Below are 230,125 nucleotides of genomic sequence, written 5' to 3'. Positions count from 1 at the left end.
TGGCGAGCACCTCCGCGAGGGTGACCTCGTGGGGGCCGCACCGCTCCATGGCCGTGTCCGCGTGCTGCCCGGCGCACAGCTCGACGACGCAGTCCGCGAGCCGGGCGGCGGCCGCGCCCGACGCCGGGTGCGGGTCCTCGGCGAGCAGCCGCAGGGCCAGCGCCTGCAGGGCGTCTCCCGCGAGGATCGCGTCGGCGTCACCGAACACGGTCCACGCGGTGGGGCGGTGCCTGCGGGTGGTGTCCCGGTCCATCACATCGTCGTGCAGCAGCGTGAAGTTGTGGACGAGTTCCACCGCGGCGGCGGCCCCTACGGCGGCCGACTCCTGCCCGCCCAGTGCCCGGACGGCGGTCAGCACGAGCGCGGGCCGTATCGCCTTGCCCGCATTGCCGGTCGCCGGGGTGCCGTCCGCGTGCTCCCAGCCGAAGTGGTAGCGCGCGATCCGGCGCATCGAGCCGGGCAGCGAGTCGACGGCCCGGCGCAGCTCGGGGTCGACCGTGGCGCGGGCACGCTCCAGGATCGCCGCGGCCTCGTGTCCGTCGGGTGGTGCCGGCCGGCCAGGGAGCGGGTCACGCCGCCTCGGGATACCGGCCGGGCCGCGCCGCGCGAGGGCCGGGCCCCGCTTCGGCTCCGTCATGAACTCACTCATGGAACCGCCTCGTAAGTCTGCGGAGGGTGACGCTTCCGCTGCCGCTGGGCACATACCCGGAGGATCTACCCACGGTGACGGGTGGAACACCGAGTGCCGTTTCTGGGCCGCGCTTGAACGCTCCCCCACAGGCGGGCGAGCCGAGGAAGAGCATCACCTCCAGCGGCCGATCTCGACGTTCTCCAGGACCCCCAGCGCGTCCGGGACCAGGACGGCGGCCGAGTAGTACGCCGTCACGAGATAGCTGATGATCGCCTGCTCGTTGATGCCCATGAACCGCACCGACAGGCTCGGTTCGATCTCGTCGGGGATACCGGACTGACGGAGTCCGATGACGCCCTGGTCCTCCTCCCCGGTACGCATGGCGATGATCGAGGTCGTGCGGGCCTCGGTGACCGGGATCTTGTTGCACGGGTAGATCGGCACCCCGCGCCAGGTGGGGATGCGGTTGCCCCCGATGTCGATGGTCTCCGGGACGAGTCCGCGCTTGTTGAGTTCGCGGCCGAACGCGGAGATCGCACGTGGATGGGCGAGGAACAGCTTGGTGCCGCGCCGCCTGCTGAGCAGCTCGTCCATGTCGTCGGGGCTCGGCACGCCGTCGTGCGGCTGCAGCCGCTGGTCGTACTCGCAGTTGCTGAGGAGCCCGAAGTCGGGGTTGTTGATGAGCTCGTGCTCCTGGCGCTCCTTGAGTGCCTCGACCGTCAGCCGGAGCTGGTGCTCGGTCTGGTTCATCGGCTGGTTGTAGAGGTCGGCCACGCGCGTGTGGATGCGCAGGACTGTCTGGGCGATGCTCAGCTCGTACTCGCGGGGCGATGCCTCGTAGTCGACGAAGGTGTGCGGGATCTCCGGCTCACCGGTGTGGCCGGCGGCGAGGTCGATCGCCTTCTCGCCGTACTTGTTGGTGCTCTGGGCGGGGATCGAGCGCTGCCGGTGGAGGTGGTCGCGCAGCGACTGGGCCCGCTCCGCGATCTGGTCGACGTCCCGGCGGGGCAGGGCGAGCACCGTGCAGGTGGTGACCGCGCGGGCCGTGTACTCCCAGATGGCGTCCGGGTCGAGCAGCGCCTGGTCGCCGAAGTAGGCGCCGTCGGCGAGGACGCCGAGCACCGCGTCGTCCCCGTAGGGACCCGTGCCGATCTTCTCCACCTTGCCGTGCGCGAGCAGGAAAACCTCGTCGGCCTGACTGCCGAACTCGGCGAGCACGTCCCCCGGTGCGAACCTGCGCTGCTGGCAGCGCTGGGCGAGTTCGCCGAGCACGTCCAGGTCGTCGTACGCCCGCAGGGCGGGCAGCTCGCCCAGCTCCGCGGGAATGACCGCGACCTGGTCACCGGTCTTCACGAAGGTCACACGGCCGTCGCCCACCGCGTAGGTCAGGCGGCGGTTGACCCGGTACGTGCCACCCTGCACGTTCACCCACGGCAGCGTGCGCAGCAGCCACCGTGAGCTGATCTCCTGCATCTGGGGTGCGGACTTGGTGGTGGTGGCCAGGTTCCGCGCCGCCGCGGTGCCGAGGCTCTGCTGCGGCCTGTTCTCCTCGGCGCGGACCTCTTCGCCTACCGACATTGGTAATGCCCCTCCCGGTCATGCATCCGATCTGCGAGGGCAAGCCTTCCATCACGCAACGTGGTCGCACCATTACACGAAAGAGCGGGAATGGATCACTTCTGCGCTGGGCACTTGAGCGCGGGTTTCCCAGCACCCCCGACCGGTGGCCGGTGTTCGACAATGGCTCAGTGACCAGCAATGACGCGCGAAACGAGCGCGAAACGCCCGACCCGGCGACCGCGCTGCGCCCGCGCCTGCCGTCGCCGCTGCAGGAGGTCGTGGACGACCGGTTCACGCGGTACGGCGTGCGGCTGCTGCTCAAGCGCGACGACCTGATCCACCCGGACCTGGTCGGCAACAAGTGGCGCAAGCTCGCCCCCAACCTGCGGGCCGCGGCAGCCCGCCCCCTGCTCACCTTCGGGGGCGCGTACTCCAACCATCTGCGGGCCACGGCCGCGGCGGGCCGACTGCTGGGGCTGGAGACGATCGGAGTGGTCCGCGGCGAGGAGCTTGCCGACCGCCCGCTCAACCCCTCCCTGGCCCGGTGCAGCGCCGACGGCATGCGACTGCACTTCATCGACAGGTCGATGTATCGCCACAAGGCGGAGCGGGAGACGCTGACCGGCATCCTGCGGGCGGCGGACGCCGAGGAGGCGTACGTGGTTCCGGAGGGCGGGAGCAACTCCCTCGCCGTGCGCGGCTGCCGCGCGCTCGGTGAGGAGCTGCGCGGCCGCGCGGACGTGGTCGCCGTGGCCTGCGGCACCGGCGGCACGCTGGCGGGCCTCGCGGCCGGCCTGGCCCCCGGCCAGCGGGCCCTGGGCATCCCCGTCCTGAAGGGGGGCTTCCTGACCGCCGAGGTGACCGCCCTGCAGACCCGCGCCTTCGGCGCCCGCCGCGGCACCTGGTCCCTCGACGACCGCTTCCACTTCGGCGGGTACGCCCGCACCACACCCGAACTCGAAGCCTTCGCGACGGACTTCGCCTCCCGCCACGGCCTGCCGGTGGAACGTCTTTATGTCGCCAAGCTGCTGTACGGGCTGGTCACGCTGACCCGGGAGGGGGCGTTCCCGAGGGGGACGACGGTGGCGGCCGTGATCACGGGTCGCCCCTTCCCCTAAGGGAGCCCTGACCCGGCCCGGGGCTCACGTCGTCTCCCGGTACGCCGCCGCCTCCTCCAGGTCCAGGCGGCGCAGCAGGGTGCGGAGCATCTCGTCGTCGATGTAGCGGTGGTTGCGGAGCTTGACGAAGACCTCCCGCTCGGCGCCGATCATCTCGCGGGACAGCCGCCGGTAGGTGTCGTCGACCGTTTCGCCCGTCACCGGGTTCACCGAGCCGAGCCGCTCCCAGACAGCGTTGCGGCGGCGCTCCAGGACGGTGCGGAGCCGGTCGGCCAGTGGCGGCGGCAGTGCGTTGCGCTCGTCCTCCAGGAGTTCCTCGAGGCGCTGCTCGGCGGCCCGGGACGCCTGTGCCTGCGCGTTCGCCTCCGCGAGCGTCTCCGCCTGGGGGTCACGCCCCGGCAGGCGCAGCAGCCGGATGATCGGTGGCAGGCTCAGTCCCTGCACCACCAGAGTGCCGATCACCGTCGTGAAGGTCAGGAAGAGGACCAGGTTGCGGTCGGGGAACGGGCCGCCGCCGTGCACGGTGCGCGGGATCGAAAAGGCGATCGCGAGTGACACGACCCCCCTCATCCCCGCCCAGCCGATGATCAACGGCCCCTTCCACGTCGGGTTGTCCTCGCGCTCCCGGATGCGCCCGAAGAGCGCACGCGGCAGGAAGGTCGCCGGGTACACCCAGACGAACCGGGACACGACGACCACCAGGAACACGGCCACCGCGTACCAGGCCGCGCGCGTGCCCTCGTAAGGACCGAGCCCCCTGAGGACGACCGGCAGCTGCAGTCCGATGAGCGCGAACACCGCCGACTCCAGCACGAACGCGACCATCTTCCAGACCGCCTCCTCCTGGAGCCGGGTCGCGAAGTCGACCTGATAGTTGTGGTAGCCGAGGTAGAGGGCGACGACGACCACGGCGAGGACACCGGAGGCGTGCACCCATTCCGCGACGCCGTAGGCGACGAACGGGATCAACAAGGAGAGCGTGTTCTGCAGCAGCGCCTCCTTCAGGTGGGTGCGCAGCCAGTGGATCGGCATCATCAGCAGCAGACCGATCACCACACCGCCGACCGCCGCGAGCAGGAACTCCCGCACGCCGCCCGACCAGGTCGCGCCTTCGCCGACCGCCGCGGCCAGCGCCACCTTGTACGCGGTGATCGCGGTCGCGTCGTTCACCAGCGACTCCCCCTGCAGGATCGTGGTGATCCGCGAGGGCAGGCCCACCCGGCGGGCGACCGCCGTCGCCGCGACCGCGTCCGGCGGCGCGACCACCGCACCAAGGACCAGCGCCGCCGTCAGCGGCAGGCCCGGCACGATCAGATACGTCGCCCAGCCCACGGCGAGCGTCGCGAAGAGCACGTACCCGACGGACAGCAGGGCGACCGGCCGCATCTGCGCCCTCAGGTCCAGGTAAGAGCTGTCGGTGGCCGCCGTGTACAGCAGCGGGGGCAGCACCAGCGGCAGGACGATCTCGGGGTCGAGGGTGTACTCGGGCACCCCTGGCAGGTACGAGACCGCGAGCCCCACGGCGACCAGCAGCAGCGGCGCCGCACCGGGGTCCGGCGCGCCGCCCCGGCGACGGCCGCGCTACCGGCGACCAACAACAGCAGTGGCACCACGTTCATCGTCTTCCGCCCGCCCTCTTTTTCCGCGCCGCTTCCCGCGGACCCGTCGTAATCTGGCCATCATGAAACAGTGCACGCACGGCGACGCGCTGCCGGACCCCGAGCCCAAGCCCCAGAGCGAGACCTGCCTGGAGTGCCTCGCCGCCGGTACGCACCCGGTGCAACTGCGGCTGTGCCTGGAGTGTGGACACGTGGGCTGCTGCGACTCCTCGCCCCTTCGGCACGCCACGGCGCACCACGAGGCCAGCGGCCACCCGGTGATGCGCACTTTCGAACCGGGTGAGAAGTGGCGCTGGTGCTTCGTCGACCATGTACTCGTGTGACCCTGGGCCGGCGCGCGTGTGACCCTGGACCCGGACGGTTCGCCGGTCTGACGTCCGGGTACGTCAAAGCGGCGCGTGCTCTTCCCGATTGGTTCCACCAGACCCCTAGCCACTGTGCGTATACATGGGTTTACTATGAGTGACAGCAAGGGGTCGGGGTCCCGGGGACAGGTACGTTGAGAGCGCGATAGCGTCACCGCTGAACCACGAGGGGCGTTACCCCGGGGGCAACCCTCGGCCCCCGAAACAGCTTGTACCACCTTGGAGGTGAGGGTGTCCCAGATCGCAGGCGAGCCCGCGACCCAGGACTTCGTGGAAGTCCGGCTGCCGGCTGCGGGTGCCTACCTGTCGGTGCTGCGCACGGCCACGGCCGGTCTCGCGGCCCGTTTGGACTTCACCCTCGACGAGATCGAGGACCTGCGCATCGCGGTCGACGAGGCCTGCGCGATCCTGCTGCAGCAGGCCGTGCCCGGCTCGGTGCTCAGCTGTGTCTTCCGGCTCATCGACGACTCGCTGGAGGTCACGGTCGCGGCCCCGACCACGGACGGCCATGCCCCCTCGCGGGACACTTTCGCCTGGACGGTCCTGTCGGCCCTGGCCGGCAAGGTCTCCTCCGCGGTCTCCGACGACAAGACCGTGTCCATCAGCCTCTACAAACAGCGCGGCGCGGGACCCGGGCCGGCGTGACGAACGGGGACGGGCCGGTGCGGGACGAAGAGCGCGGCACACGGAAGTTCTCCGCCGGGAGCGCGGGTGGCCCGGGTGGGCCGCCGCGCATGGCGGAAGGCGTGGACGGCATCCCCGAGCAGGCCCGTCCGCACCCGGAGGGCCAGGCGTCGGCGGTCATGGCACCCGTGCAGACGGGTCCGGCCGGAGCGGACGAGGCGCTCTCCGTCCGGGGCGGCGCACGACGGGATGCAGGCGGAGCCACGGGCACGTCCTCCGGAGGGCGGCGGACGACGGGCGGGACGATGAGCGAGCACGAGCGAAACGCTGAGCAGGGTGTGCCGGTCGGCGCACAGCACGACCCACAGGACCGCAGCGGCGCGCGGGCGATGTTCGTCGAACTGCGCAAGCTGAAGGAAGGCAGCCCGGAGTACGCCGAGCTGCGCAACAAGCTGGTCCGTATGCACCTGCCGCTCGTCGAGCACCTCGCGCGCCGCTTCCGCAACCGCGGCGAGCCGCTGGACGATCTGACCCAGGTCGCCACCATCGGGCTGATCAAGTCGGTCGACCGCTTCGACCCGGAGCGGGGCGTCGAGTTCTCGACCTACGCGACCCCGACGGTCGTCGGCGAGATCAAGCGGCACTTCCGCGACAAGGGCTGGGCTGTGCGGGTGCCGCGGCGCCTGCAGGAGCTGCGCCTGGCCCTGACCACGGCCACGGCCGAGCTGTCCCAGCAGCACGGCCGCTCTCCGACGGTCCATGAACTGGCCGAGAAGCTGGCCATCTCGGAGGAGGAGGTCCTGGAGGGCCTGGAGTCCGCCAACGCGTACTCGACGCTGTCCCTGGACGTCCCCGACACGGACGACGAGTCCCCGGCGGTCGCGGACACGCTCGGCGCGGAGGACGAGGCGCTGGAGGGCGTCGAGTACCGCGAGTCGCTCAAGCCGCTGCTGGAGGACCTTCCTCCGCGGGAGAAGCGGATCCTGCTGCTGCGCTTCTTCGGCAACATGACCCAGTCGCAGATCGCGCAGGAGGTCGGCATCTCGCAGATGCACGTCTCGCGTCTGCTGGCGCGGACGCTGGCCCAGCTGCGGGACAAGCTGCTGGTGGAGGAGTAGGACGGCGGCACGCGGGGCTGCCGGTCGGCGGCGCCCCGCCGACGGCCGGTGCCCCACCCTCGCGTCGGCTCGGCGCCCGGAAGGGCGGCGACGGCCGCGATGTCGCCGGTGTCGGCGGTGTCGGCGGGTCGCTCCTGTCGCTGGTGTCGTCGGGCAGGGAAATCAGGCGCTGTCTCGTGCTCGGCGTCGCGACGCCGAGCACGACACGGCTGGACGTCGGCTACTCTCCGGCTGCTTCGCGGGGCTGGACGCCGGCCGGCTCTTGGACGCCTGGCCACCGCTTCGGCTCCTCCGCGGAGCCGGACGCCATCTACCGCTTCGGCTCTTCCGCGCGGCCGGGCCCTCGGATTCCGAGGGCCTGCGTCGTCGCCGGGTTCACGAGGAGCACCAGGGCCGTCACCGCGACGATCGCGAGCACGATGCCGACCGGGATCGCGACGCTGTCGGCGCGGAGCAGGTTGTACGCCACCGGCAGCGCCATGATCTGGGTGATGACGGCGGGGCCCCGGCTCCAGCCGCGCCGCAGCAGCAGACCCCGCGCGGCCAGCAGGGGGAGCAGCGCGAGCACGATCAGGGTGATGCCGAGAGTGACGGCCTGCTGACGGTCGTCCGGCGAGCCCGTGAGGCCGAGGACGAGCGTCCAGACGCCGCCCGCGACCAGGGCCAGCCCCTCCAGGCCGGCCAGGGCCGCCGCGGCGGTCAGCCGCGTGGGGCGGGGCCCGACTTCGCGGGTCTCAGGAGTGGGGTTCTGCTCAGCGCTCACCCCTGAAGGGTAGCCCTCGCCCCGGCCGCCGCGGCCGACGCCTTCGGCCCCTCTGTGCCCAAGACCACTCCCGCCCTCTTACCCGATCCCTACCCGGCTAGGGCCGAGTACCGCCCAGTAGGTACGCTGCACACCATGCGTGCACTTCTCGTGGTCAATCCGGCGGCAACCACCACAAGCGCACGTACCCGTGATGTCCTCATCCACGCCCTGGCGAGCGAGATGAAGCTCGAGGCGGTGACCACCGAGTACCGGGGCCATGCCCGGGACCTCGGCCGGCAGGCCGCGGAGAGCGAGGACATAGACCTGGTCGTGGCGCTCGGCGGCGACGGAACGGTCAACGAGGTCGTCAACGGCCTGCTGCACCACGGCCCCGACCCCGCCCGCCTCCCCCTGCTCGCCGTGGTGCCTGGTGGCTCGACCAACGTCTTCGCCCGCGCCCTCGGCCTGCCCAACGACGTCGTGGAGGCCACCGGCGCCATCCTCGACGGCCTGCGCGAGCGCCGTGAGCGGGTGGTCGGCCTCGGTCTCGCCGCGGGCACCCCGGGCACCGAGGACGAGGCGGTGCCCTCCCGCTGGTTCACCTTCAACGCAGGCTTCGGCTTCGACGCGGGAGTGGTGGGCCGAGTGGAGCAGCAGCGGGAGCAGGGCAAGCGGTCCACGCATGCGCTCTATCTGCGCCAGATGGTCCGCCAGTTCCTGGACGAACCGCATCGCAGGCACGGCACGATCACCCTGCAACGGGCGGGTGAGGAGCCGGTCACGGATCTGGTCATGTCCATAATCTGCAACACCGCGCCCTGGACGTTTCTCGGCAATCGTCCTGTGTACGCCTCACCTAAGGCCTCGTTCGATACCGGCCTCGACGTGCTGGCCCTCAGCCGCCTCTCGACTGCCTCGGTTGCCCGGTATGCGACCCAGTTGCTCACTTCGTCCCCCGAGCGGGGACCCCGGGGCAGGCACGTCGTCGCGCTGCACGACCTGAGCGGCTTCACCTTGCATTCCAAGGCGCCCCTCCCCCTTCAGATGGACGGTGACCACCTCGGGGTGCGTACGAGCGTGACGTTCACAGGCGTACGCCGTGCACTGCGTGTGATTGTGTGAGCAGAAGGGGCTAAAGTCCTTTCACTCGAACGTTTAGGCCAGGATCCACCCCTTGGAAGTACGGCTGTGACCTAGTCGACACCAAGGAATCAAAAAAAACTTTCCGGAAGGGGTTGTATCCGCCGCTGAGGTTTGCGAGTCTCTACGTGGCGCTCGGGACAGCCCGCAACACCGGCTCCCATCGAGAGTGCTCGAACCCCTCCTCAAACCACAGGACCACGTCAGTGAGTCTGACGATCGGCCCTTCACTTGTTGAGGGATTCGTGAAAGCGTTCACATTCACAAGCAATCTGCACGTAATACCACGGAGAGGTAGCAGCCATGGACTGGCGTCACAACGCCGTTTGCCGCGAGGAAGACCCCGAGCTCTTCTTCCCCATCGGCAACACTGGTCCTGCGCTGCTGCAGATCGAGGAAGCCAAGGCCGTCTGCCGTCGCTGCCCGGTTATCGAGCAGTGCCTGCAGTGGGCGCTCGAGTCCGGCCAGGACTCCGGCGTCTGGGGTGGTCTCAGCGAGGACGAGCGCCGCGCCATGAAGCGCCGCGCCGCCCGCAACCGGGCCCGTCAGGCCTCCGCCTGACACACCCGCCCCGACGAGCCTGAGCTTGGCGGCGCGTACAGCGAGTACGCTTCTCCCGCCCCCGAGCCGCAGCGCGCAGTCGCTAGCAGCAGCTGGCACAACGAGCTTTAGCCCCGGACCCCTTGGTGGTCCGGGGCTCATTGCTGTGGGGACGATGCCCTCAGGGGCGGGGGGACGGCGGTGTCCGTAACCGCTCGGCCGCCGCCCGGGCTCACTTCTGCGCACGAACCGGGATGTCCAGGATCACCCGCGTGCCGCGCCCCGGGGCCGGGACCATGTCGAAGGTCCCGCCCAACTCGCCCTCCACGAGCGTCCGTACGATCTGCAGCCCGAGGTTGCCCCCAGTCTGGGGATCGAAGCCCTCGGGCAGGCCGACCCCGTCGTCCTGGACGGTGACCAGGAGGCGCGCCTCCTTCGGCGTACCGCCGCGGACGGCCGAGACCTCGACCGTGCCGGTGTCGCCCTGACGGAAGCCGTGCTCCAGCGCGTTCTGCAGGACCTCGGTGAGCACCATGGACAGCGGGGTGGCGACCTCCGCGTCGAGGATGCCGAAGCGGCCGCTGCGCCGGCCGGTGACCATGCCGGGCGAGATCTCCGCGACCATGGCGAGCACCCGGTCGGCGATCTCGTCGAACTCCACGCGCTCGTCCAGGTTCTGGGACAGCGTCTCATGGACGATGGCGATAGAGCCGACCCGTCGCACGGCCTCCTCGAGGGCCTCCCTGCCACGATCGGACTCGATGCGGCGGGCCTGCAGGCGGAGCAGGGCGGCGACCGTCTGGAGGTTGTTCTTCACCCGGTGGTGGATCTCCCGGATGGTCGCGTCCTTGGTGATCAACTCGCGCTCGCGGCGCCGCAGTTCGGTGACGTCCCGGAGCAGGACCAGCGAGCCGATGCGCGTGCCCTTGGGCTTGAGGGGGATCGCGCGGAACTGGATCACCCCGTCCTTGGCCTCGATCTCGAATTCGCGCGGCGCCCATCCGCTGGCCAGCTTGACCAGTGCCTCGTCCACCGGCCCCTTGGTCGGGGCGAGTTCCGCGGTGGTCTTGCCGAGGTGGTGGCCGACGAGGTCGGCGGCGAGGCCGAGCCGGTGGTACGCCGACAGCGCGTTCGGTGAGGCGTACTGGACGATGCCGTCCGCGTCGAGCCTGATCAGGCCGTCGCCGACGCGCGGCGAGGCGTCCATGTCGACCTGCTGGTCGGGGAACGGGAAGGCGCCGGCCGCGATCATCTGGGCGAGGTCGGAGGCGCTCTGGAGGTAGGTGAGCTCCAGGCGGCTCGGGGTGCGCACGGTCAGCAGGTTGGTGTTGCGCGCGATGACGCCGAGGACGCGGCCCCCGCAGCGTACGGGGATGGACTCGACCCGGACCGGAACCTCCTCGCGCCACTCCGGGTCGCCCTCGCGCACGATCCGGCCCTCGTCCAGGGCCGCGTCCAGCATGGGGCGGCGGCCGCGGGGGACGAGGTGGCCGACCATGTCGTCCTGGTAGGACGTGGGGCCGGTGTTGGGGCGCATCTGGGCCACCGACACATACCGGGTGCCGTCGAGAGTGGGCACCCACAGGACCAGGTCGGCGAAGGAGAGGTCGGACAGCAGCTGCCACTCCGACACCAGCAGATGCAGCCACTCCAGGTCGGAGTCGCTGAGGGCGGTGTGCTGGTGGACCAGTTCGTTCATGGAGGGCACGTGTGCGAGGGTACCTGGGCGTTCGGACATCGATCGAAATCGGCCGGTGCAGGCACCCCGGTACGACCCTGCCGGGGAGGCGGTCCGGGTGCGGCGCTCGCACGGACCCCGAAAGCACCCGCGGGCCGCGGCGCCTGGGAGGGACCCTCAACCCTCCCGGCACCGCAGCCCGGAGCATCAACGGCCGCGGGGTGTGCGGTCCCGGTCGGCCGAAGGTCGAGGAGCCGGAGCAGTCAGGGCAGAGAGCGCCGGTTCCTCGGGCCGCCTTCCTGTGCGGGGAAGACGGGGCTTGTGTCTTTACTTACTTTACCTAGGGTTGTCGGCGTGGTGGACTAGACCACGCTGGCAGGACCATGGTGCCTGGGTCTCGGTGCATGTGTCCATGCGTTTGAGGATGTTTGTTGTTGTCTCTTTATCAGACATCCATGCCCGCACGCATCCGTCCTGGCCATCCCGACGGCCCACTCGGAGCGTAGTCCCGGTCGGTTCGTGCGCGGGGCCAGACGGCCAGGGCCACCTCGGCGAGCGCTTCCAGTTCCTCCCGAGTGGCCCCGTCGCGCGCCTGTTGGGACATGCCCTGGATGATCGCGCCGACGTACCGGGCGAGCGTGCGGGCATCGGTATCGGCGGGCAGCTCGCCGGCGGCGACCCCGGCCCGGATACGGCTCTCGAAGGCGTCGATGTTGGCCTTGCGCCGCACCCGCAGGGACGCCTCGATCCCCGGCGTCGTGCAGTTGGCGGCGGCGTGGATGACGAGGCAGCCGTGCGGGTGCCCGGGGGCGGTGTAGAGCTCGGCGGCCTCGCGCAGCATCCGCTCGACAGCGGCGCGAGCGGTGGGCTCCTCGGCGAGGGCCCGGTCACCGAAGGATCCGTACCGCTCGTCGTAGACGCCGACGACCTCCTCGAAGAGGGACCGCTTGTCGCCGAACGCCGCGTACAGGCTCGGCGCGCCGATCCCCATGACCCGGGTGAGGTCGGAGACGGAGGTGGCCTCGTAACCGTGCTCCCAGAACGCGAGGAGGGCCTTTTCGAGTGCGGTCCCGCGGTCGAAGGAACGGGGGCGTCCGCGTGGGCGGGACGACCCGGAACCGCCGCGCGCCGGCGTCGACTCGGTCGCGGGCTCGCGCTCGGCCGCGGCCCCCGTCAGCCCCCCGGGCAGCGGCTCGGTCCGTCGGTCGGTGTCCTGGCTCTCCACCATGGGGTGGATTTTATAGCGGTGGCTAGAGAAATGACCCGGCCCTGCAGTACGGTCTTTTCTGTATCGATCGCTAGGGAATGGGGGCGTCGGCATGGGTGTGCTCGCGGGGAGGACCGCGCTCGTCACGGGGGCGAGCAGGGGCATCGGCCGGGGAATCGCCGAGCGGCTGGCGCGTGACGGCGCGCGGGTGGCCGTGCACTACGGCCGGAACGAGGCGGCGGCGAAGGAGACGGTCGCGGCGATCGAGGCGGTCGGCGGTTCCGCATTCGCGCTCGGCGTCGAGCTGGGGCTGCCGGGCGACGCCCAGGCCCTGTGGGAGGCGTTCGACCGCCATGCGGACGGCGTGGACATCCTGGTCAACAACGCCGGGATCGGCGGTGCACGCCCGCTGTCGGAGATCGAGGAGGAGGAGTACGACAAGGTCTTCGCGGTGAATGTGAAGGCGCCGTTCTTCATCGTGCGCCGCGGCCTGGACCGGTTGAGGGACGGCGGTCGTGTCATCAACATCTCCTCCGGCCTGTCCAGGACCGCGGCGATACCGCAGCAGATCGCCTATGCGATGACGAAGGGCGCCCTGGACGTCTTCACCCGCGACCTGTCCAAGGTGCTGGGCCATCGCGGCATCACCGTGAACTCGGTGGCGCCCGGGATCATCGACACCGACAACACCGCCGAGTTGCTGCACGGCACGCAGGACGGCGCGGCCTGGGCCGCCTCCATATCGGCACTGGGCCGCGTGGGCACCCCGGCGGACGTCGCCGACGTGGTGGCGTTCCTGGCCTCGGACGCCGGCCGGTGGGTCACGGGCAGCTGGGTGGACGCGACGGGAGGTTCGCTGACGTAGGGCCTCCGGCGGACTTCCGGCAGATCCAGCCGCTTCTCAGTGCGTCTCCGTCACCTTTGCCAGGGCGCGCGGGGCGTCCGGGTCCTGGCCGCGGGCGATGGTGACCTCGTAGGCGAGGAGCTGGAGCGGGATGATCTCGAGGATCGGCTGGACCTCCTCGGCCACACCCTCGGTCGGCAGGACGAACCCCGCCGATGCCTGCTCGACCTGGCTCGTCGGCCCGATGACGACGAGGTCGGCGCCGCGGCCGCGCAGCCGGTCGAGTACGGGCTGGAGCGCGGCGCCGCCCTTGCCGTCCGTCACGACGGCGATGACCGGCGAGACGTTGTCGACCATGGCGAGCGGACCGTGCAGGAGATCGGCGCCGGAGTAGGAGAGCGCGGGGATATAGCTGGTCTCCATCAGCTTCAGGGCGGCTTCCTTGGCGGTGGGGTAGCCGTAGCCGCGTGAGGTGATGACCATGCGCTCGGCGAAGCGGTAGCGGGCGGCGAGGGCGCGGACCTCGTCCTGGCGGGCGAGGAGTTGCTCGGCGAGGTCGGGCAGTGCCTTCGCGGGGGCGCCGTCGCCGCCGCGCAGTCCTTCGACGAAGAGATAGAGGGCGAGGAGGGAGGCGGTGTAGGTCTTGGTCGCGGGGAGCGCCTTCTCCTCACCGGCCATGACGTCGATGTGGTACTCGGAGACGGCGGCCAGCGGTGAGTCGGGGTTGTTGGTCACGGCGAGCGTGAGGGCGCCGGCCTCGCGGGCGGCCCGCGTCGAGGCGACCAGGTCCGGGGAGCCGCCGGACTGACTGACGGTGATGACGAGGACGTCGGTGAGGTCGGGGCGGGCGCCGTAGGCCGTGGTCGTGGACATCGAGGTGAGACCGCAGGGCAGGCCGAGGCGGATCTCCAGGAGGTACTTGGCGTAGAGCGCGGCGTTGTCCGAGGTGCCGCGGGCCGTCAGCAGCACGAACCGGGGCTTGCGGGCGGCGACCTCGCGGGCCACCTCCCGGATGCGCGGCGCCCCCTCGTCGAGGATGCGGCGCAGCACGGCGGGCTGTTCGGCCATCTCCCGGGCCATGGTCCGTCCCGGGAGGTCTCGCTGAGGGTCCGGCGTCGTCGGCGTCATGGGGTTCCTCCCGGGGTGGGCAGTGCCTCTCGCTCTGGCCTGACGGCTCCTATTCCACCCCCTCGGACCCGGCGATGCCTCGGCGGGGAGGCAGTGGCGGATCTGCGCCCGGTGATGCCGGGCAGAGCGGGACAGATCTGTACGTCTGCCGGCCCGAATCCGCCAGGCGGGCGGCCCCGGCCGGGCCCCGCTTTCGGGCCGCCGCCGGCTCCCGCCGGACCGCCTCCCCACTCACCGCCGACACCCCTGTCCGCAGCCCCTACACCGACCCCGGCTCTGTTAGATTGGTCTAAACCACATGGTCCCTCTCCCCGGTTCCAGTCCCCTCTCCTCAGATCGGCAGGCCCAGCGTGGAAGTTGTCATCGTTCCGGACGCCCAGGCGGGTGGCGAGCTCATCGCCGAGGCCATGGCACAGCTGCTCCGACGCAAGCCCGACGCCCTGCTCGGTGTGGCCACCGGGTCGACACCGTTGCCCGTGTACGAGGCCCTGGCAGCGAAGGCGCGTTCCGGTGCCGTGGACGTTTCACGGGCGCGTGTCGCCCAGCTCGACGAATACGTCGGACTCCCCGCGGACCACCCGGAGTCGTACCGTTCCGTCCTCCGGCGAGAGGTGCTGGAGCCGCTCGGCATAGGCATGGACGCCTTCCTGGGGCCCGACGGCACCGCAGAGGACGTCCAGGCCGCGTGCGCGGCGTACGACAGGGCGCTCACCGAGGCCGGAGGCGTGGATCTGCAGCTGCTCGGGATCGGAACCGACGGGCACATCGGGTTCAACGAGCCGTGCTCCTCACTCGCCTCCCGCACCCGTATCAAGACGCTCACCGAGCAGACACGTATCGACAACGCCCGCTTCTTCGACGGCGACATCGCCCAGGTGCCGCACCATGTGATCACCCAGGGCATAGGCACCATCCTCGAGGCGCGGCACCTGGTGCTGCTGGCGACCGGCGAGGGCAAGGCGGACGCGGTCGCCGCGACCGTCGAGGGCCCGGTGGCCGCCGTCTGCCCGGCCTCCGCGCTCCAACTCCACCCGCACGCGACCGTTGTCGTGGACGAGGCCGCCGCGTCCAAGCTGAAGCTCGCCGACTACTTCCGCCACACCTACGCCAACAAGCCCGACTGGCAGGGCATCTAGCCCCCTCCCAAGGAAAACGCCTCACAAGGAGGACGCCGGGCCCGGACGGCACCCGGACCCGGCGTCCTCCCCGCCACGGCTCAACGGCCCGCGATGACCTCCGCCGCCGCCCGACCGCACACCCGTGCCGCTCCGTGGGTGGCGATGTGCAGGGCACCGCGAGGAGCGGCCTGGGGCACACCCATCTCGACCACGATGGTGTCGGGACGCTGCGCGAGGAGCGTGTCCAGGGCGGAGGCCATCCAGGGGTGGCGGTGCTCGTCGCGGACCACCGCCACGATCCGCCGGGGCCCGGCGGCCGCCAGCGCCGCACGGCCCGCCGCGTCCCCGGCGAAGCTGCCGGTCTGCGTGCCGGGAAGCAGGCGGAGCAGTTCGGCGGCCACGCCCCACGGGGTCTCGTCGCCCACCGCGATGTTGGCGACGGGGGTGAGGGCGGCAACGTAGGGCGGCTCGGTGAGCGGGGTGAAGCCCTCTTCGCCGGTGACCGTCAGCGCGCGGCGGGCCGCGAGCAGTCCGATGTCGGCGACGGGCGGCCGGTGTGGGCCGGCGCCGTCCGCTGCCGCCGACGCCGTCCACCGTGCCAGCGCCCGTACGCGTTCCGCGGCCTCGGCGAGCCGTTCCTCGGCCAGCTCGCCGGAGCGGACCGCCGCCACCAGGGCGTCCCGCAGCCGTCGTACCGTCTCGTCGTCCGCGAGGCCGCCGCCCACGCAGATGGCGTCGGCACCGGCCGCGATGGCGAGGACGCTGCCGCGCTCGATGCCGTACGTCCCGGCGATCGCCCGCATCTCCATGCCGTCGGTGACGATCAGGCCGTCGTAGGCGAGCTCGTCGCGCAGCAGGTCGGTCAGGATGCGCCGGGACAACGTTGCCGGGCGGTCCGGGTCCAGGGCCGGGACGAGGATGTGCGCGCTCATCACCGCCCGCGTGCCGGCGGTGATCGCCGCGGGGAACGGGGCGAGTTCGCGGTCCTGGAGCACGGCTGCTTCCGCGTCGATGCGCGGGAGGGCGAGGTGGGAGTCGACCTCCGTGTCGCCGTGGCCCGGGAAGTGCTTGGTGCAGGCGGCGACGCCGGCGGACTGCAGGCCGGTGACGTAGGCGGCGGTGTGGCGGGCCACCAGCTCGGGGTCGGCGCCGAAGGACCGGACGCCGATCACCGGGTTGGCGGGGTTGGAGTTCACATCGGCCGAGGGCGCCCAGTTGAAGTTGACCCCGCACTCGGCGAGCCGGCGGCCGAGTGCGTACGCCGCCTCGCGGGTCAGGTCGACGTCGTCGACCGCGCCCAGCGCGTGGTTGCCCGGGAAGGAGGAGCCGGTCCGCACCTCCAGGCGGGTGACGTCTCCTCCCTCCTCGTCGATGGCGACGAGGACGTCGTCGCGTTCGGCGCGCAACTGTGCGGTCAGCGCGGCGAGTTGTTCGGGCGAGGTGATGTTGCGGCCGAACAGGCCCACGGACGCCAGGCCCTCGCCGAGGCGCCGCAGCAGCCAGTCGGGGGCGGTGGTGCCGATGAAGCCGGGTTGGAGGACCGTCAGCGCGTCGCGCGTCAGAGTGTCCGTGCCGCTGGCGAATGTCGTCATCGGGGGGCGTTATCCCTTCACGGCGCCCGCGGTGAGGCCCGCGGCCATCTTGCGCTGGACGAGGAGGAAGAGCACGACGATCGGCACCGCCATCATCGTGGCGCCGGCCATCATCGGGGCGTACTCGGTGCCGTGCTTGGTGGTGAAGTTGCCGAGCCAGACGGTCGCGGTCTGGTTCTCCTGGCTCATCAGCATCAGGGCGTACAGGTACTCGTTCCAGGCCTGGATGAAGCCGTAGACCGAGGTGGCGACCAGACCGGGGGCCAGCAGCGGGAAGACCACGCGCAGGAAGGCCCCGGTGCGCGAGCAGCCGTCCACCATCGCCGCCTCCTCCAGCTCGCGCGGGATGTTGACGATGAAGCCGCGCAGCGTCCACACCGTGAACGGGAGGATGAAGGTCAGGTAGGTGATGATGAGGCCGGACAGCTTGTCGTACTGGCCGAGGTCGTTGAGCAGCAGGAACACCGGAATGATCATGGCGACGAGCGGGACCATCTGGACCGCCAGGATGCCCACGATCACGATCTTCCGGCCGCGGAAGGCGAACCGGGAGATGGCGAGCGCGGCCAGCGTGCCGACGACGATGCCGATCGCGACCACCGAGAGCGACACGATCAGACTGCGGCCGACCGGTCCCCAGAAGTCGGCGATGTCCAGCGCCCGGCGGAAGTTGGCCAGTGTGACGCCCGTGGGCAGCAGGCTCGGGTCCGGATCGATGGCGTCCTTCGCCGGTTTGAACGCCGTGTCGATCATCCAGTAGACGGGGAAGCCCGCGGTGAGGAAGACAAGCAGGCCGAGGAGGTTCCAGCCGAGCTTGGACCTGGTCCGGCGGCGGGCCGGGTCGCGCCCGCTGAGCGTCGTCGCGCTCATGCCGCTCATTCGACTTCTCCGATCTTCAGCATCTGGCGCATGTAGAGGGCGACGACGCCGAGCAGCAACAGCACGGTGATCAGCGCGATCGCGGAGCCCTGGCCGTAGTCGTTGACCACGAACGCCCGGTCGTACGAGTAGGTGGTGAGCAGCTGGAACTCGGCCTCGGGGTGGCCGCCGCGCATCACGAAGACCTGCGGGAAGACGCCCATGTCCCAGATGACGGAGAGGGTCGTGAGCATCACGATGATCGGCTTCAGGATCGGGAGGGTGACATGCCGGAACACGCCCCAGGAGCCCGCGCCGTCGAGCCGGGCCGCCTCCTCCAGCTCCTTCGGCACCTGGGTGAGGCCCGCGCCGAGCGTGATGACGACGAACGGGACGGCGCCCCAGACCACGAGGAGCATGATCACGGCCAGACCCTGCGGTCCGCTCGCGAACCAGTTGTGGCCGATCAGATGCACGCCGGGCAGCTTGCTCAGCAGGGCGTTGAGGATGCCGTAGTCCGAGTCGAAGAGCCACTTGAAGACGGTGGTGGCCACGATGACCGGCATGCCCCAACTGGCCACCAGCACGACGTTGATCAGCGTCTTCATCCAGCCGGAGACCCGCTGGAGCAGCAGCGCGATCAGCATGCCGAGGACCATGGTGAAGATCACCGAGCCGGCCGCGAAGACGATCGTGCGCACGACGACTGCCCAGAACTCGCCGTCCTCAAGCACGTTGGTGAAGTTGGCGAACCCGGCCGACTGGGCCGGCTGGAACCCCCACAACTGCGACTGGCCGAACTTCTGGAAGGACAGGGTCACCAGGCGGACCAGTGGATAGCCCATCACCAGGGCGAGGACCAGCAGACAGGGGGCGAGCAGCGCCCAGGGGACGGCGGCCCCGCCCGGCGCCCGCCCTCTGCGTGGCCTCGCGGCGGCGACGCCCGGTGGTGGAGGCGCCGGCCGCGGCGGCGGCACCTTGGCAGGGGTGGTCGTGTCTGCGGCACTCATCGCGCGCTCCTCAGCGGTCCTTCAGGTCGTACGAAGGCGAAACCCGCACGGTCGCAGGAGGACGGCAGCCCCGCCCCCACGGTCGTACGAGACGCAGGGCCCCTCCCCGAACACCCCCCGGGATCCACGGGGCCCTGCCGTCGGCTCACTTGGTGTTGATGACCTTGTCGATCGCGGCGTCCGCGTCCTTCGCGGCGGCCTCGACCGACTTCTTGCCGGTGCCGATGTCCTGGAGCATCGTCTGCAGGACCTGCGCCTTCTCGACCTGGCCCCAGCCGGGTGCCATGGGGACGAACCAGTTGGACTCGGCAGCGGTGGCCGGTACCGCCGTCGCCGGGTCGTTCTTCAGGGTCGCGAGGTCGGTCTTGTCGTTGGGCAGGTTGCCCTTGGCGATGAGGCCCTTCTGGCCCTGCGATCCGGTGAACGCGTTGATCCACTCGGCGGCCAGTGCCTGCGCCTTGGACTTCACCGGGATCGCCAGGTCGGAACCGCCCAGGAAGACGGGCATGTTCTTGCCGGAGGGACCGGGCATCACGAAGTTCTCGAGGCTGGTCTTCAGCTTGCCGCCGGTCTTGTCGGCCTTCGGGTCGGCCGCGGCCGCGCCCTCCCAGGCGGCGCCGAAGATCATGGCGGACTTGCCCTGGCCGTAGACGATGTACCGGTCGGATTCGTCCTTGGTCTTGTCGCCGTGCATGTACTTGTCGATGACCGTCTTGAACTCGCTGAGGCCCTTGAGGGACTCGGGCGAGGAGAGGTTGGCCTTCCACTGGCCGCCCTCCTGCTTGGCGATGGAGCCGCCGGCGTCGTAGACGAAGGACATGGCCGCGTACCAGTCGCGCGTGGGCTGGTACCAGGCGCTGAACCCGCTGCCCTCCTTCTTCTGGATCTTGTCCAGGTCGGCGGTGAGCTCCTGGTACGTCTTCGGCGGCGTCTTGACGCCGACCGAAGCGGCGATGTCCTTGCGCCAGTTGGCGACGCGGCCGCCGGCGTAGTAGGGGACGCCGTAGGTCTTGCCGTCGTATGTCACGGAGGCCTTGAGGCCGTCCAGCCACTGGGCCGAGTTGTCGAACTTGGCCGCGTCCACGGGGGCGAAGGCGCCCTTGACCATGTAGCCGAGCATCTCGGTGTTGCCCATCTCGACCACGTCGGGCGCCTTGTCGGTGGCGAGGACGGCGTCGAGCTTGGTGTTCTTGTCCGGCCAGCCGTAGTACTCGTGGTTGATCTTCAGGCCCGGGTGCTTCTTCAGCACCGCGTCGTCGGCGGCCTTCACCAGCGCCGGCCAGTTGTTCTGGGCGTCGACCGTCAGCCAGACGGTGAGCTCCTTGGCGTCCGCCCCCGTGCTCGACCCGCCGGACTTCCCGCCCCCGCACGCCGCGATGGAGACCATCATGCCCGCGATACCGATCGCGACTGTCAGTTTGCGCTTCACGCCATCCTCCTCAGGGATGCCACAAACCCCCCTTGTCCCCGCGGCGTGACGACGCGCACCGCCCGTGGGGCCGGGACTGGACCAATGGTGTAGACCAGTAGGGGGGAGCTTGGCTCAGACCAATAGGCGCGTCAAGGGCGTTCGAGCCGCTCAGGGCGTTCGTTATGCGACCTACATATGAAAGGATCTTTAAGTAGGAACCCAGTGAAAACGGGCACCCGGATTCCCGCGGCCGCGACTGGACCAGTTCCAGGATGTGGACTAGACCAGCGAGGGTGCCGACGGTATACAGAGGGGATCCCCGTCCGTGGAACGGGGATCACGGAGCGTGGGGGCCCTGCTCCCCATGACGCCGTGCCACGATGTGAGCCGTGACCGACGGACCGTCGGTCGCTTCGGCATCCGGAGCCGGGAAGGCAGAGCATGAGCACCGACGTCAGCAGTGCGGAGAGCGAGGGCGGGACGACCGTCCGCACCGCGCGCGTGCCCAAGTACTACCGTCTGAAGAAGCATCTGCTCGACATGACGGAGACGCTGGCGCCGGGCACGCCGGTGCCGCCCGAGCGCACGCTGGCCGCGGAGTTCGACACCTCCCGCACGACGGTGCGCCAGGCGTTGCAGGAGCTGGTCGTCGAGGGACGGCTCGAACGCATCCAGGGCAAGGGCACGTTCGTCGCCAAGCCGAAGGTGTCCCAGGCGCTGCAACTGACCTCGTACACGGAGGACATGCGGGCGCAGGGCCTGGAGCCGACCTCCCAGTTGCTGGACATCGGCTACATCACGGCCGACGACACGCTCGCCGGGCTGCTCGACATCTCGCCCGGCGGCCGGGTGCTGCGCATCGAGCGGCTGCGGCTGGCGAGCGGCGAGCCGATGGCCATCGAGACGACCCACCTGTCCGCCAAGCGCTTCCCGGCGCTGCGCCGCTCGCTGGTGAAGTACACCTCCCTCTACACGGCGCTCGCGGAGGTCTACGACGTCCATCTCGCGGAGGCCGAGGAGACCATCGAGACCTCGCTTGCCACCCCGCGTGAGGCGGGTCTGCTCGGTACGGACGTCGGCCTGCCGATGCTGATGCTCTCCCGCCACTCGCTCGACCGCGAGGGCAAGCCGGTGGAGTGGGTGCGGTCCGTCTACCGAGGGGACCGCTACAAGTTCGTGGCCCGGCTGAAGCGGCCTGCGGAGTGAACAAGCAGCGCTTTCCGGACCTGGTCACGACCGATATGCGGACGAGGGCTTCCGCTTTCATGACGGGGTCACCTACATTGCCTGCGCATTACACAGGTGCACAGGTGACCAGTGAGGGGACGGAGCCGCATGTCCGATCAACCAGATGCAGCCAAAGCGGCGGTGGTGACGCCGGTGCGCGTCGTCATCGCCCTCTGCCTTGTAGCACCCTTCGTCGCGATGCTGTGGGTCGGCTCGTACGCCAAGACCGACCCCGCGTTCATCGGCATCCCGTTCTTCTACTGGTACCAGATGCTGTGGGTGCTCATCTCCACGGCGCTGACGATGCTCGCGTACAAGCTGTGGCAGCGTGACCAGCGCGCCCGCGCCGGCCAGAAGGGGGGTGCGTCGCAGTGAAGGACGGTGTGAACGGCGTCGCGCTCGGCGTCTTCGTCTTCTTCTTCCTGGCCGTCACGGTCATGGGCTTCCTGGCGGCGCGCTGGCGCAGGGCCGACAACGAGCACAGCCTCGACGAGTGGGGCCTCGGCGGCCGCTCGTTCGGAACCTGGGTCACCTGGTTCCTTCTCGGCGGCGACCTGTACACCGCGTACACGTTCGTGGCCGTGCCGGCGGCGATCTACGCGGCGGGCGCCTCGGGTTTCTTCGCGGTGCCCTACACCATCCTGGTGTACCCGCTCATCTTCACCTTCCTGCCGCGCCTGTGGTCGGTCTCGCACCGGCACGGGTACGTCACGACCTCGGACTTCGTGCGCGGTCGGTTCGGTTCGAAGGGCCTGTCGCTGGCCGTGGCGCTCACCGGCATCCTGGCGACCATGCCGTACATCGCGCTCCAGCTGGTGGGCATCCAGGCCGTGCTGGACGTGATGGGTGTGGGCGGCGGCGAGAACACCAACTGGTTCGTGAAGGACCTGCCGCTGCTGATCGCCTTCGGCGTGCTGGCCGCGTACACGTACTCGTCGGGCCTCAGGGCGCCCGCCCTGATCGCGTTCGTGAAGGACGCGCTGATCTACATAGTCATCGCGGTGGCGATCATCTACATCCCGATCAAGCTGGGCGGCTTCGACGACGTCTTCGCAAAGGCGGGCCATGCGTTCGCGCAGGCCAACCCGAAGACGGGCAAGCCGCGCGGCGCCCTGGTCCCGGCCGAGGCGACCCAGTGGACGTACGCCACACTGGCGCTGGGCTCGGCGCTGGCGCTGTTCATGTACCCGCACTCGGTCACGGCCACGCTGTCCTCGCGCAGCCGTGAGGTGATCCGCCGCAACACCACGATCCTGCCGCTGTACTCGCTGATGCTGGGACTGCTGGCGCTGCTGGGCTTCATGGCGATCGCCGCGGGTGTGAAGGTCCAGAACGGGCAGCTGGCGATTCCGCAGCTGTTCGAGAACATGTTCCCGGACTGGTTCGCCGGAGTGGCCTTCGCGGCGATCGGCATCGGCGCACTGGTGCCCGCGGCGATCATGTCGATCGCGGCCGCGAACCTCTTCACCCGCAACATCTACAAGGACTTCATCAAGCCGAACGCGACGGCAGCGGAGGAGACCAGGGTCTCCAAGATCGTGTCGCTGCTGGTGAAGGTGGGCGCCCTGGTCTTCGTCCTGACCATGGACAAGACGGTCGCCATCAACTTCCAGCTGCTGGGCGGTATTTGGATCCTGCAGACCTTCCCGGCCCTGGTCGGCGGTCTGTTCACCCGCTGGTTCCACCGCTGGGCGCTGCTGGCCGGCTGGGCGGTCGGCATGGTCTACGGCACGCTGGCGGCGTACGGTGTCGCGTCCCCGACCCAGCCGCACTTCGGCGGCTCCGCCAAGGAGATCCCCGGCATCGGCGAGATCGGCTACATCGGCCTGACGGCGTTCGTGATGAACGTGGTGGTGACGGTGGTGCTGACGTTCGTCCTGAAGGCTCTGAAGGCTCCGGAGGGCATCGACGAGACGAAGCCGGAGGACTACACGGCGGACGCGGGCGACCCCGGGGTGCAGGTGGAGCTGCCGCCGGCCACGGCGGGCACCTCGCACTGAGTCCACGTCGTACGCGGGTCAGCGGGCCGTCGGAGAAAATCCGGCGGCCCGTTGTCGTACCCGTCCGGCACACTCGGCCCCATGGACCTCACCATCCGGCAGGCGACCCCCGACGAATACGACACGCTCGGCGAGATCACCGCGCAGGCCTACCTCCGGGACGGCCTCCTCGACTTCGGCGAGAGCGACGCCTACCTCGACGAACTGAAGGACGTGGCAGGGCGGGCGGCCGCAGCAGAGGTGCTGGCGGCCGTGGCGGACGGGCACGTTCTCGGCGGCGTCACCTTCGTACCGACCGGCGGCCCCATGGCCGACATCGCGGGACCGGGGGAGGCCGAGATACGGATGCTCGCGGTCGCGCACGCCGCCCGCGGCCGGGGCGCGGGAGAGGCTCTCGTCCGGGCCTGTGTCGACCGCGCACGGGCCACGGACGGCTGCGTACGGGTCGTCCTGTCGACCCAGCGCACGATGCGCACCGCCCATCGCATCTATGAACGCCTGGGCTTCGTTCGCACACCCGAGCGGGACTGGAACCCCCTCCCCCAGCTCGACGACATCACTCTCCTCACCTACGAGTTGACGCTCTGAGGCGGTGCGACACAACATCTGGGGGTGGCGCCGCAGCCCGGCACAAGATGTATGCTCATGCTCGCTGTCGCCGCAGGGGAATCCGGTGCGAATCCGGAACTGTCCCGCAACGGTGTACTCGTACACGTATGCCCGCATGCCGTCGTACGAGCGTCAGTCCGAGGACCTGCCGACAGTGCGCCCGGCCGTCCGGTCCGGGTGCCCTGACGTCCGGGCCTCGCGGAATGGGCCGGTGGACGCGACGCCGCGTGCGCTCGTGAGCTGCCCCCTGCCCTCCGCCAGGCCCCGTGCCGAGCGAGGGAGAGCCCCACGTGACCATCGCGCCAGTCGATCCGGCTTCAGCCACGGGCCTGGAATCCGACGGTCCGGGTGCCGCGCTGCTGCGGACCCTGACCGAGCTGACCGCCGACCTTCCCGACGCCGACCCCGGCCGGGTCGCCGCCGCCGCGCTGCGCGGCCGGTCCGCCCGTGCCGACGAGGCCGAGCTGCGCGAACTGGCCACGGAGGCCGCCGCGGGCCTCATCTCCGAGGACCCCGCCTACTCGAAGCTGGCCGCCCGCCTGCTGACCATCGGTATCCGCGCCGAGGCCGCCTCCCAGGGCGTCACGTCGTTCACCGAGTCCATCGCCGTCGGCCACCGGGAAGGACTCATCGCGGACCGCACCGCCACGTTCGTACGCCTGCACGCCGACCGTCTCGACGCCCTGGTGGACGAGCGGGCCGACGACCGCTTCGGCTACTTCGGCCTGCGCACCCTGCACAGCCGCTACCTCCTGCGCCATCCGATCACCCGCAAGGTCGTCGAGACGCCCCAGCACTTCATGCTCCGCGTCGCCTGCGGGCTCGCCGAGGACACTGCGTTCGATCCACAGGCGGGCGGCCGGGCGGTGGACGACGTCGCCGCGCTCTACGGGCTCATGAGCCGGCTCGACTACCTCCCCTCCTCCCCCACCCTCTTCAACTCCGGCACCCGGCACCCCCAGATGTCGTCCTGCTACCTCCTCGACTCCCCGAAGGACGAGCTGGACTCCCTCTACGAGCGCTACCACCAGGTCGCCCGCCTCTCCAAGCACGCCGGCGGGATCGGCATCGCCTTCTCCCGCATCCGCTCCCGCGGCTCCCTGATCCGCGGCACCAACGGGCACTCCAACGGCATCGTCCCGTTCCTGAAGACCCTCGACGCCTCGGTCGCCGCCGTGAACCAGGGCGGCCGGCGCAAGGGTGCCGCCGCCGTCTACCTGGAGACCTGGCACTCCGACATCGAGGAGTTCCTGGAACTGCGGGACAACACCGGCGAGGACGCCCGCCGCACCCACAACCTCAACCTCGCGCACTGGATCCCGGACGAGTTCATGCGCCGGGTCGACGCAGACGAGCAGTGGTCGCTGTTCTCCCCGTCGGACGTGCCCGAGCTGGTCGACCTGTGGGGCGAGGAGTTCGACGCCGCCTACCGCAGGGCCGAGGCGGCAGGCCTCGCCAAGAAGACGATCCCCGCCCGGGACCTGTACGGCCGCATGATGCGGACCCTCGCGCAGACCGGCAACGGCTGGATGACGTTCAAGGACGCCGCCAACCGCACCGCCAACCAGACGGCCGAGCCCGGCCACGTGATCCACTCCTCCAACCTCTGCACGGAGATCCTGGAGGTCACCGACGACGGGGAGACGGCGGTCTGCAACCTCGGCTCGGTCAACCTCGGTGCCTTCGTCGACACCGCGACCGGCGACATCGACTGGGAGCGGCTGGACGAGACGGTCCGCACGGCCGTGACCTTCCTCGACCGCGTCGTGGACATCAACTTCTACCCGACCGGGCAGGCGGGCCGCTCCAACGCCAAGTGGCGCCCGGTCGGCCTCGGCGCGATGGGCCTGCAGGACGTCTTCTTCAAGCTGCGGCTGCCCTTCGACTCCCCGGAGGCGCGGCAGCTGTCCACCCGAATCGCCGAGCGCATCATGCTCGCTGCCTACGAGGCCTCCACCGACCTCGCCGAACGCAACGGCCCGCTGCCGGCCTGGGAGAAGACGCGTACGGCCCGCGGTGTGCTGCACCCGGACCACTACGGCGTCGAGTTCACGTGGCCGGAGCGCTGGGCGGCGCTGCGCGAGCGGATCGCGACGACCGGGATGCGCAACTCGCTGCTGCTGGCCATCGCCCCGACCGCCACCATCGCCTCGATCGCCGGCGTGTACGAGTGCATCGAGCCGCAGGTCTCCAACCTCTTCAAGCGCGAGACACTGTCCGGGGAGTTCCTCCAGGTCAACTCCTACCTGGTGAACGACCTGAAGGAGCTGGGCGTGTGGGACGCCCGGACCCGTGAGGCGCTGCGCGAGTCCAGCGGTTCGGTGCAGGACTTCGCCTGGATCCCGGCCGACGTACGGGCGCTGTACCGCACGGCCTGGGAGATCCCGCAGCGCGGCCTGATCGACATGGCCGCCGCGCGCACCCCGTTCCTGGACCAGGCCCAGTCACTGAACCTGTTCATGGAGACGCCGACCATCGGCAAGCTCTCCTCGATGTACGCGTACGCCTGGAAGCGGGGCCTGAAGACGACGTACTACCTGCGCTCGCGCCCGGCGACCCGTATCGCCCGCGCCGCCCAGGGCCAGGCGCAGACCCAGAAGCCCATCCCCGTCCAGCAGGTCGCCGACCCCGACGCGGTCGCCTGCTCCCTTGAGAACCCCGAGTCCTGCGAGGCCTGCCAGTAATGACCACCCGCCACCCGACCACCACTCGGAACCAGAACCTCCTCGACCCGGGCTTCGAGCTGACCCTGCGCCCCATGCGCTACCCGGACTTCTACGAGCGCTACCGGGACGCCATCAAGAACACCTGGACAGTGGAGGAGGTCGACCTCCACTCGGACGTCGCGGACCTCGCCAAGCTGACCCCGGGCGAGCAGCACCTGATCGGTCGGCTGGTCGCGTTCTTCGCGACGGGCGACTCGATCGTGGCCAACAACCTGGTGCTGACCCTCTACAAGCACATCAACTCCCCCGAGGCGCGGCTCTACCTGAGCCGCCAGCTCTTCGAGGAGGCCGTCCACGTCCAGTTCTACCTGACACTCCTGGACACCTACCTCCCCGACCCGGACGACCGGGCGGCGGCCTTCGCGGCCGTGGAGAACATCCCGTCCATCCGGGAGAAGGCCGAGTTCTGCTTCAAGTGGATGGACTCGGTCGAGAAGATCGAGCGCCTGGAGACGAAGGCGGACCGCCGTCGGTTCCTCCTCAACCTCATCTGCTTCGCCGCGTGCATCGAGGGCCTGTTCTTCTACGGCGCCTTCGCGTACGTCTACTGGTTCCGCAGCCGGGGCCTGCTGCACGGCCTGGCCACCGGCACCAACTGGGTGTTCCGCGACGAGACGATGCACATGTCGTTCGCGTTCGACGTCGTGGACACCGTCCGCAAGGAGGAGCCGGACCTCTTCGACGACGAGCTCCAGCAGCAGGTCACCGACATGCTCCGGGAGGCCGTCGAGGCCGAGCTTCAGTTCGCCCGCGACCTGTGCGGTGACGGCCTGCCGGGCATGAACACCGACTCGATGCGGCAGTACCTGGAGTGCGTCGCCGACCAGCGCCTCACACGCCTCGGGTTCGCCCCGGTGTACGGCTCGGAGAACCCCTTCTCCTTCATGGAGCTGCAGGGCGTCCAGGAGCTGACCAACTTCTTCGAGCGGCGTCCGTCCGCGTACCAGGTCGCGGTGGAGGGCACCGTCGACCTGGACGAGGACTTCTGAACGCCTGCCGACGCGGGTTCAGGCGCCCCGGGGGCCGCCTGAACCCGCGTCCGGTGCGGGTGGTCAGCGGGGCAGGGCCCGCAGCAGCAGTCGGCGCGGGCGGAGCGTGATGCCGATGCGGGGCCCGGGCTCGGACCCGGGTGCCTGTTCGAAGCGGTAGGCGGAGGCCATCGCCGCGGTGAGGAGGGTGAGTTCGGCCATCGAGAAGTGGTCGCCCGGGCACTTGCGGTTGCCGACGCCGAACGGGGTCATCGCGTGCTTGGGGACGTCCTTGGCCCGCCCCGGAAGCCACCGGTCGGGGTCGAACTCCAGATGCCGCCCGTACGAACGTGGATCACGCTGGATCGCGTACGGGCTGTAGACGACGTCGGCCCCGGCCGGAATGCGGTACCCGCCGAGCCGTGTGTCGGCCACCGCCCGCCGCGTCAATATCCATACGGCGGGATGCAAACGCATTGTCTCGACGATGACGTTCGCGGTGTACGTCAGCTTCCGGACGTCCTCGAATGCGACCGGCCGGTCACCCACGACGGTTTTCACCTCGTCGCGGATCTTGTCACCCTGGTCCGGGTGCTCGGTGAGGACCTTCAGGAGCGACATGATCATGGAACCGACGGTTTCGCTTCCGGCGGTGATGATGGCGACGACCTGGTCGTGGATCTCCTGTTCCCCGATGGCCTCGCCATTCTCGTCCTTCGCCTCCAGCAAAGCCGTCAGCAAATCGTCCGGCTTTTGACCGGATGCCCGACGGTCGGCGACGATCTCGTCGACCAGGAGATGCAGATCGGCCAATGCCCGGTTGAATTCGCGGTTGGCCGGAAGCGGCAGGCGATAAAGCGGTCCCAGGGGCAGGACCATGCGCTGGTACATACCGCTGAACAGTGTGGTGAGCGCCGCACAGATCCGCTCCGCCCGGGCGTCCATGTAACTGCCGCGCATCAGGCAGCGGGTGGCGACGCGGACGGCCACGCGGAAGGACTCCGTGGTGGCGTCGAGGGCGGCCCCGGAGCTCCAGCGTTCCACGAGCGCGTGCGCCTCCTCCGCCATGATCGGACCGTAGGCGGGGATCGCCTCGAGTCGGAAGGCGGGCTGGATGGCCCGCCTCTGGCGCCTGTGCAGCGGCCCGTTGCTGGTGGCCACGCCCTGCTTGCCGAGCAGGTCCTCGAGGGACTCCCACAGCGCCCCGCCGATCTGGAAGTCGGTGCTGAGCGCGAGGGCGCCCGCGAGTTCGGGACTGGTGACCGCGTACAGCGTCTTCGGGCCGATCCTCAGCCGTACGACGTCGCCGTCGTCCCGCAGCCGGGTGAGGAATCCGAGCGGGTCGCGGGCCAGTTTCCAGCCGTGTCCGAGACCGGGGACGCCGCCCCCGGCGAGTGGCGGAACAGACGGCTCCATCGGCGCCTGGGTCCTGACCGATTCCAGAGTCATTTCTCACCTGCCGCTTCGTTGTCGACGTACGGGGGTGTCGACCGGTCGTCCCAGCTGTCGACCCGGTACCGGCCGGACTCGTGATGGAACCAGTACACGGTGCTGAACCAGTTCCGCATGTTTGCGACGATCGCCCTGACCGCGATGCCCAGTTCCTTTTCCCGCACCGTTCCGTCCGCGAGGGTGTCGGCGAACCGCAGTGCCTCCTTTTCGGCGGCGACGAAATCGGTGACGCATTGCCCGACCCGCCGCCGTATTTCCGTGACGGCCTCTTCGAGCGTCAGCCCCTCATGATGGATGAGACTGATTCCGAGATTATGGACCTCGTCCCCCGCTATCTCCTTGGGGAGCGAACACAGGTCGTTGTACCAGGCGGCGAACTCCTGGCTCAGCAAGGCCGCCCGCCGGTATGCGGGGTGTTTCCGGACGTGCTCCGGCAATTCGCATTCGGCGCTCAGCTCCAGCAGATCCGTCCAGATCCAGTGCGCGAAGGTGAGCCGGCGGAGCTCGAGGTAGGCGTCCACCGTCGGGACGTGCCCCAGGGTGCGGTTCCGGAACTCCCGGTCGTACGCCTCGATCACCGCGTGGAAGTGCCGGGCGAAGCGCGCGTTCCACGTGGGGCCGAGGAACGAGTACAACCGCAGCACGCTGTCCGCGAACCCGGCGACCAGGGGATCCGGGTGGTGCAGATGGTCCGCGGGAGAGTCCAGGGCCGTGTGCAGTTGCGACCTCAGCCTCCCCCAGGCGGCGGGCCGACGGTGGACGATGTCCCGGTCGTGGCGGTCGTCCCAGACGAAGAACCAGGCGCTGTAGTCGGCTATCGCCTGCAGGACCTCGTCGGGGGCACCGATGTAGTAGCCCGCCATGAGGTCGGTGTAGCACAGTCCGTCGGCATATTCCTCGACCTTGTCCGCCGGCATGAGCCGCTTTTTCAGCAGCCAGGAGCGTGTCTTCTCCTGCAGGCGGGGCCAATACGGGTGCAGTCGACGGGGAAACGCGGCCTCGATCACCGGCAGTCGGAGCGCCGGTGGAACCGCGACCGCGGTCGCCGTCGGTGAAGTGCTGTGTGGGAAAGCTGGCACGAACAAACCCCTCTCAGCGGCCGGTTGGCGCCGCGCCCCCTCCGTCGTGCCGGGCGCACCGCCGTCGCGTTGTCCCGCGCATTCCATTCAGCACTACAACTGACCGGCATGGGAACGGATTTGCTTCACCCACTCCCGTACTGTGCCGAGATTCTCCCCTTGTGTGACTGATTAAGGATCAGTTCATACGTACAAGGGATCGAATGTGCGACGCACACATGAACGCGACACCTACGCGAACGGCGCCGGGCCGGGCGGAGTGCCCGGCCCGGCGCCGTCGACGAGGGAGTGCCGGGGGCGTCCGAGACACCCCCTGGGCTCAGTCGTTGGCCACCACGGGGTAGCGGGGTTCGTTCTCGGCCATCTGCCGCAGGGCGTCCTTGCGCTCGCGCTTGGAGAGCCGGTCGATGTAGAGGTAGCCGTACAGATGGTCCGTCTCGTGCTGCAAACACCGGGCGAAGTAGCCGGTGCCGCGCACCTTGATCGGGTTGCCCTTCTCGTCCTGTCCCGTGACCTCGGCGTAGTCGGGGCGGGCGAGCGGCGCGTAGGCGGTCGGCACGGACAGGCAGCCCTCGTTGCTGTCGTCCAGACGGCGCTTGTCTGCGGGCAGGTCGACGAGCTTGGGGTTGCAGACCACGCCCACGTGGCGCACGCCCTCGTCGTCCTGGCAGTCGTAGACGAAGACCTTCAGATCGACACCGATCTGGTTGGCGGCCAGGCCCACGCCCTCCGCGGTGCGCTGGCTGGCGAACATGTCCGCGACCAGCTGCTCGAGCTCCTCGCCGAACTCGGTGACGTCCTTGCACTCCTTGTGCAGCACCGGGTTGCCGACGACCGTGATCGGCCGCGAGGTGCCACGCTCCCGCCAGGCCGTCTCGCGCTCCTCGCAGTCCTCCGTGTCGACGACGAAGCCCTCGTCGTCCACGGGGAGCACGCCCGCGTGCTGCTGATCGGTGTCCTGCTGCGCCATGACCGACGTACGCCTTCCTGCAACCATGGGAAATCTGCGAGTACAGCCTACGGGGCGTGGTCGGGTGACTTCCCCGGGAGACCGGTGAAGGCCCGGTCAACACACCTCTTCGAGGTCCCGCCAGTCCCGGGAATCGGGACTGTCCGCGACCCACCCGTCCAGCAGCCCCCGAACGAGCGAAGCCGGCGCGGCCACCCCGCACTCCCGCTCGGGCACCCACAGCTGCCCGTCCGTACGGTGCCCCAGCGGCCCCGGGTGGCCGGGCTCGCTGTGGTCGTGCGGGTCGAGGCTCTCGCCGTCACCCTCGTCGGCCGGCATCCGGGACTCGGAGCACGTACGGCACAGCAGCCGCACGGACGAGGACCAGTCCTCCGCGGCGAACCCCGCGTCGGCGGCCAGCTGCTCCAGCGCGTCCCGGTCGGCCTCCGTGGCGGCCTCCAGCAGGACCACCCAGGTGGGCACCGGCGAAGGCGCCCACAGCTCGATCTCGTCGAAGACGGGGTAGGTGTGACCGGCGGCCGTCGTGCGCTCCCCGTGCGGGACCCCGTCGTGCAGCACGACCTCGCCCCAGCGGCGCCCGGAGGACGGCAGCGGGATGGAGAGCACCTCGATACGGGCGGGGTCCAGCCGGCGGCCCCAGACCACCTCTGCCTCGCCCTCCGGCGACAGCCGCACGGCCGCGCTGCCCAGCTCCATCCCGGCGGGTTCCGAGGAGTCCGCTGCGCCCCCCGGCACCTTCAGCCCGTACGCCTGCCAGGCGCGGCGGGCCAGCGGCCAGTCCTGCAGGGCGGTGGCGGCGATGCCCACGTTCCACCAGTCGGGGGCCCCGGTCTCCTTCTCCAGCAACGCCACCGCGCGCAGTCCGGCGGTACGGGCCTGCTCCCAGTCGTGGCGGAACTTGTGCAGCAGCGCCAGGTTGAACCAGGACTCCGAAAGCCAGGGCTCCAGGTCCGCGGCACGGGTCAGCAGCGCTCCCGCGTCCTCGTACCGGCCGTCACCGATCAGGGTGAACGCGCGGTCGGTGGCCTGCCGCCAGGAGGCGGAGGGCCGGTGCCGTCCCTTCCCGAAGATCCTCACGATTCCGCCTGCCAGTCCCTTGCGATTCCCGCCTGCCGGATTCCTGCCGTCTGCGGGGGTCACGGACCGAGCTGTGCCCCCGAACACCCTCTCCTCGCATCCAACCACGTACGGCCGGACGGGCGCTCATTACCGATGGGTTACCCCACCGCTGGGGCCCTCAGACCGTCTCGCTGCAGCACTCGTGCGAGTGATTCCACGACCTCCGGCTGGTAGTCGCGGGCGCAGGCGAGGCGCAGCCGCTCCAGCGCGCTGAGCGGTCCCCCCGGTCCTGTCTCTTCCCTCGCCATCTCCTCGTACGCGTTGACCGCCCGGACGATTCTGGCGCTCACCGGCTGTTCCCGGTAGGGGTCGGCCTGCCGTTCCACGACGACGGCGACCTCGGCGTCCACGCCGGTCTGACGCACCACGGCGCCGCCGAGCAGGGCGATGCGCCGCTGCTCCTCGGCGGGCAGCCGGGCGGTGGCCCCGGCGGGGACGGGATCGACCAGGCTGAGCTGTCCGATGTCGTGCATGAGGGCCGCGTACTCCAGGACGGTCAGTTCGGGCTCGGTGAGGCGCATCTCACGGCCGACGGCCCGGCTGAGCTCGGCCACGCGGCGGGCGTGTCCGGGGGGCGTGTACCCGGCGATCTCGGTGGCACGGGCCAGGGAGGCGATGGTCTGCCGGTAGGTGGTGCGCACGGCCGCGTAGCGCCGGTAGGAGAACTGGGTGAGCAGCAGCGGCAGCGAGAAGACGGGCAGCGCCCAGAGGCCGGCGACCGCGACGGCCAGGGACATCACGGCTCCCGTGGCGCACACCGCGGAGCCGATGCCGCGCCTGCCGAGCAACTCGTCGCGCAGCAGCGGCCCGAACGGCCAGCGGGTCCGGCAGTGCGCGAGCGCGGCGGCCAGCACCGCGTCGCAGAGTGTGGTCAGGACGAGCAGGGCCACGACGATCAGCGCGTACGCGGGTCCGCTCCGGTGATGCGGTCCGCCGTGGTGGTAGAGGGGCTGGAAGCAGGCGGCGGCGAAGCCGACGGTGAGCAGGCGGCGGGTGAGGTGGTCGGTGGTGGGGCGCCCACGGGCCACGTGCGCCACGCAGCCGGCGAGGGAGGCTGCGAGCACCACCGCGACGACCTGGGGCACGCCGTGGTGGGTGGGCCGGTCGGCGGTCCCCCCGAGCAGGGCGTAGGCAAGCGCACCGGCCGCCCCGAGGGGTGCGGGCTCCCGTTCGCCGCTGCCGCTCCACCGGCCGAGCTCGCCGACGCCGATGAGCACCCCGAAGGCGAGGGCGGCACCGGGTTCCTCGAGGCCGTGCCAGAGGGTGTGGGCGAGACAGCCGGCGCCGAGGAGCCCGGCCGCCGCGTGGGCGAGGACGAGGGGCAGGCGGCGGGCGGTCATGCACCGCCCCCACCGGGTCCCCGCTCGGCCGGGCGGCCGGCCAAGGGCAGGGCCGGAGGCGGTACGTTTCCGCGCGCCCGGGCTTCCCTCGCCCCTTCGCGCCGCTCCTCGTCCGCGGCCGCCACCGGGTGCCGGCCTCCCCCGCTTTCGCCTTCGCTCGAGCGGGGGTACCCCCACCGTTCCAGGGCCCGGACAAAGGCCCGCACCATCGCCGGGTCGAACTGCGACCCCGCACACCGCTGGAGTTCGTCCAGGGCCGCGGCGGCGGGGCGGGCCCGCCGGTATGAGCGGGTGGAGGTCATGGCGTCGAAGGCGTCCGCGACGGCGACCACGCGGGCGCACTCGGGGATGCGGTCGCCCGTCAGTCCGTACGGATACCCGCTGCCGTCGAGGCGTTCGTGGTGATGGAGGATCGCGGACCGCGCCTCGTCGAGGAACCCGATGCCGCGGACCATCTCGTGGCCGTACTCCGGGTGCAGCTCGACGATCCGCCGCTCCTCGGGGGTGAGCGGCCCGTCCTTGCGCAGCAGCCGGGTGGGCACGCCGAGTTTGCCCACGTCGTGCAGGATCCCGGCGAACCGCAGCACCTCGACGCGTTCGTCGTCCATGCCGAGTTCGCGGGCGATCATCATCGAGGCCTGTCCGACCCGCTCGCTGTGCCCGCGGGTGTAGCCGTCCTTGATGTCGACCGCCTGGACGAGCGCCCGGATCGTGGCCTGATGGGCCGCCCGCTCGCGGTGGTACTGGGCGAAGACCCAGCAGGAGACGTACATGGGCAGCAGCACGAGCAGAGCCGCGACCGGCCCGTACGTGCTGCGCCACAGCACGGCCATCATGAGCCCGGCCAGGCCGTGCACGGTGACGGGCGCGAGGGAGCGCAGGAACAGCCCGCGCCAGGCGGTGCGCGCTGGTACGCCCTCGGCGAGCGCCAGGATTCCGCCGTCGAGAGCGGTGAGTGCCAGGCAGAACGCCACCACGGCGGCGCCCGCGGGCAGGAGCGCGTACGGGAAGCGGGGGCCGACGACCGCGTCGTGGCCGCCGAGCGACCAGTGCACCCGGGAGGCCGCCCACACGGCCAGGGCGAGTTGCGCGGCCCGCCAGGTCCGGCGCAGCCGGGCCGCCGCCCGTCGACCCGGGCGAGCAGGGCGCCCGGCAGCGGCACGAGTGCGGCGGCCGGGGGCGGCAGCAGGAAGGCGCCGGCGAGCAGCACGGGGAAGAACGTGCCCATGCCGTCGGGTGCGTGGCGGCCCACGAGGGAGCACCGGGGAACCTGCGCGCAGCCGGCGTAGAGCACGGCGAGCAGGGCGACGGCCCACCAGGGGACGGGCAGCTCCGGCACGGGAGCAACGCAGAACAGGGCGGCCAGGGCGGCACAGCTCACGTACACGTAGCCCCAAGGCCGAACCGGTCCCACGACGCCACCTCCCGCCGACCGGCGCCCGGCCCCTGAACCGGGCGGGCCCGGTCATGCCCCATTCAGGCTCGGGAGCCTAGGGGGGCAGGTGGCGCACTGGGGTGGCATTGGCCGAATCCATGGGCTTCCGGCCCATGGATTAGCACGTTCGAGTGACGAACCGCCGACGATTGACCAAGCGTCCGAACGCGAGTTCAGGACTCTTGCGGAGTCGCGGTGACATCGTGCTCGGGGACCGTCTGGCCCGAGCGGATCAGCTCGATGCGGCCCATGACCTTCGCCCGCAGGTCCGTCGGCACGTCGTCATGGCCGCAGCACCGCTTGACCAGCTTCTTCACGGCCTGCTCCAGCCCGTACTTCTCCAGGCAGGGGGAGCACTCCTTGAAGTGCTGCTGGAACTTGGTGCGGTCGACGTCCGGCATCTCACTGTCGAGGAACTCGTAGAGATGGTCCAGGACCTCACTGCAGTCCGTCTCGTGCGGCTCTCCGCAGCTCATGAGCCCGAGCCTTTCTCGTTCGACTCTCCGGCGCCGGCCGGGACCAACCCGCGCTCGCGGGCGTAGTCCTCGAGCATGCCGCGCAGTTGACGGCGGCCCCGGTGCAGCCGGGACATCACCGTGCCGATGGGTGTCCCCATGATGTCGGCGATCTCCTTGTAGGCAAAGCCCTCTACGTCCGCGAGGTAGACGGCGATGCGGAATTCCTCGGGGATCGCCTGGAGCGCTTCCTTGACGTCCGAGTCGGGAAGGTGGTCGAGCGCCTGCGACTCCGCCGAGCGCAGACCGGTCGACATGTGCGACTCGGCGCGTGCCAGCTGCCAGTCCTCGATCTCCTCGGCCGCGCTGCGCTGGGGTTCGCGCTGCTTCTTGCGGTACGAGTTGATGAACGTGTTGGTCAGGATCCGGTACAGCCAGGCCTTGAGGTTGGTGCCCTCGCGGAACTGGTGGAAGGACGCGTACGCCTTCGCGTACGTCTCCTGCACCAGGTCCTCGGCGTCGGCCGGGTTGCGCGTCATGCGCAGCGCGGCCGAGTACATCTGGTCGAGGAATTCGAGCGCGTCCCGCTCGAAGCGCGCACTGCGCTCGGCGGACGACTCCATGCCCGTGCCCCGGCCCTCGGGCTGCTCCGCCTGGCCGTAGTCGGTCCCTGCGTCGGTACCGGTGACCGGACCCACCTCCTCCAACGACATGGCAGGACCGAAACCGATCCCACTCGAATCGGAGGATAGACGAACATCGTTGCCCGCCGCCGCTCGAATCGGAGCGGTCTTGGCCGCGTGCAGCACCGTCCAGTCCAGGTCAGCGCTGCTGCTACGGCTCGGGCAGATGGTCGAACCCATGCGGCGGACTTCCTCTCGTCGGTGCGTACAGCACGCCCGGTGCTGTCTGATCCCGACAACAGTGGTCCGCCTGGCAACATTCCCGGCCGTCACCCGAGTGACGTGACCCACTTCACCACGGCATCGGCAATGGTCTCCAGGGCCTCCTCCTGGGTGATGTCCGCACGCTTGGGCACCGCGAAGCCGTGGTCGCCGTACGGCACCTCGACGATCTCGTAGCCGCCCCGGGGGAACTCCTCCGGCCTGCCGAACGGGTCGTTGCCGCCCTGTACCACCAGCGTGGGCACGCCCGCGCCCAGCAGTTCGTCCGCGCGGGACTTCTCCGGCTTGCCCGGCGGATGCAGCGGGAAGCTCAGGGCGAGGACCGCGTGCGCACCCAGTTCGTCGGCGGTGCGGCAGGCGACCCGGGCCCCGGCGCTGCGTCCGCCCGAGATCACCGGCAATCCCGGGGCAGCGAGCGCGGGCCACACCCCGCGCCAGCCAAGATCCAGCGTCTTCGGTGCGGGCGCCACCTTCTTGCCGGCGACGCGCCACGGCTGCTCCACGAGTGCGACGCTCACACCGTGGGCGGGCAGGACCCAGGCGAGCGCCTGGAGGTCGCGTGCCTCGATGCCGCCGCCGGCGCCGTGGCTCACGGCCAGGACCAGCCTCGCCCGCTTCGCCCGGTGCCAGGTGACGCGGGCCGTACCGGCGTCCGTCTCGACGCTCTGTGTCACATCGGTCACGTCAGAAGAGTGTGCCCTCTTCGGGCCCCGCGAGCTCCTTCAGCAGCTCCGGGCCGTTGTTGCGGACGTTGCTGACCGCCGTGGACACCGGGTAGGCGCGCATCAGACCCGGGGGTGGCGGGTCCAGCAGGGAGCGCAGGTCGTCGGGGTCCGTGCGGGAGGGGTCGAGCCAGGCGTCCCAGCGGTCCGGGGTGAGCATCAGCGGCATCCGGGGGTGGATGTCGGCCAGGGTGCGCGGGCCCTCGGCGGGGGCCACGGCCAGGGGTGTCGTCTCCGCCTCCGTGGTGATGACCGAGCAGGTCACCCACCAGGCCTGCGGGTGGTCGTCGGGCAGGGTCCGGTCCCGCCAGAACTCGTACAGCCCGGCCATCGCGAAGACCGACCCGTCGGCGGGCAGCACGAAGTACGGCTGCTTGCGCGGGCGCTTGCGCCGGCCCTCGACCTCCAGGTCGCGCTCGTCCTTGCCGGTGACCCACTCGTAGTAGCCGTCGGCGGGCAGGATGCAGCGCCGGGCGGCGAAGGCCCGGCGGTACGACGGTTTCTCGTGCACGGTCTCGGCACGTGCGTTGATCATGCGGGCGCCGCCCTCGGGCGACTTGGCCCAGGAGGGGACGAGGCCCCACTTGAGCCTGCGCAGCTGGCGAACCGGGCGTGTGTCGTCGGCGTCCTTCACAGGACGGTCCAGTACCGCGTAGACCTCCTTGGTCGGAGCCACGTTGTAGTCGGGCGCCAAGGACTCCTCCGGCTCCGACTTCTCGATTTCAAAGATTCCTGCGAGATCCTCGGGCCTGCGACTCGCTGCGTACCGTCCGCACATGCGTGCCACACTGCCAGATCCGCCGACACCCCCGGAGCCACTCACCGCAATGGACAGCCTCGCCTCGACCTCGCTGAGTTCGCTGCCCGATCTCTGGGACGCAGTCTTCGGCAGCCAACCGGACCCCGCTCTGTGGGTGGTGATCGCCACCATGGTCGCGGCGCTCGCCGTGGTCGTCCCGCACAGCGTGTGGCGGATATCCCGTAACGCGATCACCATCGCGCACGAGGGCGGTCACGGCCTGGTCGCGCTGCTCACCGGCCGCACCCTCACCGGCATCCGGCTCCACTCGGACACCAGTGGCCTCACGGTCAGCCGTGGCAAGCCGTACGGGCTCGGCATGATGCTCACCGCAGCCGCGGGCTACACCGCTCCCCCGCTCCTCGGCCTCGGCGGCGCGGCGCTGCTCGCCGCCGGGCACATCACCGCGCTGCTGTGGCTGGCCACCGCGCTGCTCGTGTCGATGCTGGTGATGATCCGCAACGTGTACGGGGCACTGACCGTGCTGCTGACCGCCGGCACGTTCCTTGCGGTGTCCTGGCTGACCGGCCCGCAGGTGCAGGCTGCGTTCGCCTACGCGGCGGTGTGGTTCCTGCTCCTCGGCGGCGTACGCCCCGCCTTCGAACTGCAGGCCAAGCGGTCCCGCGGGGGCGCCCGGGACTCGGACGCCGACCAGCTCGCCCGGCTGACGAACGTGCCCGCCGGGCTGTGGCTGTTCCTGTTCCACGCGGTGTCGCTGTGCTCCCTGATGGGCGGCGGACGCTGGCTGCTGGAGATGTGACGCCGAACAGGGCAACGACCGTGTCGATGTGCGGCCCCACCGCGACAGGGGCCCCCTGTTCGAACGAAGCCGAGAACTCGGGATGGCGACCGGCCACGACGGCGCCGCTCCGAACGATGCTCCCCTCAACAGCGCCCTTATAGAGTGGGGCCATGGCCCCGAACCCCCCGCACACCGCCCTCTGGCCCGCCCCGCACGCGAGCGGAGCCGTCGACGCGACGGTTCACGTGCCCGGGTCCAAGTCGGTCACCAACCGCGCCCTCGTGCTCGCCGCCCTCGCCTCCGAGCCGGGCTGGCTGCGCCGCCCCCTGCGCTCCCGCGACACCCTGCTGATGGCCGCGGCCCTGCGCGCGATGGGCGTCGGCATCGAGGAAGGGGTCGGCCCGGACGGCTCCGGTGAGACCTGGCGCGTCATCCCCGCCGCACTGCTCGGCCCGGCCACGGTCGACGTCGGCAACGCCGGCACCGTGATGCGCTTCCTGCCCCCGGTGGCCGCGCTCGCCGACGGCCCGGTCCGCTTCGACGGCGACCCGCGCTCGTACGAACGCCCCCTGAACGGCGTGATCGACGCCCTGCGCGTCCTCGGCGCCCGTATCGACGACGACGGCCGCGGCGCCCTACCGCTGACCGTCCACGGCGGCGGAGCGCTGGACGGCGGACCGGTGTCGGTCGACGCGTCCTCGTCCTCCCAGTTCGTCAGCGCCCTGCTGCTGTCCGCCCCCCGTTTCAACCAGGGCGTCGAGGTCCGCCACACCGGTGCGACGCTGCCCTCCCTGCCGCACATCCGCATGACGGTCGACATGCTGCGCGCGGTCGGCGCCCAGGTGGACACCCCGGAGTCGGGCGGTGAGCCCGATGTCTGGCGGGTCACGCCGGGCGCCCTGCTCGGCCGTGACCTGACCGTCGAGCCGGACCTGTCCAACGCCCAGCCGTTCCTCGCCGCCGCCCTGGTGACCGGCGGCAAGGTGGTCATCCCGGACTGGCCGGCCCGCACGACCCAGCCCGGCGACCGCCTGCGTGAGATCTTCACCGAGATGGGCGGCTCCTGCGAACTGACCGAACGCGGCCTGGTCTTCACGGGCTCCGGTGCCATCCACGGAATCGACGTGGACCTGGGCGAGGTCGGCGAGCTGACCCCGGGCATCGCGGCGGTGGCGGCCCTCGCGGACTCCCCGTCCACCCTGCGCGGCGTGGCGCATCTGCGGCTGCACGAGACCGACCGCCTGGCCGCCCTGACCAAGGAGATCAACGAGCTGGGCGGTGACGTCACCGAGACCGCGGACGGTCTCCACATCCGCCCGCGCCCCCTGCACGGCGGGGTCTTCCACACCTACGACGACCACCGCATGGCCACCGCGGGTGCCGTCATCGGCCTCGCGGTCGAGGGCGTGCGGATCGAGAACGTGGCGACCACGGCCAAGACGCTGCCGGACTTCCCCGACCTGTGGACCGGGATGCTGGGGAACTGACGGGCGGACTGACGACCATGCGCCGCTACGGCAAGCACACCGACGAGGACGACATCCGCACGCGTCCCAACCGCAGGGGCAACCGGCCGCGTACGAACATCCGGCCGAAGCACGAGGACGCGGCGGAGGGCATGGTCCTCACCGTCGACCGCGGGCGGCTGACCTGCCTCGTCGACGGCCGTACGGTCCTGGCGATGAAGGCCCGTGAACTGGGCCGCAAGGCCGCTGTGGTCGGTGACCGCGTCGCCCTGGTCGGCGACCTGTCCGGCCAGAAGGACACTCTCGCGCGGATCGTCCGCATCGAGGAGCGCTCGTCGGTGCTGCGCCGCACCGCCGACGACGACGATCCCTACGAGCGCGTGGTCGTCGCCAACGCCGACCAACTGGCCATCGTCACCGCCCTCGCGGACCCCGAGCCGCGCCCGCGCCTGATCGACCGCTGCCTGGTCGCGGCCTACGACGGCGGCCTGGACCCGCTTCTGGTGCTGACCAAGTCGGACCTCGCCCCGCCCGAGAAGCTCCTGGAGCTGTACGGCGACCTGGACATCCCCTACGTCGTCACGAGCCGTGAGGAACTGGAGACCGGTGACGCCGCGGACCGCGTGCGCGAGTACCTCGACGGCAAGGTCACCGCGTTCGTCGGGCATTCGGGTGTGGGCAAGACGACCCTGGTCAACGCGCTGGTTCCGGAGGACCGCCGTCGCATGACCGGGCATGTCAACGCGGTCACGGGCCGCGGCCGGCACACCACGACCTCGGCGCTGGCGCTGCCGCTGCGGGAGGCCGGCGGCTGGGTCGTCGACACCCCGGGCGTACGGTCCTTCGGCCTGGCCCACATCGACCCGTCCCGCGTCATCCACGCCTTCCCGGACCTCGAGCCCGGCACCGAGGGCTGCCCGCGGGCGTGCAGCCACGACGAACCGGACTGCGCGCTCGACGCGTGGGTCGCCGAGGGGCACGCGGATCCGGCCCGGCTCTACTCCCTGCGCAGGCTGCTCTCCACAAGGGAACGCAGGGAGGGCGACTGACCTCGCCGGTGTTTGCGTCGCTCACCCGCAGGTAAAGGCTTACTCGCATCGAGATCCGACAGGGCCTGAGCAGTCGGCGTGGGGACGCGGGAGGACGACACATGGCGTGGCTGCTGGTCATCGTGGCCGGACTTCTCGAGACCGGTTTCGCCGTCTGCCTCAAGCTCTCCCACGGTTTCACCAGGCTCTGGCCGACCATCGCGTTCTGCTGTTTCGCGCTGGGCAGCTTCGGCCTCCTCACGCTGTCCTTGAAGAAGCTGGACGTGGGGCCGGCGTACGCGGTGTGGACGGGGATCGGGGCGGCGGGGACGGCGATCTACGGGATGGTGTTCCTGGGGGACCTCGTGTCCACGCTGAAGATCGTCTCGATCACGTTCGTGATCGTGGGCGTGATCGGCTTGCAGCTTTCGGGCTCGGCTCACTGAAACCGGAGGGGCAGCCCCATGACAGGGGGCGCGCCCCATAAGAGAGGGCACGCCCCATAGGAGGCGGGGCCCGGGGCGTACCGTCACCGGGCCTGCCGCGGCAGAGCGGCTCGCACCAGTTCCTCGACCCCACCCTCCCCCGGCGGAGCCGCCACACACGACAGCGACAACCGGACGACCACCTCACAGGCACGGGCCAACTCCACGGCATCGCCCTTGCCCATGCCGGGCACGGCCATCGCCGCCACGGCGCGATCACGGACCAGGCCCACAAGATCCGACGGTGAGGGCAGCGGCCCATCGGCCCGCCGCTGTGCCGGTACGGCGGAGCCGGACGGCACGGCCGCGAGCGACGGCGACGGCAACGACTCGCTCCAGCATCCGGTGAGCATGGCGCGGACGAGGACGTTCTGGCGGGCCGCCGAGACCGTCCACTGCGCGGCCGAAGCCAGTCGCTCGCCGATGTCCCCGGGTGCGGCGAGAGCCCTCTCGACACCGGCGAGGTACCCGTCCGCCTCCCGGCGCACCAGGGCGCGGGCGAGCCCGTCCTTGCTGCCGAACTCGTTGTACAGCGTCTGGCGGGAGACACCGGCCGCCGCGGCCACGTCCACCATGCGCACGGCGGACCACGGTCGGTGCAGAAGCGCCGTATAGGCGGCGTCCAGCAGGGATTCCCGCGCTGCAGGCATCATCGCCTCCCCTCGGGACCAGCGGCTCTGACGCACAGGGTTGACGCGTGCACCTACAGTGTCAAGGGTTCTCGGCGGCATTGAAGGGCGCGTACCGGCCGTCACGCGCCGCGACCGCACGGCAGCGCGGTGCCGCCCGCGGAGGCGCCCAAGGAAGATCCCCCGTCCCGTGTGGCCCTTCCGGCGAAGGGGCGGATACGGTTCGGTCATGCCCGACTATCTCGATGACCTGCGGCTCGCCCATGTGCTCGCGGACGCGGCCGACGCCGCGACCACGGGCCGGTTCAAGGCCCTTGACCTCAAGGTCGAGACCAAACCGGACATGACACCGGTGAGCGAGGCCGACAAGGCCGCCGAGGAGCTCATCCGCGGCCAGCTCCAGCGCGCCCGGCCGCGCGACGCGATCCTCGGCGAGGAGTACGGCATCGAGGGCACGGGCCCGCGCCGCTGGGTGATCGACCCGATCGACGGCACCAAGAACTACGTGCGCGGCGTGCCGGTGTGGGCCACGCTCATCTCGCTGATGGAGGCGGGCGAAGGGGGCTTCCAGCCCGTCGTCGGTGTTGTCTCGGCGCCCGCGCTGGGCCGCCGTTGGTGGGCGGCGAAGGGGCACGGCGCGTTCACGGGGCGCAGTCTGTCCTCGGCCTCGCGGCTGCACGTCTCGCGCGTCTCAAGGCTGTCGGACGCGTCCCTCGCGTACTCCTCGCTGTCGGGCTGGGAGGAGCAGGGCCGACTGAACGGCTTCCTCGACCTGACGCGCGCGGTGTGGCGCACCCGCGGCTACGGCGACTTCTGGCCGTACATGATGGTCGCGGAGGGGTCGGTGGACATCTGCGCCGAGCCGGAGCTGTCGCTGTGGGACATGGCGGCGAACGCGATCATCGTGACGGAGGCCGGCGGCTCCTTCACCGGCCTCGACGGCCGCCCGGGCCCGCACAGCGGCAACGCGGCCGCGTCCAACGGGTTGCTCCACGACACCCTGCTCGACTACCTGAACGACCGGTACTAGCCCTACCGGTGTCTGAACTACCGGTGGCACCTACCGGCCGGTACGAGACACCAGGGGTGCACAGGGGTGCTGCTGTGCACCGCGAGCGCCCCTGAACTCGCGTCGCGCGCCCTCTTGTTGACCGGCCCTTTGCCTGGGAACCTGGGCATCACCCACTTGTGAATTTGTGAAGCCTGGGGCGGGCGCTTCCGGCGGGCGGCATCCTACGGTTCCGGAGCCCTGAGCCAGTGCGGTCGAGTGGGTTCGGTCCAGCACACTCGTAGGAGGTGGCTCCGCCCCATGCTCGTCCGCGACGCCATGAGCACCGTGGTCCTCACCATCGGCCCCGCACACACTCTCCGCCAGGCAGCAGCCCTGATGTCCGCCCGCCGGGTCGGCGCGGCAGTGGTCCTCGACCCGGACGCCGGCGGCCCCGGCATCCTCACCGAGCGCGACATCCTCAACTCCGTCGGCCTGGGCCAGAGCCCGGACATCGAACGGGCCCAGGCCCACACCACCATGGACGTCGTGTTCGCCGCGCCGTCCTGGACCCTCGAGGAGGCCGCGCGGGCCATGGCCCACGGCGGTTTCCGGCATCTGATCGTCCTGGACGACGACGAACCGGTCGGCGTCGTCTCGGTCCGCGACATCATCCGCTGCTGGGCCCCGGCCCGCCGACCGGCGGCGGTGAGCTGATGCACGACGGTGCCTGTACGGACAGGATCCGCACAGGCACCGCACTCGACCGCGACCATCGACGGAGCGACCCCGACAGCGGGCGACCAGGTCCGCGTGAGCGGCGCCGGTTCAGCCGCGAAGGGGGCGCAGGGCCTGCACCGCGGCCTCCAGACGCTTGCCGAAGTCGCCGTCGGCCCGACGGAAGTTGTCGATCGCGCGCTCGACGATGTCGTCGCGCGAGACCTGCGAGAGGGATCCCGCGAGGTTGCCGATCAGGCGCTCCCTCTCCTCCTCGGACATCAGGCGGTACAGATTGCCCGCCTGCACGAAGTCGTCGTCCTCGGCGTGCACCGGGGCCTCGTGGCCGCCCGTGGCCCCCTGCACCGGGACCGGCTGCCACAGCGGCCGGTCGGTCTGGAACGGGCCGCCGAAGCTGTTCGGCTCGTAGTTCCTGGCCCCCTTGTGCCGGCCGTCGTACAGGAAGCCGTCCCGGCCGTGGGTGCGCGCCTCGGTGGCGTGCGGGCGGTTCACCGGCAGCTGGTCGGCGTTGATGCCGACGCGGTAGCGATGCGCGTCGCCGTAGGCGAACAGGCGGCCCTGGAGCATCTTGTCCGGGGAGGGACCGATACCGGGCACGAAGTGGGCGGGGCTGAAGATCGACTGCTCGACCTCGGCGAAGATGTTCTCCGGGTTGCGGTCGAGCTCGAGCTTGCCGATCTCGACCAGCGGGTAGTCGCCGTGCGGCCACACCTTGGTCAGGTCGAAGGGGTTGAAGCGGTAGGTCGCCGCCTCGGCCGCGGGCATGATCTGGACGGAGACGGTCCAGGTCGGGTACTCGCCCCGCTCGATGGCCTCGCGCAGGTCACGCTGGTGGGAGTCGGGGTCCTTGCCCGCGAGGACCCCGGCCTCCTCGGCGGTGAGGTTCTTGATCCCCTGGTCGGTCTTGAAGTGGTACTTGACCCAGAAGACCTCTCCGGCCTCGTTGTTCCACTGGAAGGTGTGCGAGCCGAAGCCGTCCATGTGGCGGTACGACGCCGGGATACCGCGGTCGCCGAAGAGCCAGGTCACCTGGTGGGTGCTCTCCGGGCTGAGGCTCCAGAAGTCCCAGACGTTGTCCGCCTCCTGGCTGCCCGTGTACGGGTCGCGCTTCTGGGTGTGGATGAAGTCGGGGAACTTGATGGCGTCCTTGATGAAGAACACCGGCGTGTTGTTGCCGACGAGGTCGTAGTTGCCCTCCTCGGTGTAGAACTTCAGCGCGAAACCGCGCGGGTCGCGGACGGCGTCCGCGGCGCCGAGGTTGCCGGCCACGGTCGAGAAGCGCAGGAAGACCTCGGTCTGCTTGCCGATCTCGGAGAGGAAGGCGGCACGTGTGTACGGGGTGACATCGGCGGTGACCGTGAAGGTGCCGTAGGCACCCGCGCCGCGGGCGTGCACCACTCGCTCCGGGATGCGCTCCCGGTTGAAACGGGCGAGCTTCTCCAGCAGCAGCTGGTCCTGAACGAGAACGGGGCCGCCGACGCCTGCCGTCTCGCTGTTCTGGTTGTCGGCCACCGGAGCACCGGCTTCCGTCGTGAGCGGTCCCTGCGTCACTTAAGCCTCCTGAGTCACTGCCACTGCCTTCTTCCAGCCCGGTCATCCGACCAGATCCGAACTTGATCCTACATTGGACAAAATCCAAGTCAAGCAGACATCCAAACTCACACCTGTTCGGAAACTGGTCCCTTGCTGTTAGGCTGGTGGGTATGAGTGACCTGTTGGAACGGCTGCGCGGACGTGGATGGCGGATGACCGCGCAGCGGCGCGTCGTGGCCGAGGTCCTCGACGGCGAGCACGTCCACCTGACGGCCGACGAGGTGCACGCGCGTGCCGTCGCGAAGCTGCCGGAGATCTCCCGGGCAACCGTCTACAACACGCTGGGTGAGCTGGTATCCCTCGGCGAGGTGCTCGAGGTCGCCACAGACAAGCGTGCGAAGCGGTACGACCCGAACGCGCACCGGCCGCACCACCACCTGGTGTGCGCCAACTGCGGCACGATCCGCGACGTCCACCCGATGGGCAACCCGCTGGCGGACCTCCCCGACTCGGAGCGCTTCGGCTTCACGGTGTCGGACGTAGAGGTGACGTACCGCGGCCTCTGCCCGAACTGCGCGGCGGCGTAGCGGCGCTTCGCCGGGCTTTGCGTGCGCCTGCACAAGGGGCGCATCACAACGTCACAAGGGACGCATCAACGCACCGACGCACCAACGCACCAACAGACCGAGGCCGGAAACCCAATCGGGTTTCCGGCCTCGGTCTTTCAGTAGCGGGGACAGGATTTGAACCTGCGACCTCTGGGTTATGAGCCCAGCGAGCTACCGAGCTGCTCCACCCCGCGTCGGTGAACGCAACATTACGTCAACGACACGGACAGAGGCAAATCGCTTCCGCGGCCCCCGGCTCCTCCGGTGCCCGCAACTGCTCTCATCACGCCGACAACTCCTCCCGCAGGGCGTCCCGCAACCGCGCCGCCCGCTCCGCCACCTCCGACGGCCCCAGCGACACCGCCCGGTCGGCCCACCGCTGCCCCTCCGCCAGCTCCCCCCGACGCGCGTAGACCAGCGCCAGGCGCAACGCCGCCCGCCCGTGGCCGGCGTCGGCAGCCCGGGTCCACCACAGTGCGGCCTCCGGCTCGCTCCCCTCCCGCGCCAGCAGCAGCCCCAGATTGAACGCGCCGTTCCGCGACCCGCCCTCCGCTGCCTTCCGGTACCACCGCGCCGCCTCCACCACGTCCCCCCGCGCGGCGGCCAGCATCCCGACCCGTACCTGCGCCCGACGGTGCCCCTGCGAGGCCGCCCGCTCGTACCACTCCTCGCACTCGCTCTTCTCGTGCGACGGCTCCCCCAGCTCGTGCGCGGGCGCCGGGGGCCGCCGCGCGTCCAGGAGCGTGGCCAGCCGGTACGCCGCCTCCGTGCTGCCGCCCCCGCGGCGCAGCGCAGATGCCGTTCGGCCGTCTGCTCGTCCCCCTGACGCAGCCGGGCGATCCCCACCTGGAGCGCCGCCTCGGTGTGCCCGGCGGCGGCCGCCCGCTCGTACCATCCGAGGGCCGCGTCGTCGTCGCCCCGCCCGGCGTAGAGGATGCCCAGGTTGAACGCGGCGTCCACGCTCCCCGCCTCCGCGGCCTTGGAGAACCACGGCTCCGCCCCCGTCGCGTCCCCGCCCTGCAGCAGCAGGATGGCGAGCGCGTTCGCCGCCTCCCGATGCCCGGCGTACGCCGCGCGCCGGTACCACTGCTCGGCCTGCGCGGTCCGCCCCTGCTCGGCACAGAGCAGCCCCAGGTTGTACGCGCCGTTGACATCCCCCGCGTCCATCGCCGCCCGGTACCACCGCTCGGCGGTCTGCGTCTCTCCACGCTCGGCGTGCAGGGCGCCCAGCGCGTTCGCCGCGTTGCCGTCGCCCTCCTGGGCGGCTCTGAGCCACCACACCGCGGCGCTCTCGGTGTCCCCCGCGTCCCGCAGCAGGAAGCCGAGCGCGCAGGCGGCCCGCGCCTCGCCGTCCTTCGCGCTGGTCAGGTACCAGCGACCGGCCTCCTTCAGATCGCCCCGCCTCTCCAGGATCCCCCCGAGGTGCAGCGCCGCCCGCCGGTGCCCGCGCGCGGCGGCCTGGCGGTACCACTGCTCGGCCTCCTCGAGCGCGGACGTCTCGACACCGTTGTCGGCGTCGGCCTCCTGCTCGCACAGCGCCCTGCGGTCGAGCGTTCTCGCCAGCCGGTACGCGGCCTCACGGTGCCCGCGCTCCGCGGCGGCCCGCATCCACTGCTCGGCGCTGTCGTCACCGCGGTGCTCCAGCAGATCGGCGAGCGCGTACGCGCCCAGAACATGCCCCTGCTCGGCCGCCTGGCGCAGCCAGTACTCGGCCGCCGGCTCGTCGCCGCGCTCACGGTGGTGCCGTCCCAGCGCGTGCGCGGCCGCGGCGGACCCGGCGACGGCGGCGATGCGCCACCAGCCGGCCGCCTCCTCGGCGTATCCGCGCTGGTGCAGCAGGACACCCAGGTTGTTGGCGGCGGCGCGGTCACCCGCGGCGGTGGCGGCGCGCAGCTGGGGCTCGGCCCCGTCGAGATCGCCGCGGCGCAGCAGCATGGCCCCGAGGACGCTCATCGCCTGGACGTCGCCGGCCTCGGCGGCGAGCCGCTGCCGCGCCTCCTCGGCGGCCTCACCGGCCTCGTCCCTCTCGACGGCCTGCTCGACGGCCTGGTCGACGGCCTGGTCAACGGTCGGGTCGACGGAGGAATCGGCAGAGGAATCGGCCGAGTGATCGACGGACTGGTGGGCGAGCCGGTGGGCGGACATGTCGGCGGGCTGCTCGGCCGACCGGTCCACGAGCCGGTCGGCGGACCGCGCAAATCGGCCCGTCCCGAACAGAGTTGCCTTCTCCCCCATAACGTCCATCGTCGCACCACCTGCAACCTGGGTACACCTGGTATACCGCAGCCAGTGAGGTCACTTCAGCGTTTTGTCGACATGCCCACAGAGAGACAAGTCAAACACAGAAGTGGCCAACTGCCCCCACAAGCAGCCGCATTTCAGGCAAGTCGCCTGGTCACGCCGTACGCCCCCTCGTGTCGCACACACGTCGAGGGCCCGGATCCACGATCAGGATCCGGGCCCTCGACTTCAGTAGCGGGGACAGGATTTGAACCTGCGACCTCTGGGTTATGAGCCCAGCGAGCTACCGAGCTGCTCCACCCCGCGCCGTTGTTCTTCAACCGTATCACGGCGCGGGAGGAGCCCTGGTTCAGCCCCCGCCGGAAGCGGTCGGGGAACTGCTGGGCGAACCGCTCGGGCTGCTGCTCGGCGAACTGCCGGGCGAGCTGCCGGGAGTGGCGGAGGGACTGCTGCCGCTCGCGCCGCCGCTGCCACCGCCACTGGTCTTCCCGGCCTTGGTCTGGGCCTCCTCGGCCAGCTTCAGCGCGTCCTTGAGGGCCTTCTGCGCCCGCCCGTACGCCTCCCAGTCGCCCTTCTTGAGGGCTTCCTGGCCGGCGTCGAAGGCCTTCTGGGCGTCCTGGAGCGCCTGTTGGACGGTCGGGTTGCCTGGCGTCGGCGGTTTGCCGGTCCCGGTGTCCGGCGGCGCGGTGGGACCCTGTACGGCGAAGACCTTGTTGAGCGCCTCGTCGAGCGTGTCCTCGAACGCGGTGTTGCCGCCGTAGGTCACCAACACCTTGCGCAGCAGCGGGTACTTGAGCCCGCCGCCGCGGACGTAGACGGGTTCCACGTACAGCAGTCCCCCGTCCAGCGGCACGGTCAGCAGGTTGCCGTACTCGATGTCGGAGTCGCCGCCCTTCAGGAGCCTGATCGATTCGGCGATGCTCTGCTCGGAGTTGAACTGGCTCTGGACCTGCTTCGGCCCGTCGACCGTTCTGCTCGTCGGCAGCTTCAGGATTCTGATCTTGCCGTAGTCGGGCGTGCCCGCCTCGGAGTCGACCGCCATGAAGGCGCTCAGGTTGTCACGCCCGTTCGGCGTGAACGTCGTCGTCAGGGAGAACGCCTGCGCCTGCTGGTCGGGCATCTTCATGCTCAGGTAGTACGGCGGTACCGCATTGCCCGTCTTGTTCGTCGGGTCGTCGGGCACCTGCCAGACCTCACTGCCGCTGAGGAACGTCTGCGCGTCCTTGACGTGGTAGCGGGTCAGCAGCTCGCGCTGGACCTTGAACAGGTCCTGTGGGTAGCGCAGATGGGCCATCAGCGACGACGAGATGTCGCTCCGCGGCTCCACGGTGCCCGGGAAAGCCTTCATCCAGGTCTTCAGGACGGGGTCCTCGGTGTCCCACTGGTAGAGCTTGACCTCACCCGTGTACGCGTCGACGGTCGCCTTCACCGAGTTGCGGATGTAGTTGACCTGGTTCTGCTGGGCCATCACCGCGCGCTGGGTGTTGCCCGCGGTCAGCGAGTCGGCCGTCGTGTCACCCAACGTCGTACGGGAGGAGTACGGATAGCCGTTCGACGTCGTGTAGGCGTCGACGATCCACTGGATGCGGCCGTCGACGACCGCGGGGTAGGCGTCACCGTCGATGGTCAGCCACGGCGCGACCGCCTCGACGCGCTCCTTGGGTGTGCGGTTGTAGAGGATCCGCGAGCCGTCGCCTATGGCGCCGGAGTAGAGGATCTGCGGCTCGCTGAACGCCACCGCGTACGCGGCCCGGTTGATCGGGTTGGAGAGGCTGACCCCGCTCTTGCCCTGGTAGCTGGTGGTCTTCTCGCCGTTGTCGTCGGAGTAGTCGATCTCCTTCTGGGGGCCGCCGACGATCGAGTACGTGGTGGTCTTCTCGCCGTAGTAGATCCGCTGCTCGTACGTCCCGAGGTCACCGGTCGACGGCAGGTCGGACTCGGTGAAGACGGGCTGGCCGTTGGCGTCGGCGGTGGTGCCCTTGGCGGCGACCACACCGTAGCCGTGGGTGTAGCGGAAGTGGTCGTTGATCCAGTTGTTCTTCGGAATGCCGTTCAGGTTCAGCTCACGCAGACCGATGACCGTGTCCTGGTCCTTGCCGTCCTTCGTGTACCGGTCGACGTCCAGGTTGGTCGGGAACGCGTAGTAGTTCTTCATCTGCTGGAGCTGCTGGAACGTCGGCGAGACGATGTTCGGGTCCAGCAGGCGGATGCTCGCTGTGGCGTCCGCGTCGTCGCGCAGCGTGCTCTTGTCCTTGGTGCTGCTCGTCCCGGCGTACTCGCTGACCTGGGCGTCGTCGATGCCGTAGGCCTCGCGGGTCGCCTTGAGGTTCTTGTCGACGTACGGCGCCTCCTTGGCCTGCTCGTTCGGCTGGACCTGGAACTTCTGGACGATCGCCGGGTACAGCCCGCCGATGAGGATCGCCGAGAGCACCATCAGGCCGAAGCCGATCACGGGCAGCTGCCAGGTACGCCGCCACAGGGTGGCGAAGAACAGCAGCGCGCAGATGACCGCGATGCAGAACAGGATCGTCTTGGCCGGCAGGTAGGCGTTCGCGTCGACGTACCTCAGGCCCGTCCAGTTGCCGGTCGCCTTGAAGTCGCTGGACTTGACCGCCAGTCCGTACCGGTCGAGCCAGTAGGCGACCGCCTTCAGGGCGACGAAGACACCGAGCAGCACGGACAGGTGCCCGGTGGCGGCGGCCGTGGCGCGCGCTCCCGGGGAGGTGATCCTCAGCCCGCCGTACAGGTAGTGGGTGAGCGCGGCGGCGATCAGCGACAGGACCGTCGCGGCGAAGCCGAAACCGAGCAGGAAGCGGTACCAGGGCAGGTCGAAGGCGTAGAAGGAGACGTCCAGGTGGAACTGGGGGTCCTTCTGGTGGAACGGCACGCCGTTCACCCACATCAGCCAGGTCCGCCACTGGCTGGACGCGGACGCGCCCGCGACCAGGCCCACCAGGGCGGTGATCCCGAGCAGCAGCCACGTCTTGTAGGGGGCGATCCCCATCCGGTAGCGGTCGAGGCTCTGCTGCTCCATGGACATGGCGCTCAGCGGCGGACGCAGCCGGTGCGCGAGCCAGATGTTGACGCCGACCGCTGCCGCCATCAGCAGACCGAAGACGAAGAAGAGCCCGATCTTGGTCCACAGGGTGGTGGTGAAGACGGACGAGTACTTCACCGACCGGTACCAGAGCCAGTCCGTCCAGAAACCGGCGAACATGACGAACGCCATACCGAGGACGGCGAGGACCCCGAGCGTCATGAGCAGGGTCCGAGCCCGCCCGGACGGGCGGCCCCCTCTGATCCGTGGCCCCGTCGGGCCTCCGCCGCGGTCGGGCATCTGGAAAGCCAAGGTGCGCACCTCGAAGTTCGCTGTTGATCCGAGTTGATCCGTCAGGCCCCCGTGAACGCGGACCATGGATGAGGCTCCACGATCACGGAGCCTCACCTATGCAACTTACTGGCGCTTTACTCGGTTCCCGCTTCCGGGTGGGAACGAGGCAGGATTGTGACCATGTCCAACACTCCCATGGCAGCGAACCCGCTCACCCGGGCCGTGCTCGAGATCGACGAGTACGCCTCCGGCCTCGGCTGGGACCAGCCCGCTCGCCTCTTCGCCCTCGTCGACACCGCGCGCCTGCGGACCGAGGAGCCCGCGCTCGCGACCCAGCTCGGCCTTCAGGACGAGCCCGAGGCCGCGGGTCTCACTCCGATCGAGCAGGAAGAGATCCCTGCCGACCGGCCGCTGGACGAGTTCCTCGGCACCATCGCCTGGCCCGACGCGGTGGCCGGCTGTGCGCTCACGGTGGAGCGGCTGATGCTGCCGCCGTCCGCGGAGTCCCAGGTCCCCCAGGGGCTGAGCGAGAAGAAGCTGGCCGCCTGGGTCGCCGAGCACCCGGAGCGCCAGGAGGTGCGGATGACGGTGGCGGTGCTGCGGGACGGCGCGCGGGAGTCGGCGCTGCGGCTGCGAGAGAAGGACTCGCCGACGGAGGTGCTGACGGGCCCGGACCTGGTGCCGGGCCTGGCGGAGGCACTGGCGGCGACGTTCGAGGACTGAGGGTTCCGCGTACATGCGGGTGGGGGCGCCCGGAGGTTTCCGAGCGCCCCCCACTCATGTGAAGGCTCCTGCTCGTCAGCCCTTGGCGGTGCACTTCGGCAGATCGGCGGTCTTGCCGGTGCGGATGTCCTTGAGGGCGTTCAGGGCGTCGTCGATGGTGTTGACCTTGACGAGGGTGAGCCCCTCGGGGGTGTCCTCGGCGGCGGCCGCGCAGTTGTCCTTGGGGGTCAGGAAGTACTGGGCGCCCTTGCTGCGCGCGCCGACGGTCTTCATCTCGACGCCGCCGATCGGCCCGACCTGGCCGTCGTCGTCGATGGTGCCCGTGCCGGCGACGAACTTGCCGCCGGTGAGACTGCCCGGGGTGAGCTTGTCGTAGATGCCGAGCGCGAACATCAGCCCGGCGCTCGGTCCGCCCACGTCGGCGAGCTTGATGTCGATGGTGAACGGGAACGTGTGATCGGTTGCGGCGGAGATCCCGACGATGGCCCGCTCCCTGGCGGTGTCGTGGGACTTCGTCGTGGTGATCGTCACATTCTGTGTTTCGGTGGCCGTCTTGTGCGCCTTCTCGGCGGCGGCCTGCTCCTTGGCGGGCACGATCGTGAACACGACTCTCTCGCCGGGCTTGTGCTTGGTGACCAGCTTGGCGACGTCCTCGGGTACCTTCACGGCACTGCCGTCGACGGCCTTGATGACATCACCGGCATGCAGCTTGCCCTCCGCGGGCGACCCCTTGAGCACGGTGGAGACGATCACCCAGGACTTCACCGGGATGCCCAGTTCCTTCAGGGCGGCGACCTTGGCGCTCTCCTGGGACTGGCTGAACTCCTCGGCGTTCTCCTGCGTGGACTGCTGTTCGGTCTTGCCGTCCGGGTAGAGCGTGTCGTGCGGGACCACCTTGGTGTCGTGCGCCAGCCAGCCGTAGACGGCCTCCACCAGGTTCATGTTGTAGTCGGCGCTGGTGACCCGGACGGTCGTCATGTTCAGGTGTCCGGTCGTCGGGTATGTCCTGCGCCCGGAGATCTGCAGCACCGGCTGGCCGTCGTGGTCGTCCAGGGTGTTCACCGTCGGCCCCGGGGACATCTCCGAGTACGGCACTTTGATGAACACTCCCGCACACAGGAGCGCGATCAGCATCAAGGTGGAGGCGAGCATCGTCGCGGTGCGGCGTGGCATGGAACGACAGTACGGGACGGTGCTGTCAGCGGACCGTCAGGGCCGTCCGTACGAGCACGGGCGGCCCCTGGATCCTCGGCGCGCTCAGCCGCCCGAGTGGGACTTCTCCATGGCCTCGCGGAAACGCGCGTACCCGGCGAGCTCGGAGCCGTCGCCCGCGGCCTTGCGGTTCCGACTGGCCCAACTGCCCCACAGTCCTGCACCGATCGCAGCCATAAGCGGAATCAGCAACCAGGCGAGCGCCGCCATGCCGACCTCCCAACCCCGATGAGCGACCGCAACTGACTGATCAGCAGATTAATCATCCGCAATGTCAACGCTCACGCGAGGGGTACGGTTACGCAACCGGAGCCCGGGTGAGAGGTTGGTTAACCCCAGGAGAGGTATGCGCTACGCGCCGACCCATTCATCGGTGCCGTCGGAGAACCTCTGGTGCTTCCAGATGGGCACTTCGTGCTTGAGGTCGTCGATGAGCTTGCGGCAGGCCTCGAAGGCCTCGCCCCGGTGCGGACACGCCACGGCGACGACGACGGCTAGATCACCGACACGCAGGTCCCCCACGCGGTGCACCGCCGCGAGCGCCCGCACGGGGTACTCGGCGACGACCTCCTCGGCGATGCGCCGCATCTCGGCCTCGGCGGTCGGATGGCACGAGTACCCGAGCGCGTCGACGTCGGCCCCGCCGTCATGGTTGCGCACGGTCCCGACGAACAGCGCGATCCCTCCGGCGGCGTCGTCCCCCACGGCCCGGAAGACCTCGTCGACGGAGAGCGGGGTGTCCCGGACGGCCAGCAGTTTGATGGGCTCGTCCGCCACCTGCTCACCGGGGTGATCACTGTTGGGTGCCATGCCCCCATCGTGCCGTACGCCTCCGACAACCGGGAACAGCCCGCTGTGCTCGGCTCAGCGGAGCCCGACCACATCCAGCCCGTCCGGGGCCCCACAGTCCCCGGGGGGCCGGGGGGCGGAGCCCCGGGGATGGGAGGGTAAGGGCGGAGGGGATCCCTCGGCCCCAGCCAACCCTCAGCCTCTCCGCCGTGCCTTCCGTGCCCTCCGCACCACCGCCGCCGCACCCAGCAGAGCGACCGTCGCCCCCGCGGCCCCCGCCGCCGTCGCGTCCTTGCGTCCCAGTCGCCGTCCCACCACGGTGTGCCGCCCGGCCACCTCCGCCAGCAGCTCGGCCAGCACCTCCTCGTTCGTCCACTTCGGCCGCCACCCGGCGTCGTGCAGCCGGCTCCCGCTCACGACCCACGGGTACATCGTGTACGCGAGGTCCCCGGCAGGCGACGGTGTCAGCCCGATCCGGTGCAGCCGGGCCGCCGCGCCCAGCGCGACCGCGGACGGCAGCTCCATCCGCCGGATCCCGCTCAGCTCCTCGACCTCCTCCTGCTCCAGCCACCCCTCGCACCCGACCGCCAGTTCCCCCTCCACCTTCTCCAGAACGGCGCACTCCAGGGCACTGCACAGGTCCTCGACGTGGCAGAACTGCCACGCCGGCCGCGACCCCGCCACCACCAGCAGCCGAGGCGACTCGAAGTACCTGGTCAGCGCCGTGTCCGTGCCCCCGACCAGCACAGCCGGCCGCACCACGGTGACGTTGAGCCCCGGATGCGCCCTCGGCGCCCGCCGCGCGAGCCGCTCGATCTCCAGCAGGTCTCCGACCCCTGTCGCCTCCGCCGTCGCCCGCAGCTCGGCGTCCTCCGACAGCGGCAGCTCGTTGTCCGGCAACGCCCCGTAGACCATGGCGGACGTGCACAGCACCACCCGGTGCACCCCGGCGGCGGCCGCCGCCGTCAGCACGGTCTGCGTTCCGCGCACGTTGTACGCCGTGCGCGCCACCGGGTCCGTCTCCAGGTCCAGGTCGAGCGCCAGGTGCACCACCACGTCCGCGCCCCGCAGCTTCTCCGCGATCGCCGGGTCCCGCACGTCCAGGATGTGCCACCGCGCCGCAGCGCACTCCCCGCGCCGCTCGTCGATGGCGACGACCTGCCTGATCTCGTCGGACGCGGCGAGCCGCTCGGTGAGCAGCGCGCCGACCCCGGACGCGGCGCCGGTGACCGCGACGACGGGCCCGCGGCGGGCAGTCGACTCGCCGGCGCGAAGCGCCGTCCTGGAGGGGCGGTCGTCGGGCGACGGGTGGGCTGAATGGTTTCGCGCTGCGCGAACCTGCGGATCTGGGGAACTCACCGGGCGTCTCCAGCGGTTGTCTTCCATACGGACGCAAAGCACGCGTGCGTACCAGGTGGCATCCATCCTGCCGCAGGCCGGGAGTCGGCGAAGCACCCAGGCCCGATCGGGTCAAGGTGTCTACGCTGGGTGGTGTTGTCGGGCAGCCAGCCGCCGGAAGGAACCGGTGGCCTTACCAGCCGAGGAATCCCGTGAGTGACACCCCATTCGGATTCGGCCTTCCGCCGGAGGAGCCGGAGAACGGCGACGAGGGCAAGAAGAAGGACCCGCAGAGCGGCGGTGGTCAGGGACCGGCCAACCCGTTCGGCTTCGGGATTCCCGGAGCCGGCGGTGCCGGCGCCGACAACCCGCTCGCAGCGATGTTCGGTTCCCTGAACCCCACCGACCTGGGCGCCGCCTTCCAGCAGCTGGGCCAGATGCTCTCCTACGAGGGCGGCCCGGTGAACTGGGACATGGCCAAGCAGATCGCCCGCCAGACGGTCTCCCAGGGCACCCCCGACGGCACCAAGGACCAGAGCGTGAGCCCCGGCGAGCGCTCCGCCGTGGAGGAGGCCGTCCGCCTGGCCGACCTGTGGCTCGACGACGCGACGTCGCTGCCGTCCGGCTCGGGCTCCGCGGTGGCCTGGAGCCGCGCGGAGTGGGTCGAGGCGACCCTGCCGGTGTGGAAGGAGCTCGTCGACCCGGTCGCCGAGCGCGTCGGCGCGGCCATGGGCGACGTCCTGCCGGAGGAGATGCAGGCCATGGCGGGGCCGCTGATCGGCATGATGCGCTCCATGGGCGGCGCCATGTTCGGTACGCAGATCGGGCAGGCCGTCGGCGTGCTCGCGGGCGAGGTCGTCGGCTCCACCGACATCGGTCTGCCGCTCGGCCCGGCCGGGAAGGCCGCGCTGCTGCCGCTGAACATCGAGGTGTTCGGCAAGGACCTGGGCGTGCCCAAGGAGGAGGTGCGGCTGTACCTCGCGCTGCGCGAGGCCGCCCACCAGCGCCTGTTCGCGCACGTGCCGTGGCTGCGCTCGCACCTGTTCGGCGCCGTCGAGGGCTACGCCCGCGGCATCAAGGTCGACACGGCGAAGCTGGAGGACGTGGTCGGCCAGTTCGACCCGCAGAACCCTGAGGAGTTGCAGCAGGCGCTCCAGCAGGGCATGTTCCAGCCGGAGGACACGCCGGAGCAGAAGGCGGCCCTGGCCCGTCTGGAGACGGCGCTGGCGCTCGTCGAGGGCTGGGTAGACGCGGTGGTGCACGCGGCCGCGAAGCCGCGCCTGGCGTCCGCGGACGCGCTGCGCGAGACCCTGCGCCGCCGTCGCGCCTCGGGCGGCCCGGCCGAGCAGACGTTCGCCACGCTGATCGGCCTGGAGCTGCGCCCGCGCCGGCTGCGGGACGCCTCCCGCCTGTGGGCGTCGCTCACGGACGCGCGCGGCGTGGACGGCCGGGACGGCCTGTGGGCACACCCGGACATGCTGCCGACGGCGTCCGACCTGGACGACCCGGACGGCTTCGTGCACCGCGAGCAGCTCGACTTCTCCGAGCTGGACAAGATGCTCGGCGAGGCGGCGGACGGCTCCGCTCCGAAGCCTGACCTGAAGAAGAAGGACGACGGCGCAGCCGAGGGCGACGACGCCGAGTGAGCCTCTACGACGACGCGGTCCTCGTGCTCAAGTCCTACGAGGACCAGGAAGAGCTGCGCCAGGCCTATCTCGACCACCTCCAGGCGCACCAGGACGGCATGTGGAAGTCCTGTGCGGACGGACACATCACCGCGAGCGCACTGGTGATCGACCCCGAGCACGGCCGGGTACTCCTGACCCTGCACAAGAAGATCCGGATGTGGCTTCAGATGGGCGGCCACTGTGAGCCGGACGACGTGACGCTGGCGGACGCCGCACGCCGCGAGGCGACGGAGGAGTCGGGCATCGAGGGACTGATTCTGCTGCCCGGCGGGCCAGTGCGCCTGGACCGGCACCACACGCCGTGCGCCTGGCACCTCGACGTCCAGTACGCGGCGCTCGCCCCGGCCGGTGCGGTGGAGGCGATCAGCGACGAGTCCCTGGACCTGCGCTGGTTCCCGTACGCGGAGGTGGCGGACGTGGCGGACGAGTCCGTCGTACGGCTGCTGGAGGCGACGCGCGCCAGGCTGTGAAGGTCGTGAACGGGTGAGGGGTGACCGCCGCCGCGGTCACCCCTCACCCTGCTCAGCTCCAGACGTTGCCCTGGTTCTGTCCCCGTGCCCCCTGCTGCCCCATGCCGAACTGCGCGGCCAGCCCCTGCCCGATCTGGGCGTTCTGCGGCGGCAACAGCTCGCTGGGCTGCACGAGCGCGAAGCCGTTGCCCATGAAGCTGAGCTCCCATCCCTCACCGGTGGTGCCCCGGCGCCGCCACACCCCGGAGGAGTGCGTCTGGGCCTGCATCTGCACCCGCAGGCCGGTGGACCAGGCGACGATCGCGTCGGCGTCGCAGTTGACGTACTTGTCCGGGGTGACCCGCATCAGCAGTGGCGCACCCGACGTCATCAGCGCGACCTTGCCGCGGCCGGTGATGTTGAGCTGGTACTTGCCGGAGCCGGAGATCCCGTACAGGCTGTCGACGGCGATGACCTCGTAGTGCAGCGAGGAGTCCATCGCGAGGACGTAACTGCTGTCGACGGTCAGCCCGTCCTGCTCGACGTCCATGATGTGCACGTGCTGGGCGAGGTTGGCGAGGTAGACGGTGCCCTGTCCGTGACAGCGCATCAGATCCAGGCCCTCACCGGTGTGCGCACGCGCGCGCCGCTGACCGCCGCTCTGGTACTCGGCGTCGAACTCGATGAGCCCCTGGTAGGCGACCATGGTGCCCTTGCGCGCCAGGACGTCGTCGTGGCCCTCCAGCAGGACGCGCAGCATCTGCGGGTTCTGCAGGCTGTAGCGCTCCTGGGTCTGCTGCTCGTTGTAGGCGAAAAGCGAGCTCTGCATGGTGTGCGGTTTCCCCCTCAGCCCCGGATCCGGAGGCGGTCGGTGCTGTCCTCGCTGGGCTGGACGACCACGATGCCCTGCCCGGAGAACGCCATCTGGTAGGCCTCGCCGCTGCCGCGCCCGATGAGCGACTGCGCCTTGAAGCTGCGCTTGCCCTTCACCTTGAGGTTCGGGGACCAGGCGACGAGGGCGTCCGGGTCGACGTACGTCTCGTCCTCACCTCCGCCGCAGTCGACCACGATCGGGGTGCCCCGGGAGGTCAGGGCGACCCAGCCCTGCCCGGAGATCTTCGTGTTCCACAGGCCCTGTCCGGCGAACTTGGCGAGTCCCTTGACGCGTTCGACGCCCCACTGCAGGTGGGCGTCGAAGGCGAGGAGGTTGGTTGCGTTGACGGAGATCGCATCGCCGCCCAGGTTGATGACGACGACGTTCGCCCCGTAGTCGGCGAGGTAGAGCAGACCGTCGCCGGAGCACTTCATCAGGGGCGCGCCCTCACCGGTCATCCAGTCGCGCGCGATCTGGCGCACGGCGGGCGGGTTGGGCTCGTACTGGATGAACCCCTCGTAGGCGACCATCGAGCCCACGCGCGCGAGGAGGTCGTTTCCGGTCTGCATGGCGACCTTCAGCATGTGGCTGCCGTGGTTCTCCATGCGGGCGGTGACGGGTGCGGGGGCGTAGCCCGCGAGCGGCTGGTTCATGACGGGCTCCCTCAGACCTCGTACGGCTGGACGACGACGAAATTGCCGGGCGCGGCGCGGAACTGCAGATTGACGCCCTCACCGGTGTGGCCCGGGTAGGCGTTGCGGCGCATGCGTACCTGGCTGGAGACGATCACCTGGGCGGCGGCCGACCAGGCGACGACGGCGTTGGAGTCCACGAACGTCGTCGGGGTGACGGGCAGCACCACGGGTGCGCCGTGCGTCTTGACGACGATCGTGCCGGTTCCCTGGAACTGCATGGTGAACAGGGCGCCCCCGGGGATGCCGTGCCCCTCGATGCGCCGCACCTCGTACTGGAGGGATTCGTCGAAGGCGAGGACGTTCTCCGCGGAGACACAGATCGCGTCCCCCTGGAGTTCAATCGGGTGCAGATCGGTGGCGTTCTCCGCGAGGAACACCTGTCCCTGGCCCGTGCAGCGCATGAGCTGCATCTCCTGGCCGGTGGCGTTGCCCACGATCCGCCCGGCGAAGCCGGCGCCCTTGTAGCCGAAGTCGACCTTGCCCTGGTAGAGCACCATGCTGCCCTGGCGGGCCAGTACCGGCTGGCCGCCGATGCCGAGGTCCACGCGGACCAGCTTCTTGTTCTGCTGCGTCCAACGCTGCCCGGTGGGCGTCTCCTTGTAGGCCTGCAACGCGGCGGCCACACCGGCGGCCTGCGGAGCGCCCTGGGGAGCGCCGTACGGCGAGGGAGCGCCGGGCGGGGCCGGGTACTGGCCAGGAGCCTGGCCGTACGGCGGCTGCTGTGCGTATCCGGGTGGCGTCGACGCACCCGGCTGCTGTCCGTATCCGGGCGGGGGCCGGGCGGAGCGGGCGGCTGGGCGTGCGGCGCCGGGCCCGGCGGCGGCACGGCTCCGGCGGGAGGCGTGTTCAGGGGCGCGACGATGGTGGGCGCGGCGTGCACGGAGGGCGCGGGCGCGGGGAGTGCGGAGTGGCTCCCTGAGGCGGCGCGTAGCCCTGGGGGGCGGGCTGCGGCATCGGCGCGGGAGCGGGAGCCGGGGGTGCGGGGGTGCGGGCGCCGGGGCAGGAGCGGCCGGGGCGGCGAACGCAGGCGGGGCGAACCCCGGGGCGGCACCGGTCTGCGGCTGCTGCGGGGCGGGCGGCTGCTCCTCCTCCTCGAGGACCTCCCCGCCGAAGTTCTTCAGCAGTGCCTCGAGGCCGCCGTCGAAACCCTGCCCGACCGCGGCGAACCGCCAGACGTCCTTGAGGTAGAAGTCGCCCAGCATGACGGCGCGTTCGGTGGTGAACTCCGAGCCGCTGAAGGGGTAGCGCGCCACTTCCTCGCCGCCCGCGACGATACGCAGGTATCCGGGGCCGATCTGCGACATCTGTCCGGCGCCGTCGATCGTCGCCGTGAAGGACAGCTTGTGGATGTGCGGCGGGATCCTGTCGAGCGTGACCCTGAAGGACTCCGTGTCCCCCGCCTGCGGACCCAGGAGCTGAATGGCCTCCTCCGGCGTCTTCGGCTGGTTGAAGAAGACGAAGTACCGGTCGTCCGAGAGCCGTTCGTCGGCATCCAGGCCGAAGCAACTGATGTCGAACGCCAGTCCGGGTCCGGAGATCTGCACGCCTACGTACAGGTCCGTGCCCGCCGTGAGGTCACTGATCCTGGCCTTGTGGCCGCGTTGGAATTCCCTGGCCATGCGTAACGACCGTCCCCCATCCCGAATGTGCGAGTGCGTCGCGCCAGGCTAACGGCAAACGCACGGAGCGGAGTGAGCCGGTACAGACCCGGTACACAACCGCATCGTCGCGACGACCCTGCAGCTTCTCGGCGCTCTGCGGTGTGGGCGCGGAGTATGGAAGTGACCCGTACGACCGCTGAGGACGGTGTGGACGAGGCGCCTCTACTCCTCGTCCTGCGCCGGCTGGTACGGCAGCCGGTCGGCCGCGACCACCCCTTCCAGATAGCCGCGGGCACGCTCGGTGCGCGGATACGCCTCCAGCAACCGCCAGAAACGCGGGCCATGTCCCGGTACGAGCAGATGTGCGAGCTCGTGCAGCAGGACGTAGTCGATGACGTACTCGGGCATGCCCTGCAGCCGGTGCGACAGACGGATACTGCCCTCGGTCGGGGTGCACGAGCCCCACCGCGTGTTCTGGTTGGTGACCCAGCGGACCGAGGCGGGCCGCGCCCGGCCGTCCAGGTACTGCAGCGACAGCCGCTCCGCGCGCTCGGCCAGATCGGCGTCGCCGATCACCCGGCGGCTCTCCTGGGCGGCCAGCTTGTCGAGCATGACGGTCACCCAGCGCTGCTCCTCCGCCTTGGACATCCGGGCGGGGATGAGCACGACGGTGCGATCACCCTCGCGGTACGCGGACACCGTCCTGCGGCGTCGCGCGCTTCTGCGAACCTCGATCGCGCTCCCCCCCGAGCCGCTCGGCGGCTGGCTGGTCGTGCTGCGCTGTGGCTTTTCGGCACGGTGCGGTGGGTCGGCGGGCACGCCCCGACGTTACCCGTTGCACACGGGGGAAGTCCCGCCTCCGGCACGGTTCCGAGCTGATCCCCACCCCGCGCACTTGATTCGTATGACGAACGCCTCCGCCTGTGGACAACTTTCGGCACGCTCCCGTTGCGTCCAGGCATGCTGGCATGCGTCGGCGGACCGACACATCCGCCGTCATCTGACGACTTACTGACGCATTACGGACTACGGGGGCCGGTCATGCATCCGATGGTGAAGCCCGCGCTGCGGCGCGGCTGGCGCGATCTGAACACCGTCCAGTTCGGGATGGCACCCGCGCACGCGATGGTGTTGGGCCCGGTGGACACCGCGACGGGCAGCTTCCTCACCCTGCTCGACGGCACCCGCGGGCTGCCGCTGCTCCGCGAGGAGGCCCGCCGCATGGGCCTGCCGGACGGACACGTCGACGCGCTCGTGGGCAACCTGTCGGGCGCGGGCCTGCTCGACGACGCCACCGGCGGTGGCCCGCAGGCCGACACCCTCCGCGGCAAGGCGACCGTCCTCGATCGCCTCCGTGCCGATCTGGCATCCCTGTCCCTGGTCACCCGCTCACCCGGCGAGGCCGCCCGGCGTCTGGCCGCCCGCCGCTCCCTCCGCGTCCAGGTCCGCGGTGCGGGCCGTGTGGGCGTCCTCCTCGCCTCGCTCCTCGCGGGCGCCGGCGTCGGCGAGATCGACGTCCGCGACACGGGCTGCGTCGAGCCGTGGGACGTGGCCCCGGGTGGCCTGCCGGCGGACGCGATCGGTGAGCGCAGAGAGGAGGCGGCACGCCGTGCGGTCCGCGCGGCCGCTCCCGACCGGCCCCCGCGACGGGCACACGCCGCGCGCCGCTCTCTCCACGACGACCCGGATCCCGGCTTCTCGCTGGTGATCCTCGCCCCGCGCGACGGCGTCGAAGTGCACGCTCCCGACCCGCTCAGCGCCGAACCGCTGATCGCCTCGGGAACACCCCATCTGTACGCGGGTGTCGCGGAAGGCACGGGCATCGTCGGCCCCTTCGTCCTGCCGGGCGAGACGAGCTGCGCCGGCTGCCTCGACCGGGGGCGCGGCGACCGGGACGAGACCTGGCCACGTCTGGTCGCCCAGTGGCGCTCGGGGCGCCCGCCCCAGGTCCAGGCGTGCGACCTGGCGTTGGCGACCGCCGTCGCGGGAGTCGCCGCCGGGCATGCGCTCGCCTTCCTGGACGGCTCCGAGCCCGCAAGTTCGGGCGCACGCTGGGAGGCGTCCGTGCCCAGGTTCGACTGGCACGCTCGGCCGGTGTGGGCGCATCCCGCATGCGGGTGCGGCGCGGCGGAGAAAGGTAAGGAGGGACACACCTCTAAGGACGAGGATCCGCGCGAGACAATGGCGGAGCAACGGCCGTCGAGGAACCTCTCCCGCAAGGCACACGCGGCACGGCTGTCTGGGACTTGGAGGGCGCATGTCTGATCTTCCCCGGAAGGCGGTCACCCGGACTGCCAAGCTCGCCGCACTCCCGCTCGGCTTCGCCGGGCGGGCGACCTGGGGGCTCGGCAAACGGATCGTCGGCGAGTCCGCGGAGATGGTCGGCCGCGAACTCCAACAGCGCACAGCCGAACAACTGTTCAAGGTGCTGGGTGAGCTCAAGGGCGGCGCCATGAAGTTCGGGCAGGCCCTGTCCGTCTTCGAGTCGGCGCTCCCCGAAGAGGTCGCCGGCCCCTACCGCGCGGCCCTCACCAAGCTTCAGGAGGCGGCCCCGCCGATGCCGACCCGCACGGTGCGCGGGGTGCTCGAGGAGAGGCTCGGCGCGGACTGGCAGGAGCTGTTCCTGGAATTCGAGGACAAGCCGTCGGCGGCGGCCTCGATCGGGCAGGTGCACCGCGGGGTGTGGCACGACGGCCGTGAGGTCGCGGTCAAGGTCCAGTACCCGGGCGCGGGCGACGCCCTGCTCTCCGACCTGAACCAACTCAGCCGTTTCGCCCGTCTGCTGGGCCCTCTGATCCCGGGCATGGACATCAAGCCGCTGATCGCGGAGCTGCGCGACCGGGTTTCGGAGGAGCTGGACTACGGGCTGGAGGCGCAGGCACAGCGGGCCCACGCGGAAGAGTTCGCGGGCGACCCCGACGTCACGGTGCCGGCGGTGGTGCACCAGTGCGAGCAGGTCCTGGTGACCGAGTGGATCGACGGCATACCGCTGTCCGAGGTGATCTCCGACGGCACCCCGGAGCAGCGGAACCGCGCCGGGCAGCTGCTGGCCCGCTTCCTCTTCTCCGGCCCGGCCCGTACGGGCCTGCTCCACGCGGACCCGCATCCGGGCAACTTCCGTCTCCTGCCCGGCCCCCGCCGCGGTGACGGGGAGGACGGCTGGCGCCTCGGCGTCCTCGACTTCGGCACGGTCGACCGCCTGCCGGGCGGCCTGCCCACCCCGATCGGGCACTCCCTGCGCATGACCCTGGAAGGCGACGCCCAGTCGGTCTACGAACTGCTCTGCGAGGAGGGCTTCGTCAAGGAGTCCATCGCACTCGACCCCGCCGCGGTCCTCGACTACCTCCTCCCGATCATCGAACCGGCGCAGGCGGACGAATTCACCTTCACCCGCGGCTGGATGCGCAGCCAGGCGGCCCGTATCGCCGACCCGCGCTCACCCGCCCACCAGCTGGGCAAGCAGCTCAACCTTCCTCCGGCCTACCTCCTCATCCACCGGGTGACCCTGAGCACGATCGGCGTGCTGTGCCAGCTGGGCGCGACGGTCCGCCTGCGTGACGAACTGGAGGAGTGGCTGCCGGGCTTCCTGCCGGAGGAGGCAACGGAGGAGGAGCCGGCGGCGGAGGCCTGACCGGCCCGGGCCCGCGCCGGGCCGGGCTGCCCCCGGGTACCGATACGGCCCGGATCTCCCAACGCGCCGCAGGGGCCGACCCCTCGGGCCAGCCCCTGCGTGGTTCTCCTGGTGCCGACGGCGGTCGGCTACTGCATCACGGCCATGGCGAGCGCTCGGCGGGCGCGCAGCGAGGCGCGCTCGGCCCGGCGCTGCATCCGACGGGCCACCGCCAGACGCACCGCCTGGCGTTCCCGCTCGGCCTCCTGCAGCCGCTCGTGCATATGCGCACGAGCCAGGGCTTCTGGGATGAGTTGCATCTCTCGGGTCCTGTTCTGACGCGAGTCGTTCGCGCCGGTGGTGGTGACGTCTGGGATCGCGGAGCCCATGGGCTCACTCGTGGACGGCTTCATCGGGGCCTGCTTCTTGGGGTCGTGCGTGAGGGGGCGGTCGATCGTTCCTGCGGTGTTCATGCCGTGACCGGGTTCTTGCGCGGGCGGCCACGCGGCCGCTTCCGGGCGACGACGACACCCTGGACGAAGAGCTCGCCACCCCAGACGCCCCAGGGCTCACGCCGCTCCTTGGCGCCGGCGAGGCAGGCCTCGATCAGCGGGCAGGTACGGCAGAGAGACTTGGCGTACTCGACGTCGGCCGGCGACTCGGCGAAGAAGACCTCGGGGTCGTACGAGCGGCACGGGACGGGTACGCCGAGGTTCTCGATGGCGTCGTCGAGCGCGGTCAGCGCGGTGAGCGGGGTCAAGGTGGAGTCCTCCGTGAGGCCGGGCGGGGGGATCGTTTCGGAAGGCGGTACGGACGGGGCGTGCGCTTCGAGTTGCACGGTTCGTCTTCCTCGTCTGGTCGTTCCGGTCCGATCGGACCGGGTGGCGGCTGGTACCGGGTCTTTTCTTGTCCCGAGGCCCCTTCGCTCTGCCGTCCCCGTTCGGGGAAAACAGAAGGGCCGCGGATCCCGGATGGGGTTCCGCGGCCCTGAAGGCGCCGGCCTGATCATCGATCAGGCTGGATCACTCCAGGGTTCTGGCCCACGGAAGGCCCACATCAGGTGGTGCTGCGTCGTCTGCTTCCGGAATCCGGCACCGGCCGCCGCAAAGGCATAGGCCTGGGCCTGTGCCACTACTGCTTCCAGTGCCTTGGTCGGTCGCTCATTGCGCTCGCGGATGGGAAGAACCGCGAGAGACAGGGAGGACGCCGGACGCACGGCACGAATGCCGGACAGACCGGTGCCCAGGTCGGAGGCGCCGAGCATGCACGTGGAGACGACCGAGCGATCGGTCAGTTTGGCGGTGCTGGTGGAGCTGGTGTTGATGCTGATCACTTCAATCGCCTCCTCTCGGCGTCTCGGGGGACTGGGGTGAGCCAGTCCGACGGATATGCAAGTAGAACACGGAATCAGGGCCTCCGAGAAGGCCGCTGTCCCCGTGGCTAAGAACCTATGGGGATCGCTGGGGCATGCGCAAACTATTTTTTCGACGAGTTGGTATCAGTCACCGTTGTCCTGTTCCCCGACATCGCGACCTGCGCAGATGGCCAGAACATCGGCTCCGTAGCGGCCCAGTTTGCGCGCTCCGACCCCCGGGACGCGGGCCAGTTCACGTTCATCGGCGGGCACGGCCTCGGCGATCGCGATCAGCGTTCGGTCGGTGAAGACGCAGAAAGCGGGCTGCCCACTGCGCTGCGCCTGCACCGCCCGCCACTCACGCAGCCGTTCGTACAGGCCCTCGTCCATGTCGGAGGGGCAGTCGTCACAGCGCATCAGCTTCATCTCCCCCGCGTCGGACAGCGTGCGCCCGCAGACCCGGCAGCGGGCCGGAGTTCTGCTGGTACGGCGCGGGGTGAGGGCAGTGGCGGCCGCGCTGAAGGCGCTGACGCCCCGTTCGATGCCTCCGGTGCCCCCGGTGGAGGTACGGCCGGTGGTGGCGGAGGAGCCGGGACGCAGTCCGTCGAGGAAGCGGCTCGGCCGTCGGACCGGGCGGCCACCCGGTGAGCGGGACAGGGACCAGGAGACGTGCAGGCGTTCCCTCGCCCGGGTGACGCCGACGTAGAGGAGGCGGCGCTCCTCCTCGATCTGCTCGTCGGTCCTCGCGTAGGTGATGGGCATCATGCCCTCGGCGACTCCGACGACGAAGACGGCGTCCCACTCCAGCCCCTTGGCGGAGTGCAGGGAGGCGAGGGTGACGCCCTGCACGGTCGGGGCGTGCTGGGCGTTCGCCCGCTCGTCGAGTTCCGCCACCAGGTCGCCGAGGGTGGCGTCGGGTTTGGCCGCGGCGAAGTCCTGGGCCAGATTCACGAGCGCGGCCAGCGACTCCCACCGCTCTCTGACGGCTCCGGAGCCCGCGGGCGGCACGGAAGTCCACCCTTCGCCCGCAAGGACGGCACGCACCTGGGAGGGCAGGTCGACGACGTCGTCGAGGAGGGAGTCGTTCGCGCCGAAGCGGGCGGCGCCGCGCAGGGCGACGCCTGCCTTGCGCACCTCGGGGCGGTCGAAGAACCGTTCGGCGCCGCGGAGCTGATAGGGCACTCCGGCGTCCGCGAGGGCTTGTTCGTAGATCTCGGACTGGGAGTTGGTGCGGAACAGGATGGCGATCTCGGACGCGGGCACACCGTCGGCGAGCAGGTCGCGGATGCGGTGGGCGGCACCCTCCGCCTCGGCGGGCTCGTCGGCGTACTCGGTGTAGACGGGTTCGGGGCCGGGGTCGCGCTGCGAGACCAGTTCGAGGCGGTGCTCGGCGGCGCGGCCCCGGGCCTGGGCGAGCAGGCCGTTGGCGAGATGGACGACCTGCGGGGTGGAGCGGTAGTCCCGGACCAGCTTGACGACCGTGGCTCCTGGGTGGCGGATACGGAAGTCGAGCAGGTGGTCGGGCGTGGCGCCGGTGAAGGAGTAGATCGTCTGGCTGGCGTCGCCGACCACGCACAGGTTGTCGCGGTCACCGAGCCACAACTCCAGCAGACGCTGCTGCAGGGGGCTCACGTCCTGGTACTCGTCGACGACGAAGTGCTGGTACTGGGCACGGACCTCCTCCGCGATGTCGTGCCGGTCCTGGAGGATGCCGACGGTGAGGAGGAGGACGTCCTCGAAGTCGATGACGCCGCGCTCTCGCTTGAGGTCTTCGTAGGCGGCGTAGAGCTGGGCGATCTCGGCGGGGTCGCGGGGCGCTTCGCGGCCGGTCTTGGCGGCCGCGGCGGCGTAGTCGGCGGGGACGGTCTGGGTGACCTTGGACCATTCGATCTCGGCCGTCACGTCCCGTAGCTCGTTGCGGTCGAGGCGGATGCGACAGGCGGCGGCCGCGTCCGCGACGATCTGGACCTTGCGGTCGACGATCTTCGGGAGCCTGCCGCCGATCGCTTTCGGCCAGAAGTACTGGAGCTGGCGCAGGGCGGCGGAGTGGAAGGTGCGGGCCTGGACACCGGCGGCACCGAGCTGGCGGAGACGCCCGCGCATCTCGCCCGCGGCACGGTTGGTGAACGTGACAGCGAGCACGCTGGAGGGCTGGAGGATGCCGGCCCGGACTCCGTAGGCGATGCGGTGGGTGATGGCCCGCGTCTTGCCGGTACCGGCACCGGCCAGCACGCACACCGGGCCGTGCAGGGCGGTCGCCACCTCGCGCTGCTCGGGGTCGAGCCCCTCGAGCACGGCGTCGGCCCCGCTCGGCGGAGCCGAGTACGGGGAACTGCCGGGAATCCCGGAGAAGAGGGTGGAATGCCTTGCTGCTGTCACCCCGCCATGCTGCCAGGTCGGCAGAGGCGGGTGCGGCGGTTGTCCACAGGAGGACGGTCGCGGTCGTACTGGTACGACCGCGACCACCGTCACACCTAATGACGGCCGTCATGTCGGCGCGGACGTCGGCGCGGGCCGGGAATGGCGGAAGCTTCACGAACGTTGCCTTCTCAGCGACCACGCACCCTAGCCGTAAAGGAGCGCAACCGACATGTCGGGCACTGTGACGATGTACAGCACCTCGTGGTGCGGCTACTGCCGTCGGCTGAAGAGCCAGCTGGACCGTGAGGGCATCGCGTACGACGAGATCAACATCGAGCAGGACCCGGAGTCGGCCGCGTTCGTGGAGAAGGCGAATGGCGGAAACCAGACGGTCCCGACCGTGCTGTTCCCGGACGGCACGACGCTGACCAACCCGTCGCTGGCGCAGGTCAAGCAGAAGGTCGGCGCATAACGGCCGCAGGGTCTCGCCCCCTGCACGGAAGGCGGTTCCTGAGACGACTCAGGAATCGCCTTCTTGTGGTTTGTCCCAGATCAGCGTGTATCGCCACAGGAGCCGGCGTCGGAAGCGGCAACCGGGCAGCAGTTGCCGGGCAGTCTTCCGGACCTGGCCCCAGTGCATGGTCGAGTCCTCGATCGGCATGCCGACCGGGCCGCGCTTGCCTCCGCGCAACAGCGCGTGAAGCCGGCTCGCCGGCACGCCGCAGCCACTGATCACCCAGTCCAGGGACGTCCGGTTGTAGGCCAGCCCGACGATCATCAGTCGGCCGCCGGGCGCCGTGAGCCGCACCAGACGCCCCACCGCCGCCTCGAAGGCCGCGTGGTGGACGACGGCGACCGCGCTGACGAAGTCGTACCCGCCTTCCGGCAGCGAGGCGTCATCGAGGTAGTCCGCTTCGAGGAACGTGACGTTCGGGGGCACGTCCCGGCGCGCCAGCAGGATCATGTCCGGCGAGCGGTCCACGCCCGTGACGGACCCCGCCCTCGACGCGAGCTTCCGGGCGAGCAGCCCGTCGCCGCAGCCCACGTCCAGAGCCGTGCCGCAGTCGTCGGGGACTGCGGCGAGGACCGCCGGGTGGTAGTGGACGTTGTGGTTCCAGTACGGGTCGTTCGTGTGCGCCGGCACCGGGTCAGACGCTCCGGGTCGGCAGGGGCTTGCCGTACCAGAGCTCGATCAGACGGGCCGCGATGGAGATGCCGTACGGCGGCAGGACCTCTCCGGTCTCGAACGCGGAGCGCAGTTCCTCACGGGAGAACCAGCGTGCCTCGTGGATCTCGTCCCCGTCGACGTCGATGTCCGTGGTGACGGCGTGCGCGAGGAAGCCGAGCATCAGGCTGGACGGGAAGGGCCAGGGCTGACTGGCGATGTACTGGACCTCGCCGATGGTGATGCCGACCTCTTCGAACACCTCGCGCCGCACCGACTGCTCGATGGACTCCCCCGGTTCGACGAAGCCGGCGAGGGTCGAGAAGCGGCCCTCGGGCCAGTGCACCTGGCGGCCGAGCAGGATGCGGTCGTCGTCGTCGGTGACCGCCATGATCACAGCCGGGTCGGTGCGCGGGTAGTGCTCGGCGCCGCAGGCGGGGCAGCGGCGAATGTGGCCGGCGGCCGCGATGACCGTGCGCTCGCCGCAGCGTGAGCAGAAGCGGTGCAGGCGCTGCCAGTTCTCCAGCGCGACCGCGTGCACCATCAGGCCCGCGTCGCGTGGCGACAGCAGCAGTCCGGCCTCGCGCAGGCCGGCCGGGCGCGCCGACTGGTCCATACGGCCGGGAAGCGCGTCCTTCTGGAGGGCGAAGTAGCTGACGCCGTCCGCGTCGGTGCCCAGGAAGTACCGGTGGGCCTCGGTGAGCGGTGCCTCGAAGGAGGGGGTCATGACCAGCTCGGTCCGGCCGTCGGGCGTCTCGTCGATGAGGGCCTGGCCCCCGGAGACCACGAAGCAACGCGTGGAGGGGTGGCTCCATGCCGCGGCGAGCCATGCCTCGTCGAGCCGGTGGTGGGCGGCCCGGTCGATGCCGCTCGGCGCGGTGAGCGAGATGGGCCGGTCGGCGGTGTGGTCGGTCCAGGTGGTCACGGGTGCTTCCAACTCCCCCGGTGCAACGGTGGTTTCGGCGGGCGGTTCAGCAAGGCGTAGGTCGGGCGGGGACCGGGTCAGGCGGGCGGGGCGGCCCTTCCAGTGTGCCGCGCCGGGCGGTTCGCCCGGGCGCCCCTGTGCCCCGCTCTTCGTCAGTCGGCATCGTGGCGGTTCTCCCCCAGGTCGTCCCACAGGTATGCGGCGGTTTCGACGCCTTTGAGGAGCAGATCGAGTTCGACCTTCTCGTTCGGGGCGTGCCAGCCGTCGGAGGGGATGGAGATGCCGAGGAACAGGACGGGTACGCCGAGGACCTCCTGGAGGTCGGCGGCGGGTCCGGACCCGCCCTCACGAGTGAAGCGGACGGGCTGCTGGAAGGCGCGGCCCATGGCGCGTACGACGGACTGCAGGGCGGGGTGGTCGAGGGGCGTCAGGCAGGGGCGGGTGGCCGAGCCGAACGTGATCTCGTGCCGGATCCCGGCGGGCAGCGCATCCGCCGCCCAGGCGCGCACCACCTTCTCGATGTGGTCGGGGTCCTGGCCCGCGACCAGCCGGAAGGAGAGCTTGACCATGGCGGAGGACGGAATGATCGTCTTGCTGCCGGGGCCCTGGTAGCCGCCGCCGATGCCGTTGACCTCGGCGGTGGGGCGGGCCCAGATGCGCTCCAGCGTGCTGTGTCCGGCCTCCCCGAACGTGGCGGTCGACCGGGCGGTCCGCAGCCACCGCTCCTCGTCGAAGGGCAGTTCGGCGAAGAGTTCGCGTTCGCGGTCGGTGAGGTCGACGACGCCGTCGTAGAAGCCCGGTATCGCTACGCGGGCGTGCTCGTCGTGCAGGGCGGCGACCAGGCCGGCGGCCGCGGTGGCCGGGTTGGGCACGGCGCCGCCGAAGGACCCGGAGTGGATGTCCTGCTCGGGTCCGTACAGGGTGATCTCGCATTCGGCGAGGCCGCGCATGCCGGTGCAGACGGTGGGAGTGTCCGCGGACCACATGCCGGTGTCGGAGACGATCACCGCGTCGGCGGCGAGCCGGTCGGCGTGCTGTTCGACGAGGGTGCGGAAGTTCGGCGAGCCGGACTCCTCCTCGCCCTCGATCAGCAGCTTCAGGTGGACGGCCGGGGCGGTGCGCCCGGTGGCGGCGAGGTGGGCGCGGACGCCGAGTGTGTGGAAGAACACCTGGCCCTTGTCGTCGGCGGCCCCGCGCGCGTACAGGCGGCCGTCGCGGATCACCGGTTCGAAGGGGTCGCTGTGCCAGCCGTCCTCGCGGGCGGCGGGCTGGACGTCGTGGTGGCCGTAGACGAGGACGGTGGGTGCCTGCGGGTCGTCGGAGGGCCACTCGGCGAAGACTGCGGGGGCTCCGGCAGTCGGCCACACCTCGGCGGTGGGGAAGCCGGTCTCCTGGAGCTTGGCGGCGAGCCAGTCGGCACTGCGACGCACGTCCCCCGCGCGCTCGGGCTGGGCGGACACCGACGGGATGCGCAGCCACTCCGCGAGGTCGTCGAGGAAGGCGGCGCGGTGGCTGTCGATGTACGTGCGGACGGCGCTGTCCGGGGTCTCGCTCATGGTCTCGAGCCTATCGGCCCGCGCTGACATCCTTGTCCGCCGGTTCCCCACCGGAGGCGCCGGCCAGCAGCAGCCGCTCGAGGGCGGCCCGGTCCGGGAGTCCTTCGGGGCGTACGACCTCGCCACTGCGGACGTACAGGAACGCGGCCCTGACGGCGTCCAGGGGCACGCCCTGCTGCTCGGCCCAGGCGAGCCGGTACAGGGCGAGCTGGAGCGGGTCGGCGGTGCGGGCGCGACTGGTCTTCCAGTCGACGATCTCGTACTGCGTGCCGTCCTCACCGTCCACGCGGTAGACGGCGTCGATACGGCCCCGTACCACGCGGCCGGCGATGCCGAGCTGGAAAGGTGCCTCGACGCGGTACGGGGTCCGATGGGCGTACGGGGTGCGTTCGAAGGCGTCCTTGAGGGCCTCCAGGTCACGCTCGTCGGCGATCTCGGCGTCGCTGCCGGGCAGCTCCTCCGGCTCCAGCATCGGCAGCCGCAGTGCCTCGAAGCGTGCCTCCACCCAGGCGTGGAATCGAGTGCCCCGGCGCGCCGCCGGCTGCGGGGGGCGGGGCATGGGGCGTGCGAGTTCCTGTGCGAGCCCGTCCGGGTCGGCGGCCAGGCGCAGCACCTGGGAGGCGGTCAGCGACGGCGGCAGCGGCACGTCGGTGACGGCCGCGCGGGCGCGCAGCAGCTCTCCGGTGAGGGCGTCCAGATCGCGGTCCCATGAGGCGACGGTGCGGGCCTCCTCCGGGATGAGCGCGGGGGCGTCCTCGGACGGGTGCCGTCGGGCGTGCGGGACGGTGGGGGTGCCGTCGCCGGCGGGTACGCGCGCGTGGGGGGCCGCGGAAGGGGGCGTGGGACGGTGGGTCGTCCAGGAGTCCCAGTCGGAGGCGTCCGCTTCGGCGTGGTCGTCCCAGGCGGCTTCCTCCTCGGCGGGCGGCAACGCTTCGCGGGCGGTTTCCTCCCCGTCGGGGTCGTCGTAGAGGTCCTCGTCGTCCGGCGGTGGCGGCCATTCCGGGTCGTCGTACGCGGAGGGGTCGTGGTCGGCCGCCGGTTGGGCGCCTTCGTGTGAGGCGACCTGCTCCAGGTGGGCGAGTACGGTCGCGGCGGCGGCGCGGCGGCGGGCCAGGGCCGCCTCGTCCAGCGGCAGCGGCCAGGAGTGATCGGTGGCCGCGTCGTGGAGCGCGGGGTTCTCCTCGTCCTCGGCGGGCGGGTCGGCCCACACCTCGATCTCGCCGTGTCCGGCCTCGCAGTGCTCGTAGAGGGCCTGGAGGAAGTCCGAGGGCCCTCGGGGGCGCTTCTGGGCGGGGCCCCACCAGTGGCCGGAGCCGAGCAGCAGGGAGCGGGGACGGGTGAAGGTGACGTAGCCGAGGCGCAGTTCCTCGGTGTGCTGGTGCTCCTTCATGGCCTCGTGGAAGGCCTTCAGGCCGCGGGAGTCCCACGTCTCGACGTCGGGCAGGGTGTCGGCGTCGCCGCGCAGCGCGTGCGGCAGCACCTTGCCCTGCGCGGTCCACTTCTCCCGGCCCTGGGCGCTCGGGAAGGTGCCTTTGACGAGCCCGGGGACGGCGACGACGTCCCACTCCAGCCCCTTGGACTTGTGCGCGGTGAGCACCTTCACGGTGTTCTCGCCACCGGGGAGTGCGTTGTCCAGGCCCTTCTCGTACTGGGCGGCGGTGCGCAGGAAGCCGAGGAACGCGAGAAGGCTGGCGTCCGGTTCGTTGGCCGCGAAGGACGCGGCGATGTCCAGGAAGTTCGAGAGGGTCTCGCGGCGGCGGGCGGCCAGCGCGTGCGGGGACGCGGACAGCTCGACCTCCAGCCCGGTGACGGCGAGGACGCGGTGCAGGACGTCCATCAGCGGGTCGGCGAGGGAGCGGCGCAGGTCGCGCAGTTCGGCGGCCAGCCGTGCGAACCGTACGCGCGCGTCCGGCGAGAACGGAAGCCCGTCGTCCTCCCGCTCGGCCTCCATGGGCAGTTCGAGGAAGGTGTCGAGGGCATCCGCGAGCGAGATCACCTCGGACGGGTCGACTCCCTCGACGGCGGCGACGAGCCTGCGGTCCGGGTCCTCGTCGCCGTCCACTCGCGCGTGCGACACGAGAAAGCGGGCGCGCCGGCCCAGGAGTGCGAGGTCGCGGGGGCCGATGCGCCAGCGCGGTCCGGTGAGGAGGCGGACCAGGGAGGCGTTGGCGCCGGGGTCCTGCAGGACCTCGCAGACGGCGACGAGGTCGGCGACCTCGGGCAGGTGCAGCAGCCCGGACAGGCCCACGACCTCGACCGGGATGTCGCGTGCGACGAGGGCGCCCTGGATCTGAGCGAAGTCGGTCGCGGTGCGGCACAGGACGGCGATCTCACCGGGAGCGGTGCCGGTGCGCACCAGGTGGGCGAGGGAGTCGGCGATCCAGTCGATCTCCTCGGAGTGGGTGCGCAGCAGGGCGCAGCGCACCAGGCCGTCACGCTCGGCGCCCGGGGCGGGGCGCAGGGCCTCCACGCCCGCGTGCATCGCGCGCAGCGGGGCGGCGAGGCCGTTGGCGAGGTCGAGGAGGCGGCCGCCGCTGCGGCGGTTCTCGCTGAGGGCCTGGCGCGTTGCGGGGCGGCCGTCGGCGTGCGGGAAGTGCTCGGGGAAGTCGTCGAGGTTGGCGACGGAGGCTCCGCGCCAGCCGTAGATCGCCTGGCAGGGGTCGCCGACGGCGGTCACGGGGTGGCCGCTGCCGCCGCCGAACAGTCCGGCGAGCAGGACGCGCTGGGCCACCGACGTGTCCTGGTACTCGTCGAGCAGGACCACGCGGAACTCGTCCCGCAGGATGCGGCCCACCTCGGGGAGGCCCGCCAGCTGGGCGGAGAGGGCGATCTGGTCGCCGAAGTCCAGCAGGTCCCGCTCGCGCTTGGCCGCCCGGTAGCGGATCACCAGCTCGGCGAGTTCCCGGCGGGCGGCGGCCGTCTCGGGAACCTTGCGCAGGTCGGCGTTGGTGAGCCGGACGCCTTCCAGGGTGCGCAGCAGCTCGGCGTCGTGGGCGCGCAGGTCCTCCGGAGCCACGAGGTGCTCGGCCAGTTCGGCGTCGAGCGTGAGCAGGTCTCCGACGAGGTCCGGGAAGGACCGGGTCAGCGACGGATAGGGGCCGGGCGCCTCGCGCAGTACGCGTGCGGCGAGCTGGTAGCGGGTGGCGTCGGCCAGCAGGCGCGAGGTGGGTTCGAGTCCGATGCGCAGGCCGTGGTCGGTGAGGAGCCTGCCCGCGAAGGCGTGGTACGTGGAGATCACCGGCTCGCCCGGCGGGTTGTCCGGGTCGATCACGTCCGGGTCGGTGACGCCCGCCTTGATCAGGGCCTTGCGGACACGCTCGGCGAGTTCACCGGCCGCCTTGTTGGTGAAGGTCAGCCCGAGGACCTGCTCCGGGGCGACCTGACCGGTGCCGACGAGCCACACCACGCGGGCCGCCATCACCGTGGTCTTGCCCGACCCGGCTCCGGCCACGATCACCTGCGGGGCGGGCGGCGCGGTGATGCAGGCCGTCTGCTCCGGGGTGAAGGGGATGCCGAGGAGCTCCTTGAGCTGCTCGGGGTCGGTGATACGTGCGGGCATGACGGAGAGGCTATCGGTGGCCACTGACAGTGGGTGCCGAGCTGCCTGCCCGCGCCGGACGATGTGCTGGTCAGCACGGGTGGTGCGACTGGTCACACCCGTGCTGTCAGTCCACGACCTGCCGGCCCTCCGGCCGCGCGCTGCACGACGCCCGGAACGCGCAGTGCGTGCAGTGCTGCCCGGTGGTCGGGGAGAAATGCTCGTCGAGGACCTTGCCGGCGGCGGTGGCCAGCAGCTCCCCGGCCCACTCACCTTCCAGGGGGTGCTGCGCCTGCACCTTGGGCAGCGTGTCCCCGCCGTCCTTCTTGGCGGCGCCCTGCCGCAGGTGGACCAGTTCCGCACCGCCCGGCTCGGGACGCCGGCCGCCGAACGCCTCGTCGACGGCGCCCTCGCGCACGGCCAGCTGGTAGACCGCGAGCTGCGGGTGACGGTCCACCTCGGCGGCGCTGGGCACCTGCTTGCCGGTCTTGAAGTCGACCACGTAGGCGCGGCCCTCGCCGTCGGATTCCACCCGGTCCATGGAGCCGCGGATACGCACCTGGTAGTCGCCCGCTTCGAGGGTGACGTCGAAGTCGTGCTCGCTCGCCACCGGGGTGCGCCCGGCGCGGGCGCCATTGGAGTGGACGTGCCACTTCAGGAAGCGTTCGAGCGCCGCGCGCGCGTTGTCCTTCTCCTGGGCGGACTTCCACGGCGCGTCGAAGGCGAGCGCGTTCCACACCGAGTCCAGGCGTTCCATGAGCACATCCAGGTCGGCCGGGGTGCGACCGGAGGCGACCTCGTCGGCGAGGACGTGCACCACGTTCCCGAACCCCTGTGCGGCGGTCGCGGGCGTGTCGGCCTTCACCTCGCGGCCCAGGAACCACTGCAGGGCACAGGTGTTCGCGAGCTGGTCGAGGGCGCTTCCGGAGAGCACGACGGGCTGGTCGCGGTCGCGCAGCGGCACCTTGCTCTCGGTCGGGTCCCACATGCCCCACCAGCGGTACGGGTGGGCCGACGGCACCAGGGGCCGTCCGTCCTCGTCGGTGAGGGCGGCGAGCCTGGCCAGCCGACGGGCGGCGGCCGCACGGAGGGCGTCGGAGGCACGCGGGTCGACGGTCGTGGCGCGCAGTTCGGCGACCAGGGCGGCGACGGACAGGGGACGGCGTGGGCGGCCGGCGACGTCCCTGGGTTCGACGCCGAGTTCGACGAGGAAGCGGGAAGGCTGGTCCCCGTCGTCGGCTGGGGCCTTCACGGCGGTGACGACCAGCCGCTCACGCGCGCGTGTGCAGGCGACGTAGAACAGGCGGCGCTCCTCGGCGAGCAGCGCGCCCGGGGTGAGGGGCTCGGCGAGCCCGTCACGGCCGATACGGTCGGCCTCCAGGAGGGAGCCGCGGCGGCGCAGGTCGGGCCACAGGCCCTCCTGGACTCCGGCGACGACGACCAGGCGCCACTGCAGTCCCTTGGAGCGGTGCGCGGTCATCAGGCGGACGGCGTCAGGACGCACGGCGCGGCGGGTGAGTGTGTCGGCGGCTATGTCCTGGGCCTCTATCTCCTCCAGGAAGTTCAGGGCGCCCCGGCCGCCGGTGCGCTCCTCCGCGCGCGCGGCGGTCGCGAACAGGGCGCACACGGCATCCAGGTCGCGGTCGGCGTTGCGCCCGGCCGCGCCGCCGCGCCGGGAGGCGTTCTCCAAGCGCCTGGGCCACGGCGTGCCGTCCCACAGCACCCACAGGGCCTCCTCTGCGGTGCCGCCGTCCGCGAGCCGCTCGCGGGCCTTCCTGAGCAGCGCACCGAGGCGCTGGGCTCCGCGCGCGTACGCCGGGTCGTGCGTCACCAGCCGCTCGGGTTCGGCCAGCGCCCGGGCGAGCAGGTCGTCGGAGGGCGGGGGTGCGGGGTTGCCGGCCACCCGCTCCTCCTCGCGCAGGGCACGGCCGAGGCGGCGCAGGTCCGCGGCGTCCATACCGGCGAGCGGCGAGGCGAGGAGGGTGAGCGCGGTCTCGGTGTCCAGCCAGGCTTCCCGTTCGATCCCCTCCTCTTGGGCTTCCTCCGACCCTGTTCGCGACGCCTCCGCCCGCGCCACCGCCCGCAGCGCCGTCAGCAGCGGGGTCACCGCCGGTTCGTGGCGCAGCGGCAGGTCGTCGCCGTCGATGTCCAGGGGAACTCCCGCGGCCGTCAGGGCGCGGCGGACCGTCGGGATCGTGCGGGCTCCGGCGCGCACCAGGACGGCCATCTCGCCCCACGGAACGCCGTCCTCCAGGTGCGCCCGGCGCAGGATGTCGGCGATGTTGTCCAGCTCCGTGCCCGGGGTGGGGTACGTGTAGACCTCGACGCGGCCCCCGTCCCGTACGGCGGCGAGTTCCCGGTGGGCGCGTACCTTCTCCGCCGGAAGCCGGGTCAGCGGCATGCGCTGGGTCAGCAGGCGGGTCGCGGCCAGGAGAGCGGCGCCGGAGCGGCGGGACGTCCTGAGGACCTCCAAGGGCGCCGGTGCGCCGTCGGTGCGCGGGAAGGCGTGGGGGAAGTCCAGGATGCCGTTCACGTCGGCGCCCCGGAACGCGTAGATCGACTGGTCGGGGTCGCCGAAGGCGACCAGGGTCCGGCCGTCGCCCGCGAGCGCCCGCAGGAGCCGTACCTGAGCGGGGTCGGTGTCCTGGTACTCGTCGACGTAGACCGCGTCGTACTGGCCGGCCATGCGCTCGGCGACGCCGGGGCGGCGAGCCAGCAGGACCGCACGGTGCACCAGCTCCGCGTAGTCGATCACTCCCTGGAGGTCGAGGACGTCCAGGTACTCGGCGAGGAAGGCGGACGCGGCCTGCCAGTCGGGGCGGCCCGTCCGCTCGGCGAAGCGGCGCAGGGCGTCCGGGCCGAGGCCGAGTTCCCGGCTGCGGGCCAGCACGGCGCGGACCTCGTCGGCGAAGCCACGCGTGGTCAGACAGGCGCGCAGCTCGTCGGGCCAACGCACGTGTGCGAGGCCGAGGCGCTCCAGATCGGGCTGGCCGGCGAGCAGCTCGCGCACCGCCACGTCCTGCTCGGGGCCGGACAGCAGCCGCAGGGGCTCGGCGAAGAGGCCGCTGTCCTGGTGGGCGCGGACCAGGGCGTAGCAGAACGAGTGGAAAGTGGTCGCCTGCGGGGCGTGCGCCGCGCCGGTGCGCAGCGCCATCCGGTCGCGCAGGTCGACGGCGGCCCTGCGGCTGAAGGTGAGCACCAGGATGCGTTCCGGGTCGCCGCCGCGGGCGATCCGGGCGGCGACGGACTCGACGAGCGTGGTCGTCTTCCCGGTGCCCGGACCCGCGAGAACGAGCAGAGGGCCGGACTCGTGCTCAACCACCGCGCGCTGGCTCGCGTCCAGTCGAGGGGGATCCACCCGGACGGGCGGGGTACGCACCAGTCGGTAAGCGCCACGGCTCCCCTCCCGCACCCGGGGGTGCGGCAGGCGCCTGGTGGAGGAAGAGGAGCTCACGTGGTTCGCCGGTCCTGGTGGTCGTACTCGTGCTGGTCACTGGCGGCGCGGAACGCCGTCGTCGAGGGATGGTGGTCGGGCGGCGGCGGGCAGGGCTGCCGCGCGTGGCGGGCGGTGGTCGCGGGATGAGGCGGACGCGCGCCCTCGACGCTACGCCCGCCCGGTCCGCGGAAGCAGGGCTTCCCCGACCTCCCGCATGCCCCTTGCGTCACGGCAGTCACTCTGGTCGCCCAACCCACGAACGTACGCCAGGCCACGCTTGCGCCCTAATTCACCCGTACGAGCGAGGCATGCCCGTTCGGCGCGTCCGATACCGGAAGCTGTCAGGTGTGATCCTCCGCGCGTTCGACGCCGTCCCAGCGCGCCCGCCTCATGTCGACCCGCGGCAGATGCCCCTCCGAGGCGCGGCCGGCCTCCCGCAGTGGGGTGCCCTCCGCCCGGTAGTGGCCGAGCGCCTCCAGCTCATGGCCCGGGAGCAGTACGCCGTCCGCGCGGATGACACGCCACCAGGGGACCGCTCCGCCGTAGAGGGCCATCACACGGCCCACCTGGCGCGGGCCTCCGTCCTCCAGCCACTCGGCGACGTCCCCGTACGTCATCACGCGCCCCGGCGGAATGCGTTCGGCCACGTCAAGGACCCGTTCCGCGTACTCGGGCAGGGAGTCCGCCGCAAGGTTCTCCTCGCTCATCCGCCCCATCCTGCCCCACCACACCGACAATGTGATGAGAGAGCGGCCGAGCGTGACCCTCGCCCCGGCGCAGCGCTTCGGGCAGACTGTGCGCCCCCGCATTTGCACCCTGATGCCCCCGTGTGTCGGGTGGGCATGCCACCATCGTGCGGGCGGTGACTGGTGATACGAGACCAAGAAGAGACGATGAAGCAGCAGGGCGTGCACCCCGACGGCGCGGAGGGCACCCCTGGGGGTTCGTCGCGCCCTGACACCGCCGCCGCGGGCCAACACGCCGGCGAAGAGGCGAACGAAGAAGCGAACCAGGAGACGCTCGCCGGCGACCTCGCGCGCGAGACGACGCGCGACAGCCACGGCGAGAAGGCGCCCGACAGCGCAGCCGGACCCGCCCCGGCACCTGGCGACGACACGCCGCGGACAGCGGCTGCCCATCGGGGACCGCAGCGGGACAAGGAGGGCGCCGACGCCCACAACGACGAGGTGGAGGGCGACGAACCGCTGCTCCCCGCGCGCGTGCACCGTCCCTCGGACCTGATGCGGCTTCTGGTGGGCGTGCTCGGGATCGGGGTGCTGCTCGCGGTCGCCGCGTTCGCGCACGGCACCACGTCGGGGCTCGAGCAGGACATCAACAGGGGCACGGGGCAGGCACCCGATCTGCTGATCAAGCTCGCGGGTCTGGCATCGAGCATCGCGATCCTGCTGGTACCGGTCGCCTTCGCGATCGAACGGCTGATCAAGCGGGACGGGGTGCGCATCGCCGACGGCGTCCTCGCGGCGGTCCTGGCCCACGGAGTGACACTCGCCACGGACCTGTGGGTCGCCCGGGCCGCCCCGCCCTCCATCCAGGAAGCGCTCACTCAGCCCTCCCCCGGCGACATTCACGCCCTGACCGATCCGGTGCACGGCTATCTCGCGCCCGTCATCGCGTATATGACGGCCGTGGGCATGTCACGCAGGCCGCGCTGGCGTGCCGTGCTGTGGGTGGTGTTGCTCCTCGACGCCTTCTCGATGCTGGTCACCGGCTACACCACACCGTTCTCGATCATTCTGACGGTGCTGATCGGCTGGAGTGTGGCGGCCGGAACGCTGTACGCGGTGGGCTCGCCGAACGTACGGCCCACCGGGCGAACCCTGATGGCGGGGCTGCGCACCGTCGGCTTCCGCCCCGTGAGCGCGGCACGCGAGGAGATGCACGACACGGCGGACAACGGCGACCGCGGCCGCCGCTACTTCGTCACTCTGGAGGACGGCCCGCCCCTCGACGTCACCGTCGTCGACCGCGAGCAACAGGCGCAGGGCTTCTTCTACCGCGTGTGGCGGCGGCTGACGCTGCGCGGGATCACCACCCGGCGCAGCCTGCAGTCGCTGCGGCAGGCCCTGGAGCAGGAGGCGCTCCTCGCGTACGCGGCCATCGCGGCCGGCGCCAACGCGCCCAAGCTGATCGCGACCTCCGAGCTGGGCCCCGACGCCGTGATGCTCGTCTACGAGCACACCGGCGGCCGCACCCTGGACCAGCTGGCCGATCAGGAGATCAACGACGAACTGCTGCACGACACCTGGCAGCAGGTGCGGGCGCTGCAGTCGCGGCGCATCGCGCACCGTCGGCTCGCTGGTGACGCCCTCGTGGTGGATCGTTCCGGCACCGTCATCCTGACGGATCTGCGCGGTGGCGAGATCGCGGCCGGTGACCTGGTGCTGCGCATGGACATCGCGCAGCTGCTGACCACACTCGGGCTCCGGGTCGGCGCCGAGCGGGCGGTGGCATCCGCGGTCGACGTGCTCGGCCCGGACGCGGTCGCCGACTGTCTGCCCATGCTCCAGCCCATCGCGCTGACCCGCTCCACGCGCGCGACGCTCCGGAAGCTGGCCCGGGAACGGGCCGAGCGCGAGCGGGAAGCGGTCCTCGAAGCGTCCCGGCAGGACAAGGCGGCCCGTGGGGAGGAGACGCACGACGGCTCCGGGGTCGTCCTCGACAAGCCCGACAAGAAGGCGGTACGCGCCGAGCAGCGGGCCGAGAAGCGGGCGATCGACGAGGCGCTGGACGAGGCCCGCGAGGAGGACCTGCTCACCCAGATCCGCCACCAGGTGCTGCGCATCCGGCCGCAGGCACCGGTGGAGCCGGCCCGCCTGGAGCGGGTCCGGCCGCGCACGCTGATCAGCTTCATGGCGGGCGCCGTCGGCGCCTACTTCCTGCTGACGCAGCTCACCCACATCCAGTTCGGCACCCTCTTCGCCAACGCCGAGTGGGGCTGGGTCGCGGCGGCCGTGTTCTTCTCCGCACTGAGCTACGTCGCGGCGGCGATGGCGCTGCTGGGCTTCGTGCCCGAGCGGGTTCCGTTCGTGCGGACCGTGGCCGCTCAGGTCGCCGGGTCCTTCGTGAAGATCGTGGCGCCCGCCGCGGTCGGGGGCGTGGCGCTCAACACGCGCTTCCTCCAGCGCGCGGGGGTGCGGCCGGGGCTCGCGGTGGCGAGCGTGGGCGCCTCCCAGCTGTTCGGGCTGGGCTGTCACATCCTGATGCTGCTGTCCTTCGGATACCTCACGGGCACCGAGAAGACGCCGTCCCTGTCCCCGTCCCGTACGGTCATCGCGGGCCTGCTGACGGTCGCTGTGCTCGTCCTGGTGGTCACGTCCGTGCCGTTCCTGCGGAAATTCGTCGTCACGCGCGTGCGGTCGCTGTTCGCCGGTGTCGTCCCGCGCATGCTCGACGTACTGCAGCGGCCGCAGAAACTGGTCACCGGCATCGGCGGCATGCTGCTGCTGACCGCGTCCTTCGTGATGTGCCTGGACGCCTCGATCCGGGCGTTCGGCCACGAGGAGAGGACCACGCTGAGCCTGGCCAGCGTCGCGGTCGTCTTCCTCGCCGGCAACGCCCTCGGCTCGGCCGCCCCGACTCCGGGCGGTGTGGGCGCGGTCGAGGCGACCCTGACGGTCGGTCTGATCGCCGTCGGCCTCCCCAAGGAGGTCGCGGCTCCCGCGGTGCTGTTGTACCGGCTGCTGACGCTGTGGCTGCCGGTGCTGCCCGGGTGGCTCTTCTTCAACCATCTGACACGCAAGGACGCCCTCTAGGCCTGCCGCGCACGGCACGCGCGCGCGTGGGGGGCTCGCAGGCACATCCGGTGCTGCACTCACCGGCCTTGGGCACGGGCGACACGCGGTGACGGCAGCCGGGAGTCACCCGCACGGACCGCGTCCCGAGCGCCCCGGGCCGTGCGGTCGCACGATGGGGACATGCCGAACCGTCTCTCGAAGCGTGCCGCCGCCGTGAGCGCCGCCGCCGTGCTTGTGTCCTCCCTTCTGACGGGCTGCGCCAGCGGCTTCGTGGACGGGGAGCTGTCGAGTCAGAAGCTGATCTGGAACAACTGCCCGGCGCCGTCCGCGTCGGAGGGCGGCGGCACCGCTCCCTCACCGCTGCCGAACGGCGGACGGTGGCAGTGCGCGACCATGAAGGCGCCCCTGAACTGGGACGACCCCACGAGCGGCACCATCGACATCGCGCTGATCAGGGTCAAGGCCAGCGGCCCCCCGAGCGAGCGAATCGGCTCCCTGATCTTCAACTTCGGCGGCCCGGGCGGCTCCGGCGTGACCGCGCTGCCCGCCTTCGCACAGGACTACGAGACCCTGCGCACCCGCTATGACCTCGTGAGTTTCGACCCGCGCGGAGTCGGCCGGAGCGCTGGCGTGAAATGCGAGGACGATCAGCGGCTCGACGCCTTCTTCCAGCAGGACGAGACACCCGACAACGCGGCCGAGCTGACGGCCTTCCTCAACAGCACCAAACAGTTCAGCAGCGCCTGCCAGAAGCACTCCGGCAGGGTGCTGCCGTATGTACGCACCACCGACGCGGCACGCGACATGGACCTGCTGCGCCAGGTGCTCGGCGACAAGAAGCTGCAGTACTTCGGCATCTCGTACGGCACCGAACTCGGCGGTGTCTACGCGCACTTGTTCCCGAAGAACGTCGGGCGGGCCGTGCTGGACGGGGTCGTCGACCCGACACAGGACCCGGAACAGAGCGCGCTCGGACAGGCCAAGGGATTCCAGCTCGCGCTCGACAACTACGCCCGGGACTGCACCTCCAAGAGCACCGGATGCCCGGTCGGCCGCACCCCGCAGGATGTCGAGAACCGGATCGTCGCGCTGCTGAAGAGACTCGACGCCAAGCCGATCCCCGGAATCTTCCCCCGCAGGCTGACCCAGACCGCCGCGACCAACGGCATCGCACAGGCGCTGTACTCCAAGGACTTCTGGGGCTACCTGACCGAAGGGCTGCAGCGGGCCTACGCGGGCGACGGGGAGGTGCTGATGGTGCTCTCGGACGCGTTGAACGGGCGCGACGAGAACGGCCAGTACAGCAACCTCATCCCTGCGAACGTCGCCATCAACTGCGCCGACGAGAAGCCGCGGTACACGCCGGCCGACGTGAAGGCCAAGCTGCCGGAGTTCCGGGCCGCCTCCCCGGTGTTCGGCGACTTCCTGGCCTGGGGCATGCTCAGTTGCACCGGCTGGCCCGTGGCAGGAGCCGCCAACCATCCGAACGTGAGCGCGCCCGGCGCCCCGCCGATCCTCGTGATCGGCAACACCGGAGATCCGGCCACCCCTTACGAGGGCGCCAAGAGGATGGCGGACGCGCTGGGCAAGGGCGTCGGCGTGGAGGTGACGTACAAGGGCCAGGGGCACGGCGCCTACGACAGCAGGAACAAGTGCGTGCAGAGCGTCGTGAACGGCTACCTGCTGAACGGAAAGGTCCCCGCGGCCGGCACCGTCTGCACCTGACCGACGCACCCGCACCCGACCGACCGGCCCCACCCACCCGCAGACGAAAACCCCACCCCCATTACGGGAAATCCCAGGTCAGATGGTTATCCACAGGCCGATATGGGCTCCGCTCGATCCGCCTACCATGGCCTCATTGCTTTCCGCGGCACCGAGCGGGGAGCGGAGGAGGGGGGTACAGATGTCACGTTTTCCACGGTGGACGGCCGTGATCGCCGCCGCGCTGCTGGTGGCCGGCTGCGGTGGCGGTTCGTCCGGTGGAGGCGGGACCACGGGGCTGCCCGCCTCGCTCACCGCGCAGAAGCTCGACTGGGGCCGCTGCAAGGGCACGTCGGCGCCGGGCGGAGACTGGCAGTGCGCCACGCTGAAGGCACCGCTGGACTGGGCGAAGCCCGACGGTGAGACGATCGGCCTGGCGCTGATCCGGTCCCGGGCCGAGGGGGGCGACCGGATCGGCTCACTGCTCTTCAACTTCGGCGGTCCCGGCGGCTCCGGCGTCTCGATGATGCCGTCGTTCGCGACCACGGTCTCCACCCTGCACGAGCGGTACGACCTGGTGAGCTGGGATCCTCGCGGCGTCGGAGCCAGTGGCGGGATCCGCTGCCGCAGCGACCAGGCGATGCAGGCCGCCGAGAGCATCGATGTGACACCGGACGACACTGTCGAGGAGAAGGCGTACCTCGATGACGCCGCCGCCTTCGGCAAGGGCTGCGCGAAGGCGGCCGGAAAGCTGCTCGGGCACGTCTCGACGACCGACACAGCGCGAGACATGGACCTGATGCGCCAAGTGCTCGGCGACCGGACGACGCACTACTTCGGCATCTCGTACGGCACCGAACTGGGTGGCGTGTACGCCCACCTGTTCCCGAAGAACGTGGGGCGCATGGTGCTGGACGCCGTCGTCGACCCCACCGCTGACAGCATCGGCCACGCGAAGAACCAGGCCCTCGGGTTCCAGCGTGCGCTGGACGACTATCTGAGGTCGACGGGACAGGACCCGAAGCAGGGCTCCAAGAAGGTCACCGAGTTGCTGCGGCGGACCGACGCGAAACCTCTGCCGACGTCGTCGGGCCGACAGCTCACCCAGACACTGGCCGTCACCGGCATCGTGCTGCCGCTCTACAGCAAGCAGAGCTGGCCCATGCTCACCAGCGCCCTGCAGGCGGCCGAGGCGGGCGACGGTTCCGGGCTGCTGTCGCTGGCCGACGACTACAACGAGCGGGACCCGTCGGGCCACTACGGCACCACGACACACGCGCAACGGGTCATATCGTGCCTGGACGACAGGCAGCGGCCGACGCCCGAGTCGGTGAAGAAACTGCTGCCGGAGTTCGAGAAGATCTCACCCGTCTTCGGCGACTTCCTGGGCTGGGACACGGCCGGCTGGTGCCATGACTGGCCGGTGGCCGGACAGTCCGACCACCCGGTGGTCAGCGCGCCGGGAGCCGCGCCGGTGCTGCTGGTGGGCAACACCGGGGATCCCGCAACGCCCTACGAGGGCGCCCGGAAGATGGCCGACGGGCTGGGCAAGGGTGTCGGAGTGGAGCTCACCTGGAAGGGCGAGGGCCACGGGGCGTACGGAAGCGGGAGCACCTGCGTGGACTCCGCGGTGAACGCGTATCTGCTGAACGGGACCGTACCGAAGGACGGAACGGTCTGCTCATGACGACAGCAGAGGCTTCGGACACCCATGACACCCGAAGCGCCCGCCGTCCAGGAAGAAGGTGAGCACCTCGTGGACTCTGATACTCGCCCCTTGCCTGATCACCGACCAGGCAGATGCCCGAGCGCGTGAGCAAGAGCCAAAGCAGCCAGAGACATGCCGTCCTCGATGCGCCCCTGAGCTACCCAATGCCATAGTTCTCGGACGTGAAGCCAGCGCACGGCGGACACTTCTTGCACATCAACTACGCGCCCAATGGGGTCGTTCACTCGTGCGAGCACTAGGGCGACCCGGGTCGCCAACATTCCCGAATCTGGTGTCATGACGCTCAAGTGCTCGAGTTCGGCGTCTTGCACACCAAGCTCTTCCCGGAGCTCCGCCCGGGCGGTGACGAGGGGATCATGACCATGAGAGAAACCCCGAGGCAGGCCCCACTGCCATGAGCCGACCGGGTAGCGATATGTATGGACCAGCCCGACAGTCATTCCATGGATGGGCACTATCACCACACCTGGACCTTCACCGCGATTTGCGATTCTCAGGTATCGGCCAAGGGTCCCGTCCGGGAACTCCACCTCGTCATCGAAGACCTCGGCGAAGCGATTCGCATAAGCGAGGACCTCGCGCTTCCGGCGGATCGGCTCATGGCGTTCCGGGTCTCTCAAGGCTGATGTCCCCTCACGTCGACAACCCTTCCAAGTGCATGGGCCCTGCGCCGCGTGCCCTGCCAGCGGCGGATGGATTCAACTCCCTTTTTGGCCACAGCAGGGGCAACGGCCCCGATGGCTGTCGCAGGGAACTCGAGGATACCCGGCACTTGCCAGAGTGCAGCCGCAATGGCAGGTCCGGCGGCACCACCACCGGTAAGGAGAACCTGAACGCCAAATTTGCCTACCAGACCGGCCTCGCCTCGACCGCCGAGAATGGACGCGACGCAGGCAAGATGATCATCGAGTGCATTGCGGACGGCTGTGGCGTCCTCTGCCGCAGCCAACTTGTCCAGACCCTTCCAGAAGGGCGACCGGGCCCGGCCCTGACCTCCCCGCTGCGCTCGCGCGTCAAGGAGAGCGGCGATGGCGTCTACCGCACTATCCCGCAGATTCGACAGTTGGCGACGGGTTTGCGTCTCCGTGGCGACCGCTTGTGAATTGAGCCGCACTTCGAACAATGGCTGTTCCTCTGACTCGCCTGTCGAAACTCCCTCGTGCGGCAACCAGGCCGCTTGGTGCGCCCCGGAACGGTATTGCGCGATTGCGAGCTCTTGGGCAATGGCGCGAGAGATGAGGATCCGATCCCCAAGGGCCACATCAGTACTGAAGGTCGCGGGCGCAATACCGATTGAATCAGCCACGATTGCATTGTACAAAGTGTCAACGAACTCGATTACGAGATCGAGCGTATCCTTGCTTCCGACGATTTCCTCTGGTGTTCTACCATCCGAATCGTTGGGCCATGGTTCTGCGATTCGCAGTCGACTGCGTTCGTTGAACGCCCGAGGCCGTGTTGGATCAAGACGACGAATCGCACTGACGAGGTCTGCATGGACCTCACGGAAGGACTCCGGAAGAGATTGTTCCGCTCGACCCGTCAGGGATTCCTCCGCAATGGTGGAGGCAAGCAGCTCCCCCAGCCCCAATGGCGCAGCCGGGGCTTTTGCCCTCACTCGGGGCAGGCCTCGAAATTCCGCACGAATATCGTTCAGCGCCTGTGCCCGTTCGACGCCTATCCAGTCACTATTGAGCAGACGATCGAGGTTCTCCGACTGCCAGCGAACGTCGCGAGGATCGAGGCCATATTGTTCCGGCTTGTGGAGTTCCGGCAGTAAGGAACTGAAAAATGGACGGTTCTTGTCGAAGGCACGACTGAGCATGCTTGCTGCGGCATCCTCGAAAGAATCCGCACCGAACAGATGAATCCGGAAGGGGTGTTCATCAATTGCTGCCCTATTACGGGCCCTGAGTACGGTGCGAGCGAGGGTGAGAAATCCGGTGGAGTCGAAAGCATAGGACTGAGGAACGACGACATCGCGCCCCAGCGCAAGGGTCATGAGTACTTCGACGAAGATCTGAAGCTCAAGCTCATCCCGGCGTTGCCGCTCCAAGTCCGACATGCCAGTCGGACCCGGCCACGGCATCCGCACGGAGTCAAGTGACTCCAGGTACTGGAGGTCTTGACCGCTTGAGAAAGCCATATCCGCTCCCACGTCGCCACCCGGCACGACCCACGCAGCCTACGGTCGGGTGATCACGCGTGGCTAGCTCACTCGGCTGCACCGGAGGGCCTGACGGCTGATCAGTGGGCAGCCCACGGGGCGCGCGAGAGCGCCATGCCCACCCAAGAACGACAGAAGCCCACGGCATCTGAGCTGGTGCATCTTCACCCCTCGTGGGCCGTCGTGGGGCCGTCATCGGTCTCGGGGGCCTGCGAGAAGGCACGGTTCACGGCCTCACGGGTCCGCTCTTCGCTGCTGGGCATCGGGTGCGTGTACGTCCGCAAGGTGAAGCCCGGGTCGTGGTGCCCCAGATACTGGGACACAGCCCTGATGCTCTCCCCCGCGTCCACCAGGACGGACGCGTGGTGCGCGAGGACGGACGACTCCCGGCCATCCGCCGCGCCGACAACGGCACTTGGGAATGACATCAACGACGCCGGACGGAGGCGTACACCAGCGTCTCTGTCTAGCCGTCGCACCAGTCGACGACAGCCGCCGGAGCAGGCTCGGATCGAACTCCTAAAGCGGGTGTCACAGGTTCGAACCTGCTGGGACACATGATGAAGGGCCGACTCAGGAAGGGTTTCCTCCGGGGCCGGCCCCTTGTCGTGGGTCACGCTGCAGTCCGGCGCAGGAGCGTGTAGGAGCTGCTAAAGGCGGCCTCAGTAGGTTCTGCGGCGCAGGCTTCGCACGAAGAGCGGGACCGCCAACAGGAGCAGGGCTCCTTCGACGGCCAGGCTGACCAGCCCGAGCGGTTCCGTCCAATTTCCGATGTCGTCGCTGTAGTCCGGCAGTCCCGGACCCCTGGAGAGGATGTAGCCCAGCAGGGGGCCGATGGCGACCCCGGCTGCCAGCAGCCATCCCGGTCGGACGAGACCGACGAGGAGCAGCACGGCGGCGACCACGGCCGCGATCTCCAGGACGTGGTAGGCGACGCCGACGTAATAGGGGTCCCTCGTCGTCGTAATGCCGCCTTGGTCCACGACATGGATGGCGGCCACCACGAGACACAGCAGAGCTCCCGCCCACCTGGCCATCCAGGTGGCCTCCGGCGTCATCACGGTGCGGTGTGACATGCCGAGGCACCTTCCCCTTCCTTCGGCAGCGCGTGTCTGCCGCGTCGCGGTCTCGTCTGCCCGGTCGGCTCCCGAACGGGCAGCGCGCCGTACCTATGTCAGGTCCCAGCCTCAGCGGACGGCTGCTCGCCGTCCCCTCCGACGGTGCAGACGAGTGACACGGAAGAGGTGCCGCCGCGGACGGCACTCCTCCACCGGCAACCTGGGCGTCCACGGCATTGGGACTCCGCGGGCCTGGTGGCAAAGCACTGCCGTCACGCAAGGGCTCCGGCTCCACCCGCTGAGCTGCCGGTGACCGAGCCCGAGGCGCCCTGTCGGGCGGCAGTGCTTTGCGCTCTCGCAGCAGGGTTCCCCGGTGACCACCGCAGCCCGGGCCGTCTCTGGGCCGTGCGAGGCCACCCGAAGCCAATCGACAACGACAGAAGCCCACGGCATCTGAGCTGGTCAGAGCCGTGGGCTTCTTCAGCCTCGCTGGTGGGCGAGACCGCTGATCAGTACACCGGCTTGTGCGGTTCGATCTGGTTGACCCAGCCGATCACGCCGCCGCCCACGTGGACGGCGTCGGAGAAGCCCGCCGACTTCAGGACTGCGAGGACTTCCGCGCTGCGGACACCGGTCTTGCAGTGCAGGACGATCTTCTTGTCCTGCGGGAGGGTCTCCAGGGCGGTGCCCATCAGGAACTCGTTCTTCGGGATCAGCCTGGCGCCCGGGATGGAGACGATCTCGTACTCGTTCGGCTCGCGGACGTCGATGATCTCGATGTTCTCGCCGTCGTCGATCCACTCCTTGAGCTGCTTGGGAGTGATCGTCGAGTCGACGGCCGCCGCCTGGGCCTCCTCGGAGACGACGCCGCAGAAGGCCTCGTAGTCGATGAGCTCGGTGACGGTCGGGTTCTCGCCGCAGACCGCGCAGTTCGGGTCCTTGCGGACCTTGACCTGGCGGTACTGCATCTCCAGGGCGTCGTAGATCATCAGCCGGCCGACCAGCGGCTCGCCGATGCCCGCGAGGAGCTTGATCGCCTCGTTCACCTGGATGGAGCCGATCGACGCGCACAGCACGCCGAGGACGCCGCCCTCTGCGCAGGAGGGGACCATGCCCGGCGGCGGGGGCTCCGGGTAAAGGCACCGGTAGCAGGGGCCGTGCTCCGACCAGAAGACGGAGGCCTGGCCGTCGAAGCGGTAGATCGAACCCCACACGTACGGCTTGTTCAGCAGCACGCACGCGTCGTTGACCAGGTAGCGCGTCGCGAAGTTGTCCGTGCCGTCGACGATGAGGTCGTACTGGCTGAAGATGTCCATCACGTTGTCGGCCTCGAGCCGCTCCTCGTGAAGGACCACGTTCACGTAGGGGTTGATGCCCTTGACCGTGTCGCGCGCGGACTCGGCCTTCGAGCGGCCGATGTCGGACTGGCTGTGGATGATCTGCCGCTGCAGGTTCGACTCGTCGACCTCGTCGAACTCCACGATGCCGAGCGTTCCCACGCCCGCCGCGGCCAGGTACATCAGCGCCGGCGAGCCCAGACCGCCGGCGCCCACACAGAGCACCTTGGCGTTCTTCAGCCGCTTCTGCCCGTCCATCCCGACATCGGGGATGATCAGGTGGCGGGAGTACCTGCGGACCTCGTCTACGGTGAGCTCGGAAGCCGGCTCGACCAGGGGTGGCAGCGACACGGGGACTCCGTTGGTCGGTCAATCACTACGGTTGTTCTCCTGGTAACACTGCCACGCCCTTCTTCATTCCGAGACACCCGTTCCGAGACGCGAGACGATGTCGTCCCAGTAGCCGGGCATGGCCTCCCAGGGGACGGTGCGGCCGCCGCGGTCCGTGCGGTCGGTGAACCAGATCGTGGCGGCGCCCTGCCAGCGGGCGATGCGCAGCGCCTCCTCGAGGTGGCCGCGGGGCACGCCGTGCACGAAGTGGCAGAAGCGCTCGGGCGGGTGCTCGGCAGTCCACTCGGCGACCTGCGACCAGCGGTAGTCGCTCCAGGAGCCGGAGAAGGTGACCAGTTGGTCGGCGTGTTCGGCGTATCCGGGATACGGGTGGCTGCCGTGGCCCAGGACGATGTGCCCGTGGCCGAGGAGCGCGCGCAGCGTGGTGACCGTCCGGCCGGTCTCGGAGAGGAGGGCGCGTTCGGTGGGGCAGCGGTCCAGCAGGAAGCCGTCGACCTGGTACCAGTCGAGATACCGGTCCGCCTCGGAGATCAACTCGCCGAAGGGTCGGGCGCCCCAGACGGCGTCGAGGTGACCGAGAACACGGACGCCGGCGGTGTGCAGTCGCCCCGCGGCCTGCACGCAGTGCGGATCCGGCCGGCTGCCGGGACCGTTGCTCACGTTGAGGGCGGCCCAGTGCACCGGGGTCCCCGGACGGGCGAGTGCGCCCCACTCCTCGGGGGCGAGGAGGGGGTGCGCATAGCCCGGGGTGCCGAGGCCCAGGCCGAGGTCGGTGCTCGCGGTGCTCGCCGGGGTGTTGGTCAGATGCGGCATGCCGCCTCCATCCAGATGTCCGCTAGGGACTCCTCGAGGTTGATCCGGGGCCGCCAGCCGAGCCGGTCGCGGGCGGTGCGGACATCGGCCTGCTGCCAGCTGCCGCAGCCGTCCGGGTAGGGGTAGGCGACGGGGACGGCGTGCTCGGGGTCGCCCCGGTGGTGCCCGAGGACCGGCCGCACCGGGCTGGGAGGGCCGTCGAGTTCGTGCAGGGCGCCGCCGTAGCCGGCCACACGGGCGAGGACGGCGGCGGCGTCACGCAGGCGGACGGCGCGGCCCGAGCCGATGTTGATCACGCCCTGGGCGGCGGAGAGGGAGGCGGCGTGGACGGCGCGGGCGACGTCGCGTACGTCGACGAAGTCGCGCTGTACGCCGAGGCCGCCGAGCTTGAGTTCGCCGTCGCCGGACTGCATGACGCGGCGCAGGGCCTCGGCGAGGCGGCCGAGCGGGGATCCGGCGGGGGTGCCGGGCCCGGCGGGCGAGAACACGCGGAGCACGACGGCGTCGAGTCCGGAGCCGAGGACGAGTTCCGTGGCGGCGAGCTTGCTGACGCCGTACGGGCCGCCGGGGCGCGGCACCGCGTCCTCGGCCGTGGAGGAGCCGGGCTGGCTGGGTCCGTACTCCGCGCTGCAGCCGATCTGCACCAGGCGGGCCCCGCACCCGCTGCGGCGCAGGGCCTCGCAGACGGTGGCGACGGCGACGGTGTTGTGCCGGGTGAGTTCGCGGGCGCCGCCGCGGATGGCACCGGCGCAGTTGATGACGACTCCGGGGTGCACGGCGTCCAGGAAGCGGGTGAGTGCGCCGGGGCTGCCGGCGGCGAGGTCGAACCGTACGTCGGCGTCGTCGCCGCGTCCCAGCGCGGTGAGCTGCACGGCGGGGTCGGCGAGCAGGCGGTCGGCGACGAAGCGGCCGATGTATCCGTTGGCTCCGATCAGCAGGACCCTCATCGGGCGGCTCCCGGGGCGGACTCTCCGGTTCGGGAGGTGATCATCTGGCGTTTCTCCTTACGAGGGTGGTGCCGTGGGATGAGAGAGGCCCCGCGGTGTCGGCCCCGCGGGAGGGCGTGCCGGGGACCGGGTCCCGGGCAGCGGTCGTGGCTCCATGACGTCCCAGTGGCCATGGGCCGACGGCTCAGGGTGATCCGGGCGGCCGGGCGTGGGCCGAGGCCCGGGTCAGGGTGCGGATCGCGTGGATCAGCAGGGTCAGGGCGGCCAGGGCGCAGACGAGGACCGGTACGGCGTCGGCGCCCCAGGCGTCGGTGAGTGTCTCGACCGGCGTGACCAGGGCGGAGCAGCCGGGGAGCCGAGCGGCGAAGACCGTGGCCAGGGCGGTCGCCTCGGCGGCGGCCGCGGTGCCGAGGACGACGGTGGGGGCCCGCCCGGCGCCGTGGACGGCGAGCAGCCGGGCGAGCAGCAGGAGTGCGCCCAGGGCAGCGGCTCCCACCGAGACGGCGGGTCGGCCGAGGAGGGCTCCGGTGAGCGCCAGCAGTGCGGCGAGGGCGGCCAGGAAGAGGGCGAACACGCCGAGGAACAGCGGGGTGACGGAGCCCCGGAACTCCTCCAGGCCGCGGCTCGCGGCGAGTCTGCGGCGGGCGTGGACGGCGAAGAGGCGGGCGCACCAGGCAGCCGGGCCGCAGGCCAGCGCGAGGGCCACAACGGGGGCGGTCGCCAGGGGCCAGGGGCCGTCGGGGCCGCCGTGCAGGGCGGCGCGCAGCAGGCCGTCGCCGAGGAGGGCGTAGGCGAGCAGCCAGCACGTCCACACGCGCGTGGCGGCGGACGTGGTGTGGGCGGGGGCACGCAGCGGGCCTCGGCCGAGCGCCACGCGCAGGCCCAACGTGACCGCGAGGGCGCCGAGTACGGCGACGGCGAGGTGGGCCCGGCCCCCGGTGGCCCGCAGGCCGATGACGGCGGCTGCGCACAGGGCACCCGGGAGCAGGGCGAGGACGGCCCACGCCCGGTGCTCGCGGGGGCCGCCCGTGGGGGCGGGGCGCGGTGGGGGCCGGTCGTCGTCGCGGGGTACGCGCGCGTACATCTCCTCGGCGAGCGAGAAGACGTCCCGGTGCCGGTAGCGGGCTGCGGCCCGGTCGGTCAGTCCGTGGGCCTCCAGACCGGCCGCGATCTCCAGCGGGTCGACGGCCCGTTCGCACAGCTCCCGGTGCCGGTGCATGAGCGCCTTGACGGGGTCGGCGGCGCCTCGGCGGGCGGGGGACTTGCGGGCGGGATCCGCGCTCCCGGCGTCCACGGCGCGCACGGCGCCGGCGGCATGGGGCGCAGCCTCGGCCGCGACGGCCTGGGGGACACGGTCCGCCGCGACGGCCCCTGTGCGCGCCTCCGCCGTCTCCTCCGCGCTCGCGTACGCGCTCTCCGCCCCCAGGTCCCATTCCTCGGGCCTTGTGTCCCAGGCGTCGGAGCGAGGCCGTTCGCCCACGTCCCTCACGTCACTCATCGCGCGCCCTCCGCTGCCGGAACGGCTGCATGCGGCCACATGGCGGCGCGTACGGGTGTCGGCGCGGGGTCCTGGGCGGACGCCCAGCGGGGTCGGGCGCCGGGGAGCCGGGGCTCGGTCCAGCGGCCGGGCAGATGGGCCTCCGCGGGCGCTCCGAACGGCAGGGGTTCGCCTGCGTCGTCCACGACGACCCGCCGTACCGGCGCGTGGGAGACGATCTCCAGGTAAATGCCGTGAAATGCCGCCACGTTCTGCTCGACGGTGAACAGTTCGAGGGCTCGCGCGCGGGCGGCCGCGCCGAGGCGCTCACGGCGCGCGGGGTCGCGCAGCAGTGCCAGACAGGCCTCCGCGAGCGCCCGCGGATTGCGCGGCGGGACCACCAGGCCGGTGCCGCCGATGACCTCGACCACCGCGCCCACATCCGTGGACACCGTCGCGCGACCGCAGAACATGGCCTCCACCAGGCTGATCGGAAACCCTTCGACGACGCTCGACAGGACGACGACCGCCCCGGACGCGTATGCCTCCGCCAGGTCGGGCACCTCCGGGTCGCCGATCTCCTCGAAGGACACCGGGTTGTCGCCGACGGCGTGCACGCCCTCCGCCTCGTCCGGGAACAGCTGCGCGGCCAGGGCCCTGCACTGTCCGAGGTACTCCGCCCCCTCGGCGTCCGCCGCGGTCCCGACGACGCGCAGCCTGGCCCTCGGCTCCGCCTTGCGGATCTCCGCGAAGGCGTGGAGCAGGCAGACCAGGTCCTTGGCGGGTTCAACACGGCCGACCCAGACCAGGGTGTACGGGTCCGCGCGGTCGGGGGCCTCACCCACCTCCGTGAAGCGGGACGCCTCCATGCCGGGGTAGACGGTGCGTACCTTGGCGCGGTCGGCGCCGCACCGCTCCTGCCAGCGGCGGGCGTGGGCGTTGCCGGGCGTGACGCACGCGGCCCGCCGGTAGACCTCGGCGGCCAGCCGGCGCTGGAAGGAGGCGAGCAGCGCGCGCACCGGGCGCGTCTCGTCCGTCGTGCCCAGGTAGTGCGCCCGCAGCCGTACGCCGTACTCGGTGACCAGCAGCGGAACGCCGGCGAAGTGCCCGGCGAGCAGCCCGGGCAGGGCCGCGGCGGCGCCCGACGTGGCGTGGCAGAGGTCGACGGAGCCGAGTCCGTCGTCCTCGTACCAGTCCAGCGAGAGGGGACGCAGGGCACGTTCGACGTAGGCGGCCACCTCCAGCAGGTCGGGGACGTCCGCCGCGCGTGCCGCCCGGAGGGCACCCGGCGCACGGCAGGCGCCCTCCAGTGCGCGTACGGCGGTCTCGGAACGCAGCGCGCGGGTCAGTCCGCCCTCGTCACGGGCGAGTTCGGCGAGCGCGTAGAGGGCACTGCCGAAACGGTCCGCCTCGGGGCCGGCCGATTCGGGCGCCCCCTGCGGCGCACCTGGCTCCGGCGCCGTGCACAGGGCGGCGGCCAGCTCCCCGTACGCCTCGGTGAACCGTCGCCGTGCCCGGCGCCCGTACGCGACCCCGTCGTCCTGCGCGGTCCACAGGGGTGCCGTGCGTACCCGGCCGACGTGCGGCGGCAGCGGGATCCAGCCACCGGCCTCCTGCCGTTCGGTGCGGCAGAGCGCGTAGACGTCGAACTCGTGCTGCCGAAGTCCGCGCACGAGCCGGTCGCACCAGAGCCTGGCGTCACCGCTCACATACGGATAGCCACCCTCCGTAAGCAGTCCGATGCGCACGTGTGCACCCCCGATCTCCCGTAGGGAGCCGCCGTCGTCCGGCGGCCCGCAGCGGGACGAACGTACGCGGACGGGGCGGTGGCGCGGCGGACGGTTGTCCGTCGCGCCACCAAAAGGGGTGAACGGGCGTAACTTTCCCGCACAGGCAGCGTTCGATCGCGCTAGGTCCTGTCGTCGAACGCCCGTCGTTCGCCCCGAGGCCGGCTCATGGCTCACTTTCGGCCGTGCGGCGGGTCACGCGGCGGTGAGCTCCCTGCGGGCCGTGCGCCGTTCGGCCGCCACCGCCGGATCCAGCGCGGGGACGGCCGCGAGGAGCTGCTTGGTGTACGGGTCCCGGGGCGACTCGTACACCTCGTCGGTGCGGCCGTACTCGACGATGCGGCCGCGCCGCATCACCGCGACCCGGTCGCTGACCTGGCGCACGACGGCGAGGTCGTGCGCGATGAACACGAGTGCCAGCCCGAGTTCGCGCTGCAACTCGGCGAGGAGGGCCACGACCTGCGCCTGAGTGGTGACGTCCAGTGCGGAGACCGGTTCGTCGCAGACGATGACGCGCGGTTCGGCGGCGAGTGCCCGCGCGATGCCGACGCGCTGGCGCTGACCGCCGCTGAACTCGTGCGGGTACCGGTCGTACTGTGCCGGGTCGAGGCCCACGCGCTCCAGCAGTTCGCGCACGCGCTCCCGGATGCGCTGCTCATCGCTCCCCCGCGCCCGCAGCGGGTCGGCGATGGACTCGCCCACGCTGCGCCGCGGGTTGAGGGAGGAGACGGGGTCCTGGAAGACCATCTGCACGGCCGGGTCCACCCCCGCCCGCGTGATGCCCCCGTGGCGGACCTCGCCGGCCGTGGGTTCCAGCAGCCCGACCAGCATGCGCCCCAGGGTGGTCTTGCCGCTGCCGCTCTCCCCCACGATGCCGAGCGTCTCGCCGCGCCGCACCGTCAGCGACACGTCGTCGACGGCCGCGAACTTCCCTTTGCCGCGGCCGAACCGGCGGCGCAGTCCCACCGCCTCGATGGCGACCTCGTCCGTCGAGGCGCTCCTCTCGACCCGCGGCGCGTCCACGCGCGGCACCGCGCTCAGCAGTTCGCGGGTGTACTCCTCACGGGGCTCCGCCAGCACGGCCGCGGCAGCGCCGTGCTCGACGGCCTTGCCGTGCCGCATGACGAGCACCTCGTCGACGCTCTCCGCGGCGACGCCCACGTCGTGCGTGACGAGGAGCAGCCCCATCCCGGTCTCCGCGCGCAGGGTGTGCAGCAGGTCGAGGATCTGGGCCTGGACGGTCACGTCCAGTGCGGTGGTGGGCTCGTCGGCGATCAGCAGGTCGGGTTCGCAGGCGAGCGCCATGGCGATCAGGGCGCGCTGGCGCATTCCGCCGCTGAACTCGTGCGGGCGCGAGCGGGACCGTCGTACGGCGTCCGGGATGCCCACCCGGTCCAGCACCTCGACGGCACGCGCGCGTGCCGCACGCCGGGACGCGCGCGTGTGCACCCGGTACACCTCGGCGATCTGGTCGCCGATCGCGTAGTACGGGTCCAGGGACGACAGCGGGTCCTGGAACACCATCGCGGCCCTGCCGCCGCGCAGCCGCCGCAGGTCGTCGTCGGACGCCTGCCGGACGTCGGTGCCGGCGACCCGGATCGAGCCGGTCACCCGGGCGCCCGTGCCGCGGTGCAGACCGAGGAGCGCGGAGGCGACGGTCGACTTGCCTGAGCCGGACTCGCCGACCAGGCCCAGGGCGGCGCCCTCGGCCAGTCGGAAGGAGAGACCGTCGACGGCGCGCAGCGAACCGAACTCCACGGTCAGGTCCGTGACTTCCACCAGGCTCATGCGAGCACCACCCGTCGGTCGGCCACCGCGTACAGGACGTCCGCGACAGCGTTGGCAAGGACCACGAAGAAACCGATCACCAGGACCATGCCGACGACGACCGGCAGGTCGACGACCTTCACCGCCTGGACCAGTTCCTGTCCGATGCCCGGCAGTCCGAAGAGCGTCTCGGTGAGCACCGCGCCGCCGACGGCCGAGCCGAAGGTGACGGCGTTCAGGGAGATGACGGACGCGAACGCCCCCCGCAGCGCGTGCCGCGCGATGACCGAGCGCTCGCCGACCCCGTAGGCACGGAACGTCCTGATGTGGTCCTCGGCCAGCGTCTCCAGCATCGAGGCCCTGGTCAGGCGGGCGAAGTTGGCGGCTTCGATCAGGGCGAGCGAGAGCCAGGGCAACAGCAGGTTCCACGCCCACTGCTCGGGATCGTCGGTGAAGTCGACGTACTGCGGGAAGGGCAGCAGTTGGAGCTGACCGCAGATGACGATCATCAGGATCAGGCCGATGACGAACACGGGTGTGGCCACGCCGGCGAGGGTGATCGCGGTCAGCGCCCGCTCGGTGACCCTGCCGCGCCGCCAGGCGGACAGCACACCGGTGCCGATGCCCAGCAGGAGCCAGATCACCATCGCGCCGAGCACCAGCGAGAAGCTGACCGGCAGCTTCCCCAGGATGATGTCGGTGACCTGCTGGTCGCTCTGGTACGACAGGCCGAGGCAGGGCGCCGGGCAGTGCTCCACGGACGTGCCCGTCGAGTAGTCCTGGCCGACGAACAGGCCTTGAAGGAAGTGCCAGTAGCGCACGTACAGCGGGTCGTCAAGTTTCAGCTGCTGGGCGACCTGGTGCACCTGTTCCGGCGAGCAGCGCGGTCCGCAGGTGATCTGGGCGACGTTGCCGGGGGTCACGTAGAAGACGACGTAGATGATCACCGAGAGGGCGAACAAGGTGACCAGCGCGCCGACGACACGGCGCAGCACGAAACCGCCGAAGCCGCTCATGTCCGGTCCTCCTTCCGTGCGGCCGCGTCCGCCCTGGCCTCCCGCTTGCGGCCGGTTCCGACACGCAGACGCGAGGCCGCGCGCGGGTCGAGCGCGGTGCGCACCCCGTCACCGAGGACGGTGAGCGCGAGCACGGTCATGAAGAGCGCGCCCGCGGGCAGCAGCAGGTACTGCGGGGCGGCCTGGTACCAGACGTCGGCGGCGGTGAGCATCTGCCCCCACGACGGCGTCGGGGGCTTCACACCGACGCCGAGGAAGGACAGGGCGGCCTCGACGGAGATGTTCTGCGGCACCAGGAGCGCGGCGTACGTGATGACGGGCGCGGCCAGGCCGGGCAGCAGCTCACGGCGGGCGATGCTGACGGTGCTCCAGCCGCTGAGCCGGGCGGCGGAGACGTAGTCGAGCCCCTTGAGGGTGAGAGTCTGGGCCCTCACCATCTTCGACAGCGTGCCCCAGCCGGAGACCAAGCCGACGATGAGCGCGACGAGCACGGGCCGCGGGAAGCTGCTCGGGACGATCGCCAGCAGCGCGAGCGCCATGATCATCAGCGGCATGGAGATGAAGATGTCGGTGATCCGGCTCAGGACCAGGTCGACCCAGCGGTTGCCGAGTCCGGCCGCGATGCCCATCACGACACCGAGCAGGACCTGCACCACCGTGGCGGCGAGTGCCACGCCGAGCGAGACCCGCGCGCCGTACACGAGCCGTGCGAACAGGTCGCGTCCGGTCTGCGGTTCGACGCCGAGCCAGTGGTCGCCGCTCATGCCGCCGAACGACCCTATGGGGACACCGCCGCGCGCCGAGTCGATGAGCGTCGGGTGGTAAGTGGTCGGGTCCTGGCCCTCGAGCGCGGTGAGCAGCGGCGCGCCGAGTGCGACCAGGACGAGCAGCGCTACGACGGCCGCGGCGACGAGGACGGCGCGCTGGGCCCGCAGCCGCCGCCAGAACAGACGGGCCCCCGAGGCCGCCGGGACGGGTGCGTCCGTCCCGGCGGCCTCGACGGCGACAAGTGCCTCGCTCACGGCGCTACTTCACCGCCACCTGCGAGATGTCCAGAACACCGGTCCAGTCACTGATCACGATGTTCTTGACGTCCTTGCCGTACAGGCGCTTGTAGACCGGGTGGAACAGCGGCACGACCAGGGCCTGCTCGCCGATCTTCTTGTCCAGTGCGCCCCAGCGCTCGGCGGCGGCGTCGAGATCCGTCAACTTGTTGATCGCGTCGATCTCGGCATTCACGGACTTGTCGTTCAGCAGGCCGGTGTTGAAGTTCGCGCCGTCCTTGACGATCTGCCGGCCGTCGAAGATCGGGGCCAGGAAGGGACCGCCGGAGGGCCAGTCGGCGCCCCAGTGGGCCAGGAAGAGGCCGGGCTCCGTCGTGACGCCGTGGATCTTGTCCTTGTAGTCGTTGTTCTCCAGACCCTGCAGCTTGACGGTGATACCGGCCTTCTTCAGGGCGTCCTGGACGGCGGTCGCGATCTCCGGGCTGGTCTCGAAGTTCTTGTCGTTCGAATGCGTGAGGGTGATCGTGAGTCCGTTCGCGTAACCGGCCTCCTTCAGCAGCTCCTTGGCCTTGGCCGGGTTGCCGGTCGCCCCTGCCGGGAAGGGGTCGTACGGCGTGTAGCCGAAGGACTTCTGGTCGGGGAGGAAGGTGGTGGCGGGCTCGGCCAGCGAGGAGCCGCCCGCCGCGTTGATGACGGACGACCGGTCGATGGCGTACGAGATCGCCTGCCGCACCTTGACGTTGTCGAACGGCTTGATGGTCGGGTTGAACGCGATGTAGTTCGTGTAGCCGAAGTGGCCGGTGCCGACGCGGGCGGCCAGCTCCTTGTCGCCCGTCACCTTGGCGAGTTCGGCCGGGCCGAGGTTGGTGTCCGTGGTGACCGCGGCGGCGTCCGCACCCTGGGACGCAGACAGTCGCTGGTTGATCACCGAGGAGTCGAGCCCGGAGCGTACGTCGATCTTGTCCGGGTAGGCCTTGCGCTGGTCGTCACCCGACCAGTAGGCGTTGCGCTCCAGGATGAGCCGCTCGCCGTCGTTCTGGTTCTGGACGACCTTGTACGGGCCGGAGGAGATCGGGTGCTCCTCGTACTTCGTACCGGTGTCCTTGGCCTTCGGGACGGGCGTGAACTGGGTCTGCGTGGCCAGGTACGGGAACTCGCCCTCGGGCTTGTTCAGGTGGAAGACGATGGTCCGGCTGTCCGGGGTCTCGATCGCGTCGAGGCCCTTCTTGTCCTTGTACGGGCCCTGGTAGTCCGCCGCGCCGACCAGCCAGTCCCTCAGGTAGGGGGCGCCGCCGGAGAGTTCGGGCGCGAAGGAGCGCTCGATGCCGTACTTGATGTCGGCCGAGGTGATCGGCGTGCCGTCCTCGTACTTCAGGCCCGCCTTCAGGGTGTACGTCCACACGGTCGCGTCCTTGCTCGGGCGCCCGGTGTCGGTGGCGAGGTCCGGGACGACCTTGGCCCCGGCGGCGCCGTTCGCGCGGTTGCGCGTGGTGAGCGTGCGGAAGACGAGGGAGGGGACGTTGCCGCCGCCGGAGGTGTACAGGCGGGCCGGGTCGAAGTCCTGCTGCGGATCGGAGTTCAGGACGGTCAGCGTGCCGCCCTTGTGCGGCGTGGAGTCGCCACCGGAAGCCTTGACACCGTTGTCCTTCGGCCCGCAGGCGGCGGCGCCCGCTGCCACGACCAGGCTGACGGATGCCGCTGCCACACGGCGCGCTATGACGGACGGTTGACGCATCGGAATGACGACCTCTCGGGATTCGTCTCGCATGACGAGACGGATTAGCGGAAATGTGAGACAGATCTGGTCAGACGTCTGCCTCGGCGCCGGGTCGTCGAGAAAACGCGAACCGGTCGGCGCATGCCGACGGATCACGGAAGAGAGAGGAAAATCGCGACGCGAACGCCTGAGGCGGGCGTCAGCGACAGTGGATGTCGGCCACGCAGAGTGCGGTCACGCCGATGAGCGCCAGCTCGATGGCGGCGCGACGGGAGGCATGACGGGGCGACATGGGCAGCAATATGAACGAACTTTCAGCGTGTGTCAATGTGACGAGAGCTGCCACCGTCAACTCCCGGGGTACGGCCAGGGATTGGGAAGGCAGTGGATTCCGTCGTGGTCGAGGAACTTTGTCTGCTGCTGCATGACCGGGGCGAGCTCGCCGGTCTTGTCGCAGGTCACATGGCCGTAGCCGAGGCGGTGGCCGACCTCGTGGTTGATCAGCATCTGACGGTAGGCGTGAATTTCGTCACCGTAGGTCGTCGAGCCCTGCGCCCAGCGATAGGCGTTGATCATCACGCGCTCGGTGGAGGCGGAGTCGCAGGAGACGTTGTCCTCCGTGGTGTCGAGACCCGACTTCGCGCACCAGGCGGCTGTGGTGCCGGGGCTGGCGAGCGTGATCACGAAGTCGGGCTTGCCGGAGTGGATGCGCTCGAAGGTACGGGCGCCGTTGTGCGCCCAACTCCGGTCGTCGTTGAGGGTCTTCTGCACGGCCTGGGCGAAGAGTTCGCCGTCCAGACCGAGACCGTTCTCGACGTCCACGCGGTAGGTGTACTTCCGTCCGGTGCCGGGCGCCTTGGCGGTGCCGGGGACCGCGGAGAACGTCCCGGGCCCCTTCAGCGTGGCGCTGAGCGGGTACGTCCTGTCCATCGCCTGCTCGTAGGTGAGCGGCGTCGCGCCGGGCGAGACGGAGACGGTGGGGTCGGCGCCGGTGACCGGGCCGGAGGTGCCGCGGGCCTGGTCGGTGGCGGTCCGGGACGGTGCGGCGGCGCGGTGCTGTCCGGCGAGGACCTGGCCGGCGACGACGACCGCGAGCACGGTGGTCACGGCGGCGGCCACGATCCCGGCGTACGAGCGACCCCTGCCGCCCCTGCCGCGCGCGGCCTCACCGGTCCCGGCGGGCGACGCGGCCTCCTCGGTCTGCGCGCCGGTCTCCTCGGTGTGCGCGCCGGTCTCCTCGGTCCGCGCGCCGGGGTGGCGTTCGTCGGTCAGGGGTGCGTGCGGGGCGCCAGCGGTGCGACGCGGCGTGAAGACGTCCTCGTCCTCGTCGAAGGCGTCGAGGTACTCCTGACGGGGGCCGGGCTGCGACCGCTGCCGCGGGATGCGGGGCACGGCACCTCGGCGCGGCACGTCCTGGGCCGTGCCGGCCCTGAAGTCGCCCCAGGCGCCGCCGTCTTCGCGGTGCTCGGGGTGATCGCCGCGAGCTTGAAGGGCACCGTCGGGAAGGCGGGGCACGCCATGGGCGGGGGTGCCGTCGGCGAACCGCGGAACGCCTCGGGCGGGGGTCCCGTCGGCCGTACGGCGCTTGCCGCCGGCCGCCGCACCCCGTGGCGAACCCTCCGCCGCGGATATGCCCGGCACCACCTCCGTGTCACCGTTCGTCCTGTCGTCCCGCCCCTTGCGGCTGTGTCGTCCCACGCCGCGTCTCAGCTCCTCGTGTCCGCCGTGCCGGTGTCGTCGCTCGCCGCGTCGTGCAGGGAGGTCCCGGTGTCCTGCGTGGAGGTCCCGGTGCCCTGCGTGGAGGTCCCGGTGCCCTGCGTGGAGGTCCCGCCCGTCGCCGCCGGACCCCCGCTCGCCGAGCCCGCACCCGACTCGCCCGTGTCCGTGAGGAGTTGGCGGAACGCCGCGGCCACCACGTCCGGGTACTCCATCATCGCGACATGCCCCGCCTCGGGCAGGGTCAGCAGGCGGGAGTCGCGGAAGGCGCGGGCCGCGCGCTGGGCCATGCGGAACGACACCAGCTGGTCCCGGCCGCCGTAGACGAGCAGCGTCGGGGCGAGGACCCGCTCCGCCTGGCGCCACAGCCCGTGCTGCCCGCCCAGCGTGTAGGCGTTCACGATGCCGCGTGCCGAGCGCGCCATCGCGTCCCAGAAGTAGGGCAGCCTCAGCCGCCGCTCCATCTCCTCCACCGCGTTGCGGAAGCCCTCCGGCGTGACCCGTCCGGGGTCGCCGTAGCACAGCGCCATGACCCCGCGGACGCGCTGTTCGGCCGTCCACTCCTTGGTGTACCGGGTGAACAGGGCGGCGACTCCGGGCAGCGCGAGCAGGCCCGTCGGGACGGCGCCCCGCTGGATGAGGATCTCGGGGAGCGCGGGCGAGACGAGCGTGAGCGTGCGCACGAGATCGGGGCGGACGGCCGCCACGCGCGTGGCAACGGCTCCACCCATCGAGTTGCCGAACAGGTGCACGGGACCGCGTCCGGCCGCGTCGAGATAGCGGATGACCGCGCGCGCATGCCCGGTGACGGAGTAGTTGCCGTCGTCCGGCGGCGGCGAGTCGCCGAAGCCCGGCAGATCCACGGCCTCGCCGTCGACGTGTCCGTCGAGCAGTGCCATCAGCGCCGACCAGTTCTGGGAGGAGCCCCCGAGCCCGTGGACGTACAGCGCGGGCGGCAGCCCCTCGTGCCGCGGTGGTCTCGACCGCACCGTCAGCGTGATCCCGGGCAGCGCCACCGACCTGAGCCGCTCGCCTTCCTCGACCCTGACGGGTGCCACCTTCGGGAGAACATTGGCGGCCGCGACGGACGGCAACTCGGTCGGAGACATGCGGCAATGTTACGAGACGATCACGTAGTGGTTCGTGTGTTCGCTGTCACAACGGCCGGGGTCCGCCCGTCGAATCAGGTCGGGCGGCGCCCGGCGTGAAGCGTTCCACGCACCACGCGGAGCCCCTCACCACACATAGCGTCCGGTTCCTGTGTCTCCTAGGCTCGTAGCAGGGCACCCGCACATGGACCCGCCTCTTCAGGGACGTTCCAGAAGTTCCAGGAGTTCTAGGAAGGGAGCCCATCATGGCCGTAGACCCCACTGATCCCGAGACGTTCGAGGACGAGGCGAACGACACCGCCGAACTCGACGTGGAGGCCCCGGAGAACGACGCCGCCGAACAGCACGCCGAACTGGCCCCCGAGCGGGACGAGACCCCGACGGGGGACGACATCCTGCGCGCCAACGAGGCGGATCTCGCGGAGCAGGCGCGCGTCGTCGCCCTCGACGAGGACGACTACCGGTGAGCGCTCGGAGGGTCGCCGGATCGGTGAGGCACGACGACCACGCCGGGCGACGGAGCGAGTGCGCGCGGTGAGCTGTCGCTGGCCGGCAGGGGAGCCGGGGGCGTTCGTTCGCCCTCCCTGTCCGCGTATGGCGCGTTCCGCACGGCTTTCGCCACCGTCCGGTCCGTGAAATTCTGCGTTCGCACCGCGCACAGCAGGGTTACCGAAAAGTACGATGGCGGCGCGGCGCACACCGCATGTGGACGATTTTGGGAGGCGGCGTGACAGCCATCGAGCAGACAGAGGCGGCACGCCCGCGGGGCACGCGCCTGCCGCGCCGTGCCCGACGGAACCAGCTGCTGGGCGCCGCGCAGGAAGTCTTCGTGGCGCAGGGCTACCACGCGGCCGCGATGGACGACATCGCCGACCGCGCCGGCGTCAGCAAGCCGGTGCTCTACCAGCACTTCCCGGGCAAGCTCGACCTCTATCTGGCCCTGCTGGACCAGCACTGCGAGGCCCTGCTGCAGGCCGTACGGAACGCGCTGGCGTCGACGACCGACAACAAGCAGCGCGTACGGGCCACGATGGACGCGTACTTCACGTACGTGGAGGACGACGGCGGTGCCTTCCGGCTGGTGTTCGAGTCCGATCTGACGAACGAGCCCGCCGTGCGCGAGCGCGTCGACAAGGTCGCGAACGAATGCGCGGAGGCCATCTGCGACGTGATCGCCGAGGACACCGGTCTGTCGCGAGCCGAGTCGATGCTGCTGGCCTCGGGGCTCGGCGGCCTGGCCCAGGTGGTGGCGCGCTCCTGGCTGCACAGCGACCGCAGCGTGCCCCGCGACCAGGCGGTGCAGCTGCTGACCTCGCTGGCATGGCGGGGCATCGCGGGCTTCCCGCTGCACGGGAGCGAACAGCACCACTGACCATCGGGGACCGATCGACAGCCGTACGGCCCCGTCCGGACACCACCGGGCGGGGCCGTACGGCTGTTTTGTTCCCGGCGGGTGTTCGCTCCTGGCGTGCCGGAGCGGAGCGTGTACGTCCCCTCACCGGGCTAATGTGTGCTGGTACGGCGCGGACGGCCGCGCACATCACTGACCGTCGGAGGGACAAAGCCGTGGAGGTCAAGATCGGCGTGCAGCACGCGCCCCGCGAGATCGTTCTGGAGAGCGGGCAGAGTGCCGAGGAGGTCGAGCGCGTCGTGTCCGAGGCGCTGGCCGGCAAGTCGCAGCTGCTGTCCCTTGTGGACGAGCACGGCCGCAAGGTCCTGGTCCCGACCGAGCGTCTCGCCTACGTGGAGATCGGCGAGCCCACCCCGCGCAAGGTGGGTTTCGGCGCGCTGTAGTTCCGGACGGAGCAGTGGAAGGGGCCCGGCGGTCGGTGTACCGCCGGGCCCCTTCCGCTGACCGGTGGAGCGTGCCGCTCGGGGAACACTCAGACGGAGCACATCAGCCCCACAGGGGATGATTGTGTTCCGCGCACCGCGGGTAATACCGGCTACGACCGATTTGCCCAGGCAGCAGCCGTGCGGGAGGGACCTCGTCATGCTCTTGGAAGCGCTCGGCTCCGCCGTCCTCGGGCTCGCCCTGGCATGGGTGGCCGCACGTCGGCTGCCGCACCGTCTGCCCAGCCGTGTCCTGGTGCTGTCGACGGGTGCGGCGGGGGCGCTCTTCGGGGCGTTCCTCACCCACAGCGCGCTGGGCCCGGCGGGTCTCGTGGTGATCCTGGCCGGGGCGCTGGTGGTCTCGGCGGCGTCACTGTCCCTGCTGCTGAGGCCCGCGGAAAGATTTCGCCGCCGCTCGGCGACGGCCTGAGGGCCGTCGCCGGGGCCGACCCGAAGCCGCCGCCCCAGACGGCGACGGCCGGGGCACCGGTGGTGAGGGGCGCGTGACCCGCGCCGTACGGCCGACCGTCGCCGAAGCGTGCGGCGACAGCCGGACACACTGCAAGGTCGGCCCGGGGGACCCCGGTGGTCGGCGGTAGGCGGCTTCAGGCAGCCAGCCCCAGCGCCGCCATCCGCTTCGTGTGGGCCTCCGTGATCCGGGAGAACATCCTGCCGACCTCCGCGAGATCGAAGCCGTCCGCCACACCGCCCACCAGCATGGTGGACAGCGCGTCCCGGTCGGCCACCACCCGCTGGGACTGCGACAGCGCCTCGCCCATCAGCCGCCGTGCCCACAGGGCGAGCCGGCCGCCCACGCGCGGCTCGGCGTCGATCGCGGCGCGCACCTTCTCCACCGCGAAGTCGGCGTGCCCGGTGTCGTCGAGGACGGCCAGGACGAGCTCGCGCGTGTCGGTGTCGAGGCGGGCCGCGACCTCCCGGTAGAAGTCACTGGCGATCGAGTCGCCCACATAGGCTTTGACGAGCCCCTCCAGCCAGTCGGAGGGCGCCGTCTGCCTGTGGAAGCTGTCGTACGCCGCCACGAACGGCTCCATCGCCTCCGTGGGCTCGGCCCCGATCTCCTTCAGCCGGTCCCGGATCCGCTCGAAGTGGTGGAACTCGGCGGACGCCATCTTCGCCAGTTCCGCCTTGTCCGTCAGCGTGGGCGCGAGCTTCGCGTCCTCCGCCAGCCGTTCGAACGCCGCCAGCTCCCCGTACGCGAGCGCTCCCAGCAGGTCCACGATCGCGGCACGGTACTGCGGGTCGGCGGAGGCGGTCGCCCAGTCCTGGGCGGCCACTCCGGTGGGTCCGGCGGGGGCCTCGGGGCTGTCGGGAGCGTTGTCAGGCGTCGTCATGAAGCGCACAATAGCCCGCTCACCGCCGCCCGGAAGTCCCTGGTCAATCAGTGTGATGACGGCTACGTGACCGAATCGGCCACCGCGAGTGCGCGATTCCGGGGTATGGTGGTAATGCGCCTGCTGAGTGCGTACGTCTATGGAGACGACGTATCTCGACGGGCCGCATGTATGAGGATGCCCGGTCGGTGGCCCGATCGGCTCCGACCCGACAGCCCTCCTCGGGCGTACGGCACCTGGCGTACGCGTTCGGAGGGACCCTCAGCGGTACGAGCGCTGGAGCGTCGGCGTGGTCCCGTGCCACAGGCCCGTCCCCCAAGCAGGCCGACGTCATCCGGCACGGTCACGACCCCCGCGCTCGCCTCGCGCCGCCCACACAGAAGAGGCAGCACCCTGACTACGACTTTTCGAGAACTCGGAATCCTTCCCGAGACAGCCGAGGCCCTGGAAGCCGTCGGCATCATCAATCCCTTCCCCATCCAGGAGATGACGCTCCCCGTAGCCCTCTCCGGCACCGACGTCATCGGTCAGGCCAAGACCGGTACCGGTAAGACGCTGGGCTTCGGACTCCCGCTCCTCGAGCGTGTCACCGTCCCCGCCGACGTGGAGGCCGGCCGCGCGAAGCCCGAGGCGCTCACCGACGCGCCGCAGGCGCTCGTCGTGGTCCCCACGCGCGAGCTGTGCACCCAGGTCACGAACGACCTGCTGACCGCGGGCAAGGTGCGGAACGTACGGGTCACCGCGATCTACGGCGGCCGGGCCTACGAGCCCCAGGTGGAGGCCCTGAAGAAGGGCGTCGACGTGGTCGTCGGCACCCCCGGCCGGCTCCTCGACCTCGCCGGTCAGAAGAAGCTGAACCTGAAGCACGTCAAGTGCCTGGTGCTCGACGAGGCCGACGAGATGCTCGACCTCGGCTTCCTGCCCGACGTCGAGAAGATCATCGACATGCTGCCGCCCAAGCGGCAGACCATGCTGTTCTCGGCCACCATGCCGGGCGCGGTCATCGGCCTGGCGCGCCGCTACATGTCCCGGCCCACGCACATCCGCGCCACCGCGCCGGACGACGAGGGCGTGACGGTCGCGAACATCAAGCAGTTCGTCTACCGCGCACACTCCATGGACAAGCCGGAGATGGTCGCCCGCATTCTGCAGGCAGAGGGCCGCGGACTGGCGATGATCTTCTGCCGTACCAAGCGCACGGCCGCCGACATCGCCGAGCAGCTTCAGCGCCGTGGCTTCGCCTCGGGCGCGGTCCACGGCGACCTCGGCCAGGGCGCCCGCGAGCAGGCCCTGCGCGCCTTCCGGAACGGCAAGGTGGACGTGCTCGTCTGCACCGACGTCGCCGCGCGCGGCATCGACGTCGAGGGCGTGACCCACGTCATCAACTACCAGTCCCCCGAGGACGAGAAGACGTATCTGCACCGGGTCGGCCGTACGGGCCGCGCGGGCGCCAAGGGTACGGCGATCACGTTCGTCGACTGGGACGACATCCCGCGCTGGCAGCTGATCAACAAGGCGCTGGAGCTGGACTTCAACGACCCGGTGGAGACGTATTCGAGCTCCCCGCACCTGTTCTCCGACCTCGGCATCCCCGAGGGCACCAAGGGCGTCCTGCCGCGCTCGGAGCGAACCCGCGCCGGGCTCGAGGCGGAGGAGCTCGAGGACCTCGGCGAGACGGGCGCCCGGGGCTCGCGCGGCCGCCGCTCCTCGGACGCGTCCGCACAGGGCGAGCGTCCGTCGCGTACGCCGCGCCGTCGGCGCCGTACGCGGAGCGGTACGCCGCTGGACTCGTCGGCCCCCACGGACACGGCCGCGACGGACACGGCCGCGACGGACACCGCCGAGTCGGCGGAACGCCGTACCCCCGCCGACGCCGCCGTATGCGCGGCGGTGCGCCGGTGGAGGCGACAACGGCACCGGTGACGCCGGTGACCGCGGAGTCTGCCGCGCCGGAGGCCACGAAGGCGGCGGAGACGGCCGTGGAGACGGTCGAGGCCACGGAGACGAAGCCGCGCCGTCGCCGCACCCGCAAGACGGCCGAGCCCGTCCCGGTCGCGCCCGAGGCCACCGCCGCGACGGAAGCGACCCCGGCAGCCGCCGAGACCGCTGTGGACACCGCGGAGGCCGCAGAGGCCAAGCCCCGCCGCCGCACCCGCAAGGCCGCCGAGGCGGCTCCGGTTGCCGACGCCGCGAGCGAGGCGACCGAGGTCAAGCCGCGTCGGCGTACGCGCAAGGCCGCCGAGACGGTCGAGGTCGAGGCCACGACGGCCGTGGACACCGCCGAAGCCACGGAGGCCAAGCCCCGCCGCCGCACCCGCAAGGCCGCCGAGGCGGCTCCGGTTGCCGACGCCGCGAGCGAGGCGACCGAGGTCAAGCCGCGTCGGCGTACGCGCAAGGCCGCCGAGACGGTCCCGGCCGCCGAGACGGTCGAGGTCGAGGCCACGACGGCCGTGGACACCGCCGAAGCCACGGAGGCCAAGCCCCGCCGCCGCACCCGCAAGACCGCGGAAGCCGCACCGGTTGCCGACACCGCGACCGAGGCGACCGAGGCCAAGCCGCGTCGGCGTACGCGCAAGGCCGCCGAGACGGTCCCGGCCGCCGAGACGGTCGAGGGCGAGGCGGCACAGGGCGAGGCTCCGGCCAAGCCGCGGCGTACCCGCAAGGCGGCGGAGGCCGTGCCCACGGAGGACACCGAGGCCAAGCCGCGGCGTACCCGTAGGGCCGCCGAGGCGGCTGTGGACACCGTGGAAGCCGTCGAGGCCAAGCCGCGCCGCCGCACCCGTAAGGCCGCCGAGGCCGCCCCGGAGGCTGCCGTGGACGGTGCGGAGGTCGCCGCCGAGGCCACGCCCCGGCGCCGCACCCGCAAGGCCGTCGAGGCCGCGATTCCCGCGCAGGCCGCCGACGAGCCCGAGGTCAAGCCCCGGCGCCGTACGCGCAAGGCGGTCGCGGCAGAGGCCGAGATCCCGGCGCAGGCGGACGACGTCGCGGAGGCCAAGCCGCGACGCCGCACGCGCAAGGTCGCGGAGCCCGTGGAGGGCTGACACCCGCGGTAGGCCACGGCACTGTTCATCGATGGCCCGCACCTGTCACACACAGGGGCGGGCCATCGGTGTTCTCTCCGCCCGGTACCCTCACCCCCATGAGCCGTCCCCCCAGCTTCACCCCGCCCCCCGGCGTCCGTGCGCGCCGGCTCGCCACCGAGCGGGGGGAGTTCGCCGTGCTCGAGGCCGACGCGGTGACGGCGCGGGGGAAGGGGACCGCCCTGCTGCTTCCCGGTTTCACCGGCAGCAAGGAGGACTTCCTCCTCCTCCAGCCGCTTCTCGCGGCGGCCGGATACCGGACCGTCGCCGTCGACGGGCGAGGACAGTACGAGTCCCCCGGGCCGAAGGACGACGAGGCACCGTACGCGCAGGCCGAGCTGGCACGGGACGTGATCGCGCAGGCGCACGCCGTCGGCGCGCCGGTGCATCTGCTCGGGCACTCCCTCGGCGGCCAGATCGCGCGGGCCGCCGTCCTCCTCGACCCCTCCGCGTTCGTCTCGCTCACCCTGATGGCCTCGGGTCCCGCCCAGATCTCCCTCCCCCAGCAGCAGCGCGTCAAGCTGCTGCACGACGCCCTCGCCGTCCTGGACATGGCGGGGGTCTGGGACGCCATCCAGGCCTTCGAACCGCCGGAGGACATCGACGCCGGAGACCTCGACGAGGGGCTCTCCGACGGGGAGGACCTGCGCCGCCGCTGGCTGAGCAACAGCCCCGCCCAGCTCCTCGCCACGGGCCGGCAGCTGTGCGAGGAACCCGACCGCGTGGCCGAACTGGCCGCCGTCGGCCTGCCCGTGCACGTCCTGTCCGGCGACCGCGACGACACCTGGCCCGTCCCGCTGCTGGACGACATGGCGGACCGCCTCGGCGCTCACCGCACCGTCGTCCCGCACGCGGAGCACTCCCCCAACACCGACCAGCCGGAGGGGACGGCCCACGCCCTCGCCGCCTTCTGGGACCGGCTCGTCTGAGACCTCGGGGCTCCCCGTCTAGTACTGCGCCTGCAGGTGCTCCCAGAAGCCGTCCCGCAGGGCGCGGCGCAGGTCCGCCTGGCCGCGCAGCGAGTACTGCAGCAGACCCTCCGCCTCCACCAGCAGATCCTGGTCGATGGAGCCGGGCAGGTACGGGTGGCCGGGCAACAGGTCCGCCAGCGAGTCCCGGCCGCGCTCGGCGAGCCACTTGGCGGCGATCTGCGCGCCCACGAACCGGACGTCGTCGCGAGTGGGGCGGGCCGTGGAGGAGGGCTCGTAGGTCGCGGCCGTGCGGCGGCTCACATACGGCTTGAAGAAGTCGAGTTCGAGGGTGCGCTGGCTGTCGACCTCCCACAGCAGCGGTTCCGCCTGGTTGCGGCCCTCCGGCGCCTCGATGCCCCACAGGTGCACCCGGGCCCCGTACCCCTGGGCGGCCTCCACCGCCGACACCAGGTCCTCGTCGCCGCCGATGAGCGCCGCGTCGCTGATGGCGCGGTGCCGGGCGAGTGATTCGAGGTCGGTCCGGATCAGGGAGTCGACGCCCTTCTGCTGGTTGTTGGCGTTGAGGTTGCCGAGCCGTACCTTCACATCCGGGAGTTCGGCGATGGACTGCTGTTCGGCGGTGTGGATGCGGCGTCTCGCGCCGTCGTACCAGTACACGCGCAGCAACCGGCTGTCCGCGAAGACCTGGCGCGCCTTGTCGATGAGGGCGTCGATCAGCCCCTCGGCGTCGAGGTCGAAGGCCCGGCGGTCCTCGGTGCCGGCGATGAGCCGTCCGGCCGCGGCGTACAGGTAGCCGGCGTCGACGAAGATCGCATGAGTCGAGGGCGTCTTCGCCACCTCGGCGAGCATGCGCTGGAGCAGCTCGTTCGTTCGGTCGATGCGGGCGCCGAGCGCCGCCAGGTCGTCGTTCATATGCCTCCATTCTCCCGGCGGTGACGCTACGAACACAACCGATCCCAATCAGTGCACCATGAACCAAAACCGGCCGTCGACTCAGTCGATTACCGGTCAGTAATTAGAGACTCGAAAAATTTCCTTAGCGTAGGGAATGTTTGTAACAAGCACCCCGTTGACTACTCACAGGAGAGGGGCACAGACGCTCCGCGCTCCGCTCGCCAGTAGTTCTCCGCAGGAGGATGACCAGACGAAGGGAGAAGCCCATGCGCTTCGAAATCATGCGACTCGACGATGTCGACGGTACCCCCGTGGACACCACCGTCGTGGACGCCGCCTCCGTCAACCAGATCGTTCAGCAGGCCGCGGCCATCGGGCAGCGGCTGTGGATCCGCCCGGCCGAGACGACCGCGTCGTAACGGCACAGACGACACGCGCTGCGTATACGACCTGCGTATACACGTAGACGACTTCGGAGCCCCGTACGGCATCGTGCCGTACGGGGCTCCGCGCGTTCCGGGCCCGGTCCCGGGCCCTCAGCTTCCGTGGACGACCCGGGTGACCCCGTTGATGATCTGCTGCACGGCGATCGCGGAGAGCATCATGCCCGCGAGCCGGGTCACGAGGACCACTCCGCCGTCCTTGATGACGCGGATGATCAGCAGTGAGTAGCGCATGACCAGCCACAGCACGACGTGGATCGCGAGGATCGCCGTCCACACCGACACCTGGGTGCCCACGCTGTCCGCCTTCTGCACCGCGAGGATCACCGAGACGATCGCCCCCGGCCCGGCCAGCAGCGGCATGCCGAGCGGCACCAGGGCCACGTTGACGTCCTTGGTCTGCTTCGGCTCGTCCGTCTTGCCGGTCAGCAGGTCGAGGGCGATCAGCAGGAGCAGCAGCCCGCCCGCGATCATCAATGCGGGCACGGAGACATGCAGGTAGTTCAGGATCTGGTGGCCGAGCACACCGAACACGGCGATGACGCCGCCGGCCACACAGACGGCCTGGAAGGCCATGCGCTTCTGCACCTTGGCGGGGCGGCCGGCGGTGAGCGCGAGGAAGATCGGGGTGATCCCGGGGGGATCCATGATCACGAACAGGGTCAGGAAGAGGGAACCGAAAACGGCGACGTCGAACATGGGTGCCTTGCGATGAGGTACGGACGAGCAACGAGCATGGGGCTGCGGGCGTCCCGCGACCGCCGGGTGCCGTCGCCGCGCGCTAAGGCGTGCGACGGCTGGACACGGCGGCGGGCGCCGGGTGCCTGGAAAAGAGGGAAGGAGGGAAGGAGGGGAGCTGCGGCAGGATCAGGCGTTGCGGGGTCCGCCGGTGCCCGGGACGGGGAACGCCCCGGTGGCCCGCCGGATGATCTCCCCGTACACCTCCGGGTCGGTGGTGTACTCGCCGAGCACGCACGTCTTGCGGCTGCCGTGGTAGTCGGAGGAGCCGGTGACCAGCAGGTCCAGCTCGGCGGCGAGGCCGCGCAGCCGGGCCCGGGTCGCCGGGTCGTGGTCCATGTGGTCGACCTCGATGCCGTCGAGCCCGGCGGCGGCGAGGTCCGCGATGGCGGACTCCGGCACGGTCCGTCCGCGCTTGGAGGCGGCCGGGTGCGCGAAGACGGTCACTCCGCCCGCGGCCTTGACCAGCCGGATCGCCTCGAAGGGGTCGGTCTCGTGCTTCTGCACGTACGCGCGCCCGCCGTCGGCCAGCCACTCGGGCGTGAACGCGTCCGAGACGCTGCCGACGACGCCGAGTTCCACCAGGGCGGAGGCGATGTGCGGCCGTCCGACCGAGCCGTCACCGGCGATGCGGGACACCTGCTCCCAGGTGACCGGCACGCCCAGCTCCCGCAGCTTGGCGATCATGGCGTGGGCGCGCGGCACGCGGTCGTCCCGCACCAGCTCGCGCTCGGCGAGCAGGTCGGGCTCGTCGGGGTCGAAGAGGTAGGCCAGCATGTGCATGCTGATGCCGTCGTACCGGCAGGAGAGTTCGGCGCCCGTGAGGAGGGTCAGCCCCGCGGGCAGCGCCTCGATCGCCTCCGCGTGGCCGCGGGTGGTGTCGTGGTCGGTGAGCGCGACGACGTCCAGTCCGGCGGCAGCGGCGTTCCGCACCAGCTCGGCCGGGGTGTCCGTACCGTCGGAGGCGGTGGAGTGGGTGTGCAGGTCGATGCGCACGACACGTACTCCAGGCGGTGACGGGACGGAAGGGGACGCTCAAGGATAACGGCAGTTCCGGGGCCCCTGTCACACCCGCACGTCGGCTGCGCCCCCTACGGCGTCCCGCACCCTCCGGTGGCTCGTGTCACGGCTCGAGCAGGCGCGGCGACAACGCCCCGATCGGCAGGAGATCGACCTCCGCCCCCGCGTCCCGCAGGTCCGTCAGGACCATCTCGTCGTACATCAGCAGGCCCGACTGTTCCGGCCAGACGACCGCCCACAGCCACAGGCCGCGCGCCTCGCCCGCGAACACCGCGCGGTCGCCGGGGACGCCCGAGACATGCCACAGCGGCGTGGGGCGGCCGACGGCGAGCACCTTGGCCTGAGGCGGTTTCTCCACGTTCATGTACGGCCCCGGGTCCGGCCCGTCGATGCCCGCGTACCGCGCACCGAGCCCGACCCCCAGTTCCTCCGCGACCAGGATCAGCTCGCCCATGCCGCCGAGCGGCCCGGGACCCGAACAGGCCACGGCCGTGGCGCGGCCTCCACTGCGGTCGTCACCCGCGTAGGCAACACCCGTGAAGAGCCAGCCGACCGGCAGCGGCCACGGCATCCACACCGGCACCCGGGCGCGGTGCACCACGACGCTGAGGGCCTCGACGCTGGGCGGGATCACGGGCTGCAGCGGATGCACGGTGCCGTGCACATCGCACTGCCAGGAGTCGGCAAAGAGTCCGGGAGCCCTGACCCGGCCACCGCACTTCGGGCAACTGGGTTCGCCCCTCATAGGCCCCCACGGTCCTCCCCGTCCCGCGTCGCGTCAAGGACGATCACCCGTCCGGCGTGTACCCCCCACGCCCGCTTCACCTGCGCCAACTAGATGACACTTGCACTAATTAGAACTCCTAACTTAATATATGTATAAGCCAACTATCCGGACCACGACTCTGCGAGGAGAGCATGAAGAGCACCACAGGAGGAGAACCCGCCACAGCAGCCGACGTGGACCCGTTCGACGCGGGAGCCGGCAGCATCCTGCGGCAGCCGAAGGCCGTGTGGGCGACCGCCGGAGCGTCCGTCGTCGCGTTCATGGGCATCGGACTCGTCGACCCGATCCTGCCGTCCATCGCCAAGGGCCTACAGGCGACACCCGGCCAGGTCTCCCTGCTGTTCACCTCGTACTTCCTGATCACCGCGATGGCGATGCTGGTCACCGGCTTCGTCTCCAGCCGCATCGGCGGCCGCAGGACCCTGCTGCTCGGCCTCGCCTTCGTCGTGGTCTTCGCGGGCCTCGCGGGCACCTCGGGCTCGGTCGCCCAGCTCGTCGGCTTCCGGGCCGGCTGGGGCCTCGGGAACGCGCTCTTCGTCTCCACGGCCCTCGCCGTGATCGTCGGCGCGGCGGCCGGAGGCAGCGCCGCGGCCATCCTGCTGTACGAGTCCGCACTCGGCCTCGGCATGGCCTGCGGCCCGCTGCTGGGCGCGCTGCTCGGGAACATCAGCTGGCGCTACCCGTTCTTCGGTACGGCCACGCTGATGGCGATCGGCTTCCTGTGCATCACGGCGTTCCTGAAGGAGCAGCCGAAACCCGTGCGGAAGACCTCACTCCTGGACCCGATCAAGGCGCTCGGCCACGGCGGCCTCGCCTCCGCGGCGGTCTCGGCGTTCTTCTACAACTACACGTTCTTCACCGTGCTGGCCTTCACGCCCTTCGTGCTGAACATGACGCCCTACAAATCGGGTGCCGTGTTCTTCGCCTGGGGTGTGCTGCTCGCCGTCTTCTCGGTGATCGTGGCGCCGCGCATGCAGGAGCGCTTCGGCTCGCTGAAGGTGCTCGGCGGTTCGCTGGTGCTGCTCGCGGCGGACGTGGCCGTGCTCGGCTACGGCGACCACACCACCGCGATCGTCTGCACGATCCTGTCCGGCGCGTTCATCGGCGTGAACAACACGGTCTACACGGAGCTCGCTCTCGGCATCTCCGATGCGCCGCGCCCGGTGGCGAGCGCCGGCTACAACTTCGTGCGCTGGTTCGCGGCGGCCGCCGCGCCCTATTTCGCGCCGAAGATCGAGGAGTGGAGCGACATCCACATGCCGTTCGTGGCGGGGGCGCTCACGGCGCTTCTCGGGGCGGTCGTGGTCCTCGTGCGGCGCAGGGCGCTGACCATCCCCCAAGCTCTCGACTCCGCTCGAGCAGGGGGGACCCCCATGGCCGAGGAGCTGGAGACGCGGCACGCGATCGAGGAGGGTGTCACGGTCTTCGCCAAGTGACCGTTCCCGGGCGGGCGTTGGTGAGCTTGCTCACCCCCTGCCTCAGTCCAGCGGGACGGACCTGCGGGAGGGATCCCTCAGGTCCGTCCCGTTCGTCAGCCAGCGTTCCTGAAGGGCCTGCGCGCCGTGCACCCGCTTCCAGGCGGCCTCGTTCGGCGTCATCGGCAGCAGCGGCAGGAACCGTACGGGATCCAGCGGCTCGTCGAGTTCCAGGTCCTCGACCAGGCCACCGGGCTCGGCCACCAGGACGGAGGTGAACGGGGCGCCGGGCCACAGCGGTTCACCCACCTCCAGCGAGGCGCCGGGGGCCACGACCACGCCCTCGACCTGCGGGGAGGCGGCGAGCACGGCGAGCGGGCGGAGCACCTTGTCGGTGTCGGCGAGGCCGCCGCGCACGGAGAGGACCAGCTCGGCGCGGGGTCCCTTCACGGGGTCGGCGAGCACCGCGGTGGGGTCCGCCATGGGCTGTGCGGACATGCCGAGGGTGGCGTAGCGGACGATGTCGCCCTCGTGGAAGCGGAGCACCTCGATACGGTCCGTGCCGAGGAAGGTGACCGCCGCGCGGGCGTCCGGTTCGCCCAGCGCGGTGCGCAACCGGGCCTCGACCAGAGGAAGAACATCAACCATGCGGCGAGCATAGAACTCGTCAGCACCGGGCAAAGCGACGCCTTGACACTTCTGTCGGCTGATACTCTTGGCCGGTGGTTTCGGGCAGCACGCAGTAGGGGTACCTCCCAAGTCCTCAACGCACTGGGGAAGTCCTGTCAGGCCCGGCACCCATGAGACTCCCCTAAGGGGGCACCCTCTAATCAGGGTATGGATCGTCCCTCACCAGGGACCGGCCGGAGGAGGTGGGGCTGTCATGGATCGAAGTCGACCGTGCAGTACCACCCGCTCTTCCCGCCGCTGACGCAGCTGTTCTGACTCCCGTCGGCTGTCACCTCTCGCGTCTCGCGTTCGCGTCGCCACGGAAGAGCACTTCGTTTCGCTTTGCCTGATCTGTCTGATCTCAGTCAGTAGCTGAATCAGCAGCGAAGCCCGCCACCGTGACGGTGCGGTGCTCCCCGCTTTGTGGACGTGCCAAACCTCCGCAGCCAGGACGTCCCCATTCCGGGTAGTTCCACCCGTTTTCCGTGGCCTTTCGCTGCTCGTTGCGAAGGAGCCCTGCCATGTCGATGATCCGTGACCTGCGCGCCGTGGTCCGCCCGTCCCGCACCTCCCCGCGGCAGGACAACGGCGCGTACGACACCACGCGTGACCCCGCGACCCCGTCCGCCGTCGTCGACTGCGCCGTCTACCGTGACGGTGTCCGCGTCCACACGCAAGCGCCGCTCTCCCCGCACGAGGCGATGCGGCTGGTGCGGCGCGACGGAGGGTTCGTGTGGATCGGGCTGCACGAGCCGACCGAGGCCGAATTCGCCGGTATCGCCCGCGAGTTCGGGCTGCACCCGCTGGCCGTCGAGGACGCGGTGCAGGCGCACCAGCGGCCCAAGCTGGAGCGGTACGACGACTCGCTCTTCACCGTCTTCAAGACCGTCCACTACGTCGACCACGACCAGCTGACCGCCAACAGCGAGGTCGTCGAGACCGGCGAGGTCATGTGCTTCACCGGGCGGGACTTCTTCATCACGGTCCGGCACGGCGGGAAGGGCTCGCTCAGGACGCTGCGGCACCGGCTTCAGGACGAGCCCGAACTGCTCTCCAAGGGCCCCTCCGCGGTGCTGCACGCGATCGCCGACCACGTCGTCGACGGGTACATCGCGGTGGCGGACGCGCTGCAGGACGACATCGACGAGGTGGAGACCGAGGTGTTCTCGCCGGGCCGCAAGGGCACGCCGCGAGGCACGGACGCCGGCCGGATCTACCAACTCAAGCGCGAGGTGCTGGAGTTCAAGCGGGCGGTGGCGCCGCTGCTGCGCCCGATGCTGCTGCTGAGCGAGCGGCCGATGCGGTTGATCGATCCGGACATCCAGAAGTACTTCCGCGACGTCGCCGACCACCTCGCCCGTGTCAACGAGCAGGTGCTGGGCTTCGACGAACTGCTGAACTCGATCCTCCAGGCCAACCTGGCGCAGGCGTCCGTCGCCCAGAACGAGGACATGCGGAAGATCACCGCGTGGGCGGCGATCATCGCCGTGCCGACGATGGTGTGCGGGGTGTACGGCATGAACTTCACGTACATGCCCGAGCTGCACTGGAAGTACGGCTACCCGGCGATCATGGGCATCACGGTGGGCATCTGCGTGGGCATCCACCGCATGCTGAAGCGGAACGGATGGCTGTGACGGGCCCGGCTAGGCTGGGCGCATGACAAGCGAGCTGCTCGAGAGGGCCCTGGTCGAGGAGGCCACGAAGAAGTCCGGGCTGATCTGGGTCCAGGGCACGGCGTCGGCCGCGGCCGCGCGTGCGTTGTGGCACGTGTGGTACGAGGGCGCGGCGTGCGTGGTGGGCGACGGACCCGGTGAGCAGCCGCTGCCCGGCCTGGTCGACGGCGGGGACGCGGTCGTGACGGTGCGCAGCAAGGACAAGGGCGGCCGGATCGTCACCTGGCCCGCGCGGGTGGTGGAGTTGGCGCCGGGGTCCCCCGAGTGGGAGGGCGCGGTCGCGGAGCTGAAGGGCAAGCGGCTGAACGCGTCCGACGGGGAGGAGATGCCGGAGCGGTGGCGCCGGGAGTGCCGGGTGCTCCGCCTTGAGCCGCGGGGCACGACGGTGCCGCTGCCGTCCGACTCCCAGGCCGCGCGACCGGTCCCGACCTCGGCCACGACCCGCCGGCCCATCCCGGCGGCGCTGCCGCGACTGCTGCGGCGCAAGCGGACGTAGCTGCGGGGGCTGCCCGCAGCTACGGCGGCTGTCCGCAGCGGTAGCCGGTGCCGCAGCAGCCGCGGCACTAGGAGGACGGCAGTTGCTTCCCGTAGTCCACCGTCTCCCCCTTCGGCGGTTCCGTCAGCGTGAAGTCCTTGCCCCATTCCGACAAGCGGAGCGTCCCCGCGTTGCCGGCGCGGACCAGGAGCAGGGGGTACGGGCTTCCCTCCAGGGAGACGTCCAGGCTGCCGCCGGCGCCCTTGTCGCCGGTGATGCGGATCGTGCGGACGCCGTTCTGCTCGTGGTGGCCGTCCGTCGCCAGCGCGCCGTGCAGCGTGAGGAGCCCGTCCAGCAGGACGTCCTTGTCGGTGAAGCCGCTGAAGCGCTGGTAGGCCGGGTCCCCCGTCGGCACCTTCACGTACTTCCCGTCCAGCTTGCCCGCCGCGGCCGCCGAGCCCCCGCCGTCCCCCGAGCCGTCCTGCTGGTTCCAGAACGCCGCGTCGGCCTTCAGGAACAGGTGCTTGCCCACCCGCAGCAGCCGGAACGTGGCGTTCTTCGAGGTGACCGACCCGCTGCCGCCCTCCCCCTTCAGCCGCATGTCCAGTGTGTAGGTGCCGCCGTTGCTGACGACGGTGCCGGACAGATGGACCGACGACGCCGACTCGGCCGCCGTACGCGTCCGGCTCTGGATCTTGTCGGCGGGCAGTTTGCCGACCCCGTTGGTCCCGGCGTCCGGGTCACCACCGCCGCACCCCGCGAGACCCGCCCCCGTCACGACCAGCGCGCACATCGCGCGCACCAGCGCGGCCCTGCGGGTACGGCCCTGGGGAATGACGGTCACAGGCGGGGCCACCTCTCGTGCGGGAGTCCTCATCGGCGTACCGCAGGGTACCGGTGCTCGGGAGGCCTTCCGGAGCCGGTCCATCCGCACCCCCCGCCAGGGCGCGGCGCACCGGGACGGGCTAGCCTGAAGCCCACGCGAGCGGACAAAACAGCAGGAAAAGGAGGCGCGGGCATGGCCGCGAGCGCCCCTCGGATCTTCGTCTCACACCTGGCCGGAGTCGCCGTCTTCGACCCCACCGGCGACCAGGTGGGGCGCGTGCGCGACCTGGTCGTCATGTTGCGGGTGGGCCGGCGCCCCCCGCGGCTGCTGGGCCTGGTCGTCGAACTCGTCACCCGCCGCCGTATCTTCCTTCCCATGACCCGGGTGACCGGCATCGAGTCGGGCCAGGTCATCACCACCGGCGTGCTCAACGTGCGACGCTTCGAGCAGCGGCCCACCGAGCGCCTCGTCTTCGGGGAGCTGCTCGACCGGCACGTCACCCTCGTCGAGACGGGCGAGGAGGTCACCGTCCTCGACCTGTCCGTGCAGCAGCTGCCGGCCCGCCGCGACTGGGAGATCGACCGGGTCTTCGTACGCAAGGGGAAGAGCGGCACGTTCCGGCGCAGCAAGGGCGAGACGCTGACGGTGGAGTGGTCGGCGGTCACCGGGTTCTCCCTGGAGGAGCACGGGCAGGGCGCCGAGAGCCTGCTGGCCACCTTCGAACAGCTCAGGCCCGCCGATCTCGCCAACGTCCTGCACCACCTGTCCCCCAAGCGCCGCGCAGAGGTCGCCGCCGCCCTCGACGACGACCGGCTCGCCGATGTGCTCGAAGAGCTCCCCGAGGACGACCAGATCGAGATCCTCGGCAAGCTGAAGGAGGAGCGCGCTGCGGACGTCCTGGAGGCGATGGACCCGGACGACGCCGCCGACCTGCTCGCCGAGCTGCCGGAGGAGGAGAAGGAGCGGCTGCTGAGCTTGATGCAGCCCGCCGACGCCGCCGACATGCGCCGTCTGATGGCGTACGAGGAGAAGACCGCGGGCGGCCTGATGACCACCGAGCCGATCGTGCTGCGGCCCGACGCCACCGTCGCCGACGCGCTCGCCCGGGTCCGCAACCCCGACCTGTCCCCCGCGCTCGCCGCGCAGGTGTACGTCTGCCGTCCGCCGGACGAGACGCCCACCGGCAAGTACCTGGGGACCGTGCACTTCCAGCGGCTGCTGCGGGACCCGCCGTACACGCTGGTCAGCTCGCTCGTCGACGACGACCTGCAGTCGCTCGCCCCGGACGCGCCGCTGCCCGTGGTGGCCGGGTTCTTCGCGGCCTACGACATGGTCGCGGCGCCCGTCGTCGACGAGTCCGGCTCGCTCCTCGGCGCGGTGACCGTGGACGACGTACTGGACCACATGCTCCCCGACGACTGGCGCGAGACGGAGTTCCACCTGGACGAGGAGGGGGTCAGCGATGGCGCCTGACCGCGAGAAGCTCCCCTCCGGCGCGACCGCCGCCACCCGGCGCCTCCGGCTCGACCAGCCGCAGCCACGGCGCGTCCGCCTGGTGCCGGAGTGGGACCCGGAGGCCTTCGGGCGCCTGTCGGAGCGCATCGCGCGCTTCCTGGGCACCGGGCGGTTCATCGTCTGGATGACCGCCGTCATCATCGTGTGGCTGGGCTGGAACATCACCGCCCCGGCTCACCTGCGCTGGGACCCGTACCCGTTCATCTTCCTGACGCTGGTGCTGTCGCTGCAGGCCTCCTATGCCGCCCCGCTGATCCTGCTCGCGCAGAACCGCCAGGACGACCGCGACCGGGTGAACCTGGAGCAGGACCGCAAGCAGAACGAGCGGTCGATCGCGGACACCGAGTACCTGACCCGCGAGATCGCCGCGCTGCGCTCGGGCCTCGGCGAGGTCGCCACCCGCGACTGGATACGCTCCGAACTCCAGGACCTGATGAAGGAGCTGGAGGACCGGCGGCGTTCCGACGGGCATGTCGTATTCCCGGCGGAACGGGCGCACGGACGTGACGTAGACGACCGCTGACGGGCTTACCCCGGCCACCGGGGCGCGCCGTACCATCTCCTTATGGCTACGGAAGACGCGGTGCGCGAAGCGCTGGCGACGGTGAACGACCCCGAGATCCATCGACCCATCACCGAGCTGGGGATGGTCAAATCGGTGGAGATCGGTGCGGACGGAGCGGTCGCGGTCACCGTGTACCTGACGGTCTCCGGCTGCCCGATGCGCGACACGATCACGCAGCGCGTGACCGAGGCCGTCTCGCGCGTCGAGGGCGTCACCCGCGTCGACGTCACGCTCGACGTGATGAGCGACGAGCAGCGCCGCGAGCTGGCGACCGCGCTGCGCGGCGGCCAGGCCGAGCGCGAGGTCCCCTTCGCCAAGCCGGGCTCGCTCACCCGGGTGTACGCCGTGGCCTCCGGCAAGGGCGGCGTCGGCAAGTCCTCGGTGACGGTGAACCTGGCGGCGGCGATGGCCGCCGACGGCCTGAAGGTCGGTGTCGTGGACGCCGACATCTACGGCCACAGCGTGCCGCGCATGCTGGGCGCGGACGGCCGCCCCACCCAGGTCGAGAACATGATCATGCCGCCGTCCGCGAACGGCGTGAAGGTCATCTCGATCGGCATGTTCACCCCGGGCAACGCCCCGGTCGTCTGGCGCGGCCCGATGCTGCACCGCGCGCTCCAGCAGTTCCTCGCGGACGTGTACTGGGGCGACCTGGACGTGCTGCTGCTCGACCTGCCGCCCGGCACCGGCGACATCGCCATCTCCGTGGCCCAGCTGATCCCGAACGCCGAGATCCTGGTCGTGACGACCCCGCAGCAGGCGGCCGCCGAGGTGGCCGAGCGGGCGGGCTCGATCGCCGTGCAGACGCACCAGAAGATCGTGGGCGTGGTCGAGAACATGTCCGGCCTGCCGTGCCCGCACTGCGGCGAGATGGTCGACGTCTTCGGCACGGGCGGCGGCCAGCTGGTCGCCGACGGCCTCACCCGCACGACGGGTGCGACGGTCCCGGTCCTCGGCAACATCCCCATCGACGTCCGCCTGCGCGAGGGCGGCGACGAGGGCAAGCCGGTGGTCCTCACGGACCCGGACTCCCCCGCGGGCTCGGCCCTGCGTGCGATCGCGGGCAAGCTCGGGGGACGGCAGCGGGGCCTGGCGGGGATGTCGCTGGGGATCACGCCGAGGAACAAGTTCTAGTACCGGGGCTCATACGACGAGGGGGCGCCGTCGCGGTGTGACGGCGCCCCCTCGTCATACACCCGGCCGAGCGCCGCAGCGTCGTGCATCCGCTAAGGGGCGTAAGCGGTGATGTCCTTGATCACGGCAAAGCCCAGACCGTACGCGCTCATGCCCCTGCCGTACGCCCCGAGATGCACCCCGGCCTCCGTCGCCCCCGCGAGCACCCAGCCGAACTCGGACTCGCGGTAGTGGAACTGCGTCGGCACCCCGTCCACCGGCAGGGACAGCGTCGACCACGCGGGCCCGGTCAGGTCGTCCGCGAGGACCCAGGCCGTCTCCGTCTGCTGGTCCAGCCAGTCGTCACGCAGGGTGTGGTCCATCTGGCCCGGCCAGGTGAACGTCAGCAGCCCCACGCCCGCCAGCCACGCCGCGGACGAGACCGATGTGGCCTCCAGCACGCCGGTGCCGTCCGGGCTGCGCCGTACGGGGTTCTCGGCGACGGTGACCACGACGGCGAACTTCTCCTTGTCCTCCGTGGCCTCGTTGCGCACGGACGGCTCGTCCCCGTGCCCGATGGACCCGTGTTCCACGGTCCCGTCGGCCGCGGTGCCCACCTGCATCAGCCAGCGCGGCCCCGTGAACGCCTCGTCGAGGCCGTACCACGGGAAGGGTGCCCGGAGATAGCCGTCGACCGTGCGGCGGGCGGAGGGGAGCTGTGGTCCGCCCTCCGCGGCCGACGCCTGCGCGTCCACCCGACTCGTCGTCTCCATCTGCCCGGACGCCTCCTCGCTCTCGTCGGACCCGAGCGGCCCGCCCCCCACGGGCGTCCTCGCTCCCAAACGGTCCGCACAACAACTGGGCAGCATAGCCACAGCGCTCCGAACAGCAGGGAAACGCCCGGCGCGTACCACCCTCGCGCGGCGCAATACGGCCGTACGCACGCCGACGGGCGTATGGCGTGCGTCACGTCAGGCCGGCCCGGTGAGCCCCGGGCCGGGCGTGGCGCGCAGGGCTCAGGTGGCGTCCGCGTCGAAGGGCGGGCGCTCGTCGGGGTCGGTGCTCGTGGGCTTCTTCGTCATGTCGACGGTGCCGCCGGTGGGGCCGGAGGACGCCGGAGAGGACGTGGACGACTCGGACTCCCGGCTGTGGACCGCGTCCGTGACCTCGGCCATCTCCTTCTTCAGGTCGAAGCCGTTGCGGATCTCCTTCAGCCCCAGGTCGTCGTTCTCCAGCTGCTTGCGGATGAACGTCTTGGGGTTGAGGTCCTCGAACTCGAAGTCCTTGAACTCCGGACCCAGTTCGTTGCGGATGTCCTGCTTGGCGCTCTCCGAGAACTCGCGGATCTTGCGGATCGTGCGCGCGACGTCCTGGATCATCTTGGGGAGCTTGTCCGGACCGAAGACGAGCACGGCGATGACCACGATCGTGACCAGCTCGAGCGGTCCTATGTCATTGAACACCTGAAGCTCCTTGCGATGTCCTCGGTCCTCGGCCCTCGGTGGTCTGTGCGGGTCTTCCGTGGTCCGGGCCGGGTCCACGGTACCCGGCGTTCCTGCCGTACCGGTACTGTCCCGGCACACCGGCCGCGTGTGCACGGCGGGTTTTCCGGGTTGTTTGCCTTGTCGGGCGGGTTTCGTCCCGCGATTGCAGGGTTTCGCGTCAGCTGCCGTCCGCCGAGCCGAGGACGAGCGTGATCCTCCGTTCGGCCCCGCCGCGGACCACGGTCAGCTCCAGGCGGTCGCCTGGGCGGTGGGCGCGGGTCCTGATGATCAGCTCCTCCCCCGAGTGGACGCGCACACCGTCGACCTCCGTGATGACGTCGCCGGGCTTGATGCCCGCCTTGTCGCCGGCACCGCCCCGGGTGACGGCGGGGCCTTTGCCGGTGCCCTTGGCGCCGACCCGGGCGCCGTCTCCCGTGTAGTTCATGTCGAGCGTGACACCGATCACCGGGTGGGTGGCCTTACCGGTGTTGATCAGCTCCTCGGCGACGCGCTTGGCCTGGTTGACGGGGATGGCGAAGCCGAGCCCGATGGAACCGGCCTGGCCGCTCTGGTCGGATCCGCTGCCGGCCGACCGGATGGCGGAGTTGATGCCGACGACACGGCCCTTGCCGTCGAGGAGGGGGCCGCCGGAGTTGCCGGGGTTGATCGGGGCGTCGGTCTGCAGGGCGTCGACGTAGGACACGTCGCTGCCGTCGCCCTTCTCGCCGCCGGCGGTGATGGGCCGTTCCTTGGCGCTGATGATGCCGGAGGTGACGGTGCCGGCGAGGTCGAAGGGCGCGCCGATGGCGACGACGGGGTCACCGACCTCGACGTTGTCGGAGTTGCCCAGGGGCAGGGGGGTGAGGCCGCGGACGCCGGTGACCTTGACGACCGCGAGGTCGTAGCCGGTGTCACGGCCGACGACGGTGGCCTTGGCGCTCTGGCCGCCGTTGAACGTCACCGTTATCTCGCCGCCGGCTGCCGCGGGTTGGACGACGTGGTTGTTGGTGAGGATGTGTCCGCGTCCGTCGAGGACGAAGCCGGTGCCGGTGCCCTCCTCGGAAGCGCCCTTGACGTGCAGGGTGACGACGCTGGGCAGCGCCCGTGCGGCGATCCCGGCGACGCTGTCCGGGGCGCGCCCCGCGGGCTCCTTCCCGGCCTGCGGCAGCCGCACCTCCCCGATGCCGCCGTCCCGCTCCCACGCGGCTCCGACGACTCCGCCGACCCCTCCCGACACGAGCGCGATCAGCGCGCCGGCGGCGACGAGCGCCTTGCGGCCGCGCGCCCGCCGCTGCTCCGTGCCGGGCAGCGCCGCGCCGTTCTGCTGGAAGGGGACCCGGGGCGCCCACGGGTCGTAGTTCTGCCAGGGGGAAGGGGACGAGGGGGCGCCGCTCGGGTCGGTGGAGCCGCCAGGCATCGGTGCGGTGGGCGGCACCGGCATCGCGGTCGCGCCGGGCACGGGCGCGCCCGGAGGCGTGGGCGTGCTCTGCGGGGCGGCCCCGTGCGGGGACGTCACCGCCGGGTGCTGGACCGGTGGGGCGGGCGCCCAGGGGCCCGGCCCGCCGTAGGGCGGGGTGTTGTAGGGGTCGGGATCGTGAAGGGCCTTGGCGCGACCGTCGAGGGCGTCGGGCTCGTCGCCGCCCTGCCGAGGGCCGATGTGCCCGGCAGCCTCTCCCTGCGCCGTTCCCACGGTGGCCGGGCGCTCCAGCTCGAAATCGCCGTCCCCGTCAGCCGCCGCGCGCTTCGCGAGGACGTCGGCCCCGCCCCCCGTTCCCACGGTGGCCGGGCGCTCCAGCTCGAAATCGCCGTCCCCGTCAGCCGCCGCGCGCGCGCGCGAGGACGTCGGCCCCGCCCCCCGTTCCCACGGTGGCCGGGCGCTCCAGCTCGAAATCGCCGTCCCCGTCAGCCGCCGCGGGCTTCGCGAGAACGTCGGCCCCGCCCCCCGTTCCCGCCGCAGTCGGGCGTTCCAGCTCGAAGTCGCCGTCCCCGTCAGCCGCCGCGGGCTTCGCGAGAACGTCGGCCCCGCCCCCCGTTCCCGCCGCAGTCGGGCGTTCCAGCTCGAAGTCGCCGTCGGCGTCGCCCTCATCGCGAGGACGGGCCCCGGCAGGGGCGGGCAGCTCGAAGTCGCCGCCGGACTCTCCGCCCGGCGCCGTACCGCCGGTCGTCGACCCCTCGGCGTCGTGCGCCGCTCGGGACTCGCTCGCCCCCTGCTCCGGTCCCACAGCAGGGACCGGCTTCCCCTCGTCCATGGTCTCCCTACACCCGCCGGCGGCACCTGGTGCCGCGGATTCCGCGCCCGGACCGCTTGCGCGGGCGCGGGCACCATGGATTCAACCAGGTTCCCCGGGCGGCCGCGCAGTCGCTCAGCGGCCGGTGTTCGAGGAGGGCGAGGGCGTGGGGGACGTGGACGGCACCGGGCGGGCCAGCAGGCCGGGGGCCGTCAGCTGAGGGGCGGTCGGCAGCGTGAACGGTCCGGTCTCGGTGAGCGGGCGTATGAGCGGGGACATCGCCGCCGCCCCGGCCACCACGGGAGCGGTCAGCGCGCGGATCTCCGAGACGTCCTGGATGCCGGGAGCGGGCACTCCGGGCAGCAGCGGCGCCGAGGACTGCGTGGGCGCGACCGGCGTCCGGTCCAGCGCGCGCTGCTCGAGCAGCGCTCCGGTGGATCGCCGCCGCTGCGTCTCGGGCGACGAGGCACCGCCCGTACCCGGTGAGCGCATCGGCGTCACATTGCTCCCGGCCCCGGAACCGCCGCGCGCCTCCGCGCCGGCGTCACCACCCACGCCGGACACGCCGCCGAGCGCCAGCGCGGCCAGCGAGACGGCGCCGGCGGCGACGAACGCGAAACGCCGCCCACGGGACGCCGGCCGCTCGCTCTCCTGCCGGCCGACGGGATGGATACGGAAGCCGCCGTCCCCCGGGAGGACACGGCCCCCGGGGAGGGCGCGGCTGTCGGAGGGCGACAGTGCCGCGGCGTGCGGGCTCGACGGGACGTAGCCGAAGGGCTCGCCCCTCACTCCGAAGACGCCGGGCCGCGCGGGCAGTCCGGCGCTGCTCTGGAGTCTTCTGCCGAATCCTCCCCCGCCGAGCGGCGTGCCATCACCGTCGACGTCACCTCCCGTGGGCAGGCCCTGGAGGCGGGCCAGGAAGCTCTCGGAGGGGGGCGGCGGGGCCGCCTCGGCGAAGACGTTCTTCAGCCGACGCTGGGCGTCGGCCTCGGCCTTGCACTTCGCGCAGGTGGCCAGATGGGCCAGCACACGCTCGCGCATCTCATGACCGAGCTCTCCGTCCACCAGGGCGGAGAGGCGGTCTCCCAGGTGCTGCTCTGCCGGTGTGGGGCGACGGGATCCACTCACGCGGTCGCGCCCCCTCCCCCCAGCGCGGGCACCCGGGGCACGAAGGAGCGGCGCTCGGCCGCGCGGGCCTGAGGCGCCCGGTGCGCGAGCGCCTTGCGCAGCTGCGAGCGGCCGCGGTGGATCCGGGAGCGCACCGTGCCGAGCTTGACGCCCAGGGTCGCGGCGATCTCCTCGTAGGACAGCCCTTCGATGTCGCACAGGACGACGGCCGCGCGGAACTCGGGCGCGAGCGTGTCCAGCGCCTGCTGGACGTCCGCGTCGAAGTGCGCGTCGTGCAGGACCTGCTGCGGCGTCGGCTCACGGCTGGCCAGGCGCTCCGCCGCGTCCTCGCCGAGCGCGTCGAAGCGGATGCGCTGCTTGCGGCGGACCATGTCCAGGAAGAGGTTCGTGGTGATGCGGTGCAGCCAGCCCTCGAACGTGCCGGGTGTGTACGTCGACAGGGAGCGGAAGACCCGTACGAAGACCTCCTGGGTGAGGTCCTCGGCGTCGTGCTGGTTTCCGGTCAGGCGGTACGCCAGCCGGTAGACCCGGCCGCTGTGAGTGCTGACGATCTCCTCCCAGGTGGGCGGAGTCCACGCCTGCGCGTCCGCGTCGGTGGCGAAGGTCGCGATCTGCGCGGTGTCGGCAGCGTGGTGGGTGTCAGCGATGTCGGTCACGGATTTCGGCTCACCCGATGACCTGAGAAGGAGCCGTAGCACCCCTCCCCGATCCGCAGGCGCAGCCGCACCTCCCCTGTCGGCTCTGGTGGTGTCCAGTGGAGCCCCTACCATAGCCACCTCGCCCGTTAGCTCCGGATAAGCGGTTTTACGAGAATTTGATGCCCGCTGATACGGCTGCGTCAGCACTTGCTCGGCAACCACGTCCACGCCCCTGTCCCGGTCCTTCCCCACGCCCTCTTCCCACCCTCCTCAACGCCCGGTCCCATCTGCGGGTTCCCGCCGTCAACGGATACAGTCACGCCCAAGCAATCACGGGGACAGGAGAGGGTCATTACCGGCAACCGGCAGACGAGCTGGGCGTTCGCCGACGCCTATGTCGCCGAGGACGACGCGCTGCACTGGGCCCGGGAACGTGCCCGCGAAGCAGGGCTGCGCTCGGTGTCGCCCGGCACGGGCGCCGCGCTGCGCATGCTCGCCGCCACCGTGGACGCCAAGGCGGTGGCGGAGATCGGGACGGGATGCGGTGTCTCCGGGATCCACCTGCTGCACGGCATGCGGCCGGACGGCGTGCTGACCACGGTGGATCCGGAGCCGGAGCACCAGCAGTTCGCCCGCCATGCCTTCCGCGCCTCCGGCTTCGCCAGCAACCGGGCCCGCTTCATCCCGGGCCGCGCCCTGGACGTCCTGCCGCGGCTCGCGGACGCCGGCTACGACCTCGTCTTCTGCGACGGTGACCGGCTCGAGGTGCTCGACTACCTAGCCGAATCGTTGCGTCTGCTGCGTCCCGGCGGGCTCGTCGTGTTCGAGGGCGCCTTCGCCAACGGCCGCACGGTCGGCTCGGGGCCGCAGCCCACCGAGGTACTGCGGCTGCGGGAGCTGCTGCGCACGGTGCGGGAGAGCCCCGACCTCGTGCCCTCGCTGCTCCCGGTGGGGGACGGGCTCTTGTGCGCGGTCAGGCGGTGAGCCCGGCCGTGGAGGCCGTGCGGGTGGGCCGTCCGGGGCGAAGCACCCCCGGGAAGCCCCCTGGAAAAAGCGGTCCCCGGCACCGCGTACGATGCCGGGGCAGCTGAAATCCGGGGTCTGCCGCGTCAGCCGACGACCTTCTTGAGGGCGTCGCCGAGCGCGTCGGCCTCGTCCGGGGTCAGCTCGACGACGAGCCGACCGCCGCCTTCGAGCGGAACGCGCATGACGATGCCCCGCCCCTCCTTGGTCACCTCGAGCGGGCCGTCGCCCGTCCGCGGCTTCATGGCCGCCATGCTCGTTCCCCTTCCTGAAACCAGCTCATCGTCAGCCGACGGCCCCTTGAAGGGCACACGATCCTTCACAGGACACGCGACACCGGCATCGAACACATTGCTTCCAGGCCATTATCCCGCATCTCATGACCCGATGACCAACATCAGTCGGCATCGCTTGAGCAACACGCGCGAGCAAAACCACTCAATTCGGCGATGTGACTGTGATACTTCGCCCCCGCACCGACATCCGCCGGCCGGATCCCTGCGGGAATTCTTTGACGCAGGTCACACGTACGGTCCGTTCCGCGGGCGGTGATCTCGGCCATGCTGTCCTTCGGACGCGGACGTACCGGCCGGTACGCCCGAGGCGCGACACCGGAGGGGACCACCATGGCCGACACCGTGCTCTACGAGGTGAGCGACGGACTCGCGACGATCACGCTGAACCGTCCGGAGGCGATGAACGCGCTGAACATCGCGACCAAGGTCGCCCTCCGGGACGCGGTGCGCTCCGCGGCGGACGACGGCTCCGTACGCGCGATCCTGCTCACCGCCGCCGGGGACCGTGCGTTCTGTGTGGGGCAGGACCTCAAGGAACACATCGGGCTGCTGGCCTCCGACCGGGAGACCGGCTCGGGTCAGACGATGAGCACGGTCCGGGAGCACTACAACCCGATCGTCCGGGCACTGGCGGATGCGCCCAAGCCGGTGGTGGCCGCGGTGAACGGCGTCGCGGCCGGGGCCGGCTTCGGATTCGCGCTGGCCGCGGACTACCGGATCGTGTCGGGCACCGCATCCTTCAACACGTCGTTCGCGGGCGTCGCGCTGACGGCCGACTCGGGCGTCTCCTGGACCCTGCCCCGCGTGGTCGGTCCCGGGCGCGCGGCCGACCTGCTGCTCTTCCCACGGAGCATCGGCGCCCAGGAGGCGCTGGAACTGGGCATCGCGAACCGGGTCGTCCCCGCGGACGAGCTGCGGACCGAGGCGGAGAAGGTGGCCGTGGCGCTCGCCGAGGGGCCGACGGTGGCGTACGCGGCGATCAAGGAGGCGGTGGCCTACGGGCTGACCCACTCCTTGGAGGAGACCCTGGAGAAGGAGGACGAGCTGCAGACACGGGCGGGCTCGTCCGAGGACCACGCGATCGCCGTGGAGGCGTTCGTGAACAAGGAGAGGCCGAAGTACCTGGGCCGGTAGGTCTGTGACTGACAGGGGCGTGCGCCGCCCGCGGTCGATCGGCGGAGTCAGTCGCCGCGGGCGGCGCAGTCGGCCAGGTGGTCGTTCACCAGGCCGCAGGCCTGCATCAGCGCGTACGCCGTGGTCGGGCCGACGAAGCGTATGCCGCGCTTCTTCAGGGCCCTGGAGAGCGCTGTCGACTCCTCGGTGACCGCGGGGACGTCGGCCAGGGTCGCCGGAGCCGGGCGGGACGCCCCGTCGGGGGCGTACGACCAGATCAGCTCGTCGAGCTCGCCCGGGGCCCACTCGGCCAGCACGCGCGCGTTGGCGAGCGTCGCCTCGATCTTGGCGCGGTTGCGGATGATGCCCGGGTCGGCGAGCAGGCGCTCCTGGTCGGCGTCCGTGAACGCGGCCACCTTGGCGATCCGGAAGTCGGCGAAGGCGGCCCGGAAGCCCTCGCGGCGGCGAAGGATCGTGATCCAGGACAGACCCGACTGGAACGCTTCCAGGCACAGCCGCTCGTACAGCGCGTCGTCGCCGTGGACCGGGCGGCCCCACTCCTCGTCGTGGTACGCCACGTAGTCCTCGGTGGACAGCGCCCAGGGGCAGCGCAGCACACCGTCGGGCCCCGCGACGGCCGCACCGCTCACTGGGGGTCTCCTTCGGCCCGCTCGTCGCCCGTCGGTCCGGCGGCGCGGGCGCCGGCGAGCGCGGCCTCCAGGTCGGAGATACGGGCGTCCCGCTCGGCGATCTCGGCGCCGAGGCGGCCGAGCGCGTCGTCCACGTCCGCCATGCGGTAGCCCCGGACGGCGAGCGGGAAACGCAGGGCCTCCACGTCGTCGCGGCCGACGGGGCGGTCCGGCGGGAGCGGGTCGTCGAACCGCTCGGGGGCCGCCTCCGGCAGCGGGGTGCTCTCGCCGCCTCCCACCACGGCCAGTGTCACCGCGGCGACCACGACGGCGAGCGCGACGACCAGGAACAAGAACATGAGCATCACTTAGGTCCCCACGCTCGGTGCCGGCGCGCTGCGCGCCGACGCGGAAGTGCCGATGTCGAGTCTGTCTTTCTCTCTGGGTCAGATCGTGCCATGCGTCGCTGACAATTAAGGTCACAGGCGACCAAGGAACGGGACGCACTGGGAGAGGTCACAGGGGATGCTCAGGCTGGGCAGGCGAGAATTCGGCGAGCACGAGCCGGTGATCATGGCGATCGTGAACCGGACCCCGGACTCCTTCTACGACCAGGGGGCCACGTTCCGCGACGAGCCCGCCCTCGCGCGCGTGGAGCAGGCGGTGGCCGAGGGTGCCGCGATCATCGACATCGGCGGGGTGAAGGCCGGGCCGGGCGAGGAGGTCACGGCCGAGGAGGAGGCGCGGCGGACGGTCGGCTTCGTCGCGGAGGTGCGGCGGCGCTTCCCGGAGGTCGTGATCAGTGTGGACACCTGGCGGCACGAGGTCGGCGAGGCCGTGTGCGAGGCGGGCGCCGATCTCCTGAACGACGCATGGGGCGGGGTCGATCCACGGCTCGCGGAGGTGGCGGCGCGGTACCGGGTGGGGCTGGTGTGCACGCACGCCGGGGGCGCGCTGCCGCGGACGCGGCCGCACCGGGTGACGTACGACGACGTCATGGCCGACATTCTGAAGGTGACGGTGGGGCTGGCGGAGCGGGCCGTGGCTCTCGGGGTACCGCGCGAGTCGGTCCTGATCGACCCCGGCCACGACTTCGGGAAGAACACGCGGCACAGCCTGGAGGCGACGCGGCGGCTGGACGAGATGGTGGCCACGGGGTGGCCGGTGCTGGTGTCGCTGTCCAACAAGGACTTCGTCGGGGAGACGCTGGACAAGCCGGTGAAGGAACGGGTGTTGGGGACGTTGGCGACGACGGCGGTGTCGGCGTGGCTGGGGGCGCAGGTGTACCGGGTGCATGAGGTGGCGGAGACGCGGCAGGTGCTGGACATGGTGGCGTCGATCGCGGGCCACCGGCCGCCGGCGGTGGCCCGCCGGGGCCTGGCCTGACGGAGTTCTTTGCCTGAGCAGCACCCTGGGCCCCGGCCGGGGGCGCTGCTTCCGGGTGCTACGGAGAACCGGTGGTGCGCCCCTGAAGGGGCGCGGGGAACTGCGCGACCAGCCACGGACGGGCCCGGACGGGCCGCAGCCGGGCACTCGCCCGAGCCGCCCCCGGCCCTCGGGCCGAAGGCCGAAAGGGGGCCGGGGGGAGCCCCCGGCAGCGCATCCCCGCGTAGGGACCGGGGCGAAGCCCCCGGCAGCGGCACCCCCGCCGGGTGCGAGCCCGGACCCGGCGGGGGTGCCGCCCCGGTTCAGGCTCAGCGCCTAGCGTCCCGCCTCCTTGGAGACCAGGGCCACCGCCTCTTCCACGTCGTCCGTGAGGTGGAACAGGAGCAGGTCCTTCTCCGAGGCCTTGCCCTGGGCGACCAGGGTGTTCTTGAGCCAGTCGACCAGGCCGCCCCAGTACGACGTGCCGTACAGCACGATCGGGAAGCGTGTCACCTTCTGGGTCTGGACCAGGGTCAGCGCCTCGAACATTTCGTCCAGCGTGCCGAGGCCGCCCGGCAGGACCACGAACCCCTGCGCGTACTTGACGAACATCATCTTGCGGACGAAGAAGTAGCGGAAGTTCAGGCCGATGTCGACGTACGGGTTCAGCCCCTGCTCGAACGGCAGCTCGATGCCGAGGCCGACCGAGATCCCCTTCGCCTCGCAGGCCCCCTTGTTCGCCGCCTCCATCGCGCCCGGGCCACCACCGGTGATCACCGCCCAGCCCGCCTCCACCAGGCCGCGCCCGAGTCGTACGCCCGCGTCGTACTCCGGCGAGTCCACCGGCGTCCGCGCCGAGCCGAACACGCTGATCGCGGGTGGGAGTTCGGCCAGCGTGCCGAAACCCTCGATGAACTCCGACTGGATGCGCAGGACGCGCCACGGGTCCGTGTGGACCCAGTCGGTGGGGGCGCGTTCGTCCAGCAGTCGCTGGTCCGTGGTGCTCCTCGTCACCTGGCCCCGTCTGCGCAGCACCGGACCGAGCCTCTGCTCATCCGGCGGAATCTTCTTCCCCTCGGGGTTGCCGGTAGGCATGTGCGCTCCCTCCGCTCGGGGGTGGTTCCACCCCAGCGTAGATCCGCGCGGGTTACGGAGGGGGGACGTGCGCATGTCCGGCTCGGGCGACCGTCCCCCACGTCCGGCGGCAGGTCAGGACGTCAGCCAGGCGCGCAGGCGCTCCTCCGCCGTGAGGACCTTCGCCGTCTCCACCCGCTCGTCCCGCTTGTGCGCGAGGAGCGGGTTGCCGGGACCGTAGTTGACCGCCGGGACGCCGAGCGCGCTGAAGCGGGCGACGTCCGTCCAGCCGTACTTGGGCATCGGGGTGCCCCCGACCGCCTCGATGAACGCCGCCGCGGCCGGGTGCGAGAGCCCCGGCAGAGCGCCGCCGCTTTGGTCGACCACCTCGAACTCCGCCACGCCGCAGTCCGCGAACACCTCACGGACGTGCGCGACCGCCTCCTCCTCGCTGCGGTCCGGCGCGTATCGGAAGTTGACCGTCACGACGCATTCGTCCGGGATCACGTTCCCGGCCACCCCGCCTGAGACGGCGACCGCGTTCAGGCCCTCCCGGTACTCCAGGCCGTCGATCACCGGGTGGCGCGGTTCGTAGGCTGCCAGGCGGGCCAGGATCGGGGCCGCCGCGTGGATCGCGTTCGAGCCCATCCAGCCGCGCGCCGAGTGGGCCCGCTCACCCCTGGTCCTCAGCTGCACCCGCAGCGTGCCCTGGCAGCCGCCCTCGACCTGGCTGTCCGAGGGCTCGAGCAGCACGGCGAAGTCGCCCTCCAGCCACTCCGGGTGGGCCTCGGACACATGCTTCAGACCGTTCAGGTGTGCGTCGACCTCTTCGTTGTCGTAGAAGACGAACGTCAGATCACGGTTGGGTTCGGGGACCGTCGCCGCGATGCGGAGCTGAACGGCGACGCCCGACTTCATGTCGCAGGTGCCGCAGCCCCACAGCACGCCGTCAGCGTCCAGGCGGGAAGGCACGTTGTCCGCGATCGGGACCGTGTCGATGTGCCCCGCCAGGATGACGCGCTGCGGACGTCCCAGGTGCGTACGTGCCACCACGTTGTTGCCGTACCGGTCGACCGTCAGGTGCGGCAGGGCGCGCAGCGCCGCCTCGATGGCGTCCGCGAAGGGCTTCTCGGTGCCGCTCTCGGAGGGGAAGTCGACGAGCCGCGCGGTGAGCCGAGCGGCGTCCAGCGTGAGGTCAAGCGGGGTATCGGCCATGTCCTCGACCCTAGCGCGCCCGACCGCGCGGGCCTGCAACAGGAGTTGTCCACAGCGCCGGGCAACCCGCTGTTCACCTCCAGTACCTTGTACGGCGTGTCAGAGCCGTCCCCTCCTTCAGTGCGACGTGGCCGCTTCCTCCGTTTCGGGGCGGCCTTCGTGGTCCTGCTCGCCGTCGCGGGCTATCTCGTCGTCCAGTACCTCACCGGTTCGGCAGCGCCGAGATGCCGGGTCGTCTCCGGAAAGGACGACGGCGCCTCGTACGAGTTCACCCCGGAGCAGGCGGTGAACGCGGCGACGATCGCCGCCATCGGCACCACGCGCGGCATGCCGGAGCGCGCGGTGACCATCGCGCTCGCGACCGCCCTGCAGGAGTCGGGCCTGCGCAACATAGAGCACGGCGACCGGGATTCCCTCGGCCTGTTCCAGCAGCGCCCGTCGCAGGGCTGGGGCACCAAGAAGCAGATCATGGACCCGACGTACGCGGCGGGCGTGTTCTATGAGCACCTGGCCAAGGTGCCGGACTACACGAGTCTGCCGCTGACGGTCGCCGCGCAGCGGGTGCAGCGCAGCGGCTATCCGGAGGCGTACGCGAAGCACGAGCCGGACGCCATACTGCTCGCCGCCGCGCTGACCGGCCGTGCGGCGGGCACGCTGACCTGCCAGGGGCGCCCCGGGCCGACGGTCACCGGGGGCCCCGACGCGGTGCGGGCCGCGCTGGTACGGGACTTCGGGCGCGACGTGCTGCAGACGGCCGGCGCGGAGGTGGCCCCCGGCGCCCGTCGCCGTCCCCCACGGCCACGCCGACGCGGGCCGCCGACGACGCGGTGACGATTCCGGTACCCAAGAGGTCCACCGCCTCGGGGACCGTCAGTGAGCGCGGCTGGGAGCTGGCGCACTGGGCGGTGGCCAACTCCACGGCGCTGCACATCTCCCGGGTCTCCTTCGCGGGCCGCGAGTGGTCGCGCGGAGGCTTCGCCGGCGAGTGGCGTACGACCGGCTCCGGCGACGAGAAGGCGTCGGCCACCGAAGTCCGCATCGTCACCGGGGGGTAGCCCGGGCAGCAGTACGAGTTCTCACTCCTGCGGGTAATGCGCGGCGCGCCTCGTCGACGGGGCGCGCACTTTTTTGCGGGTCCTTCGGCGTATGCCCCGGGCCCCTTGCGGACAAAGGGCTGTAAGGATTCGGCAGGCTTTCCGGCCGGTTGCCGTTTGCCCGATTTCATCCCCACCTGATAATGCGACGCATTACCAACTCTTTACATTGGCCCACCGCAACCTTCGCGGGCTTCGAGCGGTAGTCACTGCGTCCGAGCCCGGAACGATGAACAGCCGAATCGGCCGAACTCCCGGGCGCAGTCGAACACTTCACCGTTCTCTCCCGTCTAAGGAGCATCATGTCCCTCCCCCTGACCCACCGGATCGCCCGTGCCGCGCTGCTGATCGCGGCGGGAGCGGCGCCCGTGGTCGGTGCGGCCGGCTCCGCCAGCGCGGCGACGACCGATCTGCCGGCCACCCCGAACCTCGGTGGGCTGACCGCCCTGGACACCGCGCAGGTCGGCACCACCGTCGACGGCGCGGCCCAGAAGGCCGACGGTGCGGCGCAGCAGGTCACCGGGGTCGCGGGTGACACCGGCAGCCACGCGGTCAAGGCCGGCAGCCAGGCGGCCAGGAAGGCGGTGCCGGCGGTGAGCCGGACCGGCGGGAAGGTCGTCGGGACGGCGGCTCCGGTTGCGCAGAAGGCGGCCGGGGACGTGGCGGGGCAGGCCGGCGGGCTGCTCGGGGGCGCGACCAAGGGCGGGCTTCCGAAGGGGCTGCCACTGGGCGGCTGACGCCGGGTCCTTTTGCGACGGAGGGTCCGGGGAAGCGTTCCCTGGACCCTCCGTCTGTTGCAGCTGAGCTCGGCCGGCATGCTGCCCGATGGCTGACAGCCGCCTCGAAGGCAGCCGCCGTCAGCCGAGGCGCTCTACCGCCGCCCGCACCCTCTCGTCCGTCGCCGTCAGGGCCACCCGTACGAACTTCTCGCCCGCCTCGCCGTAGAAGTCGCCCGGCGCCACCAGGATGCCCAGGTCGGCCAGGTGGGCCACCGTCTGCCAGCAGGACTCGTCGCGGGTCGCCCACAGGTACAGGCTCGCCTCGCTGTGCTCGATCCGGAAGCCGTGCTCGAGGAGGGCGGCGCGCAGGGCCGTGCGCCGGGCCGCGTACCGCTCACGCTGTTCGCGGACGTGCGTGTCGTCGCCCAGCGCGGCCACCACGGCGGCCTGTGTGGGCGCCGACGTCATCATGCCGCCGTGCTTGCGGATCTCCAGGAGCGGGCCGAGGACCGCGGGGTCACCGGCGAGGAAGGCCGCGCGGTAGCCCGCCAGGTTCGAGCGCTTGGAGAGGGAGTGGACCGACACGATGCCGTCGTACGAGCCGCCGTTCACGTCCGGGTGGAGGACCGAGACGGGGTCGGCCTCCCAGCCCAGCTCGATGTAGCACTCGTCGGAGAACAGCAGTACGCGGTGCTCGCGGGCCCAGGCGACGATCCTCGTCAGCTCCTGCTTGCCCAGCACCTTGCCCGTCGGGTTCGACGGGGAGTTGAGCCAGAGGAGCTTGAGGCCCCTCGGGTCCAGCTCCGTCGGGTCGTCGTAGGCCACGTGGTCCGCGCGGGCCAGGCGCGCGCCGACCTCGTACGTCGGGTAGGCCAGGCGCGGGTAGGCGACCTTGTCGCCGGGGCCGAGCCCGAGCTGGGTCGGGAGCCAGGCGACGAGCTCCTTGGAGCCGACGATCGGCAGGACGTGCCGGTGGGTGACGTCGCGGGCGCCGAGGCGGCGCTCCACCCAGCCCGTGATCGCGTCCCGCAGCTCGGGCGTGCCCCAGACGGTCGGGTAGCCCGGGGAGTCCGCCGCCGCGACCAGCGCCTTCTGGATCAGGTCGGGGACCGGGTCGACCGGGGTACCGACGGACAGGTCGACGATCCCGTCCGGGTGCGCGGCGGCCGTCTTCTTGTACGGCTCCAGCTTGTCCCAGGGGAAGACGGGAAGGCGGTCGCGAAGCGACTCCTTGGAAGGGTGGCGGCGGGAGACGGGAGGGCGATCGGAGACTGCGGACACGGGATCGGGCTCACTTTCTGCTACGACGGGCGCTCCTGCGCGAGCGCAGGGGCGCCAAACGCCTCGGTCCCGTGCGGCGCCCGGCGGGCACCGCACGGGACCGGAACGATCGGCCTCCGGGCCGCTTACTGGTTCATCGGGGGCAGCGCCGCGATGAAGGGGTGGTCGCGCTCGATCAGCCCCAGCTTGCTGGCGCCACCGGGCGAGCCGAGCTCGTCGAAGAACTCGACGTTCGCCTTGTAGTAGTCCTTCCACTCCTCGGGAGTGTCGTCCTCGTAGAAGATCGCCTCGACCGGGCAGACCGGTTCACAGGCCCCACAGTCGACGCATTCGTCCGGGTGGATGTACAAGGACCGCTGGCCCTCGTAGATGCAGTCGACCGGGCACTCCTCGATGCACGCCTTGTCCTTGACGTCGACACAAGGCTCTGCGATGACGTAGGTCACGCTGTCGTTCCTCCTCGATAGGGCGCTGGCGGGCCTCCTCAGGCTCCGCCGCCTGGCGCGCGGGAGCGCGGCGTCGTCGATGCCCGCACCTAGTATCTCCGTTCCGGGGCATGATCCGAACAGGAGGGGTGAACTGACCTGTGGAAATCTCTGCGGGCGGACGGCTCGAGATCCGCATCACCGCTGCTGACGTGGGAAAACGCGTCTCCGTACGGCGGTGGCACGAACATGCCGCCGAGGGTGAGAAGTTCACCGACACGGTCGGAGTTCTCACATCATGGGACCACGGTGTGCTGCTGATCACACGGCGGGACGGCCAAAGCGTCCAGATCGCGGAATCGTCGCTGGTCGCGGGCAAGGTCGTCCCCGCCGCCCCGGCGCGTCGCAGGGGTCCCGCGGCGTCCTACGAGGAGCTCGCGCGGATCGCCGCCCGGGCCTGGCAGCCGGTGGAGCGGGAGCGGCTCGGTGAGTGGGAGCTGCGCGCGGCCGCCGGGTTCACGCGGCGGGCCAACTCGGCGCTGCCCCTCGGCGACCCGGGGCTGCCGCTGGACGAGGCGCTGACGGCCGTACGGCGCTGGTACACGGACCGTGGCCTGCCCGCCTACATACAGCTCGCGACCGGAGCGGAGGGCACGCAGGAGCTGCTGTGCGCGGAGCTCGAAGCGCGCGGCTGGACGCGGGAGGTGACCGCCGAGCTGTGGACCGGCTCCCTGGCGCCGCTCGCGGACCGCGAGGCGCCCGGGGTGGAGCTGTCCCGCACGGCCGACGAGGCGTGGCTCGCCCGCTACCAGCGCAAGGGGGTGAGCGAGGTGGCCCTGAAGGTGCTGGGAGGGGGGTCCCCCCGCTCATGGGGGTCCCCCCGCTCGGGAGAAGCCGAGAGTGGGGGAGGCCCCTCGGTGTGGTTCGCGACGGTGCCGGGGGCTCAGGGTGCCCCTCCGGCGGCGATCGGGCGGTGCGTGGTGGACGGGCGGTGGGCCGGTTTCGCGGCGGTCGAGGTCGACCCGGAGCAGCGCCGGCGGGGTCTGGCCACCGCCGTGATGGCGGCGCTGGCCCGGCAGGCCCTCGACGAGGGCGCCTCGGCGGCCTGGCTCCAGGTGGAGACGGACAACGAGGGTGCGCGGACCCTGTACGCGGGACTGGGTTTCGGGGCGCATCATGCATATCACCACTACCGGGAGCCGGAGGGCTCCCGCGGACCGGTGGCGTGAGAGGGTTCGAGGTTGTGATGCGTGGCCCCCGTCCCCCGGAACCGGAGCGGGCCGCCGAGGTGCGGCGGCGGTTCGGCGAGGAGGCGCGGTCCGAGCGGCCCGATCTCGCGACGCTGTGCCTGCTCGTGGGCGCGGCGGCGGACGGGGAGCTGGACGAGGGCGGGATCGACGCCGCGCAGATCGAGCTGGACCGGCTGGCCGGGCTGGTGGCGTTCCGGCCGGACGGGCCGCGGGCCTGGGCCGAGGCGCTGGCGGACGTCCTCGGGGACCGCTGCGGGTTCCGCGGCTCTGGCGCGGATTACGAGCGACTGGAGTCGTCGTTGCTGCACGCGGTGCTGCGGCGGCGGCGCGGGCTGCCGATCCTGCTCTCGGTGGTGTGGATCGAGGTGGCGCGGCGGGCGGGGGCGCCGGTGTACGGGGTCGCACTGCCCGGGCACTTCGTCGTGGGGTTCGGGCCGCCGGACGAGCAGGTGCTGGCCGATCCGTTCGACGGCGGCCGGGTGCTGACCGGGGGTGACGCCGAGATGCTGGTCGCCGGCGCCACGGGGGCGCCGCTCGATCCTTCGATGCTCACCCCTGCCGATCCGCTGGACGTCGTACTGCGGGTGTTGAACAACATCCGGGCGTGGGCCGCGACTCGGCCCGAGCGGTCGGATGTCGCCCTTTGGGCGGTGGAGTTGTCGTTGCTGGTGCCCTCGCATCCGGCGCGGTTGCGGTACGAGCACGCGCAGCTTCTGGTGCAGCGCGGGGAGTTCTTGCGGGGGGCCGCGGAGCTCGATGCGTACGCCGACATCGTCTCCGCCGTTGATGACGCGGCTGCGGAGCATGTGCGCGGGCAGGCTCGGGCCGCACGAGCCATGCTGAACTGAAGAGGTACCGCTACAGCCAGCCCTTCTCACGAGCCATCCGTACGGCTTCCGCCCTGTTCCTCACCGCCAGTTTCTGTATGGCGGTGGACAGGTAGTTCCGGACCGTCCCCTGGGAGAGGTGCAGCGTAGCCGCCAGCTCGGCGTTCGTCGCGCCGCTCGCCGCCGCGCGCAGGATCTCGCGTTCGCGCTCCGTCAGCGGGTTGGCGCCGTCTGCCAGGGCGGCCGCCGCGAGCGTGGGGTCGATGACCCGTTCCCCGGCGAGCACCTTCCGTACCGCCTCGGCGAGCTGGGAGGCCGGGGCGTCCTTCACCAGGAACGCGGCGGCCCCCGCCTCCATCGCGGAGCGCAGATGGCCGGGGCGGCCGAAGGTCGTCAGCACGACCACCTTCAGTGCCGGCAGCTCGCGCTGCAGCTGGGCCGCCGCCTCGATCCCGGTGGCGCCGGGCATCTCGATGTCCAGCAGCGCCACGTCCACCTCATGAGCGCGCGCCGCCGCCAGTACCTCGTCACCGCGGGCGACCTGGGCGACGACCTCGATGTCCTCCTCCAGGCCCAGCAGCGCGGCCAGCGCCTCGCGGACCATCGACTGGTCCTCGGCGAGCAGGACCTTGATCGCACGGCTCATGCCCCGGATCCTACGTGGAGCGAGGCGCCCACGGGTACGCGTGCGACCAGCCGGAAACCATGCCGGACGCGCTCTGCCTCCAGCGTGCCGCCGGCCTTCTCCAGACGCTCGGTCAGCCCTGTCAGGCCGTTGCCCGGGCCGTTGCCCGCGCCTCCCGACCCGTCGTCCTCGACGGAGAGTTCCAGCATCCGCCCGTCGAGGGTCTGCCGTTGCAGTACCTCTATCGTGCAGCGGCCGGCGCCGCTGTGCCGTACGACGTTGGTGACCGCCTCGCGCAGCGCCCAGGCGAGGACGGACTCGCTCTCCTCCGCGACCCCGGTGAGGTCGGGTTCCGCGGGTATGTCGGCCGTGACTCCGGCCGCCGTGAGGGCGACCTGCGCGCCCGCCAGTTCCGCGGACAGGCGCGGGCGCCGGTACCCGGTGACCGCCTCACGCACGTCGACGAGGGCCTGACGGCTGACCCGTTCGATGTCGGCCACCTGCTGCGCCGCCTTCTCGGGGTGGTCGGGGAGCATGCGGCCGGCCAGCTCGCTCTTCAGCGTGATCAAGGACAGCGAGTGGCCGAGCAGGTCGTGCAGATCGCGGGCCAGGCGCAGCCGCTCCTCGTTGGCGGCGAGCTGGGCGACGGTGGCACGGGCCTTGCGCAGCTCGATCGTCGTTCGCACCAGTTGGCCGACGCCCGTCATCGCGTAGCCGATGAGCACCACCAGCAGCAGCAGGTTCTCCACCTCGTCCGCCGCGGCGCCCTGGAAGCCCACCAGGGCCATGACGGCGCCCGTTGCGGGGATCGCCCAGTACGCCGTCCGCAGGGGGAGCGTCGCTCCGCAGGCCACGGAGACGTACACGAACAGGCCCAGCCAGTTCGACGGGCCGAGGGTGAGGTTCAGCAGCGTGGCGAGTGCGGCGAGGACGACGACGATGCCGCCGATGAACCGGCGGGTGTAGGGCCTGCCCATGTTCCGGAAGAGCAGCGAGAGATAGACCGCGACGAAGGCCGCCAGCCCCAGCCAGCCGGCCGCGGTGCCGCCGGTGGTGTGGCGGCCGGAGGCGAGGTCGTGGACCGGCGAGCTGAGGAAGACGAGCCACACGCCGATCCACAGGATCTTGCGCAGCAGCTCGCGCCGGTTGCGGGGCGGCCGGCCCATGCGCATCAGCCGCTCCGCCCGGACCTCGTCCGACCGCAGGTCTTCCGTCATGCTGCTCACGCCTTCAGCGTGTCCTTCCGGTACAGCCAGGCCGCGCCGCCCGCGAAGAGGAGGAAGAAGGCGACAAGGATGGCGATGTCCTGGGCGTGGGGGGCCTGGCTCTGTTCGATGGCCCGTCCGAGGGCAGCGTACGCGTGGGTGGGCAGCCACTTGGCGATGTCCTGCAGCCAGGTCGGGAAGGAGGAGGACGGCATCCACAGGCCGCCGAGGATCGACAGGCCGAAGTAGACGATCATCGTGATCGGGCGGACCGCGTCCCCGGAGGCGAGGTAGCCGATGGCGACGCCGAGCGCGGCGAAGACCAGGCTGCCGGCCCAGATGACGCCGGTGAGGGCGAACCACTGCCAGGTGTCCAGCCGTACGTCCTTCACGGCGGCGGCGACCAGGAAGACCACCACGATGGACGGCAGGCTCACCACGGCCGCGCCGGCCGTCTTGGCGAGGACGTACCCGCGCCCGGGCAGCGGGGTCAGCCGCAGCTGCCGCACCCAGCCGCCCTCCCGTTCCTTGGCGATGCGCTCGCTGTTGCCCATCAGGACGGCGGTCAGGGCGCCGAAGGAGGCCATGGAGACCATGACGTACTTCGCGACGCTCAGGCCGGTGCCGTCGACGTTGCCCGTCTGGTTGGAGACCAGCAGGAAGATGACCGACGGGTAGATCACCGAGAAGAACAGGAACTTGCGATTGCGCAGGGCGCGGGTGAGTTCCAGCCTGATGAGCGAGATCATGACTGCTTGGCCTCCTCGGCCTCGGTGATCGCGACGAACGCCTGCTCGAGCCCGAGCCCGGCGACTTCGAGGTTGCGGGGGTAGACGCCGAGCCCGTACAGCGCGTGGACGGTCGCGTCGGCGTCGGAGGACTGGATGCGTACGGTCTGCCCGGAAACGTCCATCGCGGTCAGGAAAGGCAGCGCGCGCAGCGGGGCCTCGTCGATCGGCCCCTGAAGGTCGAAGCGGACGCGGCGGGCGCCGGCCTTCGCCTTGATCTCGGCGGCGGTGCCGTCGGCGAGGAGCCGCCCGCGGTGCAGCACGAGCACGCGGTCCGCGATCGCGTCGGCCTCTTCCAGGTAGTGCGTGGCGAACAGGACCGTCCGCCCCTGGTCCGCCTGCTCCCGCATGGTGGCCCAGAAGGCATGGCGGGCAGAGACGTCCATGCCGGTGGTCGGCTCGTCGAGGACGATCAGGTCGCTGTCGCCGGCGGTGGCGAGGGCGAAGCGGACGCGCTGGGCCTGGCCGCCGGAGAGCTTGTTGACCTTGCGGTCGGCGATCTGCGCGATGCCCGCGCGGGCGAGCACGTCGGTGACCTTGTACGGCCTCGGGTGCAGATCGCAGCCGAGCTTGACCAGTTCGGCGACCGTGACCTCGTCCATCAGGCCGCCGCTCTGCAGCATGGCGCCCACGCGCCCGGCGACGATGGCCTCGCGCGGGCTGGTCCCGAACACGCGCACGGAGCCGCTGTCGGCCGGCTTGAGCCCGAGGAGCAGGTCGAGGGTGGTCGACTTGCCCGCGCCGTTGGGCCCCAGCAGGGCCACGGTCTCCCCCGGGTGCAGCTCGAGCGACAAGCCGTCCACGGCCCGTACGTCCCCGTAGGCCTTGGTCACCTGATCGAACCCGACCACCACGTCGGTGGCCGACACTGTCGTCGTCATGGACCCATCGTCCCGGGGCCGGGGGCGTGGACGGCAGTGCCGGGTGTCGTCACTCCGGCATGACAGATGTCATGTCTGCGGCATGACAGGGGGCGCCCGGTCGTCACCGGGCGCCCCCTGTGCGGTGCGGTCAGCTCGGGTTCGTGTTGATGACCGCGACCCGGTTGGTCTTGCTCAGCAGTGCCTGGCGCAGGGCGACGTAGACGTCCTGGGGTGTCACAGGCGTCTTCTGGCCGTTGGCCCGGGTGATGAGCACGCCGTCGAACGCCTGGCCGTAGAGCGTCTTCAGGGCGGTCACGTCGGGCTTGTCGACCAGCTTGCCGTTGACAGCCGTCACCCTCAGGAACTTCCACAGCGACTTCTGCGGACTCATCAGCACCACGTGCGTCGCGTCCGTCCGCACCGTCACCTTGCCGGACATCGCCGGCTCGGCGAACTCCTTCATCTCCCGGTCGACCTCGGCGTTCGTGACCGTCGGCTGCCGGGTCGTGGTGGCCACCCGCACGGGCGTGCCGGAGCCGGTCTCCACCTGGGTGCGGTACGCCTCCTCGACGGCCGCGACGGACGCGGGGACGTCGATCCCCTTGCCGGCCTTGCCGTACACGGCAACCGCCCGGCCGGGCTCGAACCTGATCGTGCCCTCGACCATCGACCCGGAGCCGCCCGCGACGCGCTGCAGGGCGGCCTGCAGCTTCTCCTCGTCGACGGGCATGACGGGCTGGACCACACGGTGCTGTCCGAACAGCGAGCCGATCACCGACACCGGGTTGTAGTCGCTCGTCGCGGCGGCGGCGACGGTGGCCTTGCTGTCGAACTGGAGTCCTGCCTGGTCCGGCCTGAGGGGGACCGACTTGCCGTCGACCGACAGTTGCAGGGGTTTGTCGATCCGGCTGCCCAGCGCGGCGTCGAGCTTCTCGACCGCCTCGTCCCGGGTGCCGCCGCCGATGTCGACGCCGAGCACCGTGGTGCCCTTGGGCACGTCGGAGTGGTTCATGAGCAGTCCGGCGCCGTAGGCGACACCGGCGACGAGGACCACGCCGCCGCCCAGGAGGACCAGCTTGCTGCGGCCCTTCTTCTTGGCCGGCTTCGCGGCGGCGGTGTTCTGCTGCTTGGGCGCGTCGGGCAGCTTCGGGGTCGTGTGCGGCGTCGGCGCCTGCGACGGGGAGCCCGGGCCGAACGGGCCGCTGCGGTCGCCCGACGGCACGACGGGGATGCCGCTGGTGACGGTGTGCCCTGAGACGTTGCCGCCGGGGCCGCCGAAGCCCTGGGGGCCCGGTTCGGGGGCGGGCTTCTGCGGGGTGAGGATCGCGGTGTCGTCACTGAGCCCGCCGCCGGGACGGCCCTGGCCCGTGGCGGCTCCGGGCACGCCGGGCGCGCTGGACGCTCCGGGGGCTCCCGGGCCCAGTGGTCCGCCGTGGGTGCTCTGGATGCCGGGCGCCAGGAGGCCCGGGCCGCCGGGACCCGTGCCGGGAGCGGTCAGGCCGGGGCCGCCGGGGCCCGAGGCGACCGTGCTGTCGCCGGTGACCGGGCCGCTGGTCGGGCCGGACGGGCCGTGCCGGCCCGGCTCCGAGAAGTACGGAAGGCCGTCGCGGCGGGGTTCGGGGCTCTCCTCGGCGCCGATCACCGGGAAGGAGGCCGTGCTCGCCGCCACCGCGTCGGACACGTCGAAGGAGCCGGTGCCGCCGCCGTGCCCCGGCGCGACAGGTCCGGCGCCGGTGGCACCCGGGAGTCCCGCGCCGTTCGTACCGCCCGGGCGTGCGCCGAAGGAGCCCGCGCCGCCCGTGACCTCTCCGGGTCGTGCGCCCGGAGCACCGGAAGCTCCGGGACGCGCGCCACCCGCGCCGTTCGCCCCCGGGCCACCTGGTCGCGTGCCACCCGCGCCCGGACCACTCGGCGCACCAGGGCCGCCGAAGGGCCCGTTGCTGCCCCGCGCACCCGTACCGGCACCCGCTGCGGCACCAGCGCCCTCGCCCGGCGCCCCCACGCCCGACGCGCCGCCCGCGCTTCGTATGCCCGAAGCCCCGGGCAGCCCCGCGCCGTTGGTCGACCCACTGCCCGCAGCACCCTTGGCCGCCGCGGACTTGCGCGGCGCGAACCAGTCGCTCGTCGCCGTCTTCTCCTCGGACTGCGCGGCGGGCTCGGCGGGCGGGTCGAAGGTGCTGAGCGCGCTCACGGAGCTCGTCGCCCGCGTGTCGGAGGCCGCTTCGTCCGTCGCGCTGTCGGCGTCCGCGACGGGGGTGCGCACGACGACCGGCGGAATGGGCCGGGATCCGGGGATGTTGATCCGGATGCGCGTCGTCAGCGTGGTCTCGGTCTTGCGTTCCTCCGACGGCGAGGCCGAACGGCTCGCGTCGACACCGTCCTCGGCAGCCAGGGGGGTCCCGTACGGCGGCGTCCCCGACGGGTACGCGGCTGGGCCACGCCCGTTGGGCCCGGCGGACGAGCTGTCAGTTTCACGACTCAAGGCAGGTTCTCCCGGTTGGCTCCACCGCCTGTTTCGACCTCAACAGGTGGGGGTCCCCCCTGCTCGAGCGAAGCCGAGAGCGTGGGGGAGGCTCGGCGGCGCGCACCACCATACTGGCCGCTTGCGCCACGTAGACCGCCCCCGCGAGGGAAACCCGCACGGGACCCCCACGTCCGCACCGCGTTTCGCGGGGGACATCCCATGCCTCGCAACGACGAAGTGGTACGTCACTTGCCAAGTCGGGCGCCGGGGCGACCGGGTTGCCGCCCGTGGGCAAGGGTGGCGCACATCACAGCGACGGCCATTCCGCCGAGCAGGAACAGGTACGAGCCGACGCCCGCGCCGAACAGGAAGTCGCCCTCGGGGCGGCTGGCGGTGAGCAGAACGACGGCGACCATCCACCCGGCGGCGGGCGCGAGAGCCCCCGCTCGGGACCCGGTGGCCCGGGCCCCGCCCAGGAAGAGTCCGGCCGCGCCCGCGAGCGCGAGGAGCAGTCCGCCGGGGAACCAGGCGCCCTGCACCAGACTGCCCGCCACGCCGACGACCGCACCGAGCACCAGTAGCCCGAGGTAGGCGGCCGTCCGGCCGGCCGAGGGCAGGCTCAGGGGCTGTGCGAGTGCGCTGGACTGTTTGCTCGACGCCGTCATGGGGCCACTCCTCGGAACAGATCCGTCTCACGGGCCTCGGTGCTCCCCCAGCCTCCGGCGGGGGGGACCCCCGTCTCGCTTCGCTCGCCGCGCACCAATTGGTAGTACTCGGTGGTGAGGAGGGGCTGCGCGAGCGCGTTGGACAGCGCGAAGTACGGCTCGGCGACCTCGATCTGCGTGGCGTGGGCGCGCATCGCCGCGGCCTTCGCGACGGCGAACGCCGTGCCGTCGATCACGGTGGTGACCACTTCGTCGTCGACCACGCCGGGGACGTCGTCGATGCTCGCGGCCTTGGCGAAGGGCGTCTTGTCGAGGACCTCGCCGAGTCGGGCGAACGCGGCCCGGGCGACCGAGCGCGGCAGCCGGTTCCAGTAGATCTTGGTGACCCGCCAGGGCTCCCCGAGGTCCGGGCGGAAGCCGGGGTCGGCGGCCAGGTCGGCGGCGCGCATGGCGACGCGGTGGGCCTGGATGTGGTCGGGGTGGCCGTAGCCGCCGTCGGGGTCGTAGGTGACGAGGACCTGGGGGCATACCTCCCGGACGACCGCCACGAGGTGGCCGGCCGCCTCGTCCAGGTCCGCGGACCAGAAGGAGCCCGGCCGGTGGTTCTGCTCGGCGCCCATCATCCCGGAGTCGCGGTAGCGGCCCGGGCCGCCGAGGAAGCGGTGGTCGCCGACGCCGAGTTCGGCCATGGCGGCGGCCAGTTCGCCGACGCGGTGCGGGCCCGCGCGTCGTCCCGGTCGGGCGCGAGGTGCGCGAGGTCCGGCGGGATGACCTCGCCCTCCTCGCCGAGGGTGCAGGTCACCAGCGTCACCCGGGCGCCCTCGGCCGCGTACTTGGCCATGGTCGCGCCGTTGTTGATCGACTCGTCGTCCGGGTGCGCGTGCACCAGGAGCAGACGCCGGTCGGGCAGATCCGTCATGGGACCACCCTACGAGGCCGACCGTCCTCCGCCCCCGGCAGCACCGGCCGCCGGGTCCCCCTCACGGAAGACCCGGCCCTGCGGACGAAGGGGGCCTACCGTCCGGGGCCGCTAGAACTTGATGCTGCCGATCATCCCCGCGATGTTCGTGGTCAGCTCGCTGATCGTGGGTGCGACCGTGGAGGAGGCGAGGTAGAAGCCGAGGAGCATGCACACGATCGCGTGGCCCGCCTTCAACCCGGACTTCTTGATCAGAAGGAAGACGACGATCGCCAGCAGCACCACCGCCGAAATCGAGAGTGCCACGGCGGCTCACCTCCAAAGATCCCAGGACGCGGGGGGGTCGGACTATGGGGGCAGACAAATCCAGCAGATAAATCCACGCAGCGGGCAGCACGTTCATACCCACTATGCGCTAGTGATCATAACTATCCGTACGTGCGCATCGATCGGCGCACAGCCGCACAAGGGGGCGCATGGCCAATATGGTCAGGGCATGACCACCGAGCCTGCTTCCTTCCCCCGACGGCACGCGCGGACCCAGCGGTTCACGCTCGGCGCGCCGCGTGCGTTCACCGTCGCGCCCGACGGTTCCCGTGTCGTGTTCCTGCGGTCCACCTCCGGCACGGACCGCGCGCACCAGTTGTGGGTCCTCGACCTGGCGGACGGCAAGGAGCGCCCCGCGGCCGACCCGGGAGTGCTCCTCGGGGGCGCCGCCGAGCAGTTGCCGCCCGAGGAGCGCGCCCGTCGGGAGCGCAGCCGCGAGGGCGGCGCCGGCATCGTCGGCTACGCCACCGACGCGGCCGTGGAGTTGGCGTCTTTCGCCTTGTCAGGGCGGCTCTTCACGGCGGAGCTGCGCGCGGGCACGGCGCGCGAACTGCCCGTGGCCGGGCCGGTTATCGACCCGCGCCCGGCCCCCGACGGACGGCACATCGCGTACGTGCGCGGGGGCGCGCTGCGCGTGGTCGGCGCGGAGGGCGAGGGCGACCGGGCGCTCGCGGAGCCGGAGTCGGAGTCGGTGTCGTACGGCCTGGCCGAGTTCATCGCGGCCGAGGAGATGGGCCGTTCGCGGGGTTTCTGGTGGTCGCCGGAGTCCGACCGGCTGCTCGTGTCGCGCGTGGACGACACGCCGGTGCGGCGGTGGTGGATCTCCGATCCGGCGCGTCCGGACCAGGAACCGCAGCGGGTTCCGTACCCGGCTGCGGGCACCGACAACGCGGACGTACGGCTGTTCGTCGTGGGCCTCGACGGGACGCGCACGGAGGTCGTCTGGGACCGGGCGCGCTACCCGTATCTGGCGCGAGTGCACTGGTCAGCGGCGGGGGCACCGCTGATTCTGGTGCAGGCGCGGGACCAGCGCAGCCAGCTGTACCTGGCGGTGGACCCGGACACCGGGGCGACCCGGATGGTGCACGCGGACGAAGATCCATATTGGCTGGAACTTTTCGCCGGTGTGCCGTGCTGGAGCCCCTCCGGACAGTTGGTCCGGGTCGCCGACGAGGGCGGCGCGCGGGTGCTCGCCGTGGGGGAACGGCCGTTGACCGGACCGCAGTTGCACTTGCGGGCGGTGCTCGACGTCGCGGACGCGGATGTGCTGGTGGCCGCGTCGGCGGGCGAGGCCGCTACGGACCCGGAGATCGGCGAGGTCCATGTCTACCGGGTGAACGAACTCGGCGTGGAGCGCGTGTCGCAGGAGCCCGGTGTGCACTCGGCGGTGCGTGCCGGGGCCGTGACCGTGCTCGTCTCCTCGGTCCTCGGCCGCCCCGGCGTCCAGGTGCAGGTGCTGCGCGACGGCAAGCGTCTGGCCACCGTGGCGTCATATGCGGAACACCCCGGTTTGTCCCCGCGCGTGCGACTGACGCAGGGGGGCGCACGCCGAATCCCATGCGCCGTGCTTATGCCTACGGACTACTCCGGTGACGCCTCCCTCCCCGTCCTCATGGACCCCTACGGCGGCCCGCACGGACAGCGCGTGGTGGCCGCGCACAATCCGCACCTGACCTCGCAGTGGTTCGCCGACCAGGGCTTCGCGGTGATCGTCGCCGACGGGCGCGGCACCCCGGGCCGCTCCCCCGCCTGGGAGAAGTCGGTCAAGGACGACCTCGCGGCGGTCGTGCTCCAGGACCAGGTGGACGCGCTGCACGCCCTGGCCGGCGACTTCCCGCTGGATCTGTCCCGGGTCGCGATCCGCGGCTGGTCCTTCGGCGGCTACCTGGCGGCGCTGGCGGTGCTGCGCCGCCCGGATGTCTTCCACGCGGCCGTCGTGGGCGCGCCGGTGACCGACCTACGGCTCTACGACACCCACTACCAGGAGCGCTACCTGGGGCACCCCGGCGAGCAGCCCGACGTCTACCGCCGCAACTCGCTCATCGACGACGCGGGCCTGGTGGACGCGGTGGATCCGGCCCGCCCGATGATGATCATCCATGGCCTGGCGGACGACAACGTCGTGGTGGCCCACTCCCTGCGCCTCTCCTCGGCCCTCCTGGCCGCGGGCCGGCCGCACGAGGTGCTCCCGCTGTCCGGCGTGACGCACATGACCCCCCAGGAAACGGTCGCGGAGAACCTGCTGCTGCTCCAACGGGACTTCCTCCGACGCGCTCTCGACCTGGGCTGAGCCGAGCCCTGCAGCAACGGGCCGGGGTGACATGGCGCACCCCGGCCCGTTTACGGCACCCGCACGGCCGTACGCTGTTCACTGTGCTGCGTCCGTATATCGGAATCGCGTCAGCCAAGTTGCCTGCGTGTTAACGCACTTCATGTGTGTTTGCGGAGTTATGCGGCTCCTCCGGTGGCTTCTCGGGCGGCTCCTCCGGCGGCACCACACGCATCTCCTCCGCGAAGTGGCACGCAGAATCGTGCGCGGCCGGCCCCGTCGTCCCCCGGAACTCCTCCGGCACCGCGAGCGGCGGCACCTGGAGCACGCACCGCTCCCTGGCCTTCCAGCAACGCGTGCGGAACCGGCAGCCGGAGGGGATGTCCGCCGGGGACGGCACGTCACCGCTGAGGATGATCCGCTCCCGGCGCTCCCGTGCCGCCGGGTCGGGCACGGGCACGGCGGACAGCAGCGCCTGGGTGTACGGATGCGTGGGATGCTCGTAGATCTCCTCGTCGGTGCCGATCTCCACGATCTTCCCGAGGTACATCACCCCGACCCGGTCGGAGATGTGCCGCACGATCGACAGGTCGTGCGCGATGAAGACGTAACTCAGCCCGAACTCGTCCTGGAGCCGCGCCATCAGGTTGATGACCTGGGCCTGCACCGACACGTCGAGCGCGGAGACCGGCTCGTCCGCCACGATGATCTCCGGGCGCAGCGCCAGCCCCCGGGCGATGCCGATGCGCTGGCGCTGACCGCCGGAGAACTGGTGCGGATAGCGGTTGATGTGCTCGGGGTTGAGCCCGACGACGTCCAGCAGCTCCCGCACCCGCCGCCGTCTGTCCCCCTTGGGCGCGACCTCGGGATGGATCTCGTACGGCTCCCCCACGATGTCGCCCACCGTCATACGGGGGTTGAGGGAGGTGTACGGGTCCTGGAACACCATCTGGATGTTGCGCCGCACCGCCTTCAGCGCGCGCCCGGACAGCCGGGTGATGTCCTCGCCCTTGTACCGGATCGAACCGGCCGTCGGCGGCTCCAGGTTGACCAGCAGCCTGGCGAGCGTCGACTTGCCGCACCCGGACTCCCCGACGATGCCGAGCGTTTCGCCCCGGCCGAGCGCGAAGTCGACGCCGTCGACCGCCCGCACCGCGCCGATCTGCTTCTTGAACAGGATCCCCCGGGTGAGCGGATAGTGCTTGACCAGCCCGCTGACCTCCAGGATCGTCTCAGGACCGGCCATGCAGGCACTCCCTCCAGAAGTGGCAGGCGCTCTCCCGCTGCTCGTCCACCTCGTAGAGCGGCGGATCGTCGGTGCGGCACACGTCCCGGGCCAGGGGGCAGCGTGGATGGAACGGGCAGCCCGGCGGGATGTGCGTGAGGCTCGGCGGCAGGCCCTCGATGGCGTACAGCCGGCGGCCCTTGCGGTCGAGACGGGGGATGGAGTCGAGCAGGCCCCGCGTGTAGGGGTGAGCGGGGCTCTTGTAGATGTCGTGCACGGGGGCCGATTCGACGATCCGGCCCGCGTACATGACGGCGATCCGGTCGGCGACGTCCGCGACGACACCGAGGTCGTGGGTGATGAGGACCAGACCCATGCCGTACTCGCGCCGCAGCTCGGCCAGCAGGTCCATGACCTGGGCCTGCACGGTGACGTCGAGGGCGGTGGTGGGTTCGTCGGCGATGATCAGCGCGGGCTGCAGCGCCAGCGCCATGGCGATCATGATGCGCTGGCGCATACCGCCGGAGAACTGGTGCGGATAGTCCCGCACGCGCTGGCGGGCGGCCGGGATCCGTACCCGGTCCATCAGCTCGATCGCCCGGGCGCGCGCGTCCTTCTTCGACATCCCCCGGTGCACGACGAACATCTCCCCGAGCTGGTCGCCCACGGTGAGGACGGGGTTCAGCGCGGAGAGGGCGTCCTGGAAGATCATGGCCATTCCGGCACCGCGGATCCTGCGCCGCTCCTCCTCCTTGAGGGTGAGCAGATCCCGCCCCTGGAAGAGGACGCGGCCGCCGGTGATCCGGCCGGGCGGCGTGTCGAGGATGCCCATGACGGCCTGCGCGGTGACGGACTTGCCGGAGCCGGACTCGCCGAGCACCGCCAGCGTCTCGCCGGCGTCGACGGCGTAGCCGACCCCGTTGACCGCGCGGGCGATCCCCTCCCGGGTCCGGAACTCCACGTGCAGGTCCCGCACTTCGAGCAGCACGGCCGTCACCTCAGCTTCGGGTCGAGGGCGTCGCGCACCGCGTCGCCGAGCATGATGAACGCCAGCACGGTGATCGCCAGAGCGCCCGAGGGCCACAGCAGCGCGTGCGGGGCGTTGCGGATGTACGGGGAGGCGGCGGAGATGTCGATCCCCCAGGACACGCTCGGCGGCTTCAGCCCGACGCCGAGGTACGACAGGGTGGCCTCCAGGGCGATGTAGGTGCCGAGCGCGATGGTCGCGACGACGATCACCGGGGCGACCGCGTTGGGTGCGATGTGCCGCAGCAGGATGCGGGTGTCGGAGGCGCCGAGGGCGCGGGCGGCCTGGACGTAGTCGTGCTGTTTGGCGGTGATGACCGCGCCGCGGGCGATCCGGGAGATCTGCGGCCAGCCGAGCAGCACGATGAACCCGACGACCGGCCAGACCGTGTTGCCGGTCACCACGGAGAGCAGGACGAGCCCGCCGAGGACGACTGGGATGGCGAAGAAGATGTCGGTGGCCCGGGACAGGATCGCGTCCCAGCCGCCGCCGAAGTACCCGGCGAGCCCGCCGAGGACCGAGCCGAGGACGGCGACGCCGAGCGTGGCGCAGACGCCGACCGTGACGGAGGTGCGGGCGCCGTAGACCGTCCGGGTGTACACGTCGCAGCCCTGGCCGTCGAACCCGAACGGGTGCCCGGGCTGGGAGCCCTCCTGGGCCTTGGAGAGCTCGCAGACGAGCGGGTTGCCGGAGGTGATCAGGGACGGCCAGAGGGAGATCAGGACGAGGAAGAGGATCAGCAGCGCGGAGACGAGGAAGACCGGGTTGCGGCGCAGGTCCCGCCAGGCGTCGGACCAGAGGCTCCGCGGCCGGCCGGCCGGGCCCTCCGGTCCCCTCTGCAGGGTGGTCGCCTCGCTGGCGGCCAGGTCCATGGCACCGCCCATGCCCGTCCCGGCGACGGCCCCCTTCTGCTCGTACCGCGGTTGCTCAGGCATAGCGGATCCTCGGGTCGAGTACGGCGTACAGGAGGTCGACGAGCAGGTTGGCGACCAGGAAGACCAGGACGAGCACGGTCACGAACCCGACGACCGTCTGCGTGTTCTGCCGCAGGATCCCCTGGTAGAGCTGGTAGCCGACGCCGTGGATGTTGAAGATCCGCTCGGTGACGATCGCCCCTCCCATCAGGGCGCCGATGTCGGTGCCGATGAAGGTGACCACGGGGATGAGCGAGTTCCGCAGCAGATGCCGGGTGATCACACGCCGGCGCGGCAGCCCCTTGGCGACTGCGGTGCGGACGTAGTCGGAGCGTCTGTTCTCGGCGAGGGAGGTCCGGGTGAGCCGGGTGACGTAGGCGAGGGAGACGGAGGCGAGGACCAGGCCGGGCACGATCAGTTCGCCGACGGTGGCCGCCGGGGAGACCGACGGTCTGGTCCAGCCCCACTTCACTCCGAGCAGGAGCTGGAGCAGCAGACCGGTGACGAAGGTCGGCACGGAGATCACGACGAGGGTGAGCAGCAGGACGGTGGTGTCGACTGGCCGCCCCCGGCGCAGCCCGGTGACCACGCCGAGCGCGATCCCGAGGACGACCTCGAAGACGATCGCGACGATCGTGAGCCGGATGGTGGGCGGGAAGGCGGTCGCCATCAGCTCGGTGACCTTCTGCCCGTTGAAAGCGGTGCCGAAGTCGCCGGTGAAGACGTTGCCCATGTAGGTCGCGTATTGCTGCCAGAGGGGCTTGTCGAGGCCGAACTCCCGGCGCAGCTGGGCCGCGGTGGCGGGGTCGCACTGCCGTTCGCCGCACAGGCCGGCGACGGGGTCGCCCATCACGTTCACCATCAGGAAGATGAGCAGGGTGGCGCCGAAGAAGACCGGGATCATCTGCAGCAGGCGCCTGACGACGTACCGTCCCATGGGGCCTCCGGGGGTGGCGGGCGGGCGTGCGGCTCAGCGGACCTCGATCTGGTCGTAGACCGGGACGCTGAACGGGTTGAGCGCCACGTTCGCGAGGCGCTGGGAGTAGCCGGCGCTGCCGTTCTGGTACCAGAGCGGGATGGCGGCCATGCCGTCCCGCACGACCCCCTCGGCCTGCTGGAACAGCCCCACCGCGGCCGCCTTGTCGCTCTCGGCGTTCGCCCGGTCGACGAGCTTGTCGAAGTCCTTGTTCGACCATTTGCCGTCGTTGGAGGAGGCGTTCGTGTAGTAGAGCGGCTGGAGGAAGTTCTGGATGAGCGGGTAGTCCATCTGCCATCCGGCGCGGAACGGCCCGGACATCTTGTGCTGCGCGATCTGGTTGCGGAAGTCGGCGAAGGTGCCGACCGGGTTGCCGACGCAGGCCCGGTCGTTGCCGAGGGCGTTGTTGATGGAGTTGCACACGGCGTCCACCCACTCCCGGTGCGAACCGGAGTCCGCGTTGTAGGTGATCCTCAGCTGCCCGCCGGGCAGTCCGCCGCCCTCCTGGACGAGCTTCTTGGCCCGGCCCGGGTCGTAGCGGCACGCGTCACCGCACAGACCTTCCTTGAAACCGCCGTCGGTGCCGAGGACGGGTGAGGTCCAGTCACTGGCGGGGGTGCGGGTGTGGTGGAAGATCGTGTCGGTGATCTGGTCCCGGTTGATCGCCATGGACAGGCCCGTGCGGACCTTCTCCGTCCCCGGTCTGTTCCAGCGCGGGTCGTAGTAGGGGAAGGCGAGGGTCTGGATGATGCCGGCCGGCTCGGTGATGTACCGGCCGCCGAGATCGGACTTCACGTTCCTGAGCTGCGAGGCGGGCACGTCGTCGCTGAGGTCGAGGTTGCCGGCCAGCAGATCGGTGTAGGCGGTGTTGCTGTCGGTGTAGACCTTCAGGTCCACGCCTTTGTTGCGGGCCTTGTCCGGGCCGGGGTAGGCGTCCCACTTCCGCAGCGACATCATGAAGCCCCGGGTGTAGGAGCGGACCAGGTACGGTCCGTTGCCGACGGGCTTCTTCAGCCAGTCCGCGTGGTGGTCGAAGAACGCCCGGGGCAGCGGGGCGAAGGCCACGTAGCCGAGGGTGTCCGGGAACGTGGAGAACTTCTGGCCCAGCCGGACGGTGAAGGTACGCGGGCCGGTCACCTTCAGCCCGGAGAGGGTGTCGGCGGTCTGAGTGCCGGAGGCCGGGTGCACCTTGTCGTAGCCCTCGATGTACCCGAAGAAGTACGCGTTCCTCTGGTTGTTCCTCAGGCTCGCGCCGTAGTTCCAGGCGTCGACGAAGGACCGGGCCGTGACCGGCTCCCCGTTGCTGAAGGTCCAGCCGTCCTTGACGGTGACGGTGAAGTTCCGCGAGTCGGACGTCCGGATGCTCTCGGCGAGCATGTCCTCGGCCGCGCCGGTCCTCGGGTTGTACCGCTTGAGCCCCCGGAAGACCATGTCGAGCACCTTGCCGCCCTGGACCTCGTTGGTGTTGGCCGGCTCGAGCGGGTTCTGCGGATCGCCCCAGGAGGAGCTGAACACCCCGGGCGCGGTGCCGCCGCCGTCCGCGCCCCCGCCACAGGCGGCCGCCATGAGGGCGGCCACCGCCGCCCACAGGGCGTGCCTGGCTCCACGCATGGGTGCCTCCTCGAGGGTGTGCGCCTGCCCTCGGCGCCGGGACACTGTCCGTTATCGCCACTATCGACCCGAAGACCCCTCATCACACGCAACGCCACCCGACTGGCCGCACCCCGTCCGGACCCGGGCCTCCCGTAACGAGAGAGCCTGGGCGTCAGGCCTCCACCAGCGGCGCTTCACAGGTGTGGACCAATGGTTGCCGACCCACTGTCGATGGCCTCGTTTCCGCAGGCCACAGGGCATTTGACGCACCGTTGACGGGTGCGGAGCACCGCTGATAGACACACTCATCACCCATCCGGCGTCAGCCGATCCGGCCCGATCAAGCCGTTCCCCGAACCGCCGTCCCCGTGCAGTGATGACGTGAGGTCAGCATCGATGAGCACGCAAGACCAGCACGGCAGAGGGCGCTCGCGCCCGGACCGTCCCCGACACCGTTCAGCCCGGCTCGTCGCCGCCGCCCTCACGGTCTCCGCCGCTCTGGCCTTACCCCAGCAGGCCGAGGCGAAGGAGAGCGACGCGGTCCTCACCGTGGCGGTCGCCCAGAGCGTGGACTCGCTGAGCCCGTTCCTCGCGACCCGCCTGGTCAGTACCAGCATCAACCGGCTGATGTACGAGTACCTGACCGACTACGACGCGGGGGACGCCCACCCGGTCCCGGGCCTCGCCACCCGGTGGAAGCCGTCCGCCGACAAGCTCACCTGGACGTACACGATCCGCTCCGACGCCACGTGGTCGGACGGTCGGAAGGTCACCGCCGAGGACGCGGCGTGGACGTTCAACAAGATGATGACGGACGACAAGGCGGCCACCGCGAACGGCAGCTTCGTCGCGAACTTCCGGAAGGTCACGGCTCCGGACGCCACCACGCTCGTCATAGAGCTCAAGAAGCCCCAGGCCACGATGACCGCGCTCGACGTGCCGATCGTGCCCGAGCACGTCTGGGAGAAGGTCGGGGACTTCGGGACGTTCAACAACGACAAGAGCTTCCCCGTGGTCGGTGACGGGCCGTTCGTCCTGACCGGTTACAAACCCGACAGCTATGTGCGGCTCAAGGCCAACAAGAACTTCTGGCGGGGCGCCCCGAAGTTCGACGAGCTGGTGTTCCGGTACTACAAGGACCAGGACGCGGCGGTGGCGGCCCTGCGCAAGGGAGAGGTTTCCATCGTCGCCGGCTCGCCCTCCCTGACACCCGCTCAGGCCGCCTCGCTCCAGGGCGTGAAGGACATCAAGGTCAACGACGCCCCGGGCCGCCGCTTCTACGCCATCGCCACCAACCCCGGCGCCCGGGCGAGAAACGGGCAGAAGTTCGGCGACGGCGACCCCTCCCTCCTGGACGAGCGGGTGCGGCACGCCCTGTTCATGGCCGTCGACCGCAGGACACTCGTCGACAAGGTGTTCCAGGGCCACGCCGTCGAGGGTCAGGGCTACATCCCGCCCCGCTTCTCCACGTACTTCTGGAAGCCGTCGGCGACCCAGGAGCTGGCCTACGACCCCGCGAAGGCCGCCCGGCTCCTCGACCAGGCGGGCTACCGGGAGAACGCCGACGGCAAACGCGTGGGCAAGGACGGCAAGCCTCTCACCTACCGCATGCTGTGCCACGCCACCGACCCGAACGACAAGGCCGTCGGCCAGTACCTGAAGGAGTGGTGGGGCAAGCTCGGCATCGGCCTGACGCTCGACTGCCTGGACAACGTGACCGACCCCTGGCTCGCCGGCAGGTACGACCTCGCCTTCGACGGCTGGTCCGTCAACCCCGACCCCGACTTCGTGCTGTCCATCCACACCTGCGCGGCGCTCCCGGCGACCCCCAAGGACACGGCCGCCACGGACAACTTCATCTGCGACCGGACGTACGACGACCTCTACGCCCGGCAGCTCGCGGAGTACGACCCCGTCGAACGCGCCGCCCTCGTCAAGCAGGCCGAGTCGCGGCTGTACGACCTCGGGTACATGAACGTCATGGCGTACCCGAACGCGGTCGAGGCCTACCGGACGGACCAGATCGCGTCGATCACCACCATGCCTCGGAAGGCGGGCAACATCTACGGCCAGGACGGCTACTGGAGCTGGTGGTCGGCCGTACCGGCGGACTCCGGTGACTCCTCGGGCGGTTCCTCGTCCACCGGGGTCGTCGTCGGCATCGTCGCGGGCGTCGTGGTCCTCGTCGGCGCAGGGGTGGTCCTCGGCCTGCGGCGCCGCGCCACCGCTGAGGACCGTGAGTAGTGGAACCGGCGCGCGAACTGCGGACACATGCCGGCACCCCGTACCTGCGGTACGCGGCGGGCAAGGCGGGCGGCGCCGCCGTCTCCTTGCTCGCCGTCCTCGTGACCAGCTTCTTCCTCTTCCGGCTGATCCCGGGCGACCCGGTGAAGTTCATGACGGGCGGCCGCCCGGTATCGGCCGCGCAGCTGGCGGCCTATCGCAGGGAGTTCGGTCTCGACCTGCCGTTGTGGCAGCAGTTCACGGACTACTGCGGCAAGGCGCTCACGGGCGACCTCGGCACGTCGTACCAGTTCCGGGCACCCGTCATCGACAGGATCACCGAGGCGCTGCCGAACACGCTGCTGCTCACCGGCACCGCGTTCGTCCTCTACACGGTCCTCGGCATCGTCCTCGGCACCCGCTCGGCGTGGCGCCACGGCCGGCTCGGCGACCGGCTCAACACCGGTGTGGCGCTGACCCTGTACTCGATCCCCTCCTTCTGGCTGGGCCTGCTGCTCATCATCGTGTTCGCGGTGGGCGTGGGCCCGGTCCCGGGTGTGTTCCCGACCGGAGGCATGGAGTCGGGCGGCAAGGAGGGCTTCGCGTACGCCGTCGACGTCGCCCACCATCTCGTCCTGCCGGTGATCACGCTGGTGGCGGTCGAGTACGGGCAGACGCTGCTGGTCACCCGTTCGGCGCTGCTCGACGAGATGGGCAGCGACTACCTGACCACCGCGCGCGCCAAGGGCCTGAGGGACGACCTGGTCCGGCGCCGGCACGCCGTGCCGAACGCGCTGCTGCCGACCGTGACGCTGGTCTTCGTCAATCTCGGCCGGACCGTCGCGGGGGTGATCCTCGTGGAGACCGTGTTCTCCTGGCCCGGCCTCGGCGGGCTCTTCTACCAGGCGCTGAGCGTGCCCGACCTTCCCCTGGTCCAGGGCCTGTTCTTCGTCTTCGCCTCGGCGGTGATCCTCATGAACACGCTGGCCGACCTGATCTATCCGCTGCTCGACCCCCGGGTGGGCCGATGACGACCGACACGACTCCCCCGGGCGGGCCGACCCGTACCGACACGACTCCTCCGGTGGCGAAGGCGAGCCCGCGTACGCTCGCCTGGCAGCGCCGCCGCCGCTCCGCCGCCCGTTTCTGGGCGCACTACCGCACGCACCGCGCCGGGCTCGTGGGCCTGGCCGTCCTCGTCCTGTTCGCCGCGGTCGCGCTCACCGCGCCGCTGACCGTCGGTTCCGACGTGTCGAGTGTGACCGGCGCTCCGGGCCGGCCGCTTCAGCATCCGAGCGGCGGGTTCCCGCTGGGCACGGACCGGTTCGGGCGGAACCTGCTGGGCCTGGTGGTGTGGGGCTCGCGGATCTCGCTGCTGGTCGGGCTGCTCGCGGCGGTGCTGTCCGTGGCGATCGGCGCGCTGGTCGGGATCACCGCCGGTCACTTCCGGGGCGCCTACGCCACGGTGATGATGCGGATCACGGACTGGTTCCTGGTGATGCCGACGCTCGTCCTCGCCATCGCGCTCGCCACCGTGATGTCCCGCTCGCTCGGTACGGTGATTCTGGCGATCGGTGTGACGTCCTGGCCGACCACGGCCCGGCTGGTGCGGGCGCAGACCCTGGCGGTGGAGTCCCGGCCCTACATCGAGCGGGCGCGGGCGCTCGGCGGCGGCCACGCTCACATCATGCTGCGGCACGTGCTGCCCAACGTCATGCCGCTGGTGTTGGCGCAGACGACCCTGATGATCTCCTCGTCCATCCTCGCCGAGGCGACGCTCGCCTTCCTCGGCATGGGCGACCCGACGGTCGTGTCGTGGGGCGGTCTGCTCCAGGACGCCCGCGAGGCGGGCGCGGTGAGCTCCGGCGACTGGTGGTACCTGGTGCCGCCGGGCATCGCGATCGCCGTCGTCGCCCTGGCCTTCACGCTGTGCGGCCGCGCGGTGGAGTCCGTCCTCAACCCCCGGCTGGGGGTGGAGCGTTGACGCTGCTCGAGGTGAGGGACCTGGAGGTGACCTACGCCGGCGGGGCCGCCGCCGTGCGGGGCGTCGACCTGGTGCTGGAGGCGGGGCAGAGGCTCGGCATCGCGGGCGAGTCGGGCTGCGGGAAGTCCACCCTGGCACTGGCCCTGCTGCGGCTGCTGCCGCCCGGCACCCGGGTCGGCGGACAGGTCCTGCTGGACGGCGAGGACGTGCTGACGATGCGGTGGGGGCAGGTCAGGGCGGTCCGCTGGGCGGGGGCCTCCATCGTCTTCCAGGGAGCGATGCACTCCCTCAACCCGGTGCACCGGATCGGTGACCAGATCGCCGAGCCGATGCTGCTGCATCGCAAGGCGACCGCGGCCGAGGCGAAGCGCAGGACCGGCGAACTGCTGGAGCACGTGGGCCTCCCGGCCGCACGGGCGACGGCGTTCCCCCACGAGCTGTCCGGCGGCCAGCGCCAGCGCGTGATGATCGCCATGGCGCTCGCCTGCGACCCACGGCTGGTCATCGCCGACGAGCCGACGACGGCCTTGGACGTGATGATCCAGGCGCAGATCCTGCGGCTGATCGGCCGACTCGTCGCCGAACAGGACCTCGGCCTGATCATGATCAGCCACGACCTCGCCGTCCTCGCCGAGACCTGCGACCGGCTGGCGGTGATGTACGCGGGCCGGGTGGTCGAGGAGGGCCCGGCCCGGCAGCTCTACGACGACGCCCGGCATCCGTACGCCGGCGCCCTGTCCGCGGCGTTCCCCCGCATCGGCGACCCGGCCTCCCGCTATGCCCCGCACGGCCTGGCGGGCGATCCGCCCGACCCGTCCGCCCTGCCGTCCGGCTGCGCCTTCCATCCGCGCTGCCCGGTGGTGCTGGACGGCTGCGCCACCCAGGACCAGGAGCTGCGGGACGCCGGCCCGAGCCGCCGGGCGGCGTGCGTGCATGTGCCGCCACATCCCGCCCCCGGTCCGACGGCGGCGACGGAGGACGCGAGGAGCACCCCATGACGACCTCACCGACGACACCGGCGACGGCCTCACCGACTGAGTCACCGCTGCTGAGCGCGGAGGGACTGCGCGTGACCTTCCCCGGGCGCCACGGCGCTGTGCCGTCCCGGGCGGTGGACGGTGTGAACCTCGACATCCGCCCCGGGGAGATCGTGGCGCTGGTCGGCGAGTCGGGCTGCGGCAAGACGACACTGGCCCGGGCACTGCTCGGCCTGGTACCGCCGACGTCGGGAAGCGTCCGCTTCGCCGGGCGGCCGCTCGACTACTCCGCCCGGGCCCTGAAGGCGTACCGCAGGCGCGTCCAGCTGGTGCTCCAGGACCCGAGCGGATCGCTCAACCCCCGGCACACGGTGTACGAGGCGGTCGCGGAGGGGCTGCGGATCCACGGGTACGGCGGAGACGAGCAGACGGCGGTCGCGGGGGCCCTCTCCCGGGCGGGACTCCGCCCACCGGAGCGCTTCTTCCTGCGCTATCCGCACGAGCTGTCGGGAGGCCAGCGCCAGCGCGTGGTGATCGCGGGCGCGCTCGTCCTGGACCCGGAACTGATTGTCGCCGACGAGCCGGTGGCCTCCCTCGACGCCTCGGTGCGCGGCGAGATCCTGGCCCTGCTGCTGCGCCTGCGCACCGAACTGGGCCTGTCCGCGCTGGTCGTGACGCACGATCTGGGCCTGGCGTGGAACATCGCGGACCGGGTGGCGGTGATGTACCTCGGCCGGATCGTGGAGGCGGGCGACGTCGAACAGGTCCTCACCGCCCCACGGCACCCCTACACCCAGGCGCTGCTGTCGGTCCTCCCGGAAGCCCCGGGCGCCCCTGTCGTCCTGTCCGGCGAACCCCCGGACCCCTCCCGCATCCCCACGGGCTGCCGCTTCCACCCCCGCTGCCAGATCCTGTCCGGCGGGGAGGCGGAACGGGCGGGCGTCGCGGACGCGTGCCGGACGCGGGAACCGGACGTGCTGGGCGGGAGCGACGTCGGGCAGGTGGCGTGCCACTGGGCTCGGACCGTCGTCGCCCCTTGACGGTTCAGACAGCCCGTCACCTCCGGAAAACGCCGGTTCCCGGCACCTTACGAGGTACCGGGAACCGAACGGATGCCAGGCGGACGTCAGGCCGCGTGCACGACGTCCTTCTCCTCGGCGAAGTGGCACGCCGACTCGTGGGCCGCGGGGGTGTCCGCGCCCTTGAAGCGCTCCGGGACCGCCAGCAGCGGCACCTCCTCGGCGCACCTGTCCGTGGCCTTCCAGCAGCGGGTGCGGAAGCTGCAGCCCGAGGGCGGGTTGGCCGGGGACGGCACGTCGCCGGTGAGGATGATCCGTTCGCGGTGCTCACGGGCCTCCGGGTCCGGCACGGGGACCGCCGACAGCAGCGCCTGGGTGTAGGGGTGCGTCGGGTGGTCGTAGATCTGCTCGTCGTCGCCGATCTCGACGATCTTGCCGAGGTACATCACGCCCACGCGGTCCGAGATGTGCCGGACGATCGACAGGTCGTGCGCGATGAACATGTAGGAGAGGTTGAACTCGTCCTGCAGTCGCTCCATCAGGTTGATGACCTGCGCCTGGACCGACACGTCCAGGGCGGAGACCGGCTCGTCGCAGATGATGACCTCGGGGTTCAGGGCCAGGCCGCGGGCGATGCCGATGCGCTGGCGCTGACCGCCCGAGAACTGGTGCGGGTAGCGGTTGATGTACTCCGGGTTGAGACCCACGACGTCGAGGAGCTCCTGCACCTTGCGGCGCCGGTCGCCCTTGGGGGCCACCTCGGGGTGGATGTCGAAGGGCTCGCCGATGATGTCGCCCACCGTCATACGCGGGTTGAGCGACGTGTACGGGTCCTGGAAGATCATCTGGATGTTGCGGCGGACCGCCTTGAGGGCCTTGCCGGACAGCTTGGTGATGTCCTGGCCCTTGTAGAAGATCTCACCGGCGGTCGCCCGCTCCAGGTTCATCACGAGCTTGGCCACCGTCGACTTGCCGCATCCGGACTCACCCACGATGCCCAGGGTCTCGCCCTGGTAGAGGTCGAAGGAGACGCCGTCGACGGCCTTGACCGCGCCGATCTGACGCTTGATGACGATGCCCTGGGTCAGCGGGAAGTGCTTGACCAGGTTGCGCACCTGCAGAATCGGCTCGCCCCGGTCGACCGGCGCCTCGAGGGCGGCGACCGCCTCCTCCTCGGAGTGCACGTCGGCGACGTCCACGGCGGAGACGTTCGGTGTCGCGTCCTGCGGCTCGCCGGTCTTGGTCGGCTCAGCCATGGATCGTCTCCTTCCAGAAGTGGCACGCGCTCGCGCGGCCGGGCAGTTCCGTTCCGTCCTGCTCGGTCACCGGGACCAGCGGCGGACGCTCCGTGCGGCAGATGTCCTGCGCCTTCTCGCACCGTGGGTTGAAGGCGCAACCGCCGGGCACCTTCAGCAGGTTGGGCGGCAAGCCCTTGATCGCGTAGAGGTCCTGGCCCTTCTGGTCCAGGCGCGGGATCGAGTCGAGCAGACCCCGGGTGTAGGGGTGGGCCGGGCGCTTGTACAGCTCGTGCACCGGCGCCGTCTCCACGATGCGGCCCGCGTACATCACCGCGATCTTGTCGGCGACGTCCGCGACGACACCCAGGTCGTGGGTGATGAGGATCAGGCCCATGTGGTACTCGCGCTGCAGCTCCGCGAGCAGGTCCATCACCTGGGCCTGGACGGTCACGTCGAGGGCCGTGGTCGGCTCGTCGGCGATGATCAGGTCCGGCTCCAGGGCGAGCGCCATGGCGATCATGATGCGCTGGCGCATACCGCCGGAGAACTGATGCGGGTAGTCGTTCACGCGTGCCGCGGCCGCCGGGATCTTCACCCGGTCCATCAGCTCGATCGCCTTGGCCTTGGCCTCCTTGCGGGAGAGCCCCCGGTGGACGCGGAACATCTCACCGAGCTGGAAACCCACGCTGAGCACGGGGTTGAGCGCGGAGAGCGCGTCCTGGAAGATCATCGCGATCCGCGCGCCGCGCAGCTTGCGCCGTTCCTCGGCGGACATCTTCAGCATGTCCTCGCCGTAGAAGCGGATCTCTCCCTGCGGGATGCGGGCCGGCGGCATGTCAAGGATGCCCATGATCGCCTGCGCGGTCACGGACTTGCCGGAGCCGGACTCGCCGAGCACGGCGAGCGTCTCCCCGGAGTTCACCGAGTAGTTGACGCCGTTGACGGCCCGGACCACACCCTCGCGGGTCTGGAACTCGACGTGCAGGTCACGCACTTCGAGCAGCGGGCCGGTCTTCTCGGCGTCGCCGGGTCGCGGAGCCGGGACGGCGTCCGTCGGTTGGATGGTGGTCACGTACGCCTCCCTCAGCGCATCTTCGGGTCGAAGGCGTCGCGGACGACGTCGCCGAGCATGATGAACGCCAGCACGGTGATGCTCAGGGCGCCGGCCGGGAACAGCAGCGCGTGCGGCGAGGTCAGGAACCGGTCCTGGGCGTCACTGATCATCAGACCCCACGAGATGTTGGGGTACTGGATGCCGATGCCCAGGTAGGACAGGGCGGCCTCGGCGGCGATGTAGACACCGAGGTTCATGGTGGTGATGACGATGACGGGGGCGAGCGTGTTCGGCAGGATGTGCCGGAACGCGATCCGACCCGAGCCCGCGCCGAGCGCACGGGCGGCCATCACGTAGTCGTTGTACTTGTTCGAGATGACCTCGCCGCGCATGATCCGGAAGACCTGCGGCCAGCCGAGGATCGCCATGATGAACGACACCGTCCACACGTCGCCGCCGCCCCAGATCGACATGATCAGCAGACCGCCGACGATGAGCGGCAGAGCCGAGAAGACCTCGGTGATCCGGGACAGCACCGCGTCGACCCAGCCGCCGACCAGACCGGCCAGCATGCCCACCAGGCCGCCGATCAGAGTGGTGGCGACGGTGGTCACCACGCCGACGACGATCGAGTTGCGGGTGCCGTACACGGTCCGCGTGTAGATGTCGCAGCCCTGCACGTCGAAGCCGAACCAGTGCCCGGACGACGGCCCGTTCATGGAGTTCTGCAGCTGGCAGAAGCCGTCCGAGAACGGGGAGCGCGCCGTGAACAGGCTGGGCACGATCGCCAGCGCGAGCAGGCAGACGATGATGAAGGCGGTCCCGAGGAACATGGGCCGCTTCCGCAGGTCCGCCCAGCCGTCCTTGAGCAGGCTGGCCTGACGGGCCGCCGCTTTCTCCTCGGCCTCGATCTCCTTGGCGAGGGAGGCCTCGTCGGTGGTGGGCCTCTCTATCGTCTTCTCACTCATAGCGGATCCTCGGGTCGAGCACGGCGTACATCAGGTCTACGACGAGGTTGGCGGCCAGGTAGATCAGCACCAGCAGGGTCACCAGGCCGACGACGATCGGCCGCTCACGCAGATAGACGGACTGGGCCAGCTGGCCGCCGATACCGGGCATGTTGAACACCCGCTCGGTGATGATGGCGCCGCCCATCAGGGCGCCGAGGTCGAAGCCCAGGAAGGTGACGACCGGGATCAGGGAGTTGCGCATCGCGTGCAGGCCGATGACCCGGCGCCGCGGCAGGCCCTTGGCGATCGCGGTGCGGACGTAGTCGGCCCGGATCGACTCCGTCAGGCTCGTCCGTACCAGTCGTGCGATGTACGCCATCGAGGTCGAGGCGAGCACGATGGCCGGGAGGATGTAGCTCTGCGGCCAGCCCTTGTCGATGCCGGCGACCGGCGTGGCCTTGAGGTTCACGCCGAGCTCCAGCTGAAGGACGCTGCCCAGCACGAAGACCGGGATGGAGATCAGCAGGAGGGTGGCGACCAGCACCACGTTGTCGAGGAACTTGCCCTTCTTCAGCGCGGACATGATGCCCGCCAGGATGCCGATCACGGCCTCGATGGCGAAGGCTGTCAGGCCCAGCTTGAGCGTGACCGGGAACCGCTCGGCGACGATGTCCGAGATGGCACGGCCGTTGTAGGTCTCACCGAGGTCACCGGTGAAGACGCCACTGATGTAGTGCCAGTACTGCTGGTACAGCGGCTCGTTCAGGTGGTAGTGCGCGCGGAGGATCGCCGCGATGTTGGGGTCGGCGCGCTTGTCGCCGGCCAGTGCCTGGATCGGGTCGCCGGGCAGCGCGAAGACCAGGCAGAAGATGATGAACGTGACGCCTATCACCACAGGGATCACCTGCAGGAGGCGGCGCACGACGTATCGGCCCATGGGTGCTCCAGAGGGGGGTGCTCGATCCGCCCGTGGCCGGGGCGGCGGCACTGTCGGACGGGAGACGCCAGAAGGGGTGAGCAGGGGAAGGCTTCGAGCCCCTCCCCCTGCTCACCCTCTGGCCGCGTGTCGGACCTGTTCAGATACGGCTCAGCCGAGCTTGACCGTGTCCCACAGGACCTGGTGGCCGGCGACCGTCATCGACTTGATGTTCTCGCTGAAACCTGCGTTCAGCGTGTAGAAGTACACCGGGATGTACGGCAGGTCCTTCAGGAGGACGTCGTCGGCCTGCTGGTAGATCTTGACGGCTTCCTCGTGCGTCGGGGCCTGGTCGCCCTTGACGAGGAGCTTCTCGAACTCCTCGTTGACGTAGCCGGAGTAGTTGGAGCCGTTGGCGATGGCGTCCTTCGAGAAGACCGGACGGAGGTAGTCCTCCATGTCCGGGTAGTCCATGCTCCACGCCATGCGGAACGCGCCCTGGTACTTCTTCGCGTCCAGGTCGTTGAGGATGGCCTGGAACTGCTCGAACGGCTTGGCCGTCACCTTGATGCCCAGGTTCTGCTGGAGCTGGTTGGCGACCGCCTCGACCCACTCCTTGTGGCCGCCGTCGGCGTTGTAGCCGATCTCCAGCGAGTTGCCGGGCAGCCCGCCGGCCTGCTTGTAGAGCTCCTTGGCCTTGCTCGGGTTGTAGGTGCAGGCCTCACCGCAGGCGCCCTTGCGGTAGCCGTCGATGATGGGGCTGATGTAGTCGTCCGCGGGCGTACGGGCACCGACGAAGACCTTCTCGGCGATCGTCTTCCGGTCGATCGCCATGGAGATGGACTTGCGCAGGTCCGCGTTCTGGAACGCCTTGTTGTACTTGATCGGGAAGCCGATGTAGCCGACGGCCGAGTCGGCCTCGTCGATCGTGCGGCCGGGCAGGTCCTTCTTGTAGGTCGGCAGACCCGAGGTCGGGACGTTGATGTCGATGTCGAGGTTGCCCGCGACCAGGTCCTTGTAGGCCGTGTCCAGGTTCGAGTAGATCTTGAAGTCGACCCCCTTGACCTCGATCTTCGAGGCGTCCGGGTACTTGTCGTACTTGACCGTGTCGATTTCCTGGTTGTGCTTGACCTTCCCCTTCATCATGAAGGGGCCGTTGCCGATCGGGGCCTCGCCGAAGCCCTTCGGGTCCTTGAAGAACGCCTTGGGCACCGGGACGAACGCGGTGAAGGACAGCTGCGACGGGAACGCCGAGAACGGACCGTCCAGGGTGACCTGGAGGGTGTTGTCGTCGATGGCCTTCAGACCCGACATCTTGTCGGTCTTGGGCTTCTTGCCCTCGCCCGGGTTCAGGTCCTTGTAGCCCTGGATGTGGCTGAACAGCGGGTTGGTCTGCTGTGCGTTCGTCTGGTTGGCGCCGTAGTTCCAGGCGTCGATGAACGACTGGGCGGTCACCTTCTCGCCGTTGTGGAAGGTGTAGCCCGGCTTCAGCTTGATCGTCCAGACCTTGTTGTCCTTGGTCTCGATCGACTGCGCCATCGCGTTGACGACCTTGTTGTTGCCGTCGAGCTTGGTCAGACCCGTGAAGAGAGCGTTGATGACCTGGCCGCCCTCGGTCTCGTACGTGTTGGTGGGGACCAGGCTGTTCTGCGGCTCACCGATCTCCATCGACACGATGCCGTTGCTCTTGCCGCCGCCCGAGCCGCTGTCCCCGCCACCACCGCAGGCCGTCGCGCCCAGCGCCACAACCGCGGCTATCGCAACCCACTTGGCGCTCTTGGCACCACGCATGGGGCTCCTCCTCATGAGTCCAATGGTTCACCGCATGGGAGGACACCTGACACGTCGCCGTCACCGGCGCCTGAAACGTTCAGGTGTCCCCCGCGCTCGTGAGTCGGCGCCACCGATAGCGCATGACCCGTTGATCCGAGCTCTACGCGCCTAACTATCTGCCATCGACCAGGGACGAACCACACCCCTAAGGTCTCGGTTCCATCACACCTGGCCCGTACATCTTCCAAAATCCGGACAAACGGTTTGCCGAAAGATCCCTGCGAAACGGACTTGTTACACATCTACCGGGGATGGGTGTCCGCATTCCGGACACTCGGGGGAAAAAATCCGGTTGCGGTTACGGTGAAGGTGTGCGGGGGCGCCACTGGCGTACGCGCACACCGATGCACACCGTGCACGCGCCGTCCTGTTCGGGTGAACGGCCGCCGCCGCAAAGCCCGTTCGCCGGCGATCCGCCTGGCATGGCCGGAATGCACCTCGTCAGCAGGGTAGTGCGCACGGGTCGGGCTGTGCGGCTCCCTTGAAGAAGTGAAGGGTTTTCCCTATCCCGCTTGTTCTGCGCGACAGGGTCGGGCACCCCGTCTCGCGGAGCGCCCGACCCTGTCGTAGGTGGCCGGTGGGTGGCCGGAAATCAGCTGTGCTTGGCGCGGCTCGCGGCGCGGGCCCGCTCACGCTGGTCCAGGACGACCTTGCGGATGCGGACCGCCTCCGGCGTCACCTCGACGCACTCGTCGTCGCGGCAGAACTCCAGGGACTGCTCGAGCGACAGCTTGCGCGGCGGCACGATCGACTCGGCGATGTCGGCCGTGGCGGACCGGATGTTGGTGAGCTTCTTCTCCTTGGTGATGTTGACGTCCATGTCGTCGGAGCGGGAGTTCTCGCCGACGATCATGCCCTCGTACACCTCGGTGCCCGGCTCCACGAACAGGGTGCCGCGCTCCTGGAGGTTCGTCATCGCGAACGCGGTGACGGAGCCGGAGCGGTCGGCCACCAGCGAGCCGTTGTTACGGGTCTGCAGCGGGCCGGCCCAGGGCTCGAAGCCCTCGTGGATGGAGTGGCCGATGCCCGTGCCGCGGGTGCTGGTCAGGAACTCGGTGCGGAAGCCGATCAGACCGCGGGAGGGGACCACGAACTCCATGCGGACCCAGCCCGAGCCGTGGTTGGACATGTTGTCCATACGGCCCTTGCGGACGCCCATGAGCTGCGTGACCGCGCCCATGTGCTCCTCGGGCACGTCGATCGTCATGCGCTCGAACGGCTCGTGGACCTTGCCGTCGATCTCCTTGGTGACGACCTGCGGCTTGCCGACCGTCAGCTCGTAGCCCTCACGGCGCATGGTCTCGACCAGGATCGCCAGCGCCAGCTCACCACGGCCCTGGACCTCCCAGGCGTCCGGGCGGCCGGTGTCCAGGACCCGCAGGGAGACGTTACCGACCAGCTCGCGGTCGAGACGGTCCTTGACCTGGCGCGCGGTGACCTTGCGGTCCTTGACCGTGGCCTTGGCGTTGGCGCCCTTGCCGGTGCCGCCCCTGCCGACCAGCGGCGAGGTGTTCGTACCGATGACCATGGAGATCGCGGGTTCGTCGACCGTGATCAGCGGCAGCGCGATGGGGTTCTCGGGGTCGGCCAGGGTCTCGCCGATCATGATCTCGGGGATACCCGCGACGGCGCAGATGTCACCCGGGCCGGCCTTCTCGGCGGGCTTGCGGGTGAGTGCCTCGGTCATCATCAGCTCGCTGATGCGGACGTTGCTGATGCTCCCGTCGCGCTTGATCCAGGCGACGGTCTGACCCTTGCGCAGCTCGCCCTGCTCGACGCGGAGCAGCGCGATACGGCCGAGGAAGTTGTCGGCGTCCAGGTTGGTGACGTGGGCCTGGAGCGGGGCGTCCTCGTCGTAGGTCGGCGCCGGGATGTGCTCCAGGATCGTGGAGAAGAACGGCTCCAGGCTGGTGGAGTCGGCCGGGACCGTGCCGTTCTCCGGCTTGGTCAGGGAGGCGATGCCGTCACGGCCGCAGGCGTAGACGATCGGGAACTCGATCTGCTCCTCGTCGGCGTCCAGGTCGAGGAAGAGGTCGTAGGTCTCGTTGACGACCTCGTCGATACGGGAGTCCGGGCGGTCCGTCTTGTTGATGCACAGGATGACGGGCAGGCGCTGCTGGAGGGCCTTGCGCAGCACGAAGCGGGTCTGCGGCAGCGGGCCCTCGGAGGCGTCCACCAGCAGCACGACACCGTCGACCATCGACAGACCGCGCTCGACCTCGCCGCCGAAGTCGGCGTGGCCGGGGGTGTCGATGATGTTGATGGTGATGGGGTCCCCGCCGTCCTTGGGGTGGTACTTCACCGCCGTGTTCTTGGCGAGGATCGTGATGCCCTTCTCACGCTCCAGGTCGTTCGAGTCCATGACCCGGTCGTCGACCTGCTCGAGCTGGTGGGCGGCGAAGGCGCCGGCCTGCTTCAGCATGCCGTCGACGATGGTCGTCTTGCCGTGGTCGACGTGGGCGACGATGGCGACGTTGCGGATGTCGTGACGCGTTGCAGTCACAGCCATATTGCGGCGTACTCCCGGAATGGTGAGGACGGCTGCGCGTACGTCCTCGGTACGCGCGCCCTGCCGGGCTGAACGTGCCACGGCCTCACCCCATGGTACGGGGGCGCTGCCGCTGAGGGGGGCCGGGTCACGTTGGTGCAGCTCAGGGTGGTTTGCGGCGCCCGGTACCGAGGCTGGGCGGGGGTGGGGTGCGCAACCCGGCGCTACGGGGTGCCCGCTGCGCCCACCCTCCACCAGGCTCTCGGCTCCTCGAGCGGGGCCCCCATGGCCCCAGCGGCACGACTGCCCGCAGCTAGGAAGCCCGCGGGGACGGTTTTGCGCCCTTCTTCAGGTAGCCCATGTCCTCGTAGACCGGGGTCTCGAAGCCGAACGAGCCCGCGTTCGCCAGGTCGGTGCGGGTGGCTGTGAGCTGGGGGCGCTGGTAGAGCGGGATGGAGGCCGCCGTGGCCCAGATGCGGGCGTCGGCCTTGCGGACCAGGTCCCGTTCCTCGCCCTCGTCCAGTGTGGCGATCGCCTGGTCGAAGAGCTGGTCCACCTGGTCGGTGCCGACCCGCGTGTAGTTCTGTTCGACGCTCAGTGAGCCGTCCGCCGCCGGCACCGGCTTGGCGAAGATCGGCCGGGCGTCGGTCGCGGGGAACGCGGTCGCGGGCCAGGAGTACAGCGCCAGGTCGTAGTCCCCGGACGCGACGTGGTCCTTGAAGTAGCTGTCGTCGGGGACGTCGGTGATCTCCGTGCGGATCCCGACCTTCTGAAGCATGCGGGCGATGCGGTCACCCACGGTCCGCAGGGTCTTCGAGCCCGGTCCGGAAGGCAGCACGAACCGCAGCTGCAGCGCCTTGCCGTCCTTGGCGAGCACCCCGGAGGCGGCACCGCCCGGCGCGGCCGTCCCCTTGGGCGCGTACGCCCCCGGCGCCCCGCCCGGACGCCGGCCGGGCTCCTGCTGGAGCTCGCCGTCGAGGCGCCGGCCCGCCTGTTCGTCGGCGGGCTTGTTCGCGTGGTCGCGGGGGTCGTGCTGGGCGGGCGGCTTGTTGTCCTCGCCGACGATGTAGGCGCCGTCGTCGCCCGTGCCGTCCCCGTGCTCCGCCTTGTGGCCCTCGGGTCCGGCCGCGCCCTTCTTCTTTTTCGGCTCTTCCTTGACCGTCCCGCCGGGCACCCAGCCCGCCTCGGTCAGCAGCGCCTGCGCCTGGGCGGTGTCCTGTTTGCCGAGGGAGCCGCTGTTGTCCTGGTAGGCGTCCTGCCCGGCGAGCGCCAGGTGGCTGCCGACAGGAACGGCGGGCAGCCCGAGCGGCTTGAGGACCAGCCCGGCCAGCTCGGTGCGGTCCAGGGCGCGGGCGATCGCCCGGCGCACCCGCTCGTCGGTGAGGGGGCCCCGGGAGCCGTTGAGGGCGAGCTGGGTGTAGGCGGGTTCCAGGGACTTGCGGATCACGAAGCCGCGCAGGGCCTGCTGCTGCTCGGCGCCGGGGACGCCCGTGGCGCCGCTGGGGGTCGCGGAGGGGCCCTGAAGGGGCTTGCTGCCCTTGTCGCGGGCGGCGCGGGTGATCCGCTCGGCGTCCTCCGGGTTCACCTCCGCCATGTCGACCTTGCCGTCGGCGAGCGCGGCGGCCCGCTGGTCGAGCGGTACGGCCACGAGCACGATCTGGGAGAGCTTCGCGGGCCGCCCCCACCAGCGCGGATTGCGGCCGAGGGTGACCTCCCCACCCTTGCGGTCCACCTTGGCGAGGGAGAAGGGGCCGGCGGTGACCTTCAGGCCGCGTCTGGCCGCGTCGTTGAAACTGTCCGGGGTGCCCGTGACGTCCTTCGGGTACAGCGGCGAGAACAGCGACCGCCAGTCGGCGTACGGCTTGGCGAAGGTGACCTTGACCTCGAGGTTGTTCGCCCCGCGCTCCACCTTCTCGATGCGGTCGTAGCCGGCGTTGCGGGCGGTCCAGTAGGCGTTGTCCTTGCCGGCGAGGGCGCGCCACTGGGCGGCGAAGTCGTCGGCGCCGATCTCCCGGCCGTCGCTCCAGACGGCCTGCTGGTTGAGGCGGTAGACGACCACCTGCTTGGGCTCGGTCGACACCACCTTGGCGGACTCCAGGAAGTCCGGATCGCGCTGCGGGCGCCCCTGCGCGTCCAATCGGAACAGCGAGGGCAGGACGGCGCCCGCGATGCGGGTGGTCGTGGCGCCGGCGTCCGCCTGGAAGGTGTTCAGGGTCTCGGGCACGGCGTCGACGGCCCAGCGCAGGGTGCCCCCCTCGGCGACGAGGGCGCGGGCGGCGGGAGCGACGTCCTGCGCGGCGACCGGCTTGCTCTTCTGCTCGTCGTCGGCGCTGCAGGCGGCGAGCGCCGGGGCCGCGAGGGCTCCCGCGGTGAGGAATGCGACCGAGCGCATTACCGCGCGCGGTCCGACACCGTCGTGGGACATCACGTCTACCTCCGAGGGGCCGCTCCGCGGATGAGCGGGGTTAGGGCGTTATGATCCGGTTTGGGAGTATTGGGGGTATTTGGAGCTGATCAGATGTATGCGCCCACTGAAGAGGAAAGGGGCCGACGGGATGCGGCGACACGACGACGCGGCGGGGCAAGCTCACCCGTATGGCGCAGCCGGCCGCCTGTCCGTACCCCCGCCGCCTTCACCCCGGCGTGGCGGGAGATTCGAAAACGCACCCGCACACACCCCCGTGCGTCGGCCAATCGCTGCATGTCCCTTCCCTACGGTCGGTGTGACGCGCAACACTCGCAGGCGCATGAGCGTTGCCGACCCGGTCCGAAGGACCCGTGGAAGCGAGGTCACGTCATGTCCGTGCACGAGGAACTGACATCGGTCCAGCGCTGCCTCGACGACCTGTGCCGGTCGGTCGGGCGGCTGGAGCGGCAGATGGGCAGCGGCGGGCTCGACATCCGCCGTGTCCGCACCGACGCCGACCACCTGCGCGAGAGCGTGGCGCTGCTGCGCGAGGCGGCCAGTGCGGCAGGCGCCTTGCGGCGGCCCGATCTCGTCGCCATCCCCGACACCCCGTACGACACCACCCTGTGGACGGACTCGGACGACGAGGGTCTCGGCGCCCGCGACCGGCACGCCCCCTGACGAAGAAGGTGCGTCCCAAGTTGGCCACTGGCACCGAATCCCCCGACACCCACGCCGCCGTGCCCGGCGGCGAGCGGACCGGCAGGCGCGCCGCGATCCCCGGGCGCCACCTGCGTACCGACCGCTGGTGGCTGGCCCCGGCCGGCACCGCCGCCGGGCTGCTGGCCTTCGTCGTGTACTCGACCTGGCGCGCCTTCGCCGACGCGCACTACTACGCCGCGCCGTACGTCTCGCCGTTCTACTCGCCTTGCCTGGCGGAGCGGTGCCGGACCATGCACGCGGGCCCCAACGCGGACCTCTTCGGCAGCTGGTGGGCGATCTCCCCGGCGATCATCATCCTGATCTTCCCGCTGGGCTTCCGCCTGACCTGCTACTACTACCGCAAGGCCTACTACCGCGGCTTCTGGGCGTCGCCCCCGGCCTGCGCGGTGGCGGAGCCGCACAAGAAGTACACCGGCGAGACCCGCTTCCCGCTGATCCTGCAGAACGTCCACCGGTACTTCTTCTACGCGGCGCTCCTGGTGGCGGGCGTCCTCACCTACGACACCGTGCTCGCCTTCCGCGACCAGCACTACCGCTGGGGCCACATGGGGCTCGGCACCCTGGTCTTCCTGGTGAACATCGCGCTGATCTGGGCGTACACGCTCTCCTGTCATTCCTGCCGGCACATCGTCGGCGGAAAGCTCAAGCACTTCTCTGAGCACCCGGTGCGCTACAAGGCGTGGGTGTTCATCAGCCGGCTCAACGCCCGGCACATGCTGCTGGCGTGGGCGTCCCTGGTCAGCGTGGCCCTCGCCGACTTCTACGTGTACCTGGTGGCGTCCGGCGCCTTCGCCGATCCGCGCTTCTTCTGACGACAGTGAGGCCTTGTGATGTCCGTGGTCGACCGGCAGGAGTGGGACGTGGTCGTGGTCGGGGCCGGCGGCGCCGGGCTGCGCGCCGCCATCGAGGCCCGCGAGCGCGGCGCCCGCACGGCCGTGATCTGCAAGTCGCTGTTCGGCAAGGCGCACACGGTGATGGCGGAGGGCGGCATCGCGGCGGCGATGGGCAACGCCAACCCGCACGACAACTGGCAGGTGCACTTCCGCGACACCATGCGCGGCGGGAAGTTCCTCAACCAGTGGCGGATGGCCGAGCTGCACGCCCGGGAGGCACCCGACCGGGTCTGGGAGCTGGAGACCTGGGGCGCCCTGTTCGACCGTACGCAGGACGGGAAGATCTCCCAACGCAACTTCGGCGGCCACGAGTACGCGCGCCTGGCGCACGTCGGTGACCGTACGGGGCTCGAGCTGATCCGCACGCTCCAGCAGAAGATCGTCGCGCTCCAGCAGGAGGACAAGGAGGAGACCGGCGACTACGAGTCCCGGCTGAAGGTGTTCCAGGAGTGCACGGTCACCCGGATCCTGAAGGACACGGCGTCCGACAGCGGCTCCGCCGCGGGTCGGGTGTCGGGTGTCTTCGCCTACGAGCGCGAGTCCGGCCGCTTCTTCGTCCTCGAAGCCCCGGCGGTCGTGATCGCGACAGGCGGCATCGGCAAGTCCTTCAAGGTGACGTCGAACTCCTGGGAGTACACCGGCGACGGGCACGCGCTGGCGCTGCTCGCCGGGGCGCCGCTGCTGAACATGGAGTTCGTGCAGTTCCACCCGACCGGCATGGTCTGGCCGCCGTCGGTGAAGGGCATCCTCGTCACCGAGTCGGTGCGCGGCGACGGCGGGGTGCTCATGAACTCCGACGGCAAGCGGTTCATGTTCGACTACGTCCCCGACGTCTTCAAGGAGAAGTACGCGGAGACGGAGGCGGAGGCCGACCGCTGGTACGACGACCCGGAGCACAACCGCCGCCCGCCCGAGCTGCTGCCCCGGGACGAGGTGGCGCGCGCCATCAACGCAGAGGTGAAGGCGGGCCGGGGCTCCCCGCACGGCGGTGTCTTCCTGGACGTGTCGACGCGCATGCCGGCCGAGGTCGTCCGGCGCCGGCTGCCGTCGATGTACCACCAGTTCAAGGAGCTGGCGGACGTGGACATCACCGCCGAGGCGATGGAGGTCGGGCCGACCTGCCACTACGTGATGGGCGGCGTGGCGGTCGACTCGGACACGGCGGCGGCCCGTGGGGTCACGGGCCTGTACGCGGCCGGGGAGGTGGCCGGCGGGATGCACGGCTCCAACCGGCTGGGCGGCAACTCGCTCTCCGACCTGCTGGTGTTCGGGCGCCGGGCCGGTCTGCACGCGGCGCAGTACGCCATGGGGCTGCCCGAGCGGCCCCGCGTGGACGAGGTCCAGGTGGACACTGCGGCGGCCGAGGCGCTGCGCCCGTTCTCTGCGGAGGGTCCGGCGCCCGGCGAGGACATCGGGGAAGGGGGCCGCCCACCGGAGAACCCCTACGCCCTGCACCAGGAGCTCCAGCAGACCATGAACGACCTGGTCGGCATCATCCGCCGCGAGTCGGAGATGCAGCAGGCGCTGAAGAAGCTGGCGGAGTTGCGGGTGCGGGCGCGCCGGGCGGGCGTCGAGGGGCACCGGCAGTACAACCCGGGCTGGCATCTGGCGCTGGACCTGCGGAACATGCTGCTGGTCAGCGAGTGCGTGGCGCGGGCCGCGCTGGAGCGCACGGAGTCGCGCGGCGGTCACACCCGCGAGGACTTCCCGTCGATGGACCGCGCGTGGCGGCGGATCAACCTGCTGTGCCGGCTCACCGACCCGACGGGGGGCCTGGCGGCGACGGACCCGGTCCGGGGCCAGATCGCGCTCACCCGGGAGACCACCGAACCCGTCCGCCCCGACCTGCTCGCCCTCTTCGAGAAGGAGGAGCTGGTGAAGTACCTCGCCGAAGAGGAGCTGTACGAATGAGCAGCTATGAAGCCCGCTTCAAGGTGTGGCGGGGCGATGTGAGCGGCGGCGGCCTGGAGGACTTCAAGGTCGAGGTCAACGACGGCGAGGTGGTGCTGGACATCATCCACCGTCTTCAGGCCACCCAGGCCCCGGATCTCGCGGTGCGCTGGAACTGCAAGGCCGGCAAGTGCGGTTCGTGCTCGGCGGAGATCAACGGGCGGCCGCGGCTGATGTGCATGACGCGGATGTCGGTGTTCGACCGGGAGGAGACGATCACCGTCACTCCCCTGCGCACCTTCCCGGTGATCCGCGACCTGGTGACGGACGTCGGCTTCAACTACGTCAAGGCGCGCGAGGTCCCGGCCTTCGTCCCGCCCGCGGGGCTCGGCCCGGGCGAGTACCGCATGATGCAGGAGGACGTCGACCGCTCGCAGGAGTTCCGCAAGTGCATCGAGTGCTTCCTGTGCCAGAACACCTGCCACGTGGTGCGCGACCACGAGGAGAACAAGCAGGCGTTCGCGGGCCCGCGCTACCTCATGCGGGTCGCGGAACTGGACATGCACCCGCTGGACGCGGCGGCCGAGCGGGGCCTGGACCGCAAGCGCACGGCCCAGGACGAGCACGGCCTCGGGTACTGCAACATCACCAAGTGCTGCACGGAGGTCTGCCCCGAGGGCATCAGGATCACGGACAACGCCCTGATCCCGCTGAAGGAACGGGCGGTCGACCGCAAGTACGACCCCCTGGTGTGGCTGGGCTCGAAGATCAGGAGGCGTCCCTCGTAGCAGCGGCGTCCCTGGGCCGGCCGGGTCGCCGGGCCGACGGCTGCGTCACCCTGCCGGCCAGGAGTGCATGCCGGTCATCGGCGTACGAACTCCAGTGCGCGCTCGAGGTTGTGTTCCGCGATGCCCCGCATCGGCCCCGGTTCCGGGTAGTCGCCGTCGAGGAGCCTGAGGGGGCCCGCCACCAGGGAGAGGTGCAGTGCGAGGCGGTACAGGCGCAGCCGGTCCTCGTCGAGGTCGTCGGTGCGCAGGGCCTCGTAGTGGGGGCCGAAGCGGAGCTGGAGGAAGGCGTGCTCCCACTCGGCGTCGAAGTACATCAGTCCTTCGATGTCGATCAGTGCCGGACGGCCGTCCGCATCCAGCAGGACGTGGTCGGGGCCCAGTTCGCCGTGGACGACGCTGTGGCGGACGCGGGGGCGCACCGCCGCGAAGAGTTCGTGCAGGCGGTGGTCGAGCCGGTCGTGCACGGCGGCGACACGGGGCTCGCGGGCCGCGGCCTCCTCGGTGTCCCGCAGTGCGCGGTCCCGTACGACGGCTTCGCACGAGGCGCCGTGCACGGATCCCCCGTCGTCGACGAGGGCGACCTTGCCGAAGCGGGGGGCGGTGTGGGCGCGCATCGCGGTCAGGGTGGCGGCGAGGTCCTTCAGCGCGCCGGCCGCCGCGTGGGGGTCGCGGCGCAGCAACTCCTCCAGGGTGCCCCCGGGGAGGTCCTCGACGATCGCGGCGTCCGCGGGCAGGTGCGTGTGGGTTGGGTCGGCGAACAGCAGGCTCGGTGTGCGGATGCCGAGGGCCGTGAGACGCTCGTGCGACGCCGTGAACACGTCGAGGCCGGAGGCGTGCGAGAAGGGGTCGCGGGGGTCGGCGGGCGGAGCGTCCCAGTAGTCCTCGTCGGGTGACCAGACGTAGGCGATCGCGGTGGAGGCGTCGTCGAGGGTGAGGCGGTAGACGCCCTTCTTGGAGCCGCCGTGCAGCCGGGTGACGGTGTCCAGGCGGCGGGTGGGGCCGAGTGCGGCGCGGGCCAGGGGGGCGAGGGCGTCGCGGCTGAGGGGTGTCCGTGCGGGCGTCATGCGGACCCGCGGCCGACGCGCTGGCCCAGGAACTGCAGCACTCCGCCGCAGATCATCAGGGGCAGGCCGATGGAGAAGAGGATGTCGAGGACGGTGAGGTCGCGCACCGTGGACGCGTATCGGCACAGCCCCAAGCCGGCGGCGAAGAACAGCGCTCCGAAGCCCCACAGACGCGGCCGCAGCACCTTCCCCCGCGCCCACGGCGCGACCCGGCCGGTCGCGAGGACGAGGACGCCCGCGACGGCGTGGAACGCCACGACCACACACACGGCGATCAGTGAGGTGATGTGCAGCATCGGGCCCCCGGCGGTTCGTTGGGCTGATCATGGCACCAAGCGCTGCGTAGGACCAGATCCGTCCCCCGTACATCAGGCGCCGCACCCCGGTCGCGGTGCCGCGTGTTCAGCCATACGCTCCGAAATGTGACGCCGCCCCACCGTCGACGCCGGCCGCGCCCGGCCGCCGTGTTCCGAGCCGTGCGGAGGGTGCCTGTCGTGTTCGCCGTGGTGCTGGTACCGCACCACACCTCCACCGGGGATCTCGTGCTGCCGCTGGTCGCCGCGCTCGCCGCCGTCGCCGTGGCGGCGTACGCATCGGTGCGGCGCAAGCTGCGCGCGGCGACCCGTACGACACCCGGCGGGATGCTGCCCACCGTCGTACCGCTGGACGAACTCGACCGGCGGGCCCGGCGGTTGCTCGTCGAGACGGACGACTGCGTGCGCACCAGCCGGGAGGAACTGGGCCGCGCGGCAGAGGCGTTCGGGGACGAGGCGGTACGGGAGTGCGCCGAGGCGGTGGAGTTCGCCGCGGTGGAGGTGGCTGAGGCGTTCCGGCTGCGGCAGCGGTTCGACGACGGGGAGGGGCAGGCGCGGGGGCTGCTGGAGGAGATCGTCGAGCGGTGCGAGGCGGCCGGGCGGCGGCTGGACGCTCAGGCGCCCGAGTTCGACCGGATCCGAGCGCTGGAGCGGACCGCGGGCGAGGCGCTGGAGCGTGCCGAGGCACGGCTGCGGGAGGTGACGGCACGGGCCCCGGACGCGGACCGCGCACTCGCCGGGATACGCGCGCGGTACGCCCTGTCGGCCTGTCTGCCGGTGGCCGGCCACGACGACCAGGCGAAGGACCGGCTGCACTTCGCCACGACCGTCCTGCACCGGGCGCGGCAGGCGATGCGGGACGGCGCGACGGACGACGCGGTGGCCCTGCTGCGCGCCGCCGAGGCCGCGACCGAGCAGGCGACGGTCCTCATGGACGGTGTGGTCCGGCTCGCCGCGGACCTGACGGCGGCGGCGGACCGCCTGCCCACGGCCCTGACCGACATGGAGGCCGACCTCTCGGAGGCCCGCGGGCTCCTGGGCACGGACACCGCCCGGGCGATCGCCCACGGCCAGTCGGTAGTGGCGCGGGTGCGGGAGGAGAGGAACGGGGAGGGGCCCTACGACCCCGTGGGCGCGCTGCGGCGCATCGAGCAGGCGGCCGTGGGGCTGGACCGGGCCCTGCACCGGGTGGCGCGGGGTTCCGGGGCGCTGGGGCGGCTCGAGCGGGCCGTGCTCGTCGCCCGCAGTACCGTCGGGGCGGCCGCCGGCCATGTGACCACGCACCGCGGCGCCGTCGGCTGGGAGGCGCGGACGCGGCTCGCCGAGGCCGAGCGGCGGCTGCGCGGCGCGGTGAACACCGCTGTGCCGCCCGTCCCCGCACCGGCCGACGCCCTCGCCGACGCCCGTGAGGCCGACACACTCGCCCGGGAGGCCCGCCGGCTCGCGGAGCGGGACGTACGGGCGTACGGGACGCCGTACGGCGAGGGCCTGTGGACGGGCGGCGCCGTGCTCGGCGGCATCCTGCTGGTGCCCCGGCAGGCGACGTCCGCCCCGCCGCGACGCCCGGCACGCTCCCCCAAGCTCTTCGAGCAGGGGGACCCCACTCGCCGCACCGGCCGAAGAGGCGCGCCACCGCCCGGGCGGTCACGGCGGACCCGCGAGCTTCGGCGGGCCGGCCACCCGGGGGCGCAGGGACGGCGACGAGCTGTTCCGGACGGCACCGGCCGAGAGCCGGCCCTGGTCGGCGGACGCGGACCCGGCGCCTAGAACAGACTCAGCAACGCCTCCGCCGGGTCCGTGACGCCGCCCTCGCCGCCCGGCAGCGGGAGTTCGAACCACACCGTCTTGCCGCGCGGCGTACGGCGCGAACCCCAGGCCGCGGAGAGCATGCCGACCAGTTGCAGCCCACGGCCGCCCTCGTCGGTGTCCCGGGCGCGGCGGCGGCGCGGCTGGACCAGGCCCGCGTCCCACACCTCGCACACCAGCGTCCGGTCGAGCAGCAGCCGGAGCCTGATCTCGCCCTCGCCGTAGCGCAACGCGTTGGTGACCAGCTCGCTGACGAGGAGTTCGGTGGTGTCGACCAGCGGTTCGAGGTCCCAGCTGAGCAGCTGTCCGCGTGCGTACTCCCGGGCCCGGCCCACGCTGCGCGGCTCGCGGGGCAGCGTCCAGTCGCCGACGGAGTCGGCCGGCAGTCCCTGTACACGTGCCATCAGCAACGCGATGTCGTCCTCGCCGTGATGGGTGTCCAGGGTGTTGAGGACGTGGTCGCAGACGTCCTCCAGTGGCCGGGAGGGGTCGGTGAGGGCGCCGACGAACGCCTGCAGACCCTCGTCCAGGGGGTGGTCGCGGGACTCCACCAGGCCGTCCGTGTAGAGCGCCAGCAGCGCGCCCTCGGGGAGTTCGACCTCGACCTCCTCGAACGGCTCGCCGCCGACACCGAGCGGCATCCCCGGCGGCACGTCCAGCATCAGCGCGGGCTCGCCCGGCTCGACGAGCACCGGCGGGAGATGGCCCGCGTTGGCGAAGGTGCAGCGGCGCGTCACCGAGTCGTAGACCGCGTACACACAGGTCGCGAGGTAGACCTCGGACAGGTCGGCCTCACGGGGCCGGCGGGCGGCACGGGTGGCCTGCTGGACGCCTCCGGGCGCGCCCAGGCCGCGCGCGATCTCGTCCAGCTGCGCGAGGACTTCGGCCGGTTCGAGGTCGAGCTGGGCCAGGGTGCGGACGGCGGTGCGGAGTTCGCCCATGGCGACGGCGGCGCGCAGGCCCCGGCCCATGACGTCGCCGACCACCAACGCGGTGCGGTGGCCGGGGAGTTCGATGACGTCGAACCAGTCGCCGCCGACCTCGCTCGGCCGCCCGGTGGCCGCGTTGCCCGGCAGATACCGGCAGGCGATGTCCAGGCCGGAGGCCTCCGGGTCGCCCGGCGGGAGCAGGGACCGCTGCAGGATCAGCGCCCGCTCGTGCTCGCGGCGGTACAGGCGCGCGTTGTCGATGCAGACCGCGGCGCGCGCGGCGAGCTCCACGGCGAGCGCGCGGTCGCGTTCCCCGAACGGCTCGCTGCCCTTCGTGCGGGAGAACTGGGCGAGGCCGACCACGGTGTCGTGCGCGACCATCGGGACCGCGAGGGTGGACTGGATCAGGCCGCCGTCCTCGGCGGAGATGTGCCGGGGGCGCGCGGTGCGCAGGGCGTCGGCGAAGGCCGAGTTGAAGGAGAAGTGGTGCACCGCGCCGACCTCGACGGGCGCGGGCCCGCCCGCCAGGGGCGCGTCCGAGACGGCGCTGGCGAACGCGACGCGGCGCAGCTCGGCGCTGCCGTCGGGCAGGCCCGGCGGTGTCTCGTCGCCGGCCAGGAGGCCCTGGTAGAGGTCGACGGTGGCGAGGTCGCAGAAGCCGGGCACGACCACGTCGAGGAGTTCGCGGGCGGTGGTCTCCAGGTCGAGGGAGTTGCCGATGCGGGCACCGGCCTCGTTCAGCAGGGCGAGGTTGCGGCGGGCGGCGGCGGCCTCGCGGGCGGCGGCACGGCGCGCGGTGATGTCGGTTCCGAGCCAGGCGATCCCGATGGGCCGGCCGCTGCCGCTGTGCACCCGGTAGAGGTTGACGGACCAGTGCTTGCGCTCGTCGGAGTCGGGGACGAACCCCGTGATGTGCATGTCCGTGATGGACTGGCCGGTCTCCAGGACGCGCCGCAGCGTGGCGGTGATGCGCTCGGCCTCCGGGGACCGCACGTAGTCGTGGACGGTGCGGCCGCGGTGGTCGGCGGGCGTGCCCCCGAACGTGGAGGCGAACCGCTCGTTGGCGCGGCGTACCCGCAGGTCGAGGTCGATCAGCAGGAAGCCGAAGGGAGATTGGCCGAATATCGCCTGCGAGGCGGCGAGGTCGGTCTCGATGCTGCGGAGGGTGCGGGCGTCGACGATGATGCACACCGCGCCCTGTTCGCCGTCCTCGGTCGTGGTGGGCATCACGTAGACCTCGGCGAGCCCCTCGGTCCGCTCCGCGTCGGGCAGCCGATAGGGGATGACGCCGGTCCACTCGCGGCCGTCCAGGATCTCGGCCATCTTGCGCTGGCCGCGCTCGCGCAGGTCCGGGGCGACGAACGCCTCGATGGGGTCCATGCCCACGGCCCGCTCGGCGGAGATGCCGAAGAGATGCTCGGCGCGCAGGCTCCACTGTTCGACGAGCCCGTCGGGGCCGAGGGAGAACGAGGCGACCTTGATGTAGTCGTAGATGGAGCCGGGCGGACTGCTCTGCCACAGGGGGCCGCCCGCCGGGTCGCGCGGTTCGACGGCCGCGGCGGCATCGACCGCGGCCCCGCCCCTCGCGCCGTCCGACGGGTCCTCGGACTCCGTGGCCTTCGCTGGTATCTCGCTCACGCGAACCGTCCCCTCCAGCTCACCGCGTCCGGCACCGGTCACCGGGGGCGGCTGCCCGCAGTATCCAGCACTACGGTGCCGCACAACACGGTGTTCACGATCACAGCACGATCCCGATGGTTTTTGGACCGGCCGGGCAATACTCCCAGTCTTCTAACCAGGTGGTGCCCGCTCGAACCAAAGAACGTCACCCGCTCTCCTGGCTGGATCCGATCGGTCGGTGCGCGCCCCGCCGGCCGCGCCGGTGACGCGCTGCCGTGCACCGGATGAGCGCGGTCAGCAGGGAACCGCGAGCTCGAACCAGACCGTCTTTCCGGTGTCCGCCGGCCGGGTGCCCCAGCGGCGCGAGGAGTGGGCGACCAGCTGCAGACCGCGGCCGTCCTCCTCGTCGGAACCGGCCCTGCGCTCCCGGGGGAATTCGGGGAGCGGGTCGGAGACCTCGACGAGCAGAGTGGACACGGGGCCGGCGGCCCGGATGAGGCGGACGCCGATGGGGCCCGTGGCGTGCCGCATCGAGTTGGTGACCAGCTCGCTGACCAGCAGCGCGGCGACATCGCCGAGCTCGTCGAGACCCCAGGTGCGCAGCTGGCCCCGGACTACGGCGCGGGCGGTGCGGACCGCACCGGGGTCTGCGGGGAACGTCCACTCGGCGCTTTCGCCTTGGGTGTCGAGCACGCCGATCACTTCCCAGGCCAGAAGCCCACCCATGTCCGGTTTCGTGGGGTTAATGGGCACATACCCGATATCAATGGCGCCTTACCGCGCACTGGGGCGCACTGTGGCACGAACGGCGTATGGGGCGCCAGCCCCTTGTGCAACACCAGTCCCATTCACCACCAGCAGCCGAGAGACCGGGACGCCCCCGCTCCGGGGTGCGACTTGCGGCTTTTCCGCAGGTGGGGACCGTGGCATTCCGGCCTGCGCGGCGACGTGGGCCGCTCACAAGGCGAGCACAGGCTTTACCGTATCCATGCACAGGAGCCCGAGTTCAAACGGCTGGGGCAGGGTCGTCGAACTGCCGCGGCCCGCTCGGCGGGGCGAGAGTCCGAGGCTCTATGAGGCGCCGTGGTGCGGGAGCGGCTGCCACGCGGCCCGTACCGCTTCGACCGCCGCGACGTCCTGATCGAGCCAGTCGACGTCCCAGACCTGCTCGCGGGTCAGCCAGCGCAGCTCGTCGTGGTCCTGGAGCGGCTCGGGGGTGCCGGCGACGAGGCGGGCGGTCCACACGTACAGGACGTACCCGGGCTTGAGGGGCCACTCCCCCGGGACGCGTGCGACGGGCTCCGCCGTGACGCCGAGCTCCTCGCGCAGCTCGCGCACGAGGGCCTGCTCGGGGGTCTCTCCGCGTTCGACCTTGCCGCCGGGCAGCTCCCAGCGGCCGGCGAGTTCCGGGGGTGCGCTGCGGCGGGCGGCCAGGAGGCGGCCACCGTCCAGCACGGCGGCGCCGACCACCACGATCGGTTGCGTCATGCGCCGGAGCCTACGGGAGCCGCACGACGGGTCGCCCACGCGGGAGGGTCACCCACGCGCGACGGGTGCGGCTCACGCGCCTGCGTTCTGCCCGATGCGCTCGACCCAGTAGAGCTGTTTGTGGCCGCGGTCGCCGAGGCTGTCCACGATCTTCTGCGCCTCGGCGCGGGTGGCGTACCTGCCCACGCGGTAGCGGTTGCCGTTGTCGTCCTGCCGTATGACGAGCCAGGGGAGAGTGACCGTGCTGTCGTTCATCGCGCCCCACTGCTCCTTCCCGCCCCTGCCCGCCCGAGTCCCGTCCCCGGCTTCGGCCGCGCCCCGCCCACCAAGGAAACCGCACTGCGCATATGCCCGAGCCTACGCCTTACCTTCACGCAGCGAATCCGACTTTTCACAAAGAGGTACGCAACCAGCCATGACGGAGGAGGCGCGCGCCGTCACACGCGCCCCCTAACACGCCCCTTGTGCACGCGGAGCAGCGCGAAGCGCCGGGGGGTGGGGCGGCGAGAAACGACCGGATTGCAGCGGCGGGACAGCCTGGGCGGAGGGGCAACCGGGGGCCCGGGAAGGCGACTTGCAGGAGGGCGGGCGCAACGACCGGGGTGAGGCTTGTCGGCAGCTGACTCCAGGGCTCGTGGAGGCGGCTGCAGCGGTGCTCTCGGAGGCGGGCGGGCCCAAGCCGCCCCTTTCGGCTGCTTCACCGGCTTCCGGCTCCACCGGCTCCGGGCTACTTCACCGGCAGGTGGTACGCCACCCGGTACCTGTCCGCGGGTACCACCACGTCCGCCGTCTCGACCGGGCGGCCCGAGGCGTAGAACGTCCGCTGGATGACCAGGACCACATGGCCGGGGACGCCGCCCAGGGCCAGGAGCTCCTCCGCGAGGCCGGGGCGGGCGCCGACCTCCTCCGTGACGTTGTCCACGATCACGTCGATGGCGGCCATCCGCTCCACGACCCCCATGCCGCCGAGCGGACCCTCCTCGGGCAGCATCACCGGGGTGCGCCCCGTCAGCGCGAGCGGCTCCCAGGACGTGGACAGCATCATCGCCTCGCCCGCGTCCCGGAACACGTACTTCGTGCACATCACCCGGTCACCCGGTCGGACGGCGAGCCGCTCGGCGATCTCGCCGCTCGCCGCCGTCTGCTCGCTGTGCGATTCCCAGGTCCCGCGCGCGGAGGCGTCCGCCTGCTCCTGGCGGAACGGGGTCGCGCCGCTCTCCGGCCGGAACCCGGAGCGGGCGATGCGCCGCGGATCCGGCCGCTCCCGGACGTAGGTGCCCGACCCGGAGCGGCCCTCCACCAGCCCCTCGGCCATCAGCACCTTGCGCGCCTCCAGGGCGACCGTGTCCGAGACGCCGTACTCCTCGCGGATGCGGGCCTGGGACGGCAGCCGGGTGTGCGGTGGCAGCAGACCGTCGACGATCTTCTTGCGCAGATCACCCGCGACACGCAGATACGCCGGCTGCTCACCGAAAGTCACTGGCCGCTCCCATCAGGTTGTACAGACAGCAACAGCGTGGCAACCGTCGGTTCCGCCATGCAAGCACGGGCCAAAGAATCACTCGATGTGATGACTTCTCTGTGCCAAGGGCTTTACCCAGGCACTTTCTCCCCGTTATGGACGCCGTCACACCTGCCGCGAACACGGGAGCCGCGCACTTCTCATGACAGAGAGTCAGGAGAGCCGAGAACTAGCCTTCTCGCATGACACCTTTGCCGGACTGTTACTGCCCGGCGGACGGCACCCGGGTGGCCGCGGAGTCGCTCGCCTGGTGCTGCCCCGTCTGCTGCGGCCCGCTGGACCTGGACTTCGCGCCCACGCCCGCCCCGTTGAAGTCCCTCGGCGGCCGGGTGAACTCGCTGTGGCGGTACGCGGAGACGCTGCCGCTCGCGGGGCCCTCGGTCTCTCTCGGCGAGGGCCGCACCCCGCTCGTGGAGCTGACCGACGGCATCTCGGCGAAGCTCGACTTCCTGATGCCGACGCTGTCCTTCAAGGACCGCGGCGCGGTGCTGCTCGCCGAACTCGCGCTGCGCCTGAAGCCCCGGCAGGTGATCGCCGACAGCAGCGGCAACGCGGGCACGTCGATCGCCGCGTACTGCGCCCGGGCCGCGCTGCCGTGCACGGTGTACGTCCCCGAGGGCACCTCGGCCAAGAAGCTGGAGCAGATGGAGGCGCACGGGGCGCGGGTGGTGCCGGTCGAGGGCGGGCGTGAGGCGGCGGCACGGGTGGCGCGCGACGCGGCGGACGAGCCGGGGGTGTTCTACGCGTCGCACGTCTTCAACCCCTACTTCCTGCACGGCACGAAGACGTACGTCCACGAACTGTGGGAGGACCTCGGCGGGCGGCTCCCGGACGCCCTCGTGCTCCCCGTCGGCAACGGCACGCTGCTGCTGGGCGCCTCCCTCGCGATCGCGGAGCTGTACGGGGCGGGGCTGCTCGACCGCCGCCCGGTGCTGTACGCGGTGCAGGCGGCGGCGGTCGCCCCGCTGGCACGCGCATGGGAGGAGGGCGCCGAGGACGTGGTGGACATCACTCCCGCGGGGCCGACGTCCGCCGAGGGGATCGCGATCCCGCGGCCGCCCCGGGCCCGCCAGATCCTGCGCGCGGTACGCGACTCGGGCGGCACGTTCCTGACGGTGACCGAGGACCAGATCCGCCACGCCCAACTCGACCTGGCGTCCCGGGGCCTGTACGTGGAGTCGACGGGCGTGGCCTGCTGGGGGGCCGTACGGGAGGGTGCCCTCGGGTCCCGCAGTGCGGTGGTGCCGCTGTGCGGGGCGGGGCTGAAGACGGGGCTGGCCGGCCCCTGAGAACACCGGGCCCGGGACGTCCCCCCGGCCCGGTCGCCCCGCCTGGCGACGGAGAAGCGATCCCTGCCGATTCTCCACATAATGGGCAAGGTGGGTGACAGGGCCGCACTTTCGACTCGTCCCGCCGACCGCCCCGCCCCCGGCACGGGGCCCGGCCGGAAAGGGCTCAAGAGCGGCGCCCTCGGCATGTTCTCCTCGGTCGTCATCGGCCTGGCCTCCACAGCCCCGGCGTACAGCCTGGCGGCCACGCTGGGCCTCATCGTGGCGGGTGTGGGACTGCAGGCCCCGATCGTCACCATGCTGGCGTTCGTCCCGATGCTGCTGATCGCGTACGCCTACCGGGAGCTGAACGCGTCCAACGCCGACTGCGGGACCGCCTTCACCTGGGCGACCCGTGCCTTCGGGCCGCGCACCGGCTGGATGGGCGGCTGGGGCCTGATCGTCGCGGACATCCTCGTCCTGGCCAACCTCGCCGAGATCGCCGGGATCTACGGCTTCCGGCTGGTGGGCCTGGACGGCCTGGCGGGGAGCCGGCTGTGGACCACCGTGGCGGGCATCGTCTGGATCGTCGTACTGACCGCCGTCTGTTACATCGGCATCGAGATCTCGGCCGCCCTCCAGCGCTGGCTGCTGTGCGTCGAGGTGGCGGTGCTGGTCCTGTTCGCGGTGACCGCGCTGGTCAGGGTCTACACCAGCGCTCCCCCGACGGCGATCCACATCTCCGCCTCCTGGTTCGACCCCTTCCAGGTCTCCTCGGCGAAGGCGCTGACCTCGGGCCTCCTCGTGGCGGTGTTCATCTACTGGGGCTGGGACACCGCCGTCACGGTCAACGAGGAAACCGTCGACAGCACCCGCATCCCCGGGCGCGCCGCGGTGATCTCCACCGTGCTGCTCCTGGTCACCTACGCACTGGTGTCGACATCCGCGCAGGCGTTCGCCGGGATCGGCAGTTCGGGCATCGGGCTGGGCAACACCGGCAACTCGGGGGATGTGCTCTCCGGGCTGGGCGACGCCGTCTTCGGCAGCCACGGCCCGGGGCTGGTGTTCTCCCGGCTGCTGATCCTCATGGTGCTGACCTCGGCGCTGGCCTCCACCCAGACGACCATCCTGCCGCTGGCCCGCACCGTGTTCTCCATGGCGGTCCACAAGGCGCTGCCCGCCCGGTTCGCCCGGGTCCACCGCAGGTTCCTCACCCCGACCTGGTCGACCGTCGGCATGGGCGCCCTCTCCATCGCCGTCATGCTCCTGCTGTCCTCGTTCAGCCGGAACTTCCTGGCCGACTCTGTCGAATCGGTCGGCCTCGCGATCGCGTTCTACTACGGGCTGACCGGCTTCGCCTGCCTGTGGTACCACCGCAGGGTCCTCACCCGCAGCGCCGGTGACCTGCTCTGCAAGGGCGTGCTGCCGGGGCTCGGCGGTCTGCTGATGCTCGCACTGTTCCTCTACGCCGCCTTCGGCGTGTACGCGGACCCCGGCTACGGCGCGACGGTCGTCGACCTGCCGCTGATCGGCCCGACGGGCGGGGTGACGGTGGTGGGTCTGGGCGCCCTGCTGCTGGGCTTCGTGCTGATGCTGGTGATCACCCGTGAGCACACCACGGCCCTCAAGCTCCAGCGGAGCCTGCTCCCGCACCGCCTGCCGCCGCACACCGCCGTGCAGGCCGCGAGCCGCTATCTGCCCGCCGACAACGGGTCCGGGGTGGGCGGCGACTGGTTCGACGTGATCCCGCTGTCGGGTACCCGGGTCGGTCTGGTCGTCGGGGACGTGGTCGGCCACGGGCTGCGGGCGGCCGCCACCATGGGGCGCCTGCGTACGGGCGTACGCGTGCTGGCCCGGCTGGACCTGGCCCCGGACGAGTTGCTCGCCCGGCTGGCCGACCTGGTCGAGCAGACCGCGCACGAGCGCCCGCCCGGCCATTCGGGCCGCGGCCGGCACGCCGACGAGGCCAGGGGGGTGACCTGCCTGTACGCGGTGTACGACCCGGTCTCGGGACAGTGCAGCCTGGCGCGGGCGGGCCGGTCGCCACTGGCGGTCGTCCCGCCGGACACGGGAGTCGCCGACTACCCGGAGCTCCCGCCCGGCCCGCCGCTCGGAGGCACCGGCCCGCCCTACCAGTCCACCGAACTGCGGCTCGCGCCGGGCAGCCTGCTCGCCTTCTTCACGGATGGCCTCTTCCAGGCGGCGGACGGCCCCGAGGCCGGGCCCGGCCTGCTCGCCCGGGCCCTCGCCGATCACCGTGAGTCATTGGAGGCGCTGTGCGACCGGGCGGTGGCCACGCTGCTGCCCGGGCCCGTGGACGAGGACGCGACGCTGCTGCTCGTCCGCACCCGCCTGCTGGACCGCAACCGGCTCGCGCAGTGGGAGCTGGCCGCGGATCCGGCGGCCGTCGCCTCCGTCCGCAACACCGTCGGCAAGCAGCTCGGCGACTGGGGTCTCGACGACCTCGTGTTCACCACCGAGCTCATCGTGACCGAGCTGGTCACCAACGCGATCCGTTACGTCGGGGGCCCGATCCAGGTGCGTCTGATCCGCACGGAGCCGATCAGCGGCTTCGCCGGGGGCACCCTGATCTGCGAGGTGTCCGACACCGGGCACACCGCTCCGAACCTGCGCCACGCCGCGAGCGAGGACGAGGGCGGCCGGGGCCTGTACATCATCGCCCAGATGACCCACCAGTGGGGGACGCGCTACACCCCCACGGGCAAGATCATCTGGACCGAGCAGCCGCTGCCGCCCCCCGACTCCCCGTAGGCGTGCCGGTCAGCCGGAGACGGCCGCCGTCCAGCCCCGGTCGACGGTCCGCCTCGCCTTCTCCAGTTGCGCGTCCGTCGGGAACTGCGGTGTTCCCTCCACCGTGGGCAGCCGGGCCGCGGCGGTCTTGTCCAGGGTGCCGTCCTTCCGCATGACGTCCATGAGGACCGGACGGGCATAGCCGTAGAGCCGGAGGTTCTGGCCCTCCGTGCTGAACACGTACTCCTGCCACAGGCGGGCGGCCGCCGGGTGCGGGGCATGCCTGTTGACCGCCAGCGCGTAGTACTGGGCGAAGCTGCCGTCGAACGGGATCGAGACCTGCCAGTTCACGCCCTTGCCGCGGAGCTCGTCGGCGGCGTGGAGGTTGATGTAGTCCCAGTTGACGGTGATGGGTGTCCGGCCGTCCCGGACCGTCGCCGAGGTGGCGGGCAGCGGGTTGAAGTTGCCGCTCTTCTTGAGCTCGGCGAAGAAGTCGATGCCGGGCCGGATGTCGTCGAACGACCCGTTGTTCGCCAGCGCGGCCGCGTAGACGCTGGCGAAGGCGGTCTCCGACCGGGTCGGGTCGCCCTCGAGGGCGACCATCCCCTTGTAGGCGGGCTTCAGCAGATCGGCGAAGGTCTGGGGGCAGAGCTTGACGCGCCGGGCGTCGCAGCCGATCGAGATGTAGCCGCCGTAGTTGTTGGACCAGCGGCCCCCCGGGTCCTTCTGGTTGCCGGGGATCGCGTCGAACGCCGCGACCTTGTACGGCGCGAGCAGGTTCTGCCGCGCCGCCGTCCGCGCAAAGGAGTCGCCGACGTCGATCACGTCGGGGGCGGTCGGCCGCGTTCCGCTGCTTCTGAGGGCGTTGATCTCGTCCTGGCTGTGCCCCAGTGGCTCCTGGACGGTCACCTTGATCCCGTACTTCTTCTGGAAGCCGTCGATCAGGCCGCCGTAGTCGGCCCAGTCACGCGGGAGCGCGATCGCCGTGAGCCTGCCCTCCTTCTTCGCCGCGGCGGCCAGGGCCCCCATGCCGCCCGCGTTCTGCGCGGAGGTCGCCGTCGCCGGCTTCTCGAGCCGGGTGGTCGGTGGGCCGCCGCAGGCGTTCAGACACAGTGTCGTGAGGGCGAGGCAGCCGAGGACGGCTGCGGCTCGGCCACGGGGTGCGGTCACGACGGCTCCAGACGGGGTGCGGGCGGCGCGATCGTGGAGTTTCGGAACTCTCGGGCCTTCAGCCGCGGTACGGGTACCGCGTCGGCCCTTCGGTCATCCAGGCCAGCGTACCCACGCCGGGCGATCGCGCAGGTGAGGCGGTGTGTGCGGCGCCCTCACAGGGCCGTGTCCTCCCACTGGCCCAGCAGGATCTCGCCGAGCCCTTCGGCGCCCGGCGTGGCGCCGCCGTGGAGGGACTGTTCGGCCCAGATGACCTTGCCGGTGCCCGTGTAGCGGGTGCCCCAGCGCTCGGCGAACTGGGCGACCAGGAACAGTCCGCGGCCCCCCTCGTCGGTGGCCTTCGCCCGGCGCAGCCGGGGCGAGGTGCTGCTGCCGTCCGCCACCTCGAAGATCAGGGCGCGGTCGCGCAGCAGCCGGACGGAGACGGGTTCGCCGCCGTAGCGGATCGCGTTGGTGATCAGCTCGCTGAGGATGAGCTCGGCGGTGAAGACGTTCTCCTCCAGGCCCCACTCGGTCAGCCGGCGGACGCAGGCGGTGCGCACCGGGCCCACCGCCGCCGGGTCGAGGGGCACCTGCCACTCGGCGACCCGGTCGGGGCCGAGACAGCGGGTGCGGGCCACCAGCAGCGCGATGTCGTCCGTGGGTCGTTCGGGCAGCAGCGCGTCCATCACCCTCGCGCAGGTGGCCTCCGGAGTGCGGTCGGGACCGGTCAGGGCGGCGCGCAGGGTCGCGAGACCGGTGTCCAGGTCGCGGTCGCGGTCCTCGACCAGGCCGTCGGTGAACAGCACCAGCCGCGACCCCTCGGGCACGTTCAGCTCGGTGCTCTCGACGGGCAGACCGGCGCACAGGCCGAGGGGCGGAGAGACGGGCACCGGGGGGAAGTCCACGCTCCCGTCGGGATGGACGACCGCCGGTCCCGGGTGGCCCATGGTGGCGATGGCCAGCTGCCCGGAGACGGGGTCGTAGACGGCGTATTGGCAGCTCGCCCCGGCGATCCCCTGCCCGTCCTCCCCCGCGGTGACCTCCTCGGCGTCGATCTGGGACACCAGTTCGTCCAGTCGGCCGAGGAGCTCGTCCGCGGGCATGTCCAGGCCGGAGAAGTTCTGCACGGCGGTCCGCAGCCTGCCCATGGTCGCCGCGGCGTGCAGACCGTGGCCCACGACGTCGCCGACCACCAGGGCCACCCGGGCGCCGGAGAGCGGGATGACGTCGAACCAGTCGCCGCCCACTCCCGCCTGCGCGGGCAGGTAGCGGTAGGCAACGTCGAGGGCGGCCTGCTCGGGGAGCCCGCGGGGCAGCAGGCTGTGCTGGAGGGTGACGGCCATGGTGTGTTCACGGGTGAAGCGGCGGGCGTTGTCGATGCTCACCGCGGCCCGGGCGACCAGCTCCTCGGCGAAGGACACGTCCTCCTCGTCGAACGGCGGGGAGGCGCGCCCCCGCCAGAAGTCGACCGCTCCCAGCACCACCCCGCGGGCCCGCAGCGGGACCGCCAGCAGGGAGTGGATGCCGTGGTCGAGGATGCGCCGGGACCGTACGGCGTCCTGGGCCACCCAGCTGTCGTCCGCACTCAGGTCCCTGACGAGGACCGCCTGTCCGCCTTGCATGGCCCGGGAGACGGGGTGGGCGGGGATGAACCGGAACAGCGCGCCGACGGGGTAGAGGAGGCGGTCGTCGTACAGGCCCACGACCGCGACCCGGCGCACGTCGGGGTTCGCCGCGGAGGGCTCCCCGCCGGACAGGACCGGGTCCAGCAGTTCGACGGTGACCACGTCCGCGAACCGGGGCACCGCCACCTCCGCCAGTTCCTCGGCGGTGCGCTTCACGTCCAGGGTGGTGCCGATCCGGCCCCCGGCGTCGTAGAGCAGTTTCAGGCGTTCGCGCGCCACCTCCGCCCGGCCGGACAGTGCGAGCAGCTCCGTGGTGTCCCGGAGCGTCACCACGCTGCCGGCTGGTCCGTGGGGTGCGGTGGGCCGCTTGTTGACCGCCAGGAGGCGGTCGGCCGCGAGGTACACCTCGTCGGTGGCCGGGTGGTCGGAGGCCAGCAGCCCGGGCAGGTCCTCCTCGAGGCCCAGATCGGTGACATGGCGCCCCTCCGCGTCCGCCGGCAGCTCCAGCAGCCGCCGTGCCTCGTCGTTGGCCAGCAGCAGCCTGCCCTCGGCGGAGATGATCAGCACGCCTTCCCGCACGGCGTGCAGGACCGCGTCGTGGTGCTCGTACATGCGGGTCATCTCGGTCGGGCCCAGGCCATGGGTCTGCCGCCGCAGCCGGCGGCTCACCAGTGCGGACCCGCCCACGGCGATGACCAGCGCCGCGGCGGCGCCGCCGAAGAGCACCGGCAGCTGCCGGTCCACCCGGTGCTGCACCTTCTCGACCGTGACGGGAACGGAGACGATGGCGACGACCGAGCCGTCGGGGGCCCTGACCGGGACCGCCGAGATCACCGAGAGCCCCAGGGACCCCTGGAAGGTCCTGGTGAACGGCTTGCCGGCCGCGGCCTGCGCGTAAGGGCCGATGACATGCTTGCCGATCTGGTGGGGATCGCTGTGGGTGAGGGTGATCCCGTCCAGCCGGTACACGATGACGGCGTCGACACCCGCGGCCTTCCGTGTCGCCTCGGCATGCGGCTGAAGCACCGCGCTCGGATCCGGGCTGTTCAACGCGGCCACGATCCCCGGCGAGTTGGCGAACGTCTGGGCGGTGGCGAGCGTGCGGTTCCTGGCGTCCGCCATGTTGTCGCGTTGGGCCTGCACCACGAGAGCCACCAGCGTGGCGGCGACGAGCAGCACGACGACGGCGAACTGCAGGAGGAAGACCTGCCCGGCGAGACTGCGCACGCTCAGCGAGCGGCCGGAACGACGCCGGCGGCGCGCAGATCGACCGGATTCACCAGTCATATCCCCTTTCTATCGTTTACGGGATGGAACGCGCACACGCAGCGGCCCGGGGTGCCGCGCTGCGCCCCGCCCCCGCCCTTCCCGTCGCCCGGTCGAAGCCCCCTGACCGAAATCCGCTCGTCCGCCGGTAGTACCCCTGCTCCTCCGCGTGCACGATGCCCCTCACCACGGCCCCGACGAAGATCACCGTGAGGATCCTTCCCGGTTCCCCCACGCAGAAAGGCTGTGGAGACGACCATGCACTTAGCACGCCGGCCCGGGCGACGCCCGGCCCCGACGAGACGGGGATGGGCCATTGCCCTCACCTGTGCCGCGGCCCTGTCACGTCGGCTGCCGCGCTCCCCCAGGCCCAGGCGGCCACCCGACCGGCCGCCACCCCCGCCGCCGCTGCCCACCGGCCGGCCACGGACCGGGCGGCCCTGGCGGATGCTCTCGAGGCCGTCCACACCGCCGGCATGTACGGCGCCTACGCGGCCGTGCGGGACGGCGACACCACGTGGCGCGGTGCCGCCGGTGTCGCCGACCGCGACACCGGCCGTCCGGTGACGCCGGACATGGAGCAGCGGATCGGCAGCATCTCCAAGGCGATGACCGCTGTCGCCCTGCTCCAGCAGGTCGCCGCCGGCCGCCTCGACCTGGGCGCGCCCGTCTCCCGGTACCTCCCCGGCCTCGTCCCCGGAGAGCGCGGCGACCGGATCACCGTGCGGATGCTGCTGAACCACACCAGCGGTATCGGTGACTACGTCCTCTACGCCTTCCCGTCGTTGCAGACGCTGTCCACGAGCAGCCTGGACGAGAACCGCTTCCGGCACATCGACCCGCGGGAGCTCGTCCGGATGGGAGTGCAGGCGCCGCCGACCGGCGCTCCCGGCGAGAAGTGGTCGTACTCCAACACGAACTACATCATCGCGGGGCTGCTGCTCGGCAAGCTCACCGGCGAGAACCCCGAGCGGTACATCACGCGCAACGTCATCCGCCGGGCCGGTCTGCGGCACACGTACTTCCCCGTCGGCCCGCGCATCACCGGCCCCCACCCGAAGCTGTACGAGTCCTTCTACGGACTGATCGACCCACCGCGCGACTACAGCGTCTACGACATGTCCTGGGCCGGGACCGCCGGCGCCGTCGTCTCCACCATGCCGGATCTCGACCGCTTCTACCGGCAGTTGCTCACCGGACGGCTGCTCCCCGCCGCCGAACTGGCCGAGATGGAGACGACGGTCCCGATGACCGACGACCAGGGCGACGTGACGGGGCAATACGGTCTGGGCATCAGACGGTTCGACTGGGGATGCGGCACGTTCTGGGGCCACAGCGGCGCGGTGTTCGGCGCCGAGACATGGGTGATCTCCAGCCCGGACGGCCGCCGGCAGATGGCGCTCGCATACAACCTGTCGAAGTACGACAAGCTCGGACCGGACGGCACGGTGACCCCGAGCCCGATCGACGACGCCATCAACACGTTCGTGGCGAAGGCTCTGTGCGCTTCCACCACCGGTTCCCCGGGCCTGCGGTCGGCCGGGGTGGACCTCGCCCCGGCGCATGCCTCCGACTGGCGGTCACTGCCGGCCGCGAGGCGCTGACGGCCGCAGAAGCACTGACAGCCGCAGAAGGAGGGGGCCGCTCCCGGAGGGACCGGCCCCCTTTCCCTGTCGCGGGCCCGGGCTCACCACCGCGTGGGCTGCTCGCTCCCCTGTCACCGGCCACGGATGCGCGCCCGGCCCCGGGGTACTCGGCGAACGCCGCGGTCGCGGGACTTGCCCGTGTCCGCGTCGAGCGAAGGAGCGTGCCCGGTTACCGCACCTGTCCCTGGAGGCGGTGGCCGAGCACGACGACCTGCTGGCGGTGGTGCGCCGGCCGGGCGAACACCGGTCGGCCGGCTGACCGAGCCGGCGCACGCGACGTCACGCTGCGGTCCCGCACACACGACCGGCGCATGCGGGACCGCATGCGCCGGTCGGACGGCACGCCGCCGTGTCGACGGCGTCGGGAGTCACTTGATGTAGACCAGGCCGTCGGTGGTGACGGTGGGACGGCCGCTGGTGCCGACCACCACGATCTTGACGGTGTGCTGGGCACTGCCGGCCCAGGTCCTGGTCCAGATCGCCTGCCGGTAGAGGGTGGTGGAGGACTTCAGATCCACCGTGGCGACCTTGGTGCCGTCGACGTAGACGTAGGCCTGGCCGGAGCTGGAGGCGCGGGAGACCACCCAGGCGGCGGAGCGGCCGGTGAAGGTCCAGGTCAGGGTGGCGCCCTTGGAGCCGCTGGAGTAGGACTTGCCGCCGAGGTAGCTGGTGGAGGAGCGGGTGGTCCAGCTGCCGGACTTGGTGGCGGAGCTCTCCTGGAGGATCACCGGGGTGTACGCCGGGGAGACCGTGCGGTAGTTGCCGGCGTAGTCGTAGGCACGCATCGACCAGGTCGTGGCCGTGCCGGACGCGGCGGTGCGGCTGGAGCCGGTGGTGGTCGGACCGAAGGTGGCCGTGGCGGGGGAGAGCAGCTTCACGGAGCTGAGCGCGGCGTTGTCGGTGGCCTTCCAGCCGAGGGTGACCGGGACGGCGCCGGTGTTGACGGTGCCGGTGCGCAGGGAGAGCGTCGGGGTGGTGGTGAAGGTCGGTGCCGTCGTCTCCGCCACGACGTTCACCGAAGCGCTGGTGGCGGTCTTGCCGGACTGGTGGACGGCCTGTACCGCGACGGTGTGGCTGCCCAGGGTCAGGGTGGCACCGGCGGAGGTGGCGGAGCCGGGGGCGGTGGCGCCGGTCTTGCCGTCGACGAGCAGCCTGAAGCTCGAGATGAGCGAGGCCGGCGTGGTGGCCGTCCAGCGCACCGTGACGGCGCCCTTGGTGTAGAACGTCGATCCGGAAAGGCCCGCGCCGTCGACCGAGGAGACCTTCAGGCCCTGCACCGGGCCGGACGCCCAGGCACGGACGGTCGGCAGCTGGTTGTAGAGGGACCCGCCGGGGCACTGGGTGTTGTAGCCGTCACGGTGACCGGAGATCCGCTGGAACGTGTACTTGCCGCCCGCGGTGAAGCCGGTGCCGAAGTAGTTCGTCTGGGTCGCCCCCGCGGTGAGCTGGACGGTCCCGGAGGGGTCGGCGCCGTACTGGCCGAGCTTCCAGGCCGCCACGCGTGCGATCGAGGTCAACGCGGCGTTGGTGGCGCTGGTGGAGGTGTAGTCACCGAGCACCGCGATGCCCGCGGACTCCCGGTTCCAGCCGTAGGTGTGGGCGCCCAGCACCGGCAGGTCGACGCCGCCCTTGCGGCCCTCGAAGATGGTGCCGCACTTGTCGACGAGGAAGTTGTAGCCGATGTCGTTCCAGTGGTTGACCTGCGTGTGGTACGCGTAGATGCCCCGCACGATCGAGGCGGAGTCGGCGCAGGAGTAGTCGTTGGCCCCGTCGGTGTGGTGGACGAAGACGGCCTTGACGTCCGCGTTGTACTGCGAGGGGTCGGGGCTGAGCGACTCGTCGGCGCCCCAGCCGGCGCGCGAGGTGATCGGCGGTTCGGGCACGGTGGACGGCGGTGCGGACGGCGTGGTGGCCGACGCGCTCGTCGTGGGCGAGGCGGACACCGAGTCGGTCGGGGTGGCCGTGGGCGCGGTGTCGGACGGCGCCGGGGACGTGGTGGTCTGACCGTCCGTGGGCGCGGTGGTGGTGCCGTCGCCGGGTGCGGCGGAGTCCGTGGGGGTGGCCGAGTCGGTCGGTGCGGTCGAGTCGGTGGGCGTGGCGCCGGGACTCGTCTCGGCGACGAACGCGGCCGGCTCACCAGTGGAGGACCTGGTCTCGGCGTCGGTCACCACGCCCGGGTCGACCAGGTTGACCTCGAGTCCCTTGGGCAGCGGACCGGTGGTGCCGTTCTTGCGGACGACCTGTACCTGTACGCCGTCGGAGGAGCCGACCCAGAGGGGCTCGGAGGCGCCGCGCACACGGGGGCCGGGCTTCTCCAGCGGGTCGACGTTCGCTTCGAGGTCGCGCCAGGCGCTCCACTCGCCGGTCTGGAGGCTGCGGGTGCGCACCTGCGCCGTGCCGTCGAGCCGCTCGGCTCCGCCCGTCCACGAGACGCCGACCATCGAGAACTGCTCGGTGTCCGTGCGCGGCAGCTCCCGCCTGCCGACGTCGGTGCCCTTCAGCGTGAGGTCGTAGACCTTCACCGGCCGCTTGGCGCGGCCCGCCGCCCCGTGGTCGGAGGGGCTGGCGACGGCATAGGTCACCACGCCCCCGCCCCCCAGGACGACGGCACCGAGCGTCAGCCACACCCGACGCTTGAGACTCAGCGGTCTGTACGCATGCGACGTACGACGACTCACGACGTATCCACCCCTCGAGGACCCACAAGGGCCACAGAACAAAGTCACGTAGGGCACACCCGTCACAGGGGTGACCCACCCACCCAGCGCGGCCGGCCCGGTGAACATCACAGCGAAACAGGATGGAGTGACGCGGATCACTGCGTTCGCCGCACGCGGGGGATCGCCGGTGTGCTCGGTCCGAACCATCGGTGTCGTCCGGATGTCGTCCGGATGTCGTCCGGTCCGCTGTGACATTCCTGTGCGGCCCGGCGCTGATGATCATGTAGGGGTGGGCAGCAGCGACTCGCGGCACCGCGAAGCGGGTCCACCACCGCGTGCTCGACGAACGGGCGGACTGGGACAGGTTGTGGGCCAGGGAGGCGAGCCCCGCGGCGGGCAGCCGCGGGACGCGGAGTTGGGTGCCGCCGTCGCGCGGGCTCAGGACGGCGACGAGGCCGCCTTCGCGGTCGTGTACCGGATCGTGCAGCCCGGGCTGCTGGGTTACCTGCGCGGGCTCGTCAAGGACGACGCCGAGGACGTGGCGTCCGAAGCCTGGCTGGAGATAGCCCGCGACCTGGGCCGGTTCAAGGGCGACGGCGCCGGCTTCCGTGGCTGGAGCGCGACCATCGCCCGTCACCGGGCCCTGGACCACCTGCGCCGCCGTCGTAGCCGCCCCGTGCCTGCCGCGCTCGATCTGGACCTCATGGAGCTGCCGGGGCCGGACACTGCCCATGACCAGGCGCTGGAGTCTCTCTCGACCGAACGCGCACTGGAACTGGTGCGGAGCCTGCCCCGTGATCAGGCCGAGGCGGTGCTGCTGCGCGTCGTCGTCGGCCTCGACGGGCCGGCCGCCGCACGTGTCCTCGGCAAGCGGCCCGGTGCGGTCCGCACCGCCGCGCACCGCGGGCTGAAACGGCTGGCCCGCCAACTCGGCGCCTGAGCTGTGACAGGGAAGGCCGTCCATACGCTGAGGCAGTCGAAATGAGCAGCGACGGCGCCGGACGCGTACAACGAACGAGCAACGATCACGCAAGGACGGACACAGGCATGGGCGACCGACACAGCGACGGCGGAGCGTTCGCCCGTCGACGCGCCGGCGCGGACGGCCCAGTGACCCAGGCGGACAGCGCGGCCGGTCTCACGGACATGGAAGCGGCGCTCGGTCACGCGTTGCGCGCCGACGCCCTCGATGCGACCGCCGAGCGGCGAGCGGTGGCCGCCTTCCGCGCAGCGCGCGACGCAGGCGTGCACAAGGAGGCGCGGACCCGGAGGCGGGACGACTGGAGGGCGCGGCGCAGCCCTGCCGGGCGCTGGGCGAAAGCCACCGTCGCCCTCTTCGTCGCCACCTTCGCCGTGGGCGGTGTCGCAATCGCGGCGATCGGCTCGCCCGACTCCGCCGGGAGCCCGCGGGACACCCCTGGGCAGCGGCATCCGTCGCCGACGGCTGCGCAGCCCTCCAGAACGGCGCCGGAGGCGGCCGAGCCCACCATGCCCGCCACCTCGGCCCCGCAGGACCGTCCCCCCACGGCCAAGGACGTCCAGGCCCACTGCCGCGCGTACGCTTCGGTGAAGGGCCGGGGCAAGGCGCTGGACTCGACGGACTGGCGGCGGTTCCTCGCAGCCGCCGGCGGAGAGGACGACGTCGCTGCCTACTGTGCCGACCAGTTGTCGCAGGCGCGGACCGGCGACGCGGGCAAGCCCAGCGGTGAGCCGAACGGCAGGTCCGCCGACAAGAAACCCGGGCAGTCGGACCGCAGCGGCTGAGGAGCCGAGGAAGCGACGAGCGCCGCCCGACCGAGCTGCCACATGGCTCAACCGGGAGAACCGACCGGGGATTTCGTTCCCGCCTCCGGGTGAAACCCACGGGCCCGCTGAGCCGGTGCACCGAGCCCTGTCCATGGGGTCGGCATAGTGGCGGGGATCTCCGCACCGCACGCGCAGGAGGAAGCACATGCTCGGCACCGACTTCCGCACCGGGTCACCCAACTGGATCGACCTCGGCAGCCCGGACACGGACGCGGCTGCCGCCTTCTACGGCGCCGTCTTCGGGTGGCAGTTCGTGTCCGCCGGGCCGGAGGCGGGCGGCTACGGGTTCTTCCAGAAGGACGGGAGGACCGTCGGTGCCGTCGGGCCGCTGACCGAGGAGGGGGCCGCGTCGGCCTGGACGACGTACTTCCAGAGCGACGACATCCAGGCCACCGCCCGCGAGGTGGTCGCCGGCGGGGGCGGGGTGCGAGCCGAACCCATGGACGTCATGGGCGAGGGCTGGATGGCCCAGTTCACCGATCCGCAGGGGGCGCGGTTCGCCGTCTGGCAGCCCGGGCGGACCAAGGGCCTGGAGATCACGTCGCAGGACAACACGCTGGTGTGGGTGGAACTGCACGTGGGCGACCCGGAAGCCGCAATCCGCTTCTACAACGCGCTGTTCGGCTGGCGTTCGCAGGAGATGCAGGCGCCCGGCATGACGTACCGGGTGCTCAGCATCAAGGACGGCGACCAGCAGGAGGGGTCCTTCGGCGGCGTTGCCCCGCTTCAGGACGAGCAGGAGGAGACGCGCTGGGTACCGTACTTCGCCGTGGCCGACGCCGACGCCACCGTCGCGGCGGTGCAGGGCAGCGGCGGGACGGTGCTCATGCCGGCCTCGGACGTGCCGGACGTCGGACGCATCGCCTGGCTGGCGGACCCGGGCCAGGCGGTGTTCGCCGTGCTGAAGCCGAACCCGCGCCAGGGCTGACCCGGGGACGGGCACGGCGACGGGACCGGCCCCGAAGGGGACCGGCCCCGCCTCACCTCCGCAAGCGGCTCGGTGCCGGCTGCCCGCACCCAAGACTCTGTCAGCGGTGACCACACACGCTACAGGGGCGGTCCGCTCGCCCAGCTGTGTACGCCGTTTCCCGCCGAGCAGCACGTTCCGCGTAACGTCAGCCCACTGGCACGAGCGGTACTTCGTCGTGCAGGACCCGGCGTCGGCCGCTCGCAGCGCTTCCCGCACATCACCCACCAGAGACCCCGTTACTCAGGTTGAGCTGGCGGAGCCCGGGGAGTGTCAAACGAAGGCTCTCTCGTTCCTCATGCTCGCGGTCCGGATCAGAAGGCCGGCGCAGCTTGCTCCTGCCGCGGTCCCTGACCGCGTGCCTTCAGCAGCGCGTCCCGTAGGCGGTTGTGGGTCATGGCCAGGCAGGCGTGCACCGCGCCGCGTGCCACCGAGAGTCCCAGAACCTGGGAGACGGTCGTGATCCGGGGGATGACCGGCAAGGTCTGTTCGAGTCGCTTGCGCACCTCGGGGAGTACCTCGTCCACCAAGGGGCGCAACCGGCCGACGAAGTAGACGGATTCGGGATCGAGTGTCACCGCGACGATGCTCACGGCGGTCGTGACCGCCGTCGTGAACGCCTTGAGCATCTCCGCACGGGCTCGATGGTCCTGAGGTGCCAGCCACAGGTCCTCGACGCGTTCGACGTCCAGTCCCTGTTCACGAGCGAGCTCCACAAGCCCTGCGGTGCTCAGCAGCCCGTTGAGGGTGCGATCGTCGATGCCCGAGGGGAGGGAGCCGATGTCGCCGAACGCAGGAGTACGTCCCCGAGCCAGTTCCCGGTCCCTGCAGGTGGCGAAATTCAAGGTGCTGCTGACGCTGAACAGGGCAGCGTTATGGATGCTCGCGTCGTCCGTGAGCACCTGGAGCAAGGACGCGTTCGCGTCACTGTCGAAGGTCACTGGAGCATCGACGAGTTCTTCGACGGTTCGGTGGAGGTCTCTGCCGGAGAAGATTCTCATCGGATCGGCAGGCCGAAAGACCTCGGCGCCGTCGCGGACATGGGCGGGCAGTGCCACGACGACCTGGCGCAGTGGCCCTCGTGCGGATGCGCTGGTCTGCGCGATCAGGTCGACCAGCCACCGGCCGGCGGCGGGGACGTCGTGGTGCTCGACCGTCGGAACGATCACGTGTCCGATCTCACGGCCGCGTAGGTCGGTCACCAGCACGCCGGTGGTCACGACGCCGAAGCCGACCCCCACGACGTGTCCGGCCGTCTCGGGCACATCGAGGTACGTCGACGGACGGCCACGCCCGGCGACGGCGTCGACTCCCCCGTCCACGACGAACCCGTCAGAGCGCAGTTCCTCCACGGCCCGCGACACCGTCGCCTTGCTCAACCCCGTGAGCTCGATGAGCTTGTTCCGGGTCAACGGCGCATGGGAGAGAACCACGTCAAGGACACTTGCCTTGTTGTAGTCGCGGGGTGTGGGGTTGATGCTGCTCACCTCATGACCTTAGCGAGACCATACGCAGCCCGAACCAGTGGTCTCTGCCTGACGTGCCGAACTGCCCGTGGGCGCCGGCGAAGATGCCGATCCTTGGCTCGCCTGCGCTTCGGTGCGACTCCGCCTGCTCCTTTCAAGGGGAGAACCTCGTGGCCGTCTCCCACTGGAGGCGGGTTCGCAGCGCTCGTCTCTGTTCTCTGTACGTGCCGGCGCCCTGTGTCGAGCTGGATCAGCAGCCGAGGAGCTTCGGCAGGCCCGACAGGTCCGGCAGTTCGTCGTAGGGCTGGTAGTCGGCGCTGCCGGGGTGGCCGTAGCGGTTGATCCACACCCGGCGCTTCAGGCCGAGGTCGCGGGTCGGGATGTGGTCGTACTCCCAGCCCTGGGCGGTGTGGATGACCTTCGAGGGCTCGACGCGTGCGGTCGCCGGGGTGACGGTCTCGTCGAGTGAGGCCAGGTCTGCCGTGTCGGACGCCGACGAGTGGCGCCTCAGTGGCGCCGCTCAAGGCGTGTCATGGCGGGTGCTCAGCAAGCGGGCCACGACCTCCTCCACGGCGACGGCCATGGCCCGCTCCACGTTGGCCCAGTCGTCTCTGGCGTGCTCGAGCAGGTAGTCGCGACGCTCCGGAACTCGTTCCGCGCGCCAATGGGTGACCAGCGCGCGAAGTGTCAGGCGTGCCAACGCGGCGACAGGAAGGAGCGGGAGTTCGGTGTCCTTGATCGGCCGGGCCCGCTCGTATCCCGCGACGAAGCTGCATGCCTCACGCCAGGGATCCCACGGTGTCCGGCCGAGAAGGTTCGCGAGAGACACAGCAGGATCGAAGATCAAAGCACTGCGCATGGTGTCACCGAAGTCGATCACTCCGGTGACGAAGCCGTCTGTCCGCGGATCCACCAGGACGTTGTAGGGGCTGTAGTCACCATGGATCACTTGGGTCTCGAGATCACCCAGCCTCGGAACGATGGCCCCGTGGAAAAGGCGGAACACTTCTTGTGCCAGCCGACGGTGCGCGGCGCTGGACGTGTACTCGATGAGCTCCCGCAGCTGGTCGAAGTGCCGAAGGTCCCACACAAGGCGCCGCTCGTCCGCTGGATGCCTGAATGACCGCAGAGCCAGATCCACTCGCCCGAGCATCTGCCCGGTCTTGGCAAGCTGGTGGGGATCGTGGTTCGTCCGCGCGAGGACGGCACCTTCGACGAAGTCGAAGACGCGCAGGACTCGAACCCGGCCGTCTTTCGTCTCGATCGGTACGTCGTCGCTGCCTTCGGCGGTCTCCCTGACCCGCTGGATGGGGAGATGAGGAGCTTCGGTTTCGAGGTGGCGCAGCACAGCCGTTTGCAGAGCTACGACAGCTTCCGCCTCGTCGGGTGGGGAAACCTTGACGAGAAGGTCGGCCGTGCCGGTTCGCAGCCGGAACGTGTCGTCCTTCTCGGTTGCCAGGCGCTCGAGACGTCCGCTCAGCTGGTAGTGCCGAGCGAGGAGGGCGTCCACCACGCTCGTCTCGATGGGCTCGTGGGACGACGCCAGGCCGCTCTCCTCGAACAACTGCTGGGCGATACGTGCGGGGGGCGAGGTGTTCACCGTTCGGTCCCTTCGGCTTTCGGCCTGCTACAGGCGCATCTCGGCGATTTCCGCGAAGGTCTCGAGGAATCGCGTCACGTCGGCCGAGTCGAAGGCCAGCGGCGGTCGGATCTTGAGCACGTTGACCGCTTCCCCGGTGCCGCTGATGAGGACGCGACGCTCGCGCATGTCGTTGATGACGTGGTCGGCGCGGACACGATCCGGCTCCAGCGAGTCCCGGTCCTTCACCACTTCGACGCCCACGTACAGACCACTGCCACGGACCTCCGCGACGTGGGGAGACTCGCGAGTGATCTCCTCGAGGCCGGCTCGAAGCGCCCTGCCGTTGTCGAGAACTCGCTGCTGCACGTTCTCCGCTTCGAAGACGTCCAGAACCGCGGCACCGGCGGCAACCGCGATCGAACTGCCCGCAAAGGTGTTGAAGTAACGGACATTCTGCCCGAACTCGTCGCACACCTCGGGCCTGAACACCACACCGGAGATCGGCATGCCGTTGCCCATGGGCTTGCCCATCGTGACGATGTCCGGAACCACCCCATGGCGGCTGAACCCCCACATCGACTCTCCGAGCCGGGCGAATCCCGACTGGACCTCGTCGGCGATGTACACGCCGCCCGCGGCGTGCACCTCCTCGACCACGTCACGCAGGTAACCGACGGGATCGGTGAAGATGCCGTCGCTGGAGTGCGCGCAGTCGGTGATCAGCGCCGCAAGCCTGTAGCCGTGGCGCTCGAGGTCGTTGATCGCGCCGCGCACCTGGCTTCGCATGTAGTCGGGAAGTGATGAACCCGACGGAACGAGTCGCGGATCAGGAGCATCGATGAGCCGCACATTCGGCCCCAGCGGTGACCCCGCGCCGAGCGTCGGCGAGAAGCTCGCAACCTCGCGAGTGAGACCGTGGTAAGCCCAGCGAGTCACTACGATTCCCTCGCCGCCCGTGTGGAAACGAGCCACGCGCATGGCCAGGTCGTTCGCCTCCGACCCGCTGCACGCGAAGCTGACCTTCGAGAGCTCTTCGGGCATGGTCGCGAGAAGGCGCTCGGCGTAGTCGACGAGTGATTCCTGCACATAGCGCGTGTTGGTGTTGACCATGGCCATCTGGCGGGACACGGCCTCGACAACGTGCGGGTGTGCGTGACCGACGCACGGCACGTTGTTGTAGGCGTCAAGATAGTCGTTGCCCTCCCGGTCGAACAGGTGGGCGCCTCGGCCGGACACGAACTCGACCGGCTCCCGGTAGTTCAGCGCGTAACCAGGACCCAGTACGTTGTTTCGCCGCTTGACGATGGACTGCAATCGCTCAGGCAGCTCACCGAGCGCTGCGGGGTCGAACCTGTTGGGGTAGTTGACCAGCGCTCGACTCGATGTGGAAGTCATCAGCAGACCCCCTCCTTGGTGGCTTGCAGCTCGTCGCGGCTGCTTCGGTGACACCATACCAGCTTTTGTTTCAGTTCCAACCTGAAACTTATTCCTCTGCACGGGGCGGCACCCTGTGGCGGCAGACAGGATGGCTCGGTTGCGGAGTGGGCGCATGGAGCAGGGCCCGCCGCCTGTTCCTCTTCCCAGGGGGCTTCATGGCTGAGCTGGAGAGACGGGCGGCTCAGCCTCGCCCGTCCGTCGCCTGACAGAGGTCGTCGACGAGTTCCGCTCCCCGGTTCCTGATCGAGCCGCTGGAGCCGGGCTCCGGTTGGAGGAGGACGTCGCCGACCTGATCCTCGACATCAAGCAGCTGGTCGTCTCCTCGGAGCACGACGAGCCGGTCGTGATGTACCTGCGCAAGCAGGGCCCGGGTCTGGCCACCGCCGCCGACATCGCGCTCGACCGTGAGCTTCATCTCCCCAGCGCGTCTGCTAGCCATGGATCTCATTTCCACGGGTCAGCGACGTGGTGAGTTCTACACGTTGGGGCGGAATTCTTACAGCGGCCAGGCGGTCAGCAAATCGCCAGGGCCGTAGGCGGCATCGAGCCCCGGACAGTCGACCCCACTGCGGGAGACCGCCACGACCGGGACGGGTTCGGTGGTGAGCGCAGCCCGGTGGCGATGGAGGGCTGCCAGGTCATGCCGGTCGAAGGGTGATTCCTCCAGCCACTTGATGGAACCGACGAACAGCAGCTCCTTGGCGACCGGGGCGCGGTCCGCCCCGACGATGTCGATCTCGACGTCGTTGGTACGGGTCCAGTAGCCGCCCACCGCAGGGGCTGCGGGCAGCTGGTCGTCGGGAAGGATCCGGGCGAGAGCCTCGCGAATGAGCGGCTCGACGGCCCGACCACGCCAGCTGGTCCAGTTCTGCCGGATCCGCGCCAGTGTCAGGTCACCCCGCCCACGCTCGATCTCCTGCATGGAGGGGCCGAGAAGGTGCAGCCAGAAGCGCAGGTACGGATCCGTCACCCGGTAGCGGCGGTCCTTCGACGGTCGCAGGGACACGGGCAGCTCCGCCGCAACGATCCGCTTGTCCGTGAGCATCTCCAGCGCCCGCTGCAGCGGCGTGGCCCCGATCCCGCCGGCCGCGCGGGCGATGTTGGTGAAGGTCCGCTCACCACTGCCGATCGCCGCCAGCACCGCACGAGCCTGGGCCTGCGGCGGGAACTCCGCGGCAAGTGAGCGCTCGGCGGACACCAGCAGTGCCGAGACGGGATCGTTCAGCGCCTCGCCGAGGAAGTCCCACAGTCCCGCACCGTGCGGCCACTCCGCGCAGATCAGCGGCAGCCCGCCCGTGACCAGCGCGGCGTCGAAGGCTTCGGCCGGATCCAGTTCCAGCATCCGCCCGACCTCGGCAGGGTTCAGCGGCCCGAGCACCATCTCCCGGCCGCGCTGGTGGAAGGGGCGCCCGTAGCTGTTCAGCGCCTCCATCATCGACAGATCGGAGCCGATGAGGACCAGCAGCACCGGCTTCGTCTCCAGCACCCGGTCCCAGGCCCGTTGCAGCGTCCCCTCAAAGGCGCCATCGGCATCCATCAGGTAAGGCACTTCGTCGATGACCAGCACACTGGCCCGGTCGGCGGGCAGCGCCGCGGCCAGCACATCGAACGCGGCATCCCAGCTCTCCGGCCGCGCGGCGGCCACCAGCTGCGCCAGCGGCAGCGTCGATGCCTGAGCATCCCGGGCCAGCCGTGCCAGATCATCCGCAGGGGACGCGCCAGTGGCCGCGTAGAAGAAGAATGGTGCCCCGGAGTGCTCCACAAACCGCTCGACCAACCGCGACTTGCCCACCCGGCGCCGCCCGCGCAGCATCACGCACCGCCCGGGCCGCTCCCTCCCGGCCCCCACCGCAACCTTCTGCAGCTCGCGCTCCAGCGTCGCCAGCTCCTGCGTACGCCCTACGAAATCCACCACGCCCGTCGACCTCCACCGCATGATGCTAACGTCGATGTTAGTAACATTGAAGTTAGCATCGCGCTCGCCAAAACAACCGGCTCTTCGGCGCGGGCCATCTGGGCGTCGTCGGGGTTGCGGAGGTCGACGGTCAGCTCGGCGCGGCCCGGGACGACGTTGGTCAGGTCGGCCGCATGACCGAGCCGAGGAAGTGTCGGCCCTGATCGCGTTCCTCCCGCGTTCCTCCTGCCCGACGCCGTCGGCAACATCACCTGCGTCAATCACGTCAGGGACGGCGGCACGATCAAGACGCTCTGAAACCGGGGGGAACGTCGGTCGCGGTCAGGGGTGACGACAGGTGACGACGGGTCAGATTTGCCAGCGCCAGGGGCCTGACCCCGGAAGGTCGAACCCCTTCCGACCTGCATGGTTGCCAGATCGGCGAAGTGGCGGTAAGTCGCCCACTACACGTTGAAGCGGAACTCCACCACGTCCCCGTCCTGCATCACGTAGTCCTTGCCCTCCATGCGCGCCTTGCCCTTGGCACGGGCCTCCGCCACCGAGCCGGTCTCCACCAGGTCCTCGAAGGAGATGACCTCCGCCTTGATGAAGCCCTTCTGGAAGTCGGTGTGGATGACGCCGGCCGCCTCGGGGGCCGTGGCGCCCTTCTTGATCGTCCAGGCGCGGGACTCCTTCGGGCCCGCCGTGAGGTAGGTCTGCAGGCCCAGGGTGGCGAAGCCGACGCGGGCCAGGGTGGCGAGGCCCGGCTCGTGCTGGCCGACCGACTCGAGGAGTTCGAGGGCCTCGTCCTCGTCCAGCTCGGCGAGGTCCGCCTCCAGCTTGGCGTTGAGGAAGATCGCCTCCGCGGGGGCGACCAGCGCGCGCTGCTCGTCCTTGAAGGCGTCGTCCATCAGCTCGTCCTCGTCGACGTTGAAGACGTACAGGAACGGCTTGGTGGTGAGCAGGTGCAGATCGTGCAGGAGCTCGGCGCGCTCGCTGCCCTGGACGATCCCGTGTGCGAAGAGCGTGTCGCCCTTCTCCAGGATCTCCCTGGCCTCCTCGACGGCCTTCACCTTCGGGGCGATGTCCTTCTTGATCCGCGATTCCTTCTGCAGGCGCGGCAGGACCTTCTCGATCGTCTGCAGGTCCGCGAGGATCAGCTCGGTGTTGATCGTCTCGATGTCGTCCTTCGGCGAGACCTTGCCGTCCACGTGCACGACGTTCTCGTCCTTGAAGGCGCGGATGACCTGGCAGATCGCGTCCGACTCGCGGATGTTCGCGAGGAATTTGTTGCCCAGGCCCTCGCCCTCGCTCGCGCCGCGCACGATGCCCGCGATGTCGACGAAGTCCACGGTCGCCGGGAGGATCCGCTCCGACTTGAAGATCTCGGCCAGCTTGGCGAGACGGGCGTCGGGGACGCCGACGACACCGACGTTCGGCTCGATCGTGGCGAACGGGTAGTTGGCCGCGAGCACGTCGTTCTTGGTCAGGGCGTTGAACAGGGTCGACTTGCCGACGTTGGGCAGACCGACGATTCCGATCGTGAGCGACACGTTGCGACTTCCCGTACGTGAGGTTGGAGGACTGGACTGGGCTGCGGGCCCGGGTCCGTCAGGAGAGTGTGCGGGCCGATCCACCAGTCTACGGCGTACCGGGCCGCGCTCCGGCGACGCATCGAACGCTTGGACAACCTCTCGCCAACGGCGTGTGTCATACGCCATTCCGCACATAAACCGACCTAAGTTGGTCCAGTGGAGCAACACAGGACGCGACCCCCGCAACACGGACCGCGACGCGGTGCCCCCCTTCCCCCGCAGGGCCGGCGCAGCGCCGCCGCGCCCGTACGGTCCGGCGCGGCCGCACGGCCTCCCCGGCCCGGCGGTCCCGGCCGCCCGAGCTGGGCGACGGGACCGGCTTGGCACGGCCGGCGGGCCAGGGCAACAGTGGTGCGCAGCGGCGCCCGGCGGCTCGGGTGCGGAGCACCGCCCCGCTCGACCAGGCGGCACGGCGGCTGCCCGGCCCCCGGCTCACCGGGCTCGGCGGCGGACTGTTCTGCGGCGCCGTGATGCTGGTGCTGGCGTGTCTCGACCAACTGCTGTTCGGGGCGTCCCTCACGGTCTACGGCGTGCTGTTCCTGCCGGTGGCCGCGCTGACCGCGCTGTGGGTGCGGCGCGGGGACCTGGTGACCGCGCCGGTGGTCGTGCCCATCGCGTTCGCCGCCGGGCTGCTGGTCCTGGTCGACAGTGACGGCGGGGTCGCCGGGCGCCTGGTCGGGCTGGTCACCGCGCTCGCCACGCAGGCCGGCTGGCTGTACGGCGGCACGCTGATCGCGGGCGTCATCACGACCGTGCGCAAGGTGCGGATGCTGCGACGCAGGGCCGCGGCGCGCCGTCGGAGCGGTTGACGGCGCGGGACGCCCGCCCGCGCCGAGCGTCCCGCTCCCTACTGCTTTTGTCCCGTACCTGCTTCCGTCCCGCCCGTACTTGCTTCTGTCCCGGTACCCGCTTGTCCCCGTACCGGCTGCTATCCCTGCTTCGCCGCCCTCATCGCGGCTCCCACGATCCCCGCGTTGTTCTGGAGCCGGGCCGGGACGATCTCCGCCTCGATGCCCTCGATGAGCGGCAGGAACTTCTCGGACTTGCGACTGACGCCGCCGCCGATGATGAACAGCTCCGGCGAGAACAGCATCTCCACGTGCGCGAGGTACTTCTGCACCCGGCGGGCCCAGTGCTCCCACGTCAGCTCGTTGTCGTCCTTGGCCTTGCTGGAGGCGCGCTTCTCGGCGTCGCGGCCGTTCAGTTCGAGGTGGCCCAGCTCCGTGTTCGGCACGAGGAGGCCGTCGACGAACATGGCGCTGCCGATGCCCGTACCGAACGTCAGCACGATGACCGTGCCCCTACGGCCGCGGCCCGCGCCGAACTGCATTTCGGCCACGCCCGCCGCGTCCGCGTCGTTCACCACGGTCACCGGGAGGCCACCCAGGCGCTCGCCGAACAGGGCGCGCGCGTCCGTGTCGACCCAGCTCTTGTCGACGTTCGCCGCCGTACGGATCATGGCGCCGTCCGTGACCACTCCGGGGAACGTCAGGCCGACCGGCCCGGTCCACCCGAAGTGGTCGACGACCTCCTTCACCCCGTCCGCGACCCCGTCGGGCGTCGCCGGGTGAGGAGTGAGCACCTTGAAGCGCTCCTGAGCCAGGTCGCCCCGCTCCAGGTCCACGGGAGCGCCCTTGATCCCGGATCCGCCGATGTCCACGCCGAAGATCTGCATGGGCACCACGGTACGTCGTGGCGCCGACGGTCAGGCCACGGCATCCTGCGCGTGGCCTCCTGCGCCGTCGCTCCCGCCGGGTCACTACTTCTCGCCGGTGCGCTCGGCCACCAGTTCCGCGGCCTCCTCGCGAAGGTCCCGGCGGAGTTCCTTCGGCAGCGAGAAGGTGATGGACTCCTCGGCCGCCTTGACGATCTCGACGTCCTCGAAGCCGCGCTGCGCGAGCCACTCGAGCACCTGCTCCACCAGGACCTCCGGCACGGAGGCACCCGACGTCACGCCGATCGTCGACACACCCTGAAGCCAGGACTCGTCGATCTCGTCGGCGAAGTCCACCAGGTACGCCTCGCGCGCGCCCGCGAGCTTGGCGACCTCGACCAGCCGCTTGGAGTTGGAGGAGTTGCGGGAACCGACCACGATCACCAGGTCCGCCTCGGCGCCCATCTGCTTCACCGCGAGCTGGCGGTTCTGGGTGGCGTAGCAGATGTCGTCGCTGGGCGGGGAGACCAGCTGCGGGAACTTCTCCTTGAGCGCGTCGACCGTCTCCATGGTCTCGTCGACCGAGAGGGTGGTCTGGGACAGCCAGACGACCTTCGACGGGTCGCGCACCTCGACCTTCGCGACGTCCTCGGGGCCGTCGACGAGCTGGATGTGGTCGGGGGCCTCGCCGGACGTGCCGATGACCTCTTCGTGGCCCTCGTGCCCGATCAGGAGGATGTCGAAGTCCTCCTTGGCGTACCGGATCGCTTCCTTGTGGACCTTGGTGACCAGCGGGCAGGTGGCGTCGATGGTGGCGAGCCGGCCCTGACTGGCCTCCTCGTGGACGGTGGGTGCCACGCCGTGCGCGGAGAACATGACGATGTTCCCGGGGGGCACCTCCTCCGTCCGTTCCACGAAGATCGCGCCCTTCTTCTCCAAGGTCTGCACGACGTACTTGTTGTGGACGATCTCGTGGCGGACGTAGATCGGCGCCCCGTACTGCTCGAGGGCCTTCTCGACGGCGATCACGGCACGGTCGACGCCCGCGCAGTACCCCCGGGGGGCGGCGAGCAGGACACGGCGGCCAGAGGAAGCAGTCATGCGATCCATCGTAAGGCCGGGCCCGGAGTCGTAGATCGCCTCCGTGGGGAGAGGTTGTGCCGACCGACGTTGTCGGTCCCGGCCACTACGCTCGGGCGCATGGCTGTCAACACGTCCGCGGAGAACCCCCTGCCCGTCGGTGAGGTGTCGCGGCTCATCGGGGGGTGGATCGACCGGCTCGGGGCCGTGTGGGTCGAGGGGCAGATCACGCAGTTGTCGCGGCGGCCCGGCGCCGGGGTCGTCTTCATGACGCTGCGCGACCCGTCGCACGACATCTCCGTCGGCGTCACCTGCTACCGCCAGGTGTTCGACTCCGTGGCCGACGTCGTGAGCGAGGGCGCCCGTGTGGTCGTCCTCGCCAAGCCCGAGTGGTACGCCCCGAGGGGACAGCTGTCGCTGCGGGCGGCCGAGATACGGCCCGTGGGCGTCGGGGAACTGCTCGCGCGGCTGGAACAGCTGAAGAAGACGCTCGCCGCCGAGGGCCTGTTCGCACCCGAGCGCAAGAAGCCGCTGCCGTTCCTGCCGCAGCTGATCGGACTGGTGTGCGGCCGTGCCTCGGCGGCCGAGCGCGACGTGCTGGAGAACGCGCGGCACCGCTGGCCCGCCGTCCGCTTCGAGGTGCGCAACGTCGCCGTGCAGGGCGTGCACGCCGTACCGCAGGTGGTGCAGGCCGTGAAGGAGCTGGACGCGCTGGACGAGGTGGACGTGATCATCGTGGCGCGCGGCGGCGGCAGTGTGGAGGATCTGCTGCCGTTCTCGGACGAGCAGCTCGTCCGGGCGGTGGCCGGCTGCCGCACGCCCGTGGTGTCCGCCATCGGGCACGAACCGGACAATCCGCTGCTCGACCACGTCGCCGACCTGCGCGCCTCCACGCCGACCGACGCGGCCAAGAAGGTCGTCCCGGACGTCGGGGAGGAGCTGGAGCGGGTACGGCAGCTGCGGGACCGGGCACGGCGGTGCGCACAGACGTTCGTCGAACGTGAGGAGCGCGGGTTGGCGCACGCGCTGGCGCGGCCCTGCATGGAGGACCCGCACCGTATGGTCGCCGAGCGGGCCGACCAGGTCACCGCGCTGGTCGACCGCGCCCGGCGCACCCTCGGGCATCTGCTCGACCGCGCCGAGTCGGAGCTCACGCACACGCACGCGCGCGCGGTGGCGCTGTCCCCGGCCGCGACGCTGCGGCGGGGGTACGCGGTGCTGCAGAAGGCCGACGGGCACGTGGTCCGCGCACCGGAAGAGGTGACGGCGGGCGAGACGCTGCGGGCGCGGGTCGCCGCGGGCGAGTTCACGGTACGGGCCGACGGCGAGGGTTCCGTCGGCAACCAGGGATCTTAGGGTGGGCGCATGACCAGCAGAACGGACGAGGCACTCGGCTACGAGCAGGCGCGGGACGAGTTGATCGAGGTGGTGCGGCGCCTGGAGGCCGGGGGCACCACGCTCGAGGAGTCCCTTGCGCTGTGGGAGCGGGGGGAGGAGCTGGCCAAGGTGTGCCGGACGTGGCTGGAGGGCGCCCGCAGGCGGCTGGACGCGGCGCTGGCCGAGGAGGAGGACGACGAGGAGGGCGAGGGCGCGGAAGGGGCCGGGTGACCGGGCGGCGCCGCCCTGCGCGGCACGTCGTCAGCCGGTCTTCAGCGCCTCCGCCATCTTCGTCAGCTGCGCGAACGACGCGGTGCCCGTCACCACGGTCGTGGCGCCCTTGCCCTTGAGTACGAGCGCGTCGTAGCGGCCGCCGGTGTAGCGCTGCCAGGTCTGGCCGCCGATGCGCTGGGTGGCCTTGGTCTCCTGTGCGCCCTGGCTGGCGTCGTCGACGAACGTGGACGCCCTCTCGGTGGACTGCTCGACCGCCACGTACTGCCCCTCGGGGTCCTGGAAGCCGAGGTGCCAGGCGTCGAAGGGTTCGTCCTGGAAACGCACCGAGGTGGCCTTCCAGGTGCCGGGCAGGCCTTCGGGCGCAGCGACCGGGTAGCTCGCGGCGCGGCGCGCGGTGAGCAGTTCGACGCGGTAGTCCACGGGCTTGAGGTCGGGGGCGTGGTCGTCATGGGGGATGAAGAGATAGATGATGCCCGCCATCAGCCCGACGAGGGCCAGGGAGAGAATCATGTCCCGGACCGTCTGCTTGCCTTTCATACCTGCCACGCCCCTATCGTCGCAGGTGCCTGGGTCTGCTCATCCGTGGGGTGCCCTGCTCATTTTGTCTGTCCGACGATAGAGTCGGGGCATCACCCTCATCCGGCCGTCGTCGTATCAGAAAGGTGCGCTCCGATGACCGAGAATCATCATCTGCCGTCCGAGCTCGAAGTTCCCTCCGAGGCCCCGGACCGCAACCTCGCCCTCGAACTCGTCCGGGTCACCGAGGCCGCCGCCATGGCCGCGGGCCGCTGGGTCGGCCGTGGCGACAAGAACGGCGCCGACGGCGCCGCGGTGCGCGCCATGCGCACCCTCGTCTCGACCGTGTCGATGAACGGCGTCGTCGTCATCGGCGAAGGGGAGAAGGACGAGGCCCCGATGCTCTTCAACGGGGAGCGGGTCGGCGACGGGACCGGCCCGGAGTGCGACATCGCCGTGGACCCGATCGACGGCACCACGCTCACCGCGAAGGGCATGCCGAACGCGATCGCGGTGCTGGCCGCCGCCGACCGCGGCACGATGTTCGACCCGTCCGCCGTCTTCTACATGGACAAGCTGGTCACCGGTCCGGAAGCGGCCGATTTCGTCGACATCAACGCGCCCGTCTCGGTGAACATCCGCCGGGTCGCCAAGGCCAAGCACTCCACCCCCGAGGACGTCACCGTCGTCATCCTCGACCGGCCGCGCCACGACGATCTGATCAGGGAGGTCCGCGAGACGGGCGCGCGCATCAAGCTCATCTCGGACGGCGACGTGGCCGGTTCGATCCTGGCGCTGCGCGAGGGCACCGGCATCGACCTGCTGCTCGGCATCGGCGGTACGCCCGAGGGCATCATCTCCGCCTGCGCGGTGAAGTGCCTGGGCGGCACCATCCAGGGCAAGCTGTGGCCGAAGGACGACGAGGAGCGGCACCGGGCCCTCGACGCGGGCCACGACCTCGACCGGGTGCTGACGACGGACGACCTGGTCTCCGGTGAGAACGTCTTCTTCGTCGCCACCGGCATCACGGACGGCGAGCTGCTGCGCGGGGTGCGCTACCGGTCGGAGACCGCCACCACCGACTCGATCGTCATGCGCTCGAAGTCCGGCACGGTCCGGCGGATCGACTCCGTTCACCGGCTGAGCAAGCTGCGCGCGTACAGCGCGATCGACTTCGACCGGGCGAAGTAGGCCCATACGGAAAGGGGCGCCCTCGGTGCGGAGAGGGCGCTCCTTTTCGTATGCGCCTGATACTTCTCGGCGGCCTGCTCCTTCTCGGCGGCCTGGTACCTCGTATGCGCCTGAATGCGCGGCCGTTCAGCCGGCCGCCGCTATCGTCCCCCGCGCGGCCTTCTTCAGTTCGACTTCGCGGCGGCGGCGCCGGGCCAGCACCACACGGCGTTCGGCGGCCGTGAGCCCGCCCCACACTCCGTACGGCTCGGGCTGCAGCAGCGCGTGTTCCCGGCATTCGACCATCACGGGACAGCGCGCACAGACCCGTTTGGCCGCCTCCTCGCGGGACAGCCGGGCCGCGGTGGGTTCCTTGGACGGGGCGAAGAACAGGCCGGCCTCGTCGCGCCGGCACACCGCCTCCGTGTGCCACGGGGCGTCCTGATCCCTGTCGCGCACTGGCACCCGCTGGTGCGGAACGTCAGCGACCTGCAGGGACGAATGCGGCGGTTGCAGCACGGTCTACTCCTGACGACGGCTTCGCGAGCGAGAGACGATGCAGCAAGGCCTACCCGCTGTGCGCGCGCCTATGCACTGAGTTCCCAACCGCAGGAACTCCAGGGGTTGTTCATGCCGCCGGAATGTGACCGGCGCATGCCGAGCCCGGCCGAATTCACAAGCGTCAACGGTCCAGGTGTTTGCGCAAAGCCTTGTCCGCCTTGTGCGACACGCGGTCGAGAATGTCGGCGACCGTCTTGCCGCGCTTGGGCTTCGCCTCCACGTTCCCGAACACGGCGAGTCCGTCGACATGGATGACGGGCGCGTCGGGATCCCCCGAATCCAGCGGGCTCACCTCGAAGTTGCCGAGCACGCCACCGCCGGTGCTGCGCAGCGAGACGTTCTCCGGGACGCGGATCTGCACGTCGCCGAAGACCGAGACCGCCTTGATCACCACCTGCTGGTACTCGAAGAGCGCCTCGCTGAGGTCGATCTCGACACTGCCGAAGATCGCGTACGCGTGCGTGCGGCGGCGGGGGCGCCAGCGGCCCCGGCGGATGGCGCTGCTGAAGACCGCCACCACGTTCTCGTCGGGCTCCCTCGGCATCGAAGCCTCAGCGGGCCGGCCCGGCGGGGCGGCGTACGCCCGGGCGGTGCGGCGCGGCTGGGCCGCGGGCAGGTCGCGGACGAACCGGTCGAGCTCACCGACCGTCTTGGCGTGCAGCACACCCTCGACGCGCTCGGCGTGCTCCTCGGCCGTGAGACGCCCCTCGGCGAGGGCGTCGCGCAGGATGTCGGTGATGCGGTCGCGGTCGGCGTCCGAGCAGCGCAGCTCTGCCGGGGCCACGGGCCGGTCGTCGGTCGGGGCGGGGCTCTTGTGAAGGTCCACGACAGCAGCGTAGCGAAACGCGATAGATCGCGACTAGCCCTCGAACGGTGCTGCGGAAAACCAGCCCGGGGAAGCGGCGGAATCCCCGACTCTCGAACCGTCGAAACGGGCCCTCGGGGCAGAACCCGATACTGAGCCCTACCTCACAGGTCCACGGTCAGACCCAGGTTCTACGCTGGTGGACGCTGCCAACGGAGGCCAGCCGCTGTCTGTCTAGTGAGGAATGGGCGAGATGCCTGAGTTCGCGTACACCGATCTGCTCCCCACGGGAGAGGACACCACCCCGTACCGGCTGGTGACGTCCGAGGGCGTCTCCACCGCCGAGGGACCCGACGGGCGTACGTTCCTCAAGGTGGAGCCGGAGGCGCTGCGCAAGCTGGCCGAGGAGGCCATCCACGACATCCAGCACTACCTGCGGCCCGCCCACCTCGCGCAGCTGCGCCGCATCATCGACGACCCGGAGGCCAGCGCCAACGACAAGTTCGTGGCCCTGGACCTGCTGAAGAACGCGAACATCGCGGCGGCGGGCGTGCTGCCGATGTGCCAGGACACGGGCACGGCGATCGTGATGGGCAAGCGCGGCCAGAACGTGCTGACGGAGGGCGAGGACGAGAAGGCCCTCTCCCGCGGCATCTACGACGCCTACACGAAGCTGAACCTGCGCTACTCGCAGATGGCTCCGCTGACCATGTGGGAGGAGAAGAACACCGGTTCGAACCTCCCGGCGCAGATCGAGCTGTACGCCACGGACGGCGGCGCCTACAAGTTCCTGTTCATGGCGAAGGGCGGCGGCAGCGCCAACAAGTCCTTCCTCTACCAGGAGACGAAGGCCGTCCTGAACGAGGCCTCCATGATGAAGTTCCTGGAGGAGAAGATCCGTTCGCTGGGTACGGCCGCGTGCCCGCCGTACCACCTGGCGATCGTCGTCGGCGGTACGAGCGCCGAGTACGCCCTGAAGACCGCGAAGTACGCCTCGGCGCACTACCTGGACGAGCTGCCGACCGAGGGCTCCGAGCTGGGGCACGGCTTCCGTGACAAGGAGCTGGAGGAGAAGGTCTTCGAGCTGACGCAGAAGATCGGGATCGGGGCGCAGTTCGGCGGCAAGTACTTCTGCCACGACGTGCGCGTGGTGCGTCTCCCGCGGCACGGGGCGTCCTGCCCGGTGGCGATCGCGGTGTCGTGCTCGGCGGACCGGCAGGCCGTCGCCAAGATCACGGCGGAAGGCGTGTTCCTGGAGCAGCTGGAGACGGACCCGGCCCGCTTCCTGCCGGACACCACGGACGCCCACCTGGACGAGGGCGAGGTCGTGAAGATCGACCTGAACCAGCCGATGGAGGCGATCCTCGCCGAACTGACGAAGTACCCGGTCAAGACCCGTCTGTCCCTGACGGGCCCGCTGGTCGTCGCCCGGGACATCGCCCACGCGAAGATCAAGGAACGCCTGGACGCGGGCGAGGAGATGCCGCAGTACCTGAAGGACCACCCGGTGTACTACGCCGGCCCGGCGAAGACCCCCGAGGGCTACGCCTCGGGCTCCTTCGGCCCGACGACGGCCGGCCGCATGGACTCCTACGTCGAGCAGTTCCAGGCGGCGGGCGGCTCGAAGGTGATGCTGGCGAAGGGCAACCGGAGCAAGCAGGTCACGGACGCGTGTGCCGCGCACGGCGGCTTCTACCTGGGTTCCATCGGCGGCCCGGCGGCCCGCCTCGCCCAGGACTGCATCAAGAAGGTCGAGGTCCTCGAGTACGAGGAGCTGGGCATGGAGGCGGTCTGGAAGATCGAGGTGGAGGATTTCCCGGCGTTCATCGTGGTCGACGACAAGGGCAACGACTTCTTCAAGGACCCGGCGCCCCAGCCGACGTTCACGTCGATCCCGGTGCGGGGACCGGGGCTGGCGTAACCCTCCGGGTACGGCGGGGGGCTACCCCTGGGGTTCCGCCCCCGCCGCCCCTACCCGTCCCACCTCCAGGGGCTCCACCCCTTCAACCCCACCAGGGGCTCCGCCCCTGCAGCCCCGGCGGGGACTGTGCCCCCTGCACCCCGCTTGGGCTTCGCCCCAGACCCCGGGCGGGGACCGCGTCCTCTGCCCCACCAGGGGCTCCGCCCCTGCAACCCCGGCAGGGACTGCGCCCCCCGCACCCCGCTTGAGCTTCGCCCCAGACCCCGGGCGGGGACCGCGTCCTCTGCCCCACCAGGGGCTCCGCCCCAGACCCCGTCCGGGGACCGCGTCCTCTGCCCCACCAGGGGCTCCGCCCCTGCAACCCCAGCGGGGACTGCGCCCCCCCGCACCCCGCTTGAGCTTCGCCCCAGACCACGGGCGGGGACCGCGTCCTCTGCCCCACCAGGGGCTCCGCCCCTGCAACCCCAGCGGGGACTGCGCCCCCCGCACCCCGCTTGAGCTTCGCCCCAGACCACGGGCGGGGACCGCGTCCTCTGCCCCACCAGGGGCTCCGCCCCTGCAACCCCGGCAGGGACTGCGTCCCCAACCCCGCTGGGGCTCCGCCCCCAACCCCACCAGGGGCTCCGCCCCTGGAACCCGGCGGGTGCTGTGTCCCCTGGCACCCCTCGCGGGGCTCCGCCCCCAGCTCCGGCGGAGACTGCGTCCCCCTGGGACTCCGTCCCCAGCCCCGGCGGGGACTGCGCCCCCTGAGCCCGCTGAGCCCCTCGCGGGGCTCCGCCCCTGCCCCCATGGGGCCTCCGCCTCAGACCCCGTCCGGGGGCCCGGCCCCCGGACCCCCGCTCCTCAAACGCCGGAGGGGCTGAATTCCCCGCCGGAGGGGCTGCTGTGTCAGCGCCGGTCGGCATCACTCAGCCCGTCTGGGGTCCCCCTGTTCGAAGAGCTCGGGGGAGTTCGAGGACGAGGCCGTCAAGGCCGACAGCGGGGGTCTGGGGGCGCAGCGCCCAGGGTCGCGGCGGGGGTGGACGGCGGCCGGGGGCGCCCACCGGTGCGCGCCCCCGTCCGGCCCACCCCCGGAACAACCCCGCCCTCCCCCGCGCTGTACCCGGCATGAGCGAATACCGCATCGAGCACGACTCCATGGGCGAGGTCCAGGTCCCCCTCCACGCCAAGTGGCGCGCGCAGACACAGCGTGCCGTGGAGAACTTCCCCGTCTCCGGGCAGCGGATCGAGCGTGCGCACATCGAGGCGCTCGCCCGCATCAAGGCCGCCGCCGCCAAGGTCAACGCGGAGCTCGGCGTGCTCGACAAGGACGTCGCCGACGCCATTCAGGAGGCCGCCGCCGAGGTGGCCGAGGGCCGGTGGGACGAGCACTTCCCCGTCGACGTCTTCCAGACGGGCTCCGGCACCTCCTCCAACATGAACACCAACGAGGTCATCGCCACCCTCGCCACCGAGCGCCTCGGCCGGGACGTGCACCCGAACGACCACGTCAACGCGTCGCAGTCGTCCAACGACGTCTTCCCCTCCTCCCTCCACATCGCCGCCGCGGCCGCCGTCAGCCGGGACCTCGTCCCCGCCCTCGACCACCTCGCCACCTCCCTCGAACGCAAGGCCGAGGAGTTCGCCGATGTGGTGAAGTCCGGCCGGACGCACCTCATGGACGCCACGCCCGTGACACTCGGTCAGGAGTTCGGCGGGTACGCCGCACAGGTGCGGTACGGCATCGAGCGGCTCACCGCCTCCCTCCCCCGCCTCGCCGAACTCCCCCTCGGCGGCACCGCCGTCGGCACCGGCATCAACACCCCGCCCGGTTTCTCCGCCGCCGTCATCGCCGAGATCGCCCGCACCACCGGCCTGCCGCTCACCGAGGCCCGCAACCACTTCGAGGCCCAGGGCGCCCGGGACGGGATCGTGGAGATCAGCGGGCAACTGCGGACCATCGCCGTGGGATTCACGAAGATCGCGAATGATCTTCGGTGGATGGCCTCCGGGCCGCGCACCGGCCTCGCCGAGATCAGCCTCCCCGACCTGCAGCCCGGCTCCTCGATCATGCCCGGCAAGGTCAACCCCGTGATCCCCGAGGCCGTTCTCATGGTCGCCGCCCAGGTCATCGGGAACGACGCCACCGTGGCCACCGCCGGCGCCTCCGGCAACTTCGAGCTCAACGTGATGATGCCGGTCATCGCCAAGAACGTGCTGGAGTCCGTCCGGCTCCTCGCCAATGTCTCGCGGCTCCTCGCCGACCGCACGATCGACGGCATCGTCGCCCACCGAGAACGCTCCCGCGAGTACGCCGAGTCGTCACCGTCCGTCGTCACGCCGCTCAACCGGTACATCGGCTACGAAGAGGCCGCGAAGGTCGCGAAGAAGGCGCTCGCCGAGCGCAAGACGATCCGTCAAGTCGTCCTGGAGTCGGGCTACGTGGACCGCGGCGACCTCACCCTCGACCAGCTCGACGAGGCGCTCGATGTCCTGCGGATGACACACCCGTAACGCCTCGCCCCATATCGACGCACATCACCCGCCCATGACGCGAACCGATGACACGCACCACAGCGTCGTATGCCTGGGGCACCTAATATCTGTGCATGGCAGAGGGTGGAGCGGTGAGACGAGTGGAAGCGGGCGAGGCGGGCGAAGCCGACGGAGTGACGGGACGTTGGGCGCCTGGTGACCAGATCCTGTGGCGGTACCGGGAGAACGCGGGCGAGCGCTTCCACATCGCCCGCCCCGTGACCGTCGTACGCGACGACTCCGACCTGCTCGCCGTGTGGATGGCACCGGGGACGACATGCGTGCGGCCCGTCCTCGCCGACGGCACGCCGCTGCACGCCGAACCGCTCCAGACCCGCTACACCAAGCCGCGAACCGTGCAGCTCGACCGCTGGTTCGGCACCGGCGTGCTCAAGCTGGCCCGGCCCGGGGAACCCTGGTCGGTGTGGCTGTTCTGGGACCCGGGCTGGCGCTTCAAGAACTGGTACGTCAACCTGGAGGAGCCGCTGGTGCGCTGGGTCGGCGGTGTCGACTCCGAGGACCATTTCCTGGACATCTGCGTCTACCCGGACCGAAGTTGGGGCTGGCGCGACGAGGACGAGTTCGCACAGGCCCAGCAGGACGGCCTGATCGACGCTCAGCTCGCCGAGCGGGTACGGGAGGCGGGACGATCCGCGGTGGAGGTGATCCGTGCCTGGGGCACACCGTTCTCGGACGGCTGGCAGCACTGGCGTCCCGATCCGTCCTGGTCGGTGCCGCGGCTGCCGGACGACTGGGACCGCACTCCCGCGTACATGACGTCATGAGACCCTTGTTGCGCCCCCGCGGTACAACCGTAGGATCGTCCTCCGCAAGGGCGCACCACAGCAACTCCCGCAGTAAGCGCTGGGCTTGACCGAACGTCACCGAGGGGCGGCAGGACGTGAGCGAGGGGTACGAGGGCCAGACCGGGACGGCTCGTCCGACCGGTGCACCAGGAACGGCGTGTGACCTGGCGGGAAATCCGTTCCTGGGGCATGTATTCCGGGTATCGGCTTCACGACGGGACGAACTGCACGCACGGCGCGCAGCCCCGGACGGATGGATTCGACACGCGTGACGGAGCACCCGACCTCCCACGAGCGCCCCCAACCGGGCGGCGGCCCCGCGGAGCCCCGCGGGGCGCTCCTGCGTACCTCGGAGCCGCTGATCGCCCCGCCGGCCACGGCCTTACCCGCACAGACCCGGGCGGGCGACACGCCCGCCTCTCCCGCCGCGCCGCCGCCCTGCGCCCAGCACGGATCGCCGGGCTCTCCGGGCGGCGCTTCCACCCCGCTGCCCGCGGCGGGCGGCACCGAGCACTCCCAGCCGGCCGCGGACGAGCCCGACACGCACCGGCCGCGCCCGGCCCCGGAGGTGATCCCGGTCCAGCCGAGCGGGGAGCAGAACCGTCCCGTCGCCCTGCCCGACGGCAAGGAGCGGCGCACCGGTCAGGGCCGCCGAGCGGGCCCATGCCGATGCGGCGCGACGGCGACCGGCTGCGTTTCGTGGGCGCCGCGACCCGGCGGATCGCCCGCGGCATCGACCTGGACGAGATCGTCATGGGCCTGTGCCGGGCCACGGTGCCGACGTTCTCGGACGCGATCCTCGTGTATCTGCGCGACCCGCTGCCGGTGGGCGACGAGCGTCCCACCGGGCCCCTGGTGCTGCGGTTGCGGCGCACCGACCGGATACCGCAGGAGCGGGACCTGGAGGACGGCATCCTGCCGGTTCCGGTGCCGGAGGACTCCGGGGTCGTGGAGCTGAGCAACGAGCTGTGCGAGGTGCGCCCCGGCGGTGCGCTCGCCGAGGTGCTGCGCGGGGTGCGGCCGGTGTTCGCGGACGCGCCCGCCGCCCGGGCCGCGCTGCCCGAACTGCTCGGCGACGACCTGGCGGTGCCCCCGGGCCAGCGCGCCATCCTCGCGCCGCTGCGCGGACGGCGCCGGGTGATCGGTGCCGTGCTGTTCCTGCGCCGCGCGGAGCGCCTTGCGTTCGAGGCGGACGACCTGCTGGTCGCCGCGCAGCTCGCCACGCACAGCGCGCTCGGCATCGACAAGGCGGTGCTGTACGGCCGTGAGGCGTACATCGCGGACGAGTTGCAGCGCACCATGCTGCCGGAGACGCTGCCGAACCCGACGGGCGTACGGCTGGCGTCCCGCTATCTGCCCGCCGCGGAGACCGCGCGGGTCGGCGGCGACTGGTACGACGCGATTCCACTGCCGGGCAGCCGGGTCGCGCTCGTCGTGGGCGACGTGATGGGCCACTCCATGACGTCCGCGGCGATCATGGGGCAGCTGCGGACGACGGCCCAGACGCTGGCCGGGCTCGACCTGCCGCCGCAGGAGGTGCTGCACCACCTGGACGAGCAGGCGCAGCGGCTCGGCACCGACCGCATGGCGACCTGCCTGTACGCGGTGTACGACCCGGTCTCGCACCGGATCACCATCGCCAACGCGGGCCATCCGCCGCCGGTGCTGCTGCATCTGGGCGGCCGTGCCGAGGTGCTGCGGGTGCCCGCGGGCGCGCCCATCGGCGTGGGCGGGGTGGACTTCGAGGCGGTGGAGCTGGACGCCCCGGCAGGCGCGACCCTGCTGCTGTACACCGACGGGCTGGTCGAGTCGCGTCTGCGGGACGTGTGGACCGGCATAGAGCAGCTGCGGGAGAAGCTCGCCGCGACCGCCCGGATCACCGGCGCCGACCACCCGCCGCCGCTGGAGGCGTTGTGCGACGAGGTGCTCGACATGCTCGGGCCCGGCGACCGCGACGACGACATCGCGCTGCTGGCCGCCCGTTTCGACGGGATCGCCCCGAGCGACGTCGCGTACTGGGTGCTGGAGCCCGAGGACGCGGCGCCGAGCCGGGCGAGGCGGCTGGCGCGCCGGGCGCTCGACCGCTGGGGGCTCCAGGAGCTGACGGACTCGGTGGAGCTGCTGGTCAGCGAGGTCGTCACGAACGCCGTGCGGTATGCGACGCGTCCGATCACGCTCCGGCTGCTGCGCACCGACGTGCTGCGCTGCGAGGTGGGCGACGACGTGCCGCAGCTGCCGCGTCTGCGGCAGGCACGGGCCACGGACGAGGGCGGCCGGGGCCTTTACCTGGTGAACCGGCTGGCTCGGCGCTGGGGTGCGACCCGGCTGAGCACCGGCAAGGTGGTCTGGTTCGAGCTGAACCGAGGCTGAGAACCTGCCTGCGGAGACAGGCTCTGAGGTACGACAGCGCGAAGGGCGCCCGGTGGCCGGTCCACCGGGCGCCCTTCGCGTACGACAGCGCCTACTGCCCGCCCTTCGGGCCCTTCGGGTCGAGCGGGTTCTCCGGCGGCGTCGGCGTCGACGGGGAGTTGGTCGCCGACGGCGGGGCCGAGCTCGTCGGAGGCCTGCTCGTCGTGGGCGAGCTCGACGGCGGGGCCGAGCTCGTCGGGGGCTGGGTCGTCGGCTTCTGCGAGGTCGGCGTCGACGACGGCGTGGTGGTCGGCGACTGCGAGAGTGTCGGCGTCACGCTCGGCTGGACCGCCGCGCCCTGGGTGGTGTCCAGGTCGAACTTGCTGACCTCGCCCATCGCCTCGAAGGTGTACGCCGCCCAGATGAGGGCCGGGTAGCTACCGCCGTTGATACGGCCGCTGGGGCTGCCCGGGACGTGGCCCGTGGCGCCCGTCATGGGAACCTGGGCGTGGGTCTTGGGGTCCTCGCCGAACAGGCCGACGGAGGTCACCAGGTTGGGCGTGAAGCCGGTGAACCAGGCCGACTTGTTGTTGTCGGACGTTCCCGTCTTGCCGGCGACCTGCTGGCCGTCGCGCGCCGGGTTGGCCGCCACCGACGTCTTGGCCGTACCGTCGTCGACCACGCCGGTGAGCACCGAGGTCACCGTGTCGGCGGCCTCGCGGGTGATGACCTGGTCGCCTATCGGGTTCGGGAAGGTGACCGCGGTGTTGTCGCGCTCGGCCGACTTGATGATCGTCGGGGTGACCTTCTTGCCGTGGTTGTCGAGGGTGGCGTAGATGCCGGCCATCTCCATCGGGCTCGCACCCATGGAGCCCAGCGTCTGCGCGGGAACCGCCTGCATTCCCTTGGTGTCCATGCCGAGCTTGCCGGCGACCTTCATCACCTCGGCCATGCCCACGTCGACACCCATCTGCGCGAAGACGGAGTTGACGGAGTCGTTCATCGCCGTCTGGACGGTGATGGGTCCGTAGTCCTGGTCGTCCTCGTTCGGCGGGGCGAAGCCGACCTTGGTGCCGTTGTCCACGACCTGGCGGCCGCTGGTGCCGTCGTAGATCGTGTTCGCGTCGATCTGTCGGCCGTCCTGGGTCTTGGCGCCCTCGTCCAGGGCGGCGGCGAGGATGACCGGCTTGAACGTGGAGGCGGGCTGGTAGTCCCGGCGCGTCGCGTTGTTGGTGTAGTGCTTGAAGTAGTCGACGCCGCCGTAGAGGGCGAGGACCTTGCCGGTCTTCGGGTCGACGGAGACGGCACCGGCCTGGACGGCGCCGTCGACGGCACGCTTCTTCTGGTCGAGCTTGCTGGTCAGTTGCTGCTTGACGGTCCGCTCCAGCTCGGTCTGCTTCTTCTTGTCGACGTTCAGCGTGATCGTCCAGCCGCCCTTGGTGATGAGCGCCTCGGCGTCGCTGAGGGTGGAGGCGGTGCCCTGGGCGACGAGCTGCTTCTCCAGCGCCGCGTTGGCCGCGTCGACCAGGTAGCCGGTCTGCCCCTCCATGCCGGGCGCGCCCTTGGGCGCCAGGGGCACCGGGAACTTCATGGCCTGGCGCTTGCCCTCGTCCAGCCAGTGCATCTGGACCATGTTGTTCAGGACGTAGTTCCAGCGCTGCTGCACCAGCGTCTTGCCGGTGTCGGTGGCGATCGCCCAGTCGTACTGGTTCGGCGCCTGGAGCAGCGCGGCCAGGTACGCGCCCTGCTCGACCGTGAGGTTCTTGGCGTCCTTGTGGTAGTAGGCCTGCGCCGCGGCCTGGATGCCGTAGGCGCCCCGTCCGTAGTAGCTGGTGTTGATGTAGCCCGCGAGGATGTAGTCCTTGGACTTCTTGCGGTCCAGTTTCAGCGAGATGACCAGTTCCTTCAGCTTGCGCGTGACGGTCTGGTTCTGGGTCAGGTAGTAGTTCTTGACGTACTGCTGGGTGATCGTCGAACCGCCCTGCGCGCCCTTGCCGGAGAGGGTGTTGAGGATGCCGCGGGCCGTGCCCCTCAGGTCGACGCCCGCGTCCTGGTAGAAGGTCTTGTTCTCGGCCGCGACGAAGGTGTGCTGGACGGGCTTGGGGACCTCGGCGAGGTCGACCGTCTCCCGGTTGAGCTTGCCGCTGCGGGTGAGGATCGAGCCGTCGCTGTACTTGTAGACGTTGCTCTGCAGCATGGCGTCGGCGTTCGCCGTCGGGATGGGAGTCATCACGTACAGCGCCACGAACGCGCCCATGACCAGCAGCACGAAGCCGAAGAGCGAGCCGAGGACCGTCTTCCAGGTGAAGAACCGGCGTATGCCGCTCTTACCAGTCTTGCCGTTCTTGCCGTTCTTTCCGCGGGTCCTGGCGGCCCGCGCGGCGGCCCGGCCGCCGACCGGCGCTCCGTCCGGGCTGACCGTGCCGACCGCGCCCACCGCGCCGACCGACGCGGACCCGGTAGTCCTGGGCGAGCGCTTGGGCGCCGCGCGGCGGCCAGCGCGCTGCCGCGCTCGTCTCTCTTCCGCTCGTCCCATGGGTCGATCCGCTCCGCTTCACTCTCGTGGGTCACACAGGTGCGTGGTTCAGGTCAGCTCAGAAAGCTAACACCGCGCGGTATGACAAAGGGTTGTCGATCACGTCTTTTGCGGACGTGAGATCCAGCACCCGCCCCATCGAAACCGACGATCAGGAGGGGTGAAAGGTTGTTCGGGCGGGTAATGTGATATCACTTGGCTAGATCGAAGATAGAGACGAACCGGGGGAGACCGCCCATGTCGACACAAGCCGCGTCCGCCGCCACGGACATACCGGAGATGCCCAGCCCGCGCGTGCGGGAGTTCCCGGCGCACAGCATCGGTGGCGGACTGGCGCTGCTGCTCGGGCTGGTGGGGCTGGCCCTGGGCGCCGGCCTGATCGCCGGCGGCGTGACGGTCGCCGCGTCCGGCGTCAAGGCCGCGCTCATCGTCGCCGGCGTACTGATCGGCCTCGCGGCGTTCCTCGCGATGTGCGGTCTGAACACGGTGGCGCCGGGCGAGGCACGGGTGGTGCAGCTCTTCGGACGCTACCGCGGCACCATCCGGCAGGACGGGCTGCGCTGGGTGAACCCCTTCACCTCGCGCACGAAGATCTCGACCCGGGTCCGTAATCACGAGACCGCCGTCCTGAAGGTCAACGACGCCTACGGCAACCCGATCGAGCTGGCCGCGGTGGTGGTCTGGAAGGTGGAGGACACGGCCCAGGCCACCTTCGAGGTCGACGACTTCCTGGAGTTCGTCGCCACACAGACCGAGGCCGCCGTGCGGCACATCGCGATCGAGTACCCGTACGACGCCCACGAGGAGGACGGGCTCTCGCTGCGCGGCAACGCCGAGGAGATCACCGAGAAGCTGGCCGCCGAGCTGCACGCGCGCGTGGAGGCCGCCGGGGTGCGGATCATCGAGTCGCGGTTCACGCACCTCGCGTACGCTCCGGAGATCGCGTCCGCGATGCTCCAGCGGCAGCAGGCCGGGGCGGTGGTCGCGGCGCGGCGGCAGATCGTCGACGGCGCGGTCGGGATGGTCGAGGCGGCGCTCGCCCGGATCGGGGAGCGGGACATCGTGGAGCTGGACGAGGAGCGGAAGGCGGCGATGGTGTCGAACCTGATGGTGGTGCTGTGCGGGGACCGGGCGCCGCAGCCGGTCCTGAACACGGGGTCGCTCTACCAGTGAGGGTTCCCTCCGGGGGCGCGGACCCCCAGCGTCGGCCGCAGCAGCGCAAGCAGGTGCTGTTGCGGCTCGACCCGTCGGTGTACGAGGCGCTCGCGCGGTGGGCGTCGGACGAACTGCGCTCGGCGAACGCTCAGATCGAGTTCCTGCTGCGGCGGGCTCTGGCGGAGGCGGGGCGCCTGCCGCGCGAGGCGAAGCCGATCCCCCGCCGGGGGCGACCGCCGGCTTCGGACGAGCCGGAAGCGTAGGTGCCGTCCGGGAGCTCCGACGCCCAGCCCCGCGCTGGACGCACCGGTACCGCCCGGCCCCGCGGCAGTACGTGTAGCAGAACCGTGACAATCGAGCGCCACCTGCACGGAGTCACCGCCTGCCACAGCCTATACGCGCCATGTATACGCCAGGTGTATACGCCGTGTGTACAGTGCTCTGCATGTCCATCGGTCACACCCTCCTCGGACTCCTGGAGTCCGGGCCCCGCCACGGTTACGACCTGAAGCGGGCCTTCGACGAGAAGTTCGGTCATGACCGGCCGCTGCACTA

The 230,125-nt window shown here is 70.9% G+C and carries 191 protein-coding genes, 2 tRNA genes, 9 pseudogenes and 1 riboswitch (2 of these 203 cut by a window edge); of the genes and pseudogenes, 80 read left to right on the top strand and 122 right to left on the bottom strand.

The features are described 5' to 3' along the window. Both N8I84_RS26515 and N8I84_RS26510 read right to left on the bottom strand, forming a co-directional pair. Positions 1–649, bottom strand: partial view of a family 2 encapsulin nanocompartment cargo protein polyprenyl transferase gene (locus N8I84_RS26515; RefSeq protein ID WP_263232001.1) — the 5' portion only. 476 nt of this gene lie to the left of the window's left edge; 649 of the gene's 1,125 nt are visible here — the first part of the coding sequence; its start codon is at positions 647–649; its stop codon lies beyond the left edge, outside the window. A 153-nt stretch (positions 650–802) separates the two neighbouring features. Beyond that, positions 803–2,209, bottom strand: a complete 1,407-nt coding sequence (locus N8I84_RS26510) for a family 2B encapsulin nanocompartment shell protein (protein ID WP_263232000.1) — start codon at positions 2,207–2,209, stop codon at positions 803–805. A 170-nt stretch (positions 2,210–2,379) separates the two neighbouring features. Between N8I84_RS26510 and N8I84_RS26505 the strand changes: the two genes are divergently transcribed. Further along, the gene (locus N8I84_RS26505; RefSeq protein ID WP_263231999.1) at positions 2,380–3,309 is read left to right on the top strand and encodes a 1-aminocyclopropane-1-carboxylate deaminase/D-cysteine desulfhydrase; all 930 of its coding nucleotides are present in this window, start codon (positions 2,380–2,382) and stop codon (positions 3,307–3,309) included. A 24-nt stretch (positions 3,310–3,333) separates the two neighbouring features. Here the strand turns inward: N8I84_RS26505 and N8I84_RS26500 are convergent. Beyond that, positions 3,334–4,928: pseudogene (locus N8I84_RS26500) on the bottom strand (Na+/H+ antiporter). A 62-nt stretch (positions 4,929–4,990) separates the two neighbouring features. Between N8I84_RS26500 and N8I84_RS26495 the strand changes: the two are divergent. The 3 genes from N8I84_RS26495 (at position 4,991) to N8I84_RS26485 (ending at position 7,035) form a co-directional block, all read left to right on the top strand. Then, on the top strand, positions 4,991–5,251 hold the full coding sequence (locus N8I84_RS26495) for a UBP-type zinc finger domain-containing protein (protein WP_263231998.1): 261 nt from the start codon (positions 4,991–4,993) through the stop codon (positions 5,249–5,251). Between the two features lie 273 nt (positions 5,252–5,524). Then, positions 5,525–5,938: an ATP-binding protein gene (locus N8I84_RS26490; protein WP_103839295.1), complete on the top strand. Its 414-nt coding sequence runs from the start codon at positions 5,525–5,527 to the stop codon at positions 5,936–5,938. After that, positions 5,935–7,035: an RNA polymerase sigma factor SigF gene (locus N8I84_RS26485; protein WP_200419250.1), complete on the top strand. Its 1,101-nt coding sequence runs from the start codon at positions 5,935–5,937 to the stop codon at positions 7,033–7,035. Before N8I84_RS26490 ends, N8I84_RS26485 begins: the two co-directional genes overlap by 4 nt. 310 nt (positions 7,036–7,345) lie before the next feature. On the opposite strand, the gene N8I84_RS26480 is transcribed toward N8I84_RS26485, so the two are convergent. After that, complete coding sequence (locus N8I84_RS26480; protein ID WP_263231997.1) at positions 7,346–7,798, bottom strand: hypothetical protein; 453 nt, start codon at positions 7,796–7,798, stop codon at positions 7,346–7,348. A gap of 135 nt (positions 7,799–7,933) precedes the next feature. Here N8I84_RS26480 and N8I84_RS26475 point away from each other — a divergent pair, with 135 nt between their 5' ends. Together N8I84_RS26475 and N8I84_RS26470 are read left to right on the top strand one after the other, a co-directional pair. After that, positions 7,934–8,902 carry a diacylglycerol/lipid kinase family protein gene (locus tag N8I84_RS26475; RefSeq protein ID WP_263231996.1) on the top strand — a complete coding sequence of 323 codons (969 nt, stop codon included), beginning with the start codon at positions 7,934–7,936 and terminating at the stop codon, positions 8,900–8,902. Between the two features lie 321 nt (positions 8,903–9,223). Next, entirely contained in the window at positions 9,224–9,481 is a 258-nt protein-coding gene (locus N8I84_RS26470) for a WhiB family transcriptional regulator (protein ID WP_003992873.1), read from the top strand. 211 nt (positions 9,482–9,692) lie between these two features. Here N8I84_RS26470 and N8I84_RS26465 read toward each other — a convergent pair whose 3' ends face one another. Next, complete coding sequence (locus tag N8I84_RS26465) at positions 9,693–11,159, bottom strand: sensor histidine kinase (RefSeq protein ID WP_263234897.1); 1,467 nt, start codon at positions 11,157–11,159, stop codon at positions 9,693–9,695. Positions 11,160–11,583: 424 nt separating this feature from the next. Further along, positions 11,584–12,366 (bottom strand): TetR/AcrR family transcriptional regulator, encoded by a 783-nt coding sequence (locus N8I84_RS26460; RefSeq protein WP_263231995.1) that lies wholly within the window; start codon positions 12,364–12,366, stop codon positions 11,584–11,586. A 91-nt stretch (positions 12,367–12,457) separates the two neighbouring features. Between N8I84_RS26460 and N8I84_RS26455 the strand changes: the two genes are divergently transcribed. Continuing rightward, positions 12,458–13,210: an SDR family oxidoreductase gene (locus tag N8I84_RS26455; protein WP_263231994.1), complete on the top strand. Its 753-nt coding sequence runs from the start codon at positions 12,458–12,460 to the stop codon at positions 13,208–13,210. Positions 13,211–13,246: 36 nt separating this feature from the next. Here the strand turns inward: N8I84_RS26455 and N8I84_RS26450 are convergent, their stop codons facing one another. Beyond that, positions 13,247–14,317 (bottom strand): SIS domain-containing protein, encoded by a 1,071-nt coding sequence (locus N8I84_RS26450; protein WP_263231993.1) that lies wholly within the window; start codon positions 14,315–14,317, stop codon positions 13,247–13,249. A 350-nt stretch (positions 14,318–14,667) separates the two neighbouring features. On the opposite strand from N8I84_RS26450, the gene nagB reads away from it, so the two are divergent. Then, a complete protein-coding gene (nagB, locus tag N8I84_RS26445; protein WP_263231992.1) occupies positions 14,668–15,453 on the top strand; it encodes a glucosamine-6-phosphate deaminase in 786 nt (261 codons plus the stop codon). A gap of 80 nt (positions 15,454–15,533) precedes the next feature. On the opposite strand, the gene N8I84_RS26440 is transcribed toward nagB, so the two are convergent. From N8I84_RS26440 to N8I84_RS26425, 4 genes are all read right to left on the bottom strand, one after another. Next, a complete protein-coding gene (locus N8I84_RS26440) occupies positions 15,534–17,027 on the bottom strand; it encodes a glycoside hydrolase family 3 protein (RefSeq protein ID WP_263231991.1) in 1,494 nt (497 codons plus the stop codon). Positions 17,028–17,036: 9 nt separating this feature from the next. Continuing rightward, positions 17,037–17,897, bottom strand: coding sequence for a carbohydrate ABC transporter permease (locus N8I84_RS26435; protein ID WP_390898947.1), 861 nt, complete (start codon positions 17,895–17,897; stop codon positions 17,037–17,039). A gap of 5 nt (positions 17,898–17,902) precedes the next feature. After that, the gene (locus N8I84_RS26430; RefSeq protein WP_263231989.1) at positions 17,903–18,895 is read right to left on the bottom strand and encodes a carbohydrate ABC transporter permease; all 993 of its coding nucleotides are present in this window, start codon (positions 18,893–18,895) and stop codon (positions 17,903–17,905) included. Between the two features lie 145 nt (positions 18,896–19,040). Then, the gene (locus N8I84_RS26425) at positions 19,041–20,324 is read right to left on the bottom strand and encodes an extracellular solute-binding protein (RefSeq protein ID WP_263231988.1); all 1,284 of its coding nucleotides are present in this window, start codon (positions 20,322–20,324) and stop codon (positions 19,041–19,043) included. 423 nt (positions 20,325–20,747) lie between these two features. Here N8I84_RS26425 and N8I84_RS26420 point away from each other — a divergent pair, with 423 nt between their 5' ends. From N8I84_RS26420 to N8I84_RS26395, 6 genes are all read left to right on the top strand, one after another. Beyond that, entirely contained in the window at positions 20,748–21,512 is a 765-nt protein-coding gene (locus N8I84_RS26420) for a GntR family transcriptional regulator (protein WP_200419239.1), read from the top strand. Positions 21,513–21,641: 129 nt separating this feature from the next. Beyond that, complete coding sequence (locus N8I84_RS26415) at positions 21,642–21,908, top strand: DUF3311 domain-containing protein (RefSeq protein WP_263231987.1); 267 nt, start codon at positions 21,642–21,644, stop codon at positions 21,906–21,908. After that, positions 21,905–23,533, top strand: a complete 1,629-nt coding sequence (gene mctP / locus N8I84_RS26410) for a monocarboxylate uptake permease MctP (RefSeq protein WP_263231986.1) — start codon at positions 21,905–21,907, stop codon at positions 23,531–23,533. Before N8I84_RS26415 ends, mctP begins: the two co-directional genes overlap by 4 nt. 81 nt (positions 23,534–23,614) lie before the next feature. Further along, entirely contained in the window at positions 23,615–24,121 is a 507-nt protein-coding gene (locus N8I84_RS26405; protein WP_263231985.1) for a GNAT family N-acetyltransferase, read from the top strand. 51 nt (positions 24,122–24,172) lie between these two features. Next, positions 24,173–24,309: riboswitch (cobalamin riboswitch) on the top strand. 123 nt (positions 24,310–24,432) lie between these two features. Continuing rightward, positions 24,433–26,826 (top strand): ribonucleoside-diphosphate reductase subunit alpha, encoded by a 2,394-nt coding sequence (locus N8I84_RS26400; protein WP_263231984.1) that lies wholly within the window; start codon positions 24,433–24,435, stop codon positions 26,824–26,826. Continuing rightward, the gene (locus tag N8I84_RS26395; protein WP_263231983.1) at positions 26,826–27,857 is read left to right on the top strand and encodes a ribonucleotide-diphosphate reductase subunit beta; all 1,032 of its coding nucleotides are present in this window, start codon (positions 26,826–26,828) and stop codon (positions 27,855–27,857) included. The genes N8I84_RS26400 and N8I84_RS26395 overlap by 1 nt, the downstream gene beginning before the upstream one ends. 63 nt (positions 27,858–27,920) lie before the next feature. Here N8I84_RS26395 and N8I84_RS26390 read toward each other — a convergent pair whose 3' ends face one another. From N8I84_RS26390 to N8I84_RS26345, 10 genes and pseudogenes are all read right to left on the bottom strand, one after another. After that, complete coding sequence (locus tag N8I84_RS26390; RefSeq protein WP_263231982.1) at positions 27,921–29,285, bottom strand: bifunctional albaflavenone monooxygenase/terpene synthase; 1,365 nt, start codon at positions 29,283–29,285, stop codon at positions 27,921–27,923. After that, entirely contained in the window at positions 29,282–30,367 is a 1,086-nt protein-coding gene (gene cyc1, locus N8I84_RS26385) for an epi-isozizaene synthase (RefSeq protein ID WP_263231981.1), read from the bottom strand. Before cyc1 ends, N8I84_RS26390 begins: the two co-directional genes overlap by 4 nt. A gap of 319 nt (positions 30,368–30,686) precedes the next feature. After that, complete coding sequence (gene def, locus N8I84_RS26380; RefSeq protein WP_263231980.1) at positions 30,687–31,337, bottom strand: peptide deformylase; 651 nt, start codon at positions 31,335–31,337, stop codon at positions 30,687–30,689. Positions 31,338–31,433: 96 nt separating this feature from the next. Next, a complete protein-coding gene (locus N8I84_RS26375; protein WP_263231979.1) occupies positions 31,434–32,414 on the bottom strand; it encodes a tetratricopeptide repeat protein in 981 nt (326 codons plus the stop codon). A gap of 140 nt (positions 32,415–32,554) precedes the next feature. Beyond that, complete coding sequence (locus N8I84_RS26370; RefSeq protein WP_263231978.1) at positions 32,555–33,796, bottom strand: HD-GYP domain-containing protein; 1,242 nt, start codon at positions 33,794–33,796, stop codon at positions 32,555–32,557. After that, a pseudogene (locus N8I84_RS26365) lies at positions 33,793–35,210 on the bottom strand (HD-GYP domain-containing protein). Before N8I84_RS26365 ends, N8I84_RS26370 begins: the two are co-directional and overlap by 4 nt. A gap of 194 nt (positions 35,211–35,404) precedes the next feature. Then, positions 35,405–35,707, bottom strand: a complete 303-nt coding sequence (gene rsrA, locus N8I84_RS26360; protein WP_103839317.1) for a mycothiol system anti-sigma-R factor — start codon at positions 35,705–35,707, stop codon at positions 35,405–35,407. Continuing rightward, positions 35,704–36,384, bottom strand: a complete 681-nt coding sequence (sigR, locus tag N8I84_RS26355; protein WP_219822307.1) for an RNA polymerase sigma factor SigR — start codon at positions 36,382–36,384, stop codon at positions 35,704–35,706. The genes rsrA and sigR overlap by 4 nt, the downstream gene beginning before the upstream one ends. A gap of 254 nt (positions 36,385–36,638) precedes the next feature. After that, positions 36,639–37,265, bottom strand: a complete 627-nt coding sequence (locus tag N8I84_RS26350; protein ID WP_263234896.1) for an alpha/beta hydrolase family protein — start codon at positions 37,263–37,265, stop codon at positions 36,639–36,641. A 10-nt stretch (positions 37,266–37,275) separates the two neighbouring features. Further along, positions 37,276–38,091: an SOS response-associated peptidase gene (locus N8I84_RS26345; protein WP_263231977.1), complete on the bottom strand. Its 816-nt coding sequence runs from the start codon at positions 38,089–38,091 to the stop codon at positions 37,276–37,278. A 49-nt stretch (positions 38,092–38,140) separates the two neighbouring features. Between N8I84_RS26345 and N8I84_RS26340 the strand changes: the two genes are divergently transcribed. The 4 genes from N8I84_RS26340 to N8I84_RS26325 all read left to right on the top strand — a co-directional run bounded on the left by N8I84_RS26340 (position 38,141) and on the right by N8I84_RS26325 (position 41,794). Further along, the gene (locus tag N8I84_RS26340) at positions 38,141–38,872 is read left to right on the top strand and encodes a M50 family metallopeptidase (protein ID WP_263234895.1); all 732 of its coding nucleotides are present in this window, start codon (positions 38,141–38,143) and stop codon (positions 38,870–38,872) included. A gap of 152 nt (positions 38,873–39,024) precedes the next feature. Continuing rightward, the gene (gene aroA, locus N8I84_RS26335; RefSeq protein ID WP_263231976.1) at positions 39,025–40,341 is read left to right on the top strand and encodes a 3-phosphoshikimate 1-carboxyvinyltransferase; all 1,317 of its coding nucleotides are present in this window, start codon (positions 39,025–39,027) and stop codon (positions 40,339–40,341) included. A gap of 17 nt (positions 40,342–40,358) precedes the next feature. Continuing rightward, positions 40,359–41,369, top strand: a complete 1,011-nt coding sequence (gene rsgA, locus N8I84_RS26330) for a ribosome small subunit-dependent GTPase A (RefSeq protein ID WP_263234894.1) — start codon at positions 40,359–40,361, stop codon at positions 41,367–41,369. Between the two features lie 101 nt (positions 41,370–41,470). Beyond that, positions 41,471–41,794 (top strand): DMT family transporter, encoded by a 324-nt coding sequence (locus tag N8I84_RS26325; protein WP_263231975.1) that lies wholly within the window; start codon positions 41,471–41,473, stop codon positions 41,792–41,794. A gap of 83 nt (positions 41,795–41,877) precedes the next feature. Here N8I84_RS26325 and N8I84_RS26320 read toward each other — a convergent pair whose 3' ends face one another. Then, positions 41,878–42,486 (bottom strand): TetR/AcrR family transcriptional regulator, encoded by a 609-nt coding sequence (locus N8I84_RS26320; RefSeq protein ID WP_263231974.1) that lies wholly within the window; start codon positions 42,484–42,486, stop codon positions 41,878–41,880. Between the two features lie 205 nt (positions 42,487–42,691). Here N8I84_RS26320 and hisN point away from each other — a divergent pair, with 205 nt between their 5' ends. Then, the gene (gene hisN, locus N8I84_RS26315) at positions 42,692–43,492 is read left to right on the top strand and encodes a histidinol-phosphatase (protein WP_263231973.1); all 801 of its coding nucleotides are present in this window, start codon (positions 42,692–42,694) and stop codon (positions 43,490–43,492) included. A gap of 279 nt (positions 43,493–43,771) precedes the next feature. Continuing rightward, positions 43,772–44,167: a CBS domain-containing protein gene (locus N8I84_RS26310; protein ID WP_263231972.1), complete on the top strand. Its 396-nt coding sequence runs from the start codon at positions 43,772–43,774 to the stop codon at positions 44,165–44,167. A gap of 111 nt (positions 44,168–44,278) precedes the next feature. On the opposite strand, the gene N8I84_RS26305 is transcribed toward N8I84_RS26310, so the two are convergent. Next, complete coding sequence (locus N8I84_RS26305) at positions 44,279–45,739, bottom strand: catalase (RefSeq protein WP_263231971.1); 1,461 nt, start codon at positions 45,737–45,739, stop codon at positions 44,279–44,281. A gap of 152 nt (positions 45,740–45,891) precedes the next feature. Between N8I84_RS26305 and N8I84_RS26300 the strand changes: the two genes are divergently transcribed. Next, positions 45,892–46,308 carry a Fur family transcriptional regulator gene (locus N8I84_RS26300; RefSeq protein ID WP_200419219.1) on the top strand — a complete coding sequence of 139 codons (417 nt, stop codon included), beginning with the start codon at positions 45,892–45,894 and terminating at the stop codon, positions 46,306–46,308. Between the two features lie 141 nt (positions 46,309–46,449). On the opposite strand, the gene N8I84_RS26295 is transcribed toward N8I84_RS26300, so the two are convergent. The 4 genes and pseudogenes from N8I84_RS26295 to N8I84_RS26280 all read right to left on the bottom strand — a co-directional run bounded on the left by N8I84_RS26295 (position 46,450) and on the right by N8I84_RS26280 (position 51,907). Beyond that, positions 46,450–46,523 (bottom strand) — tRNA-Met (locus tag N8I84_RS26295). An 89-nt stretch (positions 46,524–46,612) separates the two neighbouring features. After that, positions 46,613–48,573, bottom strand: a pseudogene (locus tag N8I84_RS26290) (tetratricopeptide repeat protein). Between the two features lie 229 nt (positions 48,574–48,802). Further along, positions 48,803–48,876 (bottom strand) — tRNA-Met (locus N8I84_RS26285). Between the two features lie 43 nt (positions 48,877–48,919). Then, entirely contained in the window at positions 48,920–51,907 is a 2,988-nt protein-coding gene (locus tag N8I84_RS26280) for a UPF0182 family membrane protein (RefSeq protein ID WP_263234893.1), read from the bottom strand. A gap of 174 nt (positions 51,908–52,081) precedes the next feature. On the opposite strand from N8I84_RS26280, the gene N8I84_RS26275 reads away from it, so the two are divergent. Further along, positions 52,082–52,624: a PPA1309 family protein gene (locus N8I84_RS26275; protein WP_263231970.1), complete on the top strand. Its 543-nt coding sequence runs from the start codon at positions 52,082–52,084 to the stop codon at positions 52,622–52,624. Positions 52,625–52,699: 75 nt separating this feature from the next. On the opposite strand, the gene N8I84_RS26270 is transcribed toward N8I84_RS26275, so the two are convergent. From N8I84_RS26270 to N8I84_RS26255, 4 genes are all read right to left on the bottom strand, one after another. Then, the gene (locus N8I84_RS26270) at positions 52,700–53,797 is read right to left on the bottom strand and encodes a YlbL family protein (protein ID WP_263231969.1); all 1,098 of its coding nucleotides are present in this window, start codon (positions 53,795–53,797) and stop codon (positions 52,700–52,702) included. Positions 53,798–53,881: 84 nt separating this feature from the next. Then, the gene (locus N8I84_RS26265; protein ID WP_263231968.1) at positions 53,882–54,013 is read right to left on the bottom strand and encodes a hypothetical protein; all 132 of its coding nucleotides are present in this window, start codon (positions 54,011–54,013) and stop codon (positions 53,882–53,884) included. Positions 54,014–54,187: 174 nt separating this feature from the next. After that, complete coding sequence (locus tag N8I84_RS26260; RefSeq protein WP_263231967.1) at positions 54,188–54,646, bottom strand: molybdenum cofactor biosynthesis protein MoaE; 459 nt, start codon at positions 54,644–54,646, stop codon at positions 54,188–54,190. A gap of 174 nt (positions 54,647–54,820) precedes the next feature. After that, entirely contained in the window at positions 54,821–55,984 is a 1,164-nt protein-coding gene (locus N8I84_RS26255; RefSeq protein ID WP_263231966.1) for an SDR family oxidoreductase, read from the bottom strand. Positions 55,985–56,175: 191 nt separating this feature from the next. Here N8I84_RS26255 and N8I84_RS26250 point away from each other — a divergent pair, with 191 nt between their 5' ends. Next, positions 56,176–57,609 carry a zinc-dependent metalloprotease gene (locus tag N8I84_RS26250; protein WP_263231965.1) on the top strand — a complete coding sequence of 478 codons (1,434 nt, stop codon included), beginning with the start codon at positions 56,176–56,178 and terminating at the stop codon, positions 57,607–57,609. Continuing rightward, positions 57,606–58,121, top strand: coding sequence for an NUDIX hydrolase (locus N8I84_RS26245; protein WP_263231964.1), 516 nt, complete (start codon positions 57,606–57,608; stop codon positions 58,119–58,121). The genes N8I84_RS26250 and N8I84_RS26245 overlap by 4 nt, the downstream gene beginning before the upstream one ends. Before the next feature lie 52 nt (positions 58,122–58,173). Here the strand turns inward: N8I84_RS26245 and N8I84_RS26240 are convergent, their stop codons facing one another. The 4 genes and pseudogenes from N8I84_RS26240 to N8I84_RS26225 form a co-directional block, all read right to left on the bottom strand. Further along, the gene (locus N8I84_RS26240) at positions 58,174–58,929 is read right to left on the bottom strand and encodes an AIM24 family protein (RefSeq protein WP_263231963.1); all 756 of its coding nucleotides are present in this window, start codon (positions 58,927–58,929) and stop codon (positions 58,174–58,176) included. Between the two features lie 17 nt (positions 58,930–58,946). Then, complete coding sequence (locus N8I84_RS26235; protein WP_263231962.1) at positions 58,947–59,627, bottom strand: AIM24 family protein; 681 nt, start codon at positions 59,625–59,627, stop codon at positions 58,947–58,949. 11 nt (positions 59,628–59,638) lie between these two features. Beyond that, a pseudogene (locus tag N8I84_RS26230) lies at positions 59,639–61,288 on the bottom strand (TerD family protein). A 204-nt stretch (positions 61,289–61,492) separates the two neighbouring features. Next, positions 61,493–62,089: a M48 metallopeptidase family protein gene (locus N8I84_RS26225; RefSeq protein WP_263231958.1), complete on the bottom strand. Its 597-nt coding sequence runs from the start codon at positions 62,087–62,089 to the stop codon at positions 61,493–61,495. Positions 62,090–62,311: 222 nt separating this feature from the next. On the opposite strand from N8I84_RS26225, the gene N8I84_RS26220 reads away from it, so the two are divergent. Next, entirely contained in the window at positions 62,312–63,535 is a 1,224-nt protein-coding gene (locus N8I84_RS26220; RefSeq protein ID WP_263231956.1) for a ThiF family adenylyltransferase, read from the top strand. Then, entirely contained in the window at positions 63,528–64,901 is a 1,374-nt protein-coding gene (locus tag N8I84_RS26215; protein ID WP_263231955.1) for an ABC1 kinase family protein, read from the top strand. Before N8I84_RS26220 ends, N8I84_RS26215 begins: the two co-directional genes overlap by 8 nt. Positions 64,902–65,029: 128 nt before the next feature. On the opposite strand, the gene N8I84_RS26210 is transcribed toward N8I84_RS26215, so the two are convergent. The 4 genes from N8I84_RS26210 to N8I84_RS26195 form a co-directional block, all read right to left on the bottom strand. Continuing rightward, on the bottom strand, positions 65,030–65,353 hold the full coding sequence (locus tag N8I84_RS26210) for a hypothetical protein (protein ID WP_263231953.1): 324 nt from the start codon (positions 65,351–65,353) through the stop codon (positions 65,030–65,032). Further along, the gene (locus N8I84_RS26205; RefSeq protein WP_019072119.1) at positions 65,350–65,718 is read right to left on the bottom strand and encodes a WhiB family transcriptional regulator; all 369 of its coding nucleotides are present in this window, start codon (positions 65,716–65,718) and stop codon (positions 65,350–65,352) included. Before N8I84_RS26205 ends, N8I84_RS26210 begins: the two co-directional genes overlap by 4 nt. A 174-nt stretch (positions 65,719–65,892) precedes the next feature. Beyond that, on the bottom strand, positions 65,893–66,213 hold the full coding sequence (locus N8I84_RS26200) for a hypothetical protein (protein ID WP_200419204.1): 321 nt from the start codon (positions 66,211–66,213) through the stop codon (positions 65,893–65,895). A gap of 165 nt (positions 66,214–66,378) precedes the next feature. Then, complete coding sequence (locus N8I84_RS26195; RefSeq protein ID WP_313884287.1) at positions 66,379–68,613, bottom strand: ATP-dependent DNA helicase UvrD2; 2,235 nt, start codon at positions 68,611–68,613, stop codon at positions 66,379–66,381. Positions 68,614–68,824: 211 nt separating this feature from the next. Here N8I84_RS26195 and N8I84_RS26190 point away from each other — a divergent pair, with 211 nt between their 5' ends. Beyond that, entirely contained in the window at positions 68,825–69,067 is a 243-nt protein-coding gene (locus N8I84_RS26190) for a mycoredoxin (RefSeq protein WP_263231951.1), read from the top strand. A 48-nt stretch (positions 69,068–69,115) separates the two neighbouring features. On the opposite strand, the gene N8I84_RS26185 is transcribed toward N8I84_RS26190, so the two are convergent. The 6 genes from N8I84_RS26185 to N8I84_RS26160 form a co-directional block, all read right to left on the bottom strand. Continuing rightward, positions 69,116–69,739 carry a class I SAM-dependent methyltransferase gene (locus N8I84_RS26185; protein ID WP_263231949.1) on the bottom strand — a complete coding sequence of 208 codons (624 nt, stop codon included), beginning with the start codon at positions 69,737–69,739 and terminating at the stop codon, positions 69,116–69,118. Between the two features lie 4 nt (positions 69,740–69,743). Continuing rightward, positions 69,744–70,685 carry an NAD(+) diphosphatase gene (nudC, locus tag N8I84_RS26180; RefSeq protein ID WP_263231947.1) on the bottom strand — a complete coding sequence of 314 codons (942 nt, stop codon included), beginning with the start codon at positions 70,683–70,685 and terminating at the stop codon, positions 69,744–69,746. A 152-nt stretch (positions 70,686–70,837) separates the two neighbouring features. Next, positions 70,838–72,241, bottom strand: a complete 1,404-nt coding sequence (locus N8I84_RS26175; protein WP_263231945.1) for a dipeptidase — start codon at positions 72,239–72,241, stop codon at positions 70,838–70,840. Between the two features lie 10 nt (positions 72,242–72,251). After that, positions 72,252–75,800, bottom strand: coding sequence for a UvrD-helicase domain-containing protein (locus N8I84_RS26170; protein WP_263231944.1), 3,549 nt, complete (start codon positions 75,798–75,800; stop codon positions 72,252–72,254). Between the two features lie 106 nt (positions 75,801–75,906). Then, positions 75,907–79,233 (bottom strand): ATP-dependent helicase, encoded by a 3,327-nt coding sequence (locus N8I84_RS26165; protein ID WP_263231942.1) that lies wholly within the window; start codon positions 79,231–79,233, stop codon positions 75,907–75,909. Between the two features lie 323 nt (positions 79,234–79,556). Continuing rightward, positions 79,557–79,922 (bottom strand): MGMT family protein, encoded by a 366-nt coding sequence (locus tag N8I84_RS26160; RefSeq protein WP_313884286.1) that lies wholly within the window; start codon positions 79,920–79,922, stop codon positions 79,557–79,559. Positions 79,923–80,108: 186 nt separating this feature from the next. On the opposite strand from N8I84_RS26160, the gene N8I84_RS26155 reads away from it, so the two are divergent. The 3 genes from N8I84_RS26155 to N8I84_RS26145 all read left to right on the top strand — a co-directional run bounded on the left by N8I84_RS26155 (position 80,109) and on the right by N8I84_RS26145 (position 86,361). Next, the gene (locus N8I84_RS26155) at positions 80,109–82,988 is read left to right on the top strand and encodes a lysylphosphatidylglycerol synthase transmembrane domain-containing protein (RefSeq protein ID WP_263231939.1); all 2,880 of its coding nucleotides are present in this window, start codon (positions 80,109–80,111) and stop codon (positions 82,986–82,988) included. A gap of 162 nt (positions 82,989–83,150) precedes the next feature. Continuing rightward, positions 83,151–84,695 carry an alpha/beta hydrolase gene (locus tag N8I84_RS26150; RefSeq protein WP_263231937.1) on the top strand — a complete coding sequence of 515 codons (1,545 nt, stop codon included), beginning with the start codon at positions 83,151–83,153 and terminating at the stop codon, positions 84,693–84,695. Positions 84,696–84,876: 181 nt separating this feature from the next. Then, the gene (locus N8I84_RS26145) at positions 84,877–86,361 is read left to right on the top strand and encodes an alpha/beta hydrolase (RefSeq protein ID WP_263231935.1); all 1,485 of its coding nucleotides are present in this window, start codon (positions 84,877–84,879) and stop codon (positions 86,359–86,361) included. A gap of 98 nt (positions 86,362–86,459) precedes the next feature. Here the strand turns inward: N8I84_RS26145 and N8I84_RS26140 are convergent, their stop codons facing one another. Next, on the bottom strand, positions 86,460–86,843 hold the full coding sequence (locus N8I84_RS26140) for an NUDIX hydrolase (RefSeq protein ID WP_263234891.1): 384 nt from the start codon (positions 86,841–86,843) through the stop codon (positions 86,460–86,462). A 3-nt stretch (positions 86,844–86,846) separates the two neighbouring features. On the opposite strand from N8I84_RS26140, the gene N8I84_RS26135 reads away from it, so the two are divergent. Then, positions 86,847–87,029, top strand: coding sequence for a hypothetical protein (locus tag N8I84_RS26135; RefSeq protein WP_263235070.1), 183 nt, complete (start codon positions 86,847–86,849; stop codon positions 87,027–87,029). Here the strand turns inward: N8I84_RS26135 and N8I84_RS26130 are convergent. From N8I84_RS26130 to N8I84_RS26065, 15 genes are all read right to left on the bottom strand, one after another. Beyond that, positions 87,020–88,468, bottom strand: a complete 1,449-nt coding sequence (locus tag N8I84_RS26130; protein ID WP_263231933.1) for a hypothetical protein — start codon at positions 88,466–88,468, stop codon at positions 87,020–87,022. The genes N8I84_RS26135 and N8I84_RS26130 overlap by 10 nt on opposite strands. A gap of 266 nt (positions 88,469–88,734) precedes the next feature. Further along, complete coding sequence (locus N8I84_RS26125; RefSeq protein ID WP_313884360.1) at positions 88,735–88,998, bottom strand: hypothetical protein; 264 nt, start codon at positions 88,996–88,998, stop codon at positions 88,735–88,737. A 234-nt stretch (positions 88,999–89,232) separates the two neighbouring features. Then, on the bottom strand, positions 89,233–89,646 hold the full coding sequence (locus N8I84_RS26120; RefSeq protein WP_263231932.1) for a hypothetical protein: 414 nt from the start codon (positions 89,644–89,646) through the stop codon (positions 89,233–89,235). Between the two features lie 491 nt (positions 89,647–90,137). Beyond that, positions 90,138–91,316 (bottom strand): adenylyltransferase/sulfurtransferase MoeZ, encoded by a 1,179-nt coding sequence (gene moeZ / locus N8I84_RS26115; protein ID WP_263231930.1) that lies wholly within the window; start codon positions 91,314–91,316, stop codon positions 90,138–90,140. A gap of 63 nt (positions 91,317–91,379) precedes the next feature. Then, positions 91,380–92,129: a spherulation-specific family 4 protein gene (locus N8I84_RS26110; protein ID WP_263231929.1), complete on the bottom strand. Its 750-nt coding sequence runs from the start codon at positions 92,127–92,129 to the stop codon at positions 91,380–91,382. Then, positions 92,117–93,076: an NAD-dependent epimerase/dehydratase family protein gene (locus N8I84_RS26105; RefSeq protein ID WP_263231927.1), complete on the bottom strand. Its 960-nt coding sequence runs from the start codon at positions 93,074–93,076 to the stop codon at positions 92,117–92,119. The genes N8I84_RS26110 and N8I84_RS26105 overlap by 13 nt, the downstream gene beginning before the upstream one ends. Positions 93,077–93,260: 184 nt before the next feature. Next, a complete protein-coding gene (locus N8I84_RS26100; protein WP_263231926.1) occupies positions 93,261–94,574 on the bottom strand; it encodes a hypothetical protein in 1,314 nt (437 codons plus the stop codon). After that, a complete protein-coding gene (locus N8I84_RS26095) occupies positions 94,571–96,301 on the bottom strand; it encodes a DUF3492 domain-containing protein (RefSeq protein ID WP_263231924.1) in 1,731 nt (576 codons plus the stop codon). The genes N8I84_RS26100 and N8I84_RS26095 overlap by 4 nt, the downstream gene beginning before the upstream one ends. Before the next feature lie 234 nt (positions 96,302–96,535). Further along, the gene (locus N8I84_RS26090; RefSeq protein WP_263231923.1) at positions 96,536–98,128 is read right to left on the bottom strand and encodes a dipeptide ABC transporter ATP-binding protein; all 1,593 of its coding nucleotides are present in this window, start codon (positions 98,126–98,128) and stop codon (positions 96,536–96,538) included. After that, positions 98,125–99,123, bottom strand: a complete 999-nt coding sequence (locus N8I84_RS26085; RefSeq protein ID WP_263231922.1) for an ABC transporter permease — start codon at positions 99,121–99,123, stop codon at positions 98,125–98,127. Before N8I84_RS26085 ends, N8I84_RS26090 begins: the two co-directional genes overlap by 4 nt. Then, the gene (locus N8I84_RS26080) at positions 99,120–100,145 is read right to left on the bottom strand and encodes an ABC transporter permease (RefSeq protein ID WP_263231921.1); all 1,026 of its coding nucleotides are present in this window, start codon (positions 100,143–100,145) and stop codon (positions 99,120–99,122) included. Before N8I84_RS26080 ends, N8I84_RS26085 begins: the two co-directional genes overlap by 4 nt. Positions 100,146–100,149: 4 nt before the next feature. After that, positions 100,150–101,862 (bottom strand): ABC transporter substrate-binding protein, encoded by a 1,713-nt coding sequence (locus tag N8I84_RS26075; RefSeq protein ID WP_263231919.1) that lies wholly within the window; start codon positions 101,860–101,862, stop codon positions 100,150–100,152. A 181-nt stretch (positions 101,863–102,043) separates the two neighbouring features. Beyond that, positions 102,044–102,136: an Ms4533A family Cys-rich leader peptide gene (locus N8I84_RS42780; RefSeq protein WP_313884285.1), complete on the bottom strand. Its 93-nt coding sequence runs from the start codon at positions 102,134–102,136 to the stop codon at positions 102,044–102,046. A 56-nt stretch (positions 102,137–102,192) separates the two neighbouring features. Then, a complete protein-coding gene (locus tag N8I84_RS26070) occupies positions 102,193–103,542 on the bottom strand; it encodes a DUF3152 domain-containing protein (RefSeq protein WP_263231918.1) in 1,350 nt (449 codons plus the stop codon). A gap of 8 nt (positions 103,543–103,550) precedes the next feature. Then, complete coding sequence (locus N8I84_RS26065) at positions 103,551–104,669, bottom strand: alpha/beta fold hydrolase (protein ID WP_263231917.1); 1,119 nt, start codon at positions 104,667–104,669, stop codon at positions 103,551–103,553. A gap of 245 nt (positions 104,670–104,914) precedes the next feature. Here N8I84_RS26065 and N8I84_RS26060 point away from each other — a divergent pair, with 245 nt between their 5' ends. The 4 genes from N8I84_RS26060 to N8I84_RS26045 all read left to right on the top strand — a co-directional run bounded on the left by N8I84_RS26060 (position 104,915) and on the right by N8I84_RS26045 (position 106,932). Next, positions 104,915–105,136 (top strand): hypothetical protein, encoded by a 222-nt coding sequence (locus N8I84_RS26060; protein WP_263231915.1) that lies wholly within the window; start codon positions 104,915–104,917, stop codon positions 105,134–105,136. 260 nt (positions 105,137–105,396) lie between these two features. Beyond that, the gene (locus N8I84_RS26055; protein WP_263231913.1) at positions 105,397–106,041 is read left to right on the top strand and encodes a TetR/AcrR family transcriptional regulator; all 645 of its coding nucleotides are present in this window, start codon (positions 105,397–105,399) and stop codon (positions 106,039–106,041) included. Between the two features lie 194 nt (positions 106,042–106,235). Next, positions 106,236–106,463, top strand: coding sequence for a DUF3107 domain-containing protein (locus N8I84_RS26050; RefSeq protein WP_103843673.1), 228 nt, complete (start codon positions 106,236–106,238; stop codon positions 106,461–106,463). Between the two features lie 199 nt (positions 106,464–106,662). Then, entirely contained in the window at positions 106,663–106,932 is a 270-nt protein-coding gene (locus tag N8I84_RS26045) for a hypothetical protein (protein WP_263231911.1), read from the top strand. A 175-nt stretch (positions 106,933–107,107) separates the two neighbouring features. Here N8I84_RS26045 and N8I84_RS26040 read toward each other — a convergent pair whose 3' ends face one another. Next, a complete protein-coding gene (locus N8I84_RS26040) occupies positions 107,108–107,854 on the bottom strand; it encodes a ferritin-like fold-containing protein (RefSeq protein ID WP_200419165.1) in 747 nt (248 codons plus the stop codon). 486 nt (positions 107,855–108,340) lie between these two features. Between N8I84_RS26040 and N8I84_RS26035 the strand changes: the two are divergent. Continuing rightward, positions 108,341–110,895 (top strand): annotated as a pseudogene (locus N8I84_RS26035) (DEAD/DEAH box helicase). A gap of 98 nt (positions 110,896–110,993) precedes the next feature. Further along, positions 110,994–111,863 carry an alpha/beta fold hydrolase gene (locus N8I84_RS26030; RefSeq protein ID WP_263231908.1) on the top strand — a complete coding sequence of 290 codons (870 nt, stop codon included), beginning with the start codon at positions 110,994–110,996 and terminating at the stop codon, positions 111,861–111,863. Between the two features lie 18 nt (positions 111,864–111,881). Here N8I84_RS26030 and N8I84_RS26025 read toward each other — a convergent pair whose 3' ends face one another. Next, complete coding sequence (locus N8I84_RS26025; RefSeq protein WP_263231906.1) at positions 111,882–112,778, bottom strand: NYN domain-containing protein; 897 nt, start codon at positions 112,776–112,778, stop codon at positions 111,882–111,884. A 248-nt stretch (positions 112,779–113,026) separates the two neighbouring features. Between N8I84_RS26025 and N8I84_RS26020 the strand changes: the two genes are divergently transcribed. Further along, positions 113,027–113,179 (top strand): hypothetical protein, encoded by a 153-nt coding sequence (locus N8I84_RS26020; protein WP_200419162.1) that lies wholly within the window; start codon positions 113,027–113,029, stop codon positions 113,177–113,179. A gap of 117 nt (positions 113,180–113,296) precedes the next feature. Here the strand turns inward: N8I84_RS26020 and N8I84_RS26015 are convergent, their stop codons facing one another. The 3 genes from N8I84_RS26015 to N8I84_RS26005 all read right to left on the bottom strand — a co-directional run bounded on the left by N8I84_RS26015 (position 113,297) and on the right by N8I84_RS26005 (position 115,706). Beyond that, complete coding sequence (locus tag N8I84_RS26015) at positions 113,297–113,902, bottom strand: MarC family protein (protein WP_263231904.1); 606 nt, start codon at positions 113,900–113,902, stop codon at positions 113,297–113,299. Between the two features lie 168 nt (positions 113,903–114,070). Then, the gene (locus N8I84_RS26010) at positions 114,071–114,937 is read right to left on the bottom strand and encodes a PHP domain-containing protein (protein WP_263231902.1); all 867 of its coding nucleotides are present in this window, start codon (positions 114,935–114,937) and stop codon (positions 114,071–114,073) included. A 127-nt stretch (positions 114,938–115,064) separates the two neighbouring features. Then, positions 115,065–115,706 (bottom strand): DUF6758 family protein, encoded by a 642-nt coding sequence (locus N8I84_RS26005; RefSeq protein WP_263231900.1) that lies wholly within the window; start codon positions 115,704–115,706, stop codon positions 115,065–115,067. 173 nt (positions 115,707–115,879) lie between these two features. Between N8I84_RS26005 and N8I84_RS26000 the strand changes: the two genes are divergently transcribed. Further along, positions 115,880–117,184: an MFS transporter gene (locus tag N8I84_RS26000; protein ID WP_263231899.1), complete on the top strand. Its 1,305-nt coding sequence runs from the start codon at positions 115,880–115,882 to the stop codon at positions 117,182–117,184. A gap of 42 nt (positions 117,185–117,226) precedes the next feature. On the opposite strand, the gene N8I84_RS25995 is transcribed toward N8I84_RS26000, so the two are convergent. Beyond that, positions 117,227–117,811, bottom strand: coding sequence for a suppressor of fused domain protein (locus tag N8I84_RS25995; RefSeq protein ID WP_263231897.1), 585 nt, complete (start codon positions 117,809–117,811; stop codon positions 117,227–117,229). Positions 117,812–118,353: 542 nt separating this feature from the next. Here N8I84_RS25995 and N8I84_RS25990 point away from each other — a divergent pair. Then, positions 118,354–119,469 (top strand): magnesium and cobalt transport protein CorA, encoded by a 1,116-nt coding sequence (locus tag N8I84_RS25990; protein ID WP_263231896.1) that lies wholly within the window; start codon positions 118,354–118,356, stop codon positions 119,467–119,469. A 22-nt stretch (positions 119,470–119,491) separates the two neighbouring features. Further along, positions 119,492–120,004: a hypothetical protein gene (locus tag N8I84_RS25985; RefSeq protein ID WP_263231894.1), complete on the top strand. Its 513-nt coding sequence runs from the start codon at positions 119,492–119,494 to the stop codon at positions 120,002–120,004. A gap of 67 nt (positions 120,005–120,071) precedes the next feature. On the opposite strand, the gene N8I84_RS25980 is transcribed toward N8I84_RS25985, so the two are convergent. Further along, on the bottom strand, positions 120,072–120,827 hold the full coding sequence (locus tag N8I84_RS25980) for a hypothetical protein (RefSeq protein WP_263231893.1): 756 nt from the start codon (positions 120,825–120,827) through the stop codon (positions 120,072–120,074). Between the two features lie 174 nt (positions 120,828–121,001). On the opposite strand from N8I84_RS25980, the gene N8I84_RS25975 reads away from it, so the two are divergent. Genes N8I84_RS25975 through N8I84_RS25965 form a run of 3 tightly spaced genes read left to right on the top strand, consistent with a single transcriptional unit; the run spans position 121,002 to position 124,023 of the window. After that, entirely contained in the window at positions 121,002–122,282 is a 1,281-nt protein-coding gene (locus N8I84_RS25975; protein ID WP_263231892.1) for a magnesium transporter MgtE N-terminal domain-containing protein, read from the top strand. Then, positions 122,272–122,847: a DUF1003 domain-containing protein gene (locus tag N8I84_RS25970; RefSeq protein ID WP_263231890.1), complete on the top strand. Its 576-nt coding sequence runs from the start codon at positions 122,272–122,274 to the stop codon at positions 122,845–122,847. Before N8I84_RS25975 ends, N8I84_RS25970 begins: the two co-directional genes overlap by 11 nt. 42 nt (positions 122,848–122,889) lie before the next feature. Then, on the top strand, positions 122,890–124,023 hold the full coding sequence (locus tag N8I84_RS25965) for an Mrp/NBP35 family ATP-binding protein (RefSeq protein WP_200419151.1): 1,134 nt from the start codon (positions 122,890–122,892) through the stop codon (positions 124,021–124,023). A gap of 92 nt (positions 124,024–124,115) precedes the next feature. On the opposite strand, the gene N8I84_RS25960 is transcribed toward N8I84_RS25965, so the two are convergent. The 6 genes from N8I84_RS25960 to sigE form a co-directional block, all read right to left on the bottom strand. Further along, positions 124,116–124,775 carry a hypothetical protein gene (locus N8I84_RS25960; RefSeq protein WP_263231888.1) on the bottom strand — a complete coding sequence of 220 codons (660 nt, stop codon included), beginning with the start codon at positions 124,773–124,775 and terminating at the stop codon, positions 124,116–124,118. Positions 124,776–125,018: 243 nt separating this feature from the next. Beyond that, complete coding sequence (locus N8I84_RS25955; RefSeq protein WP_263231886.1) at positions 125,019–125,465, bottom strand: sec-independent translocase; 447 nt, start codon at positions 125,463–125,465, stop codon at positions 125,019–125,021. A 199-nt stretch (positions 125,466–125,664) separates the two neighbouring features. Next, positions 125,665–127,263, bottom strand: a complete 1,599-nt coding sequence (locus N8I84_RS25950) for a S1C family serine protease (RefSeq protein ID WP_263231884.1) — start codon at positions 127,261–127,263, stop codon at positions 125,665–125,667. 37 nt (positions 127,264–127,300) lie between these two features. Next, positions 127,301–127,735: a hypothetical protein gene (locus N8I84_RS25945; RefSeq protein ID WP_263231883.1), complete on the bottom strand. Its 435-nt coding sequence runs from the start codon at positions 127,733–127,735 to the stop codon at positions 127,301–127,303. A gap of 114 nt (positions 127,736–127,849) precedes the next feature. Continuing rightward, a complete protein-coding gene (locus tag N8I84_RS25940; RefSeq protein WP_263231881.1) occupies positions 127,850–128,842 on the bottom strand; it encodes an anti-sigma factor family protein in 993 nt (330 codons plus the stop codon). Then, a complete protein-coding gene (gene sigE / locus N8I84_RS25935; protein WP_263231879.1) occupies positions 128,839–129,540 on the bottom strand; it encodes an RNA polymerase sigma factor SigE in 702 nt (233 codons plus the stop codon). Before sigE ends, N8I84_RS25940 begins: the two co-directional genes overlap by 4 nt. A gap of 225 nt (positions 129,541–129,765) precedes the next feature. Between sigE and N8I84_RS25930 the strand changes: the two genes are divergently transcribed. Further along, entirely contained in the window at positions 129,766–130,464 is a 699-nt protein-coding gene (locus N8I84_RS25930; protein WP_313884348.1) for an O-methyltransferase, read from the top strand. A 125-nt stretch (positions 130,465–130,589) separates the two neighbouring features. On the opposite strand, the gene N8I84_RS25925 is transcribed toward N8I84_RS25930, so the two are convergent. Continuing rightward, positions 130,590–130,757, bottom strand: a complete 168-nt coding sequence (locus N8I84_RS25925; RefSeq protein WP_003966491.1) for a DUF3117 domain-containing protein — start codon at positions 130,755–130,757, stop codon at positions 130,590–130,592. A gap of 372 nt (positions 130,758–131,129) precedes the next feature. Between N8I84_RS25925 and chcB the strand changes: the two genes are divergently transcribed. Further along, complete coding sequence (gene chcB, locus N8I84_RS25920) at positions 131,130–131,933, top strand: 2-cyclohexenylcarbonyl CoA isomerase (RefSeq protein WP_263231878.1); 804 nt, start codon at positions 131,130–131,132, stop codon at positions 131,931–131,933. 47 nt (positions 131,934–131,980) lie between these two features. Here the strand turns inward: chcB and N8I84_RS25915 are convergent, their stop codons facing one another. Together N8I84_RS25915 and N8I84_RS25910 are read right to left on the bottom strand one after the other, a co-directional pair. Next, on the bottom strand, positions 131,981–132,562 hold the full coding sequence (locus N8I84_RS25915) for a DNA-3-methyladenine glycosylase I (RefSeq protein WP_313884284.1): 582 nt from the start codon (positions 132,560–132,562) through the stop codon (positions 131,981–131,983). Beyond that, on the bottom strand, positions 132,559–132,906 hold the full coding sequence (locus tag N8I84_RS25910) for a DivIVA domain-containing protein (RefSeq protein WP_263231877.1): 348 nt from the start codon (positions 132,904–132,906) through the stop codon (positions 132,559–132,561). Before N8I84_RS25910 ends, N8I84_RS25915 begins: the two co-directional genes overlap by 4 nt. Positions 132,907–133,066: 160 nt before the next feature. Here N8I84_RS25910 and folP point away from each other — a divergent pair, with 160 nt between their 5' ends. Continuing rightward, positions 133,067–133,927 (top strand): dihydropteroate synthase, encoded by an 861-nt coding sequence (gene folP, locus N8I84_RS25905; protein ID WP_263231876.1) that lies wholly within the window; start codon positions 133,067–133,069, stop codon positions 133,925–133,927. A 315-nt stretch (positions 133,928–134,242) separates the two neighbouring features. On the opposite strand, the gene N8I84_RS25900 is transcribed toward folP, so the two are convergent. After that, positions 134,243–135,001 carry an LOG family protein gene (locus N8I84_RS25900; protein WP_263231874.1) on the bottom strand — a complete coding sequence of 253 codons (759 nt, stop codon included), beginning with the start codon at positions 134,999–135,001 and terminating at the stop codon, positions 134,243–134,245. Positions 135,002–135,115: 114 nt separating this feature from the next. Beyond that, positions 135,116–136,195 (bottom strand): succinyl-diaminopimelate desuccinylase, encoded by a 1,080-nt coding sequence (dapE, locus tag N8I84_RS25895; protein ID WP_263231872.1) that lies wholly within the window; start codon positions 136,193–136,195, stop codon positions 135,116–135,118. Positions 136,196–136,291: 96 nt separating this feature from the next. Between dapE and N8I84_RS25890 the strand changes: the two are divergent. Next, positions 136,292–137,250 (top strand): annotated as a pseudogene (locus tag N8I84_RS25890) (heavy metal transporter). Positions 137,251–137,591: 341 nt separating this feature from the next. After that, complete coding sequence (locus tag N8I84_RS25885) at positions 137,592–138,026, top strand: ATP-binding protein (protein ID WP_263231871.1); 435 nt, start codon at positions 137,592–137,594, stop codon at positions 138,024–138,026. A gap of 120 nt (positions 138,027–138,146) precedes the next feature. On the opposite strand, the gene N8I84_RS25880 is transcribed toward N8I84_RS25885, so the two are convergent. Both N8I84_RS25880 and fdxA read right to left on the bottom strand, forming a co-directional pair. After that, the gene (locus N8I84_RS25880; RefSeq protein WP_263231869.1) at positions 138,147–139,289 is read right to left on the bottom strand and encodes a bifunctional succinyldiaminopimelate transaminase/glutamate-prephenate aminotransferase; all 1,143 of its coding nucleotides are present in this window, start codon (positions 139,287–139,289) and stop codon (positions 138,147–138,149) included. Positions 139,290–139,414: 125 nt separating this feature from the next. Further along, positions 139,415–139,735 (bottom strand): ferredoxin, encoded by a 321-nt coding sequence (gene fdxA, locus N8I84_RS25875; RefSeq protein ID WP_043443616.1) that lies wholly within the window; start codon positions 139,733–139,735, stop codon positions 139,415–139,417. Between the two features lie 140 nt (positions 139,736–139,875). On the opposite strand from fdxA, the gene N8I84_RS25870 reads away from it, so the two are divergent. Together N8I84_RS25870 and N8I84_RS25865 are read left to right on the top strand one after the other, a co-directional pair. Beyond that, positions 139,876–140,943, top strand: a complete 1,068-nt coding sequence (locus tag N8I84_RS25870; RefSeq protein ID WP_263231865.1) for a GNAT family N-acetyltransferase — start codon at positions 139,876–139,878, stop codon at positions 140,941–140,943. Positions 140,944–140,960: 17 nt separating this feature from the next. Further along, on the top strand, positions 140,961–141,812 hold the full coding sequence (locus N8I84_RS25865) for a transglutaminase-like domain-containing protein (RefSeq protein ID WP_263231864.1): 852 nt from the start codon (positions 140,961–140,963) through the stop codon (positions 141,810–141,812). Positions 141,813–141,822: 10 nt separating this feature from the next. Here the strand turns inward: N8I84_RS25865 and N8I84_RS25860 are convergent, their stop codons facing one another. The 8 genes and pseudogenes from N8I84_RS25860 to N8I84_RS25825 form a co-directional block, all read right to left on the bottom strand. Further along, positions 141,823–142,437 (bottom strand): response regulator transcription factor, encoded by a 615-nt coding sequence (locus tag N8I84_RS25860; protein WP_263231862.1) that lies wholly within the window; start codon positions 142,435–142,437, stop codon positions 141,823–141,825. Continuing rightward, positions 142,434–143,633: a sensor histidine kinase gene (locus N8I84_RS25855; protein ID WP_263234888.1), complete on the bottom strand. Its 1,200-nt coding sequence runs from the start codon at positions 143,631–143,633 to the stop codon at positions 142,434–142,436. The genes N8I84_RS25860 and N8I84_RS25855 overlap by 4 nt, the downstream gene beginning before the upstream one ends. A 5-nt stretch (positions 143,634–143,638) precedes the next feature. Then, entirely contained in the window at positions 143,639–144,370 is a 732-nt protein-coding gene (locus tag N8I84_RS25850) for an ABC transporter permease (protein WP_263231860.1), read from the bottom strand. Next, the gene (locus N8I84_RS25845; RefSeq protein ID WP_263231858.1) at positions 144,367–145,290 is read right to left on the bottom strand and encodes an ABC transporter ATP-binding protein; all 924 of its coding nucleotides are present in this window, start codon (positions 145,288–145,290) and stop codon (positions 144,367–144,369) included. The genes N8I84_RS25850 and N8I84_RS25845 overlap by 4 nt, the downstream gene beginning before the upstream one ends. Positions 145,291–145,420: 130 nt before the next feature. Continuing rightward, on the bottom strand, positions 145,421–147,754 hold the full coding sequence (locus N8I84_RS25840) for a hypothetical protein (RefSeq protein ID WP_263231856.1): 2,334 nt from the start codon (positions 147,752–147,754) through the stop codon (positions 145,421–145,423). 227 nt (positions 147,755–147,981) lie between these two features. Continuing rightward, positions 147,982–148,401, bottom strand: coding sequence for a DUF6113 family protein (locus N8I84_RS25835; protein ID WP_263231855.1), 420 nt, complete (start codon positions 148,399–148,401; stop codon positions 147,982–147,984). Then, a pseudogene (mshB, locus tag N8I84_RS25830) lies at positions 148,398–149,320 on the bottom strand (N-acetyl-1-D-myo-inositol-2-amino-2-deoxy-alpha-D-glucopyranoside deacetylase). Before mshB ends, N8I84_RS25835 begins: the two are co-directional and overlap by 4 nt. A gap of 111 nt (positions 149,321–149,431) precedes the next feature. Further along, positions 149,432–149,626: a hypothetical protein gene (locus N8I84_RS25825; protein WP_059128380.1), complete on the bottom strand. Its 195-nt coding sequence runs from the start codon at positions 149,624–149,626 to the stop codon at positions 149,432–149,434. A gap of 190 nt (positions 149,627–149,816) precedes the next feature. Here N8I84_RS25825 and N8I84_RS25820 point away from each other — a divergent pair, with 190 nt between their 5' ends. After that, a complete protein-coding gene (locus N8I84_RS25820) occupies positions 149,817–151,937 on the top strand; it encodes a S9 family peptidase (protein WP_263231853.1) in 2,121 nt (706 codons plus the stop codon). A gap of 130 nt (positions 151,938–152,067) precedes the next feature. Here the strand turns inward: N8I84_RS25820 and N8I84_RS25815 are convergent, their stop codons facing one another. The 5 genes from N8I84_RS25815 to N8I84_RS25795 are packed head-to-tail and all read right to left on the bottom strand — an operon-like array spanning position 152,068 to position 157,669. Next, on the bottom strand, positions 152,068–153,162 hold the full coding sequence (locus N8I84_RS25815; protein WP_263231852.1) for an ABC transporter ATP-binding protein: 1,095 nt from the start codon (positions 153,160–153,162) through the stop codon (positions 152,068–152,070). Further along, positions 153,149–154,129 (bottom strand): ABC transporter ATP-binding protein, encoded by a 981-nt coding sequence (locus N8I84_RS25810; RefSeq protein WP_263231851.1) that lies wholly within the window; start codon positions 154,127–154,129, stop codon positions 153,149–153,151. Before N8I84_RS25810 ends, N8I84_RS25815 begins: the two co-directional genes overlap by 14 nt. Positions 154,130–154,134: 5 nt before the next feature. Next, on the bottom strand, positions 154,135–155,103 hold the full coding sequence (locus N8I84_RS25805; protein WP_263231849.1) for an ABC transporter permease: 969 nt from the start codon (positions 155,101–155,103) through the stop codon (positions 154,135–154,137). After that, complete coding sequence (locus tag N8I84_RS25800) at positions 155,096–156,019, bottom strand: ABC transporter permease (protein ID WP_263231847.1); 924 nt, start codon at positions 156,017–156,019, stop codon at positions 155,096–155,098. The genes N8I84_RS25805 and N8I84_RS25800 overlap by 8 nt, the downstream gene beginning before the upstream one ends. A 33-nt stretch (positions 156,020–156,052) precedes the next feature. Beyond that, positions 156,053–157,669 carry a peptide ABC transporter substrate-binding protein gene (locus N8I84_RS25795; protein WP_263231845.1) on the bottom strand — a complete coding sequence of 539 codons (1,617 nt, stop codon included), beginning with the start codon at positions 157,667–157,669 and terminating at the stop codon, positions 156,053–156,055. A 378-nt stretch (positions 157,670–158,047) separates the two neighbouring features. On the opposite strand from N8I84_RS25795, the gene N8I84_RS25790 reads away from it, so the two are divergent. From N8I84_RS25790 to N8I84_RS25770, 5 genes are read left to right on the top strand one after another with little or no spacing between them, the layout of a single operon-like run. After that, positions 158,048–159,895 carry an ABC transporter substrate-binding protein gene (locus tag N8I84_RS25790; protein WP_263231843.1) on the top strand — a complete coding sequence of 616 codons (1,848 nt, stop codon included), beginning with the start codon at positions 158,048–158,050 and terminating at the stop codon, positions 159,893–159,895. Beyond that, positions 159,895–160,905: an ABC transporter permease gene (locus N8I84_RS25785; RefSeq protein ID WP_263231841.1), complete on the top strand. Its 1,011-nt coding sequence runs from the start codon at positions 159,895–159,897 to the stop codon at positions 160,903–160,905. The genes N8I84_RS25790 and N8I84_RS25785 overlap by 1 nt, the downstream gene beginning before the upstream one ends. Continuing rightward, positions 160,902–161,858, top strand: coding sequence for an ABC transporter permease (locus tag N8I84_RS25780; protein ID WP_263231840.1), 957 nt, complete (start codon positions 160,902–160,904; stop codon positions 161,856–161,858). Before N8I84_RS25785 ends, N8I84_RS25780 begins: the two co-directional genes overlap by 4 nt. Further along, a complete protein-coding gene (locus N8I84_RS25775; protein WP_263231838.1) occupies positions 161,855–162,856 on the top strand; it encodes an ABC transporter ATP-binding protein in 1,002 nt (333 codons plus the stop codon). Before N8I84_RS25780 ends, N8I84_RS25775 begins: the two co-directional genes overlap by 4 nt. Continuing rightward, on the top strand, positions 162,853–163,875 hold the full coding sequence (locus N8I84_RS25770; protein WP_263231837.1) for an ABC transporter ATP-binding protein: 1,023 nt from the start codon (positions 162,853–162,855) through the stop codon (positions 163,873–163,875). Before N8I84_RS25775 ends, N8I84_RS25770 begins: the two co-directional genes overlap by 4 nt. An 86-nt stretch (positions 163,876–163,961) precedes the next feature. Here the strand turns inward: N8I84_RS25770 and N8I84_RS25765 are convergent, their stop codons facing one another. The 7 genes from N8I84_RS25765 to N8I84_RS25735 all read right to left on the bottom strand — a co-directional run bounded on the left by N8I84_RS25765 (position 163,962) and on the right by N8I84_RS25735 (position 174,758). Further along, entirely contained in the window at positions 163,962–165,110 is a 1,149-nt protein-coding gene (locus N8I84_RS25765; RefSeq protein WP_263231835.1) for an ABC transporter ATP-binding protein, read from the bottom strand. Continuing rightward, positions 165,103–166,164, bottom strand: a complete 1,062-nt coding sequence (locus tag N8I84_RS25760) for an ABC transporter ATP-binding protein (RefSeq protein WP_263231834.1) — start codon at positions 166,162–166,164, stop codon at positions 165,103–165,105. The genes N8I84_RS25765 and N8I84_RS25760 overlap by 8 nt, the downstream gene beginning before the upstream one ends. An 11-nt stretch (positions 166,165–166,175) precedes the next feature. Further along, positions 166,176–167,114, bottom strand: a complete 939-nt coding sequence (locus N8I84_RS25755) for an ABC transporter permease (protein ID WP_103838420.1) — start codon at positions 167,112–167,114, stop codon at positions 166,176–166,178. After that, positions 167,107–168,033 (bottom strand): ABC transporter permease, encoded by a 927-nt coding sequence (locus N8I84_RS25750; protein WP_263231832.1) that lies wholly within the window; start codon positions 168,031–168,033, stop codon positions 167,107–167,109. Before N8I84_RS25750 ends, N8I84_RS25755 begins: the two co-directional genes overlap by 8 nt. Positions 168,034–168,183: 150 nt before the next feature. Further along, complete coding sequence (locus N8I84_RS25745) at positions 168,184–169,803, bottom strand: peptide ABC transporter substrate-binding protein (RefSeq protein WP_263231830.1); 1,620 nt, start codon at positions 169,801–169,803, stop codon at positions 168,184–168,186. 634 nt (positions 169,804–170,437) lie between these two features. After that, entirely contained in the window at positions 170,438–172,354 is a 1,917-nt protein-coding gene (gene typA, locus N8I84_RS25740; protein ID WP_263231828.1) for a translational GTPase TypA, read from the bottom strand. Positions 172,355–172,646: 292 nt separating this feature from the next. Next, complete coding sequence (locus tag N8I84_RS25735) at positions 172,647–174,758, bottom strand: ABC transporter family substrate-binding protein (protein ID WP_263231827.1); 2,112 nt, start codon at positions 174,756–174,758, stop codon at positions 172,647–172,649. A gap of 372 nt (positions 174,759–175,130) precedes the next feature. Between N8I84_RS25735 and N8I84_RS25730 the strand changes: the two genes are divergently transcribed. Genes N8I84_RS25730 through N8I84_RS25715 form a run of 4 tightly spaced genes read left to right on the top strand, consistent with a single transcriptional unit; the run spans position 175,131 to position 179,034 of the window. Beyond that, positions 175,131–175,421 carry a hypothetical protein gene (locus tag N8I84_RS25730; RefSeq protein ID WP_263231826.1) on the top strand — a complete coding sequence of 97 codons (291 nt, stop codon included), beginning with the start codon at positions 175,131–175,133 and terminating at the stop codon, positions 175,419–175,421. A gap of 20 nt (positions 175,422–175,441) precedes the next feature. After that, on the top strand, positions 175,442–176,275 hold the full coding sequence (locus N8I84_RS25725) for a hypothetical protein (RefSeq protein WP_390898946.1): 834 nt from the start codon (positions 175,442–175,444) through the stop codon (positions 176,273–176,275). A gap of 18 nt (positions 176,276–176,293) precedes the next feature. Then, positions 176,294–178,267, top strand: coding sequence for a fumarate reductase/succinate dehydrogenase flavoprotein subunit (locus tag N8I84_RS25720; protein ID WP_263231824.1), 1,974 nt, complete (start codon positions 176,294–176,296; stop codon positions 178,265–178,267). After that, on the top strand, positions 178,264–179,034 hold the full coding sequence (locus N8I84_RS25715) for a succinate dehydrogenase/fumarate reductase iron-sulfur subunit (protein WP_263231823.1): 771 nt from the start codon (positions 178,264–178,266) through the stop codon (positions 179,032–179,034). The genes N8I84_RS25720 and N8I84_RS25715 overlap by 4 nt, the downstream gene beginning before the upstream one ends. 74 nt (positions 179,035–179,108) lie before the next feature. Here the strand turns inward: N8I84_RS25715 and N8I84_RS25710 are convergent, their stop codons facing one another. Further along, complete coding sequence (locus N8I84_RS25710; RefSeq protein WP_263231822.1) at positions 179,109–180,098, bottom strand: phosphotransferase family protein; 990 nt, start codon at positions 180,096–180,098, stop codon at positions 179,109–179,111. Continuing rightward, positions 180,095–180,394: a hypothetical protein gene (locus N8I84_RS25705; RefSeq protein ID WP_263231821.1), complete on the bottom strand. Its 300-nt coding sequence runs from the start codon at positions 180,392–180,394 to the stop codon at positions 180,095–180,097. Before N8I84_RS25705 ends, N8I84_RS25710 begins: the two co-directional genes overlap by 4 nt. Positions 180,395–180,592: 198 nt before the next feature. Between N8I84_RS25705 and N8I84_RS25700 the strand changes: the two genes are divergently transcribed. After that, a complete protein-coding gene (locus N8I84_RS25700; RefSeq protein ID WP_263231819.1) occupies positions 180,593–182,179 on the top strand; it encodes a hypothetical protein in 1,587 nt (528 codons plus the stop codon). On the opposite strand, the gene N8I84_RS25695 is transcribed toward N8I84_RS25700, so the two are convergent. The 5 genes from N8I84_RS25695 to N8I84_RS25675 all read right to left on the bottom strand — a co-directional run bounded on the left by N8I84_RS25695 (position 182,176) and on the right by N8I84_RS25675 (position 187,735). Beyond that, entirely contained in the window at positions 182,176–184,785 is a 2,610-nt protein-coding gene (locus tag N8I84_RS25695) for a SpoIIE family protein phosphatase (RefSeq protein WP_263231818.1), read from the bottom strand. The genes N8I84_RS25700 and N8I84_RS25695 overlap by 4 nt on opposite strands. A gap of 276 nt (positions 184,786–185,061) precedes the next feature. Continuing rightward, complete coding sequence (locus tag N8I84_RS25690; protein WP_263231816.1) at positions 185,062–185,493, bottom strand: ATP-binding protein; 432 nt, start codon at positions 185,491–185,493, stop codon at positions 185,062–185,064. Positions 185,494–185,838: 345 nt separating this feature from the next. Continuing rightward, positions 185,839–186,255, bottom strand: a complete 417-nt coding sequence (locus tag N8I84_RS25685; protein WP_263231815.1) for a (deoxy)nucleoside triphosphate pyrophosphohydrolase — start codon at positions 186,253–186,255, stop codon at positions 185,839–185,841. 72 nt (positions 186,256–186,327) lie between these two features. Continuing rightward, positions 186,328–186,510, bottom strand: coding sequence for an SPOR domain-containing protein (locus N8I84_RS25680; protein ID WP_263231813.1), 183 nt, complete (start codon positions 186,508–186,510; stop codon positions 186,328–186,330). Positions 186,511–186,982: 472 nt separating this feature from the next. After that, positions 186,983–187,735, bottom strand: a complete 753-nt coding sequence (locus N8I84_RS25675; RefSeq protein ID WP_263231811.1) for a GntR family transcriptional regulator — start codon at positions 187,733–187,735, stop codon at positions 186,983–186,985. A gap of 224 nt (positions 187,736–187,959) precedes the next feature. Here N8I84_RS25675 and N8I84_RS25670 point away from each other — a divergent pair, with 224 nt between their 5' ends. Next, positions 187,960–189,066 (top strand): threonine synthase, encoded by a 1,107-nt coding sequence (locus N8I84_RS25670; RefSeq protein WP_263231809.1) that lies wholly within the window; start codon positions 187,960–187,962, stop codon positions 189,064–189,066. Between the two features lie 90 nt (positions 189,067–189,156). After that, positions 189,157–191,817 (top strand): SpoIIE family protein phosphatase, encoded by a 2,661-nt coding sequence (locus N8I84_RS25665; protein WP_390898945.1) that lies wholly within the window; start codon positions 189,157–189,159, stop codon positions 191,815–191,817. Between the two features lie 9 nt (positions 191,818–191,826). Here N8I84_RS25665 and N8I84_RS25660 read toward each other — a convergent pair whose 3' ends face one another. After that, positions 191,827–192,966, bottom strand: a complete 1,140-nt coding sequence (locus N8I84_RS25660; RefSeq protein WP_263231808.1) for an ABC transporter substrate-binding protein — start codon at positions 192,964–192,966, stop codon at positions 191,827–191,829. Positions 192,967–193,121: 155 nt separating this feature from the next. Beyond that, on the bottom strand, positions 193,122–195,860 hold the full coding sequence (locus N8I84_RS25655; RefSeq protein ID WP_390898944.1) for a SpoIIE family protein phosphatase: 2,739 nt from the start codon (positions 195,858–195,860) through the stop codon (positions 193,122–193,124). Between the two features lie 287 nt (positions 195,861–196,147). Here N8I84_RS25655 and N8I84_RS25650 point away from each other — a divergent pair, with 287 nt between their 5' ends. Continuing rightward, a complete protein-coding gene (locus tag N8I84_RS25650) occupies positions 196,148–197,443 on the top strand; it encodes a serine hydrolase domain-containing protein (RefSeq protein WP_263231805.1) in 1,296 nt (431 codons plus the stop codon). Positions 197,444–197,853: 410 nt separating this feature from the next. Here N8I84_RS25650 and N8I84_RS25645 read toward each other — a convergent pair whose 3' ends face one another. Then, positions 197,854–200,229: an N-acetylmuramoyl-L-alanine amidase gene (locus N8I84_RS25645; RefSeq protein WP_390899055.1), complete on the bottom strand. Its 2,376-nt coding sequence runs from the start codon at positions 200,227–200,229 to the stop codon at positions 197,854–197,856. A 283-nt stretch (positions 200,230–200,512) separates the two neighbouring features. Here N8I84_RS25645 and N8I84_RS25640 point away from each other — a divergent pair, with 283 nt between their 5' ends. The 3 genes from N8I84_RS25640 to N8I84_RS25630 all read left to right on the top strand — a co-directional run bounded on the left by N8I84_RS25640 (position 200,513) and on the right by N8I84_RS25630 (position 202,879). Beyond that, the gene (locus N8I84_RS25640; protein WP_263231804.1) at positions 200,513–201,085 is read left to right on the top strand and encodes an RNA polymerase sigma factor; all 573 of its coding nucleotides are present in this window, start codon (positions 200,513–200,515) and stop codon (positions 201,083–201,085) included. Between the two features lie 107 nt (positions 201,086–201,192). Beyond that, the gene (locus N8I84_RS25635; RefSeq protein ID WP_263231803.1) at positions 201,193–201,909 is read left to right on the top strand and encodes a hypothetical protein; all 717 of its coding nucleotides are present in this window, start codon (positions 201,193–201,195) and stop codon (positions 201,907–201,909) included. A 187-nt stretch (positions 201,910–202,096) separates the two neighbouring features. Further along, a complete protein-coding gene (locus tag N8I84_RS25630) occupies positions 202,097–202,879 on the top strand; it encodes a VOC family protein (protein WP_263231802.1) in 783 nt (260 codons plus the stop codon). Positions 202,880–203,232: 353 nt separating this feature from the next. On the opposite strand, the gene N8I84_RS25625 is transcribed toward N8I84_RS25630, so the two are convergent. The 3 genes from N8I84_RS25625 to N8I84_RS25615 all read right to left on the bottom strand — a co-directional run bounded on the left by N8I84_RS25625 (position 203,233) and on the right by N8I84_RS25615 (position 207,361). Further along, a complete protein-coding gene (locus tag N8I84_RS25625; RefSeq protein WP_263231800.1) occupies positions 203,233–204,405 on the bottom strand; it encodes an ROK family transcriptional regulator in 1,173 nt (390 codons plus the stop codon). A 499-nt stretch (positions 204,406–204,904) separates the two neighbouring features. Next, entirely contained in the window at positions 204,905–205,948 is a 1,044-nt protein-coding gene (locus tag N8I84_RS25620; protein WP_263231798.1) for a phosphotransferase, read from the bottom strand. A 63-nt stretch (positions 205,949–206,011) separates the two neighbouring features. Beyond that, positions 206,012–207,361 (bottom strand): aspartate aminotransferase family protein, encoded by a 1,350-nt coding sequence (locus N8I84_RS25615; RefSeq protein ID WP_263231797.1) that lies wholly within the window; start codon positions 207,359–207,361, stop codon positions 206,012–206,014. 220 nt (positions 207,362–207,581) lie between these two features. Here N8I84_RS25615 and N8I84_RS25610 point away from each other — a divergent pair. Further along, positions 207,582–207,800: pseudogene (locus N8I84_RS25610) on the top strand (hypothetical protein); the annotation flags it as partial. Positions 207,801–207,899: 99 nt separating this feature from the next. Here the strand turns inward: N8I84_RS25610 and N8I84_RS25605 are convergent. Beyond that, positions 207,900–209,318, bottom strand: a complete 1,419-nt coding sequence (locus N8I84_RS25605) for an ATP-binding protein (protein WP_263231795.1) — start codon at positions 209,316–209,318, stop codon at positions 207,900–207,902. A gap of 443 nt (positions 209,319–209,761) precedes the next feature. Further along, positions 209,762–210,850, bottom strand: coding sequence for a redox-regulated ATPase YchF (gene ychF / locus N8I84_RS25600; RefSeq protein WP_263231794.1), 1,089 nt, complete (start codon positions 210,848–210,850; stop codon positions 209,762–209,764). 419 nt (positions 210,851–211,269) lie between these two features. On the opposite strand from ychF, the gene N8I84_RS25595 reads away from it, so the two are divergent. Beyond that, entirely contained in the window at positions 211,270–211,701 is a 432-nt protein-coding gene (locus N8I84_RS25595; protein WP_313884283.1) for a DUF6542 domain-containing protein, read from the top strand. A gap of 119 nt (positions 211,702–211,820) precedes the next feature. Here the strand turns inward: N8I84_RS25595 and ppgK are convergent, their stop codons facing one another. Continuing rightward, a complete protein-coding gene (ppgK, locus tag N8I84_RS25590) occupies positions 211,821–212,567 on the bottom strand; it encodes a polyphosphate--glucose phosphotransferase (protein ID WP_263231793.1) in 747 nt (248 codons plus the stop codon). Between the two features lie 84 nt (positions 212,568–212,651). Next, on the bottom strand, positions 212,652–213,656 hold the full coding sequence (locus N8I84_RS25585; RefSeq protein ID WP_263231792.1) for a 4-hydroxy-3-methylbut-2-enyl diphosphate reductase: 1,005 nt from the start codon (positions 213,654–213,656) through the stop codon (positions 212,652–212,654). 90 nt (positions 213,657–213,746) lie between these two features. Here N8I84_RS25585 and xseA point away from each other — a divergent pair, with 90 nt between their 5' ends. Then, positions 213,747–214,982, top strand: coding sequence for an exodeoxyribonuclease VII large subunit (xseA, locus tag N8I84_RS25580; protein ID WP_263231790.1), 1,236 nt, complete (start codon positions 213,747–213,749; stop codon positions 214,980–214,982). A 9-nt stretch (positions 214,983–214,991) separates the two neighbouring features. Beyond that, positions 214,992–215,234, top strand: a complete 243-nt coding sequence (locus N8I84_RS25575; protein WP_263231789.1) for an exodeoxyribonuclease VII small subunit — start codon at positions 214,992–214,994, stop codon at positions 215,232–215,234. A gap of 30 nt (positions 215,235–215,264) precedes the next feature. Here N8I84_RS25575 and N8I84_RS25570 read toward each other — a convergent pair whose 3' ends face one another. Then, positions 215,265–215,783: a DUF4245 domain-containing protein gene (locus N8I84_RS25570; protein WP_263231787.1), complete on the bottom strand. Its 519-nt coding sequence runs from the start codon at positions 215,781–215,783 to the stop codon at positions 215,265–215,267. 126 nt (positions 215,784–215,909) lie between these two features. On the opposite strand from N8I84_RS25570, the gene glpX reads away from it, so the two are divergent. Continuing rightward, positions 215,910–216,944, top strand: coding sequence for a class II fructose-bisphosphatase (gene glpX / locus N8I84_RS25565; RefSeq protein ID WP_263231785.1), 1,035 nt, complete (start codon positions 215,910–215,912; stop codon positions 216,942–216,944). 126 nt (positions 216,945–217,070) lie between these two features. Here glpX and N8I84_RS25560 read toward each other — a convergent pair whose 3' ends face one another. Then, positions 217,071–217,442, bottom strand: coding sequence for a WhiB family transcriptional regulator (locus N8I84_RS25560; protein WP_263231784.1), 372 nt, complete (start codon positions 217,440–217,442; stop codon positions 217,071–217,073). A gap of 163 nt (positions 217,443–217,605) precedes the next feature. After that, positions 217,606–218,310, bottom strand: a complete 705-nt coding sequence (locus tag N8I84_RS25555; protein WP_263231782.1) for a DUF1707 SHOCT-like domain-containing protein — start codon at positions 218,308–218,310, stop codon at positions 217,606–217,608. Between the two features lie 223 nt (positions 218,311–218,533). On the opposite strand from N8I84_RS25555, the gene N8I84_RS25550 reads away from it, so the two are divergent. The 4 genes and pseudogenes from N8I84_RS25550 to N8I84_RS25535 all read left to right on the top strand — a co-directional run bounded on the left by N8I84_RS25550 (position 218,534) and on the right by N8I84_RS25535 (position 225,900). Then, positions 218,534–220,210: a fumarate hydratase gene (locus N8I84_RS25550; RefSeq protein ID WP_313884282.1), complete on the top strand. Its 1,677-nt coding sequence runs from the start codon at positions 218,534–218,536 to the stop codon at positions 220,208–220,210. Between the two features lie 1,107 nt (positions 220,211–221,317). Beyond that, a complete protein-coding gene (locus N8I84_RS25545) occupies positions 221,318–222,703 on the top strand; it encodes a class II fumarate hydratase (protein WP_263231780.1) in 1,386 nt (461 codons plus the stop codon). A 95-nt stretch (positions 222,704–222,798) separates the two neighbouring features. Next, the gene (fomD, locus tag N8I84_RS25540; RefSeq protein ID WP_263231778.1) at positions 222,799–223,509 is read left to right on the top strand and encodes a cytidylyl-2-hydroxypropylphosphonate hydrolase; all 711 of its coding nucleotides are present in this window, start codon (positions 222,799–222,801) and stop codon (positions 223,507–223,509) included. Positions 223,510–223,783: 274 nt separating this feature from the next. After that, a pseudogene (locus N8I84_RS25535) lies at positions 223,784–225,900 on the top strand (SpoIIE family protein phosphatase). Positions 225,901–225,991: 91 nt separating this feature from the next. Here the strand turns inward: N8I84_RS25535 and N8I84_RS25530 are convergent. Further along, positions 225,992–228,415, bottom strand: a complete 2,424-nt coding sequence (locus tag N8I84_RS25530; RefSeq protein WP_263231776.1) for a transglycosylase domain-containing protein — start codon at positions 228,413–228,415, stop codon at positions 225,992–225,994. 237 nt (positions 228,416–228,652) lie between these two features. Here N8I84_RS25530 and N8I84_RS25525 point away from each other — a divergent pair, with 237 nt between their 5' ends. The 3 genes from N8I84_RS25525 to N8I84_RS25515 all read left to right on the top strand — a co-directional run. Further along, positions 228,653–229,588: an SPFH domain-containing protein gene (locus tag N8I84_RS25525; RefSeq protein WP_263231775.1), complete on the top strand. Its 936-nt coding sequence runs from the start codon at positions 228,653–228,655 to the stop codon at positions 229,586–229,588. Then, entirely contained in the window at positions 229,585–229,833 is a 249-nt protein-coding gene (locus tag N8I84_RS25520) for a hypothetical protein (RefSeq protein ID WP_263231773.1), read from the top strand. Before N8I84_RS25525 ends, N8I84_RS25520 begins: the two co-directional genes overlap by 4 nt. 182 nt (positions 229,834–230,015) lie before the next feature. Further along, a protein-coding gene (locus N8I84_RS25515) for a PadR family transcriptional regulator (protein WP_263231772.1) crosses the window boundary here: on the top strand, positions 230,016–230,125 show its 5' portion. It continues 415 nt past the right edge of the window; the window shows 110 of its 525 coding nt (coding positions 1–110); it begins with the start codon at positions 230,016–230,018; the stop codon falls past the right edge of the window.

This window comes from Streptomyces cynarae, from assembly GCF_025642135.1.
Classification (GTDB): Bacteria; Actinomycetota; Actinomycetes; order Streptomycetales; family Streptomycetaceae; genus Streptomyces; species Streptomyces cynarae.
Note: the sequence above shows the minus strand (reverse complement) of the source record. Positions and strands in the feature narration are given on the sequence as shown.

Bases quoted from the DNA above. Each gene is read 5' to 3' on its own strand.
- N8I84_RS26275 (WP_263231970.1), top strand. From the start codon at position 52,082: ATGTCCAACACTCCCATGGCAGCGAACCCGCTCACCCGGGCCGTGCTC.
- N8I84_RS26175 (WP_263231945.1), bottom strand. From the start codon at position 72,241: ATGAGCGAGACCCCGGACAGCGCCGTCCGCACGTACATCGACAGCCAC.
- N8I84_RS26220 (WP_263231956.1), top strand. From the start codon at position 62,312: ATGCATCCGATGGTGAAGCCCGCGCTGCGGCGCGGCTGGCGCGATCTG.
- N8I84_RS26440 (WP_263231991.1), bottom strand. From the start codon at position 17,027: ATGACGACATTCGCCAGCGGCACGGACACTCTGACGCGCGACGCGCTG.
- hisN (WP_263231973.1), top strand. From the start codon at position 42,692: ATGCCCGACTATCTCGATGACCTGCGGCTCGCCCATGTGCTCGCGGAC.
- N8I84_RS25925 (WP_003966491.1), bottom strand. From the start codon at position 130,757: ATGGCGGCCATGAAGCCGCGGACGGGCGACGGCCCGCTCGAGGTGACC.
- N8I84_RS25970 (WP_263231890.1), top strand. From the start codon at position 122,272: ATGGCGCCTGACCGCGAGAAGCTCCCCTCCGGCGCGACCGCCGCCACC.
- N8I84_RS26320 (WP_263231974.1), bottom strand. From the start codon at position 42,486: ATGATGCCTGCAGCGCGGGAATCCCTGCTGGACGCCGCCTATACGGCG.
- N8I84_RS25705 (WP_263231821.1), bottom strand. From the start codon at position 180,394: ATGCTGCACATCACCTCACTGATCGCCGTGTGTGTGGTCGTGGCGTTC.
- N8I84_RS25635 (WP_263231803.1), top strand. From the start codon at position 201,193: ATGGGCGACCGACACAGCGACGGCGGAGCGTTCGCCCGTCGACGCGCC.
- N8I84_RS26435 (WP_390898947.1), bottom strand. From the start codon at position 17,897: ATGAGCGCGACGACGCTCAGCGGGCGCGACCCGGCCCGCCGCCGGACC.
- N8I84_RS25800 (WP_263231847.1), bottom strand. From the start codon at position 156,019: ATGGGACGGTACGTCGTCAGGCGCCTGCTGCAGATGATCCCGGTCTTC.
- rsrA (WP_103839317.1), bottom strand. From the start codon at position 35,707: ATGAGCTGCGGAGAGCCGCACGAGACGGACTGCAGTGAGGTCCTGGAC.
- N8I84_RS26215 (WP_263231955.1), top strand. From the start codon at position 63,528: ATGTCTGATCTTCCCCGGAAGGCGGTCACCCGGACTGCCAAGCTCGCC.
- N8I84_RS25650 (WP_263231805.1), top strand. From the start codon at position 196,148: ATGGGCCATTGCCCTCACCTGTGCCGCGGCCCTGTCACGTCGGCTGCC.
- N8I84_RS26340 (WP_263234895.1), top strand. From the start codon at position 38,141: ATGGACAGCCTCGCCTCGACCTCGCTGAGTTCGCTGCCCGATCTCTGG.
- N8I84_RS26260 (WP_263231967.1), bottom strand. From the start codon at position 54,646: ATGGCACCCAACAGTGATCACCCCGGTGAGCAGGTGGCGGACGAGCCC.
- N8I84_RS25715 (WP_263231823.1), top strand. From the start codon at position 178,264: ATGAGCAGCTATGAAGCCCGCTTCAAGGTGTGGCGGGGCGATGTGAGC.
- N8I84_RS25680 (WP_263231813.1), bottom strand. From the start codon at position 186,510: ATGAACGACAGCACGGTCACTCTCCCCTGGCTCGTCATACGGCAGGAC.
- N8I84_RS26370 (WP_263231978.1), bottom strand. From the start codon at position 33,796: ATGACCGCCCGCCGCCTGCCCCTCGTCCTCGCCCACGCGGCGGCCGGG.
- N8I84_RS25990 (WP_263231896.1), top strand. From the start codon at position 118,354: ATGTCGATGATCCGTGACCTGCGCGCCGTGGTCCGCCCGTCCCGCACC.
- N8I84_RS26105 (WP_263231927.1), bottom strand. From the start codon at position 93,076: ATGAGGGTCCTGCTGATCGGAGCCAACGGATACATCGGCCGCTTCGTC.
- N8I84_RS26495 (WP_263231998.1), top strand. From the start codon at position 4,991: ATGAAACAGTGCACGCACGGCGACGCGCTGCCGGACCCCGAGCCCAAG.
- N8I84_RS26045 (WP_263231911.1), top strand. From the start codon at position 106,663: ATGCTCTTGGAAGCGCTCGGCTCCGCCGTCCTCGGGCTCGCCCTGGCA.
- N8I84_RS26265 (WP_263231968.1), bottom strand. From the start codon at position 54,013: ATGGCTGCGATCGGTGCAGGACTGTGGGGCAGTTGGGCCAGTCGGAAC.
- N8I84_RS25685 (WP_263231815.1), bottom strand. From the start codon at position 186,255: ATGACGCAACCGATCGTGGTGGTCGGCGCCGCCGTGCTGGACGGTGGC.
- N8I84_RS25985 (WP_263231894.1), top strand. From the start codon at position 119,492: ATGACAAGCGAGCTGCTCGAGAGGGCCCTGGTCGAGGAGGCCACGAAG.
- N8I84_RS26130 (WP_263231933.1), bottom strand. From the start codon at position 88,468: ATGTCGGACTTGGAGCGGCAACGCCGGGATGAGCTTGAGCTTCAGATC.
- N8I84_RS26015 (WP_263231904.1), bottom strand. From the start codon at position 113,902: ATGTTCGACGTCGCCGTTTTCGGTTCCCTCTTCCTGACCCTGTTCGTG.
- N8I84_RS26395 (WP_263231983.1), top strand. From the start codon at position 26,826: ATGACCACCCGCCACCCGACCACCACTCGGAACCAGAACCTCCTCGAC.
- N8I84_RS25965 (WP_200419151.1), top strand. From the start codon at position 122,890: ATGGCTACGGAAGACGCGGTGCGCGAAGCGCTGGCGACGGTGAACGAC.
- N8I84_RS26190 (WP_263231951.1), top strand. From the start codon at position 68,825: ATGTCGGGCACTGTGACGATGTACAGCACCTCGTGGTGCGGCTACTGC.
- N8I84_RS25995 (WP_263231897.1), bottom strand. From the start codon at position 117,811: ATGGTTGATGTTCTTCCTCTGGTCGAGGCCCGGTTGCGCACCGCGCTG.
- N8I84_RS26455 (WP_263231994.1), top strand. From the start codon at position 12,458: ATGGGTGTGCTCGCGGGGAGGACCGCGCTCGTCACGGGGGCGAGCAGG.
- N8I84_RS25910 (WP_263231877.1), bottom strand. From the start codon at position 132,906: ATGCTCATGTTCTTGTTCCTGGTCGTCGCGCTCGCCGTCGTGGTCGCC.
- N8I84_RS26110 (WP_263231929.1), bottom strand. From the start codon at position 92,129: ATGCCGCATCTGACCAACACCCCGGCGAGCACCGCGAGCACCGACCTC.
- N8I84_RS25795 (WP_263231845.1), bottom strand. From the start codon at position 157,669: ATGCGTGGAGCCAGGCACGCCCTGTGGGCGGCGGTGGCCGCCCTCATG.
- N8I84_RS26160 (WP_313884286.1), bottom strand. From the start codon at position 79,922: ATGAGCGAGGAGAACCTTGCGGCGGACTCCCTGCCCGAGTACGCGGAA.
- N8I84_RS25710 (WP_263231822.1), bottom strand. From the start codon at position 180,098: ATGACGCCCGCACGGACACCCCTCAGCCGCGACGCCCTCGCCCCCCTG.
- N8I84_RS25690 (WP_263231816.1), bottom strand. From the start codon at position 185,493: ATGGGTGGGCTTCTGGCCTGGGAAGTGATCGGCGTGCTCGACACCCAA.
- N8I84_RS25885 (WP_263231871.1), top strand. From the start codon at position 137,592: ATGTCCCTCCCCCTGACCCACCGGATCGCCCGTGCCGCGCTGCTGATC.
- N8I84_RS26345 (WP_263231977.1), bottom strand. From the start codon at position 38,091: ATGTGCGGACGGTACGCAGCGAGTCGCAGGCCCGAGGATCTCGCAGGA.
- N8I84_RS26460 (WP_263231995.1), bottom strand. From the start codon at position 12,366: ATGGTGGAGAGCCAGGACACCGACCGACGGACCGAGCCGCTGCCCGGG.
- N8I84_RS26155 (WP_263231939.1), top strand. From the start codon at position 80,109: ATGAAGCAGCAGGGCGTGCACCCCGACGGCGCGGAGGGCACCCCTGGG.
- N8I84_RS26040 (WP_200419165.1), bottom strand. From the start codon at position 107,854: ATGACGACGCCTGACAACGCTCCCGACAGCCCCGAGGCCCCCGCCGGA.
- N8I84_RS25630 (WP_263231802.1), top strand. From the start codon at position 202,097: ATGCTCGGCACCGACTTCCGCACCGGGTCACCCAACTGGATCGACCTC.
- N8I84_RS25585 (WP_263231792.1), bottom strand. From the start codon at position 213,656: ATGGATCGCATGACTGCTTCCTCTGGCCGCCGTGTCCTGCTCGCCGCC.
- N8I84_RS25855 (WP_263234888.1), bottom strand. From the start codon at position 143,633: ATGACGGAAGACCTGCGGTCGGACGAGGTCCGGGCGGAGCGGCTGATG.
- N8I84_RS25655 (WP_390898944.1), bottom strand. From the start codon at position 195,860: ATGACTGGTGAATCCGGTCGATCTGCGCGCCGCCGGCGTCGTTCCGGC.
- N8I84_RS25755 (WP_103838420.1), bottom strand. From the start codon at position 167,114: ATGAGTGAGAAGACGATAGAGAGGCCCACCACCGACGAGGCCTCCCTC.
- N8I84_RS26025 (WP_263231906.1), bottom strand. From the start codon at position 112,778: ATGAACGACGACCTGGCGGCGCTCGGCGCCCGCATCGACCGAACGAAC.
- N8I84_RS26100 (WP_263231926.1), bottom strand. From the start codon at position 94,574: ATGAGTGACGTGAGGGACGTGGGCGAACGGCCTCGCTCCGACGCCTGG.
- N8I84_RS25945 (WP_263231883.1), bottom strand. From the start codon at position 127,735: ATGGACGAGGGGAAGCCGGTCCCTGCTGTGGGACCGGAGCAGGGGGCG.
- N8I84_RS25735 (WP_263231827.1), bottom strand. From the start codon at position 174,758: ATGTCCCACGACGGTGTCGGACCGCGCGCGGTAATGCGCTCGGTCGCA.
- N8I84_RS25835 (WP_263231855.1), bottom strand. From the start codon at position 148,401: ATGACGGCGTCGAGCAAACAGTCCAGCGCACTCGCACAGCCCCTGAGC.
- ppgK (WP_263231793.1), bottom strand. From the start codon at position 212,567: ATGCAGATCTTCGGCGTGGACATCGGCGGATCCGGGATCAAGGGCGCT.
- N8I84_RS26510 (WP_263232000.1), bottom strand. From the start codon at position 2,209: ATGTCGGTAGGCGAAGAGGTCCGCGCCGAGGAGAACAGGCCGCAGCAG.
- N8I84_RS25765 (WP_263231835.1), bottom strand. From the start codon at position 165,110: ATGGCTGAGCCGACCAAGACCGGCGAGCCGCAGGACGCGACACCGAAC.
- fomD (WP_263231778.1), top strand. From the start codon at position 222,799: ATGGCAGAGGGTGGAGCGGTGAGACGAGTGGAAGCGGGCGAGGCGGGC.
- N8I84_RS26390 (WP_263231982.1), bottom strand. From the start codon at position 29,285: ATGACTCTGGAATCGGTCAGGACCCAGGCGCCGATGGAGCCGTCTGTT.
- chcB (WP_263231878.1), top strand. From the start codon at position 131,130: ATGGCCGACACCGTGCTCTACGAGGTGAGCGACGGACTCGCGACGATC.
- N8I84_RS25850 (WP_263231860.1), bottom strand. From the start codon at position 144,370: ATGATCTCGCTCATCAGGCTGGAACTCACCCGCGCCCTGCGCAATCGC.
- aroA (WP_263231976.1), top strand. From the start codon at position 39,025: ATGGCCCCGAACCCCCCGCACACCGCCCTCTGGCCCGCCCCGCACGCG.
- N8I84_RS26065 (WP_263231917.1), bottom strand. From the start codon at position 104,669: ATGTCTCCGACCGAGTTGCCGTCCGTCGCGGCCGCCAATGTTCTCCCG.
- N8I84_RS26465 (WP_263234897.1), bottom strand. From the start codon at position 11,159: ATGAACGAACTGGTCCACCAGCACACCGCCCTCAGCGACTCCGACCTG.
- N8I84_RS26310 (WP_263231972.1), top strand. From the start codon at position 43,772: ATGCTCGTCCGCGACGCCATGAGCACCGTGGTCCTCACCATCGGCCCC.
- N8I84_RS26415 (WP_263231987.1), top strand. From the start codon at position 21,642: ATGTCCGATCAACCAGATGCAGCCAAAGCGGCGGTGGTGACGCCGGTG.
- xseA (WP_263231790.1), top strand. From the start codon at position 213,747: ATGGCTGTCAACACGTCCGCGGAGAACCCCCTGCCCGTCGGTGAGGTG.
- N8I84_RS25865 (WP_263231864.1), top strand. From the start codon at position 140,961: ATGCGTGGCCCCCGTCCCCCGGAACCGGAGCGGGCCGCCGAGGTGCGG.
- typA (WP_263231828.1), bottom strand. From the start codon at position 172,354: ATGGCTGTGACTGCAACGCGTCACGACATCCGCAACGTCGCCATCGTC.
- N8I84_RS26280 (WP_263234893.1), bottom strand. From the start codon at position 51,907: ATGCCCGACCGCGGCGGAGGCCCGACGGGGCCACGGATCAGAGGGGGC.
- N8I84_RS26430 (WP_263231989.1), bottom strand. From the start codon at position 18,895: ATGAGTGCCGCAGACACGACCACCCCTGCCAAGGTGCCGCCGCCGCGG.
- N8I84_RS26405 (WP_263231985.1), top strand. From the start codon at position 23,615: ATGGACCTCACCATCCGGCAGGCGACCCCCGACGAATACGACACGCTC.
- N8I84_RS25805 (WP_263231849.1), bottom strand. From the start codon at position 155,103: ATGCCTGAGCAACCGCGGTACGAGCAGAAGGGGGCCGTCGCCGGGACG.
- N8I84_RS26030 (WP_263231908.1), top strand. From the start codon at position 110,994: ATGAGCCGTCCCCCCAGCTTCACCCCGCCCCCCGGCGTCCGTGCGCGC.
- N8I84_RS42780 (WP_313884285.1), bottom strand. From the start codon at position 102,136: ATGTCGCCCCGTCATGCCTCCCGTCGCGCCGCCATCGAGCTGGCGCTC.
- N8I84_RS26060 (WP_263231915.1), top strand. From the start codon at position 104,915: ATGGCCGTAGACCCCACTGATCCCGAGACGTTCGAGGACGAGGCGAAC.
- N8I84_RS26210 (WP_263231953.1), bottom strand. From the start codon at position 65,353: ATGAACACCGCAGGAACGATCGACCGCCCCCTCACGCACGACCCCAAG.
- N8I84_RS25975 (WP_263231892.1), top strand. From the start codon at position 121,002: ATGGCCGCGAGCGCCCCTCGGATCTTCGTCTCACACCTGGCCGGAGTC.
- N8I84_RS26170 (WP_263231944.1), bottom strand. From the start codon at position 75,800: ATGCCCGCACGTATCACCGACCCCGAGCAGCTCAAGGAGCTCCTCGGC.
- N8I84_RS25615 (WP_263231797.1), bottom strand. From the start codon at position 207,361: ATGACTTCCACATCGAGTCGAGCGCTGGTCAACTACCCCAACAGGTTC.
- N8I84_RS25860 (WP_263231862.1), bottom strand. From the start codon at position 142,437: ATGAGCCGTGCGATCAAGGTCCTGCTCGCCGAGGACCAGTCGATGGTC.
- N8I84_RS25530 (WP_263231776.1), bottom strand. From the start codon at position 228,415: ATGGGACGAGCGGAAGAGAGACGAGCGCGGCAGCGCGCTGGCCGCCGC.
- N8I84_RS25960 (WP_263231888.1), bottom strand. From the start codon at position 124,775: ATGGAGACGACGAGTCGGGTGGACGCGCAGGCGTCGGCCGCGGAGGGC.
- N8I84_RS26145 (WP_263231935.1), top strand. From the start codon at position 84,877: ATGTCACGTTTTCCACGGTGGACGGCCGTGATCGCCGCCGCGCTGCTG.
- N8I84_RS26120 (WP_263231932.1), bottom strand. From the start codon at position 89,646: ATGTCACACCGCACCGTGATGACGCCGGAGGCCACCTGGATGGCCAGG.
- N8I84_RS26240 (WP_263231963.1), bottom strand. From the start codon at position 58,929: ATGCAGAGCTCGCTTTTCGCCTACAACGAGCAGCAGACCCAGGAGCGC.
- N8I84_RS26125 (WP_313884360.1), bottom strand. From the start codon at position 88,998: ATGTCATTCCCAAGTGCCGTTGTCGGCGCGGCGGATGGCCGGGAGTCG.
- N8I84_RS26475 (WP_263231996.1), top strand. From the start codon at position 7,934: ATGCGTGCACTTCTCGTGGTCAATCCGGCGGCAACCACCACAAGCGCA.
- N8I84_RS26150 (WP_263231937.1), top strand. From the start codon at position 83,151: ATGCCGAACCGTCTCTCGAAGCGTGCCGCCGCCGTGAGCGCCGCCGCC.
- folP (WP_263231876.1), top strand. From the start codon at position 133,067: ATGCTCAGGCTGGGCAGGCGAGAATTCGGCGAGCACGAGCCGGTGATC.
- N8I84_RS26450 (WP_263231993.1), bottom strand. From the start codon at position 14,317: ATGACGCCGACGACGCCGGACCCTCAGCGAGACCTCCCGGGACGGACC.
- N8I84_RS25550 (WP_313884282.1), top strand. From the start codon at position 218,534: ATGGGCGAGATGCCTGAGTTCGCGTACACCGATCTGCTCCCCACGGGA.
- N8I84_RS25770 (WP_263231837.1), top strand. From the start codon at position 162,853: ATGACGACCTCACCGACGACACCGGCGACGGCCTCACCGACTGAGTCA.
- N8I84_RS26090 (WP_263231923.1), bottom strand. From the start codon at position 98,128: ATGAGCCTGGTGGAAGTCACGGACCTGACCGTGGAGTTCGGTTCGCTG.
- N8I84_RS26140 (WP_263234891.1), bottom strand. From the start codon at position 86,843: ATGACTGTCGGGCTGGTCCATACATATCGCTACCCGGTCGGCTCATGG.
- N8I84_RS26325 (WP_263231975.1), top strand. From the start codon at position 41,471: ATGGCGTGGCTGCTGGTCATCGTGGCCGGACTTCTCGAGACCGGTTTC.
- N8I84_RS25790 (WP_263231843.1), top strand. From the start codon at position 158,048: ATGAGCACGCAAGACCAGCACGGCAGAGGGCGCTCGCGCCCGGACCGT.
- N8I84_RS25525 (WP_263231775.1), top strand. From the start codon at position 228,653: ATGTCGACACAAGCCGCGTCCGCCGCCACGGACATACCGGAGATGCCC.
- N8I84_RS25720 (WP_263231824.1), top strand. From the start codon at position 176,294: ATGTCCGTGGTCGACCGGCAGGAGTGGGACGTGGTCGTGGTCGGGGCC.
- N8I84_RS25750 (WP_263231832.1), bottom strand. From the start codon at position 168,033: ATGGGCCGATACGTCGTGCGCCGCCTCCTGCAGGTGATCCCTGTGGTG.
- N8I84_RS26075 (WP_263231919.1), bottom strand. From the start codon at position 101,862: ATGCGTCAACCGTCCGTCATAGCGCGCCGTGTGGCAGCGGCATCCGTC.
- N8I84_RS26135 (WP_263235070.1), top strand. From the start codon at position 86,847: ATGGATGGGCACTATCACCACACCTGGACCTTCACCGCGATTTGCGAT.
- def (WP_263231980.1), bottom strand. From the start codon at position 31,337: ATGGCGCAGCAGGACACCGATCAGCAGCACGCGGGCGTGCTCCCCGTG.
- N8I84_RS25900 (WP_263231874.1), bottom strand. From the start codon at position 135,001: ATGCCTACCGGCAACCCCGAGGGGAAGAAGATTCCGCCGGATGAGCAG.
- N8I84_RS26470 (WP_003992873.1), top strand. From the start codon at position 9,224: ATGGACTGGCGTCACAACGCCGTTTGCCGCGAGGAAGACCCCGAGCTC.
- N8I84_RS25575 (WP_263231789.1), top strand. From the start codon at position 214,992: ATGACCAGCAGAACGGACGAGGCACTCGGCTACGAGCAGGCGCGGGAC.
- N8I84_RS26020 (WP_200419162.1), top strand. From the start codon at position 113,027: ATGCGCTTCGAAATCATGCGACTCGACGATGTCGACGGTACCCCCGTG.
- N8I84_RS25730 (WP_263231826.1), top strand. From the start codon at position 175,131: ATGTCCGTGCACGAGGAACTGACATCGGTCCAGCGCTGCCTCGACGAC.
- N8I84_RS25745 (WP_263231830.1), bottom strand. From the start codon at position 169,803: ATGCGTGGTGCCAAGAGCGCCAAGTGGGTTGCGATAGCCGCGGTTGTG.
- N8I84_RS25845 (WP_263231858.1), bottom strand. From the start codon at position 145,290: ATGACGACGACAGTGTCGGCCACCGACGTGGTGGTCGGGTTCGATCAG.
- N8I84_RS26420 (WP_200419239.1), top strand. From the start codon at position 20,748: ATGAGCACCGACGTCAGCAGTGCGGAGAGCGAGGGCGGGACGACCGTC.
- N8I84_RS26005 (WP_263231900.1), bottom strand. From the start codon at position 115,706: ATGAGGGGCGAACCCAGTTGCCCGAAGTGCGGTGGCCGGGTCAGGGCT.
- N8I84_RS25815 (WP_263231852.1), bottom strand. From the start codon at position 153,162: ATGGCCGGTCCTGAGACGATCCTGGAGGTCAGCGGGCTGGTCAAGCAC.
- glpX (WP_263231785.1), top strand. From the start codon at position 215,910: ATGACCGAGAATCATCATCTGCCGTCCGAGCTCGAAGTTCCCTCCGAG.
- N8I84_RS25545 (WP_263231780.1), top strand. From the start codon at position 221,318: ATGAGCGAATACCGCATCGAGCACGACTCCATGGGCGAGGTCCAGGTC.
- N8I84_RS26300 (WP_200419219.1), top strand. From the start codon at position 45,892: ATGAGTGACCTGTTGGAACGGCTGCGCGGACGTGGATGGCGGATGACC.
- N8I84_RS26235 (WP_263231962.1), bottom strand. From the start codon at position 59,627: ATGAACCAGCCGCTCGCGGGCTACGCCCCCGCACCCGTCACCGCCCGC.
- N8I84_RS26000 (WP_263231899.1), top strand. From the start codon at position 115,880: ATGAAGAGCACCACAGGAGGAGAACCCGCCACAGCAGCCGACGTGGAC.
- N8I84_RS26085 (WP_263231922.1), bottom strand. From the start codon at position 99,123: ATGAGCGGCTTCGGCGGTTTCGTGCTGCGCCGTGTCGTCGGCGCGCTG.
- rsgA (WP_263234894.1), top strand. From the start codon at position 40,359: ATGCGCCGCTACGGCAAGCACACCGACGAGGACGACATCCGCACGCGT.
- N8I84_RS25780 (WP_263231840.1), top strand. From the start codon at position 160,902: ATGACGACCGACACGACTCCCCCGGGCGGGCCGACCCGTACCGACACG.
- N8I84_RS26270 (WP_263231969.1), bottom strand. From the start codon at position 53,797: ATGCCACGCCGCACCGCGACGATGCTCGCCTCCACCTTGATGCTGATC.
- N8I84_RS25820 (WP_263231853.1), top strand. From the start codon at position 149,817: ATGACCACCGAGCCTGCTTCCTTCCCCCGACGGCACGCGCGGACCCAG.
- N8I84_RS25670 (WP_263231809.1), top strand. From the start codon at position 187,960: ATGACACCTTTGCCGGACTGTTACTGCCCGGCGGACGGCACCCGGGTG.
- dapE (WP_263231872.1), bottom strand. From the start codon at position 136,195: ATGGCCGATACCCCGCTTGACCTCACGCTGGACGCCGCTCGGCTCACC.